Annotated in this window: 202 protein-coding genes, 8 pseudogenes and 2 riboswitches (2 of these 212 only partly in view); of the genes and pseudogenes, 97 read left to right on the top strand and 113 right to left on the bottom strand. The window is 69.6% G+C overall.

What is annotated here, in order from left to right; genetic code table 11:
* From OG395_RS37545 to OG395_RS37525, 5 genes and pseudogenes are all read left to right on the top strand, one after another.
* On the top strand, positions 1–645 hold the final stretch of the coding sequence (locus OG395_RS37545) for a DUF2252 domain-containing protein (RefSeq protein ID WP_327246912.1). The gene continues 681 nt to the left of window position 1, outside the view; only the last 645 of its 1,326 coding nucleotides appear in the window; its start codon lies beyond the left edge, outside the window; it ends in the stop codon at positions 643–645.
* Positions 646–716: 71 nt separating this feature from the next.
* The gene (locus OG395_RS37540; protein WP_327246911.1) at positions 717–1,448 is read left to right on the top strand and encodes a hypothetical protein; all 732 of its coding nucleotides are present in this window, start codon (positions 717–719) and stop codon (positions 1,446–1,448) included.
* Between the two features lie 43 nt (positions 1,449–1,491).
* Positions 1,492–2,307 (top strand): DsbA family protein, encoded by an 816-nt coding sequence (locus OG395_RS37535; protein WP_327246910.1) that lies wholly within the window; start codon positions 1,492–1,494, stop codon positions 2,305–2,307.
* A 53-nt stretch (positions 2,308–2,360) separates the two neighbouring features.
* A pseudogene (locus tag OG395_RS37530) lies at positions 2,361–2,732 on the top strand (alkaline phosphatase D family protein); the annotation flags it as partial.
* Between the two features lie 285 nt (positions 2,733–3,017).
* Positions 3,018–4,001, top strand: coding sequence for a zinc metalloprotease (locus OG395_RS37525; protein WP_327246909.1), 984 nt, complete (start codon positions 3,018–3,020; stop codon positions 3,999–4,001).
* 58 nt (positions 4,002–4,059) lie between these two features.
* Here the strand turns inward: OG395_RS37525 and OG395_RS37520 are convergent, their stop codons facing one another.
* Positions 4,060–4,629 (bottom strand): dienelactone hydrolase family protein, encoded by a 570-nt coding sequence (locus OG395_RS37520; RefSeq protein WP_266986687.1) that lies wholly within the window; start codon positions 4,627–4,629, stop codon positions 4,060–4,062.
* 46 nt (positions 4,630–4,675) lie between these two features.
* On the opposite strand from OG395_RS37520, the gene OG395_RS37515 reads away from it, so the two are divergent.
* The gene (locus tag OG395_RS37515) at positions 4,676–5,803 is read left to right on the top strand and encodes a mechanosensitive ion channel family protein (RefSeq protein WP_327246908.1); all 1,128 of its coding nucleotides are present in this window, start codon (positions 4,676–4,678) and stop codon (positions 5,801–5,803) included.
* Between the two features lie 51 nt (positions 5,804–5,854).
* Here OG395_RS37515 and OG395_RS37510 read toward each other — a convergent pair whose 3' ends face one another.
* The gene (locus OG395_RS37510) at positions 5,855–7,441 is read right to left on the bottom strand and encodes a Na+/H+ antiporter (RefSeq protein WP_327246907.1); all 1,587 of its coding nucleotides are present in this window, start codon (positions 7,439–7,441) and stop codon (positions 5,855–5,857) included.
* A gap of 239 nt (positions 7,442–7,680) precedes the next feature.
* Here OG395_RS37510 and OG395_RS37505 point away from each other — a divergent pair, with 239 nt between their 5' ends.
* Complete coding sequence (locus OG395_RS37505) at positions 7,681–10,002, top strand: glycosyl hydrolase family 95 catalytic domain-containing protein (protein WP_327246906.1); 2,322 nt, start codon at positions 7,681–7,683, stop codon at positions 10,000–10,002.
* A gap of 60 nt (positions 10,003–10,062) precedes the next feature.
* On the opposite strand, the gene OG395_RS37500 is transcribed toward OG395_RS37505, so the two are convergent.
* From OG395_RS37500 to OG395_RS37485, 4 genes are read right to left on the bottom strand one after another with little or no spacing between them, the layout of a single operon-like run.
* Positions 10,063–10,539, bottom strand: coding sequence for a GNAT family N-acetyltransferase (locus tag OG395_RS37500; RefSeq protein ID WP_327246905.1), 477 nt, complete (start codon positions 10,537–10,539; stop codon positions 10,063–10,065).
* On the bottom strand, positions 10,536–11,477 hold the full coding sequence (locus OG395_RS37495) for an RluA family pseudouridine synthase (RefSeq protein WP_266986679.1): 942 nt from the start codon (positions 11,475–11,477) through the stop codon (positions 10,536–10,538). Before OG395_RS37495 ends, OG395_RS37500 begins: the two co-directional genes overlap by 4 nt.
* A gap of 23 nt (positions 11,478–11,500) precedes the next feature.
* Entirely contained in the window at positions 11,501–12,115 is a 615-nt protein-coding gene (gene lspA / locus OG395_RS37490) for a signal peptidase II (protein ID WP_327246904.1), read from the bottom strand.
* Between the two features lie 58 nt (positions 12,116–12,173).
* Positions 12,174–13,034 (bottom strand): TraR/DksA family transcriptional regulator, encoded by an 861-nt coding sequence (locus tag OG395_RS37485; protein WP_327246903.1) that lies wholly within the window; start codon positions 13,032–13,034, stop codon positions 12,174–12,176.
* A gap of 537 nt (positions 13,035–13,571) precedes the next feature.
* Here OG395_RS37485 and ileS point away from each other — a divergent pair.
* Positions 13,572–16,730 carry an isoleucine--tRNA ligase gene (gene ileS, locus OG395_RS37480; protein ID WP_327246902.1) on the top strand — a complete coding sequence of 1,053 codons (3,159 nt, stop codon included), beginning with the start codon at positions 13,572–13,574 and terminating at the stop codon, positions 16,728–16,730.
* A 294-nt stretch (positions 16,731–17,024) separates the two neighbouring features.
* On the opposite strand, the gene OG395_RS37475 is transcribed toward ileS, so the two are convergent.
* From OG395_RS37475 to rsmH, 16 genes are all read right to left on the bottom strand, one after another.
* On the bottom strand, positions 17,025–18,158 hold the full coding sequence (locus tag OG395_RS37475) for a DivIVA domain-containing protein (RefSeq protein ID WP_327246901.1): 1,134 nt from the start codon (positions 18,156–18,158) through the stop codon (positions 17,025–17,027).
* Positions 18,159–18,207: 49 nt separating this feature from the next.
* A complete protein-coding gene (locus tag OG395_RS37470) occupies positions 18,208–18,492 on the bottom strand; it encodes a YggT family protein (protein WP_037697102.1) in 285 nt (94 codons plus the stop codon).
* A gap of 70 nt (positions 18,493–18,562) precedes the next feature.
* Positions 18,563–19,180, bottom strand: coding sequence for a cell division protein SepF (locus OG395_RS37465; RefSeq protein ID WP_030972886.1), 618 nt, complete (start codon positions 19,178–19,180; stop codon positions 18,563–18,565).
* A 126-nt stretch (positions 19,181–19,306) separates the two neighbouring features.
* A complete protein-coding gene (locus OG395_RS37460) occupies positions 19,307–20,026 on the bottom strand; it encodes a YggS family pyridoxal phosphate-dependent enzyme (protein ID WP_327246900.1) in 720 nt (239 codons plus the stop codon).
* 6 nt (positions 20,027–20,032) lie between these two features.
* Positions 20,033–20,782, bottom strand: a complete 750-nt coding sequence (gene pgeF, locus OG395_RS37455; protein ID WP_327246899.1) for a peptidoglycan editing factor PgeF — start codon at positions 20,780–20,782, stop codon at positions 20,033–20,035.
* Positions 20,779–21,993: a cell division protein FtsZ gene (ftsZ, locus tag OG395_RS37450; protein WP_327246898.1), complete on the bottom strand. Its 1,215-nt coding sequence runs from the start codon at positions 21,991–21,993 to the stop codon at positions 20,779–20,781. The genes pgeF and ftsZ overlap by 4 nt, the downstream gene beginning before the upstream one ends.
* Positions 21,994–22,268: 275 nt before the next feature.
* A complete protein-coding gene (locus tag OG395_RS37445) occupies positions 22,269–23,057 on the bottom strand; it encodes a cell division protein FtsQ/DivIB (RefSeq protein ID WP_327246897.1) in 789 nt (262 codons plus the stop codon).
* 50 nt (positions 23,058–23,107) lie between these two features.
* A complete protein-coding gene (gene murG, locus OG395_RS37440; RefSeq protein ID WP_037697089.1) occupies positions 23,108–24,202 on the bottom strand; it encodes an undecaprenyldiphospho-muramoylpentapeptide beta-N-acetylglucosaminyltransferase in 1,095 nt (364 codons plus the stop codon).
* A 6-nt stretch (positions 24,203–24,208) separates the two neighbouring features.
* Entirely contained in the window at positions 24,209–25,648 is a 1,440-nt protein-coding gene (gene ftsW, locus OG395_RS37435) for a putative lipid II flippase FtsW (RefSeq protein WP_327246896.1), read from the bottom strand.
* Between the two features lie 113 nt (positions 25,649–25,761).
* A complete protein-coding gene (gene murD, locus OG395_RS37430; protein ID WP_327246895.1) occupies positions 25,762–27,180 on the bottom strand; it encodes a UDP-N-acetylmuramoyl-L-alanine--D-glutamate ligase in 1,419 nt (472 codons plus the stop codon).
* Complete coding sequence (gene mraY, locus OG395_RS37425) at positions 27,177–28,247, bottom strand: phospho-N-acetylmuramoyl-pentapeptide-transferase (protein WP_327246894.1); 1,071 nt, start codon at positions 28,245–28,247, stop codon at positions 27,177–27,179. Before mraY ends, murD begins: the two co-directional genes overlap by 4 nt.
* A complete protein-coding gene (locus OG395_RS37420; RefSeq protein ID WP_327246893.1) occupies positions 28,244–29,650 on the bottom strand; it encodes a UDP-N-acetylmuramoyl-tripeptide--D-alanyl-D-alanine ligase in 1,407 nt (468 codons plus the stop codon). The genes mraY and OG395_RS37420 overlap by 4 nt, the downstream gene beginning before the upstream one ends.
* Positions 29,651–29,654: 4 nt before the next feature.
* A complete protein-coding gene (locus OG395_RS37415) occupies positions 29,655–31,382 on the bottom strand; it encodes a UDP-N-acetylmuramoyl-L-alanyl-D-glutamate--2,6-diaminopimelate ligase (RefSeq protein ID WP_327246892.1) in 1,728 nt (575 codons plus the stop codon).
* An 18-nt stretch (positions 31,383–31,400) separates the two neighbouring features.
* Entirely contained in the window at positions 31,401–33,401 is a 2,001-nt protein-coding gene (locus OG395_RS37410) for a peptidoglycan D,D-transpeptidase FtsI family protein (RefSeq protein ID WP_327246891.1), read from the bottom strand.
* Between the two features lie 4 nt (positions 33,402–33,405).
* Entirely contained in the window at positions 33,406–34,002 is a 597-nt protein-coding gene (locus OG395_RS37405) for an FtsB family cell division protein (protein WP_327246890.1), read from the bottom strand.
* Between the two features lie 49 nt (positions 34,003–34,051).
* Positions 34,052–35,017 carry a 16S rRNA (cytosine(1402)-N(4))-methyltransferase RsmH gene (gene rsmH, locus OG395_RS37400; protein ID WP_266986643.1) on the bottom strand — a complete coding sequence of 322 codons (966 nt, stop codon included), beginning with the start codon at positions 35,015–35,017 and terminating at the stop codon, positions 34,052–34,054.
* A 381-nt stretch (positions 35,018–35,398) separates the two neighbouring features.
* On the opposite strand from rsmH, the gene OG395_RS37395 reads away from it, so the two are divergent.
* The 4 genes from OG395_RS37395 (at position 35,399) to OG395_RS37380 (ending at position 41,069) form a co-directional block, all read left to right on the top strand.
* The gene (locus tag OG395_RS37395; protein WP_327246889.1) at positions 35,399–35,962 is read left to right on the top strand and encodes a beta-class carbonic anhydrase; all 564 of its coding nucleotides are present in this window, start codon (positions 35,399–35,401) and stop codon (positions 35,960–35,962) included.
* A 244-nt stretch (positions 35,963–36,206) separates the two neighbouring features.
* Complete coding sequence (locus OG395_RS37390; protein ID WP_327246888.1) at positions 36,207–37,259, top strand: AAA family ATPase; 1,053 nt, start codon at positions 36,207–36,209, stop codon at positions 37,257–37,259.
* Positions 37,259–38,647: a DUF58 domain-containing protein gene (locus OG395_RS37385; RefSeq protein WP_327246887.1), complete on the top strand. Its 1,389-nt coding sequence runs from the start codon at positions 37,259–37,261 to the stop codon at positions 38,645–38,647. The genes OG395_RS37390 and OG395_RS37385 overlap by 1 nt, the downstream gene beginning before the upstream one ends.
* 10 nt (positions 38,648–38,657) lie before the next feature.
* On the top strand, positions 38,658–41,069 hold the full coding sequence (locus OG395_RS37380) for a DUF3488 and transglutaminase-like domain-containing protein (RefSeq protein WP_327246886.1): 2,412 nt from the start codon (positions 38,658–38,660) through the stop codon (positions 41,067–41,069).
* 218 nt (positions 41,070–41,287) lie between these two features.
* Here the strand turns inward: OG395_RS37380 and OG395_RS37375 are convergent, their stop codons facing one another.
* The 3 genes from OG395_RS37375 to OG395_RS37365 all read right to left on the bottom strand — a co-directional run bounded on the left by OG395_RS37375 (position 41,288) and on the right by OG395_RS37365 (position 43,368).
* Positions 41,288–41,680, bottom strand: a complete 393-nt coding sequence (locus OG395_RS37375; RefSeq protein WP_327246885.1) for a DUF3040 domain-containing protein — start codon at positions 41,678–41,680, stop codon at positions 41,288–41,290.
* Positions 41,681–41,931: 251 nt separating this feature from the next.
* On the bottom strand, positions 41,932–42,711 hold the full coding sequence (locus OG395_RS37370; RefSeq protein WP_327246884.1) for a class I SAM-dependent methyltransferase: 780 nt from the start codon (positions 42,709–42,711) through the stop codon (positions 41,932–41,934).
* 102 nt (positions 42,712–42,813) lie between these two features.
* The gene (locus tag OG395_RS37365) at positions 42,814–43,368 is read right to left on the bottom strand and encodes an SAV_6107 family HEPN domain-containing protein (protein ID WP_327246883.1); all 555 of its coding nucleotides are present in this window, start codon (positions 43,366–43,368) and stop codon (positions 42,814–42,816) included.
* A 164-nt stretch (positions 43,369–43,532) separates the two neighbouring features.
* Between OG395_RS37365 and OG395_RS37360 the strand changes: the two genes are divergently transcribed.
* From OG395_RS37360 to OG395_RS37340, 5 genes are all read left to right on the top strand, one after another.
* Complete coding sequence (locus tag OG395_RS37360; protein WP_327246882.1) at positions 43,533–44,333, top strand: ATP-binding cassette domain-containing protein; 801 nt, start codon at positions 43,533–43,535, stop codon at positions 44,331–44,333.
* A complete protein-coding gene (locus OG395_RS37355) occupies positions 44,305–46,392 on the top strand; it encodes a YhgE/Pip domain-containing protein (RefSeq protein WP_327246881.1) in 2,088 nt (695 codons plus the stop codon). The genes OG395_RS37360 and OG395_RS37355 overlap by 29 nt, the downstream gene beginning before the upstream one ends.
* 29 nt (positions 46,393–46,421) lie before the next feature.
* Positions 46,422–47,033, top strand: coding sequence for a TetR/AcrR family transcriptional regulator (locus tag OG395_RS37350; RefSeq protein WP_327246880.1), 612 nt, complete (start codon positions 46,422–46,424; stop codon positions 47,031–47,033).
* Between the two features lie 373 nt (positions 47,034–47,406).
* The gene (locus OG395_RS37345; protein ID WP_327246879.1) at positions 47,407–48,045 is read left to right on the top strand and encodes a DUF4126 domain-containing protein; all 639 of its coding nucleotides are present in this window, start codon (positions 47,407–47,409) and stop codon (positions 48,043–48,045) included.
* Between the two features lie 31 nt (positions 48,046–48,076).
* Positions 48,077–49,597 carry a phytoene desaturase family protein gene (locus OG395_RS37340; protein WP_327246878.1) on the top strand — a complete coding sequence of 507 codons (1,521 nt, stop codon included), beginning with the start codon at positions 48,077–48,079 and terminating at the stop codon, positions 49,595–49,597.
* 113 nt (positions 49,598–49,710) lie between these two features.
* Here the strand turns inward: OG395_RS37340 and OG395_RS37335 are convergent, their stop codons facing one another.
* From OG395_RS37335 to OG395_RS37305, 7 genes are all read right to left on the bottom strand, one after another.
* On the bottom strand, positions 49,711–50,640 hold the full coding sequence (locus tag OG395_RS37335) for a hypothetical protein (RefSeq protein WP_327246877.1): 930 nt from the start codon (positions 50,638–50,640) through the stop codon (positions 49,711–49,713).
* A gap of 50 nt (positions 50,641–50,690) precedes the next feature.
* Positions 50,691–51,608, bottom strand: coding sequence for a methylenetetrahydrofolate reductase [NAD(P)H] (gene metF, locus OG395_RS37330; RefSeq protein WP_327249576.1), 918 nt, complete (start codon positions 51,606–51,608; stop codon positions 50,691–50,693).
* A gap of 156 nt (positions 51,609–51,764) precedes the next feature.
* On the bottom strand, positions 51,765–52,418 hold the full coding sequence (thiE, locus tag OG395_RS37325) for a thiamine phosphate synthase (RefSeq protein ID WP_327246876.1): 654 nt from the start codon (positions 52,416–52,418) through the stop codon (positions 51,765–51,767).
* Between the two features lie 127 nt (positions 52,419–52,545).
* The gene (locus OG395_RS37320) at positions 52,546–52,911 is read right to left on the bottom strand and encodes an Rv2175c family DNA-binding protein (RefSeq protein WP_327246875.1); all 366 of its coding nucleotides are present in this window, start codon (positions 52,909–52,911) and stop codon (positions 52,546–52,548) included.
* Positions 52,912–52,953: 42 nt separating this feature from the next.
* Positions 52,954–54,702, bottom strand: a complete 1,749-nt coding sequence (locus OG395_RS37315; protein WP_327246874.1) for a peptide-N4-asparagine amidase — start codon at positions 54,700–54,702, stop codon at positions 52,954–52,956.
* 124 nt (positions 54,703–54,826) lie between these two features.
* Complete coding sequence (locus OG395_RS37310) at positions 54,827–56,080, bottom strand: NAD(P)/FAD-dependent oxidoreductase (protein ID WP_327246873.1); 1,254 nt, start codon at positions 56,078–56,080, stop codon at positions 54,827–54,829.
* Positions 56,081–56,284: 204 nt separating this feature from the next.
* Entirely contained in the window at positions 56,285–56,641 is a 357-nt protein-coding gene (locus OG395_RS37305; protein WP_327246872.1) for a hypothetical protein, read from the bottom strand.
* A gap of 51 nt (positions 56,642–56,692) precedes the next feature.
* A riboswitch (TPP riboswitch) is annotated at positions 56,693–56,805 on the top strand.
* On the opposite strand from OG395_RS37305, the gene thiO reads away from it, so the two are divergent.
* From thiO to OG395_RS37275, 6 genes are all read left to right on the top strand, one after another.
* Positions 56,803–58,011 carry a glycine oxidase ThiO gene (thiO, locus tag OG395_RS37300; RefSeq protein WP_327246871.1) on the top strand — a complete coding sequence of 403 codons (1,209 nt, stop codon included), beginning with the start codon at positions 56,803–56,805 and terminating at the stop codon, positions 58,009–58,011. (Overlaps the previous riboswitch by 3 nt.)
* Positions 58,008–58,226 (top strand): sulfur carrier protein ThiS, encoded by a 219-nt coding sequence (gene thiS / locus OG395_RS37295; protein ID WP_327246870.1) that lies wholly within the window; start codon positions 58,008–58,010, stop codon positions 58,224–58,226. Before thiO ends, thiS begins: the two co-directional genes overlap by 4 nt.
* 2 nt (positions 58,227–58,228) lie before the next feature.
* Positions 58,229–59,023 carry a thiazole synthase gene (locus OG395_RS37290; protein ID WP_327246869.1) on the top strand — a complete coding sequence of 265 codons (795 nt, stop codon included), beginning with the start codon at positions 58,229–58,231 and terminating at the stop codon, positions 59,021–59,023.
* 123 nt (positions 59,024–59,146) lie between these two features.
* Positions 59,147–61,075, top strand: coding sequence for a Stk1 family PASTA domain-containing Ser/Thr kinase (gene pknB, locus OG395_RS37285; RefSeq protein ID WP_442818635.1), 1,929 nt, complete (start codon positions 59,147–59,149; stop codon positions 61,073–61,075).
* Positions 61,076–61,081: 6 nt separating this feature from the next.
* Positions 61,082–61,939 (top strand): deoxyribonuclease IV, encoded by an 858-nt coding sequence (locus OG395_RS37280; RefSeq protein ID WP_327246868.1) that lies wholly within the window; start codon positions 61,082–61,084, stop codon positions 61,937–61,939.
* Between the two features lie 84 nt (positions 61,940–62,023).
* A complete protein-coding gene (locus OG395_RS37275; RefSeq protein ID WP_327249574.1) occupies positions 62,024–62,593 on the top strand; it encodes a DUF4396 domain-containing protein in 570 nt (189 codons plus the stop codon).
* Positions 62,594–62,620: 27 nt separating this feature from the next.
* Here OG395_RS37275 and OG395_RS37270 read toward each other — a convergent pair whose 3' ends face one another.
* Entirely contained in the window at positions 62,621–63,253 is a 633-nt protein-coding gene (locus OG395_RS37270; RefSeq protein WP_327246867.1) for a sulfite oxidase-like oxidoreductase, read from the bottom strand.
* A gap of 154 nt (positions 63,254–63,407) precedes the next feature.
* On the opposite strand from OG395_RS37270, the gene bfr reads away from it, so the two are divergent.
* A complete protein-coding gene (bfr, locus tag OG395_RS37265; protein ID WP_266986592.1) occupies positions 63,408–63,887 on the top strand; it encodes a bacterioferritin in 480 nt (159 codons plus the stop codon).
* Positions 63,888–63,894: 7 nt separating this feature from the next.
* Here the strand turns inward: bfr and OG395_RS37260 are convergent, their stop codons facing one another.
* Positions 63,895–64,227 carry a (2Fe-2S)-binding protein gene (locus OG395_RS37260; RefSeq protein WP_327246866.1) on the bottom strand — a complete coding sequence of 111 codons (333 nt, stop codon included), beginning with the start codon at positions 64,225–64,227 and terminating at the stop codon, positions 63,895–63,897.
* 168 nt (positions 64,228–64,395) lie between these two features.
* Positions 64,396–65,742: a class II 3-deoxy-7-phosphoheptulonate synthase gene (locus OG395_RS37255; protein WP_327249573.1), complete on the bottom strand. Its 1,347-nt coding sequence runs from the start codon at positions 65,740–65,742 to the stop codon at positions 64,396–64,398.
* A gap of 102 nt (positions 65,743–65,844) precedes the next feature.
* On the opposite strand from OG395_RS37255, the gene OG395_RS58510 reads away from it, so the two are divergent.
* Positions 65,845–65,901 (top strand): trp operon leader peptide, encoded by a 57-nt coding sequence (locus OG395_RS58510; RefSeq protein WP_376342657.1) that lies wholly within the window; start codon positions 65,845–65,847, stop codon positions 65,899–65,901.
* A 94-nt stretch (positions 65,902–65,995) separates the two neighbouring features.
* Positions 65,996–67,882, top strand: coding sequence for an anthranilate synthase family protein (locus OG395_RS37250; protein ID WP_327246865.1), 1,887 nt, complete (start codon positions 65,996–65,998; stop codon positions 67,880–67,882).
* Between the two features lie 85 nt (positions 67,883–67,967).
* On the opposite strand, the gene OG395_RS37245 is transcribed toward OG395_RS37250, so the two are convergent.
* The 5 genes from OG395_RS37245 to OG395_RS37225 form a co-directional block, all read right to left on the bottom strand.
* A complete protein-coding gene (locus tag OG395_RS37245) occupies positions 67,968–69,020 on the bottom strand; it encodes a 2-hydroxyacid dehydrogenase (protein WP_327246864.1) in 1,053 nt (350 codons plus the stop codon).
* Positions 69,021–69,097: 77 nt separating this feature from the next.
* Positions 69,098–70,126 carry a 6-phosphofructokinase gene (locus tag OG395_RS37240; RefSeq protein ID WP_327246863.1) on the bottom strand — a complete coding sequence of 343 codons (1,029 nt, stop codon included), beginning with the start codon at positions 70,124–70,126 and terminating at the stop codon, positions 69,098–69,100.
* A 175-nt stretch (positions 70,127–70,301) separates the two neighbouring features.
* Positions 70,302–71,012, bottom strand: coding sequence for a response regulator transcription factor (locus OG395_RS37235; RefSeq protein ID WP_327246862.1), 711 nt, complete (start codon positions 71,010–71,012; stop codon positions 70,302–70,304).
* Positions 71,009–72,241 carry a MacS family sensor histidine kinase gene (gene macS, locus OG395_RS37230; protein ID WP_327246861.1) on the bottom strand — a complete coding sequence of 411 codons (1,233 nt, stop codon included), beginning with the start codon at positions 72,239–72,241 and terminating at the stop codon, positions 71,009–71,011. The genes OG395_RS37235 and macS overlap by 4 nt, the downstream gene beginning before the upstream one ends.
* A 52-nt stretch (positions 72,242–72,293) precedes the next feature.
* Entirely contained in the window at positions 72,294–73,037 is a 744-nt protein-coding gene (locus OG395_RS37225; protein WP_327246860.1) for a lysophospholipid acyltransferase family protein, read from the bottom strand.
* A gap of 196 nt (positions 73,038–73,233) precedes the next feature.
* Between OG395_RS37225 and OG395_RS37220 the strand changes: the two genes are divergently transcribed.
* Together OG395_RS37220 and OG395_RS37215 are read left to right on the top strand one after the other, a co-directional pair.
* Positions 73,234–74,013, top strand: coding sequence for an alpha/beta hydrolase (locus OG395_RS37220; RefSeq protein ID WP_327246859.1), 780 nt, complete (start codon positions 73,234–73,236; stop codon positions 74,011–74,013).
* Complete coding sequence (locus OG395_RS37215) at positions 74,006–74,653, top strand: hypothetical protein (protein ID WP_327246858.1); 648 nt, start codon at positions 74,006–74,008, stop codon at positions 74,651–74,653. The genes OG395_RS37220 and OG395_RS37215 overlap by 8 nt, the downstream gene beginning before the upstream one ends.
* 250 nt (positions 74,654–74,903) lie before the next feature.
* Here OG395_RS37215 and OG395_RS37210 read toward each other — a convergent pair whose 3' ends face one another.
* From OG395_RS37210 to OG395_RS37185, 6 genes are all read right to left on the bottom strand, one after another.
* Complete coding sequence (locus OG395_RS37210; protein WP_327246857.1) at positions 74,904–75,668, bottom strand: endonuclease/exonuclease/phosphatase family protein; 765 nt, start codon at positions 75,666–75,668, stop codon at positions 74,904–74,906.
* Positions 75,669–75,748: 80 nt separating this feature from the next.
* Positions 75,749–76,690 (bottom strand): ROK family glucokinase, encoded by a 942-nt coding sequence (locus OG395_RS37205; protein WP_037696990.1) that lies wholly within the window; start codon positions 76,688–76,690, stop codon positions 75,749–75,751.
* Positions 76,691–76,765: 75 nt separating this feature from the next.
* Complete coding sequence (locus tag OG395_RS37200; RefSeq protein ID WP_327246856.1) at positions 76,766–77,224, bottom strand: DUF5304 domain-containing protein; 459 nt, start codon at positions 77,222–77,224, stop codon at positions 76,766–76,768.
* Positions 77,225–77,329: 105 nt separating this feature from the next.
* Entirely contained in the window at positions 77,330–78,667 is a 1,338-nt protein-coding gene (locus OG395_RS37195; RefSeq protein WP_327246855.1) for an ArsA family ATPase, read from the bottom strand.
* A 4-nt stretch (positions 78,668–78,671) separates the two neighbouring features.
* The gene (locus OG395_RS37190; RefSeq protein ID WP_266986565.1) at positions 78,672–79,121 is read right to left on the bottom strand and encodes an SRPBCC family protein; all 450 of its coding nucleotides are present in this window, start codon (positions 79,119–79,121) and stop codon (positions 78,672–78,674) included.
* Between the two features lie 105 nt (positions 79,122–79,226).
* Complete coding sequence (locus OG395_RS37185; RefSeq protein WP_266986564.1) at positions 79,227–80,033, bottom strand: metallophosphoesterase family protein; 807 nt, start codon at positions 80,031–80,033, stop codon at positions 79,227–79,229.
* A 281-nt stretch (positions 80,034–80,314) separates the two neighbouring features.
* On the opposite strand from OG395_RS37185, the gene OG395_RS37180 reads away from it, so the two are divergent.
* Positions 80,315–82,111, top strand: a complete 1,797-nt coding sequence (locus tag OG395_RS37180; protein WP_327246854.1) for an AMP-dependent synthetase/ligase — start codon at positions 80,315–80,317, stop codon at positions 82,109–82,111.
* 65 nt (positions 82,112–82,176) lie between these two features.
* On the opposite strand, the gene OG395_RS37175 is transcribed toward OG395_RS37180, so the two are convergent.
* Positions 82,177–83,319: a glycosyltransferase family 4 protein gene (locus tag OG395_RS37175; RefSeq protein WP_327246853.1), complete on the bottom strand. Its 1,143-nt coding sequence runs from the start codon at positions 83,317–83,319 to the stop codon at positions 82,177–82,179.
* 98 nt (positions 83,320–83,417) lie between these two features.
* Here OG395_RS37175 and OG395_RS37170 point away from each other — a divergent pair, with 98 nt between their 5' ends.
* The gene (locus OG395_RS37170; protein ID WP_327246852.1) at positions 83,418–84,704 is read left to right on the top strand and encodes a glycosyltransferase family 87 protein; all 1,287 of its coding nucleotides are present in this window, start codon (positions 83,418–83,420) and stop codon (positions 84,702–84,704) included.
* Here OG395_RS37170 and OG395_RS37165 read toward each other — a convergent pair.
* The 5 genes from OG395_RS37165 to OG395_RS37145 form a co-directional block, all read right to left on the bottom strand.
* Positions 84,661–85,908, bottom strand: a complete 1,248-nt coding sequence (locus tag OG395_RS37165; protein WP_327246851.1) for a hypothetical protein — start codon at positions 85,906–85,908, stop codon at positions 84,661–84,663. The two genes, OG395_RS37170 and OG395_RS37165, sit on opposite strands and share 44 nt — an antisense overlap.
* Positions 85,909–85,925: 17 nt before the next feature.
* A complete protein-coding gene (locus OG395_RS37160) occupies positions 85,926–86,957 on the bottom strand; it encodes a C40 family peptidase (protein WP_327246850.1) in 1,032 nt (343 codons plus the stop codon).
* A gap of 240 nt (positions 86,958–87,197) precedes the next feature.
* Positions 87,198–88,223, bottom strand: coding sequence for a C40 family peptidase (locus tag OG395_RS37155; RefSeq protein ID WP_327246849.1), 1,026 nt, complete (start codon positions 88,221–88,223; stop codon positions 87,198–87,200).
* Between the two features lie 285 nt (positions 88,224–88,508).
* Positions 88,509–89,870 carry an NYN domain-containing protein gene (locus OG395_RS37150; protein WP_327246848.1) on the bottom strand — a complete coding sequence of 454 codons (1,362 nt, stop codon included), beginning with the start codon at positions 89,868–89,870 and terminating at the stop codon, positions 88,509–88,511.
* A gap of 37 nt (positions 89,871–89,907) precedes the next feature.
* Positions 89,908–90,150 (bottom strand): hypothetical protein, encoded by a 243-nt coding sequence (locus OG395_RS37145; protein ID WP_266986548.1) that lies wholly within the window; start codon positions 90,148–90,150, stop codon positions 89,908–89,910.
* 163 nt (positions 90,151–90,313) lie between these two features.
* Here OG395_RS37145 and OG395_RS37140 point away from each other — a divergent pair, with 163 nt between their 5' ends.
* Entirely contained in the window at positions 90,314–91,063 is a 750-nt protein-coding gene (locus OG395_RS37140; protein WP_327246847.1) for a rhomboid family intramembrane serine protease, read from the top strand.
* Positions 91,060–91,341, top strand: coding sequence for an Lrp/AsnC family transcriptional regulator (locus OG395_RS37135; RefSeq protein WP_037694047.1), 282 nt, complete (start codon positions 91,060–91,062; stop codon positions 91,339–91,341). The genes OG395_RS37140 and OG395_RS37135 overlap by 4 nt, the downstream gene beginning before the upstream one ends.
* Positions 91,342–91,408: 67 nt before the next feature.
* On the opposite strand, the gene OG395_RS37130 is transcribed toward OG395_RS37135, so the two are convergent.
* The 6 genes from OG395_RS37130 to ctaE form a co-directional block, all read right to left on the bottom strand.
* Positions 91,409–92,824, bottom strand: a complete 1,416-nt coding sequence (locus tag OG395_RS37130; RefSeq protein WP_327246846.1) for an aminotransferase class V-fold PLP-dependent enzyme — start codon at positions 92,822–92,824, stop codon at positions 91,409–91,411.
* 172 nt (positions 92,825–92,996) lie between these two features.
* Positions 92,997–93,114: riboswitch (SAM riboswitch) on the bottom strand.
* A gap of 84 nt (positions 93,115–93,198) precedes the next feature.
* Positions 93,199–94,263 carry an anthranilate phosphoribosyltransferase gene (gene trpD, locus OG395_RS37125; protein ID WP_327246845.1) on the bottom strand — a complete coding sequence of 355 codons (1,065 nt, stop codon included), beginning with the start codon at positions 94,261–94,263 and terminating at the stop codon, positions 93,199–93,201.
* Between the two features lie 124 nt (positions 94,264–94,387).
* Positions 94,388–96,013 carry a cytochrome bc1 complex cytochrome b subunit gene (gene qcrB, locus OG395_RS37120; RefSeq protein ID WP_327246844.1) on the bottom strand — a complete coding sequence of 542 codons (1,626 nt, stop codon included), beginning with the start codon at positions 96,011–96,013 and terminating at the stop codon, positions 94,388–94,390.
* Complete coding sequence (gene qcrA / locus OG395_RS37115; RefSeq protein ID WP_327246843.1) at positions 96,010–97,062, bottom strand: cytochrome bc1 complex Rieske iron-sulfur subunit; 1,053 nt, start codon at positions 97,060–97,062, stop codon at positions 96,010–96,012. The genes qcrB and qcrA overlap by 4 nt, the downstream gene beginning before the upstream one ends.
* On the bottom strand, positions 97,059–97,868 hold the full coding sequence (qcrC, locus tag OG395_RS37110; RefSeq protein ID WP_266986535.1) for a cytochrome bc1 complex diheme cytochrome c subunit: 810 nt from the start codon (positions 97,866–97,868) through the stop codon (positions 97,059–97,061). The genes qcrA and qcrC overlap by 4 nt, the downstream gene beginning before the upstream one ends.
* 62 nt (positions 97,869–97,930) lie before the next feature.
* Positions 97,931–98,551, bottom strand: coding sequence for an aa3-type cytochrome oxidase subunit III (gene ctaE, locus OG395_RS37105; RefSeq protein WP_266986533.1), 621 nt, complete (start codon positions 98,549–98,551; stop codon positions 97,931–97,933).
* Positions 98,552–98,738: 187 nt separating this feature from the next.
* Between ctaE and OG395_RS37100 the strand changes: the two genes are divergently transcribed.
* Entirely contained in the window at positions 98,739–99,140 is a 402-nt protein-coding gene (locus tag OG395_RS37100; protein ID WP_327246842.1) for a hypothetical protein, read from the top strand.
* Positions 99,141–99,213: 73 nt separating this feature from the next.
* Here the strand turns inward: OG395_RS37100 and OG395_RS37095 are convergent, their stop codons facing one another.
* The 4 genes from OG395_RS37095 to ctaC all read right to left on the bottom strand — a co-directional run bounded on the left by OG395_RS37095 (position 99,214) and on the right by ctaC (position 103,690).
* Positions 99,214–100,470, bottom strand: coding sequence for a L,D-transpeptidase (locus OG395_RS37095; protein WP_327246841.1), 1,257 nt, complete (start codon positions 100,468–100,470; stop codon positions 99,214–99,216).
* Positions 100,471–100,599: 129 nt separating this feature from the next.
* Positions 100,600–100,998 carry a cytochrome c oxidase subunit 4 gene (locus OG395_RS37090; protein WP_327246840.1) on the bottom strand — a complete coding sequence of 133 codons (399 nt, stop codon included), beginning with the start codon at positions 100,996–100,998 and terminating at the stop codon, positions 100,600–100,602.
* Positions 100,995–102,731 (bottom strand): aa3-type cytochrome oxidase subunit I, encoded by a 1,737-nt coding sequence (gene ctaD / locus OG395_RS37085; RefSeq protein WP_327246839.1) that lies wholly within the window; start codon positions 102,729–102,731, stop codon positions 100,995–100,997. The genes OG395_RS37090 and ctaD overlap by 4 nt, the downstream gene beginning before the upstream one ends.
* Positions 102,728–103,690 (bottom strand): aa3-type cytochrome oxidase subunit II, encoded by a 963-nt coding sequence (gene ctaC / locus OG395_RS37080; RefSeq protein WP_327246838.1) that lies wholly within the window; start codon positions 103,688–103,690, stop codon positions 102,728–102,730. The genes ctaD and ctaC overlap by 4 nt, the downstream gene beginning before the upstream one ends.
* A gap of 269 nt (positions 103,691–103,959) precedes the next feature.
* Between ctaC and OG395_RS37075 the strand changes: the two genes are divergently transcribed.
* Complete coding sequence (locus OG395_RS37075) at positions 103,960–105,342, top strand: cysteine desulfurase/sulfurtransferase TusA family protein (RefSeq protein ID WP_327246837.1); 1,383 nt, start codon at positions 103,960–103,962, stop codon at positions 105,340–105,342.
* Positions 105,343–105,352: 10 nt separating this feature from the next.
* Here OG395_RS37075 and OG395_RS37070 read toward each other — a convergent pair whose 3' ends face one another.
* A complete protein-coding gene (locus OG395_RS37070) occupies positions 105,353–106,327 on the bottom strand; it encodes a carbohydrate kinase family protein (RefSeq protein WP_327246836.1) in 975 nt (324 codons plus the stop codon).
* A gap of 159 nt (positions 106,328–106,486) precedes the next feature.
* Between OG395_RS37070 and OG395_RS37065 the strand changes: the two genes are divergently transcribed.
* Together OG395_RS37065 and OG395_RS37060 are read left to right on the top strand one after the other, a co-directional pair.
* Complete coding sequence (locus OG395_RS37065) at positions 106,487–106,684, top strand: hypothetical protein (protein WP_327246835.1); 198 nt, start codon at positions 106,487–106,489, stop codon at positions 106,682–106,684.
* Between the two features lie 138 nt (positions 106,685–106,822).
* Positions 106,823–108,274, top strand: coding sequence for a hypothetical protein (locus tag OG395_RS37060; RefSeq protein ID WP_327246834.1), 1,452 nt, complete (start codon positions 106,823–106,825; stop codon positions 108,272–108,274).
* A 132-nt stretch (positions 108,275–108,406) separates the two neighbouring features.
* Here OG395_RS37060 and OG395_RS37055 read toward each other — a convergent pair whose 3' ends face one another.
* A complete protein-coding gene (locus OG395_RS37055; RefSeq protein ID WP_030933606.1) occupies positions 108,407–108,763 on the bottom strand; it encodes a HesB/IscA family protein in 357 nt (118 codons plus the stop codon).
* A gap of 284 nt (positions 108,764–109,047) precedes the next feature.
* On the opposite strand from OG395_RS37055, the gene nadA reads away from it, so the two are divergent.
* Positions 109,048–110,244 carry a quinolinate synthase NadA gene (gene nadA / locus OG395_RS37050; RefSeq protein WP_266986513.1) on the top strand — a complete coding sequence of 399 codons (1,197 nt, stop codon included), beginning with the start codon at positions 109,048–109,050 and terminating at the stop codon, positions 110,242–110,244.
* A 127-nt stretch (positions 110,245–110,371) separates the two neighbouring features.
* Here the strand turns inward: nadA and OG395_RS37045 are convergent, their stop codons facing one another.
* From OG395_RS37045 to OG395_RS37025, 5 genes are all read right to left on the bottom strand, one after another.
* The gene (locus OG395_RS37045; RefSeq protein WP_327246833.1) at positions 110,372–113,527 is read right to left on the bottom strand and encodes an efflux RND transporter permease subunit; all 3,156 of its coding nucleotides are present in this window, start codon (positions 113,525–113,527) and stop codon (positions 110,372–110,374) included.
* 165 nt (positions 113,528–113,692) lie between these two features.
* Positions 113,693–114,391, bottom strand: coding sequence for a response regulator transcription factor (locus OG395_RS37040; protein ID WP_327246832.1), 699 nt, complete (start codon positions 114,389–114,391; stop codon positions 113,693–113,695).
* On the bottom strand, positions 114,388–115,647 hold the full coding sequence (locus tag OG395_RS37035; RefSeq protein WP_327246831.1) for a sensor histidine kinase: 1,260 nt from the start codon (positions 115,645–115,647) through the stop codon (positions 114,388–114,390). The genes OG395_RS37040 and OG395_RS37035 overlap by 4 nt, the downstream gene beginning before the upstream one ends.
* 154 nt (positions 115,648–115,801) lie before the next feature.
* Positions 115,802–116,080 carry a PspA-associated protein PspAA gene (pspAA, locus tag OG395_RS37030; RefSeq protein WP_327246830.1) on the bottom strand — a complete coding sequence of 93 codons (279 nt, stop codon included), beginning with the start codon at positions 116,078–116,080 and terminating at the stop codon, positions 115,802–115,804.
* Between the two features lie 10 nt (positions 116,081–116,090).
* Positions 116,091–116,873 (bottom strand): PspA/IM30 family protein, encoded by a 783-nt coding sequence (locus tag OG395_RS37025; RefSeq protein ID WP_266986503.1) that lies wholly within the window; start codon positions 116,871–116,873, stop codon positions 116,091–116,093.
* A 296-nt stretch (positions 116,874–117,169) separates the two neighbouring features.
* Between OG395_RS37025 and OG395_RS37020 the strand changes: the two genes are divergently transcribed.
* The 3 genes from OG395_RS37020 (at position 117,170) to OG395_RS37010 (ending at position 119,955) form a co-directional block, all read left to right on the top strand.
* Positions 117,170–117,769 carry a DUF3043 domain-containing protein gene (locus OG395_RS37020; RefSeq protein WP_327246829.1) on the top strand — a complete coding sequence of 200 codons (600 nt, stop codon included), beginning with the start codon at positions 117,170–117,172 and terminating at the stop codon, positions 117,767–117,769.
* 176 nt (positions 117,770–117,945) lie between these two features.
* Entirely contained in the window at positions 117,946–118,629 is a 684-nt protein-coding gene (locus OG395_RS37015) for a class I SAM-dependent methyltransferase (RefSeq protein WP_442818784.1), read from the top strand.
* Positions 118,630–118,878: 249 nt separating this feature from the next.
* On the top strand, positions 118,879–119,955 hold the full coding sequence (locus tag OG395_RS37010) for a S1C family serine protease (protein WP_327246827.1): 1,077 nt from the start codon (positions 118,879–118,881) through the stop codon (positions 119,953–119,955).
* A gap of 69 nt (positions 119,956–120,024) precedes the next feature.
* On the opposite strand, the gene OG395_RS37005 is transcribed toward OG395_RS37010, so the two are convergent.
* The gene (locus OG395_RS37005) at positions 120,025–120,234 is read right to left on the bottom strand and encodes a hypothetical protein (protein WP_030933634.1); all 210 of its coding nucleotides are present in this window, start codon (positions 120,232–120,234) and stop codon (positions 120,025–120,027) included.
* 111 nt (positions 120,235–120,345) lie between these two features.
* Here OG395_RS37005 and OG395_RS37000 point away from each other — a divergent pair, with 111 nt between their 5' ends.
* From OG395_RS37000 to OG395_RS36980, 5 genes are all read left to right on the top strand, one after another.
* A complete protein-coding gene (locus OG395_RS37000) occupies positions 120,346–121,548 on the top strand; it encodes a bifunctional adenosylcobinamide kinase/adenosylcobinamide-phosphate guanylyltransferase (protein ID WP_327246826.1) in 1,203 nt (400 codons plus the stop codon).
* 40 nt (positions 121,549–121,588) lie between these two features.
* On the top strand, positions 121,589–122,416 hold the full coding sequence (locus OG395_RS36995) for a class I SAM-dependent methyltransferase (RefSeq protein WP_327246825.1): 828 nt from the start codon (positions 121,589–121,591) through the stop codon (positions 122,414–122,416).
* Between the two features lie 115 nt (positions 122,417–122,531).
* Positions 122,532–123,614 (top strand): nicotinate-nucleotide--dimethylbenzimidazole phosphoribosyltransferase, encoded by a 1,083-nt coding sequence (gene cobT / locus OG395_RS36990; protein ID WP_327246824.1) that lies wholly within the window; start codon positions 122,532–122,534, stop codon positions 123,612–123,614.
* 90 nt (positions 123,615–123,704) lie between these two features.
* Positions 123,705–125,504, top strand: a complete 1,800-nt coding sequence (locus OG395_RS36985; protein ID WP_327246823.1) for a phosphatidylglycerol lysyltransferase domain-containing protein — start codon at positions 123,705–123,707, stop codon at positions 125,502–125,504.
* Positions 125,501–126,244 carry a hypothetical protein gene (locus tag OG395_RS36980; protein ID WP_327246822.1) on the top strand — a complete coding sequence of 248 codons (744 nt, stop codon included), beginning with the start codon at positions 125,501–125,503 and terminating at the stop codon, positions 126,242–126,244. The genes OG395_RS36985 and OG395_RS36980 overlap by 4 nt, the downstream gene beginning before the upstream one ends.
* Here the strand turns inward: OG395_RS36980 and OG395_RS36975 are convergent.
* A complete protein-coding gene (locus tag OG395_RS36975) occupies positions 126,181–126,948 on the bottom strand; it encodes a hypothetical protein (protein ID WP_327246821.1) in 768 nt (255 codons plus the stop codon). The two genes, OG395_RS36980 and OG395_RS36975, sit on opposite strands and share 64 nt — an antisense overlap.
* Positions 126,949–127,036: 88 nt before the next feature.
* Between OG395_RS36975 and OG395_RS36970 the strand changes: the two genes are divergently transcribed.
* Positions 127,037–127,816 (top strand): adenosylcobinamide-GDP ribazoletransferase, encoded by a 780-nt coding sequence (locus OG395_RS36970; protein WP_327246820.1) that lies wholly within the window; start codon positions 127,037–127,039, stop codon positions 127,814–127,816.
* A gap of 40 nt (positions 127,817–127,856) precedes the next feature.
* Here the strand turns inward: OG395_RS36970 and OG395_RS36965 are convergent, their stop codons facing one another.
* Positions 127,857–128,693, bottom strand: coding sequence for an endo alpha-1,4 polygalactosaminidase (locus tag OG395_RS36965; protein ID WP_327246819.1), 837 nt, complete (start codon positions 128,691–128,693; stop codon positions 127,857–127,859).
* A 262-nt stretch (positions 128,694–128,955) separates the two neighbouring features.
* Here OG395_RS36965 and OG395_RS36960 point away from each other — a divergent pair, with 262 nt between their 5' ends.
* The 7 genes from OG395_RS36960 (at position 128,956) to OG395_RS36930 (ending at position 139,471) form a co-directional block, all read left to right on the top strand.
* Complete coding sequence (locus tag OG395_RS36960) at positions 128,956–130,500, top strand: leucyl aminopeptidase (protein WP_327246818.1); 1,545 nt, start codon at positions 128,956–128,958, stop codon at positions 130,498–130,500.
* A gap of 383 nt (positions 130,501–130,883) precedes the next feature.
* Entirely contained in the window at positions 130,884–132,272 is a 1,389-nt protein-coding gene (gene lpdA, locus OG395_RS36955) for a dihydrolipoyl dehydrogenase (RefSeq protein WP_327246817.1), read from the top strand.
* A 60-nt stretch (positions 132,273–132,332) separates the two neighbouring features.
* On the top strand, positions 132,333–134,084 hold the full coding sequence (gene sucB, locus OG395_RS36950) for a 2-oxoglutarate dehydrogenase, E2 component, dihydrolipoamide succinyltransferase (RefSeq protein WP_327246816.1): 1,752 nt from the start codon (positions 132,333–132,335) through the stop codon (positions 134,082–134,084).
* A gap of 145 nt (positions 134,085–134,229) precedes the next feature.
* Positions 134,230–134,853 carry a GntR family transcriptional regulator gene (locus OG395_RS36945; protein WP_327246815.1) on the top strand — a complete coding sequence of 208 codons (624 nt, stop codon included), beginning with the start codon at positions 134,230–134,232 and terminating at the stop codon, positions 134,851–134,853.
* A 258-nt stretch (positions 134,854–135,111) separates the two neighbouring features.
* On the top strand, positions 135,112–137,781 hold the full coding sequence (gene aceE, locus OG395_RS36940; RefSeq protein WP_327246814.1) for a pyruvate dehydrogenase (acetyl-transferring), homodimeric type: 2,670 nt from the start codon (positions 135,112–135,114) through the stop codon (positions 137,779–137,781).
* A 135-nt stretch (positions 137,782–137,916) separates the two neighbouring features.
* The gene (locus OG395_RS36935) at positions 137,917–138,888 is read left to right on the top strand and encodes a helix-turn-helix transcriptional regulator (protein WP_327246813.1); all 972 of its coding nucleotides are present in this window, start codon (positions 137,917–137,919) and stop codon (positions 138,886–138,888) included.
* A gap of 61 nt (positions 138,889–138,949) precedes the next feature.
* Complete coding sequence (locus tag OG395_RS36930; RefSeq protein WP_327249572.1) at positions 138,950–139,471, top strand: DUF4240 domain-containing protein; 522 nt, start codon at positions 138,950–138,952, stop codon at positions 139,469–139,471.
* Between the two features lie 31 nt (positions 139,472–139,502).
* Here OG395_RS36930 and OG395_RS36925 read toward each other — a convergent pair whose 3' ends face one another.
* The gene (locus tag OG395_RS36925; protein ID WP_327246812.1) at positions 139,503–140,273 is read right to left on the bottom strand and encodes an SDR family NAD(P)-dependent oxidoreductase; all 771 of its coding nucleotides are present in this window, start codon (positions 140,271–140,273) and stop codon (positions 139,503–139,505) included.
* 141 nt (positions 140,274–140,414) lie between these two features.
* Here OG395_RS36925 and OG395_RS36920 point away from each other — a divergent pair, with 141 nt between their 5' ends.
* Entirely contained in the window at positions 140,415–141,044 is a 630-nt protein-coding gene (locus OG395_RS36920) for a TetR/AcrR family transcriptional regulator (RefSeq protein ID WP_327246811.1), read from the top strand.
* A gap of 43 nt (positions 141,045–141,087) precedes the next feature.
* Here the strand turns inward: OG395_RS36920 and OG395_RS36915 are convergent, their stop codons facing one another.
* The 4 genes from OG395_RS36915 to OG395_RS36900 are packed head-to-tail and all read right to left on the bottom strand — an operon-like array spanning position 141,088 to position 145,081.
* Complete coding sequence (locus OG395_RS36915; protein ID WP_327246810.1) at positions 141,088–141,606, bottom strand: GNAT family N-acetyltransferase; 519 nt, start codon at positions 141,604–141,606, stop codon at positions 141,088–141,090.
* A 33-nt stretch (positions 141,607–141,639) separates the two neighbouring features.
* On the bottom strand, positions 141,640–142,545 hold the full coding sequence (locus OG395_RS36910) for a polysaccharide deacetylase family protein (RefSeq protein ID WP_327246809.1): 906 nt from the start codon (positions 142,543–142,545) through the stop codon (positions 141,640–141,642).
* Positions 142,542–143,741 carry a GAF domain-containing protein gene (locus OG395_RS36905; protein ID WP_327246808.1) on the bottom strand — a complete coding sequence of 400 codons (1,200 nt, stop codon included), beginning with the start codon at positions 143,739–143,741 and terminating at the stop codon, positions 142,542–142,544. The genes OG395_RS36910 and OG395_RS36905 overlap by 4 nt, the downstream gene beginning before the upstream one ends.
* Positions 143,738–145,081 carry an MFS transporter gene (locus tag OG395_RS36900; RefSeq protein WP_327246807.1) on the bottom strand — a complete coding sequence of 448 codons (1,344 nt, stop codon included), beginning with the start codon at positions 145,079–145,081 and terminating at the stop codon, positions 143,738–143,740. The genes OG395_RS36905 and OG395_RS36900 overlap by 4 nt, the downstream gene beginning before the upstream one ends.
* Positions 145,082–145,227: 146 nt before the next feature.
* Here OG395_RS36900 and OG395_RS36895 point away from each other — a divergent pair, with 146 nt between their 5' ends.
* The 5 genes from OG395_RS36895 (at position 145,228) to OG395_RS36875 (ending at position 153,036) form a co-directional block, all read left to right on the top strand.
* Positions 145,228–145,899, top strand: a complete 672-nt coding sequence (locus OG395_RS36895) for a GntR family transcriptional regulator (RefSeq protein WP_327246806.1) — start codon at positions 145,228–145,230, stop codon at positions 145,897–145,899.
* Positions 145,900–145,960: 61 nt separating this feature from the next.
* The gene (locus OG395_RS36890) at positions 145,961–146,860 is read left to right on the top strand and encodes a TIGR01777 family oxidoreductase (RefSeq protein ID WP_327246805.1); all 900 of its coding nucleotides are present in this window, start codon (positions 145,961–145,963) and stop codon (positions 146,858–146,860) included.
* A 170-nt stretch (positions 146,861–147,030) separates the two neighbouring features.
* Complete coding sequence (locus OG395_RS36885; protein ID WP_327246804.1) at positions 147,031–148,344, top strand: NAD(P)/FAD-dependent oxidoreductase; 1,314 nt, start codon at positions 147,031–147,033, stop codon at positions 148,342–148,344.
* A 292-nt stretch (positions 148,345–148,636) separates the two neighbouring features.
* The gene (locus OG395_RS36880; protein ID WP_327249571.1) at positions 148,637–150,766 is read left to right on the top strand and encodes a family 20 glycosylhydrolase; all 2,130 of its coding nucleotides are present in this window, start codon (positions 148,637–148,639) and stop codon (positions 150,764–150,766) included.
* Positions 150,767–150,783: 17 nt separating this feature from the next.
* On the top strand, positions 150,784–153,036 hold the full coding sequence (locus OG395_RS36875) for an alpha-L-fucosidase (RefSeq protein WP_327246803.1): 2,253 nt from the start codon (positions 150,784–150,786) through the stop codon (positions 153,034–153,036).
* A 94-nt stretch (positions 153,037–153,130) separates the two neighbouring features.
* Here the strand turns inward: OG395_RS36875 and OG395_RS36870 are convergent, their stop codons facing one another.
* On the bottom strand, positions 153,131–154,807 hold the full coding sequence (locus tag OG395_RS36870) for a regulator (protein WP_327246802.1): 1,677 nt from the start codon (positions 154,805–154,807) through the stop codon (positions 153,131–153,133).
* 265 nt (positions 154,808–155,072) lie between these two features.
* Between OG395_RS36870 and lipB the strand changes: the two genes are divergently transcribed.
* The 4 genes from lipB (at position 155,073) to OG395_RS36850 (ending at position 158,195) form a co-directional block, all read left to right on the top strand.
* Positions 155,073–155,870 carry a lipoyl(octanoyl) transferase LipB gene (gene lipB / locus OG395_RS36865; RefSeq protein WP_327246801.1) on the top strand — a complete coding sequence of 266 codons (798 nt, stop codon included), beginning with the start codon at positions 155,073–155,075 and terminating at the stop codon, positions 155,868–155,870.
* Positions 155,871–155,996: 126 nt separating this feature from the next.
* Complete coding sequence (lipA, locus tag OG395_RS36860; protein WP_266986446.1) at positions 155,997–156,962, top strand: lipoyl synthase; 966 nt, start codon at positions 155,997–155,999, stop codon at positions 156,960–156,962.
* Positions 156,963–157,267: 305 nt separating this feature from the next.
* The gene (locus OG395_RS36855; protein WP_037693926.1) at positions 157,268–157,468 is read left to right on the top strand and encodes an SCO2195 family GlnR-regulated protein; all 201 of its coding nucleotides are present in this window, start codon (positions 157,268–157,270) and stop codon (positions 157,466–157,468) included.
* A gap of 19 nt (positions 157,469–157,487) precedes the next feature.
* Positions 157,488–158,195: a DUF4191 domain-containing protein gene (locus OG395_RS36850; protein ID WP_327246800.1), complete on the top strand. Its 708-nt coding sequence runs from the start codon at positions 157,488–157,490 to the stop codon at positions 158,193–158,195.
* A gap of 89 nt (positions 158,196–158,284) precedes the next feature.
* On the opposite strand, the gene OG395_RS36845 is transcribed toward OG395_RS36850, so the two are convergent.
* Entirely contained in the window at positions 158,285–158,752 is a 468-nt protein-coding gene (locus OG395_RS36845; protein ID WP_327246799.1) for an RDD family protein, read from the bottom strand.
* 255 nt (positions 158,753–159,007) lie between these two features.
* Here OG395_RS36845 and glnA point away from each other — a divergent pair, with 255 nt between their 5' ends.
* Positions 159,008–160,417 carry a type I glutamate--ammonia ligase gene (gene glnA / locus OG395_RS36840; RefSeq protein ID WP_327246798.1) on the top strand — a complete coding sequence of 470 codons (1,410 nt, stop codon included), beginning with the start codon at positions 159,008–159,010 and terminating at the stop codon, positions 160,415–160,417.
* Positions 160,418–161,025: 608 nt separating this feature from the next.
* Here the strand turns inward: glnA and OG395_RS36835 are convergent.
* From OG395_RS36835 to OG395_RS36820, 4 genes are read right to left on the bottom strand one after another with little or no spacing between them, the layout of a single operon-like run.
* The gene (locus OG395_RS36835) at positions 161,026–161,904 is read right to left on the bottom strand and encodes a substrate-binding periplasmic protein (RefSeq protein WP_327246797.1); all 879 of its coding nucleotides are present in this window, start codon (positions 161,902–161,904) and stop codon (positions 161,026–161,028) included.
* Between the two features lie 29 nt (positions 161,905–161,933).
* On the bottom strand, positions 161,934–162,692 hold the full coding sequence (locus OG395_RS36830; protein WP_327246796.1) for an amino acid ABC transporter ATP-binding protein: 759 nt from the start codon (positions 162,690–162,692) through the stop codon (positions 161,934–161,936).
* Positions 162,689–163,489: an amino acid ABC transporter permease gene (locus OG395_RS36825; RefSeq protein ID WP_327246795.1), complete on the bottom strand. Its 801-nt coding sequence runs from the start codon at positions 163,487–163,489 to the stop codon at positions 162,689–162,691. Before OG395_RS36825 ends, OG395_RS36830 begins: the two co-directional genes overlap by 4 nt.
* The gene (locus OG395_RS36820; protein WP_327246794.1) at positions 163,489–164,697 is read right to left on the bottom strand and encodes an amidohydrolase; all 1,209 of its coding nucleotides are present in this window, start codon (positions 164,695–164,697) and stop codon (positions 163,489–163,491) included. Before OG395_RS36820 ends, OG395_RS36825 begins: the two co-directional genes overlap by 1 nt.
* Before the next feature lie 142 nt (positions 164,698–164,839).
* Between OG395_RS36820 and OG395_RS36815 the strand changes: the two genes are divergently transcribed.
* Positions 164,840–165,949, top strand: coding sequence for an ArsR/SmtB family transcription factor (locus tag OG395_RS36815; RefSeq protein WP_327246793.1), 1,110 nt, complete (start codon positions 164,840–164,842; stop codon positions 165,947–165,949).
* A gap of 75 nt (positions 165,950–166,024) precedes the next feature.
* Positions 166,025–166,159, top strand: a pseudogene (locus tag OG395_RS36810) (tyrosine-type recombinase/integrase); the annotation flags it as partial.
* A 98-nt stretch (positions 166,160–166,257) separates the two neighbouring features.
* Here the strand turns inward: OG395_RS36810 and OG395_RS36805 are convergent.
* The gene (locus tag OG395_RS36805; RefSeq protein WP_327246792.1) at positions 166,258–166,755 is read right to left on the bottom strand and encodes an NUDIX domain-containing protein; all 498 of its coding nucleotides are present in this window, start codon (positions 166,753–166,755) and stop codon (positions 166,258–166,260) included.
* 33 nt (positions 166,756–166,788) lie between these two features.
* Complete coding sequence (locus OG395_RS36800; protein WP_327246791.1) at positions 166,789–168,144, bottom strand: tetratricopeptide repeat protein; 1,356 nt, start codon at positions 168,142–168,144, stop codon at positions 166,789–166,791.
* Positions 168,145–168,373: 229 nt separating this feature from the next.
* On the opposite strand from OG395_RS36800, the pseudogene OG395_RS36795 reads away from it, so the two are divergent.
* The 4 genes and pseudogenes from OG395_RS36795 to OG395_RS36780 form a co-directional block, all read left to right on the top strand.
* A pseudogene (locus tag OG395_RS36795) lies at positions 168,374–169,061 on the top strand (hypothetical protein); the annotation flags it as partial.
* 79 nt (positions 169,062–169,140) lie between these two features.
* Positions 169,141–170,055 carry an aminoglycoside phosphotransferase family protein gene (locus tag OG395_RS36790; RefSeq protein ID WP_327246790.1) on the top strand — a complete coding sequence of 305 codons (915 nt, stop codon included), beginning with the start codon at positions 169,141–169,143 and terminating at the stop codon, positions 170,053–170,055.
* A 1-nt stretch (position 170,056) separates the two neighbouring features.
* Positions 170,057–170,749, top strand: a complete 693-nt coding sequence (locus OG395_RS36785; RefSeq protein WP_327246789.1) for a class I SAM-dependent methyltransferase — start codon at positions 170,057–170,059, stop codon at positions 170,747–170,749.
* Between the two features lie 34 nt (positions 170,750–170,783).
* Complete coding sequence (locus OG395_RS36780) at positions 170,784–171,362, top strand: HAD domain-containing protein (RefSeq protein ID WP_327246788.1); 579 nt, start codon at positions 170,784–170,786, stop codon at positions 171,360–171,362.
* 65 nt (positions 171,363–171,427) lie between these two features.
* Here the strand turns inward: OG395_RS36780 and OG395_RS36775 are convergent, their stop codons facing one another.
* Together OG395_RS36775 and OG395_RS36770 are read right to left on the bottom strand one after the other, a co-directional pair.
* The gene (locus OG395_RS36775; RefSeq protein ID WP_327246787.1) at positions 171,428–173,125 is read right to left on the bottom strand and encodes a relaxase/mobilization nuclease domain-containing protein; all 1,698 of its coding nucleotides are present in this window, start codon (positions 173,123–173,125) and stop codon (positions 171,428–171,430) included.
* On the bottom strand, positions 173,115–173,681 hold the full coding sequence (locus OG395_RS36770; RefSeq protein WP_327246786.1) for a hypothetical protein: 567 nt from the start codon (positions 173,679–173,681) through the stop codon (positions 173,115–173,117). Before OG395_RS36770 ends, OG395_RS36775 begins: the two co-directional genes overlap by 11 nt.
* A gap of 119 nt (positions 173,682–173,800) precedes the next feature.
* On the opposite strand from OG395_RS36770, the gene OG395_RS36765 reads away from it, so the two are divergent.
* The gene (locus tag OG395_RS36765; RefSeq protein ID WP_327249570.1) at positions 173,801–174,964 is read left to right on the top strand and encodes an IS701 family transposase; all 1,164 of its coding nucleotides are present in this window, start codon (positions 173,801–173,803) and stop codon (positions 174,962–174,964) included.
* Positions 174,965–175,391: 427 nt separating this feature from the next.
* On the opposite strand, the pseudogene OG395_RS36760 reads toward OG395_RS36765, so the two are convergent.
* Both OG395_RS36760 and OG395_RS36755 read right to left on the bottom strand, forming a co-directional pair.
* Positions 175,392–176,647 (bottom strand): annotated as a pseudogene (locus tag OG395_RS36760) (DUF3631 domain-containing protein).
* Positions 176,648–177,328: 681 nt separating this feature from the next.
* The gene (locus OG395_RS36755) at positions 177,329–177,553 is read right to left on the bottom strand and encodes a helix-turn-helix transcriptional regulator (protein WP_327246785.1); all 225 of its coding nucleotides are present in this window, start codon (positions 177,551–177,553) and stop codon (positions 177,329–177,331) included.
* A gap of 415 nt (positions 177,554–177,968) precedes the next feature.
* Here OG395_RS36755 and OG395_RS36750 point away from each other — a divergent pair, with 415 nt between their 5' ends.
* A complete protein-coding gene (locus OG395_RS36750; RefSeq protein ID WP_327246784.1) occupies positions 177,969–178,286 on the top strand; it encodes a helix-turn-helix domain-containing protein in 318 nt (105 codons plus the stop codon).
* Positions 178,279–179,556, top strand: coding sequence for a tyrosine-type recombinase/integrase (locus tag OG395_RS36745; RefSeq protein ID WP_327246783.1), 1,278 nt, complete (start codon positions 178,279–178,281; stop codon positions 179,554–179,556). Before OG395_RS36750 ends, OG395_RS36745 begins: the two co-directional genes overlap by 8 nt.
* Positions 179,557–179,801: 245 nt before the next feature.
* Here the strand turns inward: OG395_RS36745 and OG395_RS36740 are convergent, their stop codons facing one another.
* The 7 genes and pseudogenes from OG395_RS36740 to OG395_RS36710 form a co-directional block, all read right to left on the bottom strand.
* The gene (locus tag OG395_RS36740; RefSeq protein ID WP_327246782.1) at positions 179,802–182,306 is read right to left on the bottom strand and encodes a WD40 repeat domain-containing protein; all 2,505 of its coding nucleotides are present in this window, start codon (positions 182,304–182,306) and stop codon (positions 179,802–179,804) included.
* 21 nt (positions 182,307–182,327) lie between these two features.
* Positions 182,328–182,951 (bottom strand): nSTAND1 domain-containing NTPase, encoded by a 624-nt coding sequence (locus tag OG395_RS36735; protein ID WP_327246781.1) that lies wholly within the window; start codon positions 182,949–182,951, stop codon positions 182,328–182,330.
* 59 nt (positions 182,952–183,010) lie between these two features.
* Positions 183,011–184,132 (bottom strand): annotated as a pseudogene (locus OG395_RS36730) (serine protease); the annotation flags it as partial.
* A 20-nt stretch (positions 184,133–184,152) separates the two neighbouring features.
* On the bottom strand, positions 184,153–184,551 hold the full coding sequence (locus tag OG395_RS36725) for a CU044_2847 family protein (protein WP_327246780.1): 399 nt from the start codon (positions 184,549–184,551) through the stop codon (positions 184,153–184,155).
* Positions 184,552–185,236: 685 nt separating this feature from the next.
* A pseudogene (locus tag OG395_RS36720) lies at positions 185,237–185,682 on the bottom strand (GntR family transcriptional regulator).
* 119 nt (positions 185,683–185,801) lie between these two features.
* Positions 185,802–186,965: an ISAs1 family transposase gene (locus OG395_RS36715; protein ID WP_327246779.1), complete on the bottom strand. Its 1,164-nt coding sequence runs from the start codon at positions 186,963–186,965 to the stop codon at positions 185,802–185,804.
* A gap of 77 nt (positions 186,966–187,042) precedes the next feature.
* Positions 187,043–189,682, bottom strand: coding sequence for a tetratricopeptide repeat protein (locus OG395_RS36710; protein WP_327246778.1), 2,640 nt, complete (start codon positions 189,680–189,682; stop codon positions 187,043–187,045).
* A 502-nt stretch (positions 189,683–190,184) separates the two neighbouring features.
* On the opposite strand from OG395_RS36710, the gene OG395_RS36705 reads away from it, so the two are divergent.
* The gene (locus OG395_RS36705) at positions 190,185–190,562 is read left to right on the top strand and encodes a nuclear transport factor 2 family protein (RefSeq protein ID WP_266992928.1); all 378 of its coding nucleotides are present in this window, start codon (positions 190,185–190,187) and stop codon (positions 190,560–190,562) included.
* Between the two features lie 72 nt (positions 190,563–190,634).
* On the opposite strand, the pseudogene OG395_RS36700 reads toward OG395_RS36705, so the two are convergent.
* The 3 genes and pseudogenes from OG395_RS36700 to ltrA all read right to left on the bottom strand — a co-directional run.
* A pseudogene (locus OG395_RS36700) lies at positions 190,635–191,192 on the bottom strand (transposase); the annotation flags it as partial.
* A gap of 116 nt (positions 191,193–191,308) precedes the next feature.
* Entirely contained in the window at positions 191,309–192,028 is a 720-nt protein-coding gene (locus OG395_RS36695) for a group II intron maturase-specific domain-containing protein (RefSeq protein ID WP_327246777.1), read from the bottom strand.
* Positions 192,025–193,314 carry a group II intron reverse transcriptase/maturase gene (gene ltrA / locus OG395_RS36690; protein WP_327246776.1) on the bottom strand — a complete coding sequence of 430 codons (1,290 nt, stop codon included), beginning with the start codon at positions 193,312–193,314 and terminating at the stop codon, positions 192,025–192,027. The genes OG395_RS36695 and ltrA overlap by 4 nt, the downstream gene beginning before the upstream one ends.
* Positions 193,315–193,885: 571 nt before the next feature.
* On the opposite strand from ltrA, the gene OG395_RS36685 reads away from it, so the two are divergent.
* Positions 193,886–194,386, top strand: coding sequence for a hypothetical protein (locus OG395_RS36685; RefSeq protein WP_327246775.1), 501 nt, complete (start codon positions 193,886–193,888; stop codon positions 194,384–194,386).
* A 399-nt stretch (positions 194,387–194,785) separates the two neighbouring features.
* Here the strand turns inward: OG395_RS36685 and OG395_RS36680 are convergent, their stop codons facing one another.
* From OG395_RS36680 to OG395_RS36665, 4 genes are all read right to left on the bottom strand, one after another.
* The gene (locus tag OG395_RS36680) at positions 194,786–194,965 is read right to left on the bottom strand and encodes a hypothetical protein (RefSeq protein ID WP_327246774.1); all 180 of its coding nucleotides are present in this window, start codon (positions 194,963–194,965) and stop codon (positions 194,786–194,788) included.
* A gap of 858 nt (positions 194,966–195,823) precedes the next feature.
* Positions 195,824–196,360, bottom strand: coding sequence for a hypothetical protein (locus OG395_RS36675; RefSeq protein WP_327246773.1), 537 nt, complete (start codon positions 196,358–196,360; stop codon positions 195,824–195,826).
* 1,170 nt (positions 196,361–197,530) lie between these two features.
* Positions 197,531–198,313 carry an IS630 family transposase gene (locus OG395_RS36670; protein WP_327246772.1) on the bottom strand — a complete coding sequence of 261 codons (783 nt, stop codon included), beginning with the start codon at positions 198,311–198,313 and terminating at the stop codon, positions 197,531–197,533.
* Entirely contained in the window at positions 198,202–198,672 is a 471-nt protein-coding gene (locus tag OG395_RS36665; RefSeq protein WP_327246771.1) for a helix-turn-helix domain-containing protein, read from the bottom strand. The genes OG395_RS36670 and OG395_RS36665 overlap by 112 nt, the downstream gene beginning before the upstream one ends.
* Positions 198,673–199,663: 991 nt before the next feature.
* On the opposite strand from OG395_RS36665, the gene OG395_RS36660 reads away from it, so the two are divergent.
* Positions 199,664–200,269, top strand: coding sequence for a hypothetical protein (locus OG395_RS36660; RefSeq protein ID WP_327246770.1), 606 nt, complete (start codon positions 199,664–199,666; stop codon positions 200,267–200,269).
* A gap of 904 nt (positions 200,270–201,173) precedes the next feature.
* Here the strand turns inward: OG395_RS36660 and OG395_RS36655 are convergent.
* The gene (locus OG395_RS36655) at positions 201,174–201,602 is read right to left on the bottom strand and encodes a hypothetical protein (RefSeq protein ID WP_327246769.1); all 429 of its coding nucleotides are present in this window, start codon (positions 201,600–201,602) and stop codon (positions 201,174–201,176) included.
* 499 nt (positions 201,603–202,101) lie between these two features.
* On the opposite strand from OG395_RS36655, the gene OG395_RS36650 reads away from it, so the two are divergent.
* A complete protein-coding gene (locus OG395_RS36650) occupies positions 202,102–203,061 on the top strand; it encodes a helix-turn-helix transcriptional regulator (RefSeq protein ID WP_327246768.1) in 960 nt (319 codons plus the stop codon).
* Here OG395_RS36650 and OG395_RS36645 read toward each other — a convergent pair.
* Both OG395_RS36645 and OG395_RS36640 read right to left on the bottom strand, forming a co-directional pair.
* Entirely contained in the window at positions 203,027–203,512 is a 486-nt protein-coding gene (locus tag OG395_RS36645) for a hypothetical protein (protein ID WP_327246767.1), read from the bottom strand. The genes OG395_RS36650 and OG395_RS36645 overlap by 35 nt on opposite strands.
* A 499-nt stretch (positions 203,513–204,011) precedes the next feature.
* Positions 204,012–204,281 carry a hypothetical protein gene (locus tag OG395_RS36640; protein ID WP_327246766.1) on the bottom strand — a complete coding sequence of 90 codons (270 nt, stop codon included), beginning with the start codon at positions 204,279–204,281 and terminating at the stop codon, positions 204,012–204,014.
* A gap of 300 nt (positions 204,282–204,581) precedes the next feature.
* Between OG395_RS36640 and OG395_RS36635 the strand changes: the two genes are divergently transcribed.
* The gene (locus tag OG395_RS36635; RefSeq protein WP_327243526.1) at positions 204,582–205,781 is read left to right on the top strand and encodes an IS110 family transposase; all 1,200 of its coding nucleotides are present in this window, start codon (positions 204,582–204,584) and stop codon (positions 205,779–205,781) included.
* A gap of 71 nt (positions 205,782–205,852) precedes the next feature.
* Complete coding sequence (locus OG395_RS36630; protein ID WP_327246765.1) at positions 205,853–206,212, top strand: ArsC/Spx/MgsR family protein; 360 nt, start codon at positions 205,853–205,855, stop codon at positions 206,210–206,212.
* Between the two features lie 12 nt (positions 206,213–206,224).
* Here OG395_RS36630 and OG395_RS36625 read toward each other — a convergent pair whose 3' ends face one another.
* On the bottom strand, positions 206,225–207,109 hold the full coding sequence (locus OG395_RS36625) for an alpha/beta fold hydrolase (protein WP_327246764.1): 885 nt from the start codon (positions 207,107–207,109) through the stop codon (positions 206,225–206,227).
* A 71-nt stretch (positions 207,110–207,180) separates the two neighbouring features.
* On the opposite strand from OG395_RS36625, the gene OG395_RS36620 reads away from it, so the two are divergent.
* From OG395_RS36620 to OG395_RS36610, 3 genes are all read left to right on the top strand, one after another.
* Entirely contained in the window at positions 207,181–207,630 is a 450-nt protein-coding gene (locus OG395_RS36620; RefSeq protein ID WP_327249569.1) for a MarR family transcriptional regulator, read from the top strand.
* A 27-nt stretch (positions 207,631–207,657) separates the two neighbouring features.
* Positions 207,658–207,972: a hypothetical protein gene (locus OG395_RS36615; RefSeq protein WP_327246763.1), complete on the top strand. Its 315-nt coding sequence runs from the start codon at positions 207,658–207,660 to the stop codon at positions 207,970–207,972.
* A 204-nt stretch (positions 207,973–208,176) separates the two neighbouring features.
* On the top strand, positions 208,177–208,827 hold the full coding sequence (locus tag OG395_RS36610) for a hypothetical protein (protein ID WP_327246762.1): 651 nt from the start codon (positions 208,177–208,179) through the stop codon (positions 208,825–208,827).
* Positions 208,828–208,874: 47 nt separating this feature from the next.
* Here OG395_RS36610 and OG395_RS36605 read toward each other — a convergent pair whose 3' ends face one another.
* Positions 208,875–209,801, bottom strand: a complete 927-nt coding sequence (locus OG395_RS36605) for a Gfo/Idh/MocA family protein (RefSeq protein ID WP_327246761.1) — start codon at positions 209,799–209,801, stop codon at positions 208,875–208,877.
* Between the two features lie 197 nt (positions 209,802–209,998).
* Between OG395_RS36605 and OG395_RS36600 the strand changes: the two genes are divergently transcribed.
* From OG395_RS36600 to OG395_RS36570, 7 genes are all read left to right on the top strand, one after another.
* Complete coding sequence (locus OG395_RS36600) at positions 209,999–211,489, top strand: hypothetical protein (RefSeq protein ID WP_327246760.1); 1,491 nt, start codon at positions 209,999–210,001, stop codon at positions 211,487–211,489.
* Positions 211,486–212,664 (top strand): ARPP-2 domain-containing protein, encoded by a 1,179-nt coding sequence (locus OG395_RS36595; protein WP_327246759.1) that lies wholly within the window; start codon positions 211,486–211,488, stop codon positions 212,662–212,664. The genes OG395_RS36600 and OG395_RS36595 overlap by 4 nt, the downstream gene beginning before the upstream one ends.
* A 127-nt stretch (positions 212,665–212,791) precedes the next feature.
* A complete protein-coding gene (glnII, locus tag OG395_RS36590) occupies positions 212,792–213,826 on the top strand; it encodes a glutamine synthetase (RefSeq protein WP_327246758.1) in 1,035 nt (344 codons plus the stop codon).
* A 98-nt stretch (positions 213,827–213,924) separates the two neighbouring features.
* On the top strand, positions 213,925–214,836 hold the full coding sequence (locus OG395_RS36585; protein WP_327246757.1) for a DUF6891 domain-containing protein: 912 nt from the start codon (positions 213,925–213,927) through the stop codon (positions 214,834–214,836).
* Between the two features lie 404 nt (positions 214,837–215,240).
* Positions 215,241–215,846 (top strand): winged helix-turn-helix domain-containing protein, encoded by a 606-nt coding sequence (locus OG395_RS36580; protein WP_327246756.1) that lies wholly within the window; start codon positions 215,241–215,243, stop codon positions 215,844–215,846.
* A 267-nt stretch (positions 215,847–216,113) separates the two neighbouring features.
* Complete coding sequence (locus OG395_RS36575; protein WP_327246755.1) at positions 216,114–217,382, top strand: sensor histidine kinase; 1,269 nt, start codon at positions 216,114–216,116, stop codon at positions 217,380–217,382.
* Complete coding sequence (locus tag OG395_RS36570) at positions 217,367–218,014, top strand: response regulator transcription factor (protein ID WP_327246754.1); 648 nt, start codon at positions 217,367–217,369, stop codon at positions 218,012–218,014. Before OG395_RS36575 ends, OG395_RS36570 begins: the two co-directional genes overlap by 16 nt.
* A 22-nt stretch (positions 218,015–218,036) precedes the next feature.
* On the opposite strand, the pseudogene OG395_RS36565 reads toward OG395_RS36570, so the two are convergent.
* Positions 218,037–218,396 (bottom strand): annotated as a pseudogene (locus tag OG395_RS36565) (alpha-L-fucosidase); the annotation flags it as partial.
* A 196-nt stretch (positions 218,397–218,592) separates the two neighbouring features.
* Positions 218,593–219,096 carry a MarR family winged helix-turn-helix transcriptional regulator gene (locus tag OG395_RS36560; protein WP_327246753.1) on the bottom strand — a complete coding sequence of 168 codons (504 nt, stop codon included), beginning with the start codon at positions 219,094–219,096 and terminating at the stop codon, positions 218,593–218,595.
* A gap of 70 nt (positions 219,097–219,166) precedes the next feature.
* Between OG395_RS36560 and OG395_RS36555 the strand changes: the two genes are divergently transcribed.
* Positions 219,167–219,730, top strand: coding sequence for a carboxymuconolactone decarboxylase family protein (locus tag OG395_RS36555; RefSeq protein WP_327246752.1), 564 nt, complete (start codon positions 219,167–219,169; stop codon positions 219,728–219,730).
* A 107-nt stretch (positions 219,731–219,837) separates the two neighbouring features.
* Positions 219,838–221,319: a DUF1996 domain-containing protein gene (locus OG395_RS36550; protein WP_327246751.1), complete on the top strand. Its 1,482-nt coding sequence runs from the start codon at positions 219,838–219,840 to the stop codon at positions 221,317–221,319.
* A gap of 41 nt (positions 221,320–221,360) precedes the next feature.
* On the opposite strand, the gene OG395_RS36545 is transcribed toward OG395_RS36550, so the two are convergent.
* The gene (locus OG395_RS36545) at positions 221,361–221,843 is read right to left on the bottom strand and encodes a hypothetical protein (protein WP_327246750.1); all 483 of its coding nucleotides are present in this window, start codon (positions 221,841–221,843) and stop codon (positions 221,361–221,363) included.
* Between the two features lie 108 nt (positions 221,844–221,951).
* Here OG395_RS36545 and OG395_RS36540 point away from each other — a divergent pair, with 108 nt between their 5' ends.
* The 6 genes from OG395_RS36540 (at position 221,952) to OG395_RS36515 (ending at position 228,329) form a co-directional block, all read left to right on the top strand.
* Positions 221,952–223,907 carry a hypothetical protein gene (locus tag OG395_RS36540; protein WP_327246749.1) on the top strand — a complete coding sequence of 652 codons (1,956 nt, stop codon included), beginning with the start codon at positions 221,952–221,954 and terminating at the stop codon, positions 223,905–223,907.
* 385 nt (positions 223,908–224,292) lie between these two features.
* A complete protein-coding gene (locus tag OG395_RS36535) occupies positions 224,293–224,649 on the top strand; it encodes a hypothetical protein (protein ID WP_327246748.1) in 357 nt (118 codons plus the stop codon).
* Between the two features lie 293 nt (positions 224,650–224,942).
* Positions 224,943–225,848: a metal-dependent hydrolase gene (locus OG395_RS36530; protein ID WP_327246747.1), complete on the top strand. Its 906-nt coding sequence runs from the start codon at positions 224,943–224,945 to the stop codon at positions 225,846–225,848.
* 8 nt (positions 225,849–225,856) lie between these two features.
* Positions 225,857–226,936: a PDR/VanB family oxidoreductase gene (locus tag OG395_RS36525; RefSeq protein WP_327249568.1), complete on the top strand. Its 1,080-nt coding sequence runs from the start codon at positions 225,857–225,859 to the stop codon at positions 226,934–226,936.
* Between the two features lie 63 nt (positions 226,937–226,999).
* Positions 227,000–227,542, top strand: coding sequence for a hypothetical protein (locus OG395_RS36520; RefSeq protein WP_327246746.1), 543 nt, complete (start codon positions 227,000–227,002; stop codon positions 227,540–227,542).
* Positions 227,543–227,606: 64 nt separating this feature from the next.
* Complete coding sequence (locus tag OG395_RS36515) at positions 227,607–228,329, top strand: TetR/AcrR family transcriptional regulator (protein WP_327246745.1); 723 nt, start codon at positions 227,607–227,609, stop codon at positions 228,327–228,329.
* A gap of 12 nt (positions 228,330–228,341) precedes the next feature.
* Here the strand turns inward: OG395_RS36515 and OG395_RS36510 are convergent, their stop codons facing one another.
* A complete protein-coding gene (locus OG395_RS36510) occupies positions 228,342–228,692 on the bottom strand; it encodes a 5-carboxymethyl-2-hydroxymuconate Delta-isomerase (protein WP_327249567.1) in 351 nt (116 codons plus the stop codon).
* Positions 228,693–228,871: 179 nt separating this feature from the next.
* A protein-coding gene (gene pulA / locus OG395_RS36505) for a pullulanase-type alpha-1,6-glucosidase (protein ID WP_327246744.1) crosses the window boundary here: on the bottom strand, positions 228,872–230,686 show its 3' portion. 3,498 nt of this gene lie beyond the right edge of the window; only the last 1,815 of its 5,313 coding nucleotides appear in the window; the start codon falls outside the window, past its right edge — the gene reads right to left on this strand; it ends in the stop codon at positions 228,872–228,874.

Here is a 230,686-nt window from a genome sequence, read left to right as displayed (position 1 = left end):
GACGGCTATCTGGAGACGCTGCCCGAGTCGAGCCTGACCCGCCCCGACTCGTACCGGGTGAAGGACGTCGTCGGCCGTCGCGGCATCGGCATCGGTTCGGCCGGGCTGCCCTCGTACAACATCCTTCTGGAGGGCAACAGCGACGCCCTGGAGAACGATGTGGTGATCTACCTCAAGCAGGCGCAGATCCCGGCGGTCTCCCGGCACATCACCGACGCGGCCGTGCGCGACTACTTCCAGCACGAGGGGCACCGCACGGTCATCTCCCAGCGCGCCCTGCAGGCGCACGCCGACCCGTGGCTGGGGTGGACCGAGCTGGACGGTGCGGGTCAGCTGGTCGCCGAGGTCTCGCCGTACGCGGTGGACCTGGACTGGTCCGACATCGACGAGCCCGACGAGATCGCGGCGGTCGTCGCCGACCTCGGCCGGGCGACGGCGACGATGCACTCCGCCGCGGACGACGAGAGCGGCCACTCGCTGGTGCCGTTCTCCACGGAGCGGGCGATCGACGCGGCGATCGCGGCGGACGAGGAGGGCTTCGCCGGACTGCTGGTGGACTTCGCGCACAGCTACGGGGCGCGGGCACGGGCCGACCACCAGATCTTCGTGGACCTCTTCCGCAACGGCCGCATCCCGGGCCTTTAGCTTGGGTCCCCTCGCGGTGCCACACCCCCTTTAGGCGGCGCTGACAGGTTCACATGGCACACTCTCGGACGATGGACATATCCGGGACGCAGCTCAGAGTCGTACGCGCGGCGCTATTCACAGCGCTCGTCGTGACGCTCTCCGCTGCGTCCCATGTGCTGCTCTCACAGGTCCCACTGCCGCTGACCGTGGTCGGCGGGCTGGCCGGTCTGGTCTTCGCCGCGGCGTACGCGCTGGCCGGCCGGGAGCGCGGTTTCGGCGCGATCGCCGGGCTGCTGGTGCCGCTGGAGCTGGCCGCGGACACGGTCTTCACCACCGGCCAGCACCTCTGTTACGGAGCGGCGGGCGGCCCGATCGCGGGTCCGCTGCGTTCGGTCGGCGTCGATGTCCTGTGCGGCGGCGGCGAGGTCGATGCCGGTGGGGCGCAGCTCGGCGGGGTGGGCAACGTCGGCACCCCGCTCGCCTCGGTGACCGGTGCCGGACATGGTGCCGCCGCCCTGCTGGCCTCTCCCGGTCCCGCTGTGCCGTGGCTGCTGCTGGCCGCCCACGTGTCGGTCGGCCTGCTGGCCGCGGCATGGCTGCGACGCGGCGAGTCCGCGCTCGCCGGTCTGCTGCGGGCAGTCGCCGCCACGGCGTTCCGGCCGCTGCTGATCGCGGTCGCTGTGGCGGGTGCGGTCCGCCGCTCCGTACGGCGTGCCGCCAGGCCCGCCCCGTACCACCCGCACCTGCTCGCGCACGCCCGCCTCCTCGTGCACTCCGTGGGACGGAGGGGACCGCCTCGCTCGGCCTGCGCCACCGCCTGAGCCCGGACAGTCCCCGACAACCCCACACCACGGAGAAACAACCATGAGCAAGCGCAACAGCCAGGCCAACAAGGCAGCCGCCCGCGAGCGGCTGCGCGCGGAGCGCGAGCGCCAGGCCAAGAAGGACAAGGTCCGCAAGCAGGTGATCGTCGGCGTCTCGGTGGTCGCCGTGCTGGCGATCGCCGGCGGCGTCAGCTACGGCGTGATGCAGCTGAACAAGCCCGGTCACTGGGAGGCGGCGGCCGACGCGAAGAACGTCACCGCGCCGAAGAACACGTCGGGCGCCGACGGCACGACCGTCGTCATCGGCAAGTCGACCGCCAAGAAGACCCTCGAACTGTACGAGGACTCGCGCTGCCCGATCTGCGCCCAGTTCGAGCAGACGGTCGGCGAGACGGTCCACAAGGACGTCGACGCCGGCAAGTACAAGGTCAAGTACATCGGCGCCACGTTCATCGACAACAGTGACAACGGCGAGGGCTCCAAGAACGCGCTCAGCGCGCTGGGCGCGGCGCTCGACGTCAGCCCGCAGGCGTTCCTCGACTACAAGTACGCGCTCTACTCCGCGAAGTACCACCCGGAGGAGTCCGACGACAAGTTCGCCAAGGACTCGTACCTGATCAAGATCGCGAACACGGTGGACGAGCTGAAGGACAACAAGGCGTTCCAGAAGGACGTCAACGACGGCACGTACGACAACTGGGCGATGAAGATGTCCGCGACGTTCGACAAGAGCGGCGTGAAGGGCACCCCGACGCTGAAGATGGACGGCAAGACGCTCACCAGCGAGGGCAGCGAGAACGCCCCGATGAGCGTGGCCGACTTCAACACCGCGATCACCAAGGCGCTGAAGGGCTGACAACCGGCAACGGTTTCCCTACGGGCGGGCGAACTTCCTTTGTTCGCCCGCCCGACATCCACATGGCGTGGGCCAATGACGTACCGGTGAAGGCGGCCTCGTATCCGCTCTCGGCCTCGGCCGCCACCGAGTTCGTGGTCACGTCGGTGACCTCGGACAATCTCGACGACATTCTGCACGTCGCGCCGCAGACGGTCTCGGTGGTCGCGGCCGCGGCGGTGAAGGCCGCCAACCGCCGTGTGAAGTGGGTGGACATGGACTCGTACGGCTACGGCGTCCTGGATGTGACCGCCGAGCGCTCGGAGATGGACTACTACGTGGTCCCCGACAAGACGAAGCGGGACGCGAGCTCCGCCTGGACGCGCTCGTACCGGACACTCATCGGCACCCGGAAGGTCGAGCGGGTGGACCGCCCGGTGCGCTGAAGCGTCTGGTTTCGGCCACGGCGGGCCATGTTGACGGCGCATTACGTCGCTACGGCGGGTGGCGTGTTCCCTGGATCCAATGGGGACACACCACCCGTCGGGGTAACGCACTACGTTACGTCCAGGTCTCAAACTCTGGAACGGACAGAATTATTTCTTCCCGTTTCCCCGATTTGTTCCACGATTGATTGGGCTTGATCAGCGCTCCTCACGATGTGACATGCGCACGTAATCTCCCGCGGCAGGTGAGGAAATCCCTCCCCCACGCTTCAGCGAGGAGTACTCGTGCGCACTCTTGCCCGTATATCGCCGCGTATACGTCACCGTGCGATCGGCATCGCCGTCCTGGCCGGAACCCTGGCCCTGGCACCGCTCTCCGCTCCCTCCGGCGCGGCCGCCGCCAAGATGTCCACCGCCTCCGCCTCGGCGGAGAAGTGCGCGAGCACCGACGCCACCGCGCGCGAGGCCCGTCCTTCGGGCACCCAGCACGCCTCCGACCCCAACGAACTCACCGCGACCCAGGCCAAGGCCATGGACACGCAGCTCAAGGCGAGACTCGCGGACCGCCGGGTCAGCGGTGCCACGCTCGCCGCCGGAGCGACCATCCCGGTCTACTTCCACGTCATCCACTCCGGCAGCACCGGCAAGCTCACCTCCGGCGACATCAGCAGCCAGATGAGCGTGCTGAACGCGGCATACGGCGGCCAGGGCACCGGCAACACCAACTCCGGCTTCCAGTTCTCGCTGGCCGGCACCGACTACACGGACAACGCCACCTGGTACAACCTCTCCTCGGGCTCCTCCGCCGAGAAGGACATGAAGACGGCCCTGCGCAAGGGTGGCAAGAACGCGCTCAACGTCTACACCGCCAACCTCGGCGGCGGGCTGCTCGGCTGGGCGACCTTCCCCAGCTCGTACAACTCCAGCCCGAGCATGGACGGCGTGGTCATCCTCGACACCTCGCTGCCGGGCGGCTCGGCCACCAACTACAACGAGGGGGACACCGCCACCCACGAGGTCGGCCACTGGATGGGGCTCTACCACACGTTCCAGGGCGGCTGTAACGGCAACGGCGACTACGTGTCCGACACGCCCGCCGAGAAGAGCGCCGCGTTCGCGTGCCCGACCGGACGCGACACCTGCACCAACAAGACCGGGGTCGACCCGATCCACAACTTCATGGACTACACCTACGACTCGTGCATGTACCAGTTCACCGCGGGCCAGGTGCAGCGGATGAGCGACAGCTGGACCGCCTACCGCGCCTGATCCCGGCGTCACGACGAGGGGCCCCGCACACCGTCACGGTGCGCGGGGCCCCGTCCGTCTACAGAGTCGCGAGGAAGCCGAGGGCGACCTTCCACGTCAGATCGGCCGACGCCGCGTCGTAGTCCGGCAGTTCCGGGTCCGTGAAGAGATGGCCCGCGCCGGGGTACCGGTAGATCTCCACATCGGCGCCGGTCCGCTGCATCTGCAGATACCAGGAGTTCAGCCAGTCCTGCGTCTCGAACGGGTCGGGGTCGGCGACATGCAGCTGCACCGGCAGCTCGTCGACCTCCGCGTTCTCCGCAATGTCCGACGTGCCGTGGAGGAGCAGCAGCCCGCGCGCCTTCTCGTCACCGAGTGCCAGGGTCTGCGCGGTGGAGGCGCCGAAGGAGAAGCCGGCGTAGACGAGACCGCGCTCGGAATAGGGGGCGGCGGCCAGCACGGCGCGCTTGAGCAACTCGTCCTTGCCCAGCTCGTCCTTGAAGGCCATGCCTTCCTCGACGGTCTCGAACGTGTGCCCGTCGAAGAGATCGGGCACGTGCACCTCGTGCCCTGCGCCGCGCAGCCGGGCGGCGGCCGCGTGCACCGCGGGGCGCAGCCCGTACGTCGAGTGGAAAAGCATGATGTTCATGGGAGCAATGGTGCCAGCTACGGTCGACGGCATGGAGAACCACGGGATGGAGAACATACTGCGTCCGCTGGTCACGGTCGGTGGCTCGGTGGTGCTCACGCTGCTGGTGGGCTGGGGGGTCGATGTGCTGCTCCGGCGTGCCGACGCCCGGCATCCCTACACACCGCTGTGGGGTCTGCTGCGGCGCTGCCGGATCCCGCTGCTGCTGGTGCTCTGCACGGCGCTGCTGAGAGCCGGTTACACGCATACCGGGCTCGACGTGGTGATGAACCACCGGGCCGCGATCGGCCAGGTCCTGACGCTGGTGCTGATCGGGACATCGGCGTGGCTGGTGGTCCGGATCGCGACGGCCGTCGTCGATTCCGTGTACGCCAGGTACGCGGCGAACACCCGCGATCCGGCGCGGGTGCGCCGGGTCCGTACGCAGGTGACACTCATCCAGCGGGTGGTCACCGCGATCGTGGCGACCGTGGCGGCCGGCGCGATGTTGCTGACGTTCCCCGCGATGCGGACCTTCGGCACCTCGATGCTGGCCTCGGCCGGTGTCCTCGGCATCGTCGCGGGCATCGCCGCCCAGTCCACGCTCGGCAACCTCTTCGCGGGGCTGCAGATCGCCTTCGGCGACATGGTGCGGATCGGCGACACGGTGGTGGTGGACGGCGAGTGGGGCACCGTCGAGGAGATCACGCTGACCTTCCTCGCGGTACGGACCTGGGACGAGCGGCGGATCACGATGCCGGTCTCGTACTTCACCAGCAAACCGTTCGAGAACTGGTCGCGCGGCGGCGTCCAGATGACCGGTTCGGTCTTCTTCCACCTCGACCACAGCGCCCCCGTCGCCGCGATGCGTGAGCAGCTGCGGGACATCCTGGGCGAGTGCGGCGCCTGGGACGGCCGCGACTGGTCCCTCGCCGTCACGGACACCACCCCGTCCACGATGCAGGTGCGCGCGGTCGTCACGGCGAAGGACGCGGACGACATCTGGACGGTGCGCTGCGCCGTCCGCGAGCAGCTGATCGGCTGGCTGCGCGACCACCATCCGTACGCGCTGCCGCGGGTCGCGACGGCGCCGGCGGCGCTGCCCCCGGGCGGACAGTGGCCCGACCTGCCCCACCCGGAGCGCGCCAAGCCGTCCGATACGCACGGGGTGGCGCCCCGGACCGGCCGCGGTTGAGGGACGCGGGCCCGAAGCACCGGCGGGAAGCACAGCCGCGGGGCGCCCGGGTCAGCGCAGACTGCGTACGTCCAGATGCCGCAGCACCCGGTCGACCACCTCCGGGTCCGTCCCCGACTCGCTGCGCGCGGACAGCACCGCGTGCCGGGCGGCGGACATCATCTCGCGCTGCACCCGGTTGACCGCCCGGAACCGCTCGGCGCGCTTCGCATACGCCTCCCGTCGGTCCTCGTCGACCATGTCGGGGCTGATCCGCGCCCCCACGTCGTACGCCAGCCGATGCAGCCGCTCCACGACCTCCTCCGGGAACTCCTCGACCTCCTGGATCTCCTTGAGCCGGTGCCTCGCGGCCTTCGCGGCGCGGAACGCGAGGTCCCGTTCCAGCGCCGCCTCCACGTCCGCGTCGGCGCGGACGCCGAGCTTCCGTACCAGCCACGGCAGGGTGAGTCCCTGGACGACCAGGGTCGCCATGATCACGACGAAGGCGATGAAGACGATCTCGTCGCGACCGGGGAACGGTTTCCCGTCGTCCGTCTCCAGCGGGATCGCGAGAGCCAGCGCGACGGAGGCCACGCCGCGCATCCCGGCCCACCACATCACGACGGTCTCGCGCCAGCTGGTGGGGATCTCCTCGCTGTAGTCGCGGCGGGTGTGCAGCCGCTTGGCCAGCCAGGTGGCGGGCAGCAGCCACACCAGCCGTACGCCGACGACGACCGCGACCACCACCAGGCCCCAGCCGGCCATCTGCCAGCCGCGGCCGTGCGACGTGCCGAAGACGTTGTGGAGTTCGAGACCGATCAGGCCGAAGGCGACGCCGGTGACGAGGGTGTCGACGATCTCCCAGAAGGTGCGGCCGGTGAGCCGGCCCTGCACGTCGTCCGCGTCGGCGGTGTGCTCGGCGAGGAACAGCGCGGTGGTGAGCACGGCGAGCACGCCCGACCCCATCAGCTCCTCCGCGAGCACATAGCTCACGAACGGCACCAGCACTGTCAGCCCGACCTGGAGCGTCGCATCGCCGAGCATTCCCATGAGTTTGATGGTCAGCCAGCCCACCGCGAGACCGACCACCACGGCGACCACGGCGGAGAGGATCAGTAGCCCGAAGGCCTCCGGCAGCGAGAAGGTGCCACTCACCGCGGCGGCGATCGCCACGTGGTAGAGCACGATCGCGGTCACGTCGTTGAAGAGTCCCTCGCCCTCGAGGATGGAGACGAGTCTGCGCGGCAGCCCGAGCGATCCCGCGACGGCAGTCGCGGCGACCGGGTCGGGCGGGGCGACGAGCGCGCCGAGGGCCACGGCCGCGGCGAGGGGCAACCCGGGGACGATCGCGTTGGCGACGGCGGCGACGGCTGCCGTCGTCACGAAGACCAGTGCCACGGCCAGCAGAAAGATCGGTCGTTTATTGGCGGTGAACTGCCGCCAAGAGGTGCGCTGCACGGAGGCGTAGAGCAGCGGCGGCAGCAGCGCGGGAAGAATGATCTCCGGCGGGATGTCCACATTCGGCACGAAGCTGAGGAACGCCATACCGACTCCGGCGAGCGTCATCAGCACCGGGGCGGGCAGCCCGAGACGTTCCCCCAGTGGCACCGTGACCACGGCTCCGAGCAACAGCAGGAGGAGCAGTGCCAGTTGGTCCACGATATGCCTTCCGGAGCATGCCGAGCGGAACCCGGTGGTCGGTCGATCAGTGGTTCCAGCGTGCCACGCAATGTCTGCAAAGCGGACAACACCCCCTCCTTCTCGCCGCCTTGACCATCCATTGATCCGATGTTTCCTCGGTCAACCCTCTTCCGTCACCCTCACCGGGCGGGCAGTATGCAACGTGCGCGATTCAGGGACGAGAACCCCCGCCACATATATGACTGACTGGAGAGACCGTGACCGAGTTCTCCCGAAGGCACTTCGTGGGCACCGCGGCGGCCGGCACCACCGCCCTCTGGCTCGCCGGATCCCGTACCGCCTGGGCCGCACCCGGCACCACCCCCGAAGCCTCCGGCAGCCCGCACACCGACCCGTACGAGCAGACCGTCCGCGATGCCGCCCTGACCTGGCGCCGGCTCCCGACCGGCTGGCAGGAGGCCCCCTTCCTCGCCAACGGCTACCTCGGCGCCCAGCTGTACGCGGGAAGGACCGCCGACACCCTGAAGCTGATGATCAGTCACAGCCAGGTGCAGGACCAGCGCGGCCAGTGGCGCGGCGGCATCGGCTTCTCCCGGCTCCCCATCGGCTACTTCACCCTGACCCTCGCCGGGGAGATCACGGACGTCGACTGGACACTTGACCCGTACGACGCCGAGCTGCGCGGCACCGTCACCACCACCCGCGGCTCCCTCACCTTCTCCGCCCTCGTGCAGAACGACACCGGCGCCCTGCTGGTCTCCACCCGGCCCACCCCCGGCGAGGAGTCCACGGCCTGGTCCTTCCAGTGGCTGCGCGCCGCGACCACTCGCAGCAGCGGCAAACCGGCGGACTACACGCCCAACCCCGACCCCCGGGTCGGCGACGGTTTCGTCGAGCAGCCGCTGCTCGCAGGTGGCGGCTGGAGCATCGCCTGGCGCGAACGGAGCGAGGGCACCGGCAGGCTGCTCGCCGCGCACCTCGTGTACCGGTTCCCCGGCCAGGTGACGGAGGCGACGGACGAGGCGCTACGTGCGGTGGACCGTACGCTCACCATCGACCCGGAGAAGCTGGTGGACCGTCACCGCCGCTGGTGGCACGCGTACTACCGGCGCAGCTTCCTCTCCGTGCCGGACAAGCGGCTGCAGAGCTTCTACCTCATCCAGCTCTACAAGCTCGCCGCGTCGACCCGCGTCGAGGGACCGACGATCTCCGAGTGGGGTCCGTGGTTCCCGGAGATCGGCAACAACTGGACCGCGGTCTGGTGGAACCTCAACGTCCAGATCGGTATGGCACCGATCCACGGCTCCAACCATCCCGAACTCGACTCCGTGACAAACGCCTTCCGCCGCTTCGAGCACAACCTGCCGGCCTCCGTCCCGGCGGAATACCGCGACGGCGAGAGCTATGCGCTGGGCCACCCCTCCGACTGGCAGCTGCGCGCCGGCGACACCTACGACGTGGGCGCGCCCGGCTCGGACCACATCTCCGACAACTTCGGCAACCTCACCTGGGCCCTGCACAACGTCTGGCAGTCCTACCGGCACTCGATGGACCTCGGCGTCCTGCGCGACGTGGTGTATCCGATCCTCGCCAGGGCCATCAACTTCTACGCGCACTTCCTGCACGAGGGCCCGGACGGCAGGCTGCATCTGCTGGAGACCCGCTCCCCCGAATATGCCAACGCCGCGGACTGCACGTACGACCTCTCGCTCATCCGCTGGGGTGTCCGCACTCTCATCGCCTCGGCGAAACTGCTGCGGAACAACGATCCGCGGCTGAAGCGCTGGCAGGACATCGAGCACCGACTCACCCCGTACGCCGAGGACCCGACGGCCGGAGTCATGATCGGCAAAGATGTCCCGCTCGCCGACTCGCACCGGCACCACTCGCATCTGCTCTGGCTCTACCCGCTGCGCGAACGGAACTGGGACCGGGCGGAAGACCGTGAGGTGATGCGGCGCTCCATGGACCACTGGGTCTCCATGCAGCAGCTGTGGCACGGCTACAGCTACGCGACCGCCTCGTCCATGTACTCGGTCATGGACGAGCCCGAGAAGGCGTTGGACCACCTGACGTTCTTCACGGATCTGAAGGTGGTCGCGGACTGCCAGATGACGGTCAACACGATGTACCGGGAGGGCAAGAACCTCGCCCTGGAGTCCCCGCTCTCGGCCGCGCAGTCGATGCTCGACATGGTGGTGCAGGGGCACGAAGGGGTGGTGAAGGTCTTCCCGTCCGTCTCGGAGCGCTGGGCGGACGCCTCGATCGCGTCACTGCGCACCCAGGGTGCATTCCTGGTGGACGCGGACCGCGCCGGCGGCGCCACGCGCTGGGTACGGGTGCACAGCGAGGCCGGCGCCCCGCTGACCCTGGAGCACTCGATCACGGGCCGCATCGACGTACGGGACGGGCACGGGCGCCCGCTGCACTGGCGGGACTCCGGTCCGGGCCGGATCACGGTCACCCTGCCACGCGGTGGCACGGCGGTGATCACACCGCACGACGCGCGTCGCCCGGAGCCGGGTCCGCGCGACGTGCCGTCGAACGGGACCTGGACGCGCTGGGGTCTGCCGGGCTGACGGAGACGTGTGCGAGGGTGCCGTTCCGGTTCGTACGACCGGAGCGGCGCCCGGTGTGATCTACAGGCTGCGGCGCATCGCCCGGTGGGGGATCCCCGCATCCGGGAACTCGGGGCCGTACGCCACGTACCCGAGCCGCTCGTAGAAGCCGAGCGCATGGGTCTGGGCGTGCAGGTCCACAGCGGCCAGACCGAGACCGCGGGCCGCGTCCTCGATGGCCCGGACCAGCGCCGCGCCGACCCCGAGACCGCGTGCCCGGCCGGTCACCGCGAGCCGTCCGAGCGAGCCGACGGTGAGGTCGCCACCGGTCTTGGCGGCCACGCCCGCGCCGTGCAGCAGCCGTCCCGTACCGAGCGCCGTGCCGTCCGCCGCGACGGCGATCACATGCAGCGCGTCCGCGTCGTAGGCGTCGTACTCGATCTCCTCGGGCACGTTCTGCTCGCCGACGAAGACCTCCTTGCGGACCTGGAAACAGGCCGCGAGGTCGCTCTCGTCGACGGCTGTGCGCGTGGTGTACGGCGGGGTTCCGGTGGTCACTGGCTTTCCGCCGCAATCCTGTCGAGGGCCTGCTGCAGGTCGTCCGGGTAGCTGCTGGCGAACTCCACCCAGTTGCCGTCCGACGGGTGCTCGAAGCCGAGCCGGACCGCGTGCAGCCACTGCCGCGTCAGCCCGAGCCGCTTGGCCACCGTCGGGTCGGCGCCGTACGTCAGGTCGCCGACGCAGGGGTGGCGGTGGGCGGACATGTGCACCCGGATCTGGTGCGTACGGCCCGTCTCCAGCTTGATGTCGAGGAGGCTCGCGGACCGGTACGCCTCGATCAGGTCGTAGTGCGTCACGGAGGGCTTGCCCTCGGCCGTGACCGCCCACTTGTAGTCGTGCGTGGGGTGGCGCCCGATGGGGGCGTCGATGGTGCCGCTCATCGGGTCCGGGTGTCCCTGGACCAGCGCGTGGTACTTCTTCTCGACGACCCGGTCGCGGAACTGGCCCTTCAGCAGCGTGTAGGCCCGCTCGGACTTGGCGACGACCATCAGGCCGGAGGTGCCGACGTCGAGGCGGTGGACGATGCCCTGACGCTCGGCGGCACCCGAGGTCGAGATCCGATAACCGGCCGCGGCGAGACCGCCGATGACCGTCGTGCCGGTCCAGCCGGGGCTCGGGTGGGCTGCGACCCCGACCGGCTTCACGATCACGACGATGTCGTCGTCGTCGTGCACGATCTCCATGCCCTCGACGGGCTCGGCGACGATCTGCACCGGAGCGGGTGCCTGCGGCATCTCCACTTCCAGCCAGGCACCGCCCTGTACCCGCTCGGACTTCCCGACCACAGCGCCGTCCACCAGTACCTTCCCGGCAGCGGCCAGTTCGGCGGCCTTGGTGCGGGAGAAGCCGAACATGCGGGAAATGGCGGCGTCGACACGCTCGCCTTCCAGACCGTCGGGAACGGGCAGGGTGCGGACCTCGGGATACGTACTCACCAGTCGAGTATGCCTTGCCCCTGCTAGTCCTTGTGCACGGTGCCGTCGGGGTCCAGGCCCCTGAAGGAAAGGATCACGATCAGGATGCCGCCGCAGACGATGGCGGAGTCCGCGAGGTTGAAGACGGCGAAGTGCGCGGGGGCGATGAAGTCGACCACCGCGCCCTTGAAGAGGCCGGGCGAGCGGAAGATCCGGTCGGTGAGGTTGCCGAGCGCACCGCCGAGCAGCAGACCGAGCGCGATCGCCCACGGCAGGCTGTAGAGCTTGCGGGCGAGGCGGGCGATGACCACGATCACCGTCGCCGCGATGGCGGTGAAGATCACCGTGAACGCCTCGCCGATACCGAAGGCTGCGCCCGCGTTCCGGATGGCGTCGAAGCGCAGCCACTCGCCGAAGATCTCGATGGGCTGCTGGTGCTCCAGCTTCGCGACCACGATCATCTTGCTGATCAGGTCGAGCAGATAGGCGAAAATGGCCACGCCGAAGAGCACCATGATCTTCCGCTTGCCCTTGCCGGGGGCCGCGGCCCGGTCCGCGCCCGTGTCCCCGGGCTCACCCTGCACCACGTCCTCGGGGCCCCCGGTCCCCTCAGCATCAGGGATGTCCGGCGTACCGATGATGCGCTCCGCCTCTGCCACGTGAGTCCCTCAACCTAGGTTCCTGACCGAAGACGAGGGTACGACACACCTCCCTGAATCAGCCGCGACGCTCCTGCTTCTGTTTGTCCTCGACACAGAGCGTCGCCCGGGGGAACGCCTGCATCCGCGCCTTGCCGATCGGATTGCCGCAGATCTCGCACAGTCCGTAGGTCCCCGCGTCGAGCCGGGCCAGCGCGCGCTCGGTCTGCTCCAGCATCTCCGTGGCGTTGGCGGCGAGCGCCATCTCGTGCTCACGGGTGATGTTCTTCGTGCCGGTGTCCGCCTCGTCGTCACCGGCCCCGTCACCGGAGTCGCGCATCAGCCCGGCGAGCGCCGCACCCGACGCCTCCAGCTCGCTGCGGAGTCGCATGACCTCGCTGGTCAGCTCAGCCCGTGCCTCGGCGACCTCCTCGGGCGTCCAGGGGTCCTCGCCCGGCCGTACGGCCAGATCCCCGGGCGCCGTCGCGGCGGCGACCCGGGCGGGCGGCACCGGCGCCGCGTCCTTGCCGGACGTGCGGGTCCGGGCTGCGCTCTTCTTGGCTACCACCGTATGGGCTCCCGTCTGCTCGGCGGCCTCGGCCGCCCCCATGGCCGCCGCAGCGGCCTTCTTCGAAGCCTTCTTGTCCGCGTTCTTCCTCGCCGCGGCCTTCGTGCCAGGTGCCGCGTGCCCGCCTCCGGTGTCACCGTCGGCCGTCCGCTCTCCGTCCGCCTCGTGCGCGGACGTCTTACGTGCCGCGGTCTTCTTCGCCGCGGTTTTCCTCACCGCAGCCTTGCTCGCCGCGGTCTTCTTCGCCGCGGCCTTCACCGGAACCGGCTCCAGGACGGCCTCCGTGCCCACGTCCACGTTCGTCTCCTCGGCCGCCGCGCCCGGGGATCTCGCTGACGCCGAATTCTGTACGGCGGTCTTCTTCGCCACCATGGCCGCGGCCCCTTCACATATTGTGATCTTGCACGCGAATCGTGCTGGGACGATAAATCGACCCCAGCCCCGCGGCAACGGGGCACGCCGCCGAATCGCCCCTCCCCCTGTCGGATCAGCGCTCGCCTGAAACCGTTGTTCCCAGCTCCCCGCCCGGTAATCCGCCCTCCGCTCCCCCGCCGGGACTCCGCACGCCCCGTCTCGCCATTCGGGTCACGCCCACGCCCCCTGATAAACCGGTCGGCCGTCGCCCGTACGGGCCCGTACACTGGGCCCAGCGAGAGGCGTGGATGGGACGAGTAGCGTCGTACGCAGCCAGGAGCGACCCGGGGACGGTGGAAGCCCGGGGGCGAGCGCGTCGTGAAGATCACCCGGAGCCGTCGGAGGAACGCCGCAAGGCAAGTAGAACCGGCATCGCGACCCCAATGAGGGGGCCACGGGCGCACACCCGGGGCCAAGGAGGGTGGTACCGCGGGAACCGCACGGTTCTCGTCCCTCCGACGGAAGTGGAAAACGTCCGCCGGAGGAATCTCGCCCATGACATCGCCGCAGTACCGCCAGGTACCCGCCCAGGTCGACCTTCCCGCGCTGGAGCACGCCGTGCTCGACTTCTGGCGCGAGAGCAAGGTCTTCGCCAAGAGCCTCGAACAGTCCGAGGGCCGCCCCGAGTGGGTCTTCTACGAGGGCCCGCCGACCGCCAACGGCATGCCCGGCGCCCACCACATCGAGGCCCGCGTCTTCAAGGACGTCTTCCCCCGCTTCCGCACCATGCAGGGCTACCACGTGGGCCGCAAGGCCGGCTGGGACTGCCACGGTCTGCCGGTCGAGCTCGCGGTCGAGAAGGAGCTGGGCTTCAACGGCAAGAAGGACATCGAGGCGTACGGCATCGCCGAGTTCAACGCCAAGTGCCGCGAGTCCGTGACCCGCCACACCGACGCGTTCACCGAGCTCACCACCCGAATGGGCTACTGGGTCGACCTGGACGACGCGTACCGCACGATGGACCCGTCGTACGTCGACTCCGTCTGGTGGTCCCTGAAGGAGATCTTCAACAAGGACCTGCTGGTCCAGGATCACCGCGTCGCCCCGTGGTGTCCGCGCTGCGGCACCGGCCTCTCGGACCACGAGCTGGCGCAGGGTTACGAGACGGTCGTCGACCCCTCGGTCTTCGTACGCTTCCCGCTCACCTCCGGCCCGCTGGCCGGCGAGGCCGCACTGCTGGTCTGGACGACCACCCCGTGGACCCTGGTCTCCAACACCGCCGTCGCCGCGCACCCCGACGTCACGTACGTCGTCGCGAGCAACGGCGAGGAGAAGCTCGTCGTCGCCCAGCCCCTCCTGGAGAAGGCACTCGGCGAGGGCTGGGAGCTCACCGGCCAGTCCTTCACCGGCCGCGAGATGGAGCGCTGGACGTACGAGCGCCCGTTCGCACTCGTCGACTTCCCGAGCGACAGCGCCCCGGCGCACTTCGTCGTCAACGCCGAGTACGTGACGACCGAGGACGGTACGGGCCTGGTCCACCAGTCCCCTGCCTTCGGTGAGGACGACCTCAAGGTCTGCCGCGCCTACGGCCTGCCGGTCGTGAACCCGGTCCGCCCCGACGGCACCTTCGAGGAGAACCTGCCGCTGGTCGGCGGCGTCTTCTTCAAGAAGGCCGACGAGGCGCTCACCGAGGACCTGGCCGCCCGCGGCAAGCTCTTCCGCCACGTCCCCTACGAGCACAGCTACCCGCACTGCTGGCGCTGCCACACCGCGCTGCTCTACTACGCGCAGCCGTCCTGGTACATCCGTACGACCGCCATCAAGAACCGGCTCCTCGAAGAGAACGAGAAGACCAACTGGTTCCCCGACTCGGTCAAGAACGGCCGCTTCGGCGACTGGCTGAACAACAACGTCGACTGGGCGCTGTCCCGCAACCGCTACTGGGGCACCCCGCTGCCGATCTGGCGCTGCGAGGACAACCACCTCACCTGTGTCGGCTCCCGTGCCGAGCTCACCGAGCTCACCGGCGCCGACCAGTCGGACCTGGACCCGCACCGTCCGTTCATCGACGCGATCACGTTCACCTGCTCGCACGAGAACTGCCAGCTGGAGGCGTACCGCGTCCCGGAGGTCATCGACGCCTGGTACGACTCGGGTTCGATGCCGTTCGCGCAGTGGGGCTACCCGTACAAGAACAAGGAGCTCTTCGAGAGCCGCTACCCGGCGCAGTTCATCTCCGAGGCCATCGACCAGACCCGCGGCTGGTTCTACACACTGATGGCCGTCGGCACGCTGGTCTTCGACAAGTCCTCGTACGAGAACGTGGTCTGCCTGGGCCACATCCTCGCCGAGGACGGCCGGAAGATGTCCAAGCACCTGGGCAACATCCTCCAGCCGATCCCGCTCATGGACCAGCACGGCGCGGACGCGGTCCGCTGGTTCATGGCGGCGGGCGGCTCGCCGTGGGCTGCGCGGCGGGTGGGCCACGGCACGATCCAGGAGGTCGTGCGCAAGACCCTCCTCACGTACTGGAACACGGTCGCCTTCCAGGCGCTGTACGCGCGCACGTCGAACTGGGCCCCGTCCGCGGCCGACCCGGCCCCGGCGGACCGCACAGTCCTCGACCGCTGGCTGCTCAGCGAGCTGAACGCACTGGTGGACCAGGTCACGCAGGCGCTGGAGGGGTACGACACCCAGCGCGCCGGCAAGCTCCTTTCCGCGTTCGTGGACGACCTGTCGAACTGGTACGTGCGCCGCTCCCGCCGCCGCTTCTGGCAGGGCGACAAGGCGGCGCTGCGCACGCTGCACGAGGTCGTCGAGACGGTCACACGTCTGATGGCCCCGCTGACCCCGTTCATCACCGAGCGGGTCTGGCAGGACCTCGTCGTCCCGGTGACCACGGACTCCCCGGAGTCGGTGCACCTGTCCTCCTGGCCGAAGGCGGACCTGGCCGCGATCGACCCGGCGCTCTCCACGCAGATGGCGCTGGTGCGCCGCCTGGTCGAGCTCGGCCGCGCCACGCGCGCCGAATCGGGCGTCAAGACCCGCCAGCCGCTGTCCCGCGCCCTGGTCGCGGCTTCGGGCTTCGAGTCGCTCTCCCCCGAGCTGCACGCCCAGATCACCGAGGAGCTGAACGTCTCCTCGCTCGCCTCCCTCTCGGAGGTCGGCGGCTCGCTGGTCGACACGACCGCGAAGGCGAACTTCCGGGCGCTGGGCAAGCGGTTCGGCAAGGGCGTCCAGGCGGTAGCGAAGGCGGTCGCGAACGCCGACGCGGCGGCGCTCTCCCTGGCCCTGCGCGAGGGCACGGCGTCGGTCGAGGTCGACGGCGAGACAGTCACCCTCGCCCCCGACGAGGTGATCATCACCGAGACGCCGCGCGAGGGCTGGTCGGTGGCGTCCGACTCGGGCGCGACGGTCGCGCTCGACCTGGAGATCACCCCGGAGCTGCGGCGTGCGGGCCTGGCCCGTGACGCGATCCGGCTGATCCAGGAGGCCCGCAAGAACAGCGGCCTGGACGTGGCGGACCGCATCGCCGTCCGCTGGACGTCCACGTCCCCCGCGACGGTCGAGGCGCTGACCGAGCACGCTCCGCTCATCGCGGACGAGGTGCTGGCGCTGGACTACGCGCAGGGCGAGGCGGACGGGGCCTACGGCACTCCGTTCGAGGACGAGGGCCTGGCGCTGACGTTCCGCCTCCGCAAGACGGAGCAGTAAACGGAGCAGTAACCCGTACGACGAGAGGCCCGGCCGGACACGTTCCGGCCGGGCCTCTCGCTGTTCCCCTACCCGCCCCTTCCCGAAACCGGGGCCCCGCCCCCATACGCGGCCTCGCCGGCGTTCGAGGCGCGGGGTCAGAGGCGGAGGCCCCGGCCCGGAAGGGTGCGCGTAGGGGAACAGGCTCAGCAGGCTCCCCCACCCCGCCCACGGCAAAGGGCCGGGCCCCGGGGAAAACCCCGGGGCCCGGCCCTTTGCCTGCCGACGGCTACGCGCTCAGCGCGCGCAACCCGCTCAGTTGTCGTCCTCGTCGATCAGGAACCCACGCATCGGCGACGGCGCCTGCTGCATCGGCTGCGGCGCCTGGGGCCGCACCGGTGCCATCGGCTGAGTCATCGCCGGCGACATCTGCTGCTGGCCGCCGTAGGAGGGTCCACCGCCCATGGACGGGTTGCCGCCCATCTGCGGGCCGCCGTGACCGCTGTGGTTGCCGCCCATGGTGTGACCCATGGCACCCGCACCGGCCGGAGCCAGCGAGGGCGACGGCGGCAGCGAAGCGGCTGCCGGAGTCCGCGGCGGGGCCAGCGAGTCGTCGGCCTGGGTCTCCAGCTGACGCAGCTGGCTCTCCAGGTACGACTTCAGCCGGGTCCGGTACTCGCGTTCGAAGCCACGCAGGTCCTCGACCTTGCGCTCCAGCGTCGCGCGGGCCGACTCCAGCGAGCCCATCGCCACGCGGTGCTTCTCCTGCGCGTCCCGCTCCAGCGCGTCCGCCTTGGCACGCGCGTCGCGCTCCAGGCCCTCGGCACGGCTGCGCGCCTCGCCGACGATCTTGTTGGCCTCGGAACGGGCCTCCGCGATCGCCTGGTCGGCGGTCTGCTGCGCGAGCGAGAGGACACGGGCGGCACTGTCGCCACCGGGGCCCTGACCGGGCTGTTGCATCTGCGGCTGCTGCATCTGCTGCATCTGCTGCTGCGGCGCGTGACCCATGGGACCGCCCATCGGGCCACCCATGGGACCGCCCTGCATCGGGCCGGGGCCGTGCTGGCCCTGCGGGCCGGGGCCGTGCTGCTGGGGACCGTGACCGCTGGGACCGGCGGGCAGCTGCGGAGCACCACCGGGCAGCTGGGGCGGACCCATCTGCGGGGGCTGCTGCTGGACCGGCGGACCAGATATGGCGGCGGGCACCGGTGCACCGGGACGATCCTGCGGCTCCGGCGGCTTGCGCATACCTTGCTGCTGCTGGTTCTGCGCCGCGGCACGCGTGGCAGCGGCCAGCTTGGCGCGCAGGTCCTCGTTCTCACGGAGCAGGCGGGTCAGCTCGGACTCGACCTCGTCGAGGAAGGCATCGACCTCGTCCTCGTCATAGCCTTCTCGGAGGCGGACGGTCGTGAACTGCTTGTTCCGCACGTCCTCGGGGGTCAGCGGCATCTCTTCTTCACCTCTACGTAGTCGTCGGCAGTCGGCAAGACCGTATCGTTCACAGCCTGGTCACGATCGAGATCAGGATGTAGACGATGATCATCAGAACGAAGAAGGACAGGTCGAGTGCCACGCCCCCGAGACGCAGCGGCGGAATGAACCGCCGCAGAAGCTTGAGCGGTGGATCGGTGACAGTGTAGGTGGCCTCGAGAAGCACCACCATCGGCTTGCCGGGCTGCCATGAACGTGCGAACTGGAAGACGTAGTCCATGACCAGCCGGAAGATCAGCACGATGAGGAAACACATCAACGCGATATAGACAACCTGCAGTGCGACGCCCATTTCGCGCTTCCCTCTCCCCTGGCTCTCGTAGCTCCGGCCTCGCGGCCGGGTTGTTCCCGGTGTCGTGTTCTCAGCTCTGGTTGAAGAATCCGCCCTCAGCGATGCGGGCCTTGTCCTCCGCCGTGACATCGACGTTAGCAGGCGACAACAGGAACACCTTCTGCGTCACCCGTTCAATGCTGCCATGGAGACCGAAGACGAGTCCTGCCGCAAAGTCGACAAGTCGCTTCGCGTCCGTATCGTCCATCTCCGTGAGATTCATGATCACCGGAGTGCCCTCACGGAAGTGTTCCCCGATGGTACGGGCCTCGTTGTAGGTCCGGGGGTGCAACGTGGTGATGCGGTAGGGCTCCCGCTCGGACACAACCTTGGGCATGATCACCGGTGCGTTCTTCTCCATGTTCGGGCGTTCAGGTGTGATGGATGCCACGGGTGCAATCCGGGCGGGTCGCACGCTCTCCGCCGGGATCTGAACCGGTTCCCGCTGCGCGGGCGGCTGCACCACTCGTACCGGTTCGTCCCGCTCTCGGTCCCGCTCCACCTGATGCGCGGGCTGATGCCTCCGCCGGTCGCGCTCCGGCTCCGGCTCGGGTTCGAATTCGTCGTCGGGGTCGAACCCCGGACCGTCGTACCCATCGTCCTCCACGAGGCCGAGGTAGACCGCCATCTTGCGCATCGCGCCGGCCATGCTCTGAGTCCTCCGCTCTGTGGTGGATCGGCATCTGTCACCAAGTGCCCCGCGATCCACTCAGGCCTGCCCGCCATCGGCGGGAATGACCATATTTTCTGCTGTGGTCCGACTTGCTTGGCGACGTTACCGGAGCCTGGGTCGGACTCCGAGTACCGCCGTACCGACGCGTACATGTGTCGCTCCGGCCGCAATCGCTTCCTCGAGGTCCGCACTCATCCCCGCAGAGACCATGTTCGCAGCCGGATGGTTCCCGCGCAGGCGGGATGAGAATTCCATCAGCCGGTCGAATGCTGCCCGTTGCCGTCCCGCGTACGGTCCGGCGAGCGGCGCCACGGTCATCAGGCCGTCGAGCCTGAGCCCCGGCGCCGCCTCCACCGCGGCAGCCAACTCGTCGATCCCGTCCGGCGCGACGCCGCCCCGGGCTCCGCGCTCGCCACTCTCCGCGTCGAGTGCGACCTGGATGAGGCACCCGAGTTCGCGCCCGTCGCGCACCGCGGCGACCGAGAGGGCCGTGACCAACTTGGCCCGGTCCACGGACTGCACGACATCGGCATAACTCGCCACAGAACGAACCTTATTCGTCTGCAGTTGTCCGACAAAGTGCCATGTGAGCGACAGGTCCGCACACGCGGCTGCCTTGGGTGCGGCGTCCTGGTCACGATTCTCCGCGACATGACGCACACCGAGTTCATGCAGGATCCGCACATCGCTCGCTGGGTAGGTCTTCGTGACCACGATGAGGGTCACTTCTTCCCTTTTGCGACCGGCGGCGATACAGGCGGAGGCAATACGCTCCTCCACCTGTGCCAGATTTTCGGCGAGTTGAGTCCTACGGTCCGTCATGCCCTATCAGTCCAACCAGACATATCCGGCGAGCCGCCCTGTGGTGCGGTCGCGGCGGTACGAGAAGTGGTCGCCCGATTCGAGGGTGCAGACCGGCGACGTGTGCCGGTCGCGCACCCCCAGGGCCTCGAGTTGGGCGTGGACTCCGGCGGTGACGTCCACGGCCGGTGTCCCCCAGCTCGTCTCGGACCACGACGCGGGAACGGCTTCGGCGACATCGGATCGCATCTCCGCCGGGACTTCGTAACACCGTCCGCAGACGGCCGGTCCGGTGTGCGCGGTGATCCGGGAGATGTCCGCGCCGAGCCCGACCATGGCCTCGACGACGACGGGGACGACTCCGGCGACCAGACCGGGGCGGCCCGCGTGTGCCGCCGCCGCGATCCCGGCGACCGGGTCGGCGAGAAGTACGGGGGTGCAGTCTGCGGTGAGAACGGCGAGCGGGAGTCCGCGCCGCGCGGTCACCACCGCGTCCACCGCGGGGGCCTCCGCACGCTCTCCCCAGGGTCCGTCGACGACGGCCACGTCCCGCCCGTGCACCTGGTTCATCCAGACGACCTGCACCGGATCGAGACCGAGACCCCGGGCGGCCGCCTCCCGGTTGGCGAGAACGGCTGCGGGTTCGTCGCCGACCGCGCCGCCGAGGTTGAGTTCCCCGTACGGAGCGGCGCTCACCCCGCCCCACCTGTCGGTGAAGGCGAAGTGAGCGCGATACCCCGATGACTCCGGGGCCACTGCGTGGTGCTGAGTTATCACTTCAAGAAGTCCGGGACATCCAGCTCTTCGGCCTGGGAGTCCTGGTAGGGACGGGCCGGCGGGACGTGCGGCGTCGAGACCGGCGGCATCGGGGTCTCGTTCGCCACCGGTACGGACTCGACCGGGGCCTGGGGCTCCTCCCGCTGCGTGACGGAACCGAGCCCGCCCGTCTGGCGCATCGGCTCGGCGGCCCGGACCGGCGGCACCGACTCCTCACGCTTCCCGGCACCCGCGCCCAGGACGTTCTCGCGACGGGCGGGCGGCTGCCCGCCGTCGAAGCCCGCGGCGATCACGGTGACCCGGACCTCGTCTCCCAGTGCGTCGTCGATGACCGCACCGAAGATGATGTTCGCCTCGGGGTGTGCCGCCTCGCTCACCAGCTGGGCCGCCTCGTTGATCTCGAAGAGGCCGAGGTCGCTGCCGCCGGAGATGGAGAGCAGGACACCGCGGGCGCCGTCGATGGACGCCTCCAGGAGCGGCGAGGAGATCGCCATCTCCGCCGCGGCCACCGCACGGTCGTCGCCGCGGGCCGAGCCGATGCCCATGAGCGCCGATCCGGCCTCGGACATGACCGACTTGACGTCGGCGAAGTCGAGGTTGATCAGACCCGGGGTGGTGATGAGGTCGGTGATGCCCTGGACACCCGAGAGCAGCACCTGGTCGGCCGACTTGAACGCGTCGAGCACGCTGACCTGGCGGTCCGAGATGGACAGCAGTCGGTCGTTGGGAATGACGATGAGGGTGTCGACCTCTTCGCGGAGCTCGGCGATGCCGTCCTCCGCCTGGTTCGCGCGACGCCGGCCCTCGAAGGTGAACGGGCGGGTGACCACGCCGATCGTCAGGGCGCCGAGCGAGCGCGCGATGTTGGCGACGACGGGTGCGCCGCCGGTGCCGGTGCCGCCGCCCTCTCCGGCGGTGACGAAGACCATGTCGGCCCCCTTGAGGACCTCCTCGATCTCCTCACGGTGGTCCTCTGCCGCCTTGCGACCGACGGCCGGGTTCGCCCCGGCGCCGAGGCCACGGGTGAGTTCACGGCCGACGTCGAGCTTGACGTCGGCGTCGCTCATCAACAGGGCTTGCGCATCAGTGTTGATCGCGATGAACTCGACGCCCTTGAGACCGACCTCGATCATTCGGTTGATGGCATTGACACCACCGCCGCCGACACCGATGACCTTGATGACTGCGAGGTAGTTCTGCGGTGCTGCCACGTCGAAGGCCTCTCGCCTCGATTTACGTGTCGTCGCTTCGCGGTAGTCCCGCCGCGACGACGGATGCCGATTGGGACGGTCCGACGCCGACCCAAACCCTAACGTTGAAGTTTAGGGTTACCAGTGTGTCTGCTTCTTGGACTCTTCCGAACAGGACACTAAGTCGACAAGTGGCGCACGTTCAACGAACACGCCGAACCTCCCGTTTTTCTTTTCACCCTATGTGATCACCCGTAGCGCTGACCAACCAGGGTGCTGGCCAGGCCAAATGTGCGTCAACTACCCGAGACGGCGGGAGCAGTGGGTGCACTCACGTCGAAGTGTCCCGCTTTGGGAGCCGCTTTCATGAGAGCGGTGAGAACTCTTGCCTTCACCGCCCCCTCCTCGCTGCTGCCCCAGACCACCGTGCGCCCCCCGGTCAGTTGCAGGGAGATCGAGTCGTACGAGGTGACCCGTACGACCTGGGTGTCCTTGGCGACTGCGCGGGGAAGTCCGCCCGCGACCCGGACCGCTTCCCGCACCAACCGGCCACTGCCGAAGCGGCGCAGGCTGGCTGACTGAGCGGGTGTCAATTCGAGCAGGGGCACACGCCCGGGCGCTTTGTCCACCGTGGCGAAACGGACTCCTTTTGCGTCCACTTCAATGAACTTTGCGCCCTTTTTCACCAACAGGACCGGCTGTCGTTCGGTCACTTTAAGTCCGATTTCGTGCGGCCATGACCGTACGACATCCACCGAGTCGATACGAGGCAACTTCTGGCGCAACCGTGCGGCCATGGCGTCCGTGTCCACGGAGATCAGCGGGGCGCCGATCGGCACCGCCGCGGCGGACTCCACCTCCGCGGGGGTCAGCACGTCGACACCGGTGGTCCTGACCTGTTCCACCCGGAACCAGGACGAGCCGTAGAGCGCCCAGACGACCCCCGCGGCGAGCAGCAGGACGGCCACGGCGATCACGAGCAGCAGTCTGCGGCTGGGCCGCCTGCGCCCGGTCGGGCGCGGCGGGCGGGCCTGGTCGTCCGTCTGCTGCCCTGCACCGCGCTGGGCGGTCGTCGGTCCGGCCACGCTCGCTCCTTATGCCGGGTCCAGGGGCACCGCCCCCGGACCCGTCCGCCTCACGCGTTGCGGCGTGCGGCAATCGCCTCGTACACCATGCCGACGAGCAGGTCGTCGGCGTCCCGGCGGCCGAACTCAGCGGCGGCGCGGGACATCTCGTACAACCGGTGGGGGTCCGCAAGCACCGGCAGGACGTTGCCCTGCACCCACTCGGGGGTGAGCGCCGCGTCGTCCACCAGCAGACCGCCGCCGGCGTTGACCACCGGCTGGGCGTTGAGCCGCTGTTCGCCGTTGCCGATGGGCAGCGGGACGTAGGCGGCTGGGAGCCCGACGGCGGAGAGTTCGGCGACGGTCATCGCACCCGCGCGGCAGAGCATCATGTCGGCAGCGGCGTACGCGAGATCCATCCGGTCCACGTACGGTACCGGGATGTAGGGCGGCATCCCGGGCATGTTGTCGATGCGCGGCAATTCATTCTTCGGGCCGACCACATGCAGGATCTGGATCCCGGAACGCTGCAGCAGCGGGGCGACCCGCTGGACCACCTCGTTGAGATGGCGGGCGCCCTGCGAGCCGCCGGAGACCAGCAGCGTGGGCAGGTTGGGGTCGAGACCGAACGCGTCGCGCGCCTCCGGCCGGACCCGGGCCCGGTCCAGGGTGGCGATGGTGCGGCGCAGCGGGATGCCGATGTAGCGGGCGCCGCGCAGCTTGCTGTCAGGTGTGGAGACGGCGACCCCGTGCGCGTACCGCGAACCGATCTTGTTGGCCAGTCCCGGCCGGGCGTTGGCCTCGTGGACCACGATCGGCACCCCGGCCCGCTTGGCGGCGAGGTAGCCGGGCAGGGCGACATAGCCGCCGAAGCCGACCACGCAGTCCGCCTTCGTGCGTTCCAGGATCTGCTCGGCGGCCTTGATGGTGCCGCGCAGCCGTCCCGGGACGGTGATCAGTTCGGGGGTGGGTTTGCGGGGCAGCGGCACGGCCGGGATCAGCGCCAGTTCGTACCCCCGCTCGGGTACGAGCCTGGTCTCGAGTCCGCGCTCCGTGCCGAGGGCAGTGATTCCCACGCTCGGGTCCTGCCTGCGCAGGGCATCCGCGAGGGCAAGCGCGGGCTCGATGTGGCCGGCGGTCCCCCCACCGGCGAGTACGACATGCACCGAAATTCACCGCTCTCCGGACGGACGCTTCTTGCCGCGCCGTCTCATCGTCTTCCATCTCACCCCGGGCCTCCGCATGGCCAGGGCCGCCTTCGCAGCAGGCTCCTCACGCGCGAACGCGATCAGGAGCCCCACCGCGAACATGGTCGGCAGCAGGGCCGATCCTCCGTAGGAGAACAGCGGGAGCGGGACCCCGGCGATCGGCAGCAGGCCGAGCACCGCACCGATGTTGATCACGGCCTGAACCGTGATCCAGGTGGTCACACCTCCCGCGGCGTACCTCACGAAGGGGTCCTCCGTGCGTCCGGCCACGCGGATACCCGCATAGCCTAGAGCCGCGAAGAGGGCGAGCACCGACAGCGTCCCCGCCAACCCCAGTTCCTCCCCGGTGATGGCGAAGATGAAGTCGGTGTGCGGTTCGGGCAGTTGGCCCCATTTTTCCACACTCGCACCCAGCCCGGATCCGAACCATCCACCGGATGCCAGAGCATAGATGCCGTGGACGGCCTGCCAGCACGAGCCGTCGGGTCCGGGTTCGCTCACGCCCATGCAACTGAGCCGGGACATCCGGTTCGGACTGGTCTTGATCAGCAGGAAGGCCAGCACTCCCGCGACGGCGAGCACCCCGCCGAACAGCCGGGTGGGCGCCCCGGCCAGCCAGAGCAGGCCGAACAGGATCGCGGTGAGAATGATCGCAGTTCCCATGTCGCCGCCGAGCATGATCAGCCCGAGGAGCATGAAGGCGACCGGGACCAGCGGCACCAGCATGTGTTTCCACTGCGTCAGCAGCCGCTTGTCCTGTTTGCGGGCGAGCAGGTCGGCGCCCCAGAGGATCAGGGCGAGCTTACCGAACTCACTGGGCTGGAGCTGGAAGGGGCCGCCCAGGTAGAGCCAGTTCTGGTTGCCGTTGACCGACATCCCTATCCCGGGCACCTGGACCAGCACCATCAGGAAGACCGTGCCCATCAGCAGCGGGTAGGCGAGCGCCCGGTGGAGTTTGACGGGCATCCGGGAGGCCGTGATCAGCAGTCCGGAGCCGATGAGGGCAGCGAGGAACTGCTTGCGGAAGAAGTACGTGCCGGGCTTCGACAGCTCCAGCGCCTTGATCATCGAGGCGGAGTAGACCATCACCAGTCCGAGCACGGTGATCAGCAGCCCGGCGCCGAGGATCAGGTAGTACGCGGTCAGCGGGCGGTCCCAGGCCCGGCGCGCCTGCTCGTACAGCCGCCGCACACCGCCGCCACGGGGGACGCGGGGGCCGGAGCCGCCGCGGCTCCGCGAGCGCGGTACGACGGGCTGCCGGGTGCCCGCCAGCCTGCCCCGCAGGGCGAGGCCGACGGGCGCCGGGGGTCCGGCCAGGAAGGATGGGGCGAGCACCCGGCCGATCCCCACGGCCTCCCGTGGGCGGCCCGTGCCGTGCGCGGCGGAGCTCTCGTCGGCCGGCATTGTCGCTGTCCCCTCCACTGCTCGTGCCCGGGGCTGCTGCCGAGGGCCGGGGCGTGCGGCGGAGCCGCCCGAACCCGGTTGTCCGGGACAGTACGGCGCGGCGGCCGCGCCCGTCAGGCGCTCTCGTCGGCGAGTGCGCGGACGGCGTCCGCGAATGCTTCGCCCCGCTTGTTGTAATTGGCGAACATGTCCATCGAAGCGCAGGCCGGGGCCATCAGTACGGTGTCTCCCGGCCGGGCGAGCCGTGCCGCCTCGCGGACCGCCTCGGACATCGCCCCAGTGTCGGTCCGGTCGAGGTCGACGACCGGGACCTCGGGGGCGTGTCGCGCGAGGGCTTCGCGGATCAGCGCCCGGTCGGCGCCCATCAGTACGACGCCCCGCAGCCGCTTGGCGGCGCCGGTCACCAGCTCGTCGAACGTGGCACCCTTGGCGAGGCCCCCGGCGATCCAGACGATCTGGTCATAGGCCGCGAGGGAGGCCTCCGCGGCATGGGTGTTGGTGGCCTTGGAGTCGTCGATGTACGCCACCGATGCGACGTCCGCGACGTGTTCGATGCGGTGCGCGTCGGGGCGGAAGGCCCGCAGACCGTCCCGTACCGCCCTGGGTTCGACGCCGAAGGCGCGGGCCAGTGCCGCGGCCGCCAGGGCGTTGGCGATGTTGTGCGGGGCGGGCGGGTTGACGTCCGCGACCTCGGCGAGCTCCTGGGCCTGCTTCTGCCGGTTGGCCACGAAGGCGCGGTCGACGAGGATGCCGTCGACGACGCCCAGCTGGGACGGGCCCGGGGTGCCGAGGGTGAAGCCGATGGCGCGACAGCCCTCCTCCACGTCCGCACCGCGGACCAGGTCCTCGGTGGCCGGGTCGGCCGCGTTGTAGACGCAGGCGATCCGGTTGCCCTCGTAGATCCGGCCCTTGTCCGCGACGTACGCCTCCATGGAGCCGTGCCAGTCGAGGTGGTCCGGGGCCAGGTTGAGAACGGCCGCGGAGTGGGCGCGCAGCGAGGGCGCCCAGTGCAGCTGGTAGCTGGAGAGCTCGACGGCGAGTACGTCGTAGGTCTCGTCGCCGAGGACGGCGTCGAGGAGGGAGACGCCGATGTTGCCGACGGCGGCGGTGCGCAGCCCGGCCGCCTCCAGGATCGAGGCGAGCATCCGGACGGTCGTGGTCTTGCCGTTGGTGCCGGTGACCGCGAGCCAGGGTGCCGCATCGGGACCGCGCAGCCGCCAGGCGAGCTCGACGTCGCCCCAGACCGGGACGCCCGCCTCGGCGGCTGCTGCGAAGAGCGGCTTGTCCGGCTTCCAGCCGGGGGTGGTGACGATGAGCTCGGTGGACTCGGGCAGGGTCGCCCCGTCGCCGAGGCGCACGGTGATCCCTTGCGCCTCCAGCTCTGCGGCCTGCGCACGGGAACGCTCGTCGTCCCCGTCGTTGACCACCGTGACAACGGCGCCGAGGCCGTGCAGGACACGGGCAGCGGGGATCCCGCTGACACCGAGTCCGGCGACGGTGACGTGCTTGCCCTGCCAGTCCTGGGTGCTCACTTGGCGGCTGCCCACCCTGCGTAGAAGAGACCGAGTCCGACGATCACGCACATGCCCTGGATGATCCAGAAGCGGACCACGACAAGGACTTCGGACCAGCCCTTGAGTTCGAAGTGGTGCTGGAGCGGCGCCATCCGGAAGACCCGCTTGCCGGTCATCTTGAAGGAACCGACCTGGATGACCACGGACATGGTGATCATCACGAAGAGGCCGCCGAGGATGGCCATCAGGAACTCGGTGCGGGAGCAGATCGCGAGACCGGCGAGCGCACCGCCGAGTGCCAGCGAACCGGTGTCGCCCATGAAGATCTTGGCGGGCGAGGTGTTCCACCACAGGAAGCCGAAGCAGGCGCCCATCAGCGCGGAGGCGACGACCGCGAGGTCGAGCGGGTCGCGTACCTCGAAGCAGGCGTTGGGGTTGGTCAGGGAGACCGCGTTGGCGCAGGACTCCTGGAACTGCCACAGCCCGATGAACGTGTACGCGCCGAAGACCATCACCGACGCGCCGGTGGCCAGGCCGTCCAGACCGTCCGTCAGGTTCACGCCGTTGGACATGGCGAGGATCATGAACAGCGCCCAGACCACGAACAGCACCGGGCCGATCGACCAGCCGAAGTCCGTGACGAACGACAGCCTGGTGGAGGCCGGGGTGTTGCCGCGGCCGTCGGCGAACTGGAGCGACAGCACCGCGAAGGCGATACCGACGATCAGCTGACCGGCCATCTTCGCCTTGGCCCGCAGACCCAGCGAACGCTGCTTGACGATCTTGATGTAGTCGTCGAGGAACCCGACAAGACCCATGCCGGTCATCAGGAACAGGACCAGCACACCGGAGAAGCGCATCGGCTCGCCGGTGATCACCTTCGCCAGGAAGTACGCCATCAGCGTGGCCAGGATGAAGGCGATGCCGCCCATGGTGGGCGTGCCCTTCTTGCTGCCGTGGCTGCGCGGGCCGTCGTCACGGATGAACTGCCCGTATCCCTTGCGGGCCAGGAGCTTGATGAGCAGCGGGGTACCGACCAGGGTCAGGAAGAGCCCGATGGCCCCCGCGAAGAGGATCTGCCTCATCGGCCGGTGACCTCGCCCTCGGTCGAGTTCTCCAGCAGTGCCTGGGCGACCTGTTCCAGGCCGGCCGACCGGGACGCCTTCACCAGCACGACGTCTCCCGCGCGCAGTTCACTGCGCAACAGGTCGACGGCCGCCTGTGCGTCGGACACGTGCACCGACTCCTCACCCCACGAACCCTCGTTGTATGCGCCCAGTTGCAGCCAGGAGGCTTCTCTGCCCCCGACCGCGACGAGCTTGCTGACGTTGAGCCGGACGGCGAGCCGTCCGACCGCGTCGTGCTCGGCGAGCGAGGCGTCGCCGAGCTCGGCCATGGGGCCGAGCACCGCCCACGTACGCCGCCCCTTCCCCATGGCGGCCAGCGCGCGCAGCGCTGCTCGCATGGATTCGGGGTTCGCGTTGTAGGCGTCATTGACGAACGTCACGCCGTCCGGACGCTCGGTGACCTCCATGCGCCAGCGGGAGAGGGTGCCCGCCTCGGAGAGCGCGACGGCGATCTCGTCCACGGGCAGGCCCAACTCATGGGCGACGGCGGCCGCGGCGAGCGCGTTCGACACGTGGTGCTCACCGTACAGGCGCATGGTCACATCGCTGCACCCGGTGGGTGTGTGGAGCGTGAAAGCGGGGCGGCCGTCGTCGGTGAGACGGACCTTCTCTCCCCGTACGTCCGCATCCGCGGCTTCACCGAAGAGCAGAACCCGGGCCTTCGTACGGGAGGACATGGCGAGGACGAGCGGGTCGTCGGCGTTGAGGACGGCGACTCCGTCCTCCGGGAGCGCCTCGACCATCTCGCCCTTGGCGATCGCGATCTGCTCGCGGCCGCCGAACTCGCCGATGTGCGCGGTGCCGACGTTGAGGACGAGGCCGATCCGCGGGGGGACCAGCCCGGTGAGGTAGCGGATGTCGCCGATGTAACGGGCACCCATTTCGAGGACCAGGTGCTCGGTCTTCTCCGTGGCGCGCAGGGCGGTGAGCGGCAGGCCGATCTCGTTGTTGAGGTTGCCCGCGGGGAAGACGGTGGGACCCTTGCGCTCCAGGAGCTGGGCGATCAGGTCCTTGGTCGAGGTCTTGCCCGCGGAGCCGGTGAGAGCGACGACAGTGGTGCCGAGGCGTTCGACGACGGTCCGGGCGAGGGTGCCGAGCGCGGCCATGACGTCGTCGACGACGATCGCCGGAACACCGACGGGGCGGGCGGCGAGTACGGCTGCCGCGCCCGCCTCGACGGCGCGCTGCGCGTAGTCGTGGCCGTCGACCCGCTCGCCGGCGAAGGCGACGAACAGGCTGCCTTGCTGCACCTCTCGGGAGTCGATGACGACGGGCCCGCTGACGGTCACTGCCGGATCGGGTATGTCGTGCGACTGCCCGCCGACGATTTCGGCGATCTCGGCGAGGGTAAGGGCGATCACTTGGTCATCCCTGACTGTTGTTCTCGTGGGTGTGGGCGAGTTCCGGGGCGCCCTCGGCGCTCCCGTGCCCCAGGGACCGTGCGATGGCCGCGCGCAGCACCGTACGGTCGTCGAAGGGGCGTACCACTCCGTGGATGTCCTGGCCCTGTTCGTGCCCCTTGCCGGCGATCAGCACGGTGTCGCCGGGCCGGGCGCGGGCGACCGCGGCGGCGACGGCGGCGGCCCGGTCGGCGTCGACGAGGACGTCACCGCGCTCGTGTGCGGGCACCTCGGCGGCGCCCGAGAGCATCGCGGCGAGAATGGCCAGGGGGTCCTCGGAGCGAGGGTTGTCGGAGGTCAGTACGGCGGTGTCGGCGAGGCGGGCCGCGGCGGCGCCCATCGGGCCGCGTTTCGTCGTGTCGCGGTCGCCACCGCAACCGAGCACGATGTGCAGCTTGCCCTCGGTCACCTTGCGCAGCGAACGCAGGACCGACTCGACGGCGTCGGTCTTGTGCGCGTAGTCGACGACCGCGAGGTACGGCTGGCCGGCGTCCACCCGCTCCAGCCGGCCCGGGACGCCGGGGACAGCGGCGACGCCGTCGGCCGCGGTCTGCGGGTCGACGCCCGCGACGGCGAGGGTGACGATCGCGGCGAGGGTGTTGGCGACGTTGAACGGGCCGGGCAACGGGGCCCTGGCCGTGATCCGTTCGTCCTTGGGACCGACGGCCGTGAAGACGGAGCCCAGCGGCCCGACCTCGACGTCCTCGGCGCGCCAGTCGGCGTCCGGGTGGCCCTCGGCGGAGAAGGTGACGACCGGGACGGTTGCCTCGGTGACCAGCCTGCGGCCGTACTCGTCGTCGAAGTTGACGACGCCCTGCCGGCTCCGCTGCGGGGTGAACAGCTTCGCCTTGGCCTGGAAGTAGTCCTCCATGCCGGAGTGGAACTCCATGTGCTCCGGGCTGAGGTTGTTGAAGACGGCGACGTCGAAGACGCAGCCGTCGACGCGGCCGAGCACCAGGGCGTGGCTGGAGACCTCCATGGTCACCGCGTCGACGCCGCGCTCGCGCATGACGGCGAAAAGGGCCTGGAGATCGGTGGCTTCGGGGGTGGTGCGCTCGGACTTGATGCGCTCGTCGCCGATCCGCGTCTCGACGGTGCCGATCAGGCCGGTGCTGCGTCCGGCGCCACGGAAGCCGCCCTCAACGAGGTACGCGGTGGTGGTCTTCCCGGACGTCCCGGTGATCCCGATCTGGAGGAGGTCGGCGCCGGGCCGCCCGTAGATCTCGGCGGCGAGTTCGCCCATCCGGCCGCGAGGGTTCTCGGTGACCAGCACCGGCAGCCCGGTCGCGACGGCGCGCTCGGCGCCCGCCGGGTCGGTGAGGACCGCTGCAGCGCCGAGGCCGGCCGCCTGGGCGACGAAGTCGGCGCCGTGCAGCCGGGCGCCGGGCAGCGCCGCGTACACATCGCCGGGCCGTACCGCCCGCGAGTCGTGGGTGATGCCGGTGACCTCACCGGATCCCGGCGGATCGACTCCCAGCCGGGCTGCCAGTTCACCGAGGGGGGTCGGCCGCAGCCGATCCGGGCGGGGCGCTCCCGGGTAGGTCACAGGGGCGTCCTTCGGGGTGGTTTGGGACTGTTCAGCGTGGGGCACGGCGGTGAGCGTACCGGGCGCACCCGGCGCCTCGCTAAGTGAGGGGGCAGGGTTGCGGTGGTTCCCGTTCTGGTTCCCGGGTTCGGGGGTGATGGTTGTCACTGGCTGGTTTCCCCGAGTTCACTCGCCGGGATTGAAGGACACCGGCAGCCGGGCTGACTCGCTGCCGGACGGTGGGGTCTGGAGCGTCTTCAGCGCGAACTCCATGACCTGCTTGTAGATGGGGCCGCAGATCTGGCCGCCGAAGTAGCTTCCCTTGGTGGGGTTCTGGATCGCGCAGTAGACGGTGATCTGCGGGTCGTCGGCGGGCGCGAAGCCCGCGAAGGACGCGGTGTAACCGTGGTAGCCGCCGCGGACCGGGTCGACCCGGTTGGCCGTGCCGGTCTTGCCCGCGACCCGGTATCCGGGGATGCGGGCCTTGGTGCCGGTGCCCTCCTCGTCACCGACCACCGACTCCAGCATGCCCGCGAGTGATTTCGCGGTCTTCTTGCTGATCACCCGGGTCCGTTCGGGGGAGGCAGCGGGGGTGAAGCGGCCGTCCGCGCCCTTGGTTCCGCGGATCAGGGTGGGTTGGACCCGGACGCCGCCGTTGGCGATCGTCGAGTAGACCGAGGCGGCCTGCATGGCGTTGAGCGAGAGTCCCTGGCCGAACGGGATCGTGTACTGCTGCGAGGTCGACCAGTCCTGCGGCTTGGCGAGGATGCCGGGCGTCTCACCCGGGTAGTCCAGTCCGGTCGGGCGGCCGATGCCGAATTTGCGCAGATACGAGTAGAGGACCTTGTTGGCCTCGGGCTGGGTCCTGCCGAGCTGCCCGGTGGCCAGGATGGTGCCGATGTTGCTGGACTTGGCGAGTACGCCGTTGAGCGTCAGGTACCAGGTGGGGTGGTCGATGTCGTCCTTGAAGAGCCGGTCGCCGCGGTGCAGCCGGTTGGGGACGGTGACATGGGTGCCGGGGGTGGCCGCCCCCTCCTCCAGCACGGCGGCCATGGACATGACCTTGCTGGTGGAGCCCGGTTCGTACACGTCCTGCAGCGCCGCGTTGCCCAGCGACGCCGCGTCGGCCTGCGAGAGGTCGTTGGGGTCGAATCCCGGGGCGTTGGCCATGGCGAGGACCTCGCCGGTCTTCGCGTTCTGCACGATCACATAGCCGCGGTCCGCGCCGGACTTCTTCACCTGGTCCGAGATGGCCTTCTGCGCGGCCCACTGGATGTCCCGGTCGATGGTCAGCTCGATGTCGGAACCCGCGACCGCCGGGACCTCGCTGGTACCCGCGGTGGGCACCCGGCGGCCGCCGGACTGGGCGTACCTGATCTTGCCGTCCTCGCCCGCGAGCTCCTTGTCCAGCTGTGACTCGAGGCCGCCCGCACCCTTGCCCTCGGCATTGACGTAACCCAGTATTCCGGCGGCGAGCCCGCCGTTGGGGTAGACCCGCTTGGTGGTCGTCTCCTGGAAGACACCGGCCAGCACATTGGCCCCGGTGCCGCCGTTCGCCCTGTCCTTCTGGGCCTTCTCGGCGAAAACGGACTTGAGGTCCTTGATCTGCTTCCAGACCTGCGGGGTCTGGCGGCGGGCCAGCACCACGTACCGGCTCTTCGGCTTCGACAGCTTCTTCGTCAGCTCCCCGGCCTCGACGCCGAGGATGGGTGCGAGGAGGGCCGCGGCCTGCTCCGGTGCGTCCGGGGCCTTGCTGTCCTCGGGTGTGAACATCTTGGGGTCGGCGGTGATGTTGTACGCGTCGACGCTGGTGGCCAGGGCGATCCCGCTGCGGTCGGTGATCTCACCGCGCTCGGCGGCGACCGTGTACTCCAAGTAACGGTTCTTGTCGGCCTTGGCCGCGTACGCACTGGCATCGACGGCCTGCACCTGCAGGAGCCTCACGACGAACGCCAGCATGACGAGCGTCAGCGCCAGGCTGACCAGGCGGAGCCGGGGGCGCGGGCTGCCCAGCCGAAGCGGGCGCGCCGATCCCTTGCGCGGGGTGCGGCGGCCCTTTGCGCGGGGCGCGGCCGCGGCGGGCGACGGGCGGCGGGCGGCGGGTCGGGGGCGGCCGGAGCCGGCTGCGGCGCTACGGGGACGCGGGGGGCCGGGGACCCGGCGGCGCGGTGGTTCCTTGGAGGGCATTGCGTCACCTGCCGGGGCTCGTCGAGGACTGGTTTGCCGGGGTACGCGGCTGCGCGGGCGGGGCTGCGGAGGTGCTGGGCTGCGTCGCGGGCGGGGCTGCCGAAGTGCTGGGCTTCGTCACGGGTGGCGCCGACGGCGAGCCGGTGACCGACGCTGTGGACGTGGGCGAGGCAGCGGCGGGCGGTGGGGGCGCCGCCTGCTGGATCTGCCGGGGGGCTGCGGGAGTCGGCGGGGCGGTGGCTTCGGAGGGGACGCCGCGGACCGTGCCGTCGGGTTCGAGGAAGGCGGGGCTGCCGCCGGGCACCATGCCCAGTTCGCGCGCGCGGCGCTCCAGTGCGTCGGGCTTCGAATACCCGTCGACGTCGTGCTGGAGCGCCTGCTGCTCGTCGGTGAGCTCGGTGGTCCGCTTCTTCAGTTCGCTCAGCCTGAACGAACCCTCATTGAGCGCGGAATTCAGCAGCAGCAGGGTGATCAGTCCGCCGCCGAGGAGCAGCACGACCAGCAGGACGAAGGGTGTACGGGCCGCGTTGCTGGGCCCGGAGGGCATCAGCCGGACGAGCCGCGCGGCCCGCCCCTTCAGCTGTCCGGCCGGTCCGCTCACCGCGCCACCTCGGGCTCTCCCGGTGCCGTGCCGGCCGGACCGGCCGCGCTCACCGCTCCTCCTCGCGGATCCGCTGGGCGCCGCGCAGCCGGGCGGGGGCGGCTCGCCGGTTCTCGGCGACCTCCTCCTCCGTGGGCAGTTCCGCGCCGCGGGTCAGCAGCTTGAGCCGGGGCTGGTAACGCTCGGGGACGACGGGCAGTCCGGGCGGCGCGGTGTTGGCCGCGCCGGCCGCGAACACCTGCTTGACCAGGCGGTCCTCCAGCGAGTGGTAGGAGAGAACGGCGATCCGGCCACCGACGGCAAGAGACTGCACCGCGGCCGGGATCGCCCGCTCCAGGACGGTGAGCTCGCCGTTGACCTCGATGCGCAGCGCCTGGAAGGTGCGCTTGGCCGGGTTGCCGCCGGTGCGCTTGGCGGCCTGCGGCAGCGAGTCCCGGATCAGCTCGACGAGCCGGGCGCTGTTGCTGAACGGCTCCTTCTCGCGCTCGCGCACGATCGCGGAGACGATCCGCTTGGCCTGCTTCTCCTCGCCGTACGCGCGCAGGATCCGGACGAGCTCACCGGGCGGGTAGGTGTTGAGCACCTCGGCCGCGCCGATCCCGGTCGTCTGGTCCATCCGCATGTCGAGCGGGGCGTCCTGGGCGTACGCGAATCCGCGGTCGGCCTCGTCCAGCTGCATGGAGGAGACACCGAGGTCGAACAGGATGCCCTGGACCTTGGGGATGCCGAGCCGGGCGAGCACCTCGGGCAGTTCGTCGTAGACGGCGTGCACCAGTGTGGCCCGGTCGCCGTACGGGGCGAGCCGCTCGCCGGAGAGCCGCAGCGCTTCCTTGTCCCGGTCCAGCGCGATCAGCCGGGCGGACGGGAAGGCGGCGAGCAGGGCCTCGCTGTGGCCGCCGAGGCCGAGGGTGCAGTCGACGACCACGGGCTGCTGCGGGCCCGGTGCTTCCAGAGCCGGGGCCAACAGGTCCAGGCATCGCTGGAGCATCACCGGGACGTGTCGGGTCTGGCTCATGCGCCCTCTCAGGCTCAGGTCCCGTGTGGCTGCACGTACGGCCTGGTCCCCGCCCGCTCGGAAGGGGAGGTCCACCGGCGCCGGGGAAGTGGCGTCAGCCGACCGGCGAGCGGGAGAGGGCCGGGCCCTACGTACGCCGCGCACACAGGGGAATTCTTCGGAATGTGCAGGGTGTCGGTAACTTCCGGTCACTTTAGTCCACCCTGCCATTCGATCGATTCCCGATCAATCAACGGGGCAGCGCGTCGCCCCGCCCTCTCCGTCACCCGGTCGAGCGATTCGTTGTGAGGCTTGTGGGTTACCTCACAACAAGCCTCGTTGACGTTCTTTGTCCGCTCTCACAGCACGCCGGAGCGAAGTGTGCGAGCTAACGTCGTATCCATGTCGACTTCCGCGCACCCCCACGCCGAGCTCTCCGCACCCACTGCCGGTCAGGCCCGTACCGGCGGAACCGTCACCGACCGGCTGGTCGAGGCGAACATCCGTTACGCGGCCGATTTCGACGACCCCGGCATGGACGCACGGCCGGTGCTGAAGGTCGCCGTGGTCGCCTGCATGGACGCCCGGCTCGACCTGCACGACGCGCTCGGCCTGGCGCTCGGCGACTGCCACACCATCCGCAACGCGGGCGGCGTGGTCACCGACGACGTGATCCGCTCGCTCACCATCAGCCAGCGAGCCCTCGGCACCCGCAGCATCATCCTGATCCACCACACCAACTGCGGCCTCGAATCGATCACCGAGGAGTTCCGGCAGGAGCTGGAGGCAGAGGTCGGCCAGCGCCCGGTCTGGGCCGTGGAGGCCTACAAGGACGCGGATCAGGACGTACGGCAGTCCATGCAGCGCGTCCGCACCTCGCCGTTCCTGCTGCACACGGACGACGTCCGCGGCTTCGTCTTCGACGTGACCAGCGGCTTGCTGCGCGAGATCCTTCCCGTCGCCTGACCCTGATTGCACATCCGGCGGGTACCGAAAGTGGCCTGGACCCTGACATTTCGCATCCACTTGTCCACAGGCGAGTGACACGAAGCGGTAACGGCAACCAGAATGCGGGTGTGACACCCGACGGACCTGTCCGGAGGGTGTCCGTATATCGGGGTGGGCCGGACCGACTACAGCGCATCGGCCCGTGAATGGGGTACCCCCTGCTCCTTGATTGAGAGCGCGGGACAGGGCCGAGGAGGGCCGGGTGACGACCTATGACGATCGAGCGAGCCTCACAGATCTGACCGCCACAGCGGAGCGGGTGCGCAGGTCGGTGGAGAGTGTGATCGAAGGCAAGCCTGAGGTCGTACGGCTTTCGCTGACCGTGCTGCTCGCGGAGGGGCATCTCCTCATCGAGGACGTCCCCGGGGTCGGCAAGACGATGCTGGCCAAGGCGCTCGCGCGGTCGATCGACTGCTCGGTGCGGCGCATCCAGTTCACGCCGGACCTGCTGCCTTCGGACATCACCGGTGTGTCGATCTTCGACCAGCAGCGGCGCGACTTCGAATTCAAGCCGGGCGCGATCTTCGCCCAGATCGTGATCGGCGACGAGATCAACCGCGCCTCGCCGAAGACCCAGTCCGCTCTGCTGGAGTCGATGGAGGAGCGCCAGGTCACCATCGACGGGCACAGTTACGAACTGCCGGACCCGTTCATGGTGGTGGCCACCCAGAACCCGGTCGAGATGGAGGGCACCTATCCGCTGCCCGAGGCCCAGCGCGACCGGTTCATGGCCCGGGTGTCGATCGGCTACCCCAGTGCGGAGGCCGAACTGCAGATGCTCGATGTGCACGGCGGCATCTCACCGCTCGACGATCTGCAGCCGGTGGCGCACGCCCACGACATCGTGAAGCTGATCGAAGCCGTGCGGACGGTCCATGTGGCCGAGTCGGTGCGGCGGTACGCGGTGGAGTTGGTCGGAGCCACCCGCAGCCACCCGGATCTCAGACTCGGTGCCTCGCCGCGCGCCACCCTGCATCTGCTGCGAGCCGCCAAGGCGTCCGCGGCGCTGACCGGGCGGGACTACTGTCTGCCGGACGATGTGCAGGCGCTGGCCGTCCCGGTGCTCGCGCACCGGTTGCTGCCCACCGCGCAGGCCCAGCTGAACCGCCGCACCGCGGAGCAGGTCGTGCTGGAGATCCTCCAGCGGACGCCGGTGCCGACCGCGGTCGGCGGCACGTCGGTCCCGGCGCCGCAGCACCTGCCGGGCCGGCCGGTGTACGGCCGGCAGCAGCCGCCCGGCGCACGGCGGGCGTGATGACGGCCGGGGGGTCCGCCTCGATGGAGGACGGCGAGGGCAAAGGCGGTCTGCGGGCCGCGCTGGGCGGGCTGACCACGCGTGGGCGGTCCTTCCTCGCTGCCGGAATCGCGGCCACGATCTGCGCGTATGTGCTGGGCCAAGGTGATCTGCTGCGGGTCGGACTGCTGCTCAGCGTGCTTCCGCTGGTCTGTGTGACGGTGCTCCTCCGCACCCGCTACCGGGTCGCGGGCACCCGACGGCTCTCCCCGTCCCAGGTGCCCGCGGGCACCGAGGCACGGGTGCATCTGCGGATGGAGAACGTGTCCCGGCTGCCCACCGGGCTGCTGATGCTGCAGGACCGGGTGCCCTATGTGCTCGGGCCGCGTCCCCGGTTCGTCCTGGACCGGGTGGAGGCGGGCGGCCGACGCGAGGTGTCCTACCGGGTCCGGTCGGATCTGCGCGGGCGGTATCCGCTCGGGCCGCTGCAGCTGCGGCTGAGCGATCCGTTCGGGATGTGCGAGCTGACCCGGTCGTTCAGTGCGTACGACACCCTGGTCGTTGTCCCGCGGACCCAGCCGCTGCCGCCGGTACGGCTGTCGGGCGAGGCGTCCGGGTACGGCGAGGGGCGGCAGCGCTCACTCGCCCTGGCCGGTGAGGACGACGTGATTCCGCGCGGCTACCGGCACGGCGACGACCTGCGCCGGGTCCATTGGCGCTCCACCGCGCGCTACGGCGAGCTGATGGTGCGCCGCGAGGAGCAGCCCCAGCGGGCCAGGTGCACGGTGCTGCTGGACACCCGGCGGATCGCCTATCAGGGGACGGGGCCCGACTCGCCCTTCGAGTGGGCGGTGTCGGGGGCGGCGTCCGCGCTGGTGCACATGCTGGAGCGGGGCTTCGCGGTGCGGCTGCTGACCGACGACGGCAGTTCGGTGCCGGGCGAAGGCGAGGGCGGCTTCGCCGGATCGACCCAGGAGTCCGCCGACTCCGCGGGACTGATGATGGACACCCTCGCGGTTGTCGACCACTCCGACGGAGGCGGTCTGTCGCGCGCGTACGACGTACTGCGCGGCGGTAACGAAGGGCTGCTGGTCGCGTTCCTCGGCGATCTGGACGACGAGCAGACGGCGGTGGCCGCCCGAATGCGGCAGCGCAGCGGTGGCGCCGTCGCATTCGTCCTGGACAGTGCCGCCTGGATGCACGGCAGCGCGTCCGACGCGACGCTCGCGGCGTCCGAGGAGCGCCTGCGACTGCTGCGCGAGTCGGGCTGGACGGCGGTCGCGGTGGGGCCGGGGGCGGATCTCGCCCAGCTGTGGCAGCAGGCGGGACAGCAGAGCTCCATGACGCAGTCCGCGCTGTCGGGCGGCGCGCCGGGCGGCATGACAGGTTTCACCGGTGGATGGTCATGAGGGGATGGTCATGAGCGGTCGCGGTCGGCTGGCGCTGTGCGCCTTTGCGGCGACGCTGTTGGCGGCGGGTTCGATGCTGCCGCTGGTCGACCCGGCCGGATGGATCCTGCAGGCCGCGGCCTTGCTGGCGATCCAGAGCGGGGTGGGCGCGCTCGCCCGCCGGGTGCCGCTGCCACGGCTGCTGATCGTCACGGCACAGTTCCTGGTCACCCTGGTGCTGCTGACCGCGGTGTTCGCACGGGAGCAGGCCCTGGTCGGCTTCCTGCCGGGCCCCGAGGCCGTACGGCACCTGGCGGACCTGCTGCGGGCGGGCGCGGACGACGTGGGGCAGTACGCCATCCCGGCGCCCGCGACGGCGGGCATCCGGCTGATGCTGGTCGGTGGTGTACTGCTGATCGGTCTGGCCGTGGACACCCTCGCGGTGACGTTTCGCAGCGCGGCCCCGGCCGGGCTGCCGCTCCTGGCGCTCTACTCGGTCGCCGCGGGACTGTCCGGCGGCGGAGGCGCGGGCTGGCTCTGGTTCCTGCTCGCCGCTTGCGGCTATCTGCTGCTCCTGCTGGCCGAAGGCCGGGACCGGATCTCCCAGTGGGGGCGGGTCTTCGGCGGTGCGGGACGGTCACCGAGCGGTGGGGCGGCCGGTCTCGACGTGTCGGGCGGCCGGGCGCTCGCCCCGGTCCGCGCCGGGCGGCGGATCGGTGCGCTGGCACTCGGCATCGCACTGGCCGTACCGGCGGCCCTGCCCGCTCTCGACGGCGGGCTCCTCGCGGGGACCGGCAGCGGGAACGGCAAGGGCGGTGGCGGCGGCACGATCTCCGCGGTGAACCCGCTGGTCTCGCTGCAGAACAATCTGAACCAGCCGGAGAACCGGGAGGTGATGTCGTATCGCACCAATTCCCGGAACCCGCAGGACTTCTATCTGCGGATTCTGGCCCTGGACCAGTTCAACGGGAGTGAGTGGCGGGCCTCCCGGCGCAGCCTGAAGGATGTGCCGAAGCGGATCCCGGGGCCGGACGGGCTGAGTCCGGATGTCGCTGTCACGGAGATCCGGTCGAACATCTCCTCCTCCCGCTCCTACCAGCAGACCTATCTGCCACTCCCCTACCCCGCGACCGAGGTCAGGATCGGCGGGCGCTGGCGGTACGAACCCGCGGGGCGCACCCTCGTCGGCGACCGCGGCCAGACGACCAGCGGCGCGCGGTACGAGGTGTCGAGCCTGGTCGTGCAGCCGACGGCGGACCAGCTCGCCGCGGCTCCCGACGCGCCCTCCGAAGTGCTGCGGGAGTACACCAAGGTGCCGGGCTCGCTGCCGGAGGTGGTCAAGAAGACGGCGGACCGGGTGACGAAGGGCGCCGCCAACAACTACGAGCGAGCGGTGAAGCTGCAGAACTACTTCGCCTCGGAGGGCGGCTTCAGCTACAACACCACAGTGACCTCCGGCACCGGCTCGGCCGCGATCGGCCGGTTCCTCAGGGACAAGCGGGGCTTCTGCGTCCACTTCTCGTTCACGATGGCCGCGATGGCGCGGACGCTGGGCATTCCGGCCCGCGTCGCGGTGGGCTTCACTCCCGGCACCGTGCAGTCGAACGGTGCGGTGTCGGTGGGGCTGCGCGATGCGCACGCCTGGCCCGAGCTGTATTTCGAGGGCGTCGGATGGACCCGGTTCGAGCCGACCCCGACGCGTGGCAGCGCGCCCCGCTATACCCAGCCGGACGCCCCGGCGGGCGGCGCAGCGGACCCGAGCCAGCCCGAACGGGGCGCCTCGGCGGCGCCGTCCGCCGTACCGTCCGCCTCGGAGAGCTGCCCGCAGCAGCAGCGCAAGCTGGGCGAGTGCGGCAACTCGGTGGCGCCGGCCGCCGCGGGTCCGACGGACTCGGGGACCCCGACGAGCACCGTTGTCTGGGCGGCTTTGGCCGCGCTGGTGGTCGTCACGCTGCCGTTGCTGCCGATGCTGTGGCGGGTACGGGTGCGTAGGCGGAGGCTGGCGTCGTCCACCGGGCGCACGCCTGCCGATGTGACGGCCAGAACGCTGGCGGCCTGGCTGGAGATCATCGATACCGCGTGGGACCACGGCATCGAGCCGGACGACTCACAGACCCCGCGGAAGACGGCGGCCCGGGTGGTCCGGCTGGGGCGGCTCGACACGGAGGCGGCGGCCGCGGTGCACCGGGTGGCGGGGGCGGTGGAGCAGGTGCTCTACGCCCCGCAGCCCCGGACGGGCGCCGGGTTCGCCGAGGACGTGGAGACGGTGCGGAACAGCTTGCGGATCTCCGCCGACCGCTTCACCCGGATCCGGGCGGTCGTGGCACCGCGCTCGGCCATTCGGGTGATGGACGCGCTCTCGGAACGCCGGTCGGCTTTCACCGGCAGGTGGGCTGCGCGGTGGGGCGGTTGGCTGCGGTGGCCGTCCCGGCAGCAGAGCTGAGGCATGGCGCGCGGCCTGCGCCTGCGAGCAGGGGAGACCTCATCCAAGGACTTTCGGCCGCCTTGCGATCGCACGCACCGGACGACGCTCCTCATCGGGCAAACATGGCCGGTCACGGCACTGGAAACACTCGTGAGGGGTCACAGCCCCGGTGCGGACATGGGTGAGGGGCGGCCGCATTTCTGCGGCCGCCCCTCACCCATCGGTTTTCCGAAGCGTTACTGGCCCTGCTCGTCGCGGCGTCGCTGCCACCGCTGCTCGATCCGGTTCATCACCGTTCGGCGTGGCTTGGACTGTCGGCGCTCGCTCCCGCCGCCGGCTGCCTGTTGCTCGCCGGGCTTGGGCGCCTTGCGCCAACCAGTGACCGCAAGGACCGCGCAGCCCAGCATGACGAGGAATCCCACCACGCTGATCCAGATCTGCTGGGCGACCATTCCGGCCATGAGGAGCGCGATACCCACCAGGAAGCCTGCGACCGCCTGGTAGACCCGTCGTCGGGTGTACGTACGCAGCCCGCTTCCCTCGAGCGCTGTCGCGAACTTGGGATCTTCGGCGTACAGCGCTCGCTCCATCTGCTCGAGCATTCGCTGCTCGTGCTCCGAGAGCGGCACGGAGTCCTCCTCGTCGTCGGCCGCGGGGGGGCGGCCGGTATGCGGCCCTTCCAGGATAGGCAGGGATTCGCCCCCGTGAAACCCGCCCTCATCGCCAATCAGCCAGTCCGGGCCGCCACGACGGCTCAGCTGCTGAGGCGTAGATTCCCCAACCTCCGATCCGTCATGCCGGATGGTGTCCCCCGATCATACGTGGCGTGGCCCCCGATCGGGCGTCCTGGGGCGTACTCCGTCTGCAGCTTCGTTGCTGATCAGCCGCGCTGCGGCCGCCCCTCAGCGCCCTTGGCGCCCAGAACGTGCAGCTGGGTCGCGACCGAGTGGAAGGCCGGCAGTTCCGCGACGGCGCTCTCCAGCTTGAGCAGTGCGTCCATCGCACCGGGTTCGGTGTCCACCAGGACGCCCGGTACGAGATCGGCGAAGACCCGTACTCCGTGGACCGCGCCGACCTCGACGCCCGCTGCGGAGACCAGCTCGGTGAGCTGCTCCGCGGTGTACCGCCGGGGCACCGGGTCGCCTTCGCCCCAGCGGCCCGCCGGGTCGGTGAGCGCCCGCCGGGCCTCGGTGAAGTGCCCGGCGAGCGCCCGGGCCAGGACGGCGCCGCCGAGTCCGGCGGCGAGCAGGCTGAGTTCACCGGACGGACGGAGTGCGTCGACCGCGTTCCGTACGCCCTCGGCGGGGTCGTCGACGTACTCCAGGACGCCGTGGCAGAGCACCGCGTCGTACTCACCGCGGTCGACCACCTCGAACAGACCGAGGATGTCGCCCTGGACGCCGCGGACACGGTCGGCGACCCCGGCCTCGGCGGCGCGGCGCTCCAGCGCGAAGAGCGCGTTGGGGCTGGGGTCGACGACGGTGACCTTGTGGCCGAGCCGGGCAACCGGCACCGCGAAGTTGCCGGTGCCGCCACCGGTGTCCAGGACGTCCAGGGCGTCCCGGCCGGTCGCCTTGACCTGGCGGTCGAGGGCGTCCTTCAGGACGTCCCAGACCACGGCGGTACGGAGGGAGGCGCGGGGGCGCAGCGGGTCCGACACGGCAGATGACTCCTCGGCACGGTGCCGCCGCTGACGGCGGAGCGTGAACAGTGCAGGTGATGCAGGTGCTGTCCACCCTATTGCCTCGGGCCACCCCCGCCGTCATCCCGCGTCGGGCCGCTCCTTCCGGGTCTGTGGGAGTGTCGGCTGGAGGACCAGCAGCCTCTCGACGAGGCGCAGGAACATGGCCGCGTCGCGCAGCAGGTCGTCGGCGTCACGGCTGCTGGCCGCCCCCGGTATACCCGCTTCCGCGCGGGCCCGGCGGAGGGCCCCGGAGGCGAACAGGGCGCTCCATTCGGTGAGTTCCGGGGCGATCTCCGGAAGGACTTCCCAGGCGCTGCGGATCCTTTCCCGCCGCCGCCTGGTGGGCTCGGGCCGTCCGCGTGCGGCGAGCACGGCGGCGGCGGTGCGCAGGGCCGCGAGGTGGGCGGTGGCATAGCGCTCGTTCGGCACGGTGAGCACGGCGGCCTCGTCGAGGCCGATGCGGGCCTGAGCGAGCAGGTCGAGGGCTGCGGGCGGCGCCGTGGCGCGGCGCAGCACGGGGTGGACGTCGTTCGCCGGACCGCTCGATGGAGAGGACGGGGCGGGGCCGGTCGGTGAGGGGGCAGGGCCGCCTGCGCGGCGCCGAGAGGCGGCTGCTGCGGACGAGTTGGCCATGACGAACCTCCTGTCGTCGTGTGACGGCTCCGTGGCCGTATGTATCCATCGTGGGGGGCACCACTGACAATCGGTCCTGATCGGCCGCTGACCTGCACTTTTGCTTCGATCGCGAGTTCGGGTTACCTTTTGGACTGACTGGTCAGTTCAAAAAGGGAGGATCTGTGGACAGCCCGCACGGGGCACCTGTCACGGCCGAGGATTTCGGGCTCAAAGGACCGCGCGGCTGGGCCTTCCGGAGCGTGCGGATCGACGCCGGGCCCGGCGCACTGGTCGCGATCGAGGGCCCGTCCGGCTCCGGCCGCACCTGTCTGCTGCTCGCCCTCACCGGCCGGATGCGTCACTCCGAGGGCCGTGCGGAGATCGGCGGGCTGCGCCTGCCGCGCCAGATGGCCGCCGTACGCAGGATCAGCGCCCTCGGCCCGGTCCCCGGCGTCAGCGAGCTCGACCCGGCCCTCACCGTCTCCGAGCACCTGCGCGAGCGGGCCCTCCTGCAGCGCCGCTTCGACGGCTCGCTGCGTACCCTGCTCCGCCCGCGCGCGGAGCGCGCCGCCACGGCCCGGGCCCGTATCGACGCCGCACTGGACGCCGCCGGACTCGACCCCACGACCCTGCCCAAGGCCGAGCGGACCTCCGTGCGCGATCTGGAACGGCTGGAGGCGCTGCGGCTGTCCGTCGCCCTCGCGCTGATCGGCCGCCCGCGGCTGCTCACCGTGGACGACACCGATCTCAAGCTCTCCGACGCCGAGCGCGCCGAGGCCTGGGAGATGCTGCGCTCCGTCGCCGCCGGCGGAACGACCGTGATCGCCGTCTGCAGCCAGGCCCCCGAGGGCGCGATCACCGTGCGTACGGGCAGTGCCGGGGCCACGGACACCACCGACACCACAGAGACCACCGACGCCCCTGAGGCGACGGCGCCCGAGGAGGGGACGGCCGATGCGATCGCCGAGACTGGCCGCGCTTGAGCTGAAGCGTTTCGGCAGGGGGAAGCTGCCCCGCGCCGCACTCGTCGCGCTCCTGCTGCTGCCCCTGCTCTACGGCGCCCTGTACCTGTGGTCCTTCTGGGACCCGTACAGCCGCCTCGACAAGATCCCCGTCGCGCTGGTCAACGAGGACAAGGGCGCCACCGCGGCCGGCAAGCGCGTGGAGGCGGGTGACGAGATCACCGCCAAGCTGCTCGACTCCAAGGTCTTCGAGTGGCACGAGGTGAGCTCCGCCGAGGCCGGCCGGGGCGTCGAGGACGGTACGTACTACCTCTCGCTGACCATGCCGTCGGATTTCAGCAAGCGGATCGCGTCCAGTTCGGGTGACTCCCCCGAGACCGGCGCTCTCCAGGTCCGGACGAACGACGCCAACAACTACATCGTCGGGCAGATCTCCCGGACGGTGTTCTCCGAGGTCCGCACCGCCGCCTCGACCAACGCCTCGCGCGGCTTCCTGGACCGGATCTTCATCTCCTTCTCCGACCTCCACGACGCGACGGCCGAGGCGGCCAAGGGCGCCGACGATCTCAAGGGCGGGATCGGCAAGGCCAAGAAGGGATCGAAGGACCTCGCGGACGGGCTGAAGGACGCCAAGGCGGGCAGCGGGCGCCTGGAGAGCGGGATCGTCAAGCTGAACAAGGGCGCGGGAGACCTCGAAACCGGCTCCCGGGAGGTCGCCGACGGCACCCAGCTCCTCGCCGACAAGGTCAACGGCGTGGCTGCCGACGTCCGCCCGTTCCTGAAGGACAACGGCAAGTCGATCGGTGACGCGGCCCGGCTGGTCGCCGATTCCTCGCAGACCGTGCGGGACAACCTCGACGTGCTGGTGAAGGCAGCGCCCACCGCGGCAACCGCCGCCCACAAGTCCTCCGCCGATCTGGCCGACGTCTACCGCACCCGCTGCACGGAACAGCCGCTCCCCGACCCCACCGTCTGTCCTCCGCTGAAGCGCGCCACGACCGCGGCCGCCGACGTCGCGAAGGTCGCCGACGACGTGAACGTCCTGGTGAAGGACCAGAACGGGGACCTGAAGAAGCTGCGCGGGCAGCTCACCACTCTGCAGAAGCAGGCCGACGCCCTCGCCGAGCGCTCCCCGCACCTGGACGAGGACCTGAAGTCCGCCGTCTCGCAGATCAACGCACTCAACACCGGCGCCCACAAGGTCGCCAGGGGCGCGGACGAACTGCACACGGGTCTCGCCACGGCCAAGACCGGATCCACCGATCTGAACACCGGCGTCGGCAGGCTGAAGACGGGCGCAACCGACCTGGACCGCGGGCTGATCCGGCTGAACGACGGTTCCGCCACGCTCGCCCAGGGGCTGAACGACGGCGTCGGCAAGATCCCGGACTACGACAAGCAGGACCGTGACCGGCGCACCGATGTCATGGCCGATCCGGTCAAGCTCGCCTCCCAGTCGCTGCACCGGGCCCCCAACTACGGCACCGGATTCGCGCCCTACTTCATCCCGCTCTCCCTCTGGGTCGGCGCGATGGTGGCATACATGCTGATCCAGCCGCTCAACCGGCGGGCGCTCGCCGCGGGGGCCTCCGCCTGGCGCATTGCCTTCGCCGGGTGGCTGCCGGTGGCCGCGATCGGTCTGCTGCAGGTGGCCGCCCTGATGTCCGTACTGCACTGGGGGCTGGGGCTGCAGATGGCCCATGCCGCCGGGACGATCGGCTTCCTCGCCCTCGTGACCTGCTGCTTCGGTGCGATCGTGCAGTGGCTGAACGCTCGGTTCGGTGCGGCGGGACGGATCCTCGTGCTCGCGGTGCTGATGCTGCAGCTGACCTCGGCCGGGGGCACGTACCCCGTCCAGACCAGCCCCGGCTTCTTCGGTGCGATCCACCCGTACCTGCCGATGAGCTACGTCGTCGAGAGCCTGCGCCGGCTGATCACGGGCGGCGGGCTGGGCCCGGTCTGGCAGGGCTGCGCGGTGCTGCTGGCGTTCACCGCGGGGGCGCTGGCCCTGACCGCGGTATCCGCCCGGCGCAAGCAGGTGTGGACGCTGGACCGGCTGCATCCGGAGCTGAGCCTGTGAGCGCGCCCGGACCTGTGAGAATCGAGCGCATGGAAAGCAGTAGCACCACGCGCCGCCAGGCCACCCGGCAGAAGCTCTACGAGGCGGCCGTCACTCTCATCGCCGAGAAGGGTTTCTCGGCGACCACGGTCGACGAGATCGCTGAGCGCGCCGGGGTCGCCAAGGGCACGGTCTACTACAACTTCAAGAGCAAGACCGAGCTCTTCGAGGAACTGCTGCGGCACGGCGTCGGGCTGCTGACCGCTTCGCTGCGGTCTGCGGCCGAGGAGACGGCGGAGCGCGGCGGTACCCGGGTCGAGGCCCTGGACGCGATGATCAGGGCCGGTCTGGCCTTCATCGACCGCTATCCGGCCTTCACCCAGCTGTACGTCGCCGAGCTGTGGCGCACCAACCGCGCCTGGCAGGCGACCCTCCTGGTGGTACGTCAGGAGGCCGTCGCCGTGGTCGAGGACGTGTTGCGCGAGGGCGTCGGCAACGGTGAACTCAGCGAGGAGATCGACATCCCGCTGACGGCGGCCGCACTGGTCGGCATGGTCCTGGTGGCGGCCCTGGACTGGAAAGCGTTCCAGCCGGAGCGGTCCATGGACGATGTGCACTCGGCACTGTCCCTGCTGCTGCACGGCCGGGTCAGCGGGCACTGACACCCGCCCCGGGGCGACGTCCGCACACGCGGAAGCGCCGGTCCTGCGAGGCTCGATCCCCCCGAGCCTCGCCCGACCGGCGCTTCCTGCACTGCCGGAAAGCCTTCCCCCGTGACCCCCGTGTGTTCCCCCGTGGTCCGCGGCCCTCCGTTGCGCACCCCCGTGCGCCCCGTCCCGGAAGGAGTGCGGCACCCGTTCCGCCGCCCCGTGTCGGCGGTACCGGCGCTGCGCCCCTTCCGTGCCCTCCACTCTTCCGTCTGTGCAGGTGGAAACCCATCCGCGCACCTACTCATCTCGCCGACTAGGTACGGATACTCAGAGCTGCGCACCGGACCCCCGCCGGAGCGGCATGCTCCTGGTTACGATCGCGTCCGTGTCCGTACTCCCCCTGGTGTTCACAAGTGGCTGGGCGAGCGGGATCAACGCCTACGCGGTGGTCCTGTTGCTCGGCATCTTCGGTGCGACCGGAATCAGCGACGAGGTGCCCGCGTCGCTGCAGCGCACCGATGTGCTCGTGGTGGCCGCCGTTCTCTTCCTGTGCGAGACGGTCGCGGACAAGATCCCGTACGTGGACTCGGTCTGGGACTCGGTACACACCGTCATCAGGCCGGTCGCCGGGGCTGTCGTGGCGGCGCTGCTGGCCGGAGAGAGCGGTTCGCTGCCGGAGCTCGCGGCCGGGGCCGTGGGCGGTTCCACGGCGCTGATGAGCCATCTGGTGAAGGCGGGCACGAGGATGGCGGTGAACACCTCCCCCGAGCCGTTCAGCAATATCGCGGTGAGCACGGCCGAGGACCTCGGCGTCGCCGGGATCATCACGTTCGCGATATTCCATCCGCTGGCGGCGGCGCTCATCGCCGCGACCCTGCTCTTCCTCGGCCTGGTGATACTGATCTTCCTGGCCTCCCGCATCCGCCGGTTCCTGCGCCGCAGAGCGCAGCGGCGGGAGGAGAAACACCTGGCCGGAACCGGTTCGGGGCCTTCGGCGCCTCGTTCGCACCGGCCTTCCGGCTGAGCTGTCGGTGCCGGCCGCTAAGGTCACTGACATGGCACGTATTGCGGTGATCGGCGCCGGGATGGGCGCGATGGCAGCGGCCGCCCGGCTGGCCGTGGCAGGACACCGGGTGACGGTGTACGAGCGGTCGGAGACCTTCGGCGGCTCGGTCGGCCGGTATGCCCGCGACGGCTTCGCCTTCGACACCGGCCCCTCGCTGCTGCATCTGCCCGCCGTCTACCGCGACCTGTTCGTGAAGACCGGCAAGGAGCCGCTGGAGCGATGCGTCACGATGACGCAGGTCGACCCGGCGAGCCGCCATCTCTTCGCCGACGGCACGGCGGTCTCGCTGCCGAACGCCTCGCGCGCCGGGGTGGTCGCCGCCCTGGACAGTGCGCTGGGGGCCGGTGCGGGCGGCAGCTGGGGCGGGCTCCTGGACCGGGCCCGCGATGCCTGGGACCGGTCCCGGCGGCCACTGCTCGAGGAGCCGTTGCGCGCCGACTGGGAGGTGCTGGGCCGCGATCCGTACCCGGCTCTCCGGCAGCGCCGGCTGCTGCGCCCAGCACGCCTGGCGGGCACGGTCGCGGAGGTCGGCGCCTGGGAGCTGACGGACCCCCGGCTGGCCGCTCTCCTCGACGGATACGCGTTGTCGTACGGCCTCGATCCGCTGCGCGCACCGGCGGGCGCGGCCCTCCTGCCGTACATGGAGGAGACGTTCGGCAGCTGGTACGTGGCGGGCGGAATCCGGGCGCTGGCACAGGCGGTGTACGAGCGGTGCCTGGCCCGGAAGGTGGAGTTCGTCTTCGGCGCCGAGGTGGCCCGGGTCCTGGAGAAGGACGGCCGGGCAGCGGGCGTCGAACTCGCCGAGGGCACGGTCGCGGAGGCCGACCATGTGGTGCTGGGGGCCTGGCCGCACCCGGATCTGGTGCCGGGTCAGGGGCTCTGGCAGAGCGGTGATGTGACGGCTCGGCCGCGACCGGGCGGCGGGACGCCGGTGCCGGGCCGGTTCCAGGTCCTGCTGTCGCTGCGCGGCGCCCGGCCCGCGGACGCGGCGCACCGGACGGTGGTGCACGGCGCGGACGGCGCGGCGGAGCGCGAGGCGGTGTTCGGCGGCCGGCTCGCCGCAGGTCCCACGGTGACGGTGATCCGCCCCGACGACCCCACAACCCGCCCCGACGACGCCCACGAGGCCGTGACGCTGACGGCGACGGTCGCCCCGCACGGTGCGGTGGACTGGACGGACGGTGCGCTGCGCGAGCGGTACGCAGCCACGCTGATCGAGGCGGCCGGCGCGGCCGTTCCCGGGATACGGGAGCGGGTGCTCCACGCCGAGGTGAGGACGCCCGCCGAAAGTGCGGCCGACACCGGCGCCGAGGGCGGCTCGGTGCCCGCGCCCGCGCTCGCCGGGGCCGGGGGCGCGTATCTGCATCCGGGCAACCGCACCCGGCTGCCCGGGCTCTACCTCGCGGGCGGCTGGTCGCACCCGGGCGGCGGGCTCGCGCACGCCGGGATGTCGGGGGCGCTCGTCGCCGGGCTCATCGTGGAGGGGGACGGCTTCCGCGGCTCCCGATGAGGAGCCCGGTGCCCCTGAGAGCCTGTCGGGGCGGTGCCGGACACGTCCGGCCGCCGCTCCGTCCTCCGGCAGCCGACGGGCTCGGCCTTCGCCCGACGGCGCGGCCTGTCCCGTCAGTAGCGGTACTGGTCGTTGTAGCCGGTGTCGTAGCCGTTCGGGAACGGCGCGGGCTGTGCGGGCTGCTCCGGTGGCAGCGGCGGGTACTGCTCGCCCTCGCGCTGCTGCGGCACCCAGACGCCGCCCGGCGGCGTCTCGGAGGCGTACTGCTGGGCGTAGGGGTCTGCCGTGAACTGCTGCTGACCGCCGTAGCTGTCATGGCTCGCGTACGGGTCCTGCGCCCCGTACTGCGGGGAGCCGGTGGTGGTGCCGATGTACGGGTCGGAGTACGCGGCGTACTGCTGCCGGTCCGTGCCGTAGTCGTACTGCCCGGCGTAGGAGTCCTGGCTCGCGTACGTGCCCTGCCCGCCGTGGCTGTCCTGGCCGGCGTACAAGTCCTGGGCGGGCGCGGTGTACGTGGAGTGGTCCGGGTACGGGTCGTAGGAGGCGTACTGGGGCTGCGCCTGCTGGGACTGCTGCGCGGGCTGGGGGTCGGTGTAGATGCCGTACTGCCCGGTGTCGTCGGGCAGCGGCTCCGGCTCGTAGACCGCGGCCCCGCTCACCGGAGCGGGGTTCTTCGCCTCGTCCCGGTCCGAGTGGTCGTACTCCATCTCCAGGTCCGACACCTCCAGCGTGGGCTCCCGGTGGGTGTCCCGGGCGCCCCCCGACCGGCGGCGACGGCTCTCGCCCGGGCTGCCCCCTATGGCCCAGCCGGTCGAGAAGCCGCGCCGGAAGGAGAGCGTGACGTACGTCTGGCCGGTGGCGAACGCGATCGCGCCGACGGCGATGACGAACACGGACGGCATCAGCACGCCGACGACCACACAGGCGAAGCCGGCGAAGGCGAGCAGGCGCCAGCGAAGGCGCGCCTTGTACTGCAGCAGCACTTCGCCGAGCAGCCACAACGCCACGATGCCGAACGCGATGTAGAGGACCGTCCAGCCCATGCCCGCCCCCTTCTACGGCCACCGCCCCGGATCGTGGCGGGTACGGCCGGTCACGACTGCTTGTGCAGTCCGAGATTCTCGTAGATTTCGAGCGTCGCCGTCGAGTTGTTGAGCGTGATGAAGTGCAGTCCGGGCACACCCTCGGACCGCAGCCTCGCGCAGAACTCCGTCGCGAACTCAATCCCAATGGAGCGTACAGCGGCGGGATCGTCCTTGACGGCGAGGATGCGTTCTTTCAGCGACGACGGCAGCGACGCGTTGCTGAGCTGCGGAAACCGCTCCAACTGTTTGACGCTGGTGAGCGGCATGACCTCGGGGATGATCGGGGTGTCGCAACCCGCAGCAACCACTCGGTCACGCATCCGCAAATAGTCGTCCGGATTGAAGAACATCTGCGTGATCGCATAGTCGGCGCCGGCGCGGCACTTGTCCACGAAATGCTGGATGTCGGCATCCCAGTCGGTCGAGCGCGGGTGCATCTCGGGAAATGCGGCGACGCCGACACAGAAATCGCCGGATTCCTTGATGAGCCGGACGAGATCGGCCGCGTACGGCACACCCTGCGGGTGCTCGACCCACTCGCCCATCGGGTCGCCCGGCGGGTCGCCGCGCACGGCGAGGATGTTCCTGATTCCGGCGTCCGCGTACTGCCCGATCATGTTGCGGAGTTCGGCGACGGAGTGGTCGACGGCAGTCAGATGGGCGACCGGGGTGAGCGTGGAATCGGCGGCGATCTGCTGGGTGGCCCGCACCGTTCCGGCCCGGGTGGAGCCGCCGGCACCGTACGTCACGGAGACGAAGCTCGGCCTCACCGCCTCGACACGGCGCAGCGCATTCCAGAGGTTCCGCTCGCCCTTCTCGGTTTTGGGCGCCCAGAACTCGAACGAATACGACGTCTTGCCGGTCGCGAGAAGGTCACGCACGGTGCGTGCGTGATCTGTCCTGGTAGAAGGAGTGCCAAGGGCCATACTGAAGGTTAACCAGGGCTCGACGGTGCCCCAACCAGACCAGCGGCAATTGCCCGAATTGACTGGTGGTTTGTCCACCCCTCGGACACCCCTCGCGCAGTCCCCGGGCGAACCCGGTCGTTCATGGCTGCCCCCGCGACTTTCCCGACGTGCTTGTCAGACGTCGGAGCGTGCCCTGATCCGCTTCGCGAGCCCGGCGGCGGCCGCAGCCGGATCGTCGGCCTCGGTGATGGCCCGTACGACCACGACCCTGCGCGCCCCCGCGTCCAGCACCTCGTCGAGGTTGTCCGCGTCGATCCCGCCGATGGCGAACCACGGGCGCGTCCGGCCGAGCGAGGCGGCGTACCGCACGAGGTCGAGGCCCGGGGCATGCCGGCCGGGCTTGGTCGGGGTGGGCCAGCAGGGTCCGGTGCAGAAGTAGTCCACGCCGGGCTCGGCGACGGCCGCGTCGACCTCGGACTCGGCGTGCGTGGAGCGGCCGATCACCACGTCCTCGCCGATGATGGCCCGTGCGGCGGGCACGGGCAGGTCCCCCTGGCCGAGGTGGAGCACATCGGAGCCGATGGCATGAGCGACATCGGCCCGGTCGTTCACCGCGAGGAGCGTGCCGTGGCGCCTGCAGGCGTCGGCGAAGACAGCGAGGTGTTCGAGTTCCTCGGCCGCTTCCATGCCCTTGTCGCGCAGCTGGACGATGTCGACGCCGGAGGAGAGCACGGCGTCGAGGAACTCGGGGAGGTCACCCTCGCGCCTGCGGGCGTCCGTGCACAGATAGAGCCGGGCGTCGGACAGCAGCGCGCGAGGCGTGGGCATGGTGCGGTTCCCCCTTGGGACGGAGCGGTACGGCCGGTGGTGCGGAGCGGTACGACGGAGCGGCTCGATGCGGCGGTGCGGGCCGTGCAGAAGCGCACGGCCCGCACCCCGCGTAGGGTCGTCCCGGTCAGACGGCGAGCGCCTGGGCGCGGCGCTTCACCTCCGTGCCGCGATTCTCGCTCAGCGCCTGTGCGGGGGTACCCGGCAGGGTCGGGTCAGGGGTGAAGAGCCATTCCAGCATCTCTTCGTCGGAGAAGCCGTCGTCCCTCAGGAGCGTCAGGGTGCCGGAGAGGCCCTTGACCACCTTGTCGCCGTCGATGAAGGCGGCAGGCACCTGGAGCGCCCGGTTCTCACCACGTCGTACGGCGATGAGCTGGCCTTCCTTGACCAGCTGCCGCACGCGCGTCACCTCGACATCGAACATTTCTGCGATGTCGGGGAGGTGGAGCCAGGCAGGGACGAGAGCATCGATCTTTGCGTCAATCTCGGTCACAGGACAAGCCTGCCATCCCGTACTGACAGCCGATACCCGGACTCATCCCTTCAGGGCCTCGCGGACCACGTCCGCGACGCGGCAACGGGACTGCTTGTCGCTGGTGACCCAGCCGTGGGCGGACTCCAGGAGACGCGAGTAACAGGCTCCGGTGTCGGTGGTGCCCCGGTACTTCTCGGCCGAGGCCCCGTCCGCGGCGGCGACCACGCCGCCCGTGCGGGCGAGGTTGCCGGTCGAGTCCACGGTGTCGTCCGTGACGGCGTCCGTGCGCCACGCGACCGCGGAGCCCGTCCGGGAGGTGTCGATCAGCACACGGCGCTGGGTGACGGCGGCCCTCAGGTCGTAGTTGTTGTAGTCGCCGTAGAACGGGATGTCCATGTCGACGTCGATGGGGTAGGACCAGGCGTGCCGCTGTGCGCTGGTACGCCCGCCCGTCCTGGTCGTCACCGTGGTGGCGCCGTGGTCGCGCTGGTGCATCGTCTGCTGCCGGCCGGTCCTGGAGACCGTGTCCGTGTTGGTGTACGCGAATTCCTGCTCGACGGTGGTGGTGACCCGGCCCTTCGAGGTCCGGACGTAGCCCGAGATCTTCCAGGAGCGGCCGGTCGACACGGAGACGTGCGTGGAGCCGTCCTCACGCGGAGTCTGGACGGTCTTCACGGCGGGAGTGCCGGTGAGGGAGTTGACGGTCACCCGGCCGCTCGTACGTGACGCGTGCGCGTCCGTGTCGAGGAAGAGCGAACCGTCGACGATCCAGGTGTCGGCCGCGCCGTACGGAGTGATCCCGATGGTGTGCGGCCGGCCGTCGGCCAGTTCGCCCGCGAAGGGGGTGAGGTCGATGTCGTACGCCTCGGTCCGGAACTGGTCGATGGCCGGGATCGGCCGCCACAGGGTCGGCACGATGCCGCCGGAGTAGACGACCGGATACGGCTGGGCAAGGCCCGCGGGGCGCCCGTCCACCGTGACCTGCACCTCTCGGTAGGGGCCTCCGCCACAGAGGTAGTCGGGGGCGGTGGCCGCGAGGTCGCTGGGGACCGCGTCGAACCACTGCTCGTCGCAGCCGCCGCCGCGTGCGTAGACCTGCAGGCGCGCGCCGGTCAGATTGCGCGGGAAGGTGACGTCGGTGCCGGTGGAGCCGCCCTTGCCGACGCTCAGCCAAGGGGCGTCGGTGGAAGCGGTGTTGCCCAGGGGGACGATCCGGTCGGCCGTGGTGGCGGCCGGGTGGCGCCCGTCCGCCCGGTAGTACGTGATCGTCAGCTTCACGTGGTACACGCCCGTGTACGTGTCGTTGACAACGTTTCCGAGCTCCAGCTGCAGCTTCTGCGGGTCCTTGAGGAGCGGCGCGAACTCGGTGATGTCCTTGGCGACGTGCCAGCTGATGCCGTCGTCGTCGGGCTCGGCCGTGCTGGTGCGGAAGACCTCCGCGCCGCCGACGAACACCGCGGCGAGGCGGTCGTACTGACGTCCCTTCACACTGCCCGACCAGTCGAGGACGACCTTGTTCCAAGGGCCCTCGCACCGGGCGGGCGGGGTGAGCGTGGTGGTGTACGGCGGTCCGCCGAGCGTGTAGCCGAAGTCGTGCTCGACGGCCGTCACCGCGCAGTGCTCGGTGTCCGGGCGGGAGACCGGTGGCAGCGCGTCGACCGGGTCCTGGTAGTCGACGGCCGGGTTGGAGCCGGGGGCCGGGGCGGTGCCCGCGTACGCCGGGGCGGCAACTGCACCGCCGATGAGGGCGATCGAGGCCGCCGCCACGAGGATTCCGCGCAGCGCGCGGACCCATCGGTAGGGGGACATGTACATCCTTCGGAAGAGGGCCGGTGATCCAAAGGCTGTAGCGTGCACCAATTTTGACGTAGAGCCAAGAGACGTCCGTACGGCGGAGATTGCACACCGGACCCTTCAGGGATCCGTCGGCTCCTTACTGACGTACCGTCGATTTCAGCGGTACGGAGGGATCGGCCGCCCGCACCGGATCGAGCCGCGCCCCCGCCTCGATGAGCTTGCGCCCCTGGGCCAGGTCGCGCGGCCGGCCGACGGCGAGGACGGCGACCAGCGCGCCGTCCCGCAGCCAGAGCACCGACCAGGCGGGACCGTCCGGGTCGCCGCGCCACAGCAGCGTGTCGGCGCCACCGTGATGGCCCGCGTACTGCACGAACCGGTCGAACTGCTCGGACCAGAAGTACGGCACGGGGTCGTACGTGAGCGGCTGCGGCGCCCCGCCGGATCCGGCGCCGATGATGTTGGCGGCAGCGGTCCGCGGCCCCTGGACGGCGTTGTCCCAGTGGTGGACGAGGAGGCGCGCGCCGTACCGCGCGGAGGGGAAGGAGGCGCAGTCCCCGACGGCGTACACATCGGGCAGCGAGGTGCGCAGCGCCTCGTCGGCGGTCACCGATCCGTCCGGTCCGAGCGCGATGCCGGAGCCGGCCAGCCAGGCGGTGGCGGGCCGGGCACCGATCCCGACGACCACCGCTCCGGCCTCGAGCGCGCGGCCGTCGGCGAGGACCACGCGGCCGGGCTCGATTCGGGCCACCGGGGCGCCGGTGAGGAGTTCGGTGCCGCTCTCCCCGTACCAGCGGGCCATCGGGGCGGCGACCTCGGCGGGCAGGACGCCCGCGAGCGGCCGGTCGGCGGCCTCGACGACGGTGACCTCGCAGCCCGCGGCGCGGGCCGCGGTGGCGAACTCCGCGCCGATCCATCCGGCGCCGACGACCACGACGGTGTGCTGCTCACCGAGGACCGGCCGCAGCCGTGCGGCGTCGTCGAGGGTGCGCAGCAGATGGACGCCGCGCACACCCTCCGAGCCCGGGAGCTCGACCGGTTCGGCGCCGGTGGCGATGACCAGGACGTCGTACGGAACGGGGCCCGTCGGGGTGTCCAGTTCGTGCGCCGCGGACCGCACGCCGGTCACGTCGCGGCCCAGTTGCAGCTCGATGTCGAGCGCCTCGAAGTCGATGTCGAAGGCTGAGTCCTCGGCCTTGCCGAGCAGCACCGCCTTGGACAGCGGCGGCCGGTCGTAGGGCTGGTGGGGTTCGGCTCCGATCAGGGTGACCGAGCCGGTGAAGCCCTGTTCCCGCAGGGCCACCGCGGTCTGCACACCGGCCATGCCCGCACCGACGATGACGATGCGGCGCTCGGTCCGCCGGTCCGGCTGCTCAGTCTGCTGCTCGCTCACCTGTCCACCTTAGAGTGCCCGGCGGCAGGCAGCGCGGGTGAAGGAGCGGGGCTGGGGTGCGTGCATCGCAAGGCGGAGGATCGAGCCGACGCGAAGGGGGTCCCCATGCCCCTTCAGGGCTACGGGGGAGTTGGTGATCGACGGCAACGCCGCGAGGTGCGTGCCCCGGCCCCACGGCGCCGCGAAGCCTACTGCCGGGCACCCTCAAACATCTGACGATCCGTCAGCCAGTTCCTCGACCACACTCGTCCCGCTGCCCTCCTGCGACTCCCACTCCCACCGCTCGTCCAGCCGCACCCGGCCGTCCGCGAGGTCGACGACGGTGGAGAGGCAGTGTCCGGAGGATGTCGTTCCGTCCTGCTTCAACTGGACGTACCGGAAGTCGAGTCGATCGGCGGTCCTGGTGCCGACGAGATGGCCCCGGACCACGTCGCCGCCCGCGTACTCGGCCCAGATCCGGCCGTCCTCCTCGTGGTACGTGAAGCGGGTACGGGTGCCGACCTGGCCCGGCGCCTGGTCGGCGAGCGGCGAGAGGACGAGTCCGTCGAGCGAACGGGCCACGGTGACTGCTCCCTTACAGGGGCCGGGGGACGGGGTCTAGGGTGGCCACCGTAAGACACTCGCGGGAGCCCGGGCGCACCGGGCTGAGAGGGAGGCTGGGCGGCCTCCGACCGTACGAACCTGATCCGGGTCATGCCGGCGAAGGGAGGGGCTGGACGCCCATGCGTTCTTCCGGGAACACATCCGTATCCGCACAAGGATCCGACGTCCTCGTCATCGGGGGCGGGATCATCGGTCTGGTGACCGCCTGGCGGGCTGCGCAGCGCGGCCTGCGCACCGCGGTCGTCGACCCCGAACCGGGCGGCGGGGCCGCCCAGGTCGCGGCCGGGATGCTCGCCGCCGTCACCGAACTCCACTACGGCGAGCAGATGCTGCTCGGCCTCAATGTCGCGTCCGCCGCGCGCTACCCGGCCTTCGCGGCCGAACTGGAGGCGGCGAGCGGTCAGGACATCGGCTTCCGCGCCTGTGGCACCCTGGCGGTCGCCCTGGACTCCGACGACCGCACCCATCTGCGGGAGCTGCACGTGCTGCAGCAACGTTCGGGGCTGGAGTCGGAGTGGCTCACCGGCCGTGAGTGCCGCCGATTGGAGCCCATGCTGGCGCCGGGCGTGCGCGGCGGTCTGCGGGTCGACGGCGACCACCAGGTCGATCCCCGCCGGCTGGCCGCCGCTCTGCTGACGGCCTGCGAGCGGGCCGGGGTGGTCTTCCACCGCGACTGGGTGGAACGCCTCGGCGTGGCACGGGACCGGGCCGCCGGAGCCGTACTCGCGGCCGGTACGGAGCTGGCCGCCGACCAGCTCGTACTCGCCGCGGGCAGCCGCAGCGGGCGGCTCGCCGGGCTGCCGGACGAGGTCGTTCCCCCGGTGCGGCCCGTGAAGGGACAGGTGCTCCGGCTGACGGTGCCCGCCGCGTACGCACCGTTCCTCACCCGCACCGTGCGGGCCGTGGTCCGGGGCAGCCATGTCTATCTCGTCCCGCGCGAGAACGGCGAGCTCGTCGTCGGCGCGACCAGCGAGGAGATGGGCTGGGACACCACCGTCACGGCGGGCGGGGTGTACGAGCTGCTGCGCGACGCCCACGAGCTGGTGCCCGGCATCACCGAACTGCCGCTCACCGAGACCCGGGCCGGCCTTCGCCCCGCCTCCCCCGACAACGCCCCGCTGCTCGGCCCCACCGCCCTGCCCGGCCTCCACCTCGCCACCGGCCACCACCGCAACGGCGTCCTGCTGACCCCCGTCACCGGTGACGCCATGGCCGAGCTGCTGACCACCGGCGAGCTGCCGGCCGTGGCCCGCCCCTTCGCCCCCGGACGGTTCGCACCCGCCCCCGTACCGCCCTCCGCCTCCGTACGTCAGGAGCAGCCCGCATGACCGACTCCCTTCCGCTCACCGTCTCCGTGAACGGCGATCCCCGTTCGATCGCCGCGGGCACCACCCTGGAGACCCTTGTCGCGACTCTGACTGCGGCGCCCTCCGGGGTGGCCGCGGCGCTCAACGAGACCGTCGTCCCGCGCAGCGGCTGGGCGGCCGCCGCCCTCGCCGACGGCGACCGGATCGAAGTCCTCACCGCGGTCCAGGGAGGCTGACCGTGTCCGACGATCCCTTCACCCTCGGCGGCACCACGTTCGGCTCCCGACTGATCATGGGGACGGGCGGGGCGCCCAGCCTCGACGTGCTCGAACGCTCCCTGACGGCGTCCGGCACCGAGCTGACCACCGTCGCGATGCGCCGCCTCGACCCGACCGTGCAGGGCTCGGTCCTCTCCGTCCTCGAACGCCTCTCGATCCGCGTCCTGCCGAACACGGCGGGCTGCTTCACCGCGGGCGAGGCCGTGCTGACCGCCCGGCTGGCCCGCGAGGCGCTGGGCACCGACTGGATCAAGCTGGAGGTCGTGGCCGACGAGCGGACTCTGCTGCCCGACCCGATCGAGCTGCTGGACGCCGCGGAGACCCTGGTGGACGACGGGTTCACCGTCCTGCCGTACACCAGCGACGACCCGGTGCTCGCCCGGAAACTGGAGGACGTGGGATGCGCGGCGATCATGCCGCTCGGCTCCCCCATCGGCTCCGGGCTCGGCATCCGCAATCCGCACAACTTCCAGCTGATCGTCGAGCAGGCCCGGGTTCCGGTCATTCTCGACGCGGGCGCCGGGACCGCCTCGGACGCGGCGCTCGCGATGGAGCTGGGGTGCGCGGCGGTGATGCTGGCGTCGGCGGTGACCCGGGCGCAGGAGCCCGAGCTGATGGCGGCGGCGATGCGGCACGCGGTGGACGCCGGGCGGCTGGCGTACCGTGCGGGCCGGATCCCGCGGCGCCATTTCGCCGAGGCCTCCTCACCGGTGGAGGGGCGGGCGGTGCTGGACCCGGAGCGGCCGGCGTTCTGAGCGCGCGCTCCCGGATCCGTACGTCACTGAAGTGCATGTCCCTGTCACGGCTCGGCTGCAGTACGGCCCCGGGATCGCCCCGGCCCGTCGGTCGTGTCCGCAATGGCTCGTAGACTCGGCTGCGTGGATATGACCCTCCAGGACCCTTCCCCGGCCTTCGGCCGGGGAGACCCCATCGTCGGGCAGCTGCTCGACGGCCGTTACCGCGTCGATGCCCGCATCGCCGTGGGCGGGATGGCCACGGTCTACCGGGCCATGGACACCCGGCTCGACCGGGTGCTCGCCCTCAAGGTGATGCACCCGGCGCTCGCGACCGACGCCTCGTTCGTCGAGCGCTTCATCCGCGAGGCCAAGTCGGTGGCCAGACTCGCGCACCCCAATGTGGTCGCGGTCTTCGACCAGGGCGCCCAGGGGGCGTACGTCTACCTGGCGATGGAGTACGTCGCGGGCTGCACGCTGCGCGACGTCCTGCGCGAGCGCGGCGCCCTGCAGCCGCGCGCCGCCCTGGACATCCTGGAGCCGGTCCTCGCAGCGCTCGGTGCCGCACACCGGGCGGGGTTCGTGCACCGCGACATGAAGCCGGAGAACGTCCTGATAGGGGACGACGGCCGGGTGAAGGTCGCGGATTTCGGTCTCGTACGGGCTGTGGGCTCCGACACCAACACCACCGGATCCGTCCTGGGCACCGTCTCCTACCTCGCCCCCGAGCAGATCGAGCACGGCACGGCGGACACCCGCGCCGATGTGTACGCCTGCGGTGTCGTGCTGTACGAGATGCTGACGGGCGCCAAGCCGCACACCGGCGACTCCCCCGCCCAGGTCATCTACCAGCACCTCAACGAGGACGTCCCGGCCCCCTCGGCCGTCGTCCCCGGGCTCCCGGTCGAGCTGGACCACCTGGTCGCGAGCGCCACCGCCCGTGACCCCGAGGTCCGCCCGTTCGACGCGGTGGCCCTGCTGGCCGAGGCCCGCACCGCGCGCGCCGGGCTCACCGACGAACAACTGGACGCCGTACCGCCGCAGGCCCTCGCCGAGGTGCACGACGCCGCCGAGGACCGCACGAGCGTGATCCCCCGGGTGCTCCCGGCCGGTCAGGGCACCGCCCACCACACCAGCCGGCTGGAGATGCCCCCGCCGCTGCCGCCCGAGCAGGCCCGGCGCGGGCCGCGGCGCGGAATGCTTGCCGCGATCGTCGCCGTGCTGCTGGTGCTCGGGGTCGGTTCCGGTGTCTGGTACATCAACTCGGGACAGTTCACTCGGGTCCCCTCCCTGCTCGGCCAGACCGAGAAGGCGGCCGAGCAGCGGCTCTCGGACTCCGGGCTGGAGCTGAAGAGCGTCAAGCGGGCCTACAGCGACAGCGTCGAGCGTGGCAGGGTCATCGGCAGCGATCCGAAGTCCGGCGCCCGGATCCGGGGCAACGGCTCGGTGACGATCACCGTCTCGCGCGGCCCGGAGATCGTGAAGGTGCCCCACGTCGAGGGCATCGCGCTGGCCGAGGCCAGACAGGCGCTGAAGAAGAGCGGGCTGGTGCCCGGCATGGTCACCAGGGAGTTCAGCGGGGAGTTCGACCGGGGCGACGTGATCCGTACGGATCCCGAAGCGGGCGCCGAGCGCCACCCCGACTCCGCGGTCGCCCTGGTCGTCAGCAAGGGCAGCCCCGTCGATGTCCCCGATGTCACCGGACTGTCGGTCCAGGACGCCACCGCGGCACTGGACGAGGAGGGGCTGAAGGCCGAGGTTCTGCCCGGCCGCGTCAACTCTCCCGAGGCCGAGGGCGACATCGCGCACCAGTCCCCGGGTCAGGGCGCCCAGGCCGCCGAGGGCGACACCGTCACGCTCACGGTCTCCAAGGGCCCGCGGATGATCGACGTACCGGACGTCACCGGCAAGGACGTCGACAAGGCGACGAGCCTGCTGAAGGCGGCGGGCTTCGAGGTCAAGGTCGACCGCCCGTTCCTCTCCTTCAGCGACAAGATCGCCAGCCAGTCCGTGGACGGCGGCGAACAGGCCCCCGAGGGCAGCACCATCACCATCAAGACCAAGGGGCTCTAGATCCATATGCGCAACCCCGTCGGCGGCCACATCCCCGTGGCCGGCGGCCTCGCCAGAATCGGCCTGACCTACGCCCGCGAGATGGGGGCGGAGGCTGTCCAGGTCTTCGTCGCCAATCCGCGCGGCTGGGCCACGCCCACCGGGAACCCGGCGCAGGACGAACAGTTCCGCGCCGAGTGTGCAGCCGAGTCGATACCGGCGTACGTCCACGCCCCGTACCTGATCAATTTCGGCTCGCACACCGAGGCCACCGTGGAGAAGTCCGTGGACTCGCTGCGCCACTCCCTGCGCCGGGCCCGCGAGATCGGCGCCCTGGGCGTCGTGGTGCACACCGGCTCGGCGACCGGCGGCCGGCCGCGCGCGGAGGCCCTGGCACAGGTACGGACGCACATGAGGCCGCTCCTCGACGAGCTGACCCATGACGACGACCCGTATCTGCTGCTGGAGTCGACGGCCGGACAGGGGTTCTCGCTCTGCTCGCGGACCTGGGACTTCGGCCCGTATTTCGACGCACTCGACGCCCACCCCAAGCTCGGCATCTGTCTCGACACCTGTCACATCTACGCGGCGGGCCACGACCTGGCGGGTCCCGCCGGCATGAAGCAGACGCTGGACCTGCTGGTGGACACGGTCGGCGAGGGGCGGCTGAAGCTGATCCACGCCAATGACTCCAAGGACGTGGTGGGAGCCAACAAGGACCGGCACGAGAACATAGGCGCCGGGCACATCGGCGAGGAGCCGTTCCGGGAGCTGTTCTCGCATCCGGCGACGGCGGGGGTGCCGCTGATCATCGAGACGCCGGGCGGCAAGGAAGGCCATGCGGCGGATGTGGCACGACTGAAGGGGCTGCGCGACTGCGGCTGACCGCGAAACCCATTGAGGAATACCCCTATGGGGTATACGGTTCCTGCTGTCGACAGGAACCGCTACCGGCATTGGGGGATCGCCATGCAGCACGACACGCGCGACGAAGAACACCAGCAGCACCACGAGCACCACGAGCACCACGGGCAGGGTCACGGCGGCAGCAGTCACGCCGACCACTCGGCTCACGCCGGCCACGCGGCACACCCCCCCGGCCGGGTCGGCTGGGCCATGGCCGCGCGCGCCACACTGCACTGCCTCACCGGATGCGCCATCGGCGAGATCCTCGGCATGGTGATCGGCACGGCGCTCGGCTGGGGCAACACGGAGACGATGGTCCTCGCGATCGTCCTGGCGTTCTTCTTCGGCTACACGCTGACGCTGCGCTCGATCCTGAAGGCCGGCGTCGACTTCCGTACGGCGTTCCGGGTCGCCCTGGCCGCCGACACCCTCTCCATCGCGGTGATGGAACTGATCGACAACGGCGTGATCGTCCTGTGGCCGGGCGCCATGGACGCACAGCTCGCCGACGCGCTGTTCTGGGGGGCGCTCGCACTGTCGCTGGCCGTGGCCTTCGTCGTCACCACACCGGTCAACAAGTGGATGATCGGCCGCGGCAAGGGCCACGCGGTGGTGCACCGGTACCACCACTGAGGACGGCCCCGCACCGGGACCATCAGGTCAGAGCTCGGGGCCTTCCCCGGGCTCTTCCTGGTAGGAGTAGCGCTGCTCGCGCCACGGGTCGCCGATGTTGTGGTAGCCGCGCTCCTCCCAGAAGCCGCGACGATCGGCCGTCATGTACTCGACGCCCCGGACCCACTTGGGCCCCTTCCAGGCGTACAGGTGCGGTACGACAAGGCGCAGCGGGAAGCCGTGCTCCGCGGTGAGCAGCTCACCGCCCTTGTGGGTGGCGAAAAGCGTGCGGTCCGAGGTGAAGTCGGCGAGCCGCAGGTTCGAGCTGAATCCGTACTCGGCCCAGACCATCACATGCGTGACCTGGGGCGCGGGTGGCGCGAGTTCCAGGATCGTACGGGCGAGAACCCCACCCCATTCGGCCCCGAGCATGCTGAATTTCGTGACGCAGTGCAGATCGGCGACGACCGAGGAGAACGGCAGGGCCGAGAACTCCTGATGGTTCCAGCAGTGCTTCTCGCCGTCCGCGGTGGCTCCGAAGACCCGGAACTCCCAGCGGTCGGGCTTGAACTTGGGAACGGGCCCGTAGTGGGTAACCGGCCAACCGCGCTGCAGTCGCTGACCCGGCGGAAGCTCGGACTGCTCTGATTCGCGGTATTCCCGGCTTTCCGGCTGACCCATGCCTCCATGGTGACAGACAGGCAGGGGTGGTCATGACCAGGGCAGCGACGATTCGGGCAACTCGTACTAAGCATGTACTTACTGGACGGCCGAGGGGTGCGGTGCGAGGATGCGGCCAACCCGCCCAGTTCACCGGTTGGAAGGAGCCTCTGCGATGCAGGGCGACCCCGAGGTCCTCGAGTTCCTGAACGAACAGCTGACCGCCGAATTGACTGCCATCAATCAGTACTTCCTGCATGCAAAGATGCAGGACAACTTCGGCTGGACGAAGCTCGCGAAGTACACCCGGTCCGAGTCGTTCGACGAGATGAAGCACGCGGAGACCCTGACGGACCGCATCCTCTTCCTCGATGGACTCCCCAACTACCAGCGACTCTTCCACGTACGCGTGGGGCAGACGGTCACCGAGATGTTCCAGGCCGACCGCCAGGTCGAGGTGGAGGCGATCGACCGGCTCAAGCGCGGCATCGAGTTGATGCGGGGCAAGGGCGACATCACGTCCGCAAATATCTTTGAATCGATCCTGGAGGACGAGGAGCATCACATCGACTACCTCGACACCCAGCTGGAACTGATCGAGAAGCTCGGCGAGCCGCTCTACATCGCGCAGCAGATCGAGCAGCCGGACAGCTGAGTCCGGTTCAGGCCGCGTCGGGGAGCCGGATGCCGGGGACCGGGCCGGGGCCGATGCCCGGGATCCGCCCGGGGGCGATGCCCGGGCCGATGCGGGGCGCCACACCTGGTGCGGTCGAGGGGGGCTGCTCGGAGGCGTCACCAGGGGCCTGCTTCTGGTCCGGCAGTTCCCGGCGCGCGCACGCGCCGCGGCCGAGCATCGCCTGAATCCGGCGGACACAGCCACCGCAGTCGGTGCCCGCCTTGCAGGCGTTGGCTATCTGGCGGGGGGTGCACGCCCCGGCGTCCGCATGTTCCTTGACCTGCTGCTCCGTAATGCCGAAACACGAGCAGACGTACATGCGGTTCACCTCCCGGCAGGATGGTCATGGATGCCACCCCGTTGAACGGTGAGGCTAACCTAACCTTACCCGGCACCCGGGGTCGGCAAAAGTCCCGGAACGCCCTGTGGGGCACGGATCACATCGATCCGTGCCCCACAGTCGTACGTGCGCTACCTGCGGTGATGGCTACTGGTCCCGGTACATCTCGGCAACCAGGAACGCCAGGTCCAGCGACTGGCTGCGGTTGAGCCGCGGGTCGCAAGCCGTCTCGTACCGCTGGTGCAGGTCGTCCACGAAGATCTCGTGGCCACCGCCGACGCACTCGGTGACGTCGTCACCGGTGAGCTCGACGTGGATGCCGCCCGGGTGCGTACCGAGGCCCTTGTGCACCTCGAAGAAGCCCTTGACCTCGTCCAGGACGTCGTCGAAGCGACGGGTCTTGTGGCCGGAGGCCGCCTCGAAGGTGTTGCCGTGCATCGGGTCGGTGACCCAGGCGACGACCGCACCGGAGGCAGTGACCTTCTCGACCAGCGCGGGGAGCTTGTCGCGGACCTTGTCGGCGCCCATCCGGACGATGAAGGTCAGCCGGCCGGGCTCGCGGTTCGGGTCGAGGCGGTCGATGTAGCCGAGTGCCTCGTCGACGGTGGTCGTCGGGCCGAGCTTGATGCCGATGGGGTTACGGATCTTCGAGGCGAACTCGATGTGCGCGCCGTCCATCTGCCGGGTGCGCTCACCGATCCAGACCATGTGACCGGAGGTGTCGTACAACTCACCGGTGCGCGAGTCGGTGCGGGTCAGCGCCGACTCGTAGTCCAGCAGCAGCCCCTCGTGCGAGGAGTAGAACTCGACGGCCTTGAACTCGGCCGGGTCCGTGCCGCACGCCTTCATGAAGTTCAGCGCGTTGTCGATCTCGCGGGCCAGCGCCTCGTAACGCTGCCCGGACGGGGACGACTTCACGAAGTCCTGGTTCCAGGCGTGGACCTGGCGCAGGTCGGCGTAACCGCCGGTGGTGAAGGCGCGGACCAGGTTCAGCGTGGAAGCGGATGCGTGGTACATCTGCTTCAGCCGGTCAGGGTCCGGGACGCGGGCCTTCTCGGTGAAGGCGAAGCCGTTGACGGAGTCGCCGCGGTAGGTCGGCAGGGTCACGCCGTCGCGGGTCTCGGTCGACTTGGAGCGCGGCTTGGAGTACTGGCCGGCGATCCGGCCCACCTTGACGACGGGCACGGAGGCCGCATAGGTCAGGACGGCGCTCATCTGGAGCAGCGTCTTCAGCTTGGCCCGGATGTGGTCGGCCGACACGGCGTCGAAGGCCTCGGCGCAGTCGCCGCCCTGCAGCAGGAACGCCTCGCCCTTGGCGACGGCTCCCATACGGGCGCGCAGCTGGTCGCACTCGCCCGCGAAGACGAGCGGCGGATACGACGCGAGGTCCGCGAGTACATCGCGCAGAGCCTCGGCATCGGGGTACTCGGGCTGCTGCGCCGCGGGAAGGTCTCGCCAGGTGTGGCCACCGGCGACGGAGGTATTGGCGTTCACGGTCACAACCACAACATTACGGGGTCCAGGGGGGCGTCCATCCGTACGCTCAATAGTTGAGACGCGCGCTCGGATGGACCGGGCGTCCGATAGGGTTCGGACATGTTCGCGCAGACGCACCAGAACTGGTGGTGGACCGCTCATTCGGCGGCCCACTGATTCATCGCGCGCGACAGACCACGCGAAGGCCGCCCGAGGGGCGGCCTTCTCTGCGTTTCGGGGCCGTTCCTCCATCCGGAAGGAACACCACCCCATGCCTCATCGCACAGCATCCGTCCTCGCTCGGCTGGTCCGGGACGACTGCCCGCCGTTCGCGCTGCTGCGCAGGCGCACCCCCGGTCACGACCACGACCTCGTCGAGGTGCTGATCGGCCGGGTCCGGGAGGCGGACCGGCTCGCCGGTCTCCCGGTCGGACCGCAGCCCTCGCTCGCCCTGGTGCCGTTCCGGCAGATCGCCGAGCGCGGATTCGACGTGCGCGACGACGGGACTCCGCTGTCCGTGCTGGTCGCGGACGAGACGTACGAGCTTCCGCTGGACGAGGTGCTCGCCGAGCTGCCCACCCATGACGTACGGGTCGAGGGCGGCGCCTTCGACGTCCCCGACGAGGAGTACGCCGGCATCGTCCGGCGGGTCATCGAGGACGAGATCGGGCAGGGCGAGGGCGCGAACTTCGTCATCCGACGGACCTTCCAGGGCGACATCCCGGGGTTCGGGCGGACCGACGCGCTGGCCCTGTTCCGTCGGCTGCTGGCCGGTGAGCGGGGTGCGTACTGGACGTTCGTCGTGCACACCGGGGAGAGGACGCTGGTCGGCGCCAGCCCGGAGGTGCATGTGCGGATGTCCGGCGGGACGGTCGTGATGAACCCGATCAGCGGAACGTACCGCTATCCCGCCGAAGGACCGACCGCCGAGAGCCTGCTGACGTTCCTCGGCGACCGCAAGGAGACCGAGGAGCTCTCCATGGTGGTCGACGAGGAACTGAAGATGATGTGCACCGTCGGCGACATGGGCGGTGTGGTGATCGGGCCGCGGCTCAAGGAGATGGCGCATCTCGCGCACACCGAGTACGAGCTGCGCGGGCGCTCCTCGCTGGATGTGCGGGAGGTACTGAAGGAGACCATGTTCGCCGCGACCGTCACCGGCTCGCCCGTGCAGAACGCGTGCCGGGTGATCGAGCGGTACGAGCCCGGCGGCCGCGGCTACTACGCGGGCGCGCTGGCCCTGCTGCGGCAGGAGCCGGGCGGGGCACAGACCCTGGACTCGCCGATCCTGATCCGGACCGCCGACATCGCGGCCGACGGACGGCTGCGGGTGCCGGTCGGGGCAACGCTCGTACGCCACTCCGATCCGGACAGCGAGGTCGCCGAGACCCACGCGAAGGCGGCGGGGGTACTGACCGCACTGGGCGTGCGGCCGGGACGGTCTCGGGCAAAGGAGGCGCGTCCGCAACTGGCCGGCGACCCCCGGGTGCGGGCCGCCCTGGACGCCCGGCGGGACGGGCTCGCGCCGTTCTGGCTGCGGATGCAGGAGCGCACGCAGGAGCTCTCCGGCCATGCGCTGGTGATCGACGGGGAGGACACCTTCACCGCGATGCTGGCGCATCTGCTGCGCGCCTCGGGACTTGAGGTGTCGGTGCACCGCTACGACGAGCCGGGGCTGCGCGAAACCGTACGGGCACACACGGGTCCGGTCGTGCTGGGCCCCGGGCCCGGGGATCCGGCCGACACCGGCGATCCGAAGATGCGGCTGCTGCGCGAGTTCGCCGCGGAGCTGGTGCGGGAGCACCGGCACGGGCTGCTGGGGGTGTGTCTGGGCCATGAACTGATCGCGGCGGAGCTGGGTCTGGAAATCGTCCGCAAGACCGTGCCGTACCAGGGCGCGCAGACCAGGATCGAGCTGTTCGGGCGCCCGGAGACGGTCGGTTTCTACAACAGCTTCACCGCACGCTGCGACGACGAGACGGTCACCGAGCTGGCCGCGCACTCCATCGAGGTGAGCCGGGACGCGGCCACCGGGGAGCTGCACGCGCTGCGCGGGGGCGGGTTCGCGTCGGTGCAGTTCCACCCGGAGTCGGTGCTGACGCTGCGCGGCGCGTCGATCGTCGCCGAGCTGCTGGCGGGGCTGCCCGTGCCCGGATGACCGCGGACGGGGACGGGGACGGGGACGGGGACGGGGACGGGGACGGGGACGGGGGCTCCGGAATCCGCCGAGGCGGTCCGGGGCCTCAGGGCCTTTCTTTCGGATCAGGCCGGGCTGATCCGAAGGAATGGCCCTGGTCCTGGGGAGGCCTGGGGACGAGGACGTTGTCGCTGCGGCGGCGGGCCAGGTAGTCGGCGACGTTCTGCACGGTGGTGTCGATGATCTGCGCCACCGCGTCCTCCGTGTAGTACGCCTGGTGCGAGGTGACGATGACGTTCGGGAAGGTGACGAGCCGGGCCAGGGTGTCGTCGTCGACGATCTCCAGGGACTTGTCGAGGAAGAAGAGCCCGGCCTCCGCCTCGTACACATCGAGTCCGACACCGGTGAAGCGGCCCGCCCGCAATGCGGTGACCAGGGCCGAGGTGTCCACCAGTCCGCCACGGCTGGAGTTGATCAGGATCGCGTCGTCCTTCATCGCGGCCAGGGCGTCCTCGTCGATGATGTGATGGGTCGCCGGCAGCAGCGGGACATGGAGGCTGATCAGGTCGGACTCGGCGAGGAGCTGTTCCTTCTCGACGTAGGTCATGCCGAGTTCGGTGCAGGCGGGGTTCTCGGCCACGTCCCAGCCGAGCAGCTTCATCCCGAAGCCATGGGCGATACGGGTGAAGGCCTCGCCGATCTTGCCCGTGCCGATCACGCCGACCGTGCGGCCGCGCATGTCCCGGCCGAGGAGACCGTCGAGCCGGAAGTCGAAGTCGCGGGTGCGGCTCGCGGCGCGGATGATGCGGCGGTTGACCGCCATGGCGAGCGTCCAGGCGAATTCGGCGACCGAGTACGGCGAGTAGTACGAAACCCGGGCGACCCTCAGGGCGAGACGTTCGGCGACATCGAGGTCGATGTTGTTGAAGCCCGTGGAGCGCTGGGCGATCATCTGCGTGCCGCCCGCGGCGAGCGTCTGCAGAACGCCGCTGCCCAGGTCGGCGTTGACACTGGTGGAGATGATCTCGTAGCCCGCCGCGATGGGTGCGGTGTCCTTGTTGAGGAATACGTCCAGGCAGCGGACCTCGTGCTGTCCGGCGAAGGCCTTCTCGATCAGCGGCTTCTCGTCGGACTGCACACCGAATGCCAGGATTTCCACGATCTCTCCAGAACAGCAGAGTTACGGGCCGGATAGCCGCGAATATACGGCCCGTATCCCTGGTGCGCCGCTCGCACTCAGCCGAAGAAGACGCCGACCTCCGCGTAGAGCGCCGGATCGACCGTCTTGAGCCGGGCGGTCGCATCGGCGATCGGCACCCGCACGATGTCCGTGCCGCGCAGGGCGACCATCACGCCGTAGTCGCCGTCCCTGACGGCTTCGATGGCGTGCAGCCCGAAGCGGGTGGCCAGCCACCGGTCGAAGGCGCTGGGCGTGCCGCCGCGCTGGACATGGCCCAGGACCGTGGTCCTGGCCTCCTTCCCGGTCCGCCGCTCGATCTCCTTGGCCAGCCATTCGCCGACCCCGGAGAGCCGGACATGACCGAAGGAGTCGTGCGATTCGTCCTTGAGGATCATCTCCCCCTCGGCAGGCATGGCGCCCTCGGCGACCACGACGATCGGGGCATAGCTGGCTCTGAAGCGGGAGGTGACCCAGGCACAGACCTGGTCGATGTCGAAGCGCTGCTCCGGGATGAGGATGACGTTCGCGCCGCCGGCCAGCCCGGAATGGAGCGCGATCCAGCCCGCGTGGCGGCCCATCACCTCGACGACGAGGACCCGCATATGGGATTCGGCGGTGGTGTGCAGCCGGTCGATGGCCTCGGTGGCGATGCCGACCGCCGTGTCGAAGCCGAAGGTGTAGTCGGTGGCCGAGAGGTCGTTGTCGATGGTCTTGGGCACGCCGACGCATGGGATGCCGTACTCGTCGGACAGGGTCGCCGCCACACCGAGGGTGTCCTCGCCCCCGATGGTGACGAGCGCGTCGACCTCGTACTTGGCGAGGTTGTCCTTGATCCGGCGGACGCCGTGCTCGGTGGTGAGGGGGTTGGTCCGCGAGGAACCGAGGATCGTGCCGCCGCGCGGCAGGATGCCGCGCACCGCCGGAATGGAGAGCGGAACGGTCTCGCCCTCCAGCGGGCCGCGCCAGCCGTCCCGGAAGCCGATGAAGTCGTAGCCGTACTCCTGCACGCCCTTGCGGACGATCGCGCGGATGACCGCGTTGAGTCCGGGGCAGTCGCCGCCCCCGGTCAGTACTCCGACCCGCATGGAAGCATCCCTTCGCCGAAGTGAGCTCGCTGGCGACCACGCTAATGGTGATCCAGGTCACTTCGGGATGGGTCGGATGGTCAATTCCCCTGCAGCAAGGCGCAGTTGATCACAGTCGTCGTTCATCTCGGGCGTCGTTGAGATCGGACTCCGTTGAGATCGGACTCGGTTGAGCTCAGGCGTCGTCGAGGCCGCGCTCGATCGCATACCGCACGAGTTCCACCCGGTTGTGCAACTGGAGCTTGCCCAGGGTGTTCTGGACATGGTTCTGGACGGTGCGGTGCGAGATGACCAGCCGCTCGGCGATCTGCTTGTACGAGAGTCCCTTGGCGACCAGCCGCAGCACCTCGGTCTCCCGGTCCGTCAGCTGCGGTGCCTTCGGCTCGTCCGGTGCGACGGGCGCGGGCTCGGATGCCAGCCTGCGGTACTCGCCGAGCACCAGTCCGGCGAGGCCCGGGGTGAAGACCGGGTCGCCGGCGGCGGTGCTCCGCACGGCCTCGGTCAACTCCTGTGTACTGGCCGACTTGAGCAGATAGCCGGTGGCGCCGGACTTCACCGCTTCCAGTACGTCGGCGTGCTCACCGCTCGCCGAGAGCACCAGGACCCGCAGGCCCGGGTGGGAGCCGACGAGTTCCTTGCAGACCTGGACTCCGGGCATCCCCGGCAGGTTCAGGTCGAGGACCAGGACGTCGGGGGTGACCGCCCTCGCCCGGCGCACGGCCTGCGGTCCGTCACCCGCGGTCGCCACCACGTCGAAGCCGGACTCGGCGAGGTCACGGGCGACGGCGTCGCGCCACATCGGATGGTCGTCGACGACCATCACCCTGATGGTCCGCTGCTCGGCGTCCTGCGCGCTCTCGGCGCTCGCGGTGTTCTCCGTACTCATCGGCCGGATCCTGCCTTCCCCCGTGAAACCTTCGGAACCTTCAACTCGACCTCGGTGCCCTGGCCGGGCACCGAAATCAACTCCGCTGTGCCACCCAGGTCGCGCAGCCGCCCCCGGATCGACAGGGCGACGCCCATCCGGCCTTCCCCCTCGGCCTGGGCCAGCCGCCCCTCCGGGATGCCGGGACCGTCGTCCCGGACCGTGACGATCACCTCGTCCGGCCAGTCCTCCACGAGTATCCACGCCTGGGCGTCCTGGCCGGCGTGCACCCTGACATTGTCCAGGGCAGCACTGACAGCGGCCGCGAGTTCCTTCGCCGCCGCCGGGACGAGCAGGACCGGAGCGCCGGGCTCCGCGAAGCTGACCCGGGAGCCGGCGTGCGGGGCCAGCAGGGCGCGCAGATCGCAGTCGGCCGGACCGGACGGACCGTCCTCCCGGTCGTCGACCTCGACCGTACGGACCACCGCGCCCTCGGAGATGTCCTCGGAGACCCGGGTGGTGGGCACCAGACCGCTGGAGACCAGGGTGCGCAGGGCGACTTCCTGCTCCCCTGCCATCCGGCCCAGCTCGGCGGCCTCGCCGCCCAGTGCCGTGCCGCGGCGCTGCACCATGGCGAGGACCTGGAGCACGCTGTCGTGGATGTCGCGGGCCAGCCGCTCCCTCTCCCGGGTCGCCGCCTCGATCTCCAGGGCGCGGGCGAGGGTGCGCTCACTGGCGCGGGCGACCTCGACGACGTACCCGATGGCGATGGAGGCGACCCAGACCAGCAGCACGTTGTGGAAGGTGTCGCGGCTGGGTTCGCCGCGCTCGATGATGTTGGCGACGGCGACGAAGGTGGAGGCCAGCGCCGCCCAGCGCCAGCCGCCCTTGATCGCGAAGGCCAGCACGGAGCCCGCGGTCCAGATGGACGGCAGCGTCGGACCGTCGACGTGCTGGGCCTCGAAGTCGGCGAGCGGGGTGAGGAGGATACCGACGAGGGCGAGGGCCAGGTCGGCGCCGAGGAAACGCTTGGTGCAGGCGACGGCGCCCGCGACCTTCGGGAGGGTGCCGAGCGTCCACGCCGCCATCACTACCAGGAAGGCGATGGCCACCCACGGCCGGTCGTACCGCGCCCGGCCGAAGACCGCGAGCAGGATCGCGTAGACCATCGTCAGAAGCCGGTATGCGGTCAGCGCGCGCCACAGCGGCTGTTCGACCGACATCCGTACGACCCGCTCGCGCTTGGCCACGTCCCCCACCCCCCCGGACGGACACCGACGCGGTGACGCGTCGGCTGTTCCGTCACCCTTCCGTGCCGGGCTTTCCGCCCGCGTGCTTCTCTTCCTCCGCGCGGCGCTTCGCCTCGTCCGCGATCTGGCGCTTGGCCGCGGTCGCGTAGATGTCGACGTACTCCTGCCCGGAGAGCTTCATGATCTCGTACATCACCTCGTCGGTGACCGAGCGGAGAATGAAGCGGTCGCCCTCCATACCGTGGTAGCGGCTGAAGTCGAGCGGCTTGCCGATCCTGATGCCCGGGCGCATCAGCTTGGGGATCACCTGACCGGGCGGCTGGATCTTCTCCGTGTCGATCATCGCCACGGGGATGACGGGTGCTCCGGTGGCAAGCGCCACCCGGGCGAGACCGCCGGGCTTGCCGCGGTAGAGGCGGCCGTCGGGCGACCGGGTGCCCTCCGGGTAGATCCCGAAGAGCCCGCCGCTCTCGATGACCTCGATGCCGGCCTTGATCGCCGCCTCACCGGCACCGCGGGCACCGGACCGGTCCACCGGGAGCTGGCCGACACCCTTGAAGAAGGCGGCGGTCAGCTTGCCCTTCACGCCGGGCGCGGTGAAGTACTCGGACTTGGCGATGAAGGTGACCTTGCGGTCCAGCACGGCCGGCAGGAAGAAGGAGTCGGAGAACGAGAGATGGTTGCTCGCGAGGATCGCCGGCCCCTGGGCGGGGATGTTCTCCAGGCCCTCCACCCACGGCCTGAAGGCGAGCTTCAATGACCCGCCGATGGAGAACTTCATCGCGCCGTAGATCAACTCGGGTGCCTCCTGTGTGCTGTCGCATTGACCTTAACCCGTGATGCTGCCGCCGTGTCCTGCCCGGCACGGGGCCGAAGCACGGCTGTGACCGGTGACGGCCCTGGTCGGTGTCAGTCCGGTCGCGTACGGTGAAGTAATCCTTCTCGCACTCCCCCTTTCGCTCCCTTTCGAGCCTCACGAACAGGAGACCCCGGTGCCGGTCCTTCCTGGAGCCGAGCCGTTCCGCCACGAGGGCGGAGAGGTCGGCGTCCTCCTCTGTCACGGATTCACCGGTTCGCCTCAGTCGCTGCGCCCCTGGGCCGAATATCTCGCGGAGCGCGGACTCACGGTCGCGCTGCCGCTGCTGCCCGGGCACGGCACCCGCTGGGAGGACATGCAGGTCACGGGCTGGCAGGACTGGTACGCGGAGGTGGACCGGGAACTGCGGGCCCTGTCGGAGCGGTGCCGTCAGGTCTTCGTCTTCGGGCTGTCCATGGGCGGCGCGCTGTCGCTGCGGCTGGCGGCGAAGCACGGGGAGGCGATCAGTGGTCTGGTGCTCGTCAATCCGGGCAACAAGGTGCATGGCCTGGCGGCGTACGCACTGCCGGTCGTCCGCCATCTGCTGCCGTCCACGAAGGGCGTGGCGAACGACATCGCCCGGGAAGGCTCCGTCGAGATCGGGTACGACCGGGTGCCGCTGCACGCGGCGCACTCCCTGCGGAACTTCTTCCGGCTGGTCGACGCGGAGCTGCCGCAGGTCACCCAGCCGCTCCTGCTGCTGCACAGCCCGCAGGACCATGTGGTGCCTCCGGCGGACTCGGCGCGGATCCTCAGCCGGGTGTCGTCCACGGACGTCGAGGAGATCCTGCTGGAACAGAGCTACCACGTGGCGACGTTGGACCACGATGCGGAGCGGATCTTCGACGAGAGCTACTCGTTCATCGGCCGCCTCGCTCCGAGCGTCGGGAAGAAGGGGAGCACGTCAGGTGGCTGAGCACGACGCGGAGCGCGCGGGCAGCGAGGAGGAGCGCGAACCGCGCCCCACGGAGGGAACGGCCGTGCCCGAGAAGGGCGCGGGTGCGCCACACGTCCCCGGGGGGCCCGGCCAGGGTGACGCGCTCGACGAGGACGCCGCCTGGGAGGCGATCGTCGCGGGCTACGGCGAGGAGCCGCCGGACCCGCCGGGCGCCAAGCCGTTCAAGTCGATCGACGGCCTCGCGCTCCTGGAGGACGGCGAGCGCAACGTCCTGGAGCCGGACAAGGGCATCAAGAAGAAGCCGCCGGAGAAGCCGCTCGGCAGCTCGGTCGTCTTCGCCCCCGGTGTCGGTGGTCCCCGCGACTACGAGGTGGCGGAGCCGACGGACGACGACGCGGACGACAGCGACGAGGGGCACTTCGTCCCGCCGGAGCCGCCTCCGCTGCCGGAGGCCGATGTCACGGCGAAGTTCGCCTGGCTCGCGGTCGTCGGCGGACCGGTGCTGATGCTGCTCGCCGTCCTGTTGCAGTGGGAGATGACGTGGTGGCTCACCACGGTCTGCATCGGCGGTTTCCTGGGTGGCTTCGTCACCCTGGTCGCGCGGATGCAGGACGACAACGAGGATGACGACGACCCCGGCCGCGGTGCGGTGGTCTGAGCCGGCTCCCCCGGATCAGGTCGGCTGAGAGCCTGTCGGGTGACCTTCGATCGGATAGCGGCCGCGGTCTGGTGCGTGCGATTCCAAGGCGGCGGGATGTCCTCGGATGGGGTCTCCCCTGCTCGAACGAAGCTGAGAGCCTGGGGAAGGAGCTACCAGGACATTTCAGCAACGCGGGAAGCGTGCGTGCCAGGGCGTGGCCGCCCGATCAGAGGTCACCCGACAGGCTCTGAGGGGGAACGAGGAGCCCTCAGGCGAGCGAGGACAGGGCGGGCACCCTGAGCGCGGCCAGTACCGGCAGATGGTCGGTGGCCGCGCGCAGGTCCTGCTCCGTGACGCCGGGCAGTCCCGACGGGACTCCGCAGCCGAGGACCTCGATGCCTCTGCTCGCGAAGACCGCGTCGATGCGCAGCCGCGGATCGTGTGCCGGGAAGGTGAGCTCGCCACCCCACGGCCGGACGGACCGGCCGTCCTGGAGCCTCCCGGCCAGCAACTGGAAGGCTTTCCCCTCCGGTGCGTCGTTGAGGTCGCCGGCCACGATGACGTGCTCGACCTGCATGGCGTCCAGCCGGTCGAGCAGCAGGTCCGCCTGGACCACGCGCTCCTCGTGGCGCAGGCTCAGATGGCAGCTCAGCAGCCCGATCCGGGTGCCCGCGATCCGTACCACCGCCGTGGCGAAGCCTCTGCGGTGCAGTCCGGGGGTACGCGGCAGCAGCAGGTCCTCCGTGCGTTCCACGGTGGCGCGCAGCGAGCACAGGAGCAGCGGCCCGGCGGCGGTGGCGCCGCCGGAGAGGACCACCAGGTCGGTGTGGGCGGCGAGCCAGGCGGCGCGCTTGCGCCAGCGGAAGAAGCGCGGGGCCTCCTGGATGAAGACCAGATCGGGTGCGCAGGCACGGATGACGCGGGCCAGCGCCTCACGGTCGTCGCGCATCGACCGGATGTTGTAGCTGAGCACTCTGACGACGGCCGAACCGTCCGGCTCGGTACGGGAGTCGGGCAGCTCTGTCATGACCATACGGCTCACCATACGACGGACGCCCGCCGCTCCCGGTGAGGGCGCGACGGGCGTCCGGCGTTGTCCGTGATGGGCCGGGCTCAGCCCTGGCGGGCCAGGTCCGCCGCGCCCACCAGGCCTGCCTTGCCACCCAGTTGGGCCGCGAGCACCTGGGCGTGCGGCCGCCACTCGCCGCCGATCAGCCAGCGCCGGAACGACTTGCGGATCGGGCCGAGGACGAGTTCACCCTCGTCCGAGACGCCGCCGCCGACGATGAACGCGGACGGGTCGAAGAGCGAGGCGAGGTCGGCGAGTCCGGCGCCGGCCCAGCGGGCCAGCTCGCGGAACGAGTCGATCGCCACCGGGTCGCCCTGCCGGGCGGCCGCGCTGATGTGCTTGCCCTCGATGCCGTCCACCGTGCCGTCGCCCAGGGCGAGAAGGACCGCGGCGTTCTCCGGGGTGGCGTTGGCACGCTGCTTCGCGTACCGGACGAGCGCGCGCCCGGATGCGTACTGCTCCCAGCAGCCCTGGCTGCCGCAACCGCAGAGCAGCCCGTCCGGGACGACCCGGATGTGGCCGAATTCGGCGGCCACACCGAAGCGGCCGCGGCGCAGTTTGTTGCCGATGATGATGCCGCCGCCGAGGCCGGTGCCGAGCGTGATGCAGATGACGTCGTCGTGGCCCTGGCCTGCACCGAAGCGGTATTCGCCCCAGGCCGCCGCATTGGCGTCGTTCTCGACGACGACGGGGAGGCCGACGCGCTGCTCGACCTTGTCCTTCAGCGGCTCGTGCCGCCAGTTGATGTTCGGCGCGAACAGCACCGTGGCGCGCTTGTCGTCGACATATCCGGCAGCGCCGATGCCGACCGCTTCGACCTCGTGTCCCTCGCTGGCGCCGGACACTGCCGCCGCGATCGCGTCCACGATGCCTTCAGCCGTCGGCGGGGTCGGCACCTTGAACATCGAGAGGATCCGGCCCTCTTCGTCGACCACTCCAGCCGCGATCTTCGTGCCGCCGATATCGACGCCGATGGTGAGTCCCATGAATCCCTCAGTTTCGGTCGAGCCCCGCTATGGCCAACCGTACCCGAGCGCCGCTCCCCGCCCTATCGGTGCCGGTCAGTCCAGGTCGATGTGTTCGCCCGGCCCGCTGTCGTCGTCGCGCGGGTCGGTGGGGTCGCCGGCCTTCTTCGAGGCGCCACCGGGGTCGGTGGCGTCCTGGGTCCAGCGGCGTTCCTGGCCCTCGACGGCGGAGCGGTAGGCGGCGAGGAGTTCGCTGCCGGCCGCGGCGATGTGGTCGAAGACGTCCGGATTGCGTTCGATGACGGGCTCGACGGCGGCCTTCGCCTGCTTGATCACCTGCTGTACGGCGCCCTGGGCGGCGACGCCGAACAGTGGTGACTGGAGGGAGGCGACCTTGTCGGCCACGGCGTCGACCAGCTTGCGCAGCTCCTCGGCCGCGGAACCGGCGGGCGGGCCGTACTCGGCGCGGCGACGGGCCTTCTCGGCTTCCAGGTCCTCGGCGCAGGCCTTGGCCCACGCGTCGTCGTCGGCGGGACGATCGGTGGCTTCGCTCATGGCGGACTCCTGCGACGTGGTTGCGGACGTCGCGCGTGCGGGGTGTGGTCCACCGCCGCACACGGGACGCGTACTACCGACGTTACCCGAACGGTGGTACGCCGTTCAGGAGGTCCGCGGCCACAGTGCGGGGTCCGGCGTGAACCGGACCCGCAGCACCCCGTCCGTCAGTGCGGCGCCGGAAACGGTGCAGCGGCGCAGCCCGGACTCCAGCGGCACGATCCGGTGGAACGGGCCGACGGTCAGGAGCAGTTCGTCGCCGCGCCGGACCAGCTGCAGGTCCTCCTTGACGGCTCCGGGCAGTGGCAGGCACCAGACCAGGACCCCGTCGCCGTCCTCACCGACGGCCGGCCGCGGCGAGACGGTGGCGTCCGGTCTGCCACGGAGCAGTACCCGCAGCTCGTCGTGGCCGTCCGGGGCGTTCGGGTCCTCGATCCACCAGGGGTCCTGCGCGCGTCCGTCCGGCCGGTCGTCCAGCTCGACGGCGAGACCGTCCCCCGTGAAGAGCCCGCCACCGGTGCCCGCCGCCTCGAAGGTGGTGCAGTTCGACGAAGTGTCGAGAAGGCTCAGGTCGTCGAGTCCCTGTGGGTCCCGGCCGAGATGGGGCACCTCGCACAAGGACGCGGCCGGCACCCATTCCTCGTACCAGTGGTCGATGCACTTCTCCTGCTGGGCGGCGAGATCGGCGAACCAGGGGTCGGAGGAGTGCCTGGGCAGGACCCGGTTGACGGTGAGCGTGTCGACGCGCAGTCCGTACAGGGCGAATCCAGTGCGCGCGGTGCGCAGGGCGTCCTCGGCGGCGGGTCCCGGTTCGGCGACGAGGCGGACCGTGGTGCTGCGGTCCTCCACCAGGGCCTGGACGGAGGCCAGCTCGGCGTCCCGGCGGGCGGCGGTCTCGTACAGCCACTGGGCGGGCATCGGGACGCCGGCGAGCTGGGCGAGCATCGGACGCAGGGCGCGGGCGGCCTGGCGCTCCGGGGGCAGCAGGCGGCGCAGATAGCGGCGCAGCTGTTCGGGCAGGGCGAGCACGGCGAGGGCTTCGCGCAGCGGGGGCAGGTCGACGACGAGGATGTCGTAGCCGTCGCGCGACCAGTCGCCCCGGGCCGCCCGGCGCAGGGTGTGCAGCAGGGCGAGCTGGGCGCTGCCGGGGAGTTCGGTCAGCTCCTCGCCGTCGAGCCGGTTCCCGCCGAGCAGGTCGAGTACGGAGGACGCCTGGTCCTGGAGGGAGAGAAGTTCGGTACGGAAGTGCTCGCCGGAGTCGATGCGGGCGAACCGGAGTCCCTCGGTGACCTCGGTGGGTTCCGTGGCGCTGGGGAAACCCGGTATGGCGTCGGCGGAGAGCAGCAGCGTGCGGCGGCCGCGGCGGGCCGCGGCCAGTGCGGTCGCCGCCGCGACAGTGGTACGGCCGGCGCCGCCGGGGCCGGTGACGAGGACCGTACGCATCCGGTCAGCCCCGCGGGACGGACTCGACGCGCTTCTTCAGACCGGCCAGCGCGCGGTCGATGATGACCTTCTCCGCCTTGCGCTTGATCATGCCGAGCATCGGGATCTTGACGTCGACGGTCAGCCGGTAGGTGACCTCGGTGCGGCTGCCGTCGCCGAGCGGGGCCAGTGCGTAGGAGCCGTCGATGGCGCGCAGCATCTGGGACTTGACCAGGGTCCAGCTGACCTCGTGGTCGCCGGTCCAGGTGTAGGCGAGCGTGTGGTCGTCCTTGATCGCACCGGCGTCGAGGACCAGCCGGACCTTCTCGGCGCGGCCCTGCTCGTCCTTGGCGAGGACCTCGGCCTCCTTGACCTCACCGGTCCACTCCGGGTACCGGTCGAAGTCGGCGATGACGCCCATGACGTCGGCCGGTGCCGCCTCGATCGTGATGGTCGAGCTGGTGTGTTCAGCCATCGCTGTGGCTCCTCCAGTGCGGTGTACCGGTCGGTCGGCAGATGCCTGCCGCCAGAAGGCTATCGCGTGCGCGGCGCGCATCGTCCCAGGGTCGGGGCCGTGTGGTCACCACTCCAGGGCAAAGGGCCGGCCGGTCGAGGCGAAGTGCCCGACGTTGACGCACTCGGTGGCCCCGATCCGCATCCGGCGGACCAGTGGCTGGTGGACATGGCCGAAGACGGCATAGCGGGGGCGGGTCCGGCGGATCGCGTCGAGGAGCGCCCTGCTGCCGCGCTCGAACCGGCGCGCCACGGTGTCGTAGGTCAGCTCCGGCACGTCGGGCGGGATGTGCGTGCACAGGACGTCCACCTCGCCGACCGCCTCGATCTTGGCGGCGTACTCCTCGTCGCTGACCTCGTACGGGGTGCGCATCGGGGTCCGGAGCCCGCCGCCGACGAAGCCGAAGACACGTCCGCCGATCTCGACGCGCTCGCCGTCCAGGACGGTGGTGCCGGGGCGGGCGTATTCGGGCCAGAGGTCGGGGATGTCGACATTGCCGTACGTGGCGTACGTCGGTGTGGGGAAGACCGCGAACATCTCGGCGTACTGATGGCGCACCGCACCGACGATGGCGGCATTGCGGTCCAGGCCCGCCCAGAGCCCGCGGCCGAAGTCACGGGCCTCCTCGTAGCGGCGGGCCGTGCGCAGCTCGACGATCCGGTCGGCGTTCTCCACGCCGAAGAGTTCGGGGAAGATGCCGCGCGAGTGGTCGGCGTAGTCGAGGAAGAGCACCAGGTCACCCAGGCAGACGAGGGCGTCGGCGCCGTCCCCGGCCCGGGCCAGGGCTTCGGTGTTCCCATGCACGTCACTGACCACGTGGATCCGCGTACGACGTGCGGTGGCACCCTCGCGGCTGTTCGCTCCGGCTGGCATGACGATCACCCTAGGGCGCCGCTGACGGCCTGGGTAGAGCCCGTCGGACCTGCGGATACTTCATGCTTGTCACCTGGGTGCACTACTGTGCGCGCGAGGATCACCGATATGTGTGACGCATAAAACATCTGGCCGGACCCCCCTATCCGGAACCGAGTACTGGTGGGTAACGTCCGGGCAGTCCAGTCGTGCTCACCCCACTGAGCACCCTGCCAATCTTGGACCGCAGCCGGTGCGTCACACGGAGCCGTGGCACCGGAGCCCGATGAGGAGCAGCAGTCTTGCGCGAGTTCAGCCTTCCGGCCCTGTACGAGGTCCCCTCGGACGGCAACCTGACGGATCTCATCCGCCGCAATGCCGCTCAGCATCCCGATGTAGCGGTGATGAGCCGCAAAGTGGCGGGCGTGTGGACCGATGTCACCGCCACCCAGTTCCTGGCCGAGGTCAGAGCCGCCGCCAAGGGCCTGATCGCCGCAGGCGTGCAGCCCGGCGACCGGGTCGGTCTGATGTCCCGTACCCGCTTCGAGTGGGTGCAGCTGGACTTCGCGATCTGGAGCGCGGGCGCGGTCACCGTCCCGGTGTACGAGACCAGCTCCGCCGAGCAGGTCCAGTGGATCCTCGGCGACTCCGGCGCGGTCGCGGTGATCGTGGAGAGCGACGGGCATGCCGAGTCCGTCGCCGCCATGCGCGACCGGCTGCCGGAGTTGCGCAACGTATGGCAGATCGACAAGGGCGCGGTCGACGAGCTGACCGCGTGGGGTGCGGAGGTCTCGGACGAGACCGTCGACCTGCGCAGCGCCGGCGCCAAGGCCGACGACCCGGCCACCATCGTCTACACCTCGGGCACCACCGGCCGCCCCAAGGGCTGTGTGCTCACGCACCGCAGCTTCTTCGCCGAGTGCGGCAACGTGGTGGAGCGGCTGAAGCCCCTCTTCCGTACCGGCGAGTGCTCCGTACTGCTCTTCCTGCCCGCGGCCCATGTCTTCGGCCGGCTGGTCGAGGTGGCCGCGGTGATGGCCCCGATCCGGCTCGGCTGCGTACCGGACATCAAGAACCTCACCGATGAGCTGGCCGCGTTCCGGCCGACGCTGATCCTCGGTGTGCCGCGGGTCTTCGAGAAGGTCTACAACTCGGCGCGTGCCAAGGCGCAGGCCGACGGCAAGGGCAAGATCTTCGACAGGGCCGCGAACATCGCGATCGCCTACAGCCGTGCGCTCGGCACCCCTCAGGGGCCGTCCATCGGCCTCAAGTTCAAGCACAAGGTCTTCGACCGGCTGGTCTACAGCAAGCTGCGCGCCGTGCTCGGCGGCCGCGGCGAGTACGCGATCTCGGGCGGTGCACCGCTGGGCGAGCGGCTCGGGCACTTCTACCGCGGCATCGGCTTCACGGTGCTGGAGGGCTACGGCCTCACGGAGACGTGCGCGGCCACCGCGTTCAACCCGTGGGACCGGCAGAAGATCGGTACGGTCGGCCAGCCGCTGCCCGGCTCGGTCGTCCGGATCGCCGACGACGGCGAGGTGCTGCTGCACGGCGAGCATCTGTTCGCGGGCTACTGGAACAACGAGGCGGCGACGGCCGACGCACTGGCCGACGGCTGGTTCCACACGGGCGACATCGGCACCCTCGACGAGGACGGCTATCTGACGATCACCGGCCGCAAGAAGGAGATCATTGTCACGGCGGGCGGCAAGAACGTCGCCCCCGCGGTGATCGAGGACCGGATCCGCGGGCACGCCCTGGTCGCGGAGTGCATGGTGGTCGGCGACGGACGGCCGTTCATCGGTGCGCTGATCACCCTGGACGAGGAGTTCCTGGGCCACTGGGCCGAGGAGCACGGCAAGCCGGCCGGCTCGACGGCGGTGTCACTGCGCGAGGACCCGGAGCTGCTGGCCGAGGTGCAGCGGGCGGTGGACGACGGCAACGCGGCGGTGTCCAAGGCGGAGTCCGTACGCAAGTTCCGCATCCTGACCTCGCAGTTCACCGAGGAGGCCGGCCACATCACGCCCTCGCTGAAGCTGAAGCGGAATGTGGTGGCGAAGGACTTCGCGGACGAGGTGGAGTCGATCTACCGCGGCTGATCCCGCGGTTGCAGGTGTACGGGGAGGGGCCCGCACGACTGGTCGTGCGGGCCCCTCCCCGTATCTCAGAGCAGCGTCTTGAGGCGCTCCGCGAGCAGGTCCCAGCGCCACTTCTCCTCGACCCAGGCCCGGCCCCGCTCCCCCATCCGCCGGCACAGTTCGGGGTCGCCGAGCAGGGTGGCGATGCGGTCGGCGGTCTCCTCGACGGAGCCGCCCCGCACCACCCATCCGGTCTCGCCGTCGAGTACGGCGTCGGGGGCGCCGCCCGAGTCGCCCGCCACCACCGGCAGTCCGGTCGCGGACGCCTCCAGGTAGACGATGCCGAGCCCCTCGACGTCGAGGCCGCCGCGCCGGGTGCGGCACGGCATGGCGAAGACGTCGCCCGCGCCGAAGTGGGCGGGCAGCTCCTCCCAGGGCACCGGTCCGGTGAACCGCACCGAGTCGGTGACGCCGGTCTCCGCGGCCAGCTTCTCCAGCTCCTTGGCGTACGGTCCGCCGCCGACGATCAGCAGGACGGCGTCCGGCTCCCGCGCCAGGATCGCGGGCATCGCGAGGATCAGGGTGTCCTGGCCCTTGCGGGGCACCAGCCGCGACACACAGACGACGACGGGCCGGTCCGAGAGTCCGAGCCGGGCCCGGATCCGGTCCCCGCCGGAGCCCGGGTGGAAGGTCTTCTCGTCGACGCCGGGCGGCAGTTGGACCATGCGGCCGGCGGCCTCGGGGGTGAGCGCGCCGGCGATCCGGGAGCGGGTGTACTCGCCGAGGTAGGTGATCGTGTCCGTGCTCTCGCCTATCCGGCGCAACAGCTGGCGGGACGCGGGAAGTTGGGCCCAGCCGGCCTCGTGCCCGTGGGTGGTGGCGACCAGTCGCCGGGCACCCGCCCTCCGCAGTGCCGGTGCCATCAGCCCGAGGGGGGCAGCGGCCCCGAACCAGACGGAGGTGCACTCGTGTTCGCGCAGCAGCCGGACCGCGCGCCGGGTCACCCGCGGGGTCGGCAGCAGCATCGTCGTGGGGTCACGGACGACGGTGAACGGCTGCTCGGCGTCGAAGGCGGCGGTGGCCGCGACGCCCTCGGGGCTCCGCTTCCAGGTGGAGGCGTAGACGACGAGCCGGCCGGGGTCCAGGCGGAGTGCCATATTGTGCAGAAATGCCTGGATACCGCCGGGTCGGGGCGGAAAGTCGTTGGTCACGATCAAGGTCTTGTCCATCGCCGCCGACAGTACCGAACGGCCCGGCCTGATGGCTCGCCCACCGATGCGCCGTGCATCATGGCTCGGAGCCACCGGCGAAGGGGATGGACGCGGGCATGACAACAACGGGCGGCACCGGCAGATTTCTCGCACCCGTCGCGGTGTGGGCGCTCACCAGGGCCGCGTTGCTGCTCTGCGTCTTCAAGGTCGTCACGTTGCCGGGCCCGGACGTGACGAGCGACGTCTCGGTGATCTACCACGGCTGGTCCGAGGTGCTGAAGACCGGCACGTATCCGCTGGGCGATGTCACCTGGCAGTACCCGCCCGTCGCGGCGCTCGCCATCCTCTCCCCCGCCCTGCTGCCGTTCCTGGACTACGCCTCGGCCTTCTTCGTCCTCGCCTGCCTCTGCGACGCGCTGGTGCTCGGCCTGCTGCTGTACGCGGGCCGCGGTACCGGCAGGCGGATTGCGGGCGGCTGGGTATGGGTGGCGGGGGTGCCCCTGCTCGGCACGACCGCGTACGCGCGGTACGACGTGATGGTGACGGCGGTAGCGGTCGCGGCGCTGCTGGCCGGGGTACGGCATCCGCGGGTGCTGGGGGCGCTGGCCGCCTTCGGCGCGCTGCTGAAGGTGTGGCCGGTGCTGCTGCTGGCCGGGACCGCGCGCGGGGAGTCGACCCGCCGCTCATGGACGGCGGCGGTGGTGACGGCGGCCGGGCTGCTGGTGGTGTGCACGGCCGCGTTGCCGGGAGCGCTGGCCTTTCTCGGGTTCCAGCGCGACCGCGGCACCGAGGTCGAGTCGCTGGGGGCGCTGGTCTTCCATGTGGCGCGGCAGTTCGGCTGGCAGGGCCGGGTGGAGCTGAACTACGGGTCGCTGGAGTTCCTGGGTCCGCATGTGCAGCTGGTGAGCACCCTGGCGCTGGGGCTGAGCCTCGTCGCGTTCGGCTGGCTGGTGGTGTGGCGGCTGCTGGCCCGCGACTTCGGGGTGAGCACGCCGGCCGACGCGGCGTTCACGGCGGTGCTGCTGTTCACGACCACGAGCCGGGTGATCAGCCCCCAGTACATGCTGTGGCTGGTCGGTCTCGCGGCGGTCTGTCTGGCCTTCCGGTCCAGCCGGATGGGGCTGCCGGCCGTTCTGGTGCTGGTCGCGACGGGCGTCACCCAGCTGGAGTTCCCGCTCGGGTTCATCCACGTGGTGACCAGCGACGTGCAGGGCGTGACGCTGATGTTCGTACGCAACGGTCTGCTCGTCGCGGCGACCCTGGTCGCGTCCCGGCGGCTGTGGAAGGAGACGGTGCCCGCGCCGGTCCGCCGGGACCGGCACCGGCTGCCGGTCCAGTCGTCCGGTCCGGCGGGGCGGGTCAGCCGAGACGGGACCGCAGATACTCCCGCCAGCGCGCCGTGAACTCCTGCGGGGTAGTGCCGAGCACGTCCTGCATCGCCTGCTCCACCGCTCCGTCCCGTCCTGAGTGCCCCCCGACGGCCCGGTAGAAGGCGAAGAGCTTCTTCTCGCCCCAGTGGTCGGCGATGAGTGCGCAAGCCAGCCAGCCGCCCTCGTACGCCCTCGCGAGGCGCCCGGAGTCTCCCGTGAACCCGAACTCCTCGTCGGTGGGCAGTTCGGCGGGCAGCTCACCGCGCCGGACCGCATCGGCCAGTTCGGGCGCGGCCTGCTCGGCTGTCCGGTCCTCGGCGCGGTAGGCCGCCCAGTCGGCGAAGCCCTCGGAGAGCCAGGTCGGGGTGGACGCGGAGGTGCGGGCGCGGGTGGCGACATGGGCGGTCTCGTGGGTGAGGACGATCCGCTGCCCGAACGTGCCGAGCGTCGCGTACGCCTGAGGGTTGACGATCACCCGGTCCGCGGGCGCCCGGCCGCCGGTCTCACCGGTGGTGACGGCCGCTATGCCCCGGTAGTTCGCCGCCGGTGACCCCAGCAGCCCGGCCATGTCGTCGGTCGTCTCCGGTACGAGGACCACCACACGGTCGGCCCAGCGCTCCGGCCAGGCGGCGGAGACGGCGGGCACCGCACGGTCCGTGGTGTCCGCGATCGCGCGGAGCTCCGTCGTCGTCCGCCCCACACCGAGGACGAGACTTCGCCTGCCCCGTACGACCTGGACGTCGCCCTGCTGCCACAGCTGCGAGCCGCCGTCCCGGCCGGCCCGGTCCGCGGTGATGTACCAGCGGCCGTCCGCCGGGTCCCGCTCCAGGTCGAGCACCCGGTCCGCGGTGACCGGAGCGCTGTCGTAGCCCGCGATCCGGTAGCGCAACTCGACGTCGGCGGTGGCCCGGTCGGCGCCACGCCTGCGCACGTCCGTCACCTTGTACGCCCACGAGCTCAGCGGCACGTCGGCGAGATGGGCCAGCTCGCGGCGCTGGGCTGCCCGCAGCCCGGTGGCCCCGGGAGCGAGTACGGCGAGGAAGCCGTCCGGGTCGTGGCCCAGGACAGCGGCGGCACGGCGGTCCAGGGTGGCGCTGACGGCCCGGACGGTGGGGTCGAGGGTGGCGGGGGCAGGGGCCGTGCAGGCGGACACGAGCAGCAGCCCGGCGAGCGCCGCTCCCGCCGCGCGCCTCCGTCCGTCATGTCCCCGCCCCGCGGTGCACCCCTGATCAGCCACGTGACCGAGGGTACGGGTCAGACGCGGGTCACCGAGGAGACCGGCATCATGCCGACCGGGTCGTAGCGGACCGGAGCGCCGGGGTGCGGGGCGTGGATCACCTGCCCGTTGCCCACGTACATCCCGATGTGGCTGGCGTCCGAGCGGTAGGCGACCAGATCGCCGGGGCGGGCCTGGGAGAGCGGCACCATGTGGCCGGCGTGCCGCTGCGCCTGCGAGGTGCGCGGCAGGCTCACACCGGCCTGGGCGTACGCCCACTGCATCAGCCCGGAGCAGTCGAATCCGGCGGGACCGTTGGCGCCCCAGATGTACGGGAGTCCGACGGCCCGGCGGACGGCCATGACGGCGGCCGCCGCCCGGGACGAGCCGGCCGGCAGATCGGCCAGGGCGGAGAACGAGGCCTCGCGGCCGGAGCGCGAGGTGCGGTCGAAGGCCGCCCGGTCCGCGGCGGGCAGCGCGGCCAGCAGTTGCCGGGCCTGCCGGAGCTTGCCCTCGACGGTCCGTTTGTGCCGGATGGCGGCCGCCTTGTTGCGCTCCAGGCCGGCGAGCGAGCGGGCGGCCTCCGCACGGACCTGCGCGAGGCCGCGCCGAGCGTGCTGGAGTTCGTGCAGGGCGGTGGTCTGACGGGCGTTCAGCCGGTCCAGGGTGGCTGCCCGGTCGAGGTAGCTGTCCGGATCGGCGGAGAGCAGCAGGGCGAGCGAGGGGTCGATGCCACCGGAGCGGTACTGCGCGGCGGCGGCCGAACCGAGCGCCATGCGCATCCGGTTGATCCGTTCCTGACCGCGGGCCGCCCGTTCCTGGACCCGGTTCAGCTCGCCACGCAGCCGGTCGGCGTTCTCCCCCGCCTTGTTGTACTGCTCGGTGGCGTGCTCGGCCTCGCTGTACAGCCGGTCGATCTCGGCCCTGGCGGTCCGGGGCGTGTCCTTCGGGTCGGCGTGCGCGGCTGCCGACCCGAGCGTGGCGGCGGCGGTCGCCGCGGCCGCGGACAGGACTGTGACCCGGACACTCCGGTTGACGCCGGGCTGTGTGGAACGGCGATGGGACACCACAGGACGCCGCACTCCCTTCCGCTGTACGCAGACGTACGCGGCTCCCTGCCGCCCGGGACGGGCGGACCGACGGACGGGAGCCGCACAGCAGGCAGACAGTAGTCGGGCGACTACGGAGCGCACGAACGGCCGCGCCGGATGGGTGCGGGTCACGAACGACGGCGCCCCGCCGGTGACCTGTGGTCTCCGGCGGGGCGGGCCGTCTGTGCGGGGCGCGGTAATTCGCTCGTTCGGGCGTCGTCAGATACGCACGCCGACCTGGAAGCTGCCGATGGTGTTCATCGATTCGTAGCGGACCACCGCGCCCGGCTTCGGGGCGTGCAGCACGGTGTTGTTGCCCGCGTACAGAGCCACGTGCGACGTGTTGTTGAAGAAGACGAGGTCGCCCGGCTTGAGGGCGCTGCGGCCTATCTGCGTGCCTTCGTTGATCTGGGTGTACGTGGTGCGGGTGATGGAGGCGCCGGCCTGGGCATAGGCCCACTGGGTCAGGCCCGAGCAGTCGTAGGAGTTGGGGCCGGTGCCGCCGGAGACGTACGGCTTGCCGAGCTGGGTGGCGCCGGCCCTCAGGGCGGCGGCGCCGAGGGCGGAGGCGGGGGCCTCGTTGCCCAGATCGACCCGGTCGCCGGCGGCGCGGCTGGCGCGCTGCTCCGCCTCGGCCATCTTGGCGCGCTCGGCGGCGGTCAGGGTGTTGAGCAGGCGCTGCGCCTCGGCGAGCTTGCCCTGGAACTTCTTCTTGTTCTCGCCGAGCGTCTTGCGGACGTCCGCGAGGTCGCCCAGCTTGTCCTGGGCCTCCTTGCGCTGCTGCGCGAGGGCCCGCTGCTTCTCCTGGATCTTCTCCAGCGACTCGGTCTGCTTGGCCGTCAACTGGTCGAGGGCCGAGGCCTCGTCGAGGAAGGTGTCCGGATCCGAGGCGAGGAAGAGCTGCACGGACGGGTCGATGCCGCCGGAGCGGTACTGCGCGGCGGCGAGCGAACCGAGACCGCTGCGGAGCGTGTTGAGCTCCTGCTGACCGCGGGCCACCTTGTCCTGCAGCGCGCCGACCTGCTTCTCGAGCTTCTGCTGCTGCTCCTTGGCCCCGTTGTACTTCTCGGTGGCCTTCTCCGCCTCGTGGTAGAGCTTGTCGACCTTCGCCTTGACCTCACTCTTGGTCGGCTTGGGGTCGGCGTGTGCGGCCTGGGAGGTCAGGGCCACGGCCGCGGCGGCGGTCGCGGTGAGCACGGTCACACGGGCGCGGCTCGGCTGCTTGGGACGACGGTGGGACGCCACGAAGGCGAGCTCCTTCTTCCTCGAGCCGCCTACCGGGCTGTGGGGGGAACTGAATCCCCGGCTCCGTGCACGTCACGGACTCGGCGGTTCCTTCGCTGCCACCCCGAATGGGTGATCAACCGAGCGAAGGTTCGAAGCTCGACCCTAGTGACCATCTTGTGATCAGTTCAAATCCTCACAAGAAAAATCTCGCCACAACAGCCACTTCTTTACGCTCATCACACAGGGCGTAGCGGCGACTTGACGGTACGTTCCCTGATTTCCGACAAGTCGCCACAAGGCGCATCAGACGCGCGAAAGCCGCTTCAGGAGCAAGACGGACGCAACGGGCCTGGCCCCTGCCTTCGCCACGCCGTCCGCCACTTCACGGTCGGTGGAGACCACCACGACGGGCCTGCCAGGCGGTTCGGCGCGGGCGAGCTGGCGGATCAGCTCGTCGGCGGTCACACCCGGCTTGCTGAACAGCACGCGCACCCCGCGCGGCGGTGCGAGCAATACCGGAGCGGCAAGTTCGGCCCCGTCGAAGACACAGGTCATCTCGGCGCCGGACTGCGCGGCGAGCACCGCGAGACCGCCCAGCAGCCGCAACCGCTGCTTCTCCAGCGGCAGCTGCGGATAGCCGGTCTTGGTGACGTTGTAGCCGTCCACGATCAGGTGTGCCTGCGGCAGCGCGAGCAACTGGTCGAGCAGGGCCGGATCTGTCTCCGAAAGAGCCCTGGCGGCAATGTCCTTGGGCGACATCGCGCCGGGCTCGACCGCGTCGACACTGTCCGCGGGGCGGATCGAGGAGGGCGGCAGGGCCAGTTCGCGGCGCAGCCCCCGGGCCGCGTCGAGCACTGTGTCGAGGAGCAGCCGCAGCCGCATGTCCTCGACCGAACGCCCCTCCCTGGCTGCTCTGCGGCTCGCCTCGACGGACGCCTCCGCCTCACCGAGCCGGGCCCGCAGCCGCCGGGCCTCGCTCTCGGCGGCGGAGATCTGGGCGGCCGCCTCGGTCCGCAGGGTGTCGGCCTCGGCCTTGCCGCGGCGCACCGCGGCCTCGCCACGCTTGACCTCGTTGAGGGCGGAGCGGAGTTTGCGCTGCAGGGAATCGGCTTCCTTGCGGGCCGCGTCGAGTTCGGCGCGGAGCCGTTCGGTCTCGCTCTTCGTCTGGGTCCGGGCCTGGGCGAGCTCCTCGCGCAGCCGTTCCAGCTCGCGCCGGCTCTCCTCGTCGGCCCGCTCGGCGTCGGCGCGCTGGACCTCCTCGCCGGCGGCGGCGACCAGTTTCACCCAGCCGACCGGGCGCAGCACATAGGCGGCCGCGGCCACATCGACGGGATCGGCGGCGGCCGGCGGCGACCCGGCCTCCACGGCAGCGGCCAGCTCCGGCTGGGACTCCCGGAGCCGTTCGCCGATGCGCTGACGGAACAGGGTGTCGTTCTCCAGGGCGGCCGCCATCGCATTCCCGGCGAACTTGGCGCGCCGGGTCGGGGTGAAGCGGGCGTACTGCCTGAGCTGGGCCGGGAGTTCGGTGACCGTCAGGCCGCCGAACGCGTCCGAGACCAGCGCGACGACCCGCCGCCGTACGCCTTCGGGCAGCGGGCGGTCGAGCGCCTCGACGGCGTCGCCGGCTCCATCGGCCGACTCGGCGCCGCTATCGGGCTGCTCCACGATCCGTCACCCCAAAATGTCTGTCCGCACGGCCCCGTCAGGAGTCGGCACCCGGCCTGTCGACGAGTTCGATCTGGTCCACCGCGTTGCACCAGCGGCAGCGGACCGACTCGATGGTCTCACTGACCACCTCGCGTTCCTCGACCGTCGACTCACCGGCCAGGTCGAGATGAACGTATTCGACGACCTTGGAGGTGCGGGTCACGTCGAAGCGGGTGAGATTTCCGCAGAGCGTGCAGCGCCAGCGGGTCCCGTCGGTCGGCTGGGGAACCGTCGTCATCGTTGCGTCCTCTTTCGTCGAGCGTGGTGCTGCTGCCTGCCCAGGATCTCGCGGTGCGCCGTCGAACTGCGGATGTCCTGCTGCAACCCTACGGCCTTGCACATACCCATAGACACGGCGAGGCGGTCTGTCCCGTTCCGTCACCTTGCGTCATGCTCTGTTCATGATCGATCGGCGGGCCACGAGAGGCGGAGTTACCGGCAGGCTCCTGCGCGCCGCCACGGCGGCCGGTGCACAGGTGACGTATGCCCTCATCGCCCTGTGCTGCGCCGTCTTCCTGATCAGCCCGCTCTCCGGCCTCAACCCCACATACGGCACCGCCGACACCCTGCTCGCCGCCCAGGCCGGGTACTTCGAGCGCTGGGGGGTGATCCCGAGCGAGCTGTGGGCGGGCTCCGCGCAGGCCCTGCTCACCCCTCTGACCGCACTGTTCGTGCACGGCAGCTGGCTGCATCTGCTCGGCAACATGCTCTTCCTGTACGTGTTCGGGGCCATGGCCGAGGAGCGGATGGGCCGTGCCGAATTCACCTTCTTCTACCTCGGCTGCGGCTATCTCGCACTGCTGGCGTACGCGGCGGCCCACGCGAGCTCCGACCAGACCCTCGTCGGCGCGTCAGGGGCGATCTCCGCGGTGCTCGGGGCGTTCCTCTACCTGTTCCCCAGGGCGCGGGTGACCAGCCTCTTCCCGTTCCTGCTCTTCCTTCCGCTGCGCTTTCCCGCCTGGATCGTGCTGATCTTCTGGTTCGTGCTGCAGTGGATGGCGGCGCAGGGCGCGGGCAGCGGTCCCGGGGTGGCGTATCTCGCCCATGTGGTCGGCTTCGTCTGCGGCTTCGTCTACGCCTGGGGACGCTACCGCCGTGGGGCTAGAGTGAAGGCTCCAGCCACGGCCACCGAGGGAGAAAGCCAGCCGTGATCACCGCGATCGTGCTCATCAAAACCAGCGTGGACCGGATTCCGGAGATCGCCGAGGCCATCGCCGCGCTGGACAATGTCAGCGAGGTCTTCTCGGTCACCGGTACGTACGACCTGATCGCCATGGTCCGAGTGGCCAGGCACGACGACCTCGCGGACGTCATCCCCGGCCGGATCAGCAAGATCCCGGGTGTCGAGGGCACCGACACACATGTCGCGTTCCGTACGTACTCGCAGCACGACCTGGAGGCGGCCTTCGCCATCGGTCTCGACGCGTAGGTTCGCGTCGTACTCCGGCCGGGGACGGGCAGTGCTGCCCGTCCCCGGCCGAAGTGTGACGGGCCCGTCAGACCTGCGCCGCGCCCCGGTCCGGGACACAGCGGCCGTCCTCGGCGCGGTACGTCCACTGGGCGCCCTTGTTCACCAGTTCCTTGACCGCGCGGACGAAACGCTCGATGTGCTCGTCCGGCGTGCCGGCGCCGAAACTGACCCGGATCGCGTTGAGCGACCGCTCGCCCGGCTCGGCCTCCGGCGCACCGCACTCGCCCGGGTCCTGCGGGTCGCTGCCCAGCAGGGTGCGGACCAGCGGGTGGGCGCAGAACAGTCCGTCGCGCACCCCGATGCCGTACTCGGCGGAGAGCGCCGCGGCGAAGTGCGAGCTGTTCCAGCCCTCCACCACGAAGGAGATGACGCCGACCCGCGGGGCGTCGTCGCCGAACAGCGACAGCACCTTGACCTGGGGGACCTCGGCGAGGCCTTCGCGGATCCGGGTGACGAGCTGCTGCTCACGGGCGACGAGCCGGTCGAAGCCGGCCTCGGTGAGCGCCTTGCAGGCGGAGGCGATGGAGTAGACACCGATGACGTTGGGTGAACCGGCCTCGTGCCGGGCGGCGGTCGAGTGCCACTCCACGTCCACACCGCCGACGGTGCGCCGGGCGACCTTCCGCGAGGCACCGCCGCCGGCCAGGTACGGCTCGGCGTCCTGCAGCCAGTCGGCGCGGCCCGCGAGGACACCGGAGCCGAACGGCGCGTACAGCTTGTGTCCGGAGAAGGCGACCCAGTCGACGTCGAGCTCCTCGATGTCCACCGGGTGGTGCGGGGCGAGCTGCGCGGCGTCGAGCACGATCCGGGCGCCGTGCGCGTGGGCGACGGCGGCCAGCTCCTTCACCGGCCACAGCTCACCGGTGACGTTGGAGGCGCCGGTGACGCAGACCAGCGCCGGACCGGTGGGGCCTCCCCTGCTCGAACGGAGTTGAGAGCTCGGGGAAGGGTCGCGGTCGGCGAGCGCCCGCTCCAGCGTCTCGACGGCCTGGGCCGGGGTGCGCGGGGCGTTGAGGTAGGTGACGCGGGCGTCGCGCCAGGGCAGCAGCGAGGCGTGGTGCTCGGTCTCGAACACGAAGACCTGGCAGTCGGCGGGGAGCACCGCGGCGAGCAGGTTCAGCGAGTCGGTCGTCGACCGGGTGAAGATCACCTGGTCCTCGGCGCGGCAGCCGAGGAACTCCGCGACGGTCTTGCGGCTGTTCTCGAAGAGGTCCGTGGAGAGCTGCGAGAGGTAGCCGGCACCGCGGTGGACGCTGCCGTAGTACGGGGCGTACGCGGCGACGTCGTCCCACACGCGCTGCAGGGCCGGGGCGCTGGCCGCGTAGTCGAGGGCGGCGTACGTGACTTCACCACCGGTCACCAGAGGAACGGCCACATCCCGCCCCAGAACGGGCAGCGGGGTACAAACGGACTGGTCGGCGACAGCGCTGAAGACAGACATGGCGAACTCCCGTAAGAGGCAGGCGAATTCACTGCGCCGGCGGACACGCGGCAGCACAGGAAGAAGAAAAGGGTGTGCGGAGAAGGGCCTTGGGCCCTATCGCATTCGCTTGCTCACAAGAGGCTCCTTGAGGACCAGGACCCCAGGGATGTGACATTCACAGATGTCGAGGGGTCCGCGCTTGCCGCAGACCTCGCTGCCTACGGCCTGGTCTTCACCCGGGGCACCCCGCCACGGACGGAGGGTTGCCGGACAGCGGGCCGGGGCCGTAGTCGCTGTCACTCATGACCTGACCAGCATCCTGCCATACGTGCGCCGACGTGCAAGGCGCAGTCCAAGATCTGGACTGCGCCCTGTGCCACATTTCCGTACGGTCAGGTGTTGCTGACCGCCACCCAGCGCTCCAGCGCCGCCCGGGCCGCACCCGAGTCGATGGATTCGGCGGCCTTCGCCATTCCGGCGGCGAGCTGCTCGTTCAGCGTGCCCTCGCCCGGGTCCAGCGCCACCAGCGCCGCCGCCGAGTTGAGCAGCACCGCTTCGCGTACCGGACCGGTCTCGCCGGCCAGCAGCCGGCGGGCCACGTCGGCGTTGTACGACGCGTCGGCGCCGCGCAGCGCCTCGACGGGGACCAGCTGCAGACCGACGTCGCGCGGGTCGAACGCCTCCTCGCGCACCTCTCCGTCGCGGACCACCCAGACCCGGGACGTCGCCGTGGTCGTCAGCTCGTCCAGACCGTCGTCGCCGCGGAAGACGAGCGCGGAGTTGCCGCGCTCCGCGAGCACGCCCGCGACGATGGGAGCCATCTTCGGATCGGCGACACCGATGGCCTGGGAGCGCACCTGCGCCGGGTTGGTGAGCGGCCCGAGGATGTTGAACGTGGTCTGCGCGCCGAGCTCCTTGCGGGCCTTCGCCGCATACCGCAGGGCGGGGTGGAACTTCACCGCGAAGCAGAAGGTGATGCCGGCTTCCTCCGCCACCTCGACGACACGCTGCGGGGTCAGCTCCAGGTTGACGCCGAGCTTCTCCAGGACGTCGGAGGCGCCGCTGGCCGAGGAGGAGGCCCGGTTGCCGTGCTTGACGACCTTGGCGCCCGTGCCCGCGACGACGATCGCGGACATCGTGGAGATGTTGACCGTCTTGGCGAGGTCGCCGCCGGTGCCGACGATGTCGACCGTGCGGCCCGGCACGTGGATCGTGGTCGCGTGCTCGTACATCGCGCGGACGAGTCCGGTGACCTCGTCGACGGTCTCGCCCTTGGCCCGCAGGGCGACGGCGAAACCGGCGATCTGCACGTCGGTCGCCTCGCCGCTCATGATGCTGTCCATCGCCCACGCGGTGTCGTCGGCGGTCAGGTCCTCGCCACGCATCAGCGGGTTCAGCACGCCCGGCCAGGAACGAGCCGCCACGCTGTCGCCGCCGATCGGGGTCACAACGTTCATGGTCCGCTCCTGGGGTCCACAGCCGATAAAGGGGATACACCCCACCCTATCGAGCCCCACGGACAGCGAAGAGCCCCGTCCATCGAATGGACGGGGCTCCTGCTGTGGCGATCAGTTCAGGTGATCAGTGGTGGCCGTGGCCGCTGGTGATCTCCTTGTACTCCTCGACGGTGGGCTTTTCGATCTGGTTGTGCTCGCCGAAGTAGCCCTTGCTGAGCTTGGCCCGCAGCTTCTGCATCGCGGGCACCTTGCGCTCGACACCGTTCTCGTCGACCGTCGGGCCGATCTCGACCGGCTTGTACTGCTCGTGCGCGGTGAGCGTGTGCAGCTGCTCGGGACCGAGCGGCTCGTGGATCTCGACGAACTCACCGTGCGGCAGGCGCTTGATGATGCCGGACTCGCGTCCGTGCAGCACCTTCTCCTTGTCCCGGCGCTGAAGGCCGAGGCAGATCCGCTTCGTCACGATGAACGCGACGACCGGCCCCACGAAGATGAAGATCCGGACGAACCACGAGATGGCGTTCAGCGAGAGGTGGAAGTGCGTGGCCCAGAGGTCGTTGCCACCGCCGATGAAGACGATGATGTACTCGGTGATCCAGGCGACGCCGAAGGCGGTCCGGGTCGGGGCGTTGCGCGGGCGGTCCAGGATGTGGTGCTCGCGCTTGTCCCCGGTCACCCAGGACTCGACGAACGGGTAGACCGCGATGATGGCGAGTACCAGACCGAAGGCCATCAGCGGGATGAACACACCCAGGACGAGCGTGTGACCCCAGAGGTTGATCTCCCAGCCCGGCATCACTCGGATCAGACCCTCGGCGAAGCCCATGTACCAGTCGGGCTGGGCTCCGGTGGACACCTGGTCCGGGCGGTACGGACCGATGGCCCAGATCGGGTTGATCGAGGCGATGCCCGCGATCACGGCGATGACACCGAAGACCAGGAAGAAGAAGCCTCCGGCCTTCGCCATGTACACCGGCAGCAGCGGCATGCCGACGACGTTCTTGTTCGTCCGGCCGGGACCCGCGAACTGCGTGTGCTTGTGGTAGAAGACCAGGATCAGGTGGGCCACCAGCAGCCCGAGCATGATGCCCGGCAGCAGCAGGATGTGGATCGAGTAGAACCGCGCGACGAAGTCGCCGCCCGGGAACTCCCCGCCGAACAGGAACATCGAGATGTACGTGCCGACGATCGGCATGGACAGGATCGCGCCCTGGGTGAAGCGGACACCCGTACCGGAGAGCAGGTCGTCCGGGAGCGAGTAGCCGGTGAAACCGGTGAACATGCCCAGGACGAACAGCAGGAAGCCGAAGAGCCAGTTGATCTCACGCGGCTTGCGGAACGCACCCGTGAAGAACACGCGCATCATGTGCACGAACATGCCGGCCAGGAAGATCAGCGCGGCCCAGTGGTGGATCTGGCGGACCAGGAGGCCACCGCGGACGTCGAAGCTGATGTCCAGCGTCGAGGCGTAGGCCTCGGACATCCGGATGCCCTGCATCGGCTCGTACGAGCCGTGGTACACGACCTCGTTCATGCTCGGGTGGAAGAACAGCGTCAGATACACACCCGTGAGGATGATGATGATGAAGCTGTAGAGGGCGATCTCACCGAGCATGAAGGACCAGTGGTCCGGGAAGATCTTGCGCATGTTGGCCTTGGCCAGGGAGTAGATCCCGAGCCGGCCGTCCGCCCAATCGGCCACCCGCTCACCGGCGGGCGCCTTGCGCTTGGTGTCGGTCACAGTACTCATCCGCGCTCCCAGAAGGCAGGACCGACGGGCTCTTCGAAGTCACCGAGCGCTTCGAGGTTGCCCTCGGCGTTCACACCGATCCGCAGCTGCGGAAGGGCGTGTCCGGCCGGACCGAAGATGACGCGGGCGCCGTCGGAGAGGTCGAAGGTGGACTGGTGGCACGGGCAGAGCACGTGGTGCGTCTGCTGCTCGTACAGGCTGATCGGGCAGCCCACGTGGGTGCAGATCTTCGAGAAGGCCACGATGCCCTCGTGGGCCCACTCGCGCTCGCGCTTGTCCTTGATGTTCTCCGGCTGGATACGGATGATCATCAGCGCAGCCTTGGCGATCTGCGTCTGGAAGTCGTGAGCGTCCTCCTCCAGGCCCTCGGGCATGGCGAAGGTCAGCGAACCGACGGCGACGTCCTCGGGACGCAGCGGCTCCATCGTGTTCATGTTGATGAGCTGCTTGCCCTTGGCCCACAGGGTGTTGCGGAGCTTCTTCTCCGGCAGCGGACCGAGGTCGCGCAGCAGGACCACACCGGAGAGCGGCACCAGGGCCAGCGCGCCGAACATCGTGTTGCGGATCAACTTGCGCCGGCCGAACGCGGACTCCTCGGCACCGGCCGCGAAGTCGGCGAGAACCTTCGCCTTGACCTCGGGCTCGGCCGCGATGGCATGGCGGTCGTCGGCCACCTCCACGTCGGACATCAGCGTGCGCGCCCAGTGGACGGCGCCCGCTCCGATCGTGAAGAGGGCCACGCCCAGGGTCAGACCCAGGGAGAAGTTGAGCGCGCTCACGTGACCGAACGGCCAGATGTACACGATCTTGTCGACCGGGAAGATGACGTACGAGGCGATGAAGCCGACGGTCGCCACCATGGACAGCAGGAACAGGAGCGCGACCGTGCGCTCCGACCGCTTCGCGGCCCGTTCGTCGATGTCCTGGATGCGCGGCCTGTGGGCCGGCAGCCCCGGGTCTGCGAACGGGTCGTCCGCGACCCCTACCGCGGTGTGCGCGGTGCCCTGCTCAGCAGGCAGGTTCTCTTCTGGAATCTCTTGGCTACTCATGACTTCTTGGCCTTAGCGGTGTGGGCCGCGACCCAAACGGCAACTGCGATCAGTGCGCCGAGCCCGAAGATCCAGGCGAACAGACCCTCGCTGACCGGACCGAGCCCGCCCAGCTTGAGGCCACCAGGGGTCTCCGACTCGGCGCTGTTCACGGTCTTGATGTACGCGATGATGTCCCGCTTCTGCTGCTCGGGCATCGTCGTGTCGGGGAAGGACGGCATGTTCTGCGGGCCGGTCTGCATGGCCTCGTACACGTGCTTCGGGTCCACGTCCTCAAGGCTGGGCGCGTACTTGCCCTTCGTCAGCGCACCGCCCTCGCCGGTGAAGTTGTGGCACTGCGCGCAGTTGGTACGGAACAGCTCGCCACCCTTGGCGATGTCCGCACCGTCAGGGCTGACCTGGTCCTTGGTCGGCACGATCGGGCCGGCGCCGAGCGACGCGACGTACGCCGCGAGCTGGTCGATCTCGGCCTGGGTGTAGATGACCTTCTTCTTCGGTACCTGGGCACCCGGCTGCTGCGCCGGCATACGGCCGGTGCCGACCTGGAAGTCGACGGCGGCGGAGCCCACGCCGACCAGGCTCGGCCCGTCGGTGGTGCCCTGACCGCCGGTTCCGTGGCAGCTGGCGCAACCGACGGAGTACAGCTTCTTGCCCTCATCAATGGCGAGGGACTGGGCGGTGTCGTCGGCCTGCGCCTTACTCGCGGGCGCAAACGCGGCGTACAGCCCCCCAGTGGCCGCCAGCGCGAGGAGTAGTACGACGACCGCCGCCAACGGATGGCGTCGTCGTGCGGAGAGCTTTTTCACGGATTACCCCGGTGTCAGGATCTTCTGCGTCGATGCTGGATGTGGTTCGGGTTCGAGCCCGGTTACTTGATCATGTAGATCGTGGCGAAGAGGCCGATCCACACGACATCGACGAAGTGCCAGTAATAGGACACGACGATGGCGGCGGTCGCCTGTTCGTGGGTGAACCTCTTGGCTGCGTATGTCCTGCCCAGAACGAGCAGGAAGGCGATGAGACCGCCTGTCACATGCAGACCGTGGAAGCCGGTGGTCAGGTAGAACACCGAGCCGTACGGGTCGGAGGACAGCGAGAGGCCGTCCTTCTTCACCAGCTCGGTGTACTCCAGGACCTGGCCGCCGATGAAGATCGCACCCATCACGAAAGTGATCACGAACCAGGCACGGAGCTTCTTCACATCGCCCCGCTCCGCGGCGAAGACGCCGAGCTGGCAGGTGAGGGAGGAGAGCACCAGGATCGTGGTGTTCGTCGCCGAGAACGGGAAGTTCAGGGCCGAAGCCATTTCCTTCCAGTGGTCGGGTCCCATCACCGATCGCAGGGTGAAGTACATCGCGAAGAGGGCCGCGAAGAACATCAGCTCGGAACTCAACCAGATGATGGTTCCGACGCTGGTGAGGTTCGGTCGATTGACCGACGGGTGCGCGTGCCCGGTTTCTACTGTCGTTGCTGTCGCCACGACCGACATTATGTCGGTCGCTTATCCCGCCCTCACTCCGGGGGGTGCCGTTCGGTGTGTCAGCAGGGTGTGTCCTCCCCGAACGGCCCATCGAATCGGCGTCATTACCGGTGCTGACAGGCTGTCCGTCGGAGTACGATCCGCGCATCGGTTCATGCCCCGAGAGCCCCGAAGACACAGATGTCACGGAGGAACAATGCAGCCGACCGCCACGGTCCTGGTCTACAGCGACGACGCCAACACCCGTGAGCAGGTGAGGCTGGCCGCCGGTCGCAGGCCTGCGGCGGACGTGCCACCGCTGGAGTTCGTGGAGTGCGCCACCCTGCCCGCCGTCCTGACCGCTCTGGACAGCGGCGGCATCGACGTGTGCGTGCTGGACGGCGAGACGGCCCCGGCGGGCGGCATGGGCGTCTGCCGGCAGATCAAGGACGAGGTCTTCCACTGTCCGCCGGTGCTGTTGCTGATCGGGCGCCCTCAGGACGCCTGGCTGGCCACCTGGAGCCGCGCGGACGCCGCGGTGACCCTTCCGGTCGAGCCGGTCGAGTTCGCCGACACCCTGGCCGCTCTGCTGCGCAACAGGCTCTGCACAGACGCCTGACCGGCCCGAACCGCCGCGGTCGCATCCGCGGTCCTTCATGTCCCTCCGAGGGGCAGCGCACTCCCCCGGCCGGTCAGACCTCGGGGCGCAGGCGCGCCGCCTGGATCGTGTCCGAGCGGTCCGGGGTGGCGTTGTTCTGCAGGGCGCTGCCCTTCTGCCATTTGGCCCAGGAGAGGTTCCAGTCGCCGTAGCCGTTGTCGAACGGCGTCATCGTCGCGCCCTGGCTGCCGACGACCTTGACGATGTCCCCCTCGCGCACGGTGTTGAAGAACCACTGGGCCTCGCTGGTGCTCATGCCCGTGCAGCCGTGGCTGACGTTCGCCAACCCCTGCGAGCCGACGGACCAGGGGGCCGCGTGTACGTACTCGCCGCTCCAGGTGACGCGGGTCGCGTAGTAGACCTGCAGGTCGTACGAGTCGGATGAGCCTTCCGCGATGCCGATCGTCTCCCCGCGCATGCGTACGGAGTACTCCTTGCTCAGCACGACCTTGACGCCGTTGCGGGTGTCGAAGCCGGGCCTGCCGGTGGTCACCGGAATGGTCTTGATCACTTGTCCGTTGCGCTTGACCGACATGGTGTGCGCGGCGGCATCGGTGATGGCCTCTATGCGGTCACCGGTGGTGATCTTCAACGCCTTCGCGGGAGCCCCGTACAGCGCCTTGGTGACCTTGATGCCCGCCATGGTGCTGGTGGCCTCGATGGTGGCCCTGGCGGGCCAGTACTCCTGCGGGCGGTAGTGCAGGGTCTTGTCGTCGACCCAGTACCAGGAGCCCGTCACGGAGGGCGTGGACCGGACCTTCAGGGAGCGTTCCACGGTGGCCCTGGCGGCCTTGTCCTTGACCGGGGCGCTGAGTACCGCCGTAATGGGCTGTCCGACGCCGTAGGTGCCCGCCTGCGGGCCGAAGGTGACCTTCAGGAACTTCTTCGCCGGGGCCGTCTCGAAAGCGAGCGTACGGGCGCCCGGGGCGCCGTCGTCGTCCTCGACGCTGACCTTGACGGTGTATCGGGTGCCCGCGGCGAGCGGGACGGTGGAGTGCCAGCGACTCCCGTCGGCGGCGAGTTCACCCGCGAGATGGTGTCCGGCCGTGTCCACTGCCGTCACGTCCGTGATCCGGCCGTCGTCACCCGTGACGGTGACTTCGAGGGGCTTGTCGGGATCGGCCTTCTTGCCGCCCTCTGGGGTGTTGAAGGAGATCTCGTCCGCCGCGTCGTACGGCTGCGCGGACAGCGGATGGCCATCGGGCCCGCCACAGGCAGTCGCCCCTGCAACCAGGGTCACGACCACCAGTGTGCAACTCGCTACGGGTCGGAAGCGCGGCGTGAGGTTCATGAACCCACGCTAAGAAGATTCATCAGTTTCAGCGCGCCGGGTGACTGCAAACGGGGGGCCCGCGCTTCTCGTGGAGGAGAAGTGCGGGCCCCCCGTCAGGTGGAGCGGTGTGTCACCGGTGGAGCGGTGTCACTGGGTGCGGTTCTCGCCGCGGTAGTACTCGAAGACCCAGCCGAACAGGCCGATCATGATGATCGGGACCGAGAAGTAGAGCAGCCACCATCCGAAGATGACTCCCAGGAAGGCGAGGGAGCCACCGATGGCCAGTGAGAGCGGCTGCCAGCTGTGCGGGGAGAAGAACCCCACCTCGCCGGCCTCGTCCGCGACATCGGCTTCCTTGTTGTCCTGAGCCATCGCGTCGACGCGCTGCGCCGTGAAGGCCAGGTAGAAGCCGATCATGACGCTCAGACCGAAGGCCAGGACGAGCGCGGTGGTACCGGCCGGCTCCTTCGACCACACGCCATAGGTGATTGCCATGGCGAGGATGAAGATGCTCAGCCAGAGGAACATCTTGCCCTGGATCTTCACTTGCCGGCCTCCTTGCCACCAGCGAGGGCCTTGTCACCCTCGAAGTGGTGCTCCAGCTGTTCGAGCGCCGAGATCTCCGGGTGGTGCAGGTCGAACGCCGGGGATTCGGAGCGGATCCGCGGCAGGGTGAGGAAGTTGTGCCGCGGGGGCGGGCAGGAGGTCGCCCACTCCAGCGAACGGCCGTAGCCCCACGGGTCGTCGACCTCGACCTTCTTGCCGTACTTGGCGGTCTTCCACACGTTGTAGAAGAACGGCAGCATCGACAGTCCGAGGAGGAACGAGGAGATCGTCGAGATCGTGTTCAGCAGGGTGAAGCCGTCGGCGGCGAGGTAGTCCGCGTACCGGCGCGGCATGCCCTCCGCGCCGAGCCAGTGCTGCACCAGGAACGTGCCGTGGAAGCCCACGAACAGCGTCCAGAACGTGATCTTGCCGAGCCGCTCGTCCAGCATCTTGCCGGTGAACTTCGGCCACCAGAAGTGGAATCCGGAGAACATCGCGAAGACCACGGTGCCGAAGATGACGTAGTGGAAGTGTGCGACGACGAAGTACGAGTCCGAGACGTGGAAGTCCATCGGCGGCGAGGCCAGGATGACGCCGGTCAGACCACCGAATGTGAAGGTGATCAGGAAGCCGACGGCCCAGAGCATCGGTGTCTCGAAGGACAACGATCCCTTCCACATCGTGCCGATCCAGTTGAAGAACTTCACACCGGTCGGTACCGCGATGAGGAACGTCATGAACGAGAAGAACGGCAACAGCACACCGCCGGTCACGTACATGTGGTGCGCCCACACGGTCACGGACAGGCCCGCGATGGCGATCGTGGCACTGATGAGGCCGATGTAGCCGAACATCGGCTTCCGGCTGAACACCGGAATCACTTCGGAAATGATTCCGAAGAATGGCAAGGCGATGATGTACACCTCTGGATGGCCGAAGAACCAGAAGAGGTGTTGCCAGAGCAGCGCGCCGCCATTGGCCGCGTCGAACACATGCGCACCGAACTTGCGGTCCGCCTCCAGCGCGAAGAGCGCGGCGGCGAGCACCGGGAAGGCCAGCAGGACCAGCACACCGGTCAGCAGGACGTTCCACACGAAGATCGGCATCCGGAACATCGTCATGCCGGGTGCGCGCATGCAGATGATCGTGGTGATGAAGTTGACCGAACCGAGGATCGTGCCGAAGCCGGAGAAGGCCAGACCCATGATCCACATGTCGGCGCCGACACCCGGCGAACGAACGGCGTCCGAGAGCGGGGAGTAGGCGAACCAGCCGAAGTCCGCCGCACCCTGCGGGGTGAGGAAGCCGGCCACCGCGATGATCGAGCCGAAGAGGTACAGCCAGTACGCGAACATGTTCAGCCGCGGGAACGCCACGTCGGGCGCGCCGATCTGCAGCGGCATGATCCAGTTCGCGAACCCGGCGAACAGCGGCGTCGCGAACATCAGCAGCATGATCGTGCCGTGCATCGTGAACGCCTGGTTGAACTGCTCGTTCGACATGATCTGCGTGCCGGGGCGGGCCAGCTCGGCGCGCATGAAGAGCGCCAGCAGACCGCCAATGCAGAAAAACACGAACGACGTGACCAGGTACATCGTGCCGATCGTCTTGTGGTCAGTGGTGGTCAACCACTTGACGACGACGTTTCCCGGCTGCTTCAGCCGGACCGGCAGCTCGTCCTCGTACGAGTCGTCTGCTGCCGCGGCACCCTGAGGTTCGTTGAGGATGCTCACAGTTTGTTCGTCTCCGCATTCCTGGCCGGGTTCGTCTGCTCGATACCGGCCGGCACGTAGCCCGTCTGGCCCTTCTTGGCCAGCTCCTTGAGGTGCGCCTGGTAGCGCTCCGGGGAGACCACCTTGACGTTGAAGAGCATCCGGGAGTGGTCGACGCCGCAGAGCTCGGCGCACTTGCCCATGAAGGTGCCCTCCTGGTTGGGAGTCACCTCGAAGGAGTTGGTGTGGCCCGGAATGACGTCCTGCTTCATGAGGAACGGCACCACCCAGAAGGAGTGGATGACGTCACGCGAAGTCAGAACGAAGCGGACCTTCTCGCCCTTCGGCAGCCACAGGGTCGGACCCGGGTTGCCGTTCTGCGGGTTCCGGGTGCCCGGGATGCCGACGTCGTAGACGCCTTCCGCACCCTTGGGGAAGTCCTTCCGGAACCGGTCGGGGATGGCGTCGAGCTCCTTGGGGATCTTGTTGCCCGTGGCGGTCGAGCCGTCCACGTTCTCGATGTAGTTGAAGCCCCAGCTCCACTGGAAGCCGACCACGTTGATGGTGTGGGCGGGCTTCGGGGAGAGCGAGAGGAGCTTCGATTCATCGCGCGCGGTGAAGTAGAACAACACCGAGACGATGATGAGAGGGACCACGGTGTACAGCGCCTCGATGGGCATGTTGTACCGGGTCTGCGGAGGTACCTCCACCTTGGTGCGGCTGCGCCGGTGGAAGATGACACTCCACAGGATCAGGCCCCAGACCAGCACACCCGTGGCGAGCGCTGCCGCCCACGAGCCCTGCCAGAGGGAAAGGATCCGTGGTGCCTCTTCCGTTACCGGCGTAGGCATACCAAGGCGGGGAAAGTCCTTGTATGTGCAACCGGTGGCGGTCGCCAGGATCAGGCCCGCAGTCAGCACCTGCGGCAGCTTCCGCCGCATCGGGCGCCGCGACGAGCGGTCGGAGCCGTTGGGACTCACGTAGCGCCTTCCCGAGAGTCTCGCCCGCGCGTTCGGCGCGGCCGTCTCTCTGGTCGGTCGCCGCCCTGACGCGGGCAGGGGTTTGGATGTTTATGCGGACCAAACCCTACTGGACGCTATTTGGGGTCGCGCGGGGAGGGTGCCCAACGCGCCGCCCGACACCCCGAAGGGGTGGAATCCGGGCCTCCGGCCGCCATCTGACGGGTCCTCTCCTGGCTGCGTGAGCGGCCCGTCCCGAGGCGGCGGCGGGTGCGAGCTAGCGTGGACATGTGCCCTACTTCGATGCCGCATCCTCCGCACCCCTGCACCCCGTGGCCCGCCAGGCGCTGCTGGCCGCACTGGACGAGGGCTGGTCCGACCCGGCCCGCCTCTACCGGGAGGGGCGGCGGGCCCGGCTGCTGCTGGACGCGGCCCGGGAGGCGGCCGCGGAGGCGGTGGGGTGCCGCCCGGACGAGCTGACCTTCACCTCGTCGGGAACCCGGGCGGTGCACTCGGGAATTTCCGGGGCCCTCGCCGGGCGTCGGCGTGTCGGCCGCCATCTGGTGGTCTCGGCGGTCGAACACTCGTCGGTGCTCCATTCGGCCGCCGCCCATGAGGCTCAGGGCGGGACGTTCGCCGAGGTGCCGGTGGACCGGGCGGGGACGGTGAGCGCGGCTGCGTACGGGGAGGCCCTGCGTGAGGACACCGCACTGGCCTGCCTGCAGTCCGCCAACCACGAGGTCGGTACGGAGCAGCCGGTGGCCGAGGTCGCGGAGGCCTGCCGGGCGGCGGGCGTGCCACTGCTGGTGGACGCCGCCCAGTCGCTGGGCTGGGGTCCGGTGCCGGGCGGCTGGTCGCTGCTGGCGGCCAGTGCCCACAAGTGGGGCGGACCCTCGGGGGTGGGGCTGCTCGCCGTACGCAAGGGGGTCCGGTTCGCACCCCAGGGCGCGGCGGACGAACGGGAGTCGGGGCGGGCCGCCGGCTTCGAGAACATCCCGGCCGTCGTGGCGGCGGCGGCGTCGTTGCGGGCCGTCCGGGCCGAGGCGGCGGTGGAGTCCGTACGGCTGCGAGCGCTGGTGGACCGGATTCGAGCCACCGTGGGCTCGGTCGTGCCCGATGTGGAGGTGGTCGGCGATCCGGTGCGGCGACTGCCGCACCTGGTGACCTTCTCCTGTCTCTATGTCGACGGGGAGACACTCCTCCATGAACTGGACCGGGAGGGATTTTCCGTCTCGTCCGGTTCGTCCTGCACGAGCAGCACGCTCACACCGAGCCATGTACTGAAGGCGATGGGAGTGCTGTCGGAGGGCAACGTCCGGGTGTCCCTGCCGGCCGGCACCACGGAGGACGACGTCGACCGCTTCCTCCGGGTGCTGCCGGGGGTCGTGGCAGGGGTACGGGAGAGGCTGGGCGCGCCCGTCTCGCCCGCCCCCTCCCCCGCGACGGCCGCGTCCCTGGTGGTCGATGCGCTGGGGAGGCGGTGCCCGATCCCGGTGATCGAGCTCGCCAAGGTGATCGGAGAGGTACCGGTGGGCGGGACGGTGACCGTGCTCTCGGACGACGAGGCCGCGCGGCTGGACATCCCGGCGTGGTGCGAGATGCGGGAGCAGGAGTACGTGGGTGAGGAGCCGGCGGACCGGGGCTCCGCCTATGTGGTCCGCCGGCTGTCGTAGCGTTCCCGGATCAGCGCAGGTGGGTGCGGACCTCGGCGGCGGCGTCGTGACCGTACGCCTTGGTGAAGCGGTCCATGAAGTGGGTGCGGCGCAGGGTGTACTCCTGGGTGCCGACCGTCTCGATGACCAGCGTGGCGAGCATGCAGCCGACCTGCGCGGCGCGCTCCAGGCTGACGCCCCAGGCGAGGCCGGAGAGGAAACCGGCGCGGAAGGCGTCACCGACGCCGGTCGGGTCCGCCTTCGTCTCCTCCTCCGGGCAGCCGACCTCGATGGGCTCCTGACCGGCCTGCTCGATCCGGACGCCGCGGGCCCCGAGCGTCGTGACGCGGTGGCCGACCTTGCCGAGGATCTCCTCGTCGGTCCAGCCGGTCTTGGACTCGATGAGCCCCTTCTCGTACTCGTTGGAGAAGAGGTACGTGGCGCCGTCGAGGAGGATCCGGATCTCGTCGCCGTCCATCCGCGCGATCTGCTGCGAGAAGTCGGCGGCGAACGCGATGCCCCGGGAGCGGCACTCCTCGGTGTGGCGGAGCATCGCCTCCGGGTCGTCGGCACCGATCGAGACGAGGTCGAGACCGCCGACACGGTCGGCGACGGCCTTGAGCTCGATCAGCCGGGCCTCGCTCATCGCGCCCGTGTAGAAGGAGCCGATCTGGTTGTGGTCGGCGTCCGTCGTACAGACGAAACGGGCGGTGTGCAGGACCTCGGAGATCCGCACCGAGCCGGTGTCGACGCCGTGCCGGTCGAGCCAGGCGCGGTACTCGTCGAAGTCGGAGCCCGCGGCGCCGACCAGGATCGGGCCGGTACCGAGCATGCCCATGCCGAAGCAGATGTTGGCGGCGACACCGCCCCGGCGCACATCGAGGTTGTCGACCAGGAAGGAGAGCGAGACCGTGTGCAGCTGATCGGCGACCAGCTGATCGGCGAAACGGCCGGGGAAGGTCATGAGGTGATCGGTGGCGATGGAGCCGGTGACTGCGATACGCACGGGGAGACTGCTCCTGCGGAGGTCGGGGGGAACGGGTGACTGCGTTCCCGGGACGGCGTGACAGTTCACGCTACCCGTTCGCCGCACTCGCCCTGAAGGGGAAAAACTACCCGATAGTAGGTCTTTTGTCCTGAGGTCTGCGGTGCCTACGGTGCGGATATGCCGAACAACATCGCCCCGAGCGAGTCCGAGATCAGCCTGGCCGAGCTGCGCGGTGACTGCGCACGGATGGCTCCGCACTGGGTCGTACCCGCCAAGGCCGCCCCCACCCCTGTCACGCCGTCCCTGATTCATGGCGTCACCGTTCCGGACGCGTCCGCACGGCTGATCGACGCGATGTCCGAGTACGGCGACTGACGGCCGCAACCGCTCGCTTCCGGCACCCTCGGGAACCGGGTGCCCCCCTGCTCCGTCCCACCGTTGTCCGCACTCGCGGGACAGGCGATGACCGTGCGACGGTCATGGTGACGGCAACGCAGCCGAAGGAGCGATCCGGTGAGCACCGAGCGACCCGACAACGACGTGACCGCCCCCCGACGGCGGCGGTCGCCGCTGGCCGTGACCTCGGTGGCGGCAGCGGTGCTGCTCGCCGGGGGCGGCAGTGCGTACTGGGCTGCCGCGGACGGCGGCAGCGGCAGCCGGGCGGGCAGCAGTGACCGCCCGCCTCCCCTGCTCGCGCTCGACGAGGGCGCGTCGAGCCCGACGGCACCCCCGGAGGGTATCGCCCCGGGCGAGCCCGACCCCAGCGGCGACGGCGTGGTCTACCGCGCGTCCGGCAAGCTGCCCGACGGCCCGGCCAAGGCCGCCGTCCACCGGGCGAAGGGCACCGTCTCCGCCGCGGAGGTGACCCGGCTGGCGAAGGTTCTGGGCCTGGAGGGCACTCCGCGGGCCGAGGGCACGGCATGGAAGGTGGGGTCCGACGGGGACGGCTCGGGTCCGATCCTGCGGGTGAACAAGCAGGCGCCGGGCACCTGGTCCTTCGCCCGCTTCGGCTCCGGCGGAACGGACAACTGCCGGAGCACGACGGTGTGTGCGAGCAAGGGCGTGGCACCGGACGGCACGGGATCGACGGTGAGCGAGAACGCCGCCAAGGCCGCCGCCGTGCCGGTGCTGAAGGCGGCGGGCCAGGGCGATGCCGTCCTCGACGCGTCCCAACTCATGGGCTCGGTACGGGTGGTGAACGCGAACCCGGTGGTGGGCGGGCTGCCCACATACGGCTGGGCGACGGGGATCCAGGTGGGACCCGACGGCCAAGTGGTCGGCGGCAGCGGTCAGTTGAAGAGCCTGGAGAAAGGTGCGGAGTATCCGGTGATCAGCGCGGACGATGCGCTGAAGCAGCTGAACGAGGCCGGCCGCGCGAACGCTTCGCGGAGCCACATCGGCGGGTGCGCCACCCCCGTACCACTGGAGAGGGACGAACCGGAGTCGCCGGCTGTCAGCTGCGGGACACGGACCGGAGCGGAGCGTGAGACGACGACCGTGACGGTCGACAAGGCGGTCTTCGGCCTTGCGATGCGGTACGTGGACGGGGAGCAGACACTCGTACCGTCGTGGCTCTTCTCGGTGCGTCCGGCAGCAGGTGGAACGGGCAACACGGTGGCGCAGGTCGCAGTGGACCCGGACTCGCGGGCCAAGCCTTCTTCGAAGAACCCGGGGTCGGATTCGGGCACGGGGGACACGTCCCGGTCCACGCACCAGCTGACCTCGTACACCGCGGCCGGCCGGATGCTGAAGGTGACGTTCTGGGGCGGTGTGTGCAGTACGTACGCGGCGAGCGCGACCGAGAGCGCGGACGCGGTGCGGGTGACGATCACCGAGTCGACCCCGGACCCGAAGAAGGTCTGCATCATGATCGCCAAGGAGCTGACGCGGACGGTGACACTGGACGCCCCGCTGGGTGACCGGAAGGTGCTCGACGCGGCGGGCGGCACGGTGCCGCGCGGCTAGGTGCACGCGGTCATGTCATGACGTCGGTGACGGTCGGCTGATCGGTGCCTGGCACGACAGAAGGCGGCGACCCCCGGAGTCCGGGGGCCGCCGCCTTCTGCAGGCACTGCTGCCCGTTACCGCCTTCGCGACTTAGCTGAAGGAGTCACCGCAGGCGCAGGAGCCCGTGGCATTCGGGTTGTCGATCGTGAAGCCCTGCTTCTCGATGGTGTCGACGAAGTCGATGGAGGCGCCACCCAGGTACGGAGCGCTCATCCGGTCGGTGACGACCTTGACGCCGTCGAAGTCCTTCACGACATCGCCGTCGAGCGAACGCTCGTCGAAGAAGAGCTGATAGCGCAGGCCCGAGCAGCCGCCGGGCTGGACGGCGACGCGCAGCGCCAGGTCGTCACGGCCCTCCTGCTCCAGCAGGCCCTTGACCTTGGCTGCGGCGGCGTCGGACAGGAGGATGCCGTCGCTCACGGTGGTGGTCTCGTCCGATACGGACATCTGCTTCTCTCCCGGGTTGTACGGACTGCTTGCCGACGTTGCAACCGTCGGGACCGCGGATTCATTCCGGGCCGAGCGCTTGCCTGTTCCTTTCATGCTCGCACACCCCTCCGGGAAGAGGTGCCGGGCGGGACCGGGGCGCCTCTCGCGACCCCGGAACAGCCCCCGACCACCTTCAGAGGGAATTCGTCACATGGACGCTATCGGCATCGTCAAAGTGACGTGAACCGGATATGATAGATAACGTCAATTAGACGAAAAGGCTTATCTGCAGAGAAGAAAGGGTGCGTGACGTGACTACGGCCCACCCCGTCCAGGACCTCGATGTCCAGCCGACACCCCTCGCCCTGCTGCTGCTCGGCCGCGAGGCCGACCCGAAGAGTGAGCGCGGCGTCGAGTGCCCCGGCGATCTGCCCTCCCCGTCCGACCCGGACCTGGTGGAGCGCGCCCGCGCGGCCAAGGAGAAGCTCGGGGACAAGGTCTTCGTTCTCGGCCACCACTACCAGCGCGACGAGGTCATCCAGTTCGCGGACGTCACCGGCGACTCGTTCAAGCTCGCCCGTGACGCGGCCGCCCGGCCGGAAGCCGAGTACATCGTCTTCTGCGGCGTGCACTTCATGGCGGAGTCCGCGGACATCCTGACCACCGACGACCAGAAGGTCGTGCTGCCGGACCTGGCCGCCGGCTGCTCGATGGCCGACATGGCCACCGCCGAGCAGGTCGCCGAGTGCTGGGACGTACTGACCGAGGCCGGGGTCGCCGAGCAGGTCGTACCCGTCTCGTACATGAACTCCTCCGCCGACATCAAGGCCTTCACCGGCAGGCACGGCGGCACGATCTGCACCTCGTCCAATGCGAAGCGCGCCCTGGAGTGGGCCTTCGAACAGGGCGAGAAGGTCCTCTTCCTCCCCGACCAGCACCTGGGACGGAACACCGCGGTCCGCGACATGGGGATGACGCTGGAGGACTGCGTCCTCTACAACCCGCACAAGCCGAACGGCGGCCTCACCGCCGAGGAGCTGCGGAACGCGAAGATGATCCTGTGGCGCGGGCACTGCTCGGTGCACGGGCGCTTCTCGGTGGACTCCGTCAACGATGTGCGCGAGCGCATCCCGGGCGTCAATGTGCTGGTGCACCCCGAGTGCAAGCACGAGGTCGTGGCCGCGGCGGACTACGTCGGCTCGACGGAGTACATCATCAAGGCCCTGGAGGCGGCCCCGGCCGGCTCGAAGTGGGCGATCGGCACCGAGCTGAACCTGGTGCGCCGCCTGGCCAACCGGTTCGCCGCGGAGGACAAGGAGATCGTCTTCCTCGACAAGACGGTCTGCTTCTGCTCGACGATGAACCGGATCGACCTGCCGCACCTGGTGTGGACGCTGGAGTCGCTGGCCGAGGGGAACCTGGTCAACCGGATCGAGGTCGACCCCGAGACGGAGAAGTACGCGAAGCTGGCGCTGGAGCGCATGCTGGCGCTCCCGTAGGCGCCACGGGTCTCTCCGGGCCTCCGCCCCCTGCCTGGGGCCTCGATCGCCCGTATGGACCCGGAAGGCCGGCACACGAAGGCCCCGGCACCGTGAACGGTGTCGGGGCCTTCGTGCGTGCCGGACGTCAGGCCTTCGCAGGCTCCGGCTCCTCGGAGGTGGTCTCCTCCAACTGGGCCGAGCCCGGAACGCCCGCCTTCTTCGCGCGCTTGATGGCCTTCTTCGTCGCGCGGCGCTCCTTGCGGAGCTCCACCATCGCGTAGAGCGTCGGCACCAGCAGCAGCGTCAGCAGCGTCGACGTGACCAGGCCGCCGATCACCACGACCGCGAGGGGCTGCGAGATGAACCCGCCCTCGCCCGTGACGCCGAGCGCCATCGGGAGCAGGGCGAAGATCGTCGCGAGTGCCGTCATCAGGATCGGGCGGAGGCGGTGGCGGCCGCCCTCGATGACTGCTTCGACGACGCCCATGCCCTGCGTCCGGTACTGGTTGATCAGGTCGATCAGCACGATCGCGTTGGTCACCACGATGCCGATCAGCATCAGCATGCCGATCATCGCCGCGACGCCCATCGGGGTGCCGGTGACGACGAGGAGGCCGATGGCGCCGGTCGCCGCGAACGGGATGGAGACCAGCAGGATCAGCGGCTGGACCAGGGACCGGAAGGTCGCGACCAGCAGCATGAAGACGATCGCGATGGCCGCGAGCATGGCCAGGCCGAGCTTCTTGAACGCGTCGTTCTGGTCCTGGGAGACACCGCCGATGGTGGCGGTGGCGCCGTCCGGGAGGTCCAAGGCGTCGATCTTCTTCTGGAGCGAGGTGCTGACCGCGCCGGTGTTGTCACCGGTGGGCTTGGCGGTGATCGTGGCGGCACGCTGGCCGTCGATCCTCGTCATCGAGACCGGGCCGGGGACCAGCTTCACATCGGCGATCTGCCCCAGCTTGACCGGGCCGAGCGAGAAGTTCTTCAGCTCGTCCATCGTGGTGGCCGGGTGGGCGGACCTGATGACGACATCGCGCTCGGTGTCGTCCATGATCGCCTTGCCGGACGGGGTGCCCCGCACCGCACCGGCGACGGCCGCGCCGAGGGTGGCCTGGTTGAATCCGGCGGCCGCGGCCTTGGAGTTGGCCTTGACCGAGATGCGCGGAATGCTCTGCGCCAGGTCGCTCTGGACGTCGGTGACGTCCTTGAGCTTGGCCACCTCGGCCCGTACCTTCTCGGACGCCTTCTTCAGGGTGTCCGCGTCGGCGGACTTGACCACGACGCTGAGGTCCTGGCTGCCGAAACCGTCGCCGGCGGCAATGGTGGTGTCACCGATGCCCTCGAGCTTGCCGAGGCCCTCGTCGATGCGCTTCTGGGTGGCGTCGTAGTCGGCCGAGTCCTTCAGGGTGACCTGGTAGGAGGCCTGATTGGCGCCCGTACCGCCGCCGAAGGCCGCCATGAAGCCGGACGAGCCGACGGTGACCTGGTAGTCCTTGACGCCCTCGTCGTCGGCGAGGAGGTTCTCGACCTTCTTGGCCGCCTCGTCGGCGGCCGCCAGGCTGGTGCCCGGGGTGAGCTCCTGCTTGATGGACAGGACTTCCTGCTCGCCCGGGTCGAAGAAGGTGGTCTTCAGCAGCGGAGCCATGCCGAAAGTACCGAACAGCACCACGAGGGCGATGACGACGCTGGTGATACGGCGACGGGTCGCGAAGCGCAGCACCGGGACGTAGAGCCGCTGAAGCCTGCTGCGGTCTTCCTTCTCCTCGGCCTTGCGACGGGCCTCGTCCGGGTCCTCGGCGCTGCCCTTGGGTGCGCGCAGGAACCAGTACGACAGGACGGGGACGACGGTCAGCGAGACCAGCAGGGAGGCCAGCAGGGCCGCGGTGATGGTCAGCGAGAACGCGCCGAAGAGCTCGCCGACCATGCCGCCGACCAGACCGATCGGCAAGAAGACGGCGACCGTGGTGAGGGTCGAGGCGGTGACCGCGCCGGCCACTTCCTTCACCGCGGTGATGATCGCGGTCTGGCGCTCCTCGCCGTAGCCGAGGTGACGCTTGATGTTCTCCAGGACGACGATCGAGTCGTCGACGACCCGGCCGATCGCGATGGTGAGCGCGCCCAGCGTGAGCAAGTTGAGCGACAGGTCGCGGGTCCAGAGCACGATCAGCGCGAGGACCACGGAGAGCGGGATGGAGACCGCGGTGACCAGCGTCGAGCGGAGCGACGCGAGGAAGACCAGGATCACGATGACCGCGAAGAGCAGGCCGAGCGCGCCCTCGGTGGTCAGACCGGAGATCGCCTTGGAGACGGCGGGGCCCTGGTCTGAGACTACGGTCAGTTCGGCGCCGGCGCCGAGGTCCTTGCGGAGGTCGGGGAGCTTGTCCTTGACGGCGTCCGAGATGGCGACGGCGCTGCCGTCCTTGTCCATCGTGGCCATCACGGCGAGGCTCGGCTTGCCGTTGGTACGGGTGATGGAGACCGCGGTGGACGGCTCCTGCTTCACCGTGGCGATGTCACCGATGCGGACCGGCTTGCCGGGCTTGCCGGTGGCCGGGTCCTGACCGGCGACCTGCAGGTCCTCGATCTGCTTCAGGGAGGTGAAGGCCCCGCCGACCTGGACGGTGCGGCTCTTGCCCTGTTCCGAGAACGATCCGGCCGGGACCGTGGCGCCGCCCGCCTGGAGGGCCTGGGCAAGGGATCCGGCGTTCAGACCGGCGGCCGCGAGCTCCTTGTCGTCGGGGGTGATGGAGACCTGGAGGTCCTGGACACCGTCGACGGTGACCTGGCCGACACCGTCGATGTCCTCCAGAGCGGGGACGACGGTACGGTCCAGCTGGTCGGCGAGCGCCTGCTGGTCCTTGTCGGAGGTGACGGCGAGGACGACGGTCGGGATGTCGTCGGTCGAGCCGGCGATGACCTGCGGATCGACGTCGTCGGGCAGCTGGATGCGGGCGCGGTTCACCGCCTGCTGGATGTCGGCGACGAGCTGCTTGGTGCCCTCGTCACCGAAGTCGAAGGACGCCATGATGACGGCGTTGCCCTCACTGGCGGTCGAGGTGACGCCGGTGACGCCGTCGACGGCCTTGATGGAGTTCTCGAGCGGTTCGACGACCTGCTTCTCGACCACATCGGGCGACGCACCCTGGTAGGGGGCGAGCACCGACACCATCGGGAGTTCGATGGTGGGGAACAACTGCTGCTTGAGCTGCGGAATCGCGATCGCTCCGAAGACGAGCGCGACGATCGAGATCAGCCCGATCAGGGCCCTTTGCGCGAGGCTGAATCTGGACAGCCAGGACATGGGTGGGTCTCTCTTCTGTGGCGTACGCGGCAGGTGGGCGGGTGACTCGGGGACAGACCCGGCCCAGCTACACCATCGCTCATCCACAGGGGTGGAAGCGTCGACCCCAGGGTCACTTTCTTACGTGGCGCGTACCGCAGGTGGAGTACGCCGCTTCTCCACCCTTCACTCCACCCGTGGGCGCACCAGGCCCGATTCATATGCAAAAACCACCAATTGAGCCCTGTCGCGGGCGCCCAGTTTCGCCATGGCCCGGTTCACATGGGTCTTGACGGTGAGTGGGCTGACGACGAGACGCTCGGCGATCTCGTCGTTGGAGTGCCCGCCTCCGACGAGGACCAGCACCTCTCGTTCGCGACCGGTGAGTGCGTCGAGCCGTTCGGAGTACTCCGCGGCGCTCGGCCCCTCATCGCCCGAACTGCCGCCCTGCGCAAGGAAGGTGGCGATCAGTCCCTTGGTGGCGGCCGGCGAGAGGAGCGCCTCGCCACCCGCGGCGATACGGATGGCGTTGAGCAGTTCGTCCGGTTCGGCGCCCTTGCCGAGGAAGCCTGAGGCGCCGGCCCTCAGCGACTGCACCACATACTCGTCGACCTCGAAAGTGGTGAGCATGACGACCCGTACGTCCGCCAACTCCGGGTCGGCGCTGATCATCCGGGTCGCGGCCAGTCCGTCCGTACCGGGCATCCGGATGTCCATCAGCACCACATCGGCGCGCGCCGAACGGGTCAGTGCCACGGCCTCCGCTCCGTCGGCCGCCTCGCCGACGACCTGCATGTCGGGCTCCGAGTCGACCAGCACCCGGAACGCGCTGCGCAGCAGCGCCTGGTCGTCGACGAGCAGGACCCTGATGGGTGGTGGTGTCATGCGCCTTCCCCCGTCCGGCCCGCCGCGCCCGGCGTCCCCGGCTCTCCCGTACGGGCCTTGAGCGGCAGGATCGCATGAACCCTGAATCCGCCGCCGTAGCGGGGCCCGGCCGTGAGGGCGCCCCCCAGGGCGGTGACGCGCTCACGCATACCGAGCAGACCGTGGCCGCCGCCGTCGGCTCCGGCGCCCGCACCCTCGGGGCTGCCCGTGCCGTTGTCGAGGACCGTGACCTCGGCCGTCCCCCCGACCCGTACGACACTGACCTCGGCCTTCGCCCCGGGGCCCGCGTGCTTGCGCACATTGGTCAGCGCTTCCTGGATCACCCGGTACGCGGCCAGATCGACGGCCGCGGGCAGCGGGGGCCTGCGGTCGACGCAGGCCACCTGGACCGGGAGCCCGGCGCGCCGGACCGTCTCCACGAGTTCGTCGAGGACCGCGAGACCGGGTGCCGGTTCGGTCGGCGCCTCCGGATCGCCGGACTGGCGCAGCAACCCGACCGTGGCGCGGAGTTCGTTGAGTGCGGAGCGGCTGGCCTCCCGGACATGGGCGAGCGCCTCCTTTGCCTGGTCGGGGCGCTTGTCCATGACGTGGGCGGCGACCCCGGCCTGCACATTGACCAGGGCGATGTGGTGGGCGACGACGTCGTGGAGATCACGGGCGATCCGCAGCCGTTCCTCGGCGACCCGCCGCCGGGCCTCCTCCTCGCGGGTACGCTCGGCCCGTTCGGCGCGTTCCCTGATCGCGTCGACGAACGCCCGCCGGGAGCGGACGGCATCCCCGGCGGCGCCTGCCATGCCGGTCCAGGCGAAGACCCCGAGGTTCTCCTGGCTGTACCAGGGGGACGCACCGAAGACCATCGCGGACGCCGCCAGCACGGTCATGGTCAGCAGGCCGACCCGCCAGGTGGTGGGCCGGTCGGTGGATGCGGCGACCGTGTAGAGCGCGATGACCGCGCTCATGACCACCGGGGCGGGCGGGTCCACCAGCACGAACTCGACGATGGACAGCCCACCGGTGGCGGCCAGCACCGCCATCGGGTTGCGCCGCCGCAGGGCGAGCACGGCAGCGGCGAGCACCATCAGGACCACACTGCCCGCCTCGGGCGTGCGGGTGCCGAAGCTGGGCCCGTTCGGGTCGGTGAACGATCCGACGATCATCGCGACGAGTACGGCCACGGCGAGCGCGCCGTCGAACGCGAGGGGATGGTCGCGCAGCCAGCGCCGGACGCGTAGGAACCCGGTTCCGAGGGTGGTCACGTCAAGCTACGGTACGGCGTGTCGCGCACGGATACGGTCCACCCGCGGCAGGGACCGTACGCAGAGCGTGGCAATCCGGGCAGAACTGTGCCCCGTGACCGGCGGACCGGACACGGGGCACAGTACGTGTGTGCGGGTGCTGGAGCGACCGGCGTCAGCCGGGGATCAGGCCGTCGTCCCGGAGCATCTCGCGCACCTCTTCGAGGGTGGCGTCGGGCGACGGCAGGATCAGTTCGGACGGCTCCAGGGAGTCGTCCGGCAAAGGCGTGCCGAACTCGCGCACCGTGGCGAGGAGCGCCTGGAGCGTGGCGCGGAAGCCCGGGCCGTCGCCGCTCTCCATCTCGGCGAGCAGTTCGTTGTCGAGCCTGTTGAGCTCGGCGAGATGGCTGTCGGCCAGGGCGACCTGGCCCTCCCCCATGATCCGAACGATCATGACGTCCGCCTTACTGCTTGTCGAACCTGTGCGGGGACTGCGAGGACTGCTGCTGGGCGGCGTCCTGCGGGCCGCCCTCGATGGCCTGCTGCGGGGCGGAGCCGCCGGCCAGCTCGGCCTTCATCCGCTGCAGCTCCAACTCCACATCCGTGCCACCGGAGATCCGGTCCAGCTCGGCGGCGATGTCGTCCTTCGCCGTCCCGGTCGGGTCGTCCAGAGCGCCGGAGGCGAGCAGCTCGTCGATCGCACCGGCGCGCGCCTGCAGCTGCTGGGTCTTGTCCTCGGCCCGCTGGATCGCCAGGCCGACGTCGCCCATCTCCTCGGAGATCCCGGAGAACGCCTCGCCGATCCGGGTCTGCGCCTGGGCGGCGGTGTAGGTGGCCTTGATGGTCTCCTTCTTCGTACGGAAGGCGTCGACCTTGGCCTGCAGCCGCTGGGCCGCGAGAGTGAGCTTCTCCTCCTCACCCTGCAGCGTCGCGTGCTGCGTCTCCAGGTCGGTGACCTGCTGCTGGAGTGCGGCGCGCCGGGACAGCGCCTCGCGGGCCAGGTCCTCGCGGCCGAGCGCGAGCGCCTTGCGGCCCTGGTCCTCCAGCTTGGACGTCTGGCCCTGCAGCTGGTTCAGCTGCAGCTCCAGGCGCTTGCGCGAGGTCGCCACATCGGCGACACCGCGGCGCACCTTCTGAAGCAGCTCCAGCTGCTTCTGGTACGAGTAATCGAGGGTCTCGCGCGGATCCTCGGCCCGGTCAAGGGCCTTGTTTGCCTTCGCGCGGAAGATCATCCCCATACGCTTCATGACACCGCTCATGGGCTTCGCGCGCCCCCTTCTGACGGACTGGGCTCCAGCACTCCAACAGAACCCACAGTACGGGCCCTGTCTCTATTACCGCACTGTTCGAGCACGGATGTGCTCCTCCCCAAGGACGACTGCCCCCGGTTACCGCTCCGGCCCAGGGAGTAGGCGGCCCTCGGGGAAACCGGTGGCAACGTCCGATCTGCCCCTCTCGGGACACCTGGGAGGACGCAGGCCGTTGCCGGATCGTTCCCGACCGGGCTGGGGTCGTCGCGACCGACCCCGTACCCTTGGGTTTTGTGTTCCGTAGCCGTTCGAAGGATGAGAAGGCCCCCGCCACCAAGGTGACGGCGGACCTCTCCACGCAGCCCCGCGACCCGCAGGCCCCCAAAGGTCGCCCCACCCCCAAGCGCAGCGATGCCCAGTCGCAGCGCCGTCGTGCCTCCAGTGGCGCGCCGCTCGACCGCAAGGAGGCCATGAAACGCCAGCGCGAAGCGCGCCGGGTGGACATGGCCAAGCAGCGCGAGGCGCTCGCCAGTGGCGACGAGCGCTATCTGCCGGCCCGTGACAAGGGTCCGGTGCGGCGCTTCGTCCGCGACTTCGTGGACTCGCGCTTCTGCATCGCGGAGTTCTTCCTGCCGCTCGCGGTGATCATCCTGATCCTCAGCGTGATCCAGGTGCGGAACATCCAGAACATCTCGCTGCTGCTCTGGCTCGGCGTGATCGTGCTGATCGTCATCGACTCGATCGGTCTCACGTTCCGGCTGAAGAAGCAGCTGAACGCCCGCTTCCCCGATACGCCGAAGCGCGGCGCGGTCGCCTACGGCCTGATGCGTACGCTTCAGATGCGTCGGCTCCGTCTGCCGAAGCCGCAGGTCAAGCGCGGAGAGCGGCCCTGAGTACGGAGCTTTCCGACTCGGTCGGCGGTCCGTCAGCAGGCCTGCCGGGCAGTGCCGCCTTCAGGGACTCCAGGGACTACGGGTTCAGCGGGGCCTCTTCGGCGTGGCTCAGAGGGCTCGGCGGGCTGCGCAACACCGTGCGCCAGGAGCTCGTCGCCCGCCAGCTCGACGAGCAGATGGCCGCGCGCTTCCCGGTCGGTCAGCGGCTGCGGGTTCTCGATGTCGGCATGGGACAGGGCACGCAGGCGCTGCGGCTGGCCCGGGCCGGCCACACGGTGACCGGTCTGGAGTCCGACGCCGAGATGCTGAGGGTCGCCCGCGAGGCTCTCGGGGACGAACCCGCGGGCATCCGGGAGCGGGTCCGGCTGATCGAGGGCGACGGCCTGGACACGGGCGTGCACTTCCTGCCGGGCAGCTTCGACGTGGTGCTCTGCCACGGCGTGCTGATGTACGTCCGGGAACCGGACGCGCTGCTGGCGGGACTGGCCCGGATGCTGGCGCCCGGCGGGCTGCTCTCGCTGCTCGTACGGAACGGCGACGCGCTGGCGATGCGGCCGGGCACCGCCGGGGACTGGGACGCGGCACTGGCCGCGTTCGACACGGACACGTACACCAACCGGCTGGGCCTGACGGTCCGCGCCGACCGGCTGGACGCCCTCACGGCCACGCTCGCCGGGATCGCGGCGCCCTTGCACGCCTGGTACGGGGTGCGGATCTTCACGGACCAGGTGGGCAATGACGTGGAGCTGCCGGCCGCCGCGGAACTCGACCGGGTGCTGGCCGCGGAGGACCGGGCCGGACGGACGGATCCGTACCGCCGGGTTGCCGCGCTGCTGCATCTGTGCGGGGTGCGCGGCTAGCGGGCGTCCGGACGAGGACCGGACCGTTCACGGCGCCCGGTGCGGTGCGTCGCGGGGCGCCGGAGCATCCAGGTAGCGAGCTGTTCCGACATATCGGCAGCGTCGCGAGATGCCGTGCCGGCCGGCGCGGCCCCGGCCGTGATCCGCCGGAAATCCCCGGGGATGCCTGAGGGGCGGACGAGGAGCGGGCTTCACCCGATCAGCCGAACCCAACAGGCCGCCAATGGGGTTAAAAGTAATGATTCAGACATGGATGCTTCCCACTCGCGCGGCCGTCTGTACCGGCTGCTGCTGCCTCTGACCGCAGGTGTCTGTGCCATAGCCCTGGTGTCCGGCTGCTCGGACTCGGACTCGGCCAGCGCCGATGCCACGAAGTCGGCCTCGCCGCATCCGACTTCCCGGGCCGCAGGTGACCTGCAGGCCGAGTACCAGACCGTCATCAAAAACGTGCTGCCCTCCGTGGTACAGATCCAAGCCGGCAACAGTCTCGGATCCGGCATCGTCTACGACGACAAGGGCCATATCGTCACCAATGCCCATGTGGTCGGCCAGGAGAAGACGTTCAAGGTCACCGTCGTCACCGGCGAGAAGGTGCTGGGCGCCTCGCTGGTCGCCACCTATCCGGAGCAGGACCTGGCCGTCATCAAACTCGACAAGGTACCGAGCGGGCTGAAGGCGGCGAAGTTCGGCAACTCGGAGAAGGTCGAGGTCGGTCAGATAGTGCTGGCGATGGGTTCGCCGCTCGGACTGTCCAGCAGCGTCACCCAGGGCATCGTGTCGGCGGTCGGCCGGACCGTCAGCGAGAGCCGGGAGGAAGGTGGCACCGGGGCGACCATAGCGAACATGGTGCAGACCTCGGCGGCGATCAACCCGGGCAACAGCGGCGGTGCGCTGGTGAACCTGGACAGTGAGGTGATCGGCATTCCGACGCTGGCGGCGACGGATCCGCAGATGAACGGCGCGGCACCGGGCATCGGGTTCGCGATCCCCGTCTCGATGGTGAAGACGGTCGCCGACCAGATCATCAAGAGCGGCAAGGTCACCGACTCGGGCCGGGCGGCGCTGAACATCACCGGCCGCACAGTCGTCGACGACAACTACCAGCCCTTCGGAATCGCGCTGGTCGCCGTCACGCCCGGCGGAGGCGCGGACAAGGCCGGACTGCGGGTCGGCGACATCGTCACGAAGATCGACGACACACGGATCACGACGATGACGGCGCTGGCCGAGACGCTGGCCGACAAGAAGCCGGGCCAGAAGGTCAAGGTGACGTATCTGCGCAACGGTGTGGAGAATACTGCGGTCGTCACTCTGGGCGAGATCTGACCGCTGCCACGCAAAGGCCCCGGATGCCGAGGAACGGCGCCCGGGGCCTTCGTGCGCCCGTATCGGCGGTCAGCCCTGGTCGGCCTGGAGACTCATCGGGCCGTAGATCTTCGTCGCGTCCTCGAAGAGGGTCACCTGGTCCGCCCCGCCGTCCAGAAGTTCCTTCCAGAACTCACCGATCCATGACTCCGCATCGCCCTGGGTCGTGAATTCCTCCGGCTGCAGGGCCGGCTCCGTCTCCGTACCGTCGGACTTCTCGAACCGCCACGTCCACGCCATGTCCGCCTCCTGGGTCGCGTTGCTGCCCGCAGCCTAGTGCCTGGGGCCTATCGGACCGAGATCCACGGGGTTGGTCGCGCAGTCGGTGCGGGGACGCGGGAGGATCGGAGCGTGGAACTGACACTGCTCGGCACCGGAGCCCCCGACGGGCTGCCGCGCCCCGAATGTCCGTGCGCCGCCTGCGCCACCGCCCGCGGGGTGTGGGCGCGCGCCGCGACCGCACTGCTGGTCGACGGCGCGGTGCTGCTCGATCTCACCCCTGGGGCCGTGTTCGCCGCCGCACGTGCGGGTCATTCACTCAGCGGCGTACGGCAGGTGCTGCTCAGCCATCCGCACGACGGACCCGCCGTGGAGCTGCCCGCCGGGCTGCCTCCGGCCGGACGGGTGCCGGACGGGCAGGTGCTGACGCTGATCAGCGGGCACCGGATCCGGGCGGTGCCCATGGACTCGCCGGGAACCGGGTACGAGGTGACCTCCCCGGAGGGCGCGCGGCTGCTGTACATGCCGCCGGGGGCGGCCCCCGCCGGTCTCACGGACCGGGTGGCGGAGCCGTACGACATGGTGGTCGGTGATGTGACCGGACGCCCGGACGCAATGGCCAGGCTGCGGGCCGTCGAAGCGATCGGGCCGGCCACCGAGGTCATCGCCGTTCATCTGGACCATGACGCGCCCACCGGCCCCGAGCTGGACCGGCGGCTCGCGGCGGCCGGCGCCCGGACCGTGCCGGACGGGACGACACTGGTGGTCGGCGAGTACCACGTCGTACCGAATGTCCCGCGACGGACGCTGGTGACGGGCGGTGCGCGGTCCGGGAAGTCGGTGGAGGCCGAGCGGCGGCTGGAGACCTTCCCCGAGGTGGTGTATGTGGCGACCGGCGGCGGCCGCGAAGGCGACGCGGAATGGATGGCCCGGGTCGGGCTGCACCGGGAGCGCAGACCGGCGGCCTGGCGCACCGAGGAGACCTGTGAGTTGGTGGACCTGCTGGAGTCGGACGGGCCGCCGCTGCTGATCGACTGCCTGTCGCTGTGGCTGACGGACGCATTGGACCGGGTGAACGCCTGGGACGACGCGGCGTGGGCGGACGGCGGCGAGAGTGCGCTGCGGGAGCGGGTCACCGAACTGGTCGGCGCGGTGCGCGGAACGCGGCGTACCGTCGTCGCCGTGACCAATGAGGTCGGCTCGGGCGTGGTGCCCGCGACCGCCGCCGGTCGGCGGTTCCGGGACGAGCTGGGACGGCTCAACGCCGCGTTCGCCGACGAGTGCGAGCACGTGCTGCTGGTGGTGGCCGGTCAGGCGCTCACGCTACGCGGCTGACCCGCATCGCCACAGAATCAGCAGCGGGAAGGGAGCGGACATGGCGCGAGTGAGGCCGATGCTGGAAGGCGTTCCGGAGACCCTGCTCTGGACACTCTACAACCGGGCGTACGAGGCGGGGCAGCTCTATCCCGTCATCGACGATCCGATGGCGCTGCAGCTCATGGCGGACCTCGACTACCCCTTCGAGGAGCGCTTCGGGCGGCCGAACGCCTTCCACTCGCAGGCGCAGGCGCTGCGCTCACGCTGCTTCGACCTGACGGTGCAGGGCTATTTGCGCAGGCATCCGGAGGCCACCGTCGTCGCGCTCGGCGACGGGCTGGAAACCGGCTTCTGGCGGGTCGACAACGGACGGCTCACCTGGCTGAGCGTGGAGTTGCCCCAGGTGGCAGCGTTGCGCCGGATGCTGCTGCCCTCCTCGGACCGGCTGCGGACGCTCTCCCGGTCGGCGACCGATCTCTCCTGGCTGGACGAGATCGAGGACCCTGCGGGCCGGGGCGTGATCGTCACGACGCAGGGGCTGCTGATGTATCTGCAGCCCTGGGCGGTACGGAAGATCCTGGCGACCTGCGCCGAACGGCTGCCGGGCGGGGTGCTCGTCCTGGACTCGATGGCGCGCCGGCCGGCGAAGGGGACGGTGGCCGGGAAGTCGAAGATCGGCTCCATGACCGTCCCGCCGATGCGCTGGGCGATGAACCCGGGCGAGCGGAAGAAGCTGCGCAGCGCGCATCCGAACATCACCGAGGTGCGCGCGCTGGGGCTGCCGCGGGGGCGGGGCGCGATGGGAGAACTGATCCGGCTCCAGCATCTGACGCCGGGGCTGCGGACGCTGACCCCCGCGATGACGCTGCTGCGCTTCGGCACCTGAGGGGCCGGCCGCCACGCTGATGAGGCGTCAGAATCATGGCAGGTACTGTTCCGCAATGAGCCCGCCGCCGGGCTCACCGGCCCACACCACGTAACGACCCGCGAGGCAGACCCCCGTGAATCTGGACGACTTCTCCGACCTGATCGAACGCCCCGACGGCGGGGTACGGCGCGACGCCGAGGAACGCCGGGAGCGGCAGATCGTGCCCCCGGGCGCCCTCGGCCGGCTCGACGAGCTGGGCGAGTGGCTCTCGGCCGCCCAGCAGGCCGTGCCGGTCAAGCCGATCCTGCAGCCGCGCGTGGTGCTCTTCGCCGGTGATCACGGGGTGGCCGAGCTCGGTGTCTCCGGCCGTGCGGCCGGGACCGCGCACGAGCTGGTCCGGGCCACGCTGGAGGGCGCGACGCCGCTGGCCGTGCTGGCCCGCCAGTTCTCCGTACCGGTGCGGATCGTCGACGCCGGCCTGGACTGCGAGCCGGAGCTGCTGCCCGAGTCGGTCGTACGTCACCGGGTGCGGCGCGGCAGCGGCCGGATCGACATCGAGGACGCGCTGACGGCCGAGGAGGCCGAGCAGGCGGTACGTCTGGGCATCGCGATCGCCGACGAGGAGGCCGACTCGGGCACCGATCTGGTGGTGCTCGGCGATCTGAGCGTCGGTGGCACCACGGCGGCGTCCACCCTGATCGCGGCCCTGTGCGGCACGGACGCCTCGGTGGTCACCGGGCGCGGCGGCGCGGGTATCGACGATCTCGCCTGGATGCGCAAGTGCGCGGCGATCCGGGACTCGCTGCGGCGGGCCCGGCCGGTCCTCGGCGACCAGCTGGAGCTGCTGGCCACGGTCGGCGGCGCGGACCTGGCGGCGACGACGGGGTTCCTGCTGCAGTGCGCGGTGCGCAGGCTGCCGGTGATTCTGGACGGCGTGGTCTCGTCGGCGTGCGCGCTGGTCGCTCAGCGGGCCGCCTTCCGGGCGCCGGACTGGTGGCTGGCCGGCCAGGTGAGCGGCGAGCCGGCACAGACGAAGGCGCTGGACCGGATGGCGCTCAACCCGCTGCTGGACCACGGCGTCATCGTGGGCGAGGGGAGCGGGGCGCTGCTGGCGCTTCCGCTCGTGCAGGCCGCCGCCGCGCTGGCGGCGGAGCTGCCCGAGCGCGTGCCGGCCGACGAGGACGACGCCTCGAAGACCGACACGGACGACGACTGACGGACCCTGCTGCGCTGCGGCCGCCGACCACCGGACACCGGCCGCAGCAGGCCTCCCCATGGGGTGCGATGCGCCATATGATCGCTTTTCATGGGAGAGGTCCGATTGGTCAGCCAGGACGCCCGGCGGAGCACCGTCCGCTCACGACGCAGTGCGGCATTCACCATCTGGTATCTGCGCATCGTGTCGTTCATCAATTTCCTGAGCGCCGTCTGGGTCACGCTCGGCCAGGACCTGCGTCGGCACAACACCGAGAACTACTTCACGCCCTATCTCCTCACCGCGGGCTTCTCCTCCGGAGTGGTCGCCCTCTTCCTCGCGATCACCATGCGACGGCGCAAGCGCGCCGCCTGGATCGTCAACATGGTGCTGAGCGGCCTCCTGCTCCTGCTCTTCGCCTTCGTGATCGTCTTTCCCGAGATCCGGCGGTACCCGCAGAACTGGATCTCCCTGGCGCTGACAGCCGCGTTCGTCGTGGCACTGATCCTGGGCCGGCGGGAGTTCTACGCGAAGGGCGACCGGTCCAACGCGAAGCTGGCGGCCGTGGTCGCCGTCGGCGGACTGCTGGTCACCTCGCTGATCGCCACCCTGCTGGTCACCGTCGCGAACACGGCGCAGGACGAGTACCGGTCGACCTTCCTCGACCGCTGGCGCTACGGCGCGCTGCGGCTGATCTCGGTGGCGACCGACGAGGCCCGCTTCCCCGGCATCACCGTGCCCGGCTGGGTCAATGTCGTCATCAACATCCTCTCCACCCTGCTGCTGATCGCCGTCGTGTACGCGGCGTTCCGCTCCCGCCGGGCCGTCGACCCGATCACCCCGCAGGACGAGGACCGGCTCCGCGCCCTTCTGGAAAAGCACGGCGAACGCGACTCGCTCGGCTACTTCGCGCTGCGCCGGGAGAAGAGCGTCATCTGGTCGCCGACCGGCAAGGCGGCCGTCACCTACCGGGTGGTCGGCGGCGTCTCGCTCGCGTCCGGTGATCCGATCGGCGACCCGGAGGCCTGGCCCGGCGCGATCGAACCATGGCTGGCCGAAGCCCGCGAGCACGGCTGGATCCCGGCGGTGATGGGAGTGAGCGAGGAGGGCGGCACGGTCTACGCCCGGCACGGACTCGACGCGCTGGAACTCGGCGACGAGGCAATCGTGGAGACCGCCGAGTTCACTCTCGAAGGGCGGGCGATGCGGACCGTCCGCCAGGCGTACAACCGGATCAGGCGTGCCGGGTACGAGGTGACCATCCGGCGCCACTGCGACATCCCCGACGAGGAGATGGCCGAGCTGCTGCGGCGCGCCGACGACTGGCGCGACGGGGAGACCGAGCGCGGCTTCTCGATGGCGCTGGGGCGGCTCGGCGATCCGGCGGACGGCCGGTGCGTGATGCTCGAATGCCGTGACTCCACGGAGAGGGGGCAGGGCGAAGGAGCGGGCGGCCCCGGCGAATTGCGAGCCGTACTGAGCTTCGTGCCCTGGGGTCCGAACGGTCTCTCGCTGGACCTGATGCGCCGTGACCGGGACGCCGAGAACGGTCTGATGGAGTTCATGGTCATCGAACTCCTCCAGCGCGCCGAAGAGATCGGGATCACGCAGGTGTCGCTCAACTTCGCGATGTTCAGGTCGGTCTTCGAGAGGGGATCGCGGCTGGGCGCGGGACCGGTGCTGAGGCTGTGGCGCTCGCTGCTCAGCTTCTTCTCGCGCTGGTGGCAGATCGAGTCGCTCTACCGCGCCAACGCCAAGTACCGACCGATCTGGGAGCCGCGTTTCATGCTCTTCGAAAAGAGCTCCGACCTGCTGCGCATCGGCATCGCCGCAGGCCGCGCCGAAGGGTTCCTGGAGGCGCCCGGGCTGCCCAAGTGGCTGCACCGCTCGCACCTGGGAACCCGTAGATGAGACCGATGGCCGCGCTGCGCACGGTCGCCCGACGCGAGTGGGCACCGCTGCTCTCGACCGTGCGCGGGGCGCTCGCCCGCTCCCGGCTGCGGGCGGTCCCCATGACGCCGGCCGCGGTCGGTCTGACGGCGCTGCTCCAGGCGGTGCAGAACCAGCCGTGGGGCTTACGTCCGGTGCAGGTCCTCGGCTCGGTGCGGGCCGAGGACCCGCTGTGGACCGCCCTGCTGCGTACCCCGCTTTCGCTGTTCGTGCCCGCGCTCGATCTGCCGGTGTGGGGTGCGCTGGCGCAGGTGCTCGTGGTGTTCGGGGTCGCCGAGATCTGTCTCGGGCGACAGCGCACGCTGCTCATCGCGTACATCGCCACGCTGGCCGGGACACTGTACGCACGGACCGGCGTCGCGGTCGGCCCCGACGGGCTGTTCGGGCTGCCGGCATCCGACGCGCAGGTCGTCGACACCGGACCGTCGGCGGCAGTCGTGGGGCTCGCGATCTACGTGTGCCACGCCTACCGGGCGTGGTTCACCGGGGCTGTGGTCATCGCGGCGATGGTCATCGAGGTACTTCTCAGGAACAACCTGGCGGGCAAGGAGCATCTGGCGGCGATCGCCGCGGTACTGATCCTGTGCGGCCTCACCGCCCGGTACGACCGGCGTCGGCAACCGCCCGTCCGCCGCGATCAGGACTTGGGCTTGGGCGTGGGAACGCGGGCCCGGTCCGGCGCTCCGCCGATGAGGTCCTGAAACCTGCGGCGCGGCCCCGCCCAGCGCCGGTCGTGGTGGTACGCGCGCAGCACCGCCCTGGAACGGGCGCGGTGCCGGTTGCGGTAGAACCTCTTCGCCCACATCGACGTCGGCCGGGCCAGCCGGATCGCGCCGAACAGGGCGACGAACGGCACCAGGGTGCCGAGCACCGCCATCCGCGCCTTGCCCTTGAACAGGGCGATCAGCACGAAGCAGAAGTTGATCAGCAGGGTCAGGACGATGCCGAGCCGGCCCTGTTGCTGATCACTGGTCAGTTCGTTCACCCCGAGCGGTGAGAAGCCGCCGAGGAGGAGCAGGACGAGCGCCGCGGTGAGGACGACGACCTCGACGCTCTGGCGGCCCTGTTCCGACCAGTACACGTCGTCGAGATGGAGGATCAGGGCGAACTCGTCCAGCACCAGCCCCGCGCCCGTCCCGAAGATCACCGCGCAGACGCCCGCCGCGACGCCGTACCGTCCGCTGGAGACCGCGCCGAAGCCGCCGATCACCGTCAGCACCACACCGGGCACCACATGGTGGACGTGCACCCCGCCGGGCGTGATGTTGCGGAACGGCCCCTTCCCGGCCCTGATCATCCGGGTGATGAGACGGGTGATGGCGAAGGTCAGCACAAAGGCGGCCAGGGCGAGAAGCAGGGGCAGCTTCCCCGGCTCGACAAAGTTCTGATCGAACCAGTGACCCATGCCACCCACTCCCATTGATCCGCTTGTGCGGTGCTTTGCTGCGTTTCGGCCAATCTAGCGGTGCGGCCCAGGGATTAGCCTGCGCGCCGTGACCTCCCTGAACAGCCACGGCATACGTTTCGCCTTCGGCACCCTGACCGTGCTCCCCGTCCGCGTCACCCGCTGGGACCGCGAGGCCGCCCGTGCCGGGATGCTGAGCGCCCCGCTCGCCGGTCTGGTGGTGGGGCTGCTCGCGGCGGCCCCCGGTGCACTGCTGCTGCTGCTCGGGGCGGGGCCACTGCTCGCGGCGGTCGCCTCCACCGCGGTGCCCGCGGTCCTCACACGGGGGCTGCACCTCGACGGACTCGCCGACACGGCGGACGGGCTCGGCAGCGGCAAGCCCGCGGCGGACGCGTTGCGCATCATGAAGCAGTCGGACATTGGGCCATTCGGTGTCATCACCCTGCTGTTCGTCCTTCTGGCCCAGGTCGCGGTCCTCCAGGAGCTGTACGGGGAGGGCTGGGCGCACGGCGCGGTGGCTGCGGTCGTCGCGGGGGTCACCGCCCGCCTCGCGCTCACGCTGGCGTCCCGTCAGGGCGTGCCTCCGGCCCGGCCGGAGGGGCTGGGGGCGGCGGTGGCGGGAACGGTGCCGATGGGGGCGGCGGCGGCCGTGACGGTCGCGGTGGTGGCCGCGGGGTCGGGGGCGGGGGCGGTGTTCGGCGGGTACGGGGCGCTGCACCACGGTCTTGCCGTAGTGGCCGGGCTGATGGGTGCGCAGCTGCTGCTGCGGCACTGTGTGCGCCGGTTCGGCGGCGTGACCGGGGATGTGTTCGGTGCGGTCGCGGAGACGGCGACAACGGCGGCTCTGGTGGCGTTGGCCCTGGGGTAGGCGGACGGGGGTGCGTGGCGGCCCGGTTTCCGTCTTCTCCTCACTCCGCGGACGGGCTCGCCACACAGCTCCGGCGCCAGGTGCCCAGGTCGTACTTCTTGCGGAGCGAGCTCAGACGCAGCCGCGTCGACTCCGGGCAGAACCGTGCCACCGGCACCTCGTACTCCACATGGAACACCGCCTTGTCCGCCTCGATGAACGGAGTGAGGTCGGCGCACTCGTCGTACTGGGCGCACTGTTCGTTGACCGCGAAGTCGAAGTCCGGTTCCAGCTGCTTGATCTGGTCCAGGTCGTTCTTCAGCCCGACCGCGAGTCCGTGCCGGTGGGCGATGCGGGCGATGAGGCGGTTGTAGCGCAGCTGATCGGCGCCGGTCAGGGAAAAGCCCGTGCGGTTGCGGTAGCCGTCCATATTGTCGGGCTCGACCGCGTCGAAGCCCTTCTTCGCGCACATCTCGATCCGGGACTCCATCAGCGGCCCGAGCAGATCCGTGCGGCGGATGTCGAGCCAGCGCTCCCCCGGCCAGCCGTTGCCCTTCCCGATGATCGAGGCGGGGAACTTCCCGGCATCCGGGCGGAAGTCCTCCCAGGCGCCCGTGGACACGTAACAGATGACCTTGCGGCCACGGCGGTGGAGATCGGCGACCGCCTGCGCATCGTGCTCGAAGCCGTCGATGTCGTACACCGGAACGTCCACGGTGGGGTCGAGGCGGCCGGAGAGCTGCCACTGCCAGTCGGTGCCCGGCTTCGGCTGCCAGTGCCCCGCGGAGGTGGTTCGAGGCGCCGAGGTGCAGCCCGCCAGCACCGCCGACAGGATCAGTACGGTGACCGGCACCGCCGACTTCGGTCTCGTCCTGCGTACAGCCCGACGGGCGCGCATCGCTCTCCCCCACTCGCTCCGGCACCTCCGACCGACCCTACTTCCCGGGCCGGTTGCGCCCCCGCGGCCCCCGACGCGGACCGGCCGGGGGCCGGAGACGTACCGCCGGAACGGACCGCAGACGGCCCGCCGCCGTGATCCCGCAGCAATGGCGCGCGTAGGCTCATTCCCGGCACATTGCGGCGGCGTCTACGATGCGCCGGGCACGGTCGGCCCACCCCTCGACCGACAACGAACTCAACGGAAGCGAGATTTCACCACCGTGACTGCTCTCACTCTCAGCACTGCCGGTGCGGCGACGCTGCGCGCCGACGCACTCGTCGTCGGCGTCGCCAAGGGAGCCAAGGGCCCGGTCGTCGCACCGGGCGCCGAGGCCGTGGACAAGGCGTTCGGCGGAAAGCTCGCCACCGTCCTGGAGACCCTGGGCGCCTCCGGTGCCGAGGGCGAAGTGACCAAGCTCCACGCACCGGACGGCCTCAAGGTCCCGGTCGTCATCGCGGTCGGACTCGGTCCGGTCCCGGAGAAGGACGCGGCGTTCGACGGCGAGGCACTGCGCCGCGCCGCCGGTTCCGCCGCGCGTGCGCTGACCGGTTCGAAGAAGGCCGGCTTCGCGCTGCCGATCACGTCCGTCGAGGACGCCGAGGCCGTCGCCGAGGGCGCACTGCTCGGCGCGTACGCCTTCACCGCGTACCAGGGCGGCGAGAACAAGCTCGCGCCGAAGGACAAGAAGAACGGCAACGGCGCCAAGCTACCGCTCGCCGAGGTCGCCCTGCTCGGCGGCAAGCCGCGCGACAAGGCGTTCAAGGCGGCAGCAGAGCGTGCCACCGCGCTCGTCGAGGAGATCAACCGCGCCCGCGACCTGATCAACACCCCGCCGAACGACCTGTACCCCGAGTCCTTCGCCGCCGTGGCCACGGCCGCCGGCAAGGAGCACGGCATCAAGGTGCAGGTCCTCGACGAGAAGGCGCTCGTCAAGGGCGGCTTCGGCGGTCTGCTGGGCGTCGGCCAGGGCTCGACCCACGGCCCCCGCCTGGTGAAGCTCGCCTACACGCACCCGAAGGCGGAGAAGACCCTGGCCCTGGTCGGCAAGGGCATCACCTACGACTCGGGCGGCATCTCGCTGAAGCCGGCCGGTCACAACGAGACGATGAAGTGCGACATGAGCGGCGCCGCCGCCGTGTTCGCGACCGTCGTCGCGGCCGCCCGTCTCGGCCTCCAGGTCAACGTCACCGGCTGGCTGGCGCTCGCCGAGAACATGCCGTCCGGCAACGCCACCCGCCCGGGTGACGTGCTGCGCATGTACAGCGGCAAGACCGTCGAGGTGCTGAACACGGACGCCGAGGGCCGGCTCGTCCTCGCCGACGCGCTGACCCGCGCCTGCGAGGAGAACCCGGACGCGATCGTCGACGTGGCGACCCTGACCGGGGCGATGGTCCTGGCGCTGGGCCACCGCACCTTCGGCATCATGGCGAACGACGACGCCTTCCGTACGTCCATCCACGAGATCGCCGAGGAGGTCGGCGAGGCCTCCTGGCCGATGCCGCTCCCCGCCGACCTGCGCAAGGGCATGGACTCCCCGACCGCCGACATCGCGAACATGGGTGAGCGGATGGGCGGCGGCCTGGTGGCCGGTCTGTTCCTGCAGGAGTTCGTGGGCGAGGGCATCGCCTGGGCGCACCTGGACATCGCGGGCCCGGCCTTCCACGAGGGCGCGCCGTACGGCTACACGCCGAAGGGCGGCACCGGTTCCGCGGTCCGCACGCTGGTGAAGCTGGCGGAGCGCACCGCTGCCGGGGACCTCGGCTGAGGATGCTCCGTGCGTACGGCCCCGGGCATACGTCCGGGGCCGTACGTGTTCACTGGTCGGCATGGACTCACGATGCGCGCAGGTTTCGCTCTCAACGAAATCCGCACTCCCACCCGTCTCCCACCACCACCCTTCCACCGCGGCGCTTCGCGTCGCTCCTACCAATCTCTACGCAGCAGTAACCATCCGGAACGGATGATCATCCGTCTCGGACCCGGGCCCCGCGTCCCGCCCACCGTCAACAAGTGCGAAGATGGGTTCTCGGCAGGACAGGGCCCCCACCACAGGGCCGAATAACAAAAGCGGCCGAACACCAGCCGACCGGCCGGTCATCCCCCAGCGACGGGGCCCGGCGTACGGCGCACATGCATGGAGGACGTGACGTGGCGAACGACGCCAGCACCGTTTTCGACCTAGTGATCCTCGGCGGTGGTAGCGGCGGTTACGCCGCGGCCCTGCGCGGAGCGCAGCTGGGCCTGGACGTCGCTCTGATCGAGAAGGGCAAGGTCGGCGGCACCTGCCTGCACAACGGCTGCATCCCCACGAAGGCGCTGCTGCACGCCGGCGAGATCGCCGACCAGGCACGCGAGGCCGACCAGTTCGGCGTCAGGGCCACCTTCGAGGGCATCGACATCGAGGCCGTCCACAAGTACAAGGACGACGTGATCTCGGGCCTGTACAAGGGCCTGCAGGGTCTCATCGCTTCCCGCAAGGTGCACTACGTCGAGGGTGAGGGACGGCTCTCCTCCCCCACCTCGGTGGATGTGAACGGCCAGCGCATCCAGGGCCGCCACGTGCTCCTGGCGACCGGCTCCGTGCCGAAGTCGCTGCCGGGCCTGGAGATCGACGGCAACCGGATCATCTCCTCGGACCACGCGCTGAAGCTGGACCGCGTCCCGAGGTCCGCGATCGTCCTGGGCGGCGGCGTCATCGGCGTCGAGTTCGCCTCGGCGTGGACGTCCTTCGGCACCGACGTCACGATCATCGAGGGCCTGAAGCACCTCGTTCCGGTCGAGGACGAGAACAGCTCGAAGCTTCTTGAGCGCGCTTTCCGCAAGCGCGGCATCAAGTTCAACCTCGGTACGTTCTTCCAGAGCGCCGAGTACACGCAGGACGGTGTCCGCGTGACCCTCGCCGACGGCAAGACGTTCGAGGCGGAGGTGCTGCTGGTCGCGATCGGCCGCGGCCCGGTCTCGCAGGGTCTGGGTTACGAGGAGGCCGGCGTCGCGATGGACCGCGGCTACGTCCTCGTCGACGAGTACATGCAGACCAACGTTCCGACCATCTCGGCCGTGGGTGACCTGGCCCCGACGCTGCAGCTCGCGCACGTCGGCTTCGCCGAGGGCATCCTGGTGGCGGAGCGGCTGGCCGGTCTGAAGACCGTCCCGATCGACTACGACGGTGTCCCCCGGGTGACGTACTGCCACCCCGAGGTCGCTTCCGTGGGCATCACCGAGGCCAAGGCCAAGGAGCTCTACGGCGCGGACAAGGTCGTCGCTCTGAAGTACAACCTTGCGGGCAACGGCAAGAGCAAGATCCTCAAGACCGCGGGCGAGATCAAGCTCGTCCAGGTCAAGGACGGTGCCGTGGTCGGCGTCCACATGGTCGGTGACCGTATGGGCGAGCAGGTCGGCGAAGCCCAGCTGATCTACAACTGGGAGGCGCTGCCGGCCGAGGTCGCGCAGCTCATCCACGCCCACCCGACGCAGAGCGAAGCGCTCGGCGAGGCCCACCTGGCCCTGGCCGGCAAGCCCCTCCACTCCCACGACTGATCCAGTCCCGGGCGCGACGACCGACCTACTTCCGCACTTTCGTAAGGAGCAACTGAAACCATGTCGGTTTCCGTAACCCTTCCGGCGCTCGGCGAGAGCGTCACCGAGGGCACTGTCACCCGCTGGCTGAAGGCCGAGGGCGAGCGCGTCGAGGCCGACGAGCCGCTGCTCGAGGTCTCGACCGACAAGGTCGACACCGAGATCCCGGCGCCCGCCGCCGGCATCCTCGCGTCCATCAAGGTCGCCGAGGACGAGACCGTCGAGGTCGGCGCCGAGCTGGCCGTCATCGACGACGGCAGGGGTGCAGCCGTCCCGGCCGCCGCTCCGGTCGCCGAGCCCGCGGCCGCCCCGGCGCCGGTCGCGGAGGCCCCCGCCGCTGCCCCGGCCCCTGTGGCCGCGGCTCCGGCTGCTGCCCCGGCCGGTGGCGCCACCGGTACGGACGTCACCCTCCCGGCGCTCGGCGAGAGCGTCACCGAGGGCACCGTCACCCGCTGGCTGAAGGAGGTCGGCGAGGAGGTCACGGAGGACGAGCCGCTGCTCGAGGTCTCCACGGACAAGGTCGACACCGAGATCCCCGCCCCGGTCTCCGGTGTGCTGCTGGAGATCGTGGTCGCCGAGGACGAGACCGCCGAGGTCGGCGCGAAGCTCGCCGTCATCGGTGCCGCGGGTGCCGCCCCGGCGGCTGCCCCGGCTCCGGCCGCTCCGGCCCCCGTGGCCGCTCCGGCTGCCCTGGCTCCGGCTGCCCCGGCTCCGGTCGCCGCAGCCCCCGCCCCTGTGGCCGCTCCGGCTCCGGCGGCACCCGCCGCCCCGGCGCCCGTGGCCGCCCAGGCTCCGGTCGCCGCTCCGGCTCCGGTCACCCCGGTGGCTCCGGCCGCGGCCGCCGACGAAGGCGCGTACGTCACGCCGCTGGTCCGCAAGCTCGCCTCCGAGAGCGGTGTCGACCTCGGTGCGGTCAAGGGCACCGGCGTCGGTGGCCGTATCCGCAAGCAGGACGTCGTCGCCGCCGCGGAGGCCGCCAAGGCCGCTGCCGCTCCGGCCCCCGTCGCGACTGCCCCGGCAGCCGCGAAGGCGCCGAAGCTGGAGGCGTCCCCGCTGCGCGGTCAGACGGTCAAGATGACCCGCATGCGCAAGGTCATCGGCGACAACATGATGAAGGCGCTGCACTCGCAGGCCCAGCTGACCTCGGTCGTCGAGGTCGACATCACGAAGCTGATGAAGCTGCGCAACCAGGCGAAGGCCGCCTTTGCCGCCCGCGAGGGCGTCAAGCTGTCCCCGATGCCGTTCTTCGTGAAGGCGGCGGCCCAGGCGCTGAAGGCCCACCCGGTCATCAACGCCCGGATCAACGAGGACGAGGGCACCATCACGTACTTCGACTCGGAGAACATCGGCATCGCCGTGGACGCCGAGAAGGGTCTGATGACGCCGGTCATCAAGGGTGCGGGCGACCTGAACATCGCCGGTATCTCGAAGAAGACCGCCGAGCTGGCCGGCAAGGCCCGCGGCGGCGGCCTGACGCCGGACGACATGTCCGGTGCCACCTTCACCATCAGCAACACCGGCTCGCGCGGTGCGCTGTTCGACACCGTGATCGTGCCGCCGAACCAGGCCGCCATCCTGGGCATCGGTGCCACCGTCAAGCGTCCGGCGGTCATCGAGACCGCCGAGGGCACCGTCATCGGTGTCCGCGACATGACGTACCTCTCGCTCTCCTACGACCACCGTCTGGTGGACGGTGCGGACGCCGCCCGTTACCTGACTGCGGTCAAGGCGATCCTGGAGGCCGGCGAGTTCGAGGTCGAGCTCGGCCTCTGAGCACCACGGTTGTAACCAGCCTCACCAGCGGCGCCCCCGTCCGGAACCCTTCCGGACGGGGGCGCCGCCGTATTGTCTAGACACCACCGGTTGCCTCGCCCGCACCGGTCGGATCGGCAGCACCGGTTTCCCCGAAGGAGCCCTCATGACCCCGCCCGTCGTCCACTCGCTGCGCGAACAGATCCGCGAGCACATCGTGGACGGGATCGTCAGCGGGCGCTGGAAGCCGGGCGAGCGGATCGTGGAGCGCCGGATCGCCACGGAGCTGGAGGTCAGCCAGACACCCGTACGCGAGGCGCTGCGGGAGCTGGAGACCCTCCGGCTGATCGAGTCGGCGCCCAACAAGGGCGTACGGGTCCGGAATCTGACCGCCGCCGACCTGGAGGAGTCCTACCCGGTACGGGCCGGTCTGGAGCAGATCGCGGCGGAGCTGGCGGCTCCGGCGCTCGGCGAGGACTGCTCGCGGCTGTCGCCGCATGTGGCGGCGCTGTACGAGGCCGACCGGCTGGCCGACGGCGAGGCGCAGGTGCGGCACACGGTGGCGTTCCACCGGGAGTTGGTGCGGGCCGCGGGGAACGCCGTACTGCTGCACACCTGGGAGGGGCTGGGCATCGAGGTGTTCACGGCGCTCTCGATCCGGTGGCTGGGGACGGTGCAGAAGTCGTACGCGGAGGAGCACGAGGCGCTCATCGACGCGTTTCTGCGCAAGGACCCGGACATCGGCCTGCTGGTGAAGGCGCATGTCCTGGGGTGCGCGCCGCGGGCCTGAGGCAGATAAGCAGATGCGTGGTCGGGCGCTCAACCGTGCAGTCGAGCGCCCGGTTTCATCCCATTTCCGACGTCACTCCGTGCCGCGAAACAGGGCACCGGATGCCAATTTCTTCATATCGAGAAGTTTTGCTCTTCATCCTTTGATCGATCATCGATCAGCGCCTTACAGTTCACTCCGCGGGCCCACCGGCCCCATTGCCCTGTCCTGCCAGTCAGGGCCTTTCTCCACCCCCCTCCTCTCCGGAAGGCGGCGATCATGACCGACCCCGTAGGAAAGCTTCCGAGCGAGCTCGACCAGCTCCCGGACCGTGACCCGGAGGAGACCGCCGAATGGGCGGCCTCCCTCGATGCCGTCACCAAGGCCGCGGGCCCGCACCGCGCCGCGTACCTGATGCGCCGCTCGCTGCAGCACGCCGAGGGCGCCGGTCTCGCGCTGCCCAAGCTGCTGGAGACCGATTACGTCAACTCCATCCCGACCGCCGCCGAGCCCGCGTTCGACGGCGACCTGGAGATGGAGTCCCGGATCACCGCCTGGAACCGCTGGAACGCGGCCGCGATGGTCACCCGTGGCTCCCGGTTCGGCGTCGGCGGCCACATCGCCACCTTCGCCTCGGCCGCCTGGCTGTACGAGACAGGCTTCAACCACTTCTTCCGCGGCAAGGAGGGGGACGGCTCCGGCGACCAGCTCTACGTCCAGGGCCACGCCTCCCCTGGCATCTACGCTCGCGCCTTCCTCGACGGCCGGCTCAGCGAGCAGCAGCTCGACAACTTCCGCCAGGAGTCGGGCGGCGACGGTCTGCCGTCCTACCCGCACCCGCGACGGCTGCCCTGGCTGTGGGAGTTCCCCACCGTGTCGATGGGCCTCGGCCCGCTCTCGGCCATCTACCAGGCGCGCTTCAACCGCTATCTGGCCAACCGCAACATCAAGGACACGTCGAACTCGCATGTCTGGGCCTTCCTGGGCGACGGCGAGATGGACGAGCCCGAGTCGACCGCCGCCCTCGCCCTCGCGGCGCGTGAGCAGCTCGACAACCTGACCTTCGTCATCAACTGCAACCTGCAGCGCCTCGACGGTCCGGTCCGCGCCAACTTCCGCGTGGTCCAGGAGCTCGAGGGCGCGTTCCGCGGGGCCGGCTGGAACGTCATCAAGACGCTCTGGGGCAACGCCTGGGACGAGCTGTTCCAGCTGGACACCACGGGCGCGCTGGTCCGTCGGCTCCGGGAGGTCCCGGACGCCCAGTTCCAGACGTACGCCACCCGCGACGTCGCGTACATCCGCGAGCACTTCTTCGGCGCCGAGCCGGCGCTCGCCGAGCTGGCGAAGCTGCTCACCGACGCGAAGATCGCCGAGTGCTTCTACACCTCCCGCGGCGGCCACGAGGCCCGCAAGGTGTACGCGGCGTACAGGGCGGCCGTCGAGCACAAGGGCGCGCCGACCGTGATCCTCGCCCAGACGGTGAAGGGCTACACGCTCGGCAAGGGCTTCGAGTCCAAGAACGCCAACCACCAGATGAAGAAGCTGTCGATCGACGAGTTCAAGGGCATGCGTGAGCTGCTCGGACTCCCGATCCCGGACAGCGCCTTCGCCGACGGCCTGGTGCCCTACGGCCACCCGGGTGCGGACTCCCCCGAGGTCCGCTACCTCCAGGAGCGCCGCGCCGCCCTCGGCGGCCCCGCCCCGGCCCGCCGGGTGCACGCGGTGGCACTGCCGGAGCCCGAGGAGCGGGCGTTCGCCGCGCTGAAGAAGGGGTCCGGCAAGCAGGAGATGGCCACCACGATGGCCTTCGTCCGCCTGGTCAAGGACCTGATGCGGGACAAGGAGACCGGCAGGCGCTGGGTTCCGATCGTCCCGGACGAGGCCCGTACCTTCGGCATGGAGTCCCTGTTCCCGTCGGCCGGTATCTACTCGCCGCTGGGCCAGACGTACGAGCCGGTCGACCGCGACCAGCTGATGTACTACAAGGAGGCCAAGGACGGCCAGATCCTCAACGAGGGGATCACCGAGGCCGGGGCCATGGCCGACTTCATCGCCGCCTCCACGTCATACGCGACGCACGGCGAGACGATGATCCCCTTCTACATCTTCTACTCGATGTTCGGCTGGCAGCGGACCGGCGACCAGATGTGGCAGCTCGCCGACCAGCTCGGCAAGGGCTTCATCGTCGGCGCCACGGCGGGCCGTACGACGCTGACGGGTGAGGGACTCCAGCACGCGGACGGCCACTCGCACCTGATCGCGGCCACCAACCCGGCGTCGCTCAACTACGACCCGGCGTTCGCCTACGAGATCGCGGTCATCGTCAAGGACGGTCTGCGGAGGATGTACGGCCCCGAGGCCGAGAACGTCTTCTACTACCTGACGGTCTACAACGAGCCCAAGCCGCAGCCCGCGATGCCGGAAGGCGTCGAGGAGGGCATCGTCAAGGGCCTCTACCGCTTCAAGGAGGGCACGCCCGCCACGGCGGACGCGCCGCGCCTGCAGCTGCTGGCCTCCGGCACGGCGATCCACTGGGCCCTGGAGGCCCAGCAGCTGCTCGCCGCGGACTGGGGTGTCACGGCCGACGTCTGGTCCGCCACGTCCTGGGGTGAGCTGCGCCGCGAGGCGCTGGAGTGCGACGAGGCGCTGCTGCACGGCGAGCAGCGGGTGCCGTACGTGACCCAGGCTCTGGAAGGCGCACCGGGCCCGGTCCTCGCGGTCAGCGACTGGATGCGGCAGGTGCCGGACCAGATCAGCCAGTGGGTGGAGCAGGACTGGTCCTCGCTCGGCACGGACGGCTTCGGTCTGTCCGACACGCGTGACGCGGCCCGCCGCCACTTCGGGGTCGACGCGCAGTCGATCACGGTCGCGGCACTGGCCCAGCTGGCGCGGCGCGGCGAGGTGACCGCGTCCGCGGTCAAGGAGGCCCGGGAGAAGTACGGGCTGTGAGGTGAGGCGGCCGGGTACGCCCGGCCGCCGTGCCGCCCTCCGTCTCCGGGCGGGCTTGATCTTCGAGCCTGTCCGGAGACGGAGGGCATTTTTGCGCGCCCGCCCGGCCATGGAGGGCAGGGCAGACTTGTCCCCATGCGTGCTGCCCGGCTCATCAAGATGGTGCTGCTCCTTCAGTCCCGGTCCGCCATGACCGCCGCCGAGCTCGCCCGGGAGCTGGAGGTGTCCGAACGGACCGTCACCCGCGACGCCCAGGCGCTCTCCGAGGCGGGGGTTCCCGTGTACGCGGACCGGGGCCGGGCCGGCGGCTACCGGCTCGTCGGCGGGTACCGGACCGGGCTCACCGGGCTGGCCCGTAGCGAGGCCGAGGCGCTCTTCCTCTCCGGGCTGCCGTCCGCGTTGCGCGAGATGGGGCTCCAGGACGCCGCGTCCGCGGCCCGGCTCAAGGTGACCGCCGCACTGCTGCCCTCGCTGCGGGACGCCTCCGACACCGCCGCCCGGCGCTTCCATCTGGATGCACCCGGCTGGTATCAGGAGCCCGTCACGCCCGAGTTGCTGCCCGCCGTCGCGGAGGCCGTCTGGGACGACCGGATGGTCAGCGCGCGCTACCGGCGCGGCGGTGCGGGCGGCGAGGTCGAGCGGGAGCTGGCACCGTACGGACTCGTTCTCAAGGCCGGGGTCTGGTACGTGTGCGCCCGTGCCGGGACGGATTTCCGGGTGTACCGGATCGACCGCTTCACCGCCGTGGCCGTGTCGGACGAACGGTTCGTACGCGACGACGACTTCGATCTGCCGGGCTTCTGGGACGAGCACGCCGCGCAGTTCGCCCGCTCGATCCTGCGGACCGAGGTGACGGTACGGGTGTCGGAGGCGGGGGTGGGCCGACTGCCGCACACCATGGACCGTTCGGCGGTCCGCAATGCCCTGGACTCGGCCGGGCCGCCCGGCACCGACGGGTGGCGCACCGTCACCCTGCCCGTGGAGTCCCTGGAGGTCGCCTACGACCAGCTGCTGTCCCTGGGGCCGGAGTTGGAGGTTCTCGAACCGCCCGCGTTGCGGAACCGCTTCGCCGCTGCCGCCGAACGGCTGAGCGACCTCTATCGTTGAAGGCTTCTTTTCGGTGTCTCCGCGTGCATCGCCTGCCACCAAGGCCGATGCTTGACCCGTGATGGACGAGACGGAGTTCTGGGAGATCATCGACAGCACCCGCGAGGCCGCCGACGGCGACCCCGAGGACCATGCCGACCTGCTCGTCGACCGGCTGGTGCAGCTCGATCCGGAATCCGTGCTGGACTTCGCGCGGCATTTCGAGGCCCGCTACAACCGCGCGTACCGCTGGGACCTGTGGGGCGCCGCCGCCGTGCTGCTCGGCGGCGCGAGCGACGACGCCTTCGACTTCTTCCGGTGCTGGCTGATCGGCCAGGGGCGGGAGGTCTTCGAGGGGGCTCTGCACGATCCGGACAGCCTCGCCGAACTCCTCGACGAGTTCGACGAGGAGATCGACGGGGACGCCGAGGATCTCGGCTATGCGGCCGACGAGGCGTACGAACAGCTCACCGGCGTCGTCACGCCGGACCTCGGCCTTCCGCCGCAGGCCGCCGAGCCGGAGGGCGCCCCCGTCCGCTTCGAGGACGACGCGGCGCTGGCCGGACGCTATCCCCTGCTCTGGGAGCGGTTCGGCTCCGGCTGAGCCGCCCCGCCCCCGCTGTGGGCACCCGGGTTCAGAAGTGGGTGCCGCCGTCGACGCGGATCTCCGTACCCGTGATGAACGCGCCGTCCTCGGAGCCCAGCATCGCTACGACGCCCGCCACCGTGTCGGGGCTGGCGAAGCCCTCGCCCAGCGCCGGGGACAGCTTCATGAAGAGCGACATGTCCGCGTCGGCCGGCAGCCCCGGGCCGTTGCCGCTGGTCATGTCTGAGGAGATCGATCCGGGTGCGACGGCGACGACGCGCAGACCCTGCTTGCTGTACTCGCTCGCCAGTGCGTGCGTCATCGACTGGATGCCGCCCTTGCTCGCCGCGTACGCCGACATATAGGGGTGCGCGAAGCTCGCCGAGGTCGACGAGAAGTTCACGACGACCGGCTTGTCGCCCGCCAGCAGCGCCGGTATCGCCTCACGGATCATCAGGAACGTGCCGGTGAGGTTTACCGCGAGGATCTTGTTGAAGAACTCCAGCGACGTCCTGTGCGTGTGCTCCGAGCGCAGGATGCCCGCCGCGTTGACCAGGACGTCGAGGCCGCCGAGCGCGGCCACGGCGTCAGCGACACCGGCCCGGACCGCGGCCTCGTCCGAGATGTCGAGGACAGCGGTGGTGAGCCTCTCCGCGACGCCGCCCGCCACAGCGGTGTCGTACGTGGCCTTCAGCCCGGCCTCGTTGACATCGGCGGCGACGACCACGCCGCCCTCGGCGAGTACGCGGTGAACGGTGGCCTGTCCGATGCCGGAGCCACCACCGGTGATGAGTACGCGGCGGCCTTCGTAGCGGTTCATGTGTTCACTCCTGGTTCCGAGTCCCCCGACGACTCTCTTGATTCGCATCCACCGTACGCCTGGGTGGCACGTTTTGCCAGAACGACATTCCGTGCACTTCTCTTCCGTACGAAGGAACCCCGGCCCGGGTAATCTGCGGGAATGAGCCACCAGCAGCCGTCCCTCACCGAGCGCCGCAAGGCCGCGACCCAACTGGACATCGCGCGCGCGGCCGCCGCGCTCTTCGCCGAGCGCGGGCCGGACGGCACCACGGCGGAGGACATCGCCCACCGGGCGGGCGTCGCGCTGCGCACCTTCTACCGCTACTTCCGCTCCAAGCAGGACGCGGTGGGACCACTGCTCTCCGGCGGCGCCGAGCGCTGGCGCGCCCTGCTCGACGCGACCGGTCCGGGCGTCCCGCCGGCCGAGGCGCTGGAGGGTGCGGTCACGGACGCACTCAGCCCGCGCGACGAGCACGCCACGGAGCAGCTCGGCTGGACACGCGGTCTGTTGCGGGCGGCACAGGACGATCCGGCGCTGCGCGCCGTCTGGTACCGGGTCAATCAGGATTCGGAGGAGCGGCTGCTGCCGGTGCTGGCACGGCTGGCCGGTGAGGGCGCGGATCCGCTGGAGGTCCGGCTGGCCGCCGCGGCCGCCACTGACGCGGTGCGGGTGGCGCTGGAGGCCTGGGCGGTCACGGACGCGCCGACGACGGGGGCCGGCTCCCCCGCCGTTCTCGCGGTGCGCTGCCTGCACGAACTCACGGGCGGCATGCGGCTGTTCAAGGGGTGAGGCGGTGACGGCCTGGTGCACGACAGCGAGCGGGCTCCCGGCGTCACAGGGCGAGCGAGCGACCCATCAGCACGTCGTCGACGTAGCGCCCGCCCAGGAAGAACTCACCGGGCAGCACCCCCTCGACGACGAACCCCTCCGACGCGTACAGCGCCCGGGCGGGCGCGTTGTGTCCGAGCACCCGCAGCGTCATCCGGTTCGCCCCCTCGCTGCGGGCCAGCGCCGACGCGGCCCGCAGCAGCCCTCGGGCGACACCGCCGCCGCGCGCCCAGTCGGCCACGGCGAGGCCCTGTATCTGGCGCACATGCGTGTTGCAGGCGAGCGGGGTCGGCGCGACGACCCGGATGTAGCCGGCGATGCGCATATCGCCCGCCGGGTCCTCCGCCTCGGCCACAAGCAGGTGCTCGGGCCGACTGCCGTCGTCGAAGAACGGTTCGTACGGCGGGTGCGGACGCGGCTGCACGGAGTGGAGGGTCGACCAGGTGGCCCGGTCGAGCTCCCCGAGAGCGGTGTCGTCGGAGAGAACGGCGGGTCGCACGGTGCGGGTGCGGAGCTCGGGCATGGGCGCCACTGTGCCACGACCCGCCCGGTCACGTCATCGCATATCTGCCGGGCGCTCGGCGGAGCCGAACGGGAAGCGGCGGCGGAAGTCATCGGCCGCGTCCTCCAGGGTGCAGAAGCTGACTCCCTCGTGCCCGGAGACGTACTCGATGAAGCGTTCCAGCATGAGGAGCACCTGCGGGCGGCCGCTGACGTCCGGGTGCAGGGTGATGGGCAGGACCGCGTAGTCGAGCTCGCGGTGGACCCAGTCGAACTGGTCGCGCCAGTCCTGTTCCAGCTGGCGCGGGCTCACGTACCCCTGGCTGTTGTGCGCGTGCTTGTTGAACATCATGGGCGGCAGGTCGTCGACGTACCAGTTGCCGCAGAACTCGACGAGGTCGACCTCGTGGCCGTGGACGAGGGGTTTCATCCACTCCTTGGCCTCCTTGGCGAAGTCGATCTTCGTCCAGCTGTCGCCGACCCGGGCGTAGAAGGGCGTGAAGTCGCGGTAGTTCTGGCTGTGGTCGTAGCTGAAGCCGTAGGTGTGGAGGAGTTCGGCGGTGTACGCGGACATCTCCCACCAGGGCGCCACATAGCCGCGTGGCCTGCGGCCGGTGTACTCCTCGATCAGTTCGACGCAGCGGGCGAGTACGTCCTCCTCCTGCTGCGGGCTCATCGCGATGGGGTTCTCGTGCGAGTAGCCGTGCGCGCCGATCTCGTGCCCCGCCTCGACGACCATGCGGGTCTGCTCGGGGAATGTCTCGATGGAGTGCCCGGGGATGAACCAGCTGGTCCGGATCCCGTACCGCTCGAAGAGCTTGAGCAGTCGCGGGGTGCCGATCTCACCGGCGAAGACGCCCCGCTGGATGTCGTTGGGCGAGTCCTCGCCGCCGTAGGAGCCGAGCCAGCCGGCCACGGCGTCCACGTCCACGCCGAGCGCGATCTTGATGTCCTTGGTCATGCGGCGGATGCCTTCCGGTCGGTGTCGAGGAGGTGTTGTACGTCGTCCGTCGCGGCCCGGAGCGCGGCGGTGTCCCGCTCGGTCCAGTCGCGTTCGTCCCGGCTGTGCACGGAGATCCAGCCGGTCATCCGGTCGTCGCGGACGAGGGGCGAGAGCATCTGGGCGTGCACCCCGTACACGTCCACGAGCGCCTGGGGCGGATGCGGGATCGCCTCGAAGTGCGGCTGGACCAGGGGGATCCGCTGCCGCTCCAGCCACTCGACGGTGTTCAGCCGGCGCTGGTCGAGGGAGGCGTCGCGGCGGATGGACCGTACGCCTTCGCGCAGCGCCTCGGCGGCGGTCAGGTCGACGCCGAGTCCGTGTGCGGGCAGGTCGAGACGGAGGGTGGTGCGGTCGGCGCCGGTCGTCTCCAGCAGGGTTCGCAGGACGGTCTGGAAGTGCGCCCGCAGGGCGCCCGAGCGGAGCAGGTCGCCATGGCCGGGCAGGGCGGGGACGCCGGTATCCGGGGAGGCCAGGCGCAGAGCCTGCCACAGGGTCGCGGTGACGCTGTCGAACACCGGTATTCCCAGGGCCGGTTCGAGCTGCCGGGCGGCGTCCGCCCCGTACACGTTGGTGCAGACGACGGCGACGGCGTGCATACCGGGCGCCGCCGCCTCGATCTGCCGGGCCACGTCCGCGGCCGGGATACGGGCGAAGGCTTCGTTGTCGCTGATACCGAAGGGTTCGGCGAGCGTGCAGTCCAGGCCCTCATCCGCGTATCGGCGCACGATCCGGTCGGCGACGTCCCGGGTGTACGGGAGGGCGAGCCCGAGCCTGGTCACGCCGTACGCGGCACAGGCGTCGAGCAGCGCGAGAGTGGAGGTGGTGGCGGGGATGCCGGTCTCCTCGGTGATCCGGGCGCACAGGGCGCGGTCCCGGTCCGGGCCCAGCCAGGAGCCCGAGGTGCCGTTCCATGCGAGGACGTCGACCTGCGCGTCGGCCAACTGCCGGGCGGCGGCGAGCATCGGCGCCGGGTCGAACTGGGCGTCGGACCCCTCGTCCAGGGCGATCCGGGTGACCGGGACGCGGGCGACATGGGCGGTGGCCACGTCCGTGCCGTGGAGCAGCCCGTACGTGACGGGCTCAAGACAGGTATTGGAGGACGGGGTGAGCATCCCGATGCGGATGCGGCGGGAACTGCCGGTGGTGGTCTTCATCGGACGGCGAGCCTCCTGCTGTAGTCGATGACCAGGGACGACACGGTGAACAGCACGCCAGCGCCGACGAAGTAGAGCAGTGCCCAGGTGTACGAGCCGGTGGCGCCGACGATGAAGCCGACCGCGATCGGCGTGATGATCCCGGCGATGTTGCCGGAGAGGTTCATGGCTCCGCCGACGACTCCGGCGTTGGCCCGTCCGGCGAGCACGGACGGCAGCGACCAGTACAGACCGGCCCAGCGAAGGAAGAAGAGGACGACGGAAAGGAGCGCGACCGCCGTCATGGCGTCGGGCACCAGCACCACCCCGAGCAGTCCGGAGACGACGGCGATCCCGGCGACGCCCATCATCGTGCGCATCACCGTGTTGGCTCCGGCGCCCTTGGCCTTCCAGCGGTCGGAGGTCCAGCCGCCGATCAGTTCGCCGACGAAGCCCGCGCCGAAGATGGCCAGGGTCGACCAGCCGATGGTCGCGATGTCGAAGCCCTTGGACTCGGAGAGATAGAGCGGGCCCCAGGTCAGCAGTCCGTAGAAGACGCCGTTGAAGCCCATCCAGCCCAGACACATGGCCCAGAACGAGCGGTACTTGAGGTACGGCAGCAGGCCGGTGCGCACATCAGCGGGGCCCGCGGCGTCCTCCTCCGCGTGTGCCCGCTCGATGTAGGCGGCCTCGGCGGCGTTGACGCCGGGGTGCTCGGCGGGCGTGTTGCGGATGTACCAGCCGGCGTACAGGCCGGCGGCGACGGTGAGGACGCCCGCGACGAGGAAACTGATCCGCCAGCTACCGGTCCAGCCGATCAGCATGGAGATCACGATGCCGCCGAGCGCGGCGCCGAGCGGGGCGCCGCCGTCCAGGAGAACCGCGCCCCGGCCGCGCTCCTTGGCGGGCAGCCACTGGGCGTTCAGCTTGCCGCCGGCCGGCATGACGGGCGCTTCGACGGCGCCGAGCAGCAGCCGGAAGCCGAGCAGTGAGCCCGCGCCGCCGGCGGCGGCGGTCAGCCCCTGGGCGACTCCCCAGCCGACGCAGGCGCCGGAGACCATGCGGCGGGCGCCGAACCGGTCGGCGAGCCACCCGCTGGGGATCTGCATCAGCGCGTACGTCCAGAAGAACGCGCTGAGCAGGAAGCCGGTCGTCTCCTTGGAGAGACCGAGGTCCTTGGTGATCAGCGGCAGCGCGACGGAGACGGATCCCCGGTCGATGTAGTTGAGCGCGACGACGCCGAGCAGCAGGACGAACATCTTCCAGCGCACCCGGGTCGGGCGGGCACCGTCGCCCGCCGGGCGGGCGCCGGATGTGCCGGCTCTGCCCGCGGTCGCTGAGGTGCGGGACGTACTGGTCATGGCAAACCCTCGAATCACTGATCGGACAGGGTGAGCAGCGGCTCCGGCCGAGCCGTTCCGCATTTTGGTATACCAAAGAATGCAGACGCTTCACGAAGTCGTCAAGGGTTTGGTATACCGTGAGCGAATCGATACACGGAGGACATGTGAGCCGGACCAACACAGGTACCGAGACGGCCAGTTCACTGACCGGCACGGTGTGGCTGCGCGACCAGGTCTGCGAGGGGCTGCGCGACCGCATCATCACCGGGCGGCTCAAACCGGGCGACCGGCTGGTCGAGCGGGATGTCGCCGAGGAGTTCGGGGTCTCCCGGGTCCCGGTGCGCGAGGCGATCCGCATCCTGCTCGGAGACGGCTTCCTGGAGGCGCTGTCGCCGCGCCGCATCGTCGTCAAGCAGCTCTCCCGGCAGGACGTGGAGAACCTCTTCGACATGCGCGAGGCGCTGGAGGTGCTCGCCGTCCGACGCGCCGCCGAACGAGCCACCGACAGCCAGCTGCGGGAACTGGCAACCCTGTTGGAAACGGCCCGCCGGGCCACCCTGTCCGGCAGGCCGGAACGCATCTCGCGCGCCAACACGGCCTTCCACCACCACATCGTGGAGCTGTCCGGCAATGAGCTGCTGGCCACCACGCTGGAGTCGCTGGAGGGACGCCTGCGCTGGCTGTTCCAGCAGATCGACGACCCGGGACCGCTCTGGGAGGAGCACCGGCTGCTCTCCGCCGCCATCACCGCGGCGGACAGCGAGGCCGCGGCGGTCTGCGCCCTGCGGCATGTACGCCACTACCGGGATGTCGCCCTACAACTGCTGTTCGAGTGATTCGGGCGTGACGAGTGATGGGGGCGAGGCGCCCCGTACGCCGCTGCGGCAGGATGGGGCCATGGTGCACTCCCGTATCGCTGTCACCGGATCGACCGGACTCATCGGAACCGCGCTGGTGCGCTCGCTGCGGGCCGACGGACACGAGGTCGTGCGCCTCGTCCGGCACCCGGCGCGCGCCGGGGACGAGGTCGAGTGGGACCCGAAGCGGGGGTACGTCGACGGGGCGGGCCTGGTCGGCTGCGACGCCGTCGTCCATCTCGCCGGCGCCGGGGTCGGCGACCACCGCTGGACGGAGGAGTACAAGCGGGAGATCCGGGACAGCCGGGTGCTGGGCACGGCGGCGATCGCCGAGACGGTGGCCTCCCTCGGCGTACCGCCGAAGGTGCTGCTCTGCGGGTCGGCCATCGGCTACTACGGCGACACCGGGGACCGCGCGGTCGACGAGAGCGCGCCGCACGGCACGGGCTTCCTGCCGTCCGTCTGCGTGGACTGGGAGGCTGCCGCGGCTCCGGCGGAGGCGGCAGGCATCCGGACGGTGTACGCGCGCACGGGCCTGGTCGTCGCCCGGGAGGGCGGGGCCTGGGGGCGACTGTTCCCGCTGTTCCGGGCGGGGCTCGGCGGGCGGCTCGGCAGCGGGCGCCAGTACTGGAGCTTCATCGCGCTGCACGACCACATCGCGGCCCTGCGGCACCTCCTCGACACGGAGTCGCTGTCCGGACCGGTGAACCTGACCGGCCCCGGCCCCGTGACCAACGCCGAGGTGACAGCCGCGATGGGGCGCGTGCTGCACCGTCCGACGCTGTTCTCCGTCCCGGCGCCCGCGCTCCGGATCGCCCTCGGGGACTTCGCGGAGGACGTGCTGGGCAGCCAACGGGTACTGCCCGCACGGCTGCTGGACTCGGGGTTCACCTTCGCCTTCCCCGGCATCGACGGCGCCATTCGCGCGGCGCTGCACTGACCACGCACGGTCGAATCACACGGATGTGCGACCCCGTGCAACGATGCCCCGGGCCGCGCGCGACTGCGCCCGCACCGGACCCCTCCTAGCCTCGTGGCGAACTCGGGCATTCCGGGGGCCTGTTGGGGGCAAGAGCCTCCCAGCAGTTGCGCCGACTCGGGGAGGGGCACGTGCTCAGCACGGCACACCACGCGGACGTCGTCATCATCGGAGCCGGGATCGCCGGCCTGTCAGCAGCCCATCAGTTGACCAGTGCAGGGGTCAGCGTCAGCGTCCTGGAGGCCGGCCCACGCGTCGGCGGCCGGATGACCACCGAGGAGGTGGACGGGTTCCGGCTCGACCACATCGGCCCGCTCCTCAGCACCTCGTATCCGGAACTGCGCGCAGCGCCCGGCCTCGAAGGGCTCCTGCTGCGGAACTTCGCTCCGGGGGTCCTCGTCCACAGCGAGGGCCGCCAGTACCGGACCGGCGATGCGCGCCAGGTACGGAGCGCACGGGGCGCATTCAAGGCGGCGCGCGCCCTGGCGAGCGCCCCCCGCCCACCGATGGGCGGGCCGATCGACCAGGCCAGGCTCGGCGCGGCCCTCGCCCGGCTCGCGACCACCCCGGCCACCCGCATCCTGGCCCGGCCGGAGCGGACCGCGCTCGCCGCGCTGTCCACCCGCGGCCTTCCCTCCCGTACGGTCAACGGCTTCCTGCGCCCGCTGCTCGCCGCGCTGCTCAGTGACCCGGGGCTCACCACATCGAGCCGGTGCGCCGATCTCGCCCTGCGCAGCTACGCGCGCGGCCGGCTGTGCGTACCGTCCGGCGGCTCGGCCACGCTGCCCGAGCTGCTGGCGGCGGCCCTGCCGCCCGGCACCGTGCGGACCGGCGTCCATGTCACCTCCGCCGACATCACCTCCGTACGCACCAAGGAACACGGTGAACTGGGCTGCCGTTCCCTGCTGCTGGCCACCGGCGCGAGCGCCGCCGCCGAGCTGCTGCCCGGCCTGCGAGTGCCGCCCTTCCATCCGGTGACGGTCCTGCACCACACCGCACCCGCTCCCCCGCCGACCGGTGCCTCGCTGCTGCTGGACGCCGACGGCTCGGGCCCGGTGGCCCACACCTGCGTGATGAGCGAGGTCGACCCCTCGCGCGTCCCGCACGGCCGGACCCTGATCACGTCGACGGTGCTCGGCACCCCGCCGCCCGATCTCGACCGCTCGGTCCGCACCCATCTCGCCGCGCTGTACGGCAGCCCGACGGACGACTGGGAACTGCTGGTCGCCCACCACGACCCGGAGGCGGTCCCCGCCATGCCGCCCCCGCACGACCTGCGCCGCCCGGTCAGACTGCTCGCCGGGCTGTACGTGTGCGGCGACCACCGGGACACGAGCACGGTGCAGGGCGCCCTGTTCTCGGGCCGCCGCGCGGCGCACGCCATCCTCGGCGATCTGGGCATCCGGCCCGGCCACCTGGAGGTGGAACTGCGCGAAGCGGCCTGAGTCCGCCCGCGCACATCCTGCCCCGGTCCAGCCGACCCCAACCCCCAACATCTCTTACAGATCGGATCTCTCACCCCACCTCCTGTTTTCGAGAATGGTTTACACCACTCCCGCAAACACCCTTGTCGTGCACCACGTCTACCGCTACGGTCCTGGCGAAACCGGACTTCAGGAGACCGTAGTGCGCCGAGCCATGCCCGTTCTGCCGCTCCTCATAGCTCTAGTCATCGGATCTATCACCCCCGTCGCGGTGGCGAACGAGCCTCCGGGCGAACCCGCATCGAGCACAGGCATCACAACGGCCGCCCCAGGGCCGCCCGTTGTTCCCAGACCGACCCAGTGGACCGAACCGGGCGGCCACACACAGCTGTCGGCGGGGACCCGCATCCTGGTGGACCCCCGCTCCCGCTCCACGACCACGCTCCCTTCCGGGCAAGCCGAACTCCCGGGCCCCGCACGGCAGTCCGTGCAGGACCTGGCCAAGCAGCTGCGTACGGAGGTGGCCCAGGTCAGCGGGGTCACTCCGGCCGTCAGCAGCGACATCCGGCACGCACGGGCCGGCGACATCGTGCTGACGCTCACCGAGCACGGGGCACTGGGCGCGGAGGGCTACCGGTTCGAGAGCACGGAAGCCGTCCGCATCGAAGCCGCCTCCACCCACGGCCTGTTCTACGGGACGCGCACGCTCCTGCAGCTGCTGCGCACCGCCCCCGATCACCTCACCGTGCCGAAGGCCGTCTCCACCGACCGTCCCGCCCAGCCGGTCCGGATGACCATGCTCGACGCGGGCCGCAAGTACTGGCAGCCGGAGTACCTGGAGAAGCTGGTCCGCCGGATGGCCGACCAGAAGCTCAACACCCTTTTCCTGCAGTTCTCCGACTCCGAGGGCTTCCGTCTCTTCAGCCCGGAGTTCCCCGGACTCGCGGACCCCGCACACAGCTACGACCGCGCCGACATCGAGCGACTGAAGCGTGTCGCCGACCGCTATCACGTGCAGGTGATGCCCGGTATCGACGTGCCCGGACACGCGACCGTGATCACCGACGCGTTCGGAATCGGCTTCGGTGACGGCCCCGAACCGTGCAGCCAGGCACACACCCACTCGCACCTCACGCCGAACTGGATGGTCGACCTCACCAGCGAGAAGGCGGTCGCGACGACCCGCCGGATCGTCGACGAGTTCGCCGGCTGGTTCGACGCCCCGCTGTTCAGCATCGGCGCCGACGAGTTGCCCGGCCAGCTCGCCAACTGCCCCCGCGTCAAGAACTATCTCGCCGCCGATCCGGACACCAGCACCCTCGGTGACCTGCTGAACGGCTACATCAACACCCTCGACGACGTCGTCGTCGAGCACGGCAAGCGCACCGCGATCTACAACGGCTCCGAGCACCTCGCCGCACCCCAACAGCAGGTCCACGCGCCCGTGGTGTTCCTGACCTGGGAGGGGACCGGCACCGAGCCCGTCATCCCCGGCCACGACGAGATCGCCATCGGCCCGTTCTACGACACGCCGAACAACTATCACCACCTGTACCCCGACGAGCCGTGGATGTACGACTCCTGGGTGCCCAGCGCCGCACCGGATCTCCTCGGATCCGGCCTGATGAACTGGGCCGACTACAACTTCTGGGCCGACGACGGCTACTTCGAGCAGCAGATGGCCACCGCGCGCGCGATCATCGCGGACCGCTCCTGGAACGCCTCCGCCACCCCGGACACCGTGCAGGACTTCCGGACGCGGGTCGCCCGGCTCGGCGACCCGCCCGGCCTGCGGCCCGACCCGGTGACACCCCGGGTCGACGACGGTCGGCCGAGCCACCACTGGACCTTCGACCAGGCCTCCTACCCGAGCGGCTGGACGTGGGCCGGCAGCCCCGGCAACACGATCTTCGCCGAGGACACCGCGGGGAACCTGCCGGGCACCTCGTACATCATCAACAACCCCACTCCGGTCCCGGACGGGGTGAGCGGCCAGGCCTGGCGCTTCGACAGCGACCGCGACGGGGTGGGATTCGGCGGCCTCGACCTGACTGAGCCGTGGACCGTCTCCGGCTGGGTCAGGACGACGGGCAGGACCAGTGACCAGGTGCTGCTCAGTTCGAAGGCCGGCGCGCTCAAACTCCAGCAGTGGGGCACCGGCAAGGTCGGCTTCACCCGCTACGGCGCGGCCGACCACAGCTTCGACTACACCCTGCCGCTGAACCAGTGGGTCCAGCTGACCTGGGTCACCGAGCCGGGCCGCACCACCCTGTATGCGAACGGCGAGCGCGTCGGCACGATCGACGCGTCCATTCCGCTCCCGCTGCGCTCGATCGGCACCGAGAAGGCCGGGCTGCGCGGAGATCTCGACGAAGTCGCCACCTGGGACGAGGCGTTGAGCCCCGAGCAGGTCCGGGCCGACTACGCGCACTACGACCGCTGACCCGAAGGGAACCCGCAGTGACCCGCACCCGCACCCATGCCCGTACCCGTACCAGACTCGTCGGAGCGACGGCTCTGGCGGCCCTCGCCGGCTTCCTGGCCACCCCGGCCTCCGCCGCGCCCGAACCCCCGTCGAAGGACTACGAACCGACGGTGGAGTCCCTCAACAGCCACCCCACGCCGACGTGGTTCAACGACGACAAGTTCGGCATCTTCATCCACTGGGGCGCCTATTCGGTGCCCGCCTGGGGCCCGCGCGGCAGCTATGCCGAGTGGTACTGGAACTACATGAACAGCAAGGGCAGCGCCACCAACACCCACCAGAAGGACACCTACGGCACGGCCGCGAACTACGACGACTTCATCGGCCAGTGGAAGGCCGAGAAGTACGACCCGGACGCCTGGGTGAAGCTGTTCAAGGATGCCGGTGCCAATTACTTCGTGCTGACCTCCAAGCACCATGAAGGCGTCGCACTGTTCGACAGCAAGGTCAGCGGCCGCGACACCGTGGACCTCGGCCCGAAGCGAGACCTGGCGGGCGACCTGTTCAAGGCGGCGCGCAAGGACACCGAGGGCGGGCAACTGAAGGCGGGCTTCTACTACTCGCTGTACGAGTGGTACAACCCGTCGTACACCGGCAGCCCGGTCCGCAACCCGTACACCGGCGCCGAAGTCCCGTACACCGGCGCCCCGTCGGTCAAGGACTACGTCGGCGACTACATGGTCCCGCAACTGAACGAGCTGGTCGATCAGTACGATCCCGACATCATCTGGTGCGACGGGCAGTGGGACAAGCCCGCGTCCTACTGGAAGACCGCGCCCGTCATCGCCGACTACTACAACCGCGCGAAGAACCGGGCGCACCCGAAGGAAGTCGCGGTCGCCAACCGCTGCAAGATCGAGACCGGTGCGCTGGACAGCAAGGAACTCGACTTCCAGACACCCGAGTACACGGTCAAGCCGGACATCGACCCGAACAAGTGGGAGGCGAGCCGGGGCATCGCGCACTCCTACGGCTACAACCAGAACGAGCCCGAGGAGGACCATCTCACCTCCGACCAGCTGATCGACTCGCTCACCGACATCGTCAGCAAGAACGGCAATCTGCTGCTCGACATCGGCCCGCGCGCCGACGGCACCATCCCCGAGATCCAGCAGCAGCGGCTGCTCGACATCGGAGCCTGGCTGAAGATCAACGGTGAGGCGATCTACGGGACGACCTACTGGCACCACGCCGAGGAGCCGACCGGAGACGACAAGATCCGCTACACGGTGAAGGACGGCACCCTGTACGCGACCGCGCTGGAGTGGCCCGGCGCCGAACTCACCCTCGGCGCCGACACCCCCGTCGCCGCCGACTCCCGTATCACGCTGCTCGGTTCGGACGGCAGCGCGCTGCCCTGGCACAAGGACTCCGCAGGCCGCGTGATCGTCGAGACACCGAAGGACGGGGCGTCGGCCACCAGGAGCACGAGCGCGTACGTCTTCAAGGTCACCACTCCGGGCGTGAACACCCTCGTCCGCACGAGGACCGAACTGCCGAAGGAGCTCAACCCCGGACGCGCCGCCGACGGCACCCTGACCCTCACCAACACCGCCCGCACGCGCGCATCCGGGACCGGGATCGGGCTGTCCGGACCCGAGGGCTGGACCGTCACCCCGGCGACCACCCGCGTGCACCCGCTGTCGCCGGGAGCGGACGCGAAGGTCCCGTTCACCGTGACGCCACCCGCTTCCGCGGCCCCCGGTACGTACACGCTGAACATCACCCTGCGCCACGGACGTCTCACGACCACCACGGCGGTCAAGGTCACGGTGGCCCTGGAGAACCTCGCCCGGAACAAGCCGGCCACCCAGAAGAGCACCGCGTGGGACGCCCCTGCCTCCCGCGCCGTCGACGGGAACACCGACGGCTCCTTCGGATCGGGCTCGGTGACCCACACTGCGGAGCCCTCGTCACAGGCGTGGTGGCAGGTCGACCTGGGCGCCTCGAAGTCACTGTCCTCAGTCGACATCTGGAACCGCACCGACTGCTGCTCCGACCGGCTGAAGGACTTCTGGGTCATGACTTCGGACGCCCCGATCACAGCCGACGGACTCGATGAGGCACGGACCGCACCCGGTGTGACGGCGGTCCATGTCACCGGCCAGGCCGGACGGCCGTCCACCGTGCAGCTCCCGGCGGGCACCTCCGGCAGGTATGTCCGCGTGCAACTGACCTCCGGCACCAACCCGCTGTCGCTGGCGGAGGTCGAGGTACGCGGGCACTGAGAGAGCCCTGCCGAAACGGGTGGTGGCCCGGACCGATCGCTCCCGGTCGGGGCCACCACTCGTTCTGTCGCACGCAGGAGTCACGCGGGAGGGATCATCCGAGGGCCGCGACCCGGTCCCGGTATCCGCGTACCGCAGCCGCGTCCCGGTACGGCTCAAGACGGCGCTCGAAGTCCCGTACGTACTCCGTCGCCCGAACCGACCGCATCTCCGCCGCCTGCTGGGCCGCCTCCGCGCCGAGCAGACACGCCTGGTCGAGCTCACCGAGCCCGAGCCGGGCCGACGCCAGCACCACCCGGCAGAACAGCTTGCTCCGGGCGTACCCCGGGGCGCGCAGCTGCAGCGAGCGCTCCGCGTGCTGGGCGGCGGCCCGGTACTGCTGCAGATCGCGGTGACAGTGCCCGAACTCGTCGGCGAGCTGCGCCTCGTCGAAGTAGCGCGCCCAGTACGGTACGTCGTCCCCGGGCCGGGCGGTCTCCAGCGCGCGTTCCGCCCGCGCCAGCGAGGCCGCGCAGGTCCTGGCCTCGCCGAGCACGCCGTGCCCGCGCGCCTCGACGGCGTGCAGCAGGGCCAGCACGACGGGCGGCGCCGACGAGCCGATGCCCTGCTGGGCGACGCGCGCCAGCTGGACGGCTTCCCTGCCGTGCCCGAGATAGACCGCCTGCCGACTCATGGTGATCAGTACGTAACTGCCGTACGCCCGGTCCCCCGCCGCCTGTGCGAGCCGCAGCGCCTGGACGAAGTAGCGCTGGGCGAGACCGTGCGCCGCGATGTCGTACGAGGTCCAGCCCGCCAGCCGGGTCAGATCGGCGGCGGCCGAGAAGAGCCGCCGTCCGGTGGTCTCCCCGTACGTCCCGCGGAGCATCGGCTCGGCCTCGTGCTCCAGGTAGCGGACGAGGGCCTGGCGGGCGTGGCCACCGCCGTAGGCGTTGTCGAGGGTGCGGAAGAGCTCGCCGACGGAACGCAGGGCGGCGACATCGCCGCGGCTGACCTTCTGGCCGGATCCGCGGTCGGACTGCCGCTGCCGGGGGACGCCGGAGGCACCGGTTGCCGGCGGCGCGAGATGTACCGGAGGCCCAGCGGAGGCGGAGGGCGACGCGGCGGGCCCGGAGGGCCTGGCGGGCGCGGGCCCCCGGGCGCCGTACCGGCCTCCCGGCCCGCTCGCCCCGTGCGATCCATGCGCCCCCGCGTGGGTCGTGGCGTGCGCCCCGGCGTGCGAACCACGGGACCCGTTGGCCCCCACCGGCCCGCGCTGCGACCCGAGCGCCGGCGCCGCCTGGGTCCCACTGCCCGCGGCGGGGGCAGCCGTCTCGTTCCCCCTCCCCACCCACTCGTCGGCCCGTCCGATCAGCCAGTCGCGGCTGGGCACCACGAGCCCGGCCGGGGTGAAGGCGATCTTGCGCAGCTCCGCATGGCTGCCCGAGTCCTTCCGCCACAGGCCGCTGACGATGTCCACCGCCTCGGCCGGAGTGGCGGCGAACTCCAGACCGGCGTAGACGGGCGCACACGCGTCGAGGCCCAGGTCCTGCGCCGAGAGCCGGCGCCCGAGCCGCCGGGTGAAGACCTCGGCGATCAGTGCGGGGGTGGTCCCGCGCGGTTGCTGGCCGCGCAGCCAGCGAGTCACGGAGGTCTTGTCGTAGCGCAGATCCAGGCCGTGTTCGAGGCCGAGCTGGTCCACCCGGCGGGCGAGACCGGCGTTCGAGAATCCGGCTTCGGTGATGAGCGAGGCGAGCTGGCGGTTGGGGGTGCGCTGCGGAGGTCGTTCCGACATCAGCTGTACGGTCTCCTGCCTTCGCGGCCGCGCGGGCAGCCCTTATGGAACGGCGCGAATTTAGCGGGCCCTACGGCGGTCGCAGTCTCCTTCGCTTCACATTCATCCGATCGTGTGAGGATTGGGGGTGGCACTGACGGGAACAACCTGCCGGGCCACCGCTCCCGGGGCGGTCGTACAGTGGCCCGGGGCGCGAATCAGTGCATGGTGACGTGGTTCCGGGGCACCCCCCGGCTCCCGGTACCGCAAGTAGGGAGGCATCTCCGTGAGTGAGCTTCGGTTCGTCCGGCTGGGATTCGGCGAGGAAGCTGTCGACTACCAGGAGGCCTGGCAGAAGCAGCGCGAGGTGCACGCGGCCCGGTTCGAGGACACGGTTCCCGACACCTGTCTGCTGCTGGAACACCCGCCCGTCTACACGGCGGGACGCCGTACGACCGACAGTGAGCGCCCCCTGGACGGCACTCCGGTCGTCGACGTGGACCGCGGCGGAAAGATCACCTGGCACGGCCCCGGGCAGCTCGTCGGCTACCCGATCCAGAAGCTGCCGCGCCCGGTGGACGTCGTGGCGCATGTCCGCAGGCTGGAGGACGCGCTGATCCGTACGGCTGCCGAGTTCGGTCTGGAGACCAGCCGGGTCGAGGGCCGCAGCGGAGTCTGGGTGCTCGGCGACCCGGCCGAGGAGCGTCCGTCGCTCGGCGGCCTCTCCCTCGACTTCGACCCGCGGCTGCACGACGAGGAGTTCGACCCGCGGCTGAACGGCCCCGAGTACGCCCCGTCCAACGCCGGTCAGCGCCGCGAGGACCGCAAGCTGGCGGCGATCGGCATCCGGGTCGCCAAGGGTGTGACCATGCACGGCTTCGCGCTGAACGTGAACCCGGACAACACCTGGTTCGACCGGATCGTGCCGTGCGGCATCCGCGACGCGGGCGTCACCTCGCTCGCGTACGAGCTGGGCCGCGACGTCACGATCGCGGAGGTGCTCCCGGTGGTCGAGAAGCACCTGACGGACGTCCTGGAGAACGCGGAGCTCGCCCCGCGGGAGATCGACCGGGCCTCGGCCTGACCCGGAGCCCCGGGAATGGCCCGGCCCACCACCTGGTTGCCCAGGGGCAAGGGCCACACCCCAACCGCACAAATAGCGGGCGTACCCTGGTGTTCGCCGAAGAATCGAAGTCGTAGGGAGCCGGACGTGTCCGCTGTCGCACCCGACGGGCGCAAGATGTTGCGCCTGGAGGTCCGGAACAGCCAGACCCCCATCGAGCGCAAGCCCGAGTGGATCAAAACCCGGGCGAAGATGGGCCCCGAGTACAACCAGCTGCAGAAGCTCGTGAAGAGCGAGGGTCTGCACACGGTGTGCCAGGAGGCCGGCTGCCCGAACATCTTCGAGTGCTGGGAGGACCGTGAGGCCACGTTCCTCATCGGTGGTGACCAGTGCACCCGGCGCTGTGACTTCTGCCAGATCGACACGGGCAAGCCGCAGGCGCTGGACCGGGACGAACCCCGCCGCGTCGGCGAGTCGGTCGTCACGATGGACCTGAACTACGCCACGATCACCGGCGTCGCCCGCGACGACCTGGAGGACGGTGGAGCCTGGCTGTACGCGGAGACCGTGCGCCAGATCCACGCGCTGACGGCGGAGCGCGAGGCCGGTGCCACCAAGGTCGAGCTGCTGATCCCCGACTTCAACGCGGAGCCCGAGCAGCTGGCCGAGGTGTTCTCCTCTCGCCCCGAGGTGCTCGCGCACAACGTCGAGACGGTGCCGCGGATCTTCAAGCGGATCCGCCCCGGTTTCCGTTATGAGCGTTCCCTGGAGGTCATCACGCGGGCCCGCGAGGCCGGGCTGGTGACCAAGTCGAACCTCATCCTCGGTATGGGCGAGACCCGCGAGGAAGTGAGCGAGGCGCTCCAGGACCTCTACGACGCCGGTTGCGAGCTCATCACGATCACGCAGTACCTGCGGCCCTCCGTGCGCCACCACCCCGTCGAGCGCTGGGTGAAGCCGCACGAGTTCGTGGAGCTGAAGGAGGAGGCCGACGAGATCGGCTACTCCGGTGTGATGTCCGGGCCGCTGGTCCGTTCCTCGTACCGGGCCGGCCGGCTCTTCCAGCAGGCGATCGAGCGGCGCGGCGCGGCCACGACCGCGCCCACTGCCTGAACCCGGGCTGTGTGAATCCGGGCACAAGAAGCTACTGAACGGTACTGGCTGAATCGACGCGGCCCCTACGCTCCCCGCAGGTCGGGGACGCGTATGGGCCGCGTCGGCGTGCGCGGCGCTCATATCAAGGTTTCATTGGTGTTTGACCGAAAGGTCATGCGCTGGTAACACCGAGCAGTGACTCTGGATGCACGCAGCGCAGTGGTTCTCACGGCTGCCGCCGCCACTGCTCACCGTCTCCAGCCCGCGCAAGCAACTCCTGTAACCCACTCACTCCGCGCATCCGTTCCGAGGGGACTTCCACGATGCAGGCCGTGCCGGTACGCGCCACCGCCATTCCGTCCGTCACCGATGCTCTCCGCGCCGTCGAGTCGCTGCTGCTGAGCAGCGGCCAGCGCACCGCCCGCCGCAACGCCTGGACGGCCGTCCTCGAGGACCGCCGCCGCGCCAAGGACCGGGTCGAGACCGAGTACGTACTGGAGGCCGTGGCCGACCACCGCTCCTAGGCCACGTAAACTTCAGTACATGGCGAGGAAGGCAAACACTGACGGCGCGGACAGCGCCGAGAACGCGGGGCGGCTCAAGCAGATCGCCCTGACCTACAAGATGACCCGGCGGACCGACCCCAAGATCGGTCTTGTCGTCGCGGGTGTGGGAATCGTCACCTTCGGTGTCCTCCTCGCCATCGGCTTCTTGATCGACCACCCGATCTACCTGGGCATCCTGGGCTTCGTGCTGGCCCTCCTCGCGATGGCGATCGTCTTCGGGCGGCGTGCCGAGCGGGCGGCCTTCGGGCAGATGGAGGGACAGCCGGGTGCTGCGGCGGCGGTGCTGGACCGCGTGGGCCGCGGCTGGACCACGACTCCGGCAGTAGCGATGAACCGCAGCCAGGACGTCGTCCACCGGGCCGTCGGCAAGGCGGGCATCGTGCTGGTGGGCGAGGGCAACCCGAACCGGGTCAAGCTCCTGCTGGCGGCCGAGAAGAAGAAGATGGCCCGCATCCTCGTGGACGTACCCGTGCACGACATCGTCGTCGGCAACGACGAGGGCCAGGTGCCGCTGAAGAAGGTCCGCACGAAGATGCTGAAGATGCCGCGGGTCCTGACCGGCCCGCAGGTGACGGCGGCCAACGACCGGCTGCGGGCGATGGGCGACCTGATGAGCAACATGCCGCTGCCGAAGGGCCCCATGCCGAAGGGCATGCGGATGCCGCGCGGCGGCAAGATGCGCTGACGCCACACACTCGACGCACAAGAGGGCGGGCCGCGAACCACTGAGGTTCGCAGCCCGCCCTCTTCACATCTCCGCCTCGCCGGACCGCCTCAGATCCGCACCTGCACGGCGCGCGAGAGCCGGTCGTGCAGCCCGCGCCCGTCACGGTCCCAGACCAGTGCCGGAATCGCCAGGCACAGCAGCAAGCTCCGGATGATCACCCGCCCGAGACCGAGCCGACCGCCGCCCTCGCCGACGACACGGATACCCAGGATGCGCTTGCCCGGTGTACAGCCGACGGTCCCGACGGTGAGCACACTCAGTACGACAAAGATCCCGAGGGCCCAGTTCCCGGCCGCCTGCTGGTCACCGCGAGCGAACAGCCCGTATGCGATCAGCAGGCAGAGCGCCCAGTCGATGAAAAGAGCACCGAAGCGCCGGCCGAGCGGCGCGATCGCCCCCGGTCCTTCTTCGGGCAGACCGAGCCGCTTGCCCCGGTAGCCGAAATCGGCGCCCATGTCCTCGGCGGCCGCACGCGGCCCGGAGAGCCACGATCCGATTGCTTGCCTATTGTCCACCCGTCCACGGTACTGCGCCCCCCTCCACGCCCTGCCGGGTGGGGCCCTCCGGGCTCGCGGGCGCGGCCCCCCGGCCACCGCCCCGGTACGCCTCCGAGGTGCCGCCGACACCCGCCTCGGTTAACTTCGGCGAAACAAATGGGTCATGCTTGAGAAATCCGGCCTGCCTATGGTCGGGTCCAGCGTGTGCCACCGCACTGGCCGCACCACGAGCTACAACCCCGTCCCTCCCGGGCCGGGAGTAGGAGGAGTTGGATGTTCCAGAACGCCGACGACGCGAAGAAGTACATCGCCGACGAAGATGTCAAGTTCATCGATGTCCGGTTCTGTGACCTGCCCGGTGTGATGCAGCACTTCACCATCCCGGCAGCGGCATTCGACCCGACCGAGGAACTGGCCTTCGACGGCTCGTCGATCCGCGGCTTCCAGGCCATCCACGAGTCCGACATGGCGCTCCGCGCGGACCTGTCGACCGCCCGTGTCGACCCGTTCCGCCGCGACAAGACCGTCAACATCAACTTCTTCATCCACGACCCGATCACCGGCGAGCAGTACAGCCGTGACCCGCGCAACGTGGCCAAGAAGGCCGAGGCGTACCTCACCTCCACCGGCATCGCCGACACCGCGTACTTCGGCCCCGAGGCCGAGTTCTACGTCTTCGACAACGTCCGCTTCCAGACGTCGGAGAACGAGAGCTTCTACCACATCGACTCCGAGGCCGGCGCCTGGAACACCGGCTCCGAAGAGAACAACCGGGGTTACAAGGTCCGCTACAAGGGCGGCTACTTCCCGGTCCCGCCGGTCGACCACTTCGCCGACCTGCGTGCCGAGATCTCCCTTGAGCTGGACAAGAACGGCCTCCAGGTCGAGCGCCAGCACCATGAGGTCGGCACCGCCGGCCAGGCCGAGATCAACTACAAGTTCAACACGCTGCTCGCCGCCGCCGACGACCTGATGCTCTTCAAGTACATCGTGAAGAACGTCGCCTGGCGCAACGGCAAGACCGCGACCTTCATGCCGAAGCCGATCTTCGGAGACAACGGCTCGGGCATGCACGTCCACCAGTCCCTGTGGGCCGGCGGCGACCCGCTGTTCTACGACGAGCAGGGCTACGCGGGTCTCTCGGACATCGCCCGCTACTACATCGGCGGCATCCTCAAGCACGCGCCGTCGCTGCTGGCCTTCACGAACCCGACGGTGAACTCGTACCACCGCCTGGTCCCCGGCTTCGAGGCCCCGGTCAACATGGTCTACTCGCAGCGCAACCGTTCCGCCGCGATGCGTATCCCGATCACGGGCTCGAACCCGAAGGCCAAGCGCGTCGAGTTCCGCGCCCCGGACCCGTCGTCCAACCCGTACCTGGCCTTCTCGGCTCTGCTGATGGCCGGCCTCGACGGCGTGAAGAACAAGATCGAGCCGGCCGAGCCGATCGACAAGGACCTGTACGAGCTGGCTCCCGAGGAGCACGCGAACGTCCAGCAGGTCCCGACCTCGCTCCCCGCCGTCCTGGACGCCCTGGAGGCGGACCACGATTACCTCCTCGCGGGCGGCGTCTTCACGTCCGACCTGATCGAGACGTGGATCGACTACAAGCGCACCAACGAGATCGCCCCGATCCAGCTGCGCCCGCACCCGCACGAGTTCGAGCTCTACTTCGACATCTAAAGGACGGAGTCGGGCGACCTGGGTGGAAGCCCTGCAAACATGCTGTGACCTGCGAAAACTCTTCCCAGTAGTTCTCACTGTCACCGCTTGCTTTCCGCCCCCTTGTGCACCGAGTGTGCACCGCCCGGCCGATTCTCTGACGTGATGTCACAACGCTGCGAGGGCCGCTACCCCATAAGTCGGGGTAGCGGCCCTCGCTGGCTCGTCCAGGCTCTGTGTGCGGCGGCAGCCTTCTTGGTCTCCTAGTAATGGGCCAGGTTGGTGACCTGCGGCGATGGCTGCTGCAGGTCGCTGACCTGGCCTTTTTTCGATTGCTGGCGACGGGGTGCGACGGTCTTGATCGGGTGTTTTGCGGACTGTGTGCGGACTGCGCTTCCGGAGCGACTGGTCGAAGTGCAGCCACTGCAGCGGGGTAGATCTCTCCTTCCTGCCGATCAACACCACGAGGACGACAGCCGCAGCAAGGGACGCGCGCGCCCGGCCAGGGGCGACCTGGTGCGCATGTCGGAGTCCTGGGCTTAAGGGCTCACCACGAATCCCTTGGTCGCGCAGGCGCAGTCAGTCGAGGTCTGATCACCCTGGCGGAAGTCGCCGTCACCGCGTGGTGATCAGCCTTCGGCGGGGGCCAGGTCGGTTCCTTCGACCTGCTTGGCGAGGTTGGGGCGCTCCTTGATCAAGTCGGCGGCGATCGGGTCCTGGAAGTACTTCTTGTACAGCTTGACGTAGGTGCCGTCGTCGATCATCGCGTCGATCTGGGCGTCGATGTCCTTGAGGAGTTTCGGGTCGCCGCCCTTGCGCAGGGGGAACGCGCTGCCTTGGAGGCTGTCCTGCTCGACGGCGATTCGTACGGGCTGCTTCTCTACGTATTCGTCCGCGTCGGCGCCGCCGAGCACGATCGCCTCGACACCGCCGGAGAGCAGCTGCGAGATCAGGGCGGTCTGGTCCTTGAACTTCACGAGCTTCGCTTTGGGCATCCTATTGGCGACGAAGGCTTCCTGGACCGCGCCACTGACGACTCCGACCCGCTTGCCGTCGAAGTCCGGGAGCCGGGTCTCTTTGCCGCTCTTCTTGGTCACAACGGAGGTGAAGCCCCAGTAGTACGGGGTGGTGAAGGAGACCTGCTTGGCGCGCTCGGGAGTGGCGCCCACGCCGGCGACGCCGATGTCGTACTGCCCGGCGGACAGCCCGGCGAGGATGCCCTGCAGGTTCGTGGTCTTGTACTGGATCTTCACGTCGAGGCGTTTGGCAGCTTCATTCATCAGGTCGACGGCGAAGCCGGTGGGGTTGCCGGAGGCGTCGGTCACGGCGAAGGGGGGCTGCTCGGCCTGCGTACCGGCGGTGATCATTCCCTTCTGGACCAGCTTGTACTTGGCGGTCGAGGCGTTCGCAGAGCCGCTGTCGCTGTCGCCGCCGCAGGCGGTGAGGGGGAGCAGCAGGACGGCTGCGGCGCCGGCGAGAAGTGATCTGCGAAGGGTGGTGCTGTGCATGGGTGGGCTCCTGTACGGGGGACGGGCGTTCAGAGGACCTGGGAGAGGAACTGGCGCAGCCTGGGGTGTTCGGCGCGTTCGAAGATCCGGTCGGGGGTGTCGATCTCGGCAAGGCGGCCGTCGCACATGAAGGCGACGCGGTCGGCGGCCTCCCGGGCGAAGCCCATTTCGTGAGTGACGACGGCCATGGTCATGCCGCCCGACGCGAGGTCCCGCATCACGGCGAGCACGTCCTTGACCAGTTCGGGGTCAAGCGCGGAGGTGGCTTCGTCGAAGAGCATCACCTCGGGCTCCATGGCGAGCGCGCGGGCGATGGCGACGCGCTGCTGCTGGCCGCCGGACAGCTGTGCCGGCCGCCGGTCGGCGAAGGCGGAGAGGCCGACCTCCGCCAGCCGGCGCAGCGCGATCTGCCGGGCTTGCTCTCGGTCCATGCCCTTGACCGAGGTCAGGGCAAGCGTGACATTGCGCTCGACACTAAGGTGCGGGAAGAGGTTGAAGTGCTGGAAGACCATGCCGATGCGGGCGCGGGCGGCGTCGACGTCGGCACGCGGGGCGGTCAGGCAGGTCTCGCCGAGCCAGATCTCGCCGGAGTCGGGGGTCTCCAGAAGGTTGAGGCACTTCAGGAGGGTGGACTTGCCGGAGCCGGAGGGGCCGATCAGGCAGAGGGTCTCGCCGGCGCGAACGTCGATGGTGATGTCGCTCAGCACGGTATGGCTGCCGTAGCTCTTGCTGAGGCCGGTGACCCGCAACGCGGCGGGAGTGGCCGGGGCCCTGGTTACGGCGGTCATGCCTTCTCTCCTGCGGTGGCTGGAACGGGGGTCTGGGGGTCCGGGTCGGCGATGGCCAGGGGGTTCCCGAGTTTCGGGCCCTCGCGCAGCCGTTTGTCGAGGTGGTTCATGAAGTACGTCAGCGGAATAGTCAGGCAGAGGTAGCACAGGCCGGCGGCGATCAGCGGTGAGGAGTTGTAGGTGCGGGCGACCTCCTCCTGCGCGATGAAGTACAGCTCGCGCTGCCCGGCGGCCAGGCCGAGCAGATAGACCAGCGAACTTTCCTTGATGTCCTTGACGAACTGGCCGGCCATCGCGGGCAGCACGCGCCGGATGCCCTGTGGCACCACGACCAGCCGCATCGCCTTCAGGTAGCTCAGGCCGAGGCTGCGGGCGGCCTGTAGCTGGCCGGGGTCGACACTCTGGATGCCGGATCGGAAGATCTCCGCGGTGTAAGCGCCGGAGATGATGCCGATCGCCAGGATCGCGTAGCCGAACGGATCCGTGCCGAAGGGGCGGAACCCGGCGGCGGGCAGGCCCACGCCGACCAGCATGACCGTGATGATCACCGGCAGGCCGCGGAAGACATCGACGTACAGCCGGGCGGGGAGCCGTATCCACCAGCGGTTCGACAGCAGCAGCATCGCCGCGAGCAGGGCGATGACGATGCCCACGACGATGGCGCCGATCGCGATGACGATGGTGTTGAGCAGGCCCTCGGTGATCAGCCGGGGGAAGGTCTGGAGGATCAGGTCCCAGTTGAAGAACGTGTTGACCAGGGCATTGGATGCCAGGTCCTGCGGGGTGGAAGGGGCCATCACGACTCCTGACAGCGATTGGGTGCGGCAGCGGGAACGGACGCCTGGAACTCTTCGCGAACCGAAGTGAGGAATTCCGGCTCGCCGAGGAGGTCCAGGACCAAGGCGGCGATGCCCGTCGCGACCGTCTCAGCCGCGCCGTGGGCCTCCGGCGTACGGGCAGCCTCGCGCATCTGCGCGGAGTGCCCGGGGGTGTCACGAGGGCAGATCTGCACGTAGGGATGGATCACGGGCAGCTCGACGGACACATTACCGATGTCCGAGGAACCCGCCGGATTCGCCGGAGACGGCGGCTCCAGTTCCAGGCCGAGACCGGCGGTGTAGGCGGCAAGCCGGTCGGCCATCGTCATGTTGTTGTTGCGCTCGGTGTAGCGAGGCGCGGTCTCGGTGTGCTCGACGGTGGTGCCGGTGGCGAGCGCGGCGCCCTCGGCGGCGGCGAGCACCCGATTGAGTAGTTCATCCAGGGCGGTGGAAGCGGCCTCGCGTACGTAGATGTCCAGCTCGGCACGCTCGGGCACGACGTTGGGGGCGTCGCCGCCGTGCGTCACGATGCCGTGCACGCGGGCGGTCGGTGGCATGAACTGGCGCATCGAGTCGATCGCGTTGAGGAACAGCTGCGCGCCCGCAGCCGCAGAGCGGCCGTCCCAGGGCGCCTTGGCGGCATGCGCGGCGATGCCCCGGAAGGTCAGCCGCAGGTGGCTGGCGGCCAGCGCGTGCCGGGCCCGCAGGCTCCGGTCGGCCGGGTGGAACATCACCGCCGCGTCCACCCCTGCGAAGGCGCCGCGCTCCAGCATGAGGATCTTGCCGCCGCCGCCCTCCTCGCCGGGGGTGCCGATCACCTTGAGGACGCCCGGATGGTCGGGCTGTACAGCGGCCGCGGCGAGGGCGGCGGTCAGGCCGCCGGCCGCGATGAGGTTGTGGCCGCAGCCGTGGCCGATACCGGGCAGCGCATCGTATTCCAGCAGCACCGCGATCGTCGGGCCGTCCGTCGCACCCCGATGGGTGGCGGTGAAAGCGGTCGGCAGGTCGGCGATGCCCTTCTCCACCTCGAAACCCGCGGCGGCGAGCCGGCCGGCCAGTTGCTCGACGGCGTAGTGCTCCTCGAACCGCGTCTCCGGCATACCGTGCAGATCAAGGCTCAGCTCGTCGAGCGCGGGCCGGAGCTCACGCGCGGCGGCGCGTAGCTCATCGGGGACAAGGTGGTGCATGGAAGCTCCGGGAGGTTCTGGTACGGCGCCGGTACGGCGTACTGGGGCTGGCGAAACACTAGGAGCTGTCCGAGGAGCTGTGACTATGGTTACCGCGGTCGCGGTAAGCGACAGTCGGCGTTCCCGTGAACAGGAGGTGGCCATGAGCGTGGTCCTGCAGTTGTCCGGAGCCGCCCCGACCGACATCTCCGTAGGTGCGTCGCCGCTCGCTGAGCTGACCGCCGCGCTGCATGCCTATACGGAGGCCGAGCACCATCTGGGCACGGTTCGCTGGGCGCGCGGCCTGGACACCGAGGACTCCCCGGACGAACCGGGCACTGCCCTCGACCCCGGCCTACGGCTGCGCATCATGGGCTGGGCCCCGCTGTGGGCCTCGTACCGGGCCCGCTACCTGCTGCCGATGAGTGCCGACGCGGACCGTCCGTTCGACGCCGAGCTGGCGGCCATCGCGGACCTACCCCTTCCACGCTTTGCCGAGCTCACAGGCTACGCGGTGCGCGGCGGCAACTCCGGCGCGCCACTGGAGCGGGTACTTCATGATTCCGCGCAGCGCGAGAACCTGCTGGCCGCCGCCGAGCTGCGCTCCACGACCCGCGCCGAACTCGCCCGGCGGCTCTTCGACGACCCCGAGGCACTTCGCGACGACCTGCTGGCTTTGCTGGCCGATGCCGCCGACGCCCTGGAGCCGGACCTCCTACGGGCGGCCCGCACCATCGGCGCGCACCTGCCCGCGCTGCGGACCGATCTCGCGCACGACGGCCCCGGCGAGGCACTGGCCGGACTTGACCCGTCGGCGTCGTACCGCAGTGGACCGCCGCGAGTGGTCTTCGACAAGTTCCACCACGGCATCGTGAACGTCGCGACCACCGGGCTGCTGGTCTTGCCGTCCGTCTTCGGCCGTCCCCATCTGTTGGTCAAGCACGAGCCCGGGGCGGCTGCCGTCGTCCAGTACCCGCTGCTGCCCGAGGGCGGCGCCCGGCCCGGCTACGCGGCGGTGAACCGGCGCCTCGACGTCCTGCGCGACCCCGCCCGGCAGCGCATCGCGCGGGCCATCGCACGCGAACCGCTCACCCCGTCCGAACTGGCGGCCCGAAGCGGCATGACCCTGCCCCAGGTCTCCAGGCACCTCGCGCGGCTGCGCGAGGCCGACCTCGTGACGGTCGACCGCGAAGGCCGCCGCGCCTACTACCAACTGGATCTGGACTCGGTGCGCCGCATCGGCGAAGACCTCCTCACGGCGCTGTTCCGCTGACTGGGGGCGCTCCGGCCAGAGATACGGGCATGCGGCGAGCAGGCGAGGAGGCCCTCACACAGGCCGGAAAAGGGCGCACGCAATGCGCGCCAGCAGGCGGAGAACGAGGCAGCCGAGCGCAAGGGCCGCAAGCCCGTCGAACTGCGGCACATGGTGACCCACGACTTGCGGCACTTCTACGCCTCCGCTCTCATCGCCGGCGGCGCGAGCGCTGGGCCATCAATAGGGCGGCAGCTACCACGAGTCGAAGCACCGACCACATCAGCTGGCTCCTGGACGACCCCGTCGCTTCCTCGGCCTCTGGGACTTTATCGCCAGCCGGCAAGGGAGATCTGTGTGCCGCCCGCGAGGTATCGGTGTAGGGCGCTTGAGGTGGTGTCTACGAAGTTCTCGGGAATTGCGTCTGCGTCGACCCAGCGGACCTGCGCGTGCTTGCGGGGTTCGCGGTTCTCGGGTTCGCCGGCCCATTCGTGGGTGGTGAAGACGACGGTGAGGAAGCCGCTGGGGGCTTCGACGCCCCAGGCTCCGTGGATGATGTGGGCGACCTTGAGGGACCCGGGCTTCACTGTGAGGCCGGTCTCTTCGTAGAGCTCACGGACTGCGGTCTCGGTGATCTGCTCGCCGGGTTCGCTCTTGCCGACCGGCAGGTCCCACATGCCCTGGGCGAACTTGGCCTGGTCGCTGCGTTGGAGGAGGACGACGCGGTTGGTGGCCTTGTCGTGGACGATGACTGCGGCGACCAGCAGGGTCATCGATTCAAGCGCCGGCTTGAGGGCCTTCGGCTGGTCGTCGGTCTGCTGGGTCACGGGGTTCCCTTCGTCGGACGGTTGTCGGGCATGTTAGGCGAGGGTTTCGCGGGCGCGGCGGGCGAGATCTGCGGCGCCGGTGACTTTGCGCCGCTGGTAGACCGCGAGCGTGGAGCGGATTGAGGTGATCGCTTTGCGGGTGCGGTCGGAGGTCATGCCCTCCATGAGGACCAGGGCCTGTGTCCAGGCGGCGACGGCTTCGTCGGCGCGGGCCTGGGCGGCGAGGCTGTCGCCGAGGTCGGCGTGGGTGAGGGCGTGGACGCGCTTGTACTTCTTGGGGTCCCAGCGAGTGAGGGCGTCCCGGTGCTGCTGTTCGGTGCCGACGTGGTCGGCGAGGTCGGTCAGCGTGCGGGCGGTGTGACTGGCCACGGTGCCGGCGGCGGGACCGCTGACGCGGGAGTAGCTGGGCTGGGGGGCGTCGTCACGTAGGAGCGCGTCTTCGGCGGCGAGTAGGGCACGTGCGGCCAAGGGGTGCTCGTTGACGGCCGCGTAGGCGCGGGCGTGGGTGATGTGGAGGAGGGCTTCAGTCTGGCCGTCGATGTGGTCGGCGCCTTGGGCGAGGGCGGCTTCGGCGAGTTCGATGCAGTGGTGGGGCTGCTTGAGGCTGAGGGCCTGGTGGGCGAGGGCGCGCATCATCCAGGCTGCGTGGCCATGGGGGTCGGCTTCGCAGGCGAGCTGGTAGCCGACCTGGTAGTAGCGCTGGGCGGCCCCCTCCTGGCCCAGGTCGTGGTGCTTCCACCCTGCGAGGTAGGCGAGTTCGGCGACCGCACCGAAGGCTGCCCGGCGTAAGGCTTCGCTGGGAAAACGTCCGCGCAGCATGGGTGCGGCGGTGTCGGCGAGGTAGGCGGTGACGGTGGTTAGGCCGTGACCGCCGCCGAGGCGCTCGTCTGCGGCGCTGAAGGCCGTGGTGATCTGTCGTACGACGTCCACGTCCTCCACGCCGATCAAGGATGCGCCGGTACGGGCACGGAGCATTCGGGCGGTGGCCTCGTGGTCGTAGCCGAGCGGCATCGCGACGCCGGCTGTGGTAAAGACCGCGATGGCGAGGAAGCGGCGGCGCTCGACGTCGGCGCGTCCGAGGTCGGTGACAGCGAGAACGGGATCAGATTCCGCCGGCTCTTCGGCGTCGGCTGCGCGGAGGCCGATCTCGGTCTGGGTGATCGTGCGTCTCGCTCGGCGGGACAGTGACTCGGCGAGGTACTGGCCCACTTGCCCGGACGGCGCGCGGGTGCCGTTCACCCAGTGGGAGATGGCCGACTTGTTGGTCTGGAGGATCTCGCCGTTCTCGGCGGCGATGCGCCGCACGTCCCTGGCGAGAGCCTCGTAGGTGCAGCCGACCGCGTCGACGGCATCGCGCAGGCAGGAATTGGGTTCTCTCTGCGCCGCCACGATCGCCTCCACTCCGGAGCTGTAAACCGCGTATACCGCTTCAACTGCCCTCCACCGTACCCACTGAGCGTGACCACCGGTTCACTTGTCAGCAGCCGCCCGGAACGGCGCGACCGTGATCCAGGCTCCCCCTTGGTCCGGGCGGCACTCCGAAGTTCCGTACACCCACACCGGGTTCGGGCATTTCTATGCCCGGACCCGGCCGAACAGAGACGGAGACACGGTGACCACTATCGACCCGGCCGAGTACTTCTTCCGTTTCGAGTCGAACACGTGGCTCGTCGCCGACTGGGAGCTGGTCAAGGCCCAGCTCCTGGACGTGGACGAGACGACCGAGAGCGCGGTCGAGCAGCTCGCGCTCGACTTCATCAAGAACCACGGCGAGTCCACGTCCGACGCCGCCCGCGTACTCGTCACCGCGTACGAGGTGTACGCGTTCCTCTTCCGTGACGAGCACCTGGCCGGCCTCGACCTGCCGCGGATCACCGCTGATCACCGCTGATCACCGCTGATCACCGCTGATCACCGCTGATCACCTGCGAATGCTCCGCGAGGCGGCCACGCTCATGGCGCTCAACAAGGTCGAGCTGGACGGGCACATCTCCAACGTCGGCCCGTGCTGGTTCTTCCCCGCCGCCACCTCCGTCGTCTTCGACCTGGACGACGAGATGGGCGGGATGCTCGACGAGGTCTACCACGGCGGCTGGTTCAACGAGCACCGCCGGATCGAGTCCATCAAGGCCCACGCCGCGCTCGGTGGACGGCTCGTGCACGGCTGCCAGTCCGTGCCGGACCAGACCGGCGGCGTCGTGGCGCCCTACGGTGCCTCGATGGCCAACTTCCGTGACGACCTTGCCGCGTTCAAGGCGGTCTGGATCGAGCAGGTCTACGCCCACCGCGTGAACCCCGCCGCGTAGCCCCCCACCCGATCAGGCTCCGGGGCGGGCCGGCACTTCTCGCCCGCCCCGGACGCCTCAACATCCCCGGAGCCCTCACGTGACCACGAACCCCAGCGCCGAACTCCTCGACAACCTGCTCACCGTGGCCGGCCGGGCTACCGCCGTACAGGAGGAGGTGCGCGTGTGGTCCATGTCCGGCGTCGAGCGCGTGACCTTCCCCGACGGTGCCACGGCCATCTTCAAGTACGCCAAGAAGCCCTTCGACAACGAGGACCAGGCCCTCCGCCTGGCCCACACCCTCGGCGTCCCCGTCCCCCAGGTCCACGCCTCCGCCGTCCTCGACGGCTGGCTCGGCATGCTCATGGAGGACCTCGGTCCCGCCGTCCGCGAGGCCGACGACCTCGACGGCGTCGCCGCGGCCGTGGTCCTGCACGGCACCCGTACGGCTCCCGCCCTGCCCGTACTCGACCAGGAGCGGCTGCGAACGCTGCCGGCCCGCGCGCTGGAGCACCTCGGCAGGCTGCGCAAGGCCGAGCGGTGGCAGGACGCGGACGACGTCGAGGACGCTCTCGACCGGATCGCCCAGGCCGCCGGGGCCCGCTCGGCCGGGGCGACGCTGGCGCCGTTCGGCTGGGTGCACTCCGAGTTCCACCCCACCAGCCTCCACATCGGACAGCAGGGAGGCTGGCGGCTGCTCGACTTCGCCCGCGCCTTCACCGGCCCCAGCCTGCTCGACCTCGCCAGCTGGCACGGCACCACCGAACCCCCGCACCCCCTGCGCCTACGCGTCTTGCTGGAGCAGTACGTGACCGCCGGCGGCACCCCCGACGCCCTCGCCAAGCGCGGCGGGCTCACCGCCGAGAACTGGGCCCTGGGCTGGCACCGCATGTGGGCCGTCGAGTGGTTCATGGAGCAGTCCATCCGCTGGATCAACGACCCGGCCACCGACCCCGCCTACATCAAGGCCGTCCGCCGCCACCTCACCGACGTCCTCCACCTCCTGGAGATCTGACGTGCTCGCCCAGGCATCCCCGTGGCACGTCCACGCCGTCCAGCGGACCGCCGTCGGACTCGCCGAACCGCTGTCCGTGCCTGCGCGGATGGAGTGGACCACCCGGCCCGGCCAAGGACCCGGAGCCGAGATCCTCGGCGCGGACCTACGCGGCAAGCGGGTGGTGGAACTCGGCTGCGGCCCCGGCCACAACGCCGCCCACCTCGCCACCCGCCACGGCGCCCACGTCACCGGCATCGACCTCGTCGGACTCCAGGTCCGCCGCGCCCGCTCCCACTACGGAAGGCTCAACAACCTCACCTTCGTCGCCGGCCACTCCCTGCACTACCTCCAAGCCTCCGACGAGCAGTTCGACGCGATCTACTCCGTCTTCGGCGCCGTCGGGCTCGTCGCGCCCGAGCTCCTGCTGCCGGCCATCGCGGAGCACCTCAAGCCCGGTCGGATGCTCGCCTTCTCCATCCCTCACCCGCAACGCGGAGGCCGAAGCCCCTCCGGCGACGACCGGCCCCGCCGCGACTACGTCACTCTTCCCGACCGCAACCGGCTCCCCATCGCCCGCTGGGAGTTCTCCACCGACCGGTGGGAGAAGCACCTCAGCCAGGCGGGTTTCTGGCTCACGTCGGCCCAGGAGTTCTACGACGCCCGCATGGGCCACTGGCCCACCACCCTGCTGATCCGCGCTCGCAAGCTCTGACAGCCATTCGCCCCGGCTTCCCCTGGAGGAACCGATGCGCACGCCCTACCTGCTCCTCGACATCGACGGCATCCTCATACCCTTCCCCGACGCGGACGGTTCGACCCCGGCCACCCACGCCCGCCACGACGTCGTCCCTACCGACCGCAGCGCCGACAACCCAGTCACCGTCTGGCTCAACCCCGACCACGGCCGCCTGCTCATGGACGTGATCCGTACCGGCCTGGTCACCCCCGTCTGGTGCACCAGCTGGCGGCAGGACGCCACCACCCTGATCGGTCCGCTCCTCGACCTCCCGCCTCTGCCGCACGTCGACCTGCCGCGTCCCCAGATCACCACCAGCCACCCCAACGGCTACCTGTGGAAGCGCGACCACGTCGACGCCTGGCTGGGCGACGCCCCCGCTGTGTGGATCGACGACGACTTCACCAGCCTCGACCACGCCTGGGCCGCAGAGCGCACCGCCCGTGGCGCGGCGACCCTCCTGATCCAACCTGACCCCCGTGCCGGACTCCAGGCTGAACACTTGACCGAGGCCCGGGCGTGGGCAGGGCGGCTGCTCGCTGTGCGGACTGCTGCACCTGCTGCTCCGAGCGAAACCGAAGCAGCCTGACGCGAATCCGGGGCAGAAGGGCCGATGCCCCCGCCACGACGCTTGGCGAGGGCATCTGACCGGGGTCAGCGGTGCCGACCGCGCTCTCCGGGCCTCATGGCTACTGGAGTGGCCGGTGGGTACGGCGTGGCGGACATGGACGATGTCCCACTGACGGTGCTTCGCCTGCGAGCCGCTTGAGCCCGCCTGTTCGGTTGAGCGGTGATGCGCCAGTTGAGAACCTCGGCTGGGCGCTCGGCACTGCCGAGTTCTCGCTGGGTGCCGACCGTGGCCAGGAGGTGCCGGGGGTTGTGGCCGGCAGTCTCGGCGCGGGCGAGGGGCGTTGTCAGGGCGGCCCACGAGGGGTCGGCGAGGACGCGGTCGGCGTGGTCGGGAAGGGCCGCGCGAAGGTCCTGCTCGAAACGGTTGGCGGTTGTGGCGCGTGGAGCGCGGCGGGCGAGGTCCGCCAAGACCGGTGCGGCGGCCTGCTGGTAACCCGCCTGGAGGTGGCGGAACGCTTCCTCGGCTGCTGCCGCCTGCTGGTCGTGGTCGCGTTGCTCGTGCCACTTGGCAGCGGCGCGGGTCAAGTGCAGGGCCGCGAAGAGCACGGCTATGGCGAGCCCGCCTGGCTCGCTGGAGGCATAAGCGAGTTCCTTGGCGGCCTGTCGCAGCGCGGTAGCGGCCTGGTGGTCGGCCCGGATCGTTGAGCGGCGAGCCCGGTTGAACGCCCCGGCTGCCGCCACCAATTCGTGCCTGTGTCGGCCAGGTGTGGCGAGAGCCATGTTGTGCAGGGCGTCGCCGAAGGCATCCAGGTGGCCCTGGGCCGCGGGGTCGTCCGCCGAGCTGAGGATGGTGCATGCCGCGTTGAGGGCGCTCTCGGCGCGGCACCATGGCGTGTTGGGATCCGCCACGTGCTGTGCGCGGTCGGCCACTTCCTGGGTGGCGAGCCGTTCGCGCAGGCGGTTGATGGACAGGTCGGGTGCGAGTTTCGAGCCGCCGTACCAGACGGGTTCGTCGGCCGCGTTGGTGTCACCAGGTGCAGCGAGGCTGTAACCGATCACCTCACCGGTCTCGGGGCCGAGGCGGGTCTTGACCTTGATGCCCAGGGATTGCAGCACGGTGAAGTAGTCGGCTTCGGTCCGTATGCCGGCGGCGACCGTGTACGCCTGCTCGCGCAACCACTGCCGCGCTGTGACCGTCTGGCCCTGGCGATCGGCCTTGGCGCGTTCGGCGCCGGTGGGCGTGCGCGGAGCGGTGAGGTCGCCGGACTTCAGGCGGCGCAGCCCGAACTCGGCTTCGATCTTGCGGCACTCGGCTTGGGCCCGCTGTCCGTCGCGGTGGGTGCGGGGGCGGCGTCCGTCGGCGCGGACGGTGGTGGCCATGATGTGAATGTGGTCGTCGGCGTGACGCACCGCGATCCAACGGCATGCCTTCTCGTCCCCCTCGGGGGCGATGCCGGCTGCGTGAACGACGCGGCGGGAGACCTCGGCCCACTCGGCGTCGGTGAGGTAGCGGTCGCCGGGCGCGGTGCGGACCGGGCAGTGCCAGACATGCTGAGGTGGTTTCTTGCCGCCCAGTTCGCGGGTGCGCAGGTCGACGTGGTGGTCGAGGCGCTTGGCGAGCAGGGTGTAGCTGGCCTCGCTGTCGCGGCCGGGGTCGGGGGCGCCGGCCATGTCCCAGGCAGCGACGATATGAGGGTCGGTGTGCTCGTCGCGGCGGCCGGGGCCGAAGAGGTAGACGATCAGTCCGCGGGTGTCGGAGCCGGTGGAGACGTCAGGCACCATGTGCAGCGCCCTCCGCCAGGAGTTGGTCGATCAGTCGGTAGCTGCTCTGGGCCGCTTGCTCGACGCGGTCCAGCACCGTCTCGGCATGCTCGGGCACTGTTCCTCGGTAGATGGCTGCGGTGATCTGGTTGAGGTTGCTGCCGATGCGGTTCAGCGCGACCGTGTGTGCCTCGACGGCCTCGATCAGCGGGCGGAGAGGATCGTCCTCCGGGCTGCCCACCAGCCCCGCCTTGCCGAGGGCAACGGCGAGCGCGGCGTCGCCGACGAATCCGGCGAACTTCTGACCGCGCTGGTGGGCGGCGGCGCTGATCAGGCGGACCGCGGTCGGGGTGAAGCGGATGGTCTCGCGCTTCTCGACGGTGCGCTTGCGGTTCATCAGCGCGGGCAGGATGGGGGCGTCGGGATCCCGCCAGGAAGGCTGTTCGGTGGGCGGTCGTATGTCGGTCGGCGGCTGGGTGCGCAGGGCGACGGAGTCGGCCGCGGGCGGACCACTGGTCTTGGCTGTGCCCTCCTCTGGCTCGGGCGCCCCCTGGTGCCCGGCCTCCTCCTCCGCCACCCCTGGGGCGGAGGCAAGCGCGGACGAAGCCTCGTTAGTACTGCAACCGCATGTGGCGTGACGGGTCGTCGTTTTGGTCGTTGGGCTGACTGTGTGATGAATCGCTGACGGTCGCGCAGATCGAGGGCTGGTCCGATGGGATAGCCGGGCTTCATGCCCGGTTTGCGGGACGTTTTGGCCGATCGGAGCCACGTGAGCGGGCGTTGGACTACCTGTCCACGTTGCTCGCGCCGCTGGAAAGGAAGAATGGGTGGACGCTGGCTGAGCAGGCCGGCCAGCGTCGCCCGGACGGTTTCCAGCGGCTGCTGAACTTCGCCGACTGGGACGAGCACGCGGTCCGCGACGATGTGCGCGACTTCATCGTCGAGACGATCGGCAGCAAGGACGCGGTACTGATCGGGGACGACACCGGCTTCCTGAAGAAGGGCGTCAAGTCGGCCGGGGTCCAGCGGCAGTACTCCGGAACGGCCGGGCGCACGGAGAACTGCCAGATCGGCACGTTCCTGGCCTACGCCTCCGCCGCAGGCCGGGCCTTGATCGACCGCGAGCTGTATATCCCTGTCTCCTGGACGGATGACAGGGAACGGTGCCGGGCGGCGGGGATCGGTGACGAGGTGCCCTTCGCCACGAAGATCGAGCACTTCAAGTGGATGCTGCAACGCGCGATCGACGCACGCGTCCCTTTCGCCTGGGTCACCGCGGATGAGGCATACGGCCAGGTCAAACACATGCGGGCCTGGCTGGAGGAACGACACGTCGCCTACGTCCTGGCCACCAAGGTCAACGACACCGTGCCCACCACCGGCGGCACGGACGCCGAGGTCCGCGACCTGGTCACCGCCGTGCCCCGGCAGGCATGGAAACGGATCTCCGCTGGTGCGGGCGCGCACGGCCAGCGGTTCTACGACTGGGCCCGGATCGCAATCCGCCCGGCATGGGAGGACGGCTTCGGGCACTGGGTCCTGGCCCGCCGCAGCATCAGCGACCCCACCGAGATCGCCTACTACGTCTGCTACGGCCCCGTCACCTCCCGGCTGAAAGACCTGGTCAGGACCGCTGGCGCACGTTGGCAGGTGGAGGAATGCTTCCAGATCGCGAAGGGAGAGTGCGGTCTGGACCACTATCAGGTCCGTCTCTACCGGGCCTGGTACCGGCACATCACCCTGGCAATGGCCGCCCTCGCCTACCTGACCGCCATCCGCGCCGCAGAAGCCGCAAAAGGGGCAGCGGAAACGACGAGCAAGACCTCATACCCCTCAGCGTCCCGGAGATCCGCCGACTGATCGGGCACGTCGTCATCACGCCCCACTGCCATTCCAACGAGCACCGTCTGCACTGGTCACACTTCCGACGCCGCAGCCAAGCCCGAGCCCGCCGCTGCCACTACCAACGCCGAGGCCATGACCCCCACATGCGGTTGCAGTATTAGAGGCTCGTTCGCTCCAGCTTGCTGCTGTTCGGCGGGCCAGCCTGAACAGTCCCCTGCGGTGGCGGGAGGGGGTGTCGTCCGTGTTGTTGTCGTGCATGGTGGTGCTCCGGTGGCATGTGGGCAGGGCTTCGTCACGTCCGTCGCAGCCGTCCCGTGGCTGGTCAGGACAGGTACGGACTCGGCCGCAGGTACGGCTAACTCCGTCCCGGCGAGGAAGTCCGTCCCCGCGCTGACCTGCGCGGGGACGGATGCGACGGACTGAGACGGACCCAGGGGGTGGGTCAGCGGGCGGGCTTGGGACCTACGGTGCCGCCGGGCGGGCCGACGGGCAGCGGCCCGGTCGGAGGGGCGGGCGGCTTGCCCTGGGCTGGGCGTACGGGCGTGAACTCGTGCCCGGCTGCGGGGGCCGGCTGGGCGGGGTCGGGGCAGTAGCGGGCCCAGGCGTCGAGGAACTGGTTGCGGGCGTACGCCTTGGCCTGACGGCCCTGCTCGAAGCGATAGTTCGCCGGGCGGATGCCGAAGTCCCTGAGCAGCGCCGACAGGTGGAAGGCGGTCAGCCCCTTGGTGCCGTAGTCCGGCCACGGAGATTCAGCATCTGCCAGGAGAGCGGCCAGCAGATCCTGCGAGCGCAGGGCCTCCTTGTTGCCCTCCTGTTCGAAGATGCGGCGGATATCACGCAGCAGCCGCGTCTTCAGGGTCGTCTGCTCGTCCTGGACGGCCTCGTGCCGAGTCATCGCCAAGCAGGCGACGCGGGCGCTGGTGGGCCAGTGGCCGCCGGCCAGGTCGGCGACGATGACCAGCGGCTCCCAGGTGTCCGCAGCCCGGTCCTCAACCGGCATCTTTGGCACCAGACCGGCAGCCGTGCCACGCAGCGGCGTCAGCCACGCGGCCAGCCGGTCACGCACTGCGTGCAGTCAGGCACGGAGTACCGCGAGCGGAACGGGGTGATCCGCTCACCCGGCTTGCGCTTCTGCATGCGAAGTACGACCGCCCGGTCCATGATCGTGTCGGGCAGGTCGCCGATCCCGGCCAGCGCGGCCATGGCGAAGGTGGGAAACGCCGTCGGCTTGTGCTCCGGTCCGGAGATGCGCCAGGCGGGCCGATTGCGCTGGTGCCCGGCGTTCAGCAGGCCGCGCAGGTCCTCCTTCTCGCCCGCCTTGGGGCCGAAGATGGTGTCGGCTTCGTCCACCAGCAGCGTCGGCGGGTTCTTGCCTATGACGCGGAAGACCACCGCCGGTGAGGTGTTCACCGTCATCATCGGCTGGTGCACGGTCTCGTGGAGCACATCCAGGACACGGGACTTGCCGCACCCCTTGGTCGGCCCCACCACCGCCAGACGCGGCGCGTGCTGAAGGGCGGGCTGGATGTGCGAGGCCGCCACCCACAAGGTGACCGCCGTCAGGGCCTCCTCACTCGGCAGCACTACGTACCGACCGATCGCCGCCTGCAGCTCATCCAGCAGCACGGCCCCGTCACCGGTCGCCTCGACGCTTACACCCCCACGGTCCCCGGACCCCAAACCGTCATCCGGGACCACGGTCCCACTCTGTACCTGCTCGGTCCCCACGGGACCGTCGGTCCCCGCAGCCCGTCGGGGACCACGGTCCCCTGCTGCACGGTCCCCTGGTGCAATGCCCGCGCCCTGGGGACCGGTCCCTACATTGGGGATCAGGGGAACGGGACCAGGCTCATCGTCCGCCTTCGGGTAGGACACTGGTCCGCCCGGACCGGCATGGTCCGCAGCCAGCGGTCCGGTCCGCACGCCGCTGGCCTGCATCTCTTCCTCGTCACCGGATATCTGCTCCGTGGCCCGTGCCTGGTCGTGGGGCCAGGGCGCGTCCTTCGGCGAGAGCGGAGCAACACCGTGGTGCGGTTGGTCCCCGGCATCCGGACCCAGGGGACCGTCCCCCCTGTGGGGACCGTCGCTGGTCCCGTGGCGAGGGGACCGCGACTCGGCACGGTCGCCGTTGCGCGGGACCGTCCCCTGTCCGGGGACCGCCACGGGCGGCCAGACAACCTTGGGCCTGGTTTCCGCGTTGGCGGATGCACTCGAAGCGCGTGAGGACGTAGGGTCCTCCATAGACGTTCCTCTCTGGTGAGGGGCAGGACGGGCTAGGTCCCACCCCTCACCGGCTCAGTCGTTCAGGGATGGGCAATGCGTAGGGGAATCTCCGGCCCCGGCGTTGGCGCGCCAAGGGCCGCTCTGTTTCCCCGTGAGTCATGCCGTGAGGTCGTACGAGGTCCGCTGGTCGAGCCAGATGTCGACCTCGCGCCAGCGGTAGCGCAGGTGCCGACCGACCTTGTGGACCTTCGGGCCGATACCCCGGTACTTCCACTGGTAGAGGGTCTTCACCGGCACCCCGAGGTAGGCGGCGATCTCAGCGGGCGTGGCGAGCGGGCCGCGCGCGGCGGCCGTGGCGGGGCGAGGGAATTCGTTGGGCAAGGCCACTCCATATCGGTTGCAGGCAACGGGCATGGGCAAGAAAGCCACACGCTTCGGGCTCCGTCCACATGCATCTCTGGGAATTCTGTGGCCGACTCGAATGGCGGGCCGACCGAAGAGGGCATAACCGTAAGGGCGAATCGCCGGTTGACCAAAAAGTTCGCCCGCCCATCCGGTTCTCCCTCGAAAATCCCCGCAGGTACTCAGCGATCCGTCGCCGCGGAAGCGGCAGGCCAGAAGCCTCTGCGATGACCGCCAATACCTGGAACCGCCGCAGCGGCGCGGGACTTTACCACCCGATTCTCGATAAACCGAACCACCCGTTCCTGCCGAAGTACCCCGCACCTGCAAGTTCTGTAGAGTTTTAGAACTAACTATTGCCATGCCCGCCGATTTTGAGTTACAGCTATCCGTCATGGCTACTTACCCCATCGAAATCGGACCGGCCGGAATCGGCACCGCCCGCAATATCGAGGCGGCCCGTGTGGCGTGCCGCCTCACCCAGCGGCAGCCCGCCGAGCACTGCACTGCCCTGGGGCGCCCGATGACCAACATCGCCGTAAGCCGCACCGAACGCGGTCGTCGCCGTTGCGACGTCGACGACCTGGTCGCCATCGCCGCCGCCCTCGGCGTATCCCCAGGGGCTCTACTGCCCCAGTGGGCGGGTCACGATGCCGTCTCCCACTCTGCAGCCCAGACCTTCAACCGCATACAGGAGGCCCTTCTTGGCTGAGCCGTACGACCGCTGGCACAAGAAGCGCCCGCAACCCGGCGACGAGAAGTGCAAGGCCCACGGCAAGGTGCCGTCCCGTGAACACGGACGCGGAAAAAGATGGCTGGCCCGGTGGCGCGACCCCGAAGGGCAGCAGCAGAGCGAGAGCTTCGATCGCTACGAGGACGCGCGCCAACATCTGACGCGGATGCTCGGGGCCGTCGACGAAGGCACGTATATCGCCCCGAAGAAGAGCGACACGCTACTCAAAACGATCGCTGAGCAGTGGCTTGCGAACCAGACGTTCGGCAACCCCAGGACGTACCACCAGTACGAATCCCGCGTCCGTAACCACATCATCGGGTCCTTGGGGGATCTCAAGCTGCGGGAGGTCAAGGCGTCCACGGTCCAGACGTGGATCAAGCGCCGGCTACTGGTCCTCGACGAGACCACAGTCGGCCTGATCTTCAACCACCTGTCGTCAATCCTCGCCATGGCGGTAGACGACGACCTCATCCCGAAGAACCCCTGCGAGACCGGGTCGGTCAAGCGCGTGAAGCCCAGGCGGTCGAAGAAGCCGGCCAAAGATGTGCCTCTCTCCTGGGAGCAGACGGACGACCTGCGCAAGCAGCTGCCCGACCGATATCAGGCCACGGTCGACTGCGGTCGAGGGCTCGGGATGCGGCAGGGCGAGATATTCGGCTTCAGCCCGGACGACGCGGACTGGTCGGTGGACGACAAGACCGTCCAGATCTGCCGGCAGATCACGCATCACTGCGGCACCCTCGTCTTCGCTCCACCCAAGGGCGGCACCAAAGACGATCCGAAGGACCGCTACGTCCCCCTCGACGAAGACCTGGCGACGCGCCTGCGCAAGCACATGCAGGAGTTCCCTCCGGTCGAGGTCACACTGCCATGGCTGGAGAGGGACGGCGAACTGGTCACCGTGCGTCTGATCTTCACCACGCGAGAGCGCAAGGCGCTCAACAAGAACTACTTCAACTACCTGTGGAAGGCGGCCCTTGAGGCCATCGGCGTCATCAAGGCGGTGAACGACGAGCCGGTCGGCAAGGGCCGCAAGTGGGAGGAGTGCCGCGACAAGATGATGCACGCCCTCCGGCATCTATTCGCCTCGGAGGCGATCAATCAGGGCGTAGATGTCTACACGCTCGCTGACCTGCTCGGGCATGAGGATCCTGCCTTCACCCTGCGTCGATACGTCCACCGGGTAGCGGGAGCCGTCGAGAAGGCCCGCAGGGCAATCGGCCGACGATATCGAGCCGCCGCATAGGCTCCTCTGCGCCTCGTCCCGCTTCTCCGCAGAGAGGTTGAGCGAAGACGTCCCCTTCGCGTCCGGCCGCGCCCGACCATGGTTGAGACCGCCAAGGCCCGGAGCGCAACAATATGGGGATCACATGCGCGTTGAGGTTCGTGTCGAGCCGATCTTGTCGACGCCTTGACCGACTGCAGCGACGAGCAAGCCGAACGGATGCGGGGCGCTGACCCGGTTTTCTTACCCTGGCGCCCCGCCGCTGCTCAACACGGCCCGGATCGCCTGGAACCCGCAGGAAGCAACGCGCGTTCCGCAGGGGTGAAGTCCCGGCCCACGCCCGCGCACAGGGTGTCCGCTATGGCGTCGGACAGGAGGTCCAGGTTCTGGTACCAGTCACGACCGGCGATCATCAGGCGGTGGTCGCGTACGGTGATGCCGAGCGGCCTGCCCGTCGGATGGCTGGTCAGCAGCAGCCCGCTCTCCAAGTCCCAGAACTGCACCTCATACACGGTGTCGCTGCCCAGGGTGACCAGCGTGTCGCGCGGGCCAAAGCCGATCAGATCAGACAGGTGGGCTCCCGCCGCCGCCAGTGCGCGCCCCACTTCCTTGCCCGCGTCCACGTCCCAGCGGTGCAGGAATCCGTCTGCGTTGCGTGTCATGAAGCGCCGGCCGTCGGGAGTGAACACGAGCGGTGTCGGCGCAGTCGCCTCGAAGCGGGGGTGCAGTTCGCCCGTGGTGAGGGTACGCAGGCGGGTGCCGGTGCGCAGGTTCCAGAATTCGACGGTGCCGGTCGCTGTCCCGGCGCTGGTGACAACCGCCATTTCGTCGGAGTGGCCGGGACGAGAACGGAGTTGCCCGTAATAGGTGAAGGGGTTCGTCGTCTGCTGCTCCGTGCGGCGTTCCACCTGGACCGCCGGCCCGACGCGTCTGCCGGTAGCGGCGTCGACGAGCATCACTCTGCCGTCGGTGGTCATGACGGCGACCTCGCTGCCGCGCACCGGTTCAATTGCTTCCACGCCCTTCCTCCTGGCCGGAAGGGCGGTGTCCTCCCATGTGAGGTCGATGCGTGTGCGTGGGTTGTGGGCGGCAGCAGCTGTGAGCCCGCCATCCGAGCGTTGCAGCACGATCCATCGGGAGTCGGCTGACCATATCGGCAGTGGGACGTTGCCGGCCCCGGGGTCCCATGGCGTTTCACGGGTAGTGCCGGTCGTGGTGTCGACGACGGTCAGGGCCTGGTCCTCGAGGAACACGAGGTGCTTTCCGTCGGGAGCCAGTGCGCCCTGCTCAGTGGCACTGCCCCCACCGACCAGGGCTGCTGCGGCCGCGTCGAGTGGAACGGCCCGGGCGGTCAGCAACACGTCCGGGGTGGGGACGACGACGGTGACGTGATCGTCGTCGCCGGCAGCGGGAAAGACGGCGACGCTCGCGGTCGACAATCCGCCGTATGAGCTGGCGGCGGGCGCTCTGGTCCGGTAGACGCTGCCGGTGCGCAGTCCGATCAGGGTGAACTCGGAGTATGCCCCTTCCTCGACGAAGTGGGGGTAGACGGCGAATTCTCCAGTCGCGTCGACCAGATCGTCCACGCCTGTCCCCGTGGGGGCTGGCAGGGTAATAGTGCGCTTCCCTGACCGGCTCGAGGCGCGTACGCGCAATGTCCCGTCGTGGATGTCGGTTCCTTGCTCGACAAGCAGTTCGCCGCCCCCCGCGATCACGGTGAGGCTGCGCGCCGCGAAGGGTTGGACCTGATGGCCCGTCGCGAGGTCGCGGATCATCGTCCGTTGGTCATCGTGCGGCAAGTGTTCGGCGGTGAAGACAACCTGGCCGGGGTCCTTGGTGAAGGCGACCTGGCGCGGCTGGTCTGGCACCAGGCCGGGGGCAGTCGGCAGCTGCCGCCCGGTGACGACGTCCCAGGCCGAGACGGCGGCGTAGTGCTCCCGAGGGTCCTTGGCGCCGGACGCGTCATAAAACTTGAGCATCCGCAGCACGTGTCGGCCGTCGCTGCTGAAGTCCAGTGAGGCACCGTTCACCTTGCGGCCAGCCGCGTCGTCGGATGCGAGGTAGCGCGGCTTCGCGGCCGGCCGAGTAAGGTCCCACAGCCATACGCTGCCGTCGGCCACCGCCGAGGCGTAAGAGCGGCCATCCGGGCTCAGGCCGCTGCCACCTGCCTCCTCGTCCGGGATCCCGGCCAATGGGCGCTGCCGGGGAGCGCCGCCCGCCAAACCGGTGATCAGAGTAAGCGCGGATGCGCCATCGTCCCGACGGGACTGTACGACAACGGTCCTTCCGTCCCGTGTGGACCTCATGCCCGTAAATACGCCGGGCCAAAGGCCCGGGTGGCTGCCTGACAGCTGCTGCCCACGTGCGTACTGGCGAAGGAGCGCGGCGTACGACTCGGGGGTCGCTTCGGTGCGCCAGGCGGTGAGGCCCAGCTGGAGGGACAGGGCGGGGTCGTTCGCGGAGTGGCGGTCGGCGAGCGAGGCCAGCAGTCGGGACGCCTGTGTGCGCAGCTGCGCCTCGACATGCCTGTTGCTCTGCCAGACTCCGACGGCCAAGCCCCCGGCCAGCAGCACCAGCACCGTCAGCACGGCCGCCAGGGCGCGCAGGCGGCGGATGCTGCGCCGGTGGTACTGGGTGCTGCGCCGGATGTAGGCGTGCTCGGTGTCGCTGAGGTCCTGGGCACGGTCCGCCAGCCAGTCGGACGCCGTTGCCAGGACGCCGCCGCGCAGCAGGGCTCCGTCCTCCTCCCCCTCCTCCTGCCAGCGCCGCATGTCCTGCCGTAGCTGCTCCTGCTACCGCCGGAAGTCACGTGAGTCGACGAGCCAGCCGTTGAGTCGAGGCCAAAGCGTGGCCAGGGCCTCGTGGGCCAGGTCGGCGATCTCCTCTCCGTCGGGTGCGCGGCCAAGCACAACAAGCTTCGTCGGTGCCAGCCGCCGGGCGAGGGATCGCAGTGCGGGAGCGAGGTCGGGCAGGCGGGCGGGGCTGCGCGCGAATCCTCCGCTGTCGTTGGGGCGCGTCATCTGCGCGAACAGTCGTCGGGCGAGGAACTCCTCGTCAGGGTGCAGGAGTTCGCGGGCCGCTTCCTCGGCGTAGCCCACGAGTGCCCCCGCGACGCCGCCCAGCTCGTCGTAAGCAGCATGGGTGAGCATCGATCCATCGCGCCGCTCCCACAGGCGGGTCAGGGCAAACTCGACGAGTGGCATGCGTCCGGGCTCGTCGGCCGCGTCCGCGACGATCCGTTCGGGCAGACCGGCTTCGTACCAAAGGCCCGGCACCGCCTCCACCGGCGCGGTGATCGCCCGGTGGAGCCCCGGAGCAGACAGGGGGGCGAGGAACTGCACGGCGCCCGCGCTGAGGGAATCGGCGGTGGCCGAGGTGACAAGCGTGTCGAGGGACTCGGGGCGAGCGGTGGCCACGACACGCAGCGCCGGGCCGGGCCGGGCTCGGCCTGCCGATGTGTGCCGAGGGCGATGAGGAGCCGCAGAAGTTCGCGAGCGACGGCAGGTTCCGCTGCGGCGTACTCCTCCAACTGGTCGACGAAAAGGACGTGCCCGCTTTCCCCCGCGTGGGCGAGCACACGGGAACGCAGGTCGGCGGAGAGCGCGTCGGCTGGCTCCAGGGCGTCGGGGCGCGGCCGGGTCAGCAGGTCGGCCAGGTCCGCTATGGCGCGAAGCCGTTCGGTCTCGGTGAGCGACGGTTCCAGTACAGGTACGAGGGCACGCGCCACGATCCGCGCGGGACTCGCGCCGGGTACGGCCCGCAGTTCGGACACCGTCCAGCTCGCGCTCGTCAGCCGCGGCACCAGCCCGGCGCGGACGAGCGACGACTTGCCGCAGCCCGAGGGGCCGACCACGAGGGTCAGCGGCTGAGCTCCGACCGCGGCTTCCAGGCGTCCGGTCTCCTTCTCACGCGCGTGGAAGAGGCCCGCTTCCGCTTCGGTGAACGGGGCGAGTCCACGGAACGGACAGCGCGGGCGCAGGATGCCCTCGTCGACGAGCGACGCGGACGGGATCAGATATCCGGTGGTCGAGCCAGCGCCACGCTGGACGGCGACGGTCATGCCGACAACCCCACCCTGCGCGTCGTCCCAGACCGGGGAGCCGCTGAAACCGGCGGAGACCCGCTGCCCCTGACCGGCCGTCTCCATCTGCAGCCAGCCCGCGCCCTGGGTGCCACGCAGCGTGCCCGAGGCCCATACGCCGTGCCTCGCGCCTTCGGAAAAGCCAAATACCCGGAATGTGTGGCTCCAGACCCGGGTGCCGTCGACAAGCGGGACCGGACGGGAGCCCGGCACACACTGCTCCAGGCGCAGTAGCGCCACGTCTCCGGTGTCGTCATCGTCGATCGGCCGCCACGTCACTACCGAGGCACGGCCGGACTGCACGGCTCCGGTGCGGTCCCTCAGCAGCGGGAAGTCCACGCTCACCGTGTCCAGAGGCGCCTCGGCCGACGTGGTCGGCAGCCCTGCCGCCGCCGCGACGACATGGGCGCAGGTGCAGACGATGTCACTGTCGAGCAGAAATCCCGCCCCCACGATGTCCCCACTGCGGGAACGTATGCGGACCAGCGACCGTGTCAGTAACTCTTCCTCGCGCACCGCCGTCACAACGCCGCCTGCTACGCCGGGTCCGCGGCTGAGTTCGGGACCGCCGCTCGTGTCTGCCCCTCTGACGACAGGGGCGTCGGCCCTGCTTCGGCGCGAGGATGCCACTCCACGCTCACGGTGAAGTTAGCCTCCGACGCCGCCTTGGCAACAACCACGCCCGCCTCCGCCGTCAGCTTGATGCCGAAGTCCACGCGTACGGTGTCCGGCGTATGCGCCATGTCCCGCAAGCCCGCTGCTATGACGTCGAGGGCGGGCCGCACATGCCCCATGGCGTCCTGCAGGGTCTCCGACGTGGCACGCGCGAGCGCCGCCGCCCGCCCGACGCGGTCGATGCCGACGGACTCGCCGTCGGCAATCTCAACCAACACACCGCTGCCGTCCGCCAGCCGGATCTCACCTGCGTATGTCATCGGGTACCCCCTCTGCTCCCTTGGTGCTCTCAGGCTACGTGAACTCATCTATATTTGAATCGAGTTGGATATCTGATGCGGCATCGTCCGGTCGCTGGCCGACACGGATACCAAGAGGCTGGAGGCGCCGTCCGGGCCAGATCATCACGGCCTCGCCGGTCAAGGCAGTGCTCTCGACCGTGATCTTGAGCGGGCGAGACACAAGGCCACGGATGTCGAAGAAGCTCAGACGGCCCTCGCAGGTGGCCGACTATGCGCCCACCTTTGCACAGCTCATCGCCCGACTGCAGGCGCCCTGATCGATTGGCAGCCCCAGGCAGAGCCTTCCTTCCCCGCCATGTGCACCGATTGTGTACCGGCCTGCTCGTCACAAGGGTGTCCGTGCAGGTCAGAGGGTTTATCGAGCTGTACTTCGACATTTAAGAACGCCGCAGGTCAGAGCAGATTTCCGCTCCCCTGGGCCGTCTGTGGGCCGTCGGCCGTGTTCCTCCGCTCTCGGAAGGCACGGCCGACAGCCTTTTCCGTGAGCGCCGATCAGGCCGCCACAGGCACCGCCCCGTCGTCGCCATCGTCGTCAGCGCCCGCCGCTCCAAAGGCAGAGTCGATGGCCTTCCGCGCGCGGTCCTGGCTGTTTGGCATTCGGAAAGCGAGTACGCCCACTCAGTCAGTCCCATGGCCGCCAAGACTAAGACTCCCCAGCACGTGTTGGCAGAGCGCGTACCGTGCGTCCCTTGCCGTGGACGGTGTGGAGCAAGCCGGTTCCTTCCATCTGGGCGAGCGCACGGCGCACGGCCGCCCGGGAGACTTCAAAGCGATCACAGAGCTTGGCTTCAGACGGGTACGCATCCCAATGGATAGCGAGTCCTCCGCGATCACATCCGTCATCCGCTCTACGAGCGTCCTGGCGTCCCCATTCCTGGCGACCCGCCATCCGACGCCGGGAGCGGACTCCAGGACCCCCTCCGCTGCGAGAGCCTTGAGAGCTCGCCGCACGGTGTTCATGGCCACCCCGTACGCGTTCATGAGGTCAGCCTCTGAGGGCAGTCGATCGTCGAAGGCACCACTCTCAATCTTCTGTCGCAACGCCTCTGAGATAACCAAGTAGGTTCCGCGCGGACTGGCTTCGGGCACTTCCACACCCCTCGCAACGCCTAGTTCGCCCCCAGGCTCCCACGGCTCGTGCACCCTAACTCCAGGTCATCACCAAGGTTCCGAGGGGCTACCACCCAGGGCTGCCGCAAAGTCGCATTTCATGAGGAAAGCTGCTGGTCAGCGGGCACTCCGAAGAGGTCGAGTGGGGCCTTGTGCGGTGCCAGTGCGAGGCGTCGTTGCGCGTCGGCGATGGAACTACCGGTCCAGCGCAGGAAGTTGATGGTGATCGATCTCAACGTGGAGACGTTTTGCGGGCCGTGGCCAGTGCGGATCCGCGCGGCGTCGTCGCCGAAGGTCACATCCCGCACATAGTGGATCTTGTTTTCCACTCCCCAGTGGCCCCTCGCGTACCGCGCGACGACCTCGGGAGCCGCCCGTTGCGAGGTGAGGTCGGTGATCAGGTAGACGATCTCGCGGGTCCGTTTCCCCGACGCCTCCACGGTGCGGTGTCGGACGACACGGGCGACCTGCCGCACATAAGGGAAGGCCAGATCGCCCCAGGTCACCACCTTGGTCACCCGAGTCTCCAGCCGGCCATGCCCTCGCCCGCTCTCCTTGTGCACGGCCGTCACCTCGTGCCACAGGATCGAGCGGCACGTCTCCCACAAGGTCGGCTGGTTCCGCTTCACGGTAAGAACGAAGTGCGCGCCCATCTCTTCCACCAGCACCTTTGCGGTCTCCGCCTGGGTGTGCAGGGCATCGGCCGTGACCACCACACCCCGCAGGTCCAGGACGCTGAGCAGCGGGGTCAGGGCCGGGATCTCGTTGCTTTTGTCCGCGACTCGCTGCTGAGCAACCAGCGTGCCGTCCTGAGCCATCGCGCCGATCAGCATCACCGCGCTCTCCGTTCCCCGACGTGATCCCCGCAGGGCCTTGCCGTCCGCCGCCACCGTTTCCAGGGCCACCTCCCGCACCCGCAAGAGAACCTCCAGCTCACCCGGCCTCACCGCCGACAGCACCCTCCGCAACGTGTCCGCCCCCGGCGCCCTCACCAGCCCGAACGCGCCGACGGGCACCAGCCCCAGCCGCAACTTCTCCTGCGGCTCCGCGGCAGCGGCCCACTGCGCCATTGCCCGCCAGGACCCGAAACCCGCCGCCGTCGCGCACAACGCGATCACGAGCAGGACCGACAACGGGAAACGACGCCCCCGTGCCTTGCGCGGATCGCTCACCTCGCCGAGCCGCTGCCACAACGCCACCTGCGCCGACACCAGCGACAGCGACTCCGACCGGGGCACGGACGTGACAGACTGACGTTTCACCGAAGCTCCGTTGGGTCAGGGCGACTTGCGAGGTCACCCACCCCAACGGAGCTTCGGGCTTTCCAGGCACGGGCCTCTCACCAGCGGAAACGCGTACACGCAGGACTTTGCGGCAGCCCTGGGCTACCACCGAGCTCCAAACCGTACATGAGAATACGGCGCCATTTTTCCTCAGCGATACACCTACGCGCCATGTGCCGCAGAGCGTAAATATCTCCCGCGTTGGCCGCCTTCAATGCATATTCCTCGGCAGCCTCCAGCTCACCTGCTTCCTCATGGCGCGTCGCCATATGCGAAAGCGCTACCGTATTCCCAAACTCGATAGCGAGCTCTAACAAAGCATCTGCCCCCTGTGAATTTCCTGCGCCTTCCCGATGGCGAGCCAGATCCATAAGTGGAGCAAAATTCCCGGACTCAGCGTAGAGCAAGACTAAATCTTGAGCTTCTTCACTACGCTGGGTCGAATCATAGATACGCGCCAACCGGAACGGTGCTTCATATCTATCATCTCGCGCGGCGAGGGTATAAATCGCCTCGGCCTCAAGAACTTTACCCTCTTCTTCGCTCATCTCGCCGAGCTCAACGAGAAAGCCACTCAAACCCGCCTCAGCCACCTTGAGGAATATTTCTCGGGCCTCTTCACGCTGTCCGATTTCTTTGCGGATGACGCCAAACCACCCCAACGCCCAGAGATCTCCCATAAGCACCGCGCGACGCAATAACCATTCGGCGGACTTAACATCACCCCTATCTTTCGCTTCAAGCGCGATTTCCAACATCATGTCGGCGTCATCCAACTCTTTTATTTCGGCAAGAAGATCCTCTACTGAATCCTCATCACTATCCTCTACAGCAAGGCGCAGCAAGACAGAAAACGCCTCAACGAGCCCGGCATCCGCCGCCTCCCGCAGAAGACGTCTCCCCCCCTCTATATCGCCGGACTTCAAACGCATTTTGGCGATTCCCACCAGAGATACCGAATTCTCTCCCTCTTCCATCACCCGAGCTATTTGCTCCGCCTCGTCAAATTCTAGTAACTCCGCCTTTGCTCGCATCAAGTCGCGCAGCGCCCACGCGCTCCCTTGTTCAACTGCCTGCCGTAGCAGTTCATTGGCCTCATCCGAATGACCTGCCTCACCTCGCAGGTAGGCGACCCATCTCAATGCAGTCACGTTTCCTCGCCGCCCAGCTTCGCGGTAGAGCATGCAAGCGTACCGAGAACGATTCCGCTCTTGCGCCGCCTTGGCTATCTCCATAACACCCTCAGTGGAGGGAAGATTCGCAGCACTATCCCAAAAAGACTGTGGAGGTATCTCGAATCGCCGGGAAGCTTGTCCATGATGATCTAGATAGTCGGCCAATTCCACAACGTCGGGAAGCGCCCCCACGCCGGTCTGGTGAGGCACAGCGACAAATGCGGAGGTGACGCCCTTAATTATCTCCTTTGCGTAGTTGAGGGCACCGTCAAACCATGTTTCTGGATCGCAGGCTCCACGCAATTCTGGTTCCATGTAACCCGGCGCCGCCATCTTAAGAAAGGATGTCGGAATAGGCCCAGACATACCTAAACGGCGAGAATCCATCGCAGCTGTGATCACAGCGCGCCCGCAAAGCCCGTCAACGCCATCGGCTGCATCGTAGTGTTTAAGAAGATCCGGTGCGGCCGCCAAGTACTGCGCTACAGAATTTGAGCCACTTCGGGCTACGAGTCTCAGTGATCGGTCCGTGGCGGCTAGCTTCCGCAATTGGCGCTGGTCACCTTCGGAAAAAGTTGGCGGCACGTCGATTAGGACACCTTGCTTCAGCAGCTCTCTAGCTTGAGAATATCTATCAGACTCCCCCGGGGCAACCTTCCCTGAGGTAATAAGTCGATGATGCATAGTCCAGAAAGTCGCAACAATAACTAGCGGGCCACCGCTCTCTAGTAAGCGACGGAGGGCAATTGCGACGTCTTCACTCCGGTCACGTAACAGCAGTTGATGAGCATCGTTCAGCCAAATTACAGTATTGCGCTCTGCGGCCCGCGTATCAATGGCAGCCAGAAGACTTGCTTCGTTCTTAGGGAAGATCAAATACCAATCAGGCACGGCCGCACTGACTACCTCATAGGCCGACCGAGTCTTACCCACACAGGAACCGCCTCTGATCACGACTAGCTGCGGCTCTCGGTTCTCTTTGGCTCTTAGTACAGCTCTCAAAAGTTCAGCATCATGAGATCGTTGCACATAGGGGGGTAGTTTAAAATCGGATACCGCCCCTTCCTGCGATTCGGTTACAGCGGGATGCACTCCAAGTTGCTTAGCAGTCCAACCCTGAATTGGGCGTGGCGGATCAGGCAATTCCATTACCAGTGCAGCATCGTGTTCCGACAACGCGTTCTGAGCACTTTTTCGTTCCAGCGCAGCGGCTACAACTCGTGACCGGCGTGCCGCCTCCACGCGATGCATAGAACGCCATTTATCCTCACTAAGGAGGTCTCCAGAGGCGTCTAGAGCAACCTCTAGGCCAATAGCAGTTTCCCTTATAGCTCGAACAATTCGCAGAATGCCATCGATGCTCTGGGGAAACTGATTGCCTCGGAGCCAATGGCCGACGGTCGTTGGCGAGACGTTTGCCAACCGCGCGAGCTGCCGCTCCGAGAGTCTTCCCTTCAGCGAGGTCCGTCTGAACTCCGCCAATTGACGTAGGGCTGCGAAGACATCGTCTCCCCCATCCATGCGTGCCTCCCTGCACCGCCTTCAGACTGTCCAGGGGCAAGCCTGGACAGTGTCCCTCAACATCGGCTTCTGTGCGGCAAACACGGATTCGCGAGCAGGGGGCACCCCAGCGCACGCACTGCTCGTGGGAGGCAGTGCGATGGGATCTGCCATGGCTCTCTGCCTCGCAGGCGTCGCCGCGTATCGCTGAGCCTGGGGCCGGCGTGCGAGTGTGCCGCGACCCCAACTCGTCCTTCACCGTAGAGCCGACCTCCAAGGAAGCTTCGCCGACGGTCGCGTCCATCGACGCCGGCACATATCCCACGGAGCTACATCCGAGTGAGCGGAGGAGCCGTTCCACCATGCCCTCCAGCCCTTACAGGTCAGAGGCCATCCTCCATCGCGAGAGCAGTTGCCCTCCAGAGTCGTTGCCCGCGGCTAGTGCTGTGACCGGGATGGTCCACCGGGATCGGAAGGCGGCTCGCGGGACGAGCGCACGCGCAACGGCTGGTATTACTGGGGCATGCAGGAAGAGACGGCACGCTCCGCGATCGACACGTTCATCTCCGCGTTTAACGCCTCGGACGACAACTATGTGACTGCCCTGCTCTCCCAGGCCCTGACCTCAGACGTGGTCTTCTGGGGGCCGTTGGGTCGCAGCGAAGGAATCGCGGCGGTCGAGCGGTTCGTGCTGGACATCCGGCGCCACCCGGCGGGGACCGGCACGATGGTGCGCTGCTCAGCGGTGGACATGCCTGACGAGTGGGCCCGGTACCAGTGGGTCTTCACCACGCCGGATGGAGGCCCCCGCCTGGCGGGAACGGACGTCGTCCATCTGCGGCGGAGCCTCATCGACCAGGTCATCGTCTTTGCGGGGGAGATCGAGCCGTCCGCCTCCTGAGTCGTCCTTCTGTCGCTGTCCTTCTCGTGAACTTGTCCCTTTCGGCACTCCGGGGCTGCGGTTCGCGGTCGGTCAGGCTGCGGCGTTGAGGGGGCGTCCGCCCCAGCGGATGCCCTTCTCGCTGCGGATGCGGGCGCGTTCCTTGCGTTGGGCGGCAAGTACGTCGGGGTGGCGGGCGTTGGCGTTGCGCCAGCGCAGGTAGCGGTGCAGTGCCTGGGTTTGCGTGGGGTGGCTGCGGTGGTGGGAGTTGGCCAGGGTGAACTGCCGCAGCGGGCCGAAGTGGGCCTCGATCGGGTTGGCCCAGGATGCGTAGGTCGGGGTGAAGCACAGCTCGACCTTGTTCTTCTTCGCCCAGCGGCGGATGTCGGCGCCGGTGTGGGCGGAGAGGTTGTCCAGGATGATGTAGATCGGGACGCCGTCGGGTCGGGCGGCACGGATCGACTTCAGCGCGGCCAGGGTGTTGGCGGTGCCCTTGCGGCGGCGGTTGACGCCCCACAGGCGGTCGTCGCCCACGGAGTAGCAGCCGTGGAAGTAGGTGACGCCGTGGGTGCGGCGGTAGGTCGCCGGCAGCCGGTTTGGCTTGCCCTGCTTCGCCCAGCAGGAGCCTGCGGTGGGCCGGATCCCCAACGGTTGGGTCGGGGACGAGACGCCGTGCACCCTTGCAGGTGTCGGTCTTCCCGTCCCCGCCCGCCGAACCGGACGTGCCCGTTGGCCGGGCATCCGGCTCTCCACGTGATCCGAGAGAGTCAGGTGAGGTGTTCGCTGACCTGGCCGACGAATGCCATGTCGTCGTGGCCGGTCCGGCGGAAACGTGCTCCGTCGGGATCGACCTCGTCCATGTTCCATGGCGTGCTGATCTGCGCTCCGCGGTAGCGGTAACGCTCGACCCGCATCTTCGCCGGGTTGTAGAGGACAATGCGGTCCTCGGCGATGCGGTCGGCCCCGTAGTAGCGCCGCCGCAGCTGCTTCCAGGTCAGGTGAGGGTGCTTGCGGCGAATCCACAGAAGCAGCCTCCACCATGCGTACCAGCCGAGGTAGGAGAACGTCTTCTTCGATGCGCCGTAGCGGAAGTAGGCCGCCCAGCCCCGCAGGACCGGATTGACCTTCCGCAGCACCTCTGCCAACGAGAGCGAGGTCGTTCCCTGCCCCGTCAGCTTCTTGATCTTGTGCATCACCGATGCCAGCGCCTGCTTTGCCGGAATCGTCAGCACGACGCGACGTCCGTCGCCACGAGTCTTGCTCTGGATGTGAAAGCCCAGGAAGACGAAGCCGTCGTCGATGTGGGTGATGTGTGTCTTCTCGACCGAGAGGGTCATCTTTAGCCTGCTGGCCAGCAGTTCGCCGATCTGCGACTTCAGCGCTTCCGCGTCAGACCGGGTGCCGTGCACGAGCACGACGAGGTGAGTCGGCGGCGGGAATCTCACCCGCCGCCGCTCGCAGAACCGTGCGGGAGCCTCTCGGCTCACACGGCTCCCATCGCCCAGCCGTCAGGCTTGAGACCGAACCGCCAGTGGGCGAAGGGGTTCGGGTAGCGGCGGGCGGTGCCCGCCAAAAGTTCCCGTGCCTTCTTCTCCCGGCGGTGGAGTCGTTTGTACTTCCGGCAAGCCCAGCGCACCAGGTACTCGTTGATACGCCGGAGAAGGGGGTACAACATGGACTTGTAGAAGCGCCCGTAATAGTTGACCCAGCCCTGCACGACGCTGTTGTACATCCGTGCAAGGTCACCGAGGGACATGTCACTGCGGCAGGCAATGCGCCAGGAACGGATCTCCTTGCCCATCGCCTTGATCGCCTCCTTGCTGACCGCGGGCAGGAAGTTCACAAAATGCTTCCCATACCGGTTCTTGGACAGTCTCGGCCGGAACGTGTACCCGAGGAACGTGAACGACGTGTGCTCGTACGAGCCGCGCCGGTCAGCATCTTTGCAGTACACGATGCGCGTCTTGTCCGGATGCAATTCCAGACCGACCTGCGCCAATCTCGCTGCGAGCGCGTCCCGCACGCGGCGGGCCTGATGCTCGCTGCGGCAGTGAATCACCGCATCGTCGCAATACCGCTCGAACGTGAGGTGCGGGAACTCCCGTCCCAGCCACGTATCGAACGCGTAGTGCAGATACAGATTCGCCAGCACGGGCGAAATCGCCGATCCCTGTGGGGTCCCGCGATCTCGTTGCTGCACCGAGCCGTCCGCTTTCGCCAGCGGCGCCACAAGCCACCGCTTGACATAGAGCAGGACCCATTTCCCGTCCGCGTCGACATGCCGCTCGACGGCCCTGAGCATCAGCTCATGGTCCACGCTGTCGAAGAACGCCCGGATGTCGAGATCGACCACCCAGTCGTTGCGCCAACAACGCCGCCGGCAAGTCTCCACCGCGTCCAGCGCCGACCGCCTCGGCCGGTAGCCGTAGGAGTCCGGGTGGAACACAGGCTCCACCCGTCTCTCCAGATACATCGCGGCCACCGTCTGGGCAATCCGGTCAGCCACCGTGGGCACCCCAAGCACACGGACACCTTTCCCGCCCGCCTTGGGGATCTCCACGGCCTTCACCGCCGGAGGGAAATACGAGCCTGACGACATGCGATTCCACAGCTTGTACAGATTCCCCTTGAGGTTCTGCTCGAACTGCTCGATCGAAACGCCGTCCGCACCGGGTGCACCCCGATTGGCCTTGACCCTCAGATACGCCTCCCACACCATCGACTTGGAAATATAAAACGACTTGGTCTCGGCCTGCGGCCTTGATCCGTTCACCTGGCTCCTCCCGGCACTACCGGTTGACCACCAAACAAGATCAGGACGACCCGCCCCCTTCGCTCCGCCCCCATTACAGGGACTTCCTCACTACTACGAGACGGTCCGTCCCCCTGCCACGCATCGGTACTCAGCTCCTTGCAGTTTCAGCTACTTGGAGTTCTCCCTTTACACCAACCCGTCCTCAACATGGACCGGTTGGCAGCATCGCGGCGAGGGGTTCCCACGTTCCGCACTGGTGCCTGTCGCCGAGCTCGCGCCACCTTCATGCCGGGCCGCCACCTGACCAGGAATACAGGAACCCGTCAGACTCATCCCGGGGCAACAACTGGACCCCGGTTTCGGCAACCACTCATACGCTTACGACACTTCAGCAGTGGTTCACTCGCGTTCGCCTTCTCGGCACACACCTGACGCATCTCGTGCGCCTTTTCCACAGTGCTCATCACCCCGGCTCATTCACCGGAGCAACCTGCGGCGGTTTGAGACCTCCCCCTGCGTGGGCGATCCCGGAGGGCCTACCTCCATGGTTCGAAAACGGTGTCCTGGTCGAGCGACAGGAGCAGGCCGCATGAACCACCACAACGCTCCGCAGGAGGAACCGGCCGAGCACCTCCGCTTCGCGGCCTACCTGAGCGAGCTGGAGCAGGTCTCTGACGCCGACGAGGCCGACCTGGTCAGCGAAGTCCTCGCTGATCCGGACCAGACGATGGCCCAGTCCGCCGTCCTGCGGCACCTGGATCGCCGGGCCACCGACATCCACCCTTGCCCTGCCTACGAGCCATGGGCCGAGTGGATGACCCAGGTCACCGTCCGCCATCCGGTCCTGGCCCGTCGCCTGCAGGAATGGTCTCTCTTCCGCGCCATCACGCTCGGGCAGCACTGGCGCCGTGACGCCTTGCTCGAGTCCTCCGACTGGCTCCAACTCAAAACCGCCGCCGGTCCGAACACCGAGGCCGTTGAGGTCCTCGCCGAGCACGGTCGCTCCAAGCGGATTCGCAACACGGCCAGAATCAACCTCAAGCAGTCGAGCCCGCGCTCTGCCGCAAGTCAACGCATCCACAAGTCTTGACTATTGCTCGTCCGGCCAGCGGCAGGAACGCTGTGAACCGGTGGGGGATCAGGACTTGGTCGACCAGGTTCTTGAAGAGCCACACCGAAGCGACTTCACCCGCGGACCCCGCGATGAGGAGGACGACACTCGCGGCGAGCCGGTACCGGTCGGGGCGTGCCCACGGCCAGAAGCGGCGGAACGCGTCGGCCGAAGACACGACCGCCGCAAGGTGCACTGGACTGTCCTCGGCTGCCGGGGCCACGGGCTTGATGTGAGCCGAATCGGCGTGTGTCGCGTCCGCCAAGCGGGGTCACCTTCTCGGGGAGGGAGCCGGGTGGGGGCATGCGGCGGAAGGGGGGCGACGGACGGGACGCGCCGTCGCCCCCCGATGACGATCCTCGGGTGAGGCGGCGATGCTTAGTAGCCGCCGTAGCCGCCGTAGCCGCCGTAGCCGCCGTAGCCGCCGTAGCCGCCACGTCCGCCACGTCCGCCGTAGCCGCCACGGCCGCCACGTCCGCCGTAGCCGCCACGGCCGCCACGGCCACCGCGGCCACCACCTCGGCCACCGCGGCCGTTGAAGATCGAGAAAGCGCTCATGACGTACCTCCTGTGTGACTGGATGTGCCGGAAGGACTTCGCAGCCCATTGGTTGCCTGAGATCGGCCCCAACGGCACCGAAGACATTCATGCAGCTGGGGTGGGACCCCTTGGGCAATCCGGCGTGGACTGGGGTGATCGATCAGAACCCTCTTTGAACGTACCTAGATCAGCCTAAGAGTGCTCGTTCATGCACAAACAGGACAGCCCTCGTGTGGGTGTGTGACACCTCGGCGGATGTCTCCCGAGGGCGGTAGAGAAGCGACCCAGTTCGCGGCGCCGCCACACGGCTGCCGAACCTGCCTTTGAGGCTGTGAGATCAATGCCTGACGTGAACTCAGTAGCCCTTCGCCAAATACAGACTGACGCCACATCATGTGTCGTCGGACGGGATGCGCCGTTGACCGCCGCCCGCTATGGGACCGCGCTCGGGCAGCATCGGAGCGGGGTGCCACGACCCTCGGGCACGTGATCGGAATGGTCGGGAATCGCGGCAGCCATTCAGGTGACGTGACCACCTGAAGAACTCTGTCGCCGGAGGACATCGAGACCGCTGGTCTGACTGCAGTCTTTGACGGCAACACGGGTGCACCCTGCCGTACCAGGAAAGTCGATGCCGGACGCTGCGCAGGACGCTAGCGAGCCGCATACCCGGCCCTTGGGCCGCCGGAAGGAACTCCTAAAGCGGTGTTCTCCGGGCACCTTCCCCCAGGTGTGCCCCAGGAGTGTCTAGCGATGGAGAAGCTGCAGGTGAGAGGGGTTAAGGGGAGCCCTCTGTAAATCTGCAGGTCAGGGTTCTTGAAGCACGTGTGCAGCAGGGCCTTGCTGACCTGTTCAGAGGCGCCGATGGGCGGGACGTCAGGGGCTGCCGGGGCCGGCCGCTGCCACGGCCTCCGCCGCCACCCGCCACAGCGCACGGGAGGTGATCCAGCTGTTTTTCCCGTTGGCCAGGTACGTCACGGCACGGCCCACCCATTCCGGGTCGCCGAGGAGATGTGGCTTTCCCTCGTCGATGAGCTGGCGCAGTAGATACTCCAGCCGGAGGGCGTCCACCGCCCGGTACGGGCGCGCGTGCTGGTCGAAGCGCAGCTGGTAGTCCTCGTACGGGTGGCGCAGCGTCATGTGCATCCAGCCGCCGTCGCGCCCGGCGACCATTCCCTTCGGCGTGTACATGCCCCTGCTATTTGTGTTCCAGGAGTGCTTGCCCCAGGTGATCCAGATGCCAGTCATGATCCTGGACCACGGGATCAACCGTTCCTCGGAGTCTGGCTCGCGCTGGTAGAGCCCGTCCGGGCGGAACTCCACCCAGTGGGTGTCCGGTCGCGTGGCGTCCCCAACTCCCCAATGGCCGCTGGCCAGTTCCAACGGTCCCAGGAATGTGCCGTCCTCCACCATGCGGTCATTGAATCAGTTGAACAGCCGCACTTCGATGGGGATGGTGTAGCTGGCCGCCTTCACCTCTCCCATCCGCTGCCGCATGTCGACCGCGCGTCGTCGATCTGGCCGTGTCTGGTGAGCTGACGACCTTTGCCTTACAAGCTCAAGCCGTCGCCGCATTGGCCGGACAGCGGGTGACAAGCCGAGGCAGTGGCTCTGTGGGGTGGGCGTGGGGCGTGTTACATGCTCGTTCCGATTCCTACTGGTCACGCTGGTTGAGTCGCGCGGACTGTAAATCTGCCGATGGATGGGCGCCGACGCTCCTGCGATGACCGTCGTCATGGCCCATGCGCGGCCTCATGGTCATCTGTGGGCCAGGAAAGCAGTCGAGGGCGACGAGGGCGGCGTTCTGGCAGGTCACATGTGATGTGGACGTGGTCAGAGCGACGCTCTTGAAAACCGTCTCTGCGCGAGTCACCGTGGGTTCAAATCCCACCCCCACCGCGTGCAGGTCAGCGAAGTAGCTGGTCAGAAGGGGTACCCCGGTCTCGGGGTACCCCTTTCGCGTTCAGGGTTGTCTCACCCTTTCTCGCCGGTGTCCCAGCCTTGACCAGTGCGTATGGGCCATCTGTGGGCCCAGGCCACCGCATACCGCGTCTCTCTGCCGGTCCGATTTGAGTGTCCACTGAGACAGCGCCGATCAGTTCCGCGGTCGCCACTGCCAGGCCCGTCTGACGCTCCAAGACCTCCTCCCATGGAAAGCCTGGCCGGCGATCATCGCGAACGGCGCTGAGGAGGTGATCACAGTGGCTCAAGACCCTTTGGTAGGTCGTTAACACCCCCGGGTGCGCCACGGTAGCCAGCGAGCCCGCCCGCCGACATAGCTGTCGGAATGCTGTATCGAACGACAGGAGAGCTTCCACAGCCGTAGAGCCATCGCCGATCTCTGAACGACAGTTGACGAGGTCAGCGAGCTTGTTCTGGATGGCAACTGCGTCCTGCAGCACGTCGGTGTAGATCGCCCGTCGCTCCTGGCGTAACCAGTGCTCAAACTGGTCCTGGGCCTGCTGTCTCGCCTGCTCTTACATTGCTCGGGCAGCTCTCTCAGCGCCTTCACGAGCTCCTCGTATGGCTGCGTACCCGCCTGCCGCCGCGCCGCCCAAAGCTCCCACTAGTAGACCGTCGCAGCTAATTTTTGGGATAGAGGTGGCGCAGTTTGATGCGTGCGTCGTGGGTGGTGAACTGCCAGTTCACCTGACGTTGGTCGGTGTTGGTGGCGTTCTGCCAGGCTGAGAGTTCGGTGTTGAGGTTGTCGAGGTTGCTGATCCGGCGGTCGAGGCATTGCCGGGTCAGCGCGGAGAGTTCGATCTCGGCGATGTTGAGCCATGACCCGTGCTTGGGTGTGTGGTGGATCTCGAGGCGTTGGGCCAGGGCGAAGGCCTCTTCTGGTTCGAATGCCTCGTACAGTGAGGCGATGCCGTGGGTGTTGAGGTTGTCCATCACCAGCACCACGGCCTTGGCGTCGGGGTAGTCCACGCTCAGTAACTGTTTGACCTGGCCGGCCCAGTCGATCCGGGTCCGCTGGGACAGTGCCTGGACTCGACGCCATCCGCGCAGGGGTTCGGCCCACACGAAGATTGAGCACGTGCCGCGGCGGATGTACTCGCTGTCCTGGCAGGCGTCGTGACCAGGGCGGGCCGGGAGCGGGTCGCGGGCATGGTCGAGGAGTTGGTAGGGCTTCTCGTCCATGCACACCACGGGACGTGCCGGATCGTAGGGCCGGGCATAGACGGCCAGCACGTCTTCCATCCGGGCCGCGAACTCCGCGTTCGCTCGTGGTGGGATGGTCCAGCACTTTCTCAGGTGAGGACGCAGTTCCGTTTTTTTAAGACCCGCCCGATGGTGGAGTGGTCCAGGTCGGGGATGTCCTCGACCAGCGCGACGTGCTTCTCCAGCAGCCGCAGGGACCACCGGGTATAGCCCTGGGGTGGTTGTGAGCACGCCATCGCGATCAGCCGGGCTTCGACCTCGCCGGTCACCGGCGAGGGCACCGGTGGGAGGTCGCGCTTCTTCCGCGCGATCGTGGCGTGCACATCGCCACCGGTCTCGGTGAAACGCTTGGCGACCAGCCGCAACGTCTCACCGGAGACGCCGAGCCGGGCCGCGATCACCTCCTTGGTGTCCACCTCGCCCGCCGAGCTGTCCAGCGCAAGCAGCACCCGCGCACGCATGATCATCGAGGCCCCACGAACACCTGTCGTGGTCACCCGGACCAGATCCTCACGATCCTGCGCGGTCAAACTGACCGGCCGCTTCTTCTGCGAACCCATGACGACAGTCCTGTCTGGCAAAAGGGAAGGAACCCACCAGACGACAGCCTCCCAACCAGACATGCCATAACTAAGCAGCGACACGCTACTAGCCCTACGATCGCGGCTACTGATGATCTTTGCGTGATGTCGCGTCGCGGTTGCCCTTCGCTGCAGGTCAGGGCACGCGTTCCAGCGACATCACGCGGCGAAACTCAGTAACAGAGCTGCCCATCCTTGATCCAAGGTGATCCCTCCCCGGGTTCAGAACCGTAGACGAAGCCGGCTCCATCTGGCGTTGGTTTGGTGCGGGAGGGGCGGTGCGCTTGAGTCTCTATCGCTCATAGTCGGCTTTAAGCCCTTGCTCAGTGAGACGGTTTGCGCGCTCCGAAGCGCCCTTCCGGATCTTCGCCGGGATGCCGCGACCGTATGGGGTGCGCTCAACGCTGGACCTGATAGCACCTCGGCGAGGCACCCCACAGCTTCGGGGCCGGACTGCCTCTGGGCCATCGAAGGGCGGCGCACATCGCCCCCACGGTAACCAGGGGCGACGGGGGCCGTCTGCGGGCCGTCAGAGGTCGCCCCAGGACCAACAACAACGACCACCAACAACCGCTCCTGCGCTGGTCAGCACCCCTAGCATCCGCAACGCCCGAGGCCGCAGCGTCAGCGCATCAGTTCTTCGACATCTAAAGAGCACGGTCGGACGAGCCGGGCCCGGAGCTCGAGAACGGGCTGCGAGCTGCGAGAACACCTCTTGGCGTTACTCCCCGGTTCCCTGATTTGATCGCACAGACAGCAGCGAGGGCCGCTACCCCACACCATCGGGGTAGCGGCCCTCGTCGGCGTTCACACAGACATTCAAGGAGCGGCTGTCCCGGTGCCGCCAAGAACCGGCAGCGCATGGACGCTTTGCACGTAGCGCGTAGCCCGCATCCTCCGCGGGTTACGCGCCCTGGTGCGTCATGGTGACCGCCGAACAGTCGCGCTAGCCGCGTACAGCCTGCTGCTGTTGCTGTTGCTGCTGCTGCTGCTGCTGCTGCTGTTGCTGCTGCTGCTGCTGCTGCTGCTGCTGTTGTTGCTGTTGCTGCTGCTGCTGCTGCTGCTGTTGCTGCTGCTGCTGCTGCTGTTGCTGCTGCTGTTGCTGTTGCTGCTGCTGCTGTTGCTGCTGCTGCTGCTGCTGCTGCTGCTGCTGCTGCTGCGCCGGCAGGTTCAGCTGCACCAGCTGCTGCTGCTGCTGTTGTTGCTGCTGTTGCTGCTGTTGCTGCAGCCGCTGCGGTTGCAGTCGCTGCGGCTGCAGCAGCACACCGCCAGTCCTGCAAGCCCTCAGCCCGGCGTTGAACGAGAACGGATCAATGACCTGCGAGGGTGCTTTCGAGGGGGCCGCTGCCACCGTAGAGGCTGGAGGTGTGGCACCGAACGCTTCCCCGGCGAAACCCGCAGGCAACGCCAGCGAGGCGATGAGCACCGGGCTGAGCCCGAAAAGGTAGCGCTTGCCACGCATGACTTTCTCCCTTCGACTGCTGGAACGAAAGACAGGCGTTCGTTGCAGGAACGGTGCCCCTTCTCCACACCTCGTACGGCCGAACGCCGCTTCCATCAGCAGCATCACACGTAGCAGAGCATGCATCCAGAAACCAACCATCCTAGGAGTAGGGGTCCCAGGTAATAACCATCCGCACTTGTCGCCCGCCAGAGGGAACGACGGGTGAATTGGTGCCCAACGACGAGCAGAGTCAACGGACTTCCTCAGACGGTGCAGCTCCTGACCTGCAGCACATCCTGGACAGCAGACAGCAGACAGCAGAATTCGACATTCGCTCGCGTTCCTTCCCGAGGTCGGGCAATAGTCAGCTGAGCGTAGTTCACTACACTGGTCCGCGAACTGAGCCAGAACGGCACGGACTTCCACAGATGGTCACGGAAGCAGGAAATCGAAAGGCGCCACTTCACCATTCAGGAAGTGACGCTTTCTTTCATCGGCCGCATATGCCAGGGGATATTTCACTCGCTGTCGACGACCGCTCAGTCCGGCCTCACCGCCCCACTTCCGAAGGCCTTGCCAACATGGTCCACAAGCAGCGCCATCACTCCGCCGCGTATCCCGATCGCGGACTCGCCCCCGAAGGCGAATCGCATCGAGACATGGGTCGACAAGTAAACCCACAAAATCACCCCGATACGGCTCCGCGCGCACCCGCGCAAGCCTCAGCTTGTCGGCGCCTGTCTCACCCTGTGAGCAAAGAGCAATGGGCGCTACGCCGCACGCCGGAAACCGGCAGACAGTAAGGGCTGTCCCGTAATCCCTGGTGGATCAGCGCGCGGCGTCAGATGTGGCGCATCGCAAGGCGGAGGAGCGTCGTCATACTGGGTGTATTCGGGCGTTCCGGCAACGCAGCGTGGTGCCGCAGCTGTCGTCGTGTGCCCGCCGGAGATTACGGGACAGTCCTTAGGCGCGTAACCCGCGTGTCCCACGGGTTACGCGCCCCGGGCGGCGGCATGGTGACCGCCGGAGAGCCCCGCTAGCCGGCTCCTGCTGTTACTGCGACGGCGTGGTCGGCGTCGTAGGCGTGGTCGGCGTCGTAGGCGTGGTCGGCGTCGTAGGCGTGGTCGGCGTCGTGGGCGGCGTCGTAGGCGGCGTCGTGGGCGGCGTCGTAGGCGGCGTCGTGGGCGGCGTCGTAGGCGGCGTCGTAGGCGGCGTCGTAGGCGGCGTCGTAGGCGGCGTCGTAGGCGGCGTCGTAGGCGGCGTCGTAGGCGGCGTCGTAGGCGGCGTCGTAGGCGGCGTCGTAGGCGGCGTCGTAGGCTGCTGCCCGGGCGGCAGGTTCACGTTCACACGCAGCGTCTGCGATTGCGATTGCTGTTGCTGTTGCTGCTGCTGCTGTTGTTGCTGCTGCTGCTGCTGTTGCTGAGGTCGCTGCACAAGCCGCTGCGGCTGGAACCCAGGCCTGCACTGCGACCTGAACCCGATGTTGTAGCCCGCCTTGAACGCCGCCTGCTGGTTCAGGGGGAACAGCGCCAGGTAGTCGCCAACCCTGTTCAGGCACGACCGGCCGTCGAACTGGCCGCGAATCACGCCGCTGTTGAATCCGGGATCGCCAGGCCCTACCGAGGGTGCTTTCGAGGGGGCCGCTGTCGCCGCAGCGGCCGCGGGTGGAGCGCCGAACGCTTCCCCGGCGAAACCCGCAGGCAACGCCAGCGAGGCGATGAGCACCGGGCTGAGCCGGACAAAGTACCGCTTGCCACGCATGACTTTCTCCCTTCGACCCCGGAACGAAAGACAGACGTTCGTTGCAGGAACGGTGGCCCTTCTCCACACCTCGTACGGCCGAACGCCACGTCCAGCAGCAGCATCACACGTGGCCGAGCACGCATCCAGAAACCGACTATCCTAGGAGTAGGGGTCCCAGGTAATAACCATCCGCAAATGTCGCCCAGCAGAGGGAACGACGGATGAATTACGACCAACGGCGAGCGGAGCTCGCGGACTTCCTCAGAACACGGCGGCGAGCACTTCAGCCGGAAGAGGTCGGTCTTCCACCACGGGCATCGCGACGAACCCCCGGCCTGCGGCGGGAAGACGTCGCCGACCTCGCAGGAATCAGCGCCTGCTGGTACTCACGCCTTGAGCAGGCCCGGAACATCAGAGTATCCGACCATGTCCTCGACTCGCTGGCCGAAGCCCTACGTCTCAACACCGAGGAACGCGAGTACCTGCTGGCTCTGGCGCACGGTGACGCCCCTTCCAGCGCGAGTGTTTCCCCGGACGGTGTGCCTCCAGCCCTCCAGCGCATCCTGGACAGCCAGCAACCGCATCCGGCCATCGCCCTCGGTCCCCGTTTCAACATTCTGGCCTGGAACCAGGCCAGAACCGATGTCTACGGGGATCTGACCAAAATCCCCCCTGAGCACCGTCACATCCTGTGGCTCTTCTTCGGCGGCTACCTGCGGGAACTGATTCAGAACTGGGAGCCGAGCGCTCGCTCCGTCCTGGCAGAGTTCCGCGCAGCCACCGGACTCTACGTCCAAGAACCATGGTTCACCGCGCTGGTCCGCGAACTGGGCCAGAACAGCGCGGACTTCCGCAAATGGTGGCAGCAGCACGAAATCGAAAGGCATCACGTCACCACCCGGGAGGTGAAGCATCCTTTTGTCGGCCGCATGCTGCTGGAAGAGAGTGCGCTCGTTGTCGACGACCGCTCAGGCCGGCGGATCATTCTTGAGATCCCGCAACCGGGCACCGGCACCGAGAACAAGCTGACGGCACTTTCCTGGCGCTCCCACCGGGTGCAGGCTCCGCCGTGCCATGTGCTTCACAGGCCGGATTCGGGAAACGGCGGAACAACCACTGCCGAACGTGAAGACAGTTGTGGTGCGGTCAGTGCCGCAGAGCCATCCCCACGTCGACCTTGACCGCACCCGACAGCTTGCGGTTGCTGCGGGCGATGGCGTCCTTGGAGGACTTCGGCCCGACGTCGTCGATCGTCACCACCACCATGTCGAGCAGGTTGCCGTTCGCGTCACGGAAGGTGACCTGCACGGCGTAGGACTTCGGCGAGTCGGTGCCATTCGTCACGGTGATCTTCGAGGTGGCGCGGCCGTCGTGGTCGGTGCTCACCGCGCCCAGCTTGACGTCGTGCTTGGCGTTCACGCCGTTCTTGAAGCCTCTCAGTTTCTCGCCCGCGGCAGCTGTCGCCGAGGCCACCACGTCGGAACCCCTGGATGCCGCCGACGCTGCGGCGGAGGCCGCCTCGGACGCCTTGGTGGAGGCGCCACCGCCGTCGTCCGAACAGGCACCGGCGGTCGACATCACCGCCGTCGTCAGCAGCACGGCCCACAGGCCTCGCGCGACTTTCCTCGTCATCGTGCCTCCCAGCACTCGCCCGTCGCCCCCAGTCAACGGGTCCGCAGGCCGCACCGCATGCCCCGTATGCCGGACGGGTGAAGGGCCGGGCCGGGGCGGAGGCCGCACGCAGGCGCGGCTGCTCTGTGGAGTCGCGACGTGCGGAGGGACGGCCGAGTCCGGTGGCATGAGCGACCCGGACCCGGGCAGCCTCCCCCACCGGCCGCGGTCCGAGCCGCATCGGCGGCGGCAGTCGCCCTGGGTGCTGCTGGTCGATCCTGCCGTGGACCGGCGAGCTGGGGACCCCGGGCTTCCTGAACGGCGGCTCCTTCGCCGTCACTCTCGGGAAGTCGGGCGGGAAGGTCGCGTGTGCCGTGACCGTGGACGAGGGCACTCATCGGACTGCCTCCGCGTCCAGGGCCTTCGCCACCGCCGTCTGCGGCGGGTTCTGAACCGGGTAGTCGGGCGTGTGCGCATATGCCTGTGCCCCCGGCCTCCGGGGGCACAGGCTTCCGGTCCTTCAGCGGCCGTAGCGGATCAGGGCACGGACCATGCGGCAGGTGGTGTCGGACGGCGGGTGGATGCCGATGCGCTCGGCAGTCGTGCGTATCGTGTCGTTGTCAGCGTTCGACGGGTGGTAGACGCCCGCGTCGAGCAGGGCGATCGCCAGGCGCATGGCCTTCAGGCGGCGGTTGTGGGAGACGTACCACTCGCGGGGTCGGCCCGCGGGGAGCGGCTTCTTCTGCAGGGGCTTGTGGAGCGGCTTGGTCGTGACTGCGGCAACGGCCATGGGCATCCTCCTGGCACGGTCGTGAAACCCTCACGAACTACCTCCATTTTACGACCCACCGCTGACATTGATACTCGTAAGTGGGTTCCGGTGGTCGTGGCTCCACCACTGACTGACGCCCTGCTGGGCTGTCCTCCGGTTGTTCTGTCCGGCTGCCGGGACCCGTTCTTCATGGCTCCGGCCAGGTGGAACATGACCTGATAGGAGCTTGGTCAGAAGCCCCCTCAATGTCCTGTCTGCCCCACCCGGCCGGGCGCCACCTCCGGCTAGGAAGGCACCTTCAGCATGACAGCAGCGGGCATGACGGACACAGCGCACGAGACCGTGTACGGAGGAGTCGACTCCCACAAGGACACGATCCACGTGGCGGTCGTCACCGACCACGGTGGCCACGTCACCGACGCCGAGTTCCCGACCACGACCGCCGGCTTCGCCGCGGCGATCGCGTTCCTCAACGCACACGGCACCGTGACCGCCGTCGGAGTGGAGGGAACCTCCTCCTACGGCCTCGGATTCACCCGTGCCGCCCGCCACGCGGGCCTGGCAGTGGTGGAGGTCAACCGGCCCGACAAGGCCGAACGCCGCCGGATCGGCAAGTCCGATCCGATCGACGCCTACGCGGCCGCCCGCGCCGCCCTGTCCGGACGGGCGGCAGCCGCGCCGAAGGATGACACCGTCAGCGGCATACGCGCCCTCCACAACGCAGCCCGGTCCGCGATCAAGGCCCGCACCGCCACCCTGAACCAGATCGGCCACATCCTCATCACCGCCCCGGACGGCATCCGCGCCAAGTACCGTGCCCTGCACGGCAAGACGCAGATCAACGCCCTCGCCCGCCTGCGTCCCACCGGCGACCAGCTGCATGTCGCCGTCCTGACCGCACTGAAGAGCCTCGCCCAGCGCGTCCAGGCCCTCACCACCGAGCACGACGCACTCACCGCGGCACTGGACGCCGCCGTCACCGAGCAGAATCCGGGCCTGCGCGCCGCCTACGGCGTCGGCCCCGACACCGCCGCCCAGCTCCTTGTCACAGCCGGCGGAAACCCTGAACGCCTGCGCACCGAGGCATCCTTCGCAGCCCTGTGCGGCGCCGCCCCCGTACCCGCCTCCAGCGGCAAAACCAACCGCCACCGTCTCTCCCGGGGCGGCGACCGCGCCGCCAACGCCGCTCTCTACCGGATAGCCCTCGTACGGATGGCCAGCGATGGCCGCACCCGCGACTACGTGACCAGGCAGACCGAAGCCGGACGGACCAAGAAAGAGATCATCCGACTCCTCAAACGCGCGATCGCCCGGGAAGTCTTCCGCTGCCTCACCACAGCGGTGGCCGTCCCCGCCATCGCCGACCTGCGACCCGCGCGCCAGGCCAAGAAAATCACCCTCACCGCCGCCGCCCACCACTTCAACGTCTGGCCCGCAGTCATCTCCTGCATCGAACGCGGCACCCGCCGTGACGACACCCTCGCCAACGCCTACCGCGACTGGCTAACCGCCGCTTGACAGCCAATAGGAGCATCAATCGCCCCTGGCCAGAGGGGCTTTCGCGATGTACGTCGCGTACCGTTGGCCCCATGGAGATCTGGATCAATCCCGCATGTTCCAAGTGCCGCAGTGCGGTGCGGTTGCTCGACGCCGAGGGCGCCGAATACACCGTCCGCCGCTATCTGGAGGATGTGCCGTCGCCGGACGAGATCCGGGCCGTACTCGACCGGCTCGGGCTGGAGCCGTGGGACATCGCGCGGACGCAGGAAGCAGAGGCGAAGGAGCTCGGGCTCGAGGAGTGGCCGCGCGAGGCCGGTTCACGGGAGCGGTGGATCACGGCACTCTCCGAACATCCGAAGCTGATCCAGCGGCCGATCATCACGGCGGAGGACGGGACGGCCGTCGTGGCGCGTACGGAGGAAGCCGTGCGGGACGCTCTGGGGCGTTGAGCCCTGCCGGAATCACTCGGTCAGCAGGAAGCCCTCGATCCTGCGGTTGAGTTCGGCGGCGTCCGGGGCGTGCAGCGGCAGCGTGTGGTGCGTGGCGCCCGGGATCGTCGCCGTCCGCGCGTGCGGGAGCAGTCGGGTCGCGGTGGTGGCGACCCGTGCGGCGTTGTGGGCCCGGCTGTTCTCGGCCATAAGGATCAGGGTCGGTACGTTCAGCTTGCTCAGGGCCTCGGGAGTGGGGCGCGGGCCGTTGACCGGGCGGGCGGTCGGGAAGTCGGCGGCCGTCTCGCGCAGGTGCAGCCATGCCGGGTCGAGCGTGGCGCCGGCCGTCTCCCAGTTCATGAAGGTGCGCGTGCTTTTCGCGCTCGGGCGGAGCAGCATCGGCAGTGCGCGCAGCAGATAGCCGGGGCGGAAACCGGCGAAGCACTGGGTCGGGTCCACGAGGATCAGCCTCCGGACGCGGTCCGGTGCGTGCAGGGTGTGGTGGAGCGCGATCCAGGCGCCGTAGGAATGGCCGCAGAGTGCTGTCGATGTGGTGTTCAGGGCGTCCAGCACGGCGTCCAGCCAGGCCGTCAGGTCCGGCACCGTACGGATCGGGCGCTCCCCCGCCGCACTGCGGCCCGGATCGCCGATGAGGTCGACGGCATGGACGCGGTGGGTGCGGCCCAGGTGGGCGGCCTGGGCGAACCAGACGGTGGAGGTGGAGCCGCCCCCCGCCAGGAGCACCAGCGGCGGGGCGCCCTCGGCGCCGTAACTGTTGATGCGGGTGGTGCCGTACGGGGTGGGGACGTCGGAGTGGGTCGTTCCGACGGGCCACTTGGCCGCCAGGACCTCGTCGTACGCCGAGAGGAACGACTCGGAGACGGCCGCTGCGGATGATCCGGATGACGTGGTTGCCATGGAGTGCCTCCCGAGGGTGGGTGCCCTTGGATATTATCTCGCTCGGCGAGATAATAGAGGAAGGAGATCTCATGGGCGAGCAGAGTTCCGAGATGGAGATCGTTCATCTGCTGCGCAAGGTGACTGTCGAATTCGGCCTGCGACAGGCCGAATTCGCGAGTCGCAACGGCATGCACCCCACCGACGTGCGCGCCCTGATCTGCCTGCTCGACGCCGAACGGGCGTACACCGACGCGACCGCCGGGTGGCTCGGTGCGCAGCTCGGACTCAACTCCGCAGGCACCACCGCCGTCATCGACCGGCTGGAAAGGCTCGGCCACCTCACCCGCACCCGCGACCCGCGTGACCGTCGACGGGTGCTGCTGGCGGTGGACCCACGGGCGGTGGAGCTGGGGTGGGCGTTCTTCGGGCCGCTGATCGAAAACACGGTGTCAGTGCTGCGCGACTTCGACGAGAGTGAGACAGAAGCCGTGCGGCGTTTCCTGTCCGCCGCGCACCAGGCGGTCACCGCCATTCCCTGATCGGCAGGCGATCGAGGGGACCCGTTGGTGATCCGGTTCCACGGCGGCATCGTCACAGGCGTCGCCTGCAACCCCGCCGCCACCGCTGACGTACTGCTGCGGCTGCTCCGCTCCGACGCGCAGGACGGCTGGGCCTGGATCGCCGACCGGGAGGGGTTGCCCGTCGAGGTCGTCGATGCGCTCGTCGACGGCCCGGTGCCGGGGGTCCGGTGCGCGGTGGCGTACGGCCCGCTGCCGTACCGCGGGCTTGTACACCCGGGACACCACCTCGTACACCCGGGAGTACATCGCGGCGATCGACCGGTCCCGGCGCGCCAGGATCCTGGCCTCTGCTGTCGGTGAGCAACTGCTGCGGGAAGTAGTCGACTTGGAGCTGCGGGCCGAGGCAGATGCCTGGACGGAGCTTCGGACCCGGTTGATGCAGAAGTGGCAGAAGTCTGCGGTGCGACGGCTGAAACGAACGCGCCTGTTACTCGTACGTAGGGACACACGCACCGCATCCGGCCCGAGCGCACCAGGTGTTCCGGCCGGGGACAGGAGCCTTACGTGTCACGCAAGAAGACCCTCAGCCGCAAGAAGAAGCTCGCCCTGCTGCTCGGGGCCGCCGCGCTCGCCGGTGGGACGGCGGCCGTGCTGGCCGGGACCAGCCAGGCGGCGCAGTCGCCGCCGGCGGACCGGGCCTCGTCGGTCGTCTGCACCGGACTGGCCACGGCTCTCGGCAACAACGAGCAGTTCATCGCCGGTCAGCGGGCCGATCCGGATGCCCAGTCGGCTGCGCGGATCGCCAACCGGGAAGCCGTGATCGCGCAGATCCGACGTCAGCAGGCCGCCTCGGGGTGCGGTGGCGAGGCATCGGCCGGGGCGGCCGTGGATCCAGCCGCGTCCGCACCGGCATCGGTGCCCGGGACCGCGGCCCCGGCGTCGCCCGGCGGAGGGGGTCAGGCCACCGGTGATGTCGTCTGTGCCGGGTCCACCGTGACGCTGTCCGGCGAGGGTGGTGTCCCCGCCGCGTCCAGCAATCAGTTCCCCGTCGGCACCGTGCTCAGGGTGACCAATCTCGACAACAACAAGTCCACCACGGTGACGGTCACTTCGCCCTCCGGAAGCTGCGCCCTGCTGAACAACGCGGCCTTCGAGCAGGTCCGTGAGCCGGGCAAGTTCCTGATCCGCCGCGCCCGCATCGAGCGCGTGGGCTGACCCGCCCGGGCGGTGCCCGCACGGTGCGGACGGTCTCTCCCCGCCGTTCAGGACCGTGCGGGCATCGGCCCCGCCTTGGCCTCCGCCTCGGCCAGCAGCTCGGTCAGCCGCAGCCCGAACCGTACGTCGCAGGGGTGCGGAACCCCCGTACGTACCGCTTCGAGCAGCGCATCCACCGCCGCCCGGAACGACGCCACCGCATCCCCCCACCCAGGCAGCGTGGCGACCCCCGCCTCCCCCCGGAGCTCGATCTCCGTACCCACGGCTCCCGGCGGAGCGGCCAGTGCGAGCGTCACCGTGCTGGACGCGCCGGAGATATGACGGAGGATCAGATGGGTGGTGTCGGCGGGACCTCGCGCCGCGGTCAGTTCCGTCACATCGCCGAGCACCGGCAGCAGCACCGACAGCGCATGCGGACCGACGTCCCACAGACCGCCCTTGTCACGGCGCCACGGAGACGCCGCGTACTCGCTGTCCGCACCTGGGGTGTACAGCGCACCGATCCACTGGGCACGGGCGGTGAACCACCCGTCCCGGACGCCCTGTTCGGCGATCCAGTCGGACGTCTCCTTCGCGAACCGCAGCGTGCAGAACACGACCGACGCGACCTGCGCCCGGTCGGCGGCCTCGGCGACCTCCCGGGCCCCGGCCACGGTCGTCGCGATCGGCTTGTCCATCAACAGGTGACACCCGGCGGCCGCGGCGCGGGCGGCCAGCGGGGCCTGGACGTCCGGCGGAAGGGCGAACGCGACGGCGTCGCTCACGGCGAGAAGTTCGTCGACGCCCGCGTCACCGGAGTACGCCGTGGCGCCATGGGCGGCCGCGAGCGCGTCCGCCGCCTCGGGGCGGCGCCCCCACACGCCGCTGAGCACGACGTCGGGATGGGTGGCGAGGGCGGGTGCCTGGGTGTTCCGGGCCCAGGGGCCCGTACCGAGAAGGCCGATACGCAGGGGAGCGGCGGGGGATGTCGTCATGGGGGCCAGTCTGCCCGGTCCGCTTATCGGGTGGCGGTGTGCGACGGCCCGCGGTTACGTTGGCGGAGCCGGCCGCGGGACTCCGGCTGCGACTTCCGGGACGTGCCTCTGAAGCAGTGATTTCGCTGATCGCGCCCCCATTCCCCGGCCGGCTTCCGCATATCCGCATACGGCGGCGGAACGTCACGGGGAAGAGGATGACCGACACGGACACGTACGCCGACCTCATCGCCGCCGAGGACGTGCTCCTCTTCGTCCATGCGGCGATCACCGCGACCGGACAGCGTGAGTTCCACTCGGAGGCGTACCAGCAGCAGCTCTCACTGGACTTCCTGCACGAGTACGTGAGGGTCAACTACCGCAAGGTGTACGCCGCTTCGCTCGCCCTCGACATCAATGACCACAACGCCGCACGCATCGTGCAGGGGCTGCTGGAGACCGCCGCCGAGGCGACCGCGGAGGCGCGGCGCACCGAGGGCCGGCTGATCGCCGCCCGGTTGGCCCGGCTTCCTCCGCAGCGCGTCTACCGGCTGTTCCGGGCGCTGCGGAGCGCCAAGGTCAACAACCGGCGCACCCGCGCGATCATGCGCGACTGGCTGGCGTCCCGGCCGGACCTGGCACACGACGCGGTGAAGTACCGCGGCGGTCTGAGGACCGCCGCCCGCCATGTCCATCTGCCCCTCGGCGACCCGGACTCCGAGGCGCCGCACGAGCTCGGCGACTTCCTGTTCCGGCCCGGCCGACTGCCGCGCTACCGGCACCGGCTGCTCGACGCCTGGCGTCGTGCCCACTACGAGCAGGGCGCTGTCGACGAACTGCCGTTCACCGTCGCCGAGGGGTTCGCGGCCAAGCACGGCATGAGGCGTGAGGCGTTCCTGGAACGGATGGTGCCACGGATGACGCGGCTGGAGCGGCTGCGCACCCAGGGGCAGCGGAGCACGGACGGCGGGACGGAGCTGCCCGCCGGGGTCGATCTGACCGTGATGCCGCTGACCCGGCTCGCCCTGTATGTCCTGTCCCTGGGCCTCGGGACGCGGCACGCCCACCGTCAACACCTGACGCGGGCCCTGCGCACCGCCGCCCGTCGCGCCGCCGGTACCCATGCCGGGAGCTGGGGCCGGGTCGCCGCCGTGCTGGACGACAGCTACTCGTCGTCCGGGTCCGGGGAGAAGCGGCGTCGTCCGCTGGCCGTGGCGCTGGCCTGCCACTTCCTGCTGGAGGCGCTGGCCGCGCCCGGTGCGTACACCCCGTTGTGGACCTCTGGCTCCACCGATCCGCTTCTCGTACGGCCGTGGGGTCCGACCCCGCTGGGCACCCGGATCCTCGACGCCCTCGAGCACGGGCCCGACCGGCTGGTCATCGTCTCGGACGGCTGGGACAACGCGCCGCCCGGGCTGGCCGGCGAGGTGCTGCGGGTGTGGCGGACCCGGATGGATCCGGACCGGCACACGATGGTGGTCCATGTGAACCCTGTATACGAAGCGGACGGTTTCGACGTGCGACGGCTCGCGCCGAGCGTGCCGACGGCCGGTATCCGTGACGCCGAGGATCTGCCCGCGCTGGTGGAGATCGCGCGGTTCGCGGAGGGGCGCACGGGAGCGGCGGCCCTGCACGCCTATCTGGACCGGCAGGTCGTACGTTTCGTGGCCGGCGACGGACCGAGGGAACAAGGGGGCCGAGGAGAGTGAACCGGCTGGAACTGACCGGGCTCACGGTCCGGCCCGCCCAGGTGTGGGGCGGCATCCGGCTGGTGCCGCTGGTGCGTGAGGAGCCCGTCGCGGGGCTGCGGCTGCATCAGGAGATCTACCGGGGCCTCGGCAGCAGCGTGGTCGACACCGGCCCGCGGACGCACTACACGTCGTACATCCCGCACGGTCTCGTCGCCGACTGGTCGGGGCTGCGTACGGAGCCGGACGGCGCCGGTACGGGCCGGCAGAGTGCCGCGTACGGTACCCAGCTCGGCACCGGCGGCAACAGTGACCCGGGCGCCGGCACCCGCCCGCCCGTCACCGCGCCGCTGCCGCGCCACCGGCACCGCCACCACCGCATGGCCGAGCGGCAGCCCGGCGACCGGCTGCGCTTCCTGCCGCTGCACCTCGCCCTGGAGGGCTATCTCTCGCTGCACTTCGGCGGCCCGGCCATCGCCTGGGAGGAGTGGTCGCGGCAGGCGCTGCGCGACGGGCTCTCGCCGCGCGCCGAGGACGCGTACATGGGGTGGTCGGTGCGCGGTCTCGGCGACGCGCTGCGTGTCTTCGAGATCCATCCCGGCCAGTGCGGGGTGATGGTGTACGCGGCCGATGCGCTCGCCGCCGCCTTCGTGCTGCCGCACCCGGACGACTACCGCCTTCTGCACGCCTCGCTCGTCGAGGATCTGTACGGGGAGCTCATCCATCAGTACGCGCTGTACGGCGGACCGGTCCCGGAGTTCGGGGCGCGGATCCCCGACGGTGCACGGGTGCGGACGCTCGCCGATCTCCGGGCGGCAGCACGGGCGCAGGAGCGGGAATGGCGTAAGGCGCACGACGCGCTGTTCGCGCGCGAGCTGCTGGACACGTCGTACGCCTTCGACCGGGTCCACCGGATGGGGCCGTTCACGCTGTGGCGGTTCCTGCCGCCGTTCACCCGGAACCGGGGCGGCCGGCACATCGGCGAGACGATCACCGACCACAAGGGGCAGGTCGCGTATCTGAAGACGTTCCGGCTCTCCGACGCACAGGTGCGGCGCGGGCATCTGCTGCACACGCTCTCCGACGCCGACTGGCGGCTCGCGCGGGCAGCCGCGGCGCTGGGCAGCACCGAGGAGGAGCTGGTGCGCCGGATCCGGGCCGCCGGTTTCGAGGGGCTCCTCAAGGCCCGCGTATAACGCAGGAAACCTCGGTAACACGGGGTTCACATACGGGCAACGGACGGGAAATCGCGTCTTGCGAAGCTGCGCTGCAGAGACCGGACCGCAGACCGCAGCACCGCAGCACCCCCAAAGGATGGCTTCCGTGACGTTCAAGGCTGAGTACATCTGGATCGACGGCACCGAGCCGACCGCCAAGCTTCGTTCGAAGACGAAGATCATGGCAGGCAAGCCCTCGGGAGACGTCGCGGAGCTGCCCATCTGGGGCTTCGACGGATCCAGCACCAACCAGGCCGAGGGTCACGCCTCCGACCGTGTGCTGAAGCCGGTCTTCTCCTGCCCGGACCCCATCCGCGGCGGCAACGACGTCCTCGTCCTGTGCGAGGTCCTCAACATCGACATGACGCCGCACGAGTCCAACACGCGCGCCGCCCTGCGTCCGGTCGCCGAGCAGTTCACCGGCCAGGAGCCGATCTTCGGCATCGAGCAGGAGTACACCTTCTTCGACGGCCACCGCCCTCTCGGCTTCCCCGTGGGCGGTTTCCCCGCCGCGCAGGGCGGCTACTACTGCGGTGTCGGCTCCGACGAGATCTTCGGCCGCGAGATCGTCGAGAAGCACCTCGACAACTGCCTGCAGGCGGGTCTGGGCATCTCCGGCATCAACGCCGAAGTCATGCCGGGCCAGTGGGAGTTCCAGGTGGGCCCGCTCGCCCCGCTGGAGGTCTCCGACCAGCTGTGGATCGCGCGCTGGCTCCTCTACCGCACCGCCGAGGACTTCAACGTCTCCGCGACCCTGGACCCGAAGCCGGTCAAGGGTGACTGGAACGGCGCGGGTGCGCACACCAACTTCTCCACCAAGGCGATGCGCGAGGGTTACGACGCGATCATCACCGCGTGCGAGTCGCTGGGCGAGGGCTCGAAGCCGATGGATCACGTCAAGAACTACGGCGCGGGCATCGACGACCGCCTCACCGGCCTGCACGAGACCGCCCCGTGGAACGAGTACAGCTACGGCGTCTCCAACCGCGGCGCCTCGGTCCGTATCCCGTGGCAGGTCGAGCGGGACCGGAAGGGCTACATCGAGGACCGTCGCCCGAACGCCAACGTCGACCCGTACGTCGTCACGCGGCTGATCGTCGACACCTGCTGCACGGCGCTGGAGAAGGCCGACCAGGTCTGATCCGCCACCGACTCGGTCCGAAGGGGCGCCCGCCGGAGACGGGGGTGCCCCTTCGGCGTGCCCGGTCCGCTGTCAGTGGCCTGTGCCAGGGTTGGCCCATGCTCGACATCAAGGTGGAGACCGAGAACCGGCAGACGTACACCCGCATTTCGGCGCAGGCGCTGAGCGACCTGGTGCACCGGATCGGCGGGGAGGACGACCACTTCCTGGTGATCCAGCGGGTACCGGACCGACCGGGCTGCTATGTGCAGACCTGGCACGAACACGGCGGGGACTACCAGTTGGAGTACCGCGACGGTGTTCCCGAGCGGCACTTCCGGGTGAGGGCCGACTCCCCGGAGCGGGTCGCCGAGGTGATGACGCGCTGGGCGCGCCAGGAGCCGGAGTGGGATGCGGGGATCGTCTGGGAGAGCGCCGGCATGCCCGCCGACGAGCCGGTGCCCGCGATACCCGCGGAGATCGAGGAACAGCTGACGGAGCGGGTCCGGCTGGCACTGCGCTGCGGCTACGGCACGGTGAAGAGCCTGACCGAATTGGCCGAGGACTACCTCGTCGAGGACGGCGTGCATCCGGTGACGGCGGCCCAGGCGCGCCGGCTGGTGGAGCGGCTGTGGCTGGAGCGGGTCGACCAGCAGGAGCAGTGGACCGACGTGACGGACGCGGACCGGTTGGAGCGGGGCTTCGCCCGGCTGGACGGGAGCGGCATCACGGCGCGGGAGCACTTCACCTGCTGCCGCTCCTGCGGGCTGGGCGAGATCCATGCGGACGGCGAGGAGGACGCCCGGGGCTTCGTCTTCTTCCATACGCAGATCACGGAGGCAGCGGCCGGCGGGCACGGGCTCTCGCTGTACTACGGCGGGTTCGACGAGTCGGAGGCGACCACCGTCGCCATCGGGCGGGAGGTCGCGGCGGCGCTCGGTGCGGCGGGGCTGACGGTGAAGTGGGACGGATCGCCCGACCAGGCGATCGAGGTGACCGACCTGGACTGGCGCAAGCGGCTCGTCGGCTGAGAGCCTGTCGGGTGACCTTCGATCGGATAGCGGACGCGGTCTGGTGCGTGCGATTCCAAGGCGGCGGGAAAAGCGCCCCACGGGGGGAGGGGCGAGGTGCGGGCCGGGTGACGACGTGGTGAGGAACGTAACGCGAAGGGTCCGTATCGACGGGTGAGAGAGGCCTGCTGCGCCATCGCGTTGTCTGGTCTAATGGGGGACATGGTCGGCTTCCCGTACACCTCATCAGGCCGCAGCGACCTTGAGCCGTTCTGGCCCTCCCGTCAACATCATGACTTCGACCGGGTGTGTTGCCGCGCGAGGAACGCGCAGGCCCTCTAACGCCGCTCACCCCGGCCTTCGGTCCGCGCGCACGACGCAAGTCCGTCCCTCGACGACTCCTTCGCGCGAAAGAGCTGACCCTCATGGCGAACACTCGTACCTTCTCCGCTGCCGCTGCCACCGCAGCGACCGCTGCGGCCAACCCCTCCGCCGGCTCCGTCCCTCCCAACCGTCACAGGCTGCGCGCCGTCGCCCCCGACGAGGTCGTCCAGCTGGCCGACGTGGCCGACTTCCTGCCGCCGGGCGCGACCTGGCTTCCGGCACCCCAGCACACGGTTCCGGCGCTGCCGGGCCGTCCGCCGATGATCGGCTACCTGGTCCTCGTACCGGCTGACCAGCAGCCCGCCGTCGCAGCCGCGGCCGCCGCGGCGCAGCGCATCGTGCCGGAGCCGCTGGTGACGCCGGGGGCGGGGCCGGTGCGCATCGACAGTGTGCAGCGCACCGCGACAGTGGGCGGGAGCACGCTCGACCTCACATTCCTCGAGTTCGAGCTGCTCGCCCATCTGGTGGCGCACCCGCACCGGGTGCACACCCGCGACCAGTTGGTGACGACCGTCTGGGGTTACGGGCACGTGGGCGACGGGCGCACCGTCGACGTCCACATCGCCCGGCTCCGACGCAAGCTGGGCGCCGAGCACCGGCGGTCGATCCAGACGGTGCGACGCGTCGGCTACAAGTACGCCCCCTGACGGACACGCACGCGAGGGGCCCTGCTCGACCGGTACGCACCCGGACGGGCAAGGGCCCCTTTCCGTGCGGGCGCGGTGGCGTACGGGCGTCACCGCGCGCCCCAGCTGCCGGGACCCTCTTTCCGAGCCGCAGGGCGAGGTCGCGAGGGTGGTGCTGGGTACACCTCTCCCGGGTGGCGAAACGGCTGACGCCGCGGACGCCCGTCGGGTGAGACTGTCCTCGGACCGGCGCTGCCGCGAAGGCCCGACGAGGGGAGAAGGACCATCATGAACGCGATTCGGAGCCGAGTTCGGCCCGCGCTGCTGGCCGCCGGGCGCGGGCTCGTCCTGTCGATCGTCGGCCCGGCCGGGTCGATCAGCCTCTTCGTGCTGACGGTGCTCTCGGTCGCCTTCATTCCGCTGGGCCTGGGACTCCTCACCACCCCGCGGGTGCTCGCCGCGGTCCGCAGGCACGCCAATCAGCGCCGACTGCTGGCGGCGACCTGGGCGGACGTCCGCATCCCGGTCCCCTACCGGCCCGTCCCGAAGAATCTGCGCGGCGGGCCAGCGGGCCAGGTGGAGCGCACCACGCTGATGCTGAAGGACCCGGCGACGCGGCGGGACATCCAGTGGCTGCTGGTCGACATGACGGCCGGCTCCGTGGTGGCAGTCGTGGCCGCCGGGCTGATGTTGTATCCGGTGGAGGGGGTCGTCCTGGCGGCGGGCCTGTGGCGGGTCTTCACCGACGACACCTACTGGTACGGATTCGTGCCGGTCGACAGCCAGGCGACGGCACTGGCCGCCGCGGCGCTCGGTGGGGTGCTCTTCCTCATCGGTCTCAAAGCGAGCGAACCGCTGCTGCGGCTGCACTTCGTGATCGCCCGTTCGGTGCTGGCGCCCACCCATGAGCAGGAGTTGGCCCGGCGGATCGACCGGCTCACCGAGACCCGGCACGAGGCCGTGGACACCGCCGCCTCGGAACTGCGCCGTATCGAGCGCGATCTGCATGACGGCGCGCAGGCCCGGCTGGTCGCCATGGGCATGCACCTCGGCACGATCGAGGCGCTGATCGAGAAGGACCCGGCGCAGGCCAAGAGGCTTCTCGCGATGGCCCGCGAGTCCTCCGCCGAAGCCCTCACCGAGCTGCGCGATCTCGTCCGCGGCATCCATCCGCCGGTCCTCGCGGAGCGTGGGCTCGGGGACGCGGTGAAGGCGTTGGCGCTGCGGCTGCCCATCGAGGCGGAGGTCGACGTGGAGCTGCCCGGTCGCGCAGACGCGCCGGTGGAGTCGGCCGCGTACTTCGCGGTCAGCGAGACCCTGACGAACGCCGCCAAGCACTCGGGCGCGGACCGTCTCCGGGTGGACATCCATCACGCCGACTCGATGCTCCGGATTTCCGTCACGGACAACGGCAGGGGCGGCGCGATCATCGGATCGGGCTCGGGGCTGAGCGGAATCGAACGCCGACTCGGTACATTCGACGGCATCATGGCCGTCAGCAGCCCAGCGGGCGGTCCCACCATGGTGACCATGGAGATCCCTTGCGAGTTGTCCTAGCCGAAGACCTCTTCCTGCTGCGCGACGGTCTGGTCCGGATGCTGGAGGCGTACGACTTCGAGATCGCGGCGGCCGTCGAGACCGGTCCCGAACTTACCCGTGCCCTCGCCGAGTTGGATCCGGACGTCGCCGTGGTCGACGTCCGGCTTCCACCGTCCCACACGGACGAGGGACTGCAGTGCGCGCTCGCGGCCCGCAGGGCCCGGCCGGGACTGCCGGTGCTCGTCCTCTCCCAGCATGTGGAGCAGCTGTACGCCCGTGAACTGCTGGCGGACGGCAACGGGGGCATCGGTTACCTGCTCAAGGACCGGGTCTTCGACGCGCACCAGTTCATCGACGCGGTACGCAGGGTCGCGGCGGGCGGCACCGCGATGGACCCGCAGGTGATCTCACAGCTGCTGTCCCGGCGCGCACAGGACAAGCCGATGGGCGGTCTGACCCCGCGCGAGCTGGAGGTCATGGCGCTGATGGCGCAGGGCCGTTCGAACGCGGCGATCGCCTCGCAGATGGTGATCACGGAGCGGGCGGTGGCCAAGCACACCTCGAACATCTTCGGGAAGCTCGGCCTGCCGCCGTCCGACGACGACAACCGCCGCGTTCTGGCCGTTCTGGCCTACCTGGACCGGGGGTGACCCCGCGCCCCGGGCCGGCGGATCATCCGGCCGAACGCAGGTGCAGCGTGGTCGCCCCCAGGTGCGGTGCGGCCCGGGACTCCAGGACCTTGACCCGTACCGCCGTCGCGGTGACGGGCGAGGCGAGCGGCAGGATGCGCCGGTTGCCGATGGTGGTGCCCTCGGCGATCCGCTGCCAACTGCCGTCGATCCGGGCCTCCACGGCGAACTTCTCGACGCGCTGACCCTGCCGGATGTCCTCACGGACGGCGACCCGGTCGAAGGTGTACGGTCCCGGGCCCCGCGTGCGCCGCACGTCGGTGCCGTAGGTGCTGCGTACGGCCTCGCCGAAGGCGGTCAGTGAAGCGACGTCCGCGTCGGCGATCCGGCCGTCCCGGCCGGGCGTACGAGCGCGGCCGCTGCCGCCAGTGCGAGCGCACTGAGCACGCGGGTGCGTCGTGCCATGACTCCCTCCCCTTCCCGACCCAATTGGTCGGATCTCTCGGGTGTCGACGTGCGCATGCTGCCGCACAAAGAGGCCCACGGGAAGGGTGCCTACAACATACGTCCCATCTCTGTCTTGTTGACCTGACAGCAACTCAGCCGTTGAACCACGCCGCCGCGTCGAGCCGGAACCCACCGGCGGGCGCCATCGCGCGCAGGTCGGACTCCAGGGCGCGCAGCCGCTCGGCCCCGAGCGCCCGGGACCACTCGGCGTGCAGCCGGTCGAACCCCTCGGCGGACCGGACCAGTACGTCGACACCGCGCGGGGTGACCCGGACCAGCTTGCGGCGCCCGTCCTGCGGATCGTCGACACGCTCGACGTAACCGAGACCCTCCAGCCTGTCGACGGTCTTCCCGGCGGCCTGCTTGGAGACGCCGAGCCGTCGGCCGATCTCACTCGCGGTCGCGCCGTCACGGCCGACGGCCTGGAGCGCGAAGCCGTACGCGGGCCGCACGTCGGGGTGACCGCTCTCGGCCAGCTCCCGGTGCAGCTCATCGATGATCGCCCGGAACCCGGCGAACAGGAGCAGGGGCAGCTCGAAGCCCGCAGCATCCCCGGCGGTCGCCGACTCATCGGCTCGCCCTGTCGGCTCAGCCATTGCACAACTCGACAACTTGGTTTACCTTTTCGTCAATCACGTTGTCGAGTTTACCGCGAGAGGTCACCTCATGCCCGCATCCGCTTTCCCCGACCACACCCTCGAATCCGCCTCCTCCGACGCCCGTCGCACCATGAAGGCGGTAGCGGACAAGCAGGGATACCTGCCCGCCGCCGTCGGCCGGCTGGCCACGTCGCCGCAGCTGCTCGACGGCTTTCTGAAGATCAGCGCGATCTTCGAGTCGACCACCTTGGACCCGCTCTCCCGCGAGGTACTGATCATGACGATCGCCACCCGCAACAGTTGCCACATCTGCGTGGCGATGCACACCGCGAAGCTCACCACCCTCGGTGCGGACGCCGACCTCGTCGCCGCGCTGCGCGAGGAGGAGCCACTGCCGCTCCCGGACGAACGGCTGGAATCGGTAAGGCAGTTCACCCTGGCCGTCATCGCCACGGCGGGCGCGGTCGACGATGACACGCTGCAGGCCTTCCTCGCGCACGGCTACACCCACCGGAACGCCCTGGAAGTGGTCCTGGGCATCGGCGCGTACACGATGTCGACGCTCGCCAACCGGATGACCGGCGCACCCGTCGACCCCCAGCTCGCCGCGTTCGCGCCCGCCCCCATGTGACCCGCTTTGCGAATGGAGTTTTCCACGAACTTCCCCTTTCGCTGAACGGCCTCCGAACCACACCCGTATGGAACGTCACGCTTCTCCCTCGAAGCATGAGGAGTTCCATGGGACGCACATCACGCAAACGTTCGACGCTGGCCAACCGGGTCATTGTCGCCTCGGCCGCATGGATTCTGGGCGGGGGTGGCTTGGTCGCGGTCAATGTCTACGCTTCGGCGGGGGAAGGAGCGTCGGGCTCACCCCCCGACCGATCATGGAATGCGGGCACCCGGATGTCCACCATTGACTGCCCCGACGTGGGTGAAGAACTTCCCGACGTACCCGATGAGGCGCGCGGGGAAGTCGACCGCGAACTGGCCGCCATGGATACCCAGATCACCGACGCCTATCAGCAATTCGCCGATCGTAAGGACGAGATGTCCCGCGATCCGAACCTCGCCGAGAATGCAGTGCTCGGACCGCTGAAGGACAAGCGGACGGCCAGCATCGACCGCATCTCGACGGCCATCGAGCGCAACGCGGACCGCCCGCAAAGATTGGACGGGCTGGCCCCGTGCAGTCTGCGCGCCGACGACGGCAACGCCTCCGGCACTGACGGCGGCAGCGGACAGGCCGACGACCAGGGCGCCGACCAGGGCCAGGGCCAGGACGGCAGCCAGGACGGGGGCCAGGGAGGCGACAACGGTCAGGGACAGCAGGGCAACGGTCCCGAGGCTTCCGACTTCGTCGACATCCAGTCCGTACAGCCCAATGTCACCAAGCCCCGCCTACGTCGCGGCGCCTCGCGCGGTACGTTCACCACCGAATGCGGACGTAACGAGAACGGAAAATTCAACCCCGACAACGTCATCGTCGCGCCCGGAGTGAGCAACGGCGCCCACCACATGCACGATTACGTCGGAAATCAGGCCAACGACGCCTTCGCCGGCGATGACGACCTGGCCAACGGTGATACCACGTGCCGCAATCAGGGTGACAGGTCCACCTACTACTGGCCCGTGCTGCGGTTGCAGAACGGGACGGCTGAGAACGACGCGGCTGCCGATGGCGGCGGAAAGGACCAGAACGTCGGGGAGATCCAGACTCCGTCCCAGGTCACACTGAAATTCGTCGGCAATCCCACCGGCAAGGTCACCGCGATGCCGCGATTCCTGCGGATCATCACCGGCGACGCCAAGGCGTTCACCAACGGCGACGCCAACGCCAACGCATCGTGGAGCTGCACCGGATTCGAGAACCGTCAGCTCAAGGACACATACCCGATCTGCCCGGACGGCAGCCAGGTGGTCCGCTCGTTCGCCTTCCAGAACTGCTGGGACGGACAGAACACCGACTCCGCGAACCACCGCACCCATGTCGCCTTCGCCCAGGCCAACGGGCGGTGCCCGAACGGCTTCAAGGCCATTCCCCAGCTGGTCCAGCGCATTGTGTACGACGTGCCGCCGGGCCCCGGTTTCGCCGTCGACTCCTTCCCGGAGCAGCTGCACAAGCCCGTCACCGACCACGGTGACTTCATCAACGTCTTCGACGACAACCTGATGAAGAAGGTGGTGAGCTGCATCAACGGCGGGCGCAGGTGCCGCTGATCCACTCGTTCGGCAGCACCCCGCCCCTCTTGCCTGCGCGGTCAGCTCGTGTGGTGACCGGAGTGCCCTCCCTCGCTCCCTCCACTGCCCCCACTCCCCGAGTGGTGATGCGGCGAGGCGGTCTCCACCGTCCCCCCGAGCCGGCCGCGCAGTGCTGCGACCACGTTCGCCTCACCGACGGCGACCCACTTCCGGCCGACCAGATACGAGCCGCCGTAGTCGTTGGCCTCGTTGATCCACTCGCGCTGCCCGCGGTCGGTCGCGAAAGTCGCGAGCACATAACGCCCATCGTCCGTCGTACAGTTGGCCTGACGCAGTTCGTGCGCGTCGGTCTGGATGTTCGGCTTGCAGTGCGTCTTCGTGGCCAGCTGCTCCAGGCTGCCGGTCACCGTCGGTGGGACGTACGGCTTGTCGTCGCCACCGCCCCCGCCGCACGCAGCCAGAAGAGCCAGTCCCGCAAGGACGACCGCCGCGGTCCTGACCCCGGAACGACGCCCTCCTCGTATCTCCAGCTGCGTCACCATCCGGCCATCGTGCCCCTTCGCACTCCGTCGCGCGGCCGAACGGCCCGATCCGAGTCAACCGTTCGCGGGCCGGGGTGACCATCGCACGATTCGCTCGTTCAGCTGAATGTGCGCCCACTGCCAGAAGAACCGTCCGCCACCGCTCCGGTCGATGTGGAGCAGGCCGAGGCGGCGCTCGTCGAGCACTATCCGCGACTGGTCCGGCTCGGCTACCTCGTCCTGCCGCCCACCCTCGGCCGCAACCGCCGAGTCCTGACGGCGCACTCCCTCGCCCAGCGGTCCTTGCCGCTGGGGCGCCGGACGGCGTTCACGGCCGACGACCGCGTCCCTCTCCCCCGCCGCCCCGCCGATGGGACGGTGGTCGACCCGGGCTATGCGCACGTCCGGCAGCGGGTGGTGAGCACCGCCCTGGAGGCGGGCCGCCCGCTGCGTCGACTGGCCTGGCCGCGCCGGTCGCAGCTCCCGCCGCTCCTCCCTCTGGTGTGGGGTCTGCGCCTGTTCCCGCACTCCGGAGGTGCGGACGAACTCGCCCTGGACCAGGCGCTGTCGGCGCTCTCCGGGCCGGCGCGCGCGGCGTACGTCCTGCGCGGCCTGGAGGGCCTCGCCGCCGGGGAGGTACGTCGGGTGCTCGCCGCCGCAGGAGTGGCGGACCCGCACACGGCGCTGACGGAGGCGGACGCGGTGGCTGCGCCCTACGCGCTCCTGGACTCCACGGAGTTCGACCCCTGTTCCCTGCAGGCCCGCCCGCCTGATCTGCTGCGCCGCCGCCGGCACGCGAAAGCGGCGCTCGCGGCGGTCGCCGCTCTCCTGGTGTGCGGGGCGCTGCTGGGGCTTCCGGGCAACGGCTGGGGCCGGGACCTGGCGTCCGCGCCGCTGTACTCCCGCAACCCGGCGGCCGAACAGGCCCTGGAACCCGCCGCGTTGGCCAGAGTGCCATCCTGGTACTGGCAGCGCTCGCCCCGGACCGACTTCACCGCCTGGCCCACCCGCGGCGACCGTACCGACGACACCCGGCTGCTGCGGCGCGCACTCGCCGTCTGGGCGCGTCCAGGCCCCGCCGTCCGGTCGTCCACGACGCCCGGGACGCCGGTCGGGCCGCCGATGGGCCCCCCGCAGCTGCTGTACGCGGGCGAGGTGGGACCGGCCGCGGTGGTGTTGTTCTACGACGGGCTGCGCATCGTGCGGTACGCGGAGGCTCGCGACGCCGATCCGGCACGGGGCGCGGCGCTCGACTTCGCCCGTGTCGACAGTGCGGACGCGTCCTCCGCCGACGCTCTGATCGTCAGCCGTGGCGGCGGCACGGTCCGCTATCTGACGGCTCCCTGGGTGCGGCAGGTGTCCCTACGGGATCTGCTCGCCCCCGGCCGGGCCGCCCGGCCGCTGCACCGCGACCGGAACGGCGTGACCGATGTGCTGGCGAGCCCGCGGACGGCCGGGGACTGCCGGTCCTGGTCCGCCGTCGAAATGCAGGACGCCACGGCGACACGTCTGCTGACGGACCTCGGCGAACTCGCCCCGGCCCGGCTGACCTCCGGGCCGCCGTCGGCGCCGCACGACGTGTCCGGGCGGGCGGAGCGGGAGAGCTGGGCGCGGACCGCCTGCCTGCTGACCGCGGTGCGATCGCGCGGCGTGCGCTCGGTGAACTCCTGGCCGTACGCGCGGCAGTGGCTGCCCGAGGGCAATGGCTTCGCGCAGTGGCTGTGCACCCGGGCGGAGACCTGGCGCGGCTCGGGAAGCAGGGTCCTCGCCCAGTTCCAGGCCCCGTCGGCGCAGTCCGCCGCCGGTGGTGCGGTGCCGCCCGGGACGGTGGCGGCGCGCGCGGAGGACTCGCCCGCCTGCGGGGAGCGGGATCCGCGGGTGCTGGCGGGCGTGCTGTGGAAGTCGCACGGCGGCCGGTGGTACGTACTGGCGGCGGGCAGCACGGAGTTCGCCTCGCTGACCATATCGGGCGGGGTGGAGGGCCGGGCGCAGGGGCATCTGCTCGCGGTACGGGCACGGGCGGGCGATCGGGCGCGGCTGGACGGGCTACTGGCGGACGGGAGGCGGGTGGGCGCTCTGCGCTGACCATGCCGCCGTGCCGTATCCCGCGATGCACGCCGTGATCCTCCGCTCGGCCGGTTCACGGTGCCCGGCGACGGACCCTCCGGCGTGCCCGCGGAATCAGGACGCGCAGTCACTGCCGGACGTGCGCGCCCCCGATACCTCGGTGGGGAACCTGCACGTGGGAGGGGGTGTCGAGGGGTGGATGGCAACGGTCACGGGAGGGAACGGGGGGGACGGATGGGGGGTACACGAATTGCCTACAGCACTCGGTTCCACGATCGGCGGCATTGCAGCAGATCGGGTGTCTTGGAGCGCGTGGCGCGGTCGTCGACGGTCCTCGGGGGGCGACGGTTGCGGTGTCCAATCCGAGCAGGCGCATCGGCGTCTGCTGCGACAGGAGATCTCTATGCATGTTTCCCGCTTCGCTGCCGCGGTCTGTGTGGCCGCCGTCGTCGTGCTGGGCGGCGGCGGCGCAGCTCAGGCCGCTGCCCCCGGCGCCGCCGGCGGTGCCCACTCCGTGCAGGCCAGTGACGGTCGGCACGGGGATGGCGACCGCCGGGACGACTGGCGCTGGGGCCACGACCGCCGGGACGACTGGCGCTGGGGCCACGACCGCCGCGACCACGGACGCTGGGGCCACCACCGCAACCACGGGCGCTGGGGCCACGACTACCGTGACCGCGAGCGCTGGGGCCACGACTACCGTGACCGCGGCCGCTGGGGCCACGACCAGGACCGGTACCGGGAGTACCGTTCCCGCTGATCCGATCCGAACCGCAGTATGAACTGGGCCCGTGGCGCCCTCCGTCGAGGAGGGCCGCCACGGGCCCGACATCTGCGCCCCGGCTGGGCGCGGCCCGGGAGCCAACCGACGGCAGTCGCTGGGCGACGCTCTCGTCATGGATCGAGCGCGACCTGGCCGAAGCAGGCGCTCGATCGCTGTCGGAAGCTCACCGAACACGACGGACAGCGCCCTCCGCCACCCACCGATCAGCGGCTGCAGGAATTCGCCGCACGCCCCTGTTCCCTCCGCGTACCCATCAGTACATTGACAGCATGTCTAACACGCAGCCAGCGGCGGTCGCGTCGGAGCGAACCGAGCTGAAGGCCCGCAAGGTCTCGTTCGCCTGGGAGAGGACTCCTCTCCACTGGGTGCCGGGCGACCCCTTCAGCACGCACACGATGAATGTGCTCCATCTGCTGCTCCCGGCCGGGGAGCGCTGGTTCATCCACGTGTACCGGCAGGTGCTGCCGTACATCCATGACGAACAGCTGCGGCAGGATGTGATCGGGTTCATCGGCCAGGAAGCCGTGCACTCCCAGGCCCACGACGACGTCCTCCCCCATCTGAAGAAGCTCGGGCTCGACCCGACCCCGTACACCGCACAGGTCGACTGGTTCTTCGAGAAGCTGCTCGGCGACCGGACGCTGCCGCCGGGCCGCGCCCGCACGTGGTGGCTGATGGAGCGGGTGGCGATCATCGCGGCGATCGAGCACTACACGGCGTTCCTCGGCGACTGGATCCTGAACTCCGAGGCGCTGGACCGCAAGGGCGCCGATCCCACGATGCTGGACCTGCTGCGCTGGCACGGCGCGGAGGAGGTGGAGCACCGCTCGGTGGCCTTCGAGGTCTTCATGCATGTCGACGGCGGCTACCGGCGCCGGGTTCGCACCTGGGGGATGGCCTTCTCCGCCCTGCTCTTCCTCTGGCAGCGCGGTGTCCGCTTCTTCATGGGGAACGACCCCAGCCTGCTCGACGGCAAGGCGTCGTTCAAGGCGTTCTACGACAGCGGCAAGCGCGGCACACTGCCCTCCACTCCCGCCCTGCTGCGCTCCATCCCGCGCTACCTGAGTCACACCTACCACCCCTCCCAGGAGGGCAGTACGGCGCAGGCCATCGACTATCTCGCCCACTCGCCCGCGGCACTGGCCGCCGAGGCCCGTATGACGGGAACCCACTGACCATGGCCATGCCCCGCCCCCGCCTGCGCACCGTCCTCCTTGTCACCGGTGCCGCACTGCTCGCCAGGCGCGCCCTGCAGCGCCGCATCGAGAAGTCCCCGCTGTGGCCGCTGCCGGCCCTGGAGGAACCGGTCTCGGGACAGTCCGGCCGCCGCTCCACCACCACCCGCCGACTGCTGATCACCGAACGCACCGCGCCCGCGGACGGCGTGGTCCAACTCCGCCTGGAAGGACCGGACCTGCCCACCTGGCAGCCCGGCGCCCACCTGGACCTCGTACTCCCGTCGGGCCTGGTACGCCAGTACTCGCTCTGCGGCGACCCGGCCGACCCCGACACGTACACGGTCGCGACCCGCCTGGTCGAGGACGGTCGCGGAGGCTCGCGCGAGGTCCACGCCCAGCTCCACGAGGGCGAGGAGATCGAGATCCGCGGCCCTCGCAACCGCTTCCCGCTCGTCGCCGAAGCCCCCGCGTACGTCTTCGTCGCGGGCGGCATCGGCATCACCCCGATCCTTCCGATGCTGCGGGCGGTTGCCGCCTCCGGCGCCGACTGGCGGCTGCTGTACGGAGGTCGCACGCGCGCCTCGATGCCGTTCCTGGACGAGATCGAGAAGCTCGGCACGGAAGGCCGCCGCGTCACGCTCGTACCGGAGGACGAGTCGGGCCACCCGGACGCGGCGGCGGCCGTCACCGGCCTCGCGCCCGGCACAGCGGTCTACTGCTGTGGCCCGGAACCCCTGATGGACGCGGTCACCGCCGCGCTCCCGGCCGACTGCACCCTGCACCTGGAACGCTTCACGGCAGCGGCCACATCACCGGCCGGCTCCGGCGCCTTCGAGGTTGAGCTGCACCGCACCGGGCGTACGGTCCGGGTCGCGGCAGGCCAGTCGATCCTGGCCGCGGTCCGCGAAGAACTCCCGTATGTCTCGTACTCCTGCGAACAGGGCTTCTGCGGAACGTGCCAACAGCGCGTGCTGGAAGGCGAGATCGACCACCGCGACGAACTCCTGACGGACGCGGAGCGCGACGACTCCATGCTGATCTGTGTGTCGCGGTGCCGGGGGGAGCGGCTGGTGCTGGACCTGTAGGGGGAGTTCGGGGCGTGGCCCGCCCGCTCGCCGCGGGTCGATCTTTCGCCCGCCTCGCGCCCCTTGCCCGCGTACGACGCGCGGACCAGCTGGCCGCGCGCCATGGCCTGTCTCGCGGGCGGCGACCCGCGGGCCACCGACGCCCTGCTCGTCTTCGGTGATCTGGAGCACATGGCGCCGACCTTCGGTGCCACCCCCTGGCAGCGGCAGGCCCCCGAACTCGCCCGCCGCATCGCCGCCTTCTGGGCGGACTGGAATGCCGGGCGGAAGACGGAGGCGTTGACGGACCTGCGTGCCTACGCCGAGCGCATCGAGCAGGCACCCGCCGTCATCCGCGGCAGAGCAGTCGAGCAGGGCTTCACCACCGCCGCCGCCTCCTGGCCGGACGCCACCGCACTGTGGGGCAAGGCGATGGTGACCATGATGGACGCACTGGGAGCCCAGGACGCCGGCCAGGCTCAGAAGCTGCTCGACGAGTCGAAGAGCCTCCAGACCCAGGCGCGTGCCGTACGGGTGGTGCCCGCCCGCAACACCCGGGGAAGCGTGCAGCCCAAGGTGGGCGTCCACGGCGTCGGCCGGCCGATGCAGCGGAACGGCCTGAGGTAGGCCGGCAGGATCGGTCCGGTGCACCACCGAGCCCCGTCCAGGCCCCGGTCGGTACGCTGGTGCCATGACGACCGGGGTGCGGCGCAGGATGGGCGTCGATGAGCGCAGGCAGCAGTTGATCGGTGTCGCGCTGGAGTTGTTCAGCCATCGCGCCCCCGACGACGTCTCCATCGATGAGATCGCTGCCGCCGCCGGGATCTCCCGGCCGCTCGTCTACCACTACTTCCCGGGGAAGCAGAGCCTGTACGAGGCGGCACTGCGGCGGGCGGCCGACGAGTTGGCGGGCCGGTTCCTGGAGCCGCGTGAAGGCCCCCTGGGGGAACGGCTGTTGCGGGTCATGGGACGGTTCTTCGACTTCGTGGACGAGCACGGGCCCGGGTTCTCCGCGCTGATGCGGGGCGGGCCCGCAGTCGGGTCGTCGACGGCGAACGCGATGATCGACGGGGTGCGGCAGGCGGCGTACGAGCAGATCCTCGCCCACCTGGGGGTGGAGGAGCCCCCGGCGCGGCTGGAGTTGGTCGTACGGTCGTGGGTGTCGCTGGCCGAGTCGACGGCGTTGATCTGGCTGGACGGGCGGCGGATTCCGCGCGCGGAGCTGGAGATGCAGCTGGTGCACGACTTCGCGGCGCTGGCCGCGGTGAGTGCGGCGTACGACGCGGAGATGGCGGGCATCGTGCTGCGGGTCCTCGCGGAGGAGCCGGTCGACGGGCCGTTCGGAGATCTGCTGGCGCGGCTCTCCGCCTTCTCGCCCGCCGTACCGGCTGTGCCGTCGCAGCGGCCTTCCTGACGACGGTACGGGTCAGCGCTTGCGGTAGGACGCGTCCAGGTCGCGGGTCTCGGCCGAGGCGTGGACCGTGAGGTCGTCGGCGGGCTTGATGTGCGCGGCCAGCAGCTCCAGTACGGACTCGGTGAGCTGTGCCTTGATCTCGTCGGAGCGGCCGGGCAGCAGGCCGATCGAGATGTGCAGGATGGCGTCGCCGGTGACGGCGTCGGCCACGACGGACTCGTCGACCCGACGGAAGCGGGTCTTGCAGGCGGCGACCTTCGTGGTGACCGTCTCGGCGACCAGCGGGTGCAGGGCGAGCGCGAAGCCGCGGCGGTCGAAGGTGTCGTCGAGTTCGGCGGAGTAGTCGACGGTGATCTGCGGCATCTGGGGCTCCGGGGTGCGGTACGGACCGTTGTCAGAGCTCACCTTTACGGTGATCGCCATGACCGCACAAGGGAATTCGCTGCTCACCCTGGGCCCCCGAGGTGGTGGGAGGGACGCGCCGGGGAGTGCGCGATGCGGCTCACTCCCCGGCGGCTGCCCTCAACGTGGTCCGGTACGGGTCACCGCAGGGAGAACACGGCCACCGTGCGTCCCGGGACGGTGAAGCTTCCCGAACTCCTCTCGTACGAGGCCTTCTTGACAGTAGGATCCGCCCCCGCGGCCTGGACGGGGTGCAGGGCGTAGTCCTTCCCGGCCAGATCGGCCACCTGCTGGTGCTCGGTGCCGGGGGTCGCGTTGAGGACGATCACCAGCTTCCCGAGGCGCATGGTGATGACCCCGGGCGTCTCGTCCTTCCCGGAGAGCGGGAACGACAGGGCGGACTGCACCTGCTCGGTGGTGGAAAGGTTGAACTCCTTCTCCGTCGTGCGAATGCTGAGCAGGTCCTGGTACGCGGCGGACGCGCCGTCGATCTGTGCGCAGCCGGGGCTGAGCGCGGTGGCGGTCAGCAGCGGCTTGGCGTAGGACCACTTGGCCTTGTTGTCGGCCGCGAGCGGCAGTCCGCGGCCGAAGCCGTTGCCGTCCCGGCAGTCCCAGTGCAGTGCGTTGAACCAGTCGCCGCTGTCGTACGAGTTGCGGTCCAGCGACTTGGAGCGCAGCAGATCCGTGCCCGCCTGGGAGAGCGACGGGCCCTGCGACAGCGTGGCGGTCGCCATCGCCAGGACCTGCATCCTGGCCCGGTCGGCGGCCGAGGTGCCCGCCGGGAGCTTGAAGGCGAGGGCGTCGTACAGCGTCTCGTTGTCGTGGGCGTCGGCGTAGGCGAGGGCGTCGCCGGGGACCGCTGCATATCCGGCGGGGGCCCCGTTGTAGTCGACGCCGGAGCCCTTGACCGTACGGCCCGAGGAGTCGGTGAAGGTGTAATCGGCGAGGTTGCCGGTCAGGCCGACCTTGATCAGATCCTGGTAGTGGAGCAGCCGGGCCTTCTGTTCGGCCGGGGTGCCGTTGGCGGTCGAGGAGTTGGGGTCGGTGTAGAGGCCGCTGGCGAAGCCCTGGACACCGGGGTCCTCGTCGAACGGGCTGCCGCCGCGGACGGCGTCCCGGGCCCGGTCGGAGAAGGTGGCGATGCCGGTGCCGGCCATGTTCTTCTGGGTGGCCTGGACGAAGCGGGCGTCGTCGGCGATCTCACCGAAGTTCCAGCCCTCCCCGTACAGGATGATCTTCTTCCCGTCGACGCCGTCCTTGGCCACGGTCAGCGCGTCGAGCGCCTTGCGGACGGCAAGGATGTTGGCCTTGGGGTGGTGCCCCATCAGGTCGAAGCGGAAGCCGTCGACCTTGTACTCCTTCGCCCACGTGACGATCGAGTCGACGACCAGCTTGCCCATCATGGTGTTCTCGGGCGCGGTGTTGGCACAGCAGGTGGACGTGGCGACGGTGCCGTCGTCCATGAGCCGCTGGTAGTAGCCGGGCACGATCCGGTCGAGGACGGACTTGTCGTCCTGGCCGGAGGCGACGGTGTGGTTGTAGACGACGTCCATGACGGTCCGCAGTCCGGCACCGTTCAGCCCCTGGACCATCTGACGGAACTCGACGGTGCGCCTGGTGCCGTTCGGATCGGAGGCGTACGAGCCCTCCGGGACGGTGTAGTGCAGCGGGTCGTAGCCCCAGTTGAACCCGTCGTTCGCGGCGGCCTTCGCCACGCAGGCCTGCTGCTCCTCGGAGTCGGGGGCGTACACGGACAGGTCGCAGGAGGGCTTCTGCTGGGCCGACTTCTTCTCGGGGATGGTGCCGATGTCGAAGGCGGGCAGCAGATGGACGTAGCTCGTGCCGGAGTCGGCGAGCTCCTTGAGGTGCTTCATCCCGTCGGAGCGGGTGTCGGTGAAGGCGAGGTATTCGCCGGGGTGCTGGGACGTGGGGTCCGCGATCGAGAAGTCGCGGAT

The sequence above is a fragment of the Streptomyces sp. NBC_01320 genome, assembly GCF_035974375.1.
Taxonomy (GTDB): domain Bacteria; phylum Actinomycetota; class Actinomycetes; order Streptomycetales; family Streptomycetaceae; genus Streptomyces; species Streptomyces yanii.
Note: the sequence above shows the minus strand (reverse complement) of the source record. Positions and strands in the feature narration are given on the sequence as shown.

What these genes read in the sequence shown, in the direction of transcription:
- OG395_RS37540 (WP_327246911.1), top strand. Translation starts at nt 717, where the DNA reads ATGGACATATCCGGGACGCAGCTCAGAGTCGTACGCGCGGCGCTATTC.
- OG395_RS37535 (WP_327246910.1), top strand. Translation starts at nt 1,492, where the DNA reads ATGAGCAAGCGCAACAGCCAGGCCAACAAGGCAGCCGCCCGCGAGCGG.
- OG395_RS37520 (WP_266986687.1), bottom strand. Translation starts at nt 4,629, where the DNA reads ATGAACATCATGCTTTTCCACTCGACGTACGGGCTGCGCCCCGCGGTG.
- OG395_RS37515 (WP_327246908.1), top strand. Translation starts at nt 4,676, where the DNA reads ATGGAGAACATACTGCGTCCGCTGGTCACGGTCGGTGGCTCGGTGGTG.
- OG395_RS37485 (WP_327246903.1), bottom strand. Translation starts at nt 13,034, where the DNA reads ATGGTGGCGAAGAAGACCGCCGTACAGAATTCGGCGTCAGCGAGATCC.
- ileS (WP_327246902.1), top strand. Translation starts at nt 13,572, where the DNA reads ATGACATCGCCGCAGTACCGCCAGGTACCCGCCCAGGTCGACCTTCCC.
- OG395_RS37475 (WP_327246901.1), bottom strand. Translation starts at nt 18,158, where the DNA reads ATGCCGCTGACCCCCGAGGACGTGCGGAACAAGCAGTTCACGACCGTC.
- OG395_RS37470 (WP_037697102.1), bottom strand. Translation starts at nt 18,492, where the DNA reads ATGGGCGTCGCACTGCAGGTTGTCTATATCGCGTTGATGTGTTTCCTC.
- OG395_RS37465 (WP_030972886.1), bottom strand. Translation starts at nt 19,180, where the DNA reads ATGGCCGGCGCGATGCGCAAGATGGCGGTCTACCTCGGCCTCGTGGAG.
- OG395_RS37460 (WP_327246900.1), bottom strand. Translation starts at nt 20,026, where the DNA reads ATGACGGACCGTAGGACTCAACTCGCCGAAAATCTGGCACAGGTGGAG.
- ftsW (WP_327246896.1), bottom strand. Translation starts at nt 25,648, where the DNA reads ATGCCGGCCGACGAGAGCTCCGCCGCGCACGGCACGGGCCGCCCACGG.
- mraY (WP_327246894.1), bottom strand. Translation starts at nt 28,247, where the DNA reads ATGAGGCAGATCCTCTTCGCGGGGGCCATCGGGCTCTTCCTGACCCTG.
- OG395_RS37410 (WP_327246891.1), bottom strand. Translation starts at nt 33,401, where the DNA reads ATGCCCTCCAAGGAACCACCGCGCCGCCGGGTCCCCGGCCCCCCGCGT.
- rsmH (WP_266986643.1), bottom strand. Translation starts at nt 35,017, where the DNA reads ATGAGCCAGACCCGACACGTCCCGGTGATGCTCCAGCGATGCCTGGAC.
- OG395_RS37395 (WP_327246889.1), top strand. Translation starts at nt 35,399, where the DNA reads ATGTCGACTTCCGCGCACCCCCACGCCGAGCTCTCCGCACCCACTGCC.
- OG395_RS37385 (WP_327246887.1), top strand. Translation starts at nt 37,259, where the DNA reads ATGACGGCCGGGGGGTCCGCCTCGATGGAGGACGGCGAGGGCAAAGGC.
- OG395_RS37380 (WP_327246886.1), top strand. Translation starts at nt 38,658, where the DNA reads ATGAGCGGTCGCGGTCGGCTGGCGCTGTGCGCCTTTGCGGCGACGCTG.
- OG395_RS37365 (WP_327246883.1), bottom strand. Translation starts at nt 43,368, where the DNA reads ATGGCCAACTCGTCCGCAGCAGCCGCCTCTCGGCGCCGCGCAGGCGGC.
- OG395_RS37355 (WP_327246881.1), top strand. Translation starts at nt 44,305, where the DNA reads ATGCGATCGCCGAGACTGGCCGCGCTTGAGCTGAAGCGTTTCGGCAGG.
- OG395_RS37350 (WP_327246880.1), top strand. Translation starts at nt 46,422, where the DNA reads ATGGAAAGCAGTAGCACCACGCGCCGCCAGGCCACCCGGCAGAAGCTC.
- OG395_RS37340 (WP_327246878.1), top strand. Translation starts at nt 48,077, where the DNA reads ATGGCACGTATTGCGGTGATCGGCGCCGGGATGGGCGCGATGGCAGCG.
- OG395_RS37335 (WP_327246877.1), bottom strand. Translation starts at nt 50,640, where the DNA reads ATGGGCTGGACGGTCCTCTACATCGCGTTCGGCATCGTGGCGTTGTGG.
- metF (WP_327249576.1), bottom strand. Translation starts at nt 51,608, where the DNA reads ATGGCCCTTGGCACTCCTTCTACCAGGACAGATCACGCACGCACCGTG.
- thiE (WP_327246876.1), bottom strand. Translation starts at nt 52,418, where the DNA reads ATGCCCACGCCTCGCGCGCTGCTGTCCGACGCCCGGCTCTATCTGTGC.
- OG395_RS37315 (WP_327246874.1), bottom strand. Translation starts at nt 54,702, where the DNA reads ATGTCCCCCTACCGATGGGTCCGCGCGCTGCGCGGAATCCTCGTGGCG.
- thiO (WP_327246871.1), top strand. Translation starts at nt 56,803, where the DNA reads ATGCGTTCTTCCGGGAACACATCCGTATCCGCACAAGGATCCGACGTC.
- thiS (WP_327246870.1), top strand. Translation starts at nt 58,008, where the DNA reads ATGACCGACTCCCTTCCGCTCACCGTCTCCGTGAACGGCGATCCCCGT.
- OG395_RS37280 (WP_327246868.1), top strand. Translation starts at nt 61,082, where the DNA reads ATGCGCAACCCCGTCGGCGGCCACATCCCCGTGGCCGGCGGCCTCGCC.
- OG395_RS37275 (WP_327249574.1), top strand. Translation starts at nt 62,024, where the DNA reads ATGCAGCACGACACGCGCGACGAAGAACACCAGCAGCACCACGAGCAC.
- OG395_RS37270 (WP_327246867.1), bottom strand. Translation starts at nt 63,253, where the DNA reads ATGGGTCAGCCGGAAAGCCGGGAATACCGCGAATCAGAGCAGTCCGAG.
- bfr (WP_266986592.1), top strand. Translation starts at nt 63,408, where the DNA reads ATGCAGGGCGACCCCGAGGTCCTCGAGTTCCTGAACGAACAGCTGACC.
- OG395_RS37260 (WP_327246866.1), bottom strand. Translation starts at nt 64,227, where the DNA reads ATGTACGTCTGCTCGTGTTTCGGCATTACGGAGCAGCAGGTCAAGGAA.
- OG395_RS37250 (WP_327246865.1), top strand. Translation starts at nt 65,996, where the DNA reads ATGCCTCATCGCACAGCATCCGTCCTCGCTCGGCTGGTCCGGGACGAC.
- OG395_RS37240 (WP_327246863.1), bottom strand. Translation starts at nt 70,126, where the DNA reads ATGCGGGTCGGAGTACTGACCGGGGGCGGCGACTGCCCCGGACTCAAC.
- OG395_RS37235 (WP_327246862.1), bottom strand. Translation starts at nt 71,012, where the DNA reads ATGAGTACGGAGAACACCGCGAGCGCCGAGAGCGCGCAGGACGCCGAG.
- OG395_RS37210 (WP_327246857.1), bottom strand. Translation starts at nt 75,668, where the DNA reads ATGGTCATGACAGAGCTGCCCGACTCCCGTACCGAGCCGGACGGTTCG.
- OG395_RS37205 (WP_037696990.1), bottom strand. Translation starts at nt 76,690, where the DNA reads ATGGGACTCACCATCGGCGTCGATATCGGCGGCACGAAGATCGCGGCT.
- OG395_RS37200 (WP_327246856.1), bottom strand. Translation starts at nt 77,224, where the DNA reads ATGAGCGAAGCCACCGATCGTCCCGCCGACGACGACGCGTGGGCCAAG.
- OG395_RS37195 (WP_327246855.1), bottom strand. Translation starts at nt 78,667, where the DNA reads ATGCGTACGGTCCTCGTCACCGGCCCCGGCGGCGCCGGCCGTACCACT.
- OG395_RS37190 (WP_266986565.1), bottom strand. Translation starts at nt 79,121, where the DNA reads ATGGCTGAACACACCAGCTCGACCATCACGATCGAGGCGGCACCGGCC.
- OG395_RS37185 (WP_266986564.1), bottom strand. Translation starts at nt 80,033, where the DNA reads ATGCCAGCCGGAGCGAACAGCCGCGAGGGTGCCACCGCACGTCGTACG.
- OG395_RS37175 (WP_327246853.1), bottom strand. Translation starts at nt 83,319, where the DNA reads ATGGACAAGACCTTGATCGTGACCAACGACTTTCCGCCCCGACCCGGC.
- OG395_RS37170 (WP_327246852.1), top strand. Translation starts at nt 83,418, where the DNA reads ATGACAACAACGGGCGGCACCGGCAGATTTCTCGCACCCGTCGCGGTG.
- OG395_RS37145 (WP_266986548.1), bottom strand. Translation starts at nt 90,150, where the DNA reads ATGACGACGGTTCCCCAGCCGACCGACGGGACCCGCTGGCGCTGCACG.
- OG395_RS37140 (WP_327246847.1), top strand. Translation starts at nt 90,314, where the DNA reads ATGATCGATCGGCGGGCCACGAGAGGCGGAGTTACCGGCAGGCTCCTG.
- OG395_RS37130 (WP_327246846.1), bottom strand. Translation starts at nt 92,824, where the DNA reads ATGTCTGTCTTCAGCGCTGTCGCCGACCAGTCCGTTTGTACCCCGCTG.
- trpD (WP_327246845.1), bottom strand. Translation starts at nt 94,263, where the DNA reads ATGAACGTTGTGACCCCGATCGGCGGCGACAGCGTGGCGGCTCGTTCC.
- qcrB (WP_327246844.1), bottom strand. Translation starts at nt 96,013, where the DNA reads ATGAGTACTGTGACCGACACCAAGCGCAAGGCGCCCGCCGGTGAGCGG.
- qcrA (WP_327246843.1), bottom strand. Translation starts at nt 97,062, where the DNA reads ATGAGTAGCCAAGAGATTCCAGAAGAGAACCTGCCTGCTGAGCAGGGC.
- ctaE (WP_266986533.1), bottom strand. Translation starts at nt 98,551, where the DNA reads ATGTCGGTCGTGGCGACAGCAACGACAGTAGAAACCGGGCACGCGCAC.
- OG395_RS37100 (WP_327246842.1), top strand. Translation starts at nt 98,739, where the DNA reads ATGCAGCCGACCGCCACGGTCCTGGTCTACAGCGACGACGCCAACACC.
- OG395_RS37095 (WP_327246841.1), bottom strand. Translation starts at nt 100,470, where the DNA reads ATGAACCTCACGCCGCGCTTCCGACCCGTAGCGAGTTGCACACTGGTG.
- OG395_RS37065 (WP_327246835.1), top strand. Translation starts at nt 106,487, where the DNA reads ATGCCGAACAACATCGCCCCGAGCGAGTCCGAGATCAGCCTGGCCGAG.
- OG395_RS37055 (WP_030933606.1), bottom strand. Translation starts at nt 108,763, where the DNA reads ATGTCCGTATCGGACGAGACCACCACCGTGAGCGACGGCATCCTCCTG.
- OG395_RS37045 (WP_327246833.1), bottom strand. Translation starts at nt 113,527, where the DNA reads ATGTCCTGGCTGTCCAGATTCAGCCTCGCGCAAAGGGCCCTGATCGGG.
- OG395_RS37040 (WP_327246832.1), bottom strand. Translation starts at nt 114,391, where the DNA reads ATGACACCACCACCCATCAGGGTCCTGCTCGTCGACGACCAGGCGCTG.
- pspAA (WP_327246830.1), bottom strand. Translation starts at nt 116,080, where the DNA reads ATGATCGTTCGGATCATGGGGGAGGGCCAGGTCGCCCTGGCCGACAGC.
- OG395_RS37025 (WP_266986503.1), bottom strand. Translation starts at nt 116,873, where the DNA reads ATGAAGCGTATGGGGATGATCTTCCGCGCGAAGGCAAACAAGGCCCTT.
- OG395_RS37015 (WP_442818784.1), top strand. Translation starts at nt 117,946, where the DNA reads ATGGCCGCGCGCTTCCCGGTCGGTCAGCGGCTGCGGGTTCTCGATGTC.
- OG395_RS37010 (WP_327246827.1), top strand. Translation starts at nt 118,879, where the DNA reads ATGGATGCTTCCCACTCGCGCGGCCGTCTGTACCGGCTGCTGCTGCCT.
- OG395_RS37005 (WP_030933634.1), bottom strand. Translation starts at nt 120,234, where the DNA reads ATGGCGTGGACGTGGCGGTTCGAGAAGTCCGACGGTACGGAGACGGAG.
- OG395_RS36995 (WP_327246825.1), top strand. Translation starts at nt 121,589, where the DNA reads ATGGCGCGAGTGAGGCCGATGCTGGAAGGCGTTCCGGAGACCCTGCTC.
- OG395_RS36985 (WP_327246823.1), top strand. Translation starts at nt 123,705, where the DNA reads ATGGGAGAGGTCCGATTGGTCAGCCAGGACGCCCGGCGGAGCACCGTC.
- OG395_RS36980 (WP_327246822.1), top strand. Translation starts at nt 125,501, where the DNA reads ATGAGACCGATGGCCGCGCTGCGCACGGTCGCCCGACGCGAGTGGGCA.
- OG395_RS36975 (WP_327246821.1), bottom strand. Translation starts at nt 126,948, where the DNA reads ATGGGTCACTGGTTCGATCAGAACTTTGTCGAGCCGGGGAAGCTGCCC.
- OG395_RS36965 (WP_327246819.1), bottom strand. Translation starts at nt 128,693, where the DNA reads ATGCGCGCCCGTCGGGCTGTACGCAGGACGAGACCGAAGTCGGCGGTG.
- sucB (WP_327246816.1), top strand. Translation starts at nt 132,333, where the DNA reads ATGTCGGTTTCCGTAACCCTTCCGGCGCTCGGCGAGAGCGTCACCGAG.
- OG395_RS36945 (WP_327246815.1), top strand. Translation starts at nt 134,230, where the DNA reads ATGACCCCGCCCGTCGTCCACTCGCTGCGCGAACAGATCCGCGAGCAC.
- aceE (WP_327246814.1), top strand. Translation starts at nt 135,112, where the DNA reads ATGACCGACCCCGTAGGAAAGCTTCCGAGCGAGCTCGACCAGCTCCCG.
- OG395_RS36935 (WP_327246813.1), top strand. Translation starts at nt 137,917, where the DNA reads ATGCGTGCTGCCCGGCTCATCAAGATGGTGCTGCTCCTTCAGTCCCGG.
- OG395_RS36930 (WP_327249572.1), top strand. Translation starts at nt 138,950, where the DNA reads ATGGACGAGACGGAGTTCTGGGAGATCATCGACAGCACCCGCGAGGCC.
- OG395_RS36925 (WP_327246812.1), bottom strand. Translation starts at nt 140,273, where the DNA reads ATGAACCGCTACGAAGGCCGCCGCGTACTCATCACCGGTGGTGGCTCC.
- OG395_RS36920 (WP_327246811.1), top strand. Translation starts at nt 140,415, where the DNA reads ATGAGCCACCAGCAGCCGTCCCTCACCGAGCGCCGCAAGGCCGCGACC.
- OG395_RS36915 (WP_327246810.1), bottom strand. Translation starts at nt 141,606, where the DNA reads ATGCCCGAGCTCCGCACCCGCACCGTGCGACCCGCCGTTCTCTCCGAC.
- OG395_RS36910 (WP_327246809.1), bottom strand. Translation starts at nt 142,545, where the DNA reads ATGACCAAGGACATCAAGATCGCGCTCGGCGTGGACGTGGACGCCGTG.
- OG395_RS36905 (WP_327246808.1), bottom strand. Translation starts at nt 143,741, where the DNA reads ATGAAGACCACCACCGGCAGTTCCCGCCGCATCCGCATCGGGATGCTC.
- OG395_RS36900 (WP_327246807.1), bottom strand. Translation starts at nt 145,081, where the DNA reads ATGACCAGTACGTCCCGCACCTCAGCGACCGCGGGCAGAGCCGGCACA.
- OG395_RS36890 (WP_327246805.1), top strand. Translation starts at nt 145,961, where the DNA reads ATGGTGCACTCCCGTATCGCTGTCACCGGATCGACCGGACTCATCGGA.
- OG395_RS36870 (WP_327246802.1), bottom strand. Translation starts at nt 154,807, where the DNA reads ATGTCGGAACGACCTCCGCAGCGCACCCCCAACCGCCAGCTCGCCTCG.
- OG395_RS36855 (WP_037693926.1), top strand. Translation starts at nt 157,268, where the DNA reads ATGCAGGCCGTGCCGGTACGCGCCACCGCCATTCCGTCCGTCACCGAT.
- OG395_RS36850 (WP_327246800.1), top strand. Translation starts at nt 157,488, where the DNA reads ATGGCGAGGAAGGCAAACACTGACGGCGCGGACAGCGCCGAGAACGCG.
- glnA (WP_327246798.1), top strand. Translation starts at nt 159,008, where the DNA reads ATGTTCCAGAACGCCGACGACGCGAAGAAGTACATCGCCGACGAAGAT.
- OG395_RS36835 (WP_327246797.1), bottom strand. Translation starts at nt 161,904, where the DNA reads ATGCACAGCACCACCCTTCGCAGATCACTTCTCGCCGGCGCCGCAGCC.
- OG395_RS36830 (WP_327246796.1), bottom strand. Translation starts at nt 162,692, where the DNA reads ATGACCGCCGTAACCAGGGCCCCGGCCACTCCCGCCGCGTTGCGGGTC.
- OG395_RS36825 (WP_327246795.1), bottom strand. Translation starts at nt 163,489, where the DNA reads ATGGCCCCTTCCACCCCGCAGGACCTGGCATCCAATGCCCTGGTCAAC.
- OG395_RS36820 (WP_327246794.1), bottom strand. Translation starts at nt 164,697, where the DNA reads ATGCACCACCTTGTCCCCGATGAGCTACGCGCCGCCGCGCGTGAGCTC.
- OG395_RS36815 (WP_327246793.1), top strand. Translation starts at nt 164,840, where the DNA reads ATGAGCGTGGTCCTGCAGTTGTCCGGAGCCGCCCCGACCGACATCTCC.
- OG395_RS36780 (WP_327246788.1), top strand. Translation starts at nt 170,784, where the DNA reads ATGCGCACGCCCTACCTGCTCCTCGACATCGACGGCATCCTCATACCC.
- OG395_RS36775 (WP_327246787.1), bottom strand. Translation starts at nt 173,125, where the DNA reads ATGGTGCCTGACGTCTCCACCGGCTCCGACACCCGCGGACTGATCGTC.
- OG395_RS36750 (WP_327246784.1), top strand. Translation starts at nt 177,969, where the DNA reads ATGGCTACTTACCCCATCGAAATCGGACCGGCCGGAATCGGCACCGCC.
- OG395_RS36740 (WP_327246782.1), bottom strand. Translation starts at nt 182,306, where the DNA reads ATGCGGCGCTGGCAGGAGGAGGGGGAGGAGGACGGAGCCCTGCTGCGC.
- OG395_RS36725 (WP_327246780.1), bottom strand. Translation starts at nt 184,551, where the DNA reads ATGACATACGCAGGTGAGATCCGGCTGGCGGACGGCAGCGGTGTGTTG.
- OG395_RS36710 (WP_327246778.1), bottom strand. Translation starts at nt 189,682, where the DNA reads ATGGATGGGGGAGACGATGTCTTCGCAGCCCTACGTCAATTGGCGGAG.
- OG395_RS36705 (WP_266992928.1), top strand. Translation starts at nt 190,185, where the DNA reads ATGCAGGAAGAGACGGCACGCTCCGCGATCGACACGTTCATCTCCGCG.
- OG395_RS36685 (WP_327246775.1), top strand. Translation starts at nt 193,886, where the DNA reads ATGAACCACCACAACGCTCCGCAGGAGGAACCGGCCGAGCACCTCCGC.
- OG395_RS36680 (WP_327246774.1), bottom strand. Translation starts at nt 194,965, where the DNA reads ATGAGCGCTTTCTCGATCTTCAACGGCCGCGGTGGCCGAGGTGGTGGC.
- OG395_RS36675 (WP_327246773.1), bottom strand. Translation starts at nt 196,360, where the DNA reads ATGGTGGAGGACGGCACATTCCTGGGACCGTTGGAACTGGCCAGCGGC.
- OG395_RS36665 (WP_327246771.1), bottom strand. Translation starts at nt 198,672, where the DNA reads ATGGGTTCGCAGAAGAAGCGGCCGGTCAGTTTGACCGCGCAGGATCGT.
- OG395_RS36650 (WP_327246768.1), top strand. Translation starts at nt 202,102, where the DNA reads ATGAATTACGACCAACGGCGAGCGGAGCTCGCGGACTTCCTCAGAACA.
- OG395_RS36645 (WP_327246767.1), bottom strand. Translation starts at nt 203,512, where the DNA reads ATGACGAGGAAAGTCGCGCGAGGCCTGTGGGCCGTGCTGCTGACGACG.
- OG395_RS36640 (WP_327246766.1), bottom strand. Translation starts at nt 204,281, where the DNA reads ATGGCCGTTGCCGCAGTCACGACCAAGCCGCTCCACAAGCCCCTGCAG.
- OG395_RS36635 (WP_327243526.1), top strand. Translation starts at nt 204,582, where the DNA reads ATGACGGACACAGCGCACGAGACCGTGTACGGAGGAGTCGACTCCCAC.
- OG395_RS36630 (WP_327246765.1), top strand. Translation starts at nt 205,853, where the DNA reads ATGGAGATCTGGATCAATCCCGCATGTTCCAAGTGCCGCAGTGCGGTG.
- OG395_RS36625 (WP_327246764.1), bottom strand. Translation starts at nt 207,109, where the DNA reads ATGGCAACCACGTCATCCGGATCATCCGCAGCGGCCGTCTCCGAGTCG.
- OG395_RS36620 (WP_327249569.1), top strand. Translation starts at nt 207,181, where the DNA reads ATGGGCGAGCAGAGTTCCGAGATGGAGATCGTTCATCTGCTGCGCAAG.
- OG395_RS36605 (WP_327246761.1), bottom strand. Translation starts at nt 209,801, where the DNA reads ATGACGACATCCCCCGCCGCTCCCCTGCGTATCGGCCTTCTCGGTACG.
- OG395_RS36600 (WP_327246760.1), top strand. Translation starts at nt 209,999, where the DNA reads ATGACCGACACGGACACGTACGCCGACCTCATCGCCGCCGAGGACGTG.
- OG395_RS36585 (WP_327246757.1), top strand. Translation starts at nt 213,925, where the DNA reads ATGCTCGACATCAAGGTGGAGACCGAGAACCGGCAGACGTACACCCGC.
- OG395_RS36580 (WP_327246756.1), top strand. Translation starts at nt 215,241, where the DNA reads ATGGCGAACACTCGTACCTTCTCCGCTGCCGCTGCCACCGCAGCGACC.
- OG395_RS36575 (WP_327246755.1), top strand. Translation starts at nt 216,114, where the DNA reads ATGAACGCGATTCGGAGCCGAGTTCGGCCCGCGCTGCTGGCCGCCGGG.
- OG395_RS36560 (WP_327246753.1), bottom strand. Translation starts at nt 219,096, where the DNA reads ATGGCTGAGCCGACAGGGCGAGCCGATGAGTCGGCGACCGCCGGGGAT.
- OG395_RS36555 (WP_327246752.1), top strand. Translation starts at nt 219,167, where the DNA reads ATGCCCGCATCCGCTTTCCCCGACCACACCCTCGAATCCGCCTCCTCC.
- OG395_RS36550 (WP_327246751.1), top strand. Translation starts at nt 219,838, where the DNA reads ATGGGACGCACATCACGCAAACGTTCGACGCTGGCCAACCGGGTCATT.
- OG395_RS36545 (WP_327246750.1), bottom strand. Translation starts at nt 221,843, where the DNA reads ATGGTGACGCAGCTGGAGATACGAGGAGGGCGTCGTTCCGGGGTCAGG.
- OG395_RS36535 (WP_327246748.1), top strand. Translation starts at nt 224,293, where the DNA reads ATGCATGTTTCCCGCTTCGCTGCCGCGGTCTGTGTGGCCGCCGTCGTC.
- OG395_RS36530 (WP_327246747.1), top strand. Translation starts at nt 224,943, where the DNA reads ATGTCTAACACGCAGCCAGCGGCGGTCGCGTCGGAGCGAACCGAGCTG.
- OG395_RS36525 (WP_327249568.1), top strand. Translation starts at nt 225,857, where the DNA reads ATGCCCCGCCCCCGCCTGCGCACCGTCCTCCTTGTCACCGGTGCCGCA.
- OG395_RS36515 (WP_327246745.1), top strand. Translation starts at nt 227,607, where the DNA reads ATGACGACCGGGGTGCGGCGCAGGATGGGCGTCGATGAGCGCAGGCAG.
- OG395_RS36510 (WP_327249567.1), bottom strand. Translation starts at nt 228,692, where the DNA reads ATGCCGCAGATCACCGTCGACTACTCCGCCGAACTCGACGACACCTTC.